Here is a 230686-nt window from a genome sequence, read left to right on the forward strand (position 1 = left end):
GTGGCGTTGGAATGACGAAAGAACAATTAGCAAGGCTCGGACAACCGTATTATTCTTTAAAAGAAAAAGGGACAGGATTAGGACTTATGGTAACATTTAGTATTTTACAAGCACATAATGGTACGCTGGAATATAAAAGCGAAAGTGGGAAAGGCACGGAAGCAATTATTATATTACCAGCTGTAAGAAATAAGGAATAAAAGTTACCTATGGAAGGTAACTTTTTATTTTATATAGGAAAAAATATATTATTTTATTCAGTTGTTTTTTCTTGTTTTGTTCGGCTAAATAAACTTCTAAATGATTGGAAAAAGCTTTGTTCTTTTGAAGCTGCAACTAATCTTTTTGTTTCTTGAATTTCACGAATGACTTGCATAAGTTGTGCATCACGATTGCTGTCTTTATTATAAATTTGATTTACGAGTTTATTCATTTTTTCTTCTTGCTTAGATTCTCGTTTATACATATGATTCATTAATAAGTCCATCTTTTCTTTTTGCAGGGCATCTGTTTGAGCGGCATGATCTACTAACTCTTGTAGCATTTTTTCTTGAGAGCCTTCTTTTACATAAACTTGTTGCATTAATTCATCAAGCTTTTCATCTTTCAAACGATTTTGGGTAATAAGGGTAGAATTTTGATGAATAATTGCTTCATTTAATTGAGCGAGCATTTCAAGTTTTAACATGAACTCCTCAAAGTTACGCCCATCTTCTTTTTCTTTCGGTTGTATCTCTTGCGTATCTTGTATAACTGGTACAGGTGGGGCCTCTTTTTCTTTTAAAATAATAGGTATCGTTTCTGAAATATCTTCTTGCAATGTAGCAGCTCTTTCATGTATAGATTTCAATAGTTTTAAATCATCCAATTTATAAATACGAGCATCAGCTGTTTTGGAAATCATATAACCATGTTCCTCTAACAGTTGACTATATTTGCGAACTATATGTTTTGGGATGCCTGTTTTATTCGTGACATCTTTCGTTTTATAGGTAGCTTCCATAATATTTCCTCCCCAAAAAGTATCGTATATATCATTTCAATCTTTTCTGAGGACTTCCTTTGAAAAAGAATGTCGGAAGGTTATTAGTTTTCTACAGCATTAGTGAAAAGATGAAGAAAAATGAGAGTTTTTGGCGGAATGGCGAAGAAGAGCTAAAATAATGTCTGAAAACATATACAGGAGAAGTTTGTTATAATAACTGAGGAAAAGAAACTGGTAGAATTATGGAGGTATACATGAAGCAATTAAAAGGTATTATCATTTCAATTATTGCAATTCTTTCTATTGTAGTAGCGGTGTATGAAGTGCTTGTTCCAGAGGAAACAAGTATTAAAAAAACAAATGCGTATGATCAAGTTCTAGAATTTCCGAAAGATCGATATCCAGAGACAGGGAAACATATTACGGATGCTATAAAAGAAGGACATTCAGAAGTGTGTACAATCGACCGTGGTGGCGCTGCGGATAGAAGAAAATTATCGTTAGCTCCATACCCATCAAAAAAAGGGTATGATCGTGATGAATGGCCAATGGCGATGTGTAAAGAAGGCGGAAAAGGAGCACATATTGAATATATAAGTCCAGCCGATAACCGCGGAGCAGGCTCTTGGGTAGGAAATAAGTTAGATAAATACCCAGATGGTACGCGTGTGAAATTTGACGTAAAGTAGTAGTTGCATATTTCATAATGAAGGAGAAGGGAACGATGGAGTTAACAATTTCGTATTCGCAATTAATGTTGATGAACTATGACGGTGATCAGCCTTACGTTGACTGGACGGATGAAGATTTTGAAAGAGGTTATGCGAAGGCGGATGGAACTGTTATTTTTGAAGCACTTTCTGATTATACTTGTGAAGTAAAAGTGACCCCAGGGAAACATATTGAGAAAGAAGAAGTAATTAGAACGGTTACAGTTCCTTTTACAGTTGAAAATGAATGTATCGTTGTAACAAGTATTCTTTCAAATAAATTTCAAATTCCTATTCCAAATGGTGAGTATACGGTTGTATTACAAGCAACACCTCTTGAAGAACCAACGGATGATGAATTATATAAAATACAATATGAATTCTTTTTTGAAAGTAAAGAATAAAAAATGGGGTATCCTCAAAAAGGATACCCCATTTTTATTATGCGTTTGTTTTTAGCAAGGAACGAGCGTCTTTTGCCGCTTGCACCATGTGCTCTAAAGCTGGAATAACTTCTTCTGTTCTTCTCGTTTTTAAACCACAATCAGGATTAATCCAGAAATATTTAGGATCGCATACTTTTAAAGATTGTTCTACGATTTTATACATTTCATCTTTACTTGGTACACGTGGGCTATGAATATCATATACGCCTAGACCGATGCCTTTTTCATATGTTGTATGTTTTAATGTATCAATAAATTCACCGTGACTCCTTGATGTTTCGATAGAAATCACATCTGCATCTAATGCGCGAATCGCATCAACAATATCTTCGAAGTTACTGTAACACATATGAGTATGAATTTGTGTTTCATTTGCTACAGAAGAAGTTGCTAAAAGGAAGGATTGTACTGCCCATGTAATATAAGCGTCCCAATCTTTTTCTTTTAACGGCATACCTTCACGAAGTGCTGGTTCATCGACTTGGATCACTCGAATCCCCGAAGATTCAAGTAGTTCAATTTCGTGACGAAGAGCTAATGCAATTTGATACGAAACTTCTTTTTTTGGAATATCGTTTCGAACGAAGGACCAATTTAAAATCGTAACAGGTCCAGTTAACATTCCTTTTACAACTTTCTCTGTTAAGCTTTGTGCATAAACAGTTTCCTTAATAGTCATTCCGTTAATAAAGGCTACATCACCATAAATAACAGGTGGTTTTACGCAGCGGGAACCGTATGATTGTACCCAACCGTTTTTAGTGAATGAGAAACCAGCAAGGCGCTCACCAAAATATTCAACCATGTCAGTTCTTTCAAATTCACCATGCACAAGAACATCAAGACCAATTTCTTCTTGGTAACGAATCCATTTTTCTGTCTCTTTTTCAATAAATTGTTCATATTGTTCATTTGAAATAACACCGTTACGCCATTCTTTTCGCGTTTGGCGAACTTCAGTTGTTTGCGGGAAGCTACCGATAGTTGTTGTTGGTAACAATGGTAACTTCAGGGCAACTTGTTGTAATTCATATCGTTTTTCAAATGGAAGAGGACGTGAAAAATCTTCTTCTTTTAGTGCTGTTCGTGCTGCTTTGACATCTTCTCGGTTACGTGCAGCAGATGAACGAATTGTGTGATGTACGTTTCGATATGTTTCCAGCTCATTACGAATACTTTCTGTACCTTGAGTTAGAGCGGAATGAATAAGAACTAACTCTTCTAATTTTTGATTTGCAAATGCCAACGCATCAAATAGCTCAGTCGATAAGTGAGTTTCTTCTGTTTTATCGATTGGCGTATGCAATAAGCTACAAGAAGGCTGAACGATGAAATCTTTCGTTTGGACTTGTTTTTGTAACGTTGTAAATAACGTAAGAACTTCATCAAGATCGGCTCTCCAAATGTTACGGCCATCTATACAACCAACAGCTAAAGTTTTATCAGCTGGGAATCCATATTTTGAAATAGCATGTAGATTACCTTCTTTACCATGAATGAAATCTAATCCAATACTTGATACTGGGAATGTAATGATTTCTTCATAGTTTTCTTCTACACTATCAAAATATGTTTGTAAAAGAAGATTCGCATTTGGAACTTCTTTACGAATAGCTTCATAAATTGCTTTTGCTTGTTGAACTTCTTCTTTCGTTAAAGAAGCGAAAATCGGTTCATCAACTTGAATGATTTGTGCACCAGCTGCATGTAGTTCTGAAAGCAGTTGTACGTAAGGTGCAACTAACTGTTTTAAAATAGTAGCAAATTGCTCTTGTGTATAGCCTTTAGCTAATTTCAAGAAAGTATATGGTCCTAAAATAACAGGTTTTCCATCTACTCCTAATTCTTGTTTTGCCTCTTCGTATAAGCGAAGTGGACGATTATCTTTTAAAGAGATTTGTAATCCCTCTTCATATTCAGGAACGATATAATGATAGTTTGTGTTAAACCATTTTGTCATTTCGGAAGCTACGTGATCTTTAGAGCCACGCGCCATTGCGAAATATACATCAAGGTAAGATGTAAACTGAGAAAAACGTGATGGGATAAATCCTAGCATATAAGCAGTATCCAAAACGTGATCATAATATGTAAAGTCGCCAATTGGAATAAGTTCAATCCCTTTTTCTTGCTGTGCTTTAACGTGTTGAAGGCGAATCTCTTTCATTGTTGTTAAAAATTGTTCTTCATCGATTTTATTGGACCAAAAAGCTTCCAATGTTTTTTTCCACTCTCGTTGTAATCCGATACGTGGATAACCTAAGTTACTTGTTTGAATTGCCATTTCAAATTCCTCCCTAATTAAAAGTAAGCACTTCCGTTTACTAGGAAATACCTATAACAGAAAGTATAAAGGCATAGAAAATAAGCCTTCCTTTTTGTTTTAACACCTCATCATCATCCGTGAATCTATCAGTGTTGTTAAAACAGGCAGGTCTCCTGACTTATGCTTCATATGATTTCTTTCACCTTCCCGTTTTCACAGTGGTATTAAAAAGAAATCTCAGCATTTACAGTGGCGGGACCGTGTTGGAGTTTCACCAAGCTTCCCTTTTAAACACGAAACAAACTGTTCGTGTACCCATTTTCCTTTTGAAAGGAATTTAACAAGCGATATGATATTGAAACAAATTCTAACACAATTTTTGGAATTTTGTCTACTGTTTTGAAATAAGAAAATTCTAAAGTTTTTTATTTTAATTATTTGTATTTTTCTGATTTTTTAGAGTGAAGAAACATGAGGAGAATTGAAATAAAGTGCGATTAAATTTATAAAGAAATGGGTACCTATACATACATAAGATGCCAGTTATGTTATTAAATAATTGGTTTATCTTATATAGAAAATTAAACAAGCATAACCCCAACCTAAATTAGAATGGGGTTATGCTTGTTTTAGACTTTGAAATAAAATAACTATATTGTCATTTTACAGTTTCTATTTTAAAAGTTTAATCCGTATCTATATCAATTTCTGAAAGTCGCCCGGCAACAGCATCTGCAAGAAGGGTGTTTAACCATTGTAATTCAACTGTAATATGTTCAATAACGCTTTGTAAAATATATAGTTGTGCACGTGGAATTTGTCCTTTGCTGCAATCATAAATAGTTTGCATGTTATGTAAATATTGAATGGTATCATTTCTCTTTTTTTCTAAAATCGGAACTAACTCTTGGTCATCACCAAAATGAGCGAAAGAGAGTGCCGAATAAATTGGTTTATATATTTGATTTTTTGCCTCGAATTGTTTTAATAGTAACGTGTGAAATAACCGTTTACCTTCGTCTGTTATATGAAAAATTGTTTTATCTGGTCTATTTGTATCTCGAACAATAGTTGTAACACGAATTGCCCCTTGTTTTTCTAATTGCTCGAAGGCGTAGTAAAGTGATCCTTTTGCATATTTAATATAACAGTCCATTTGTCGTTCTTTCATGATGTGCTGCACTTCATATGGATGTTTATCTCCTTCGAGTAGCAAGCCGAGAATGACTAATTTCATACTCATGCTGTTTCAACTCCTATATATAAAAACTTTATACATATTATAAACGGCATATCCGTTTTCATAAAGGGATATGCCGTTTCTTTTCTATATATTAACTTACCTGCTTCTGTTTTTGTTTCGTTTTTGGACCTGTAAAAAGGCGCTCATCTCCCATAAGTAAAATACAAATAATACTTAGTACAGCCGGGATAAGTGCCCAGAAGAATGTACTGGCAATAGATGTAGCAAGAGCTTCTTTAATACCGGTTAATATTTCAGCTGGTATTTTATCGGTAGCACCTGGTGATAATAAGAAACTTGTGTCTCCACCCTTTGGAGCTAATTTTGCTAGTTCAGGAGGGAACACAGTGTTTAGTTTATCAGTAAAAATATGATTTTGAATTGTACCGAAAATTGTTACACCAAGAGTCATACCGAGTGAACGGAAGAATGAGTTTGTTGATGTAGCAGAACCACGGTCTCTCATTTCTAATTTGTGGATAGAAGACATACTTAAAACTGAGAATGAGAAGCCAACTCCAAGCCCAGCGAGAACCATAAATAGTGTTACGAGTAGGCGAGGTGTGTCCATTGTTAAAGTGCTTAGTAAATAAATACCAAGAACGAAGAAAACTCCAGATACCATCATAATGTTACGATAACTTGTTCGCGAAGCTAACTGTCCACCTGTTTGACTTCCAATTACAGAGCCAACCATCATAGGTGTTAATATCAATCCAGCATTTGAGGCTGAACCACCGAGAACACCTTGAACGAAGATTGGGATATAAACTGTACAGATAATAAAAGCGGCACCATAGAAAAAGGCAACACCTTGGCTAGCTGCGAATAAAGGTTTTTTAAATAGATGGAAAGAAATGATAGGCTCGGTTGCTTTTCGTTCTACGAAGAAGAAAATAATAAGCATAATAACAACGGTTGTAAATAAGCCGATAATTACAGTGGAATTCCATGCGTATTCTTTACCACCAAGTTCTAAGGCGAACATTAAGCAAACGATACTAATAACAAGTGTAATAGCGCCAGCCCAGTCAATTTTTTGTTTTCTAAATTCTAGAGATTCACTGTAGTATTTCGTAATGAAGAAGAAGGAGATAAGTCCTAATGGAATATTAATATAGAAGACCCAGTGCCAACTTATATAGTCTGTAATATACGCACCTAATAAAGGGCCGAATACACTAGATGTCCCGAAAACAGCACCGAATAGCCCTGTCATTTTTCCGCGCTTTTCTGGTGGGAATATATCGTACATAATTGTGAAGGCGATAGGCATAAGAGCGCCGCCACCAATTCCTTGAATAGCCCTATAAATACTTAGTTGCTCAATACTAGTTGCTGTTCCGCAAAGTGCAGAACCGAACAAGAAAAGAATAAGGCCACCAATATAAAAGCGTTTTCGTCCATACATATCAGAAAGTTTTCCGAAGATAGGCATCCCTGCCATTGTTGCTACCATATATGCAGACGTGACCCAAACGAACTTGTCAAATCCTCCTAGGTCTCCAACGATCGTTGCCATTGCTGTTGCAACAATTGTATTATCCATTGCTGCCATTAAAATACCAAGTAGTAAACCAGCAACAACAAATTTTGTCTTGTTGGAGTCTTTTTTTAATAATTGAGATTCCAAAGATAACCCTCCTTTAATAATAAGTAAACTATATTAAGTTTTGAGTGCAGCGCATAAAAATTATAAATATATTTTTAAAAATCAATTTACACAAGTGCACTGACAAAGCCATAAAGAATATTATAGTCAAATTTGACTAAAAGGCAAACTTTTTCTTCCGTCAAAATATTCTGTTGTATGGACAGCGAAAGAGTGAGTAATACTTAGTATTGGTAAAAAGTCAATGAAGGAAATTGTAAAAAAATATTTCAGTAAGAATACCTGCTGTTAACAGATGAAAAATGGTTTTTTCTTTACTTTGTCGAATAGGATAAAAGGAAGAGTAATAACTATATATCGTTTGTAACGAGCTTTATTAATATTGTGTAGAGAGGCAGAATAAGGTCGTATGGATATGATGCATCTGAAATGGGGTGAATATTATTATGAAAATATGGAAACGAATTCCGGATCAAGGAAGGCGTTCAATACCGCTACAACCGGTATTATGGATTGATGGCTCAAAAAAGGAAAACGAATGTCCTAACGTAGCAGTTACATTACAAATCCGTAGTATGTATAAAGAAAAATTTTCATATGAACTGACCTATGATGTAAACGACATACTTATTATTCGAATTGAAGTTGAAAATAAAGGAATGGAAATGATTTCACGAGTTGTAGTAAGCCATATGATTCGAGATTATTTTGCCTATATTCCAAATTCATTAAAGGTTGATAAGGGGATGAGCGAGTTTCTGTTCCAGCTTGTAAGGTGGAGAATCGATAATTTATTACCAAATGAGAAGGTAGAATTAATTTGTAAAATAAAAGCAAATAAAGATAAAGATAAAGAACTCAAAAACACACTATTTCAGGCTACATATACATTTCAATATAACGGAGTATCATATGGTCCGTTGCAAACAAATGAAGTTGTTGTACGGCAATGATAAAAAGGAACCTGTATGAAAGGTTCCTTTTTGATTCCCTTTTTTGTTCGATCCATATTTACAATAGCGTCGATTTGATTGTATGTAATGAAGTTTACTCCGAAAGAATTAAATAGTAATTTTAGCGACAACAGAAACCCCGATAGTAAACGTATAATATCTGATAGATTTTTTTTTTGTAGCATGTAGGTCACCATATTTCTAAAATGATGCATGGCATATATATGAAATAGAATCGAAATGGTAGACAAGCTTAAGCGGAAATGTACAATCAATATGTACATTTTTTATTTTGTAGAAAAACATAATTGTTATAGAAACATATATTGGTATAGAAGGGAGGTGAAGTATGAAACATAAAGGGAAAATTAGTGGATTATTACTTGGGAATACAGTGGCAGTTACAGAATGGATTGCGCTTCAGGATGTAATTACAAAACTGGATTCGCGATCATTTTATACCGTCTTTATTATTTATATATTGCAAATGATACTCAGCTATTATTTTGGACATTGGTATGATAAAAGAGCGAGTGGGCGTATGGATACGGAAGTAGGAGGAATGGCAAGTAATGATTTTGTAGTTGATTTTTTTGAAAAAGTAGCTGCTTTATCAGAACGAGATTCTCATAATATTACAGTGTACATTCTTTCTGTGAAAGAATGGAAAGGACTAAAAGAAACAGTGCAAGAAAAAAAATTGGAGGTGTTAGTACAAAAATTGGAGAGCACGATTGTAAAGACCATTCGTAAAGGCGATGTAGTTACGAAGTGGGATGAAAATAAGTATGTGATTGTGGCGATTGATAACGGACATGAAAAATCGACAATAACAAACCGATTAATGAAAAATATTGAAAGTGAAATAGAAAATGGTTTGTTAAGTATGACTCTATTATTTGGGGCTGCTAGTTATCCAATAGAAGGAAAAACGTTTGAAGAATTGTTAAGAAAGGCACAAAATCAATTGTACCAGCATAGAAATTTGTAAAAAAATAAGTGAAATTTTGATTTGAAGAAATATGATATGAAGAAGTTTTGATTGTAACATTTTTTTGACTTTTATTACAAAAAGAACTTTTTTTGTAATAAAAGTCTTTAAAAATATATGAAATAGGCATATAATTATGATGGATGTGTCAATGCATTTTGCACAATGTGTTTCATTTTAAAAGTGTAGAGGAAAGCATACTCTACACTTTTCCTTTTTAGGGAATGGCAAGAATAATTGTAAGTTGTTGCAAGATAGCATTTATACTGTGTAAAATGAAAAAAGAGATTATTTGATAGAAAGCGGGAAAGGGAATGATAGAATGATAGACGTGAGAGAACAACGAACATCTTTTATCAGGTAAATGATTACTGTTGTTCTTCAAATTATTATGGTTGTGATGAATTCCGTTGTACTTTTATGTAATACATAGTATGAATAGGTTTTAAAAAGTGCCAAGTAACAGATGGATATGAAACTGCTATTTAGTTTGAAAACGGAAAATGTAATTTCAAGTAATACAATTTGTACAAGTATTATAAACAATATGAATGATTTTCGTAAAAAAGGTGCGAGTGTGGAGTTTTGTTTATAGAAGGATATATAATTTCATAGCTTTTTACACGATGATCGTATATAAGTAGGAGGAAAAAGATGTTGAAATATAGTAAATTAGCAATTGTAACTGCATTATCAATGACTTTACTAGCCGGTTGTTTCGGACCAAAACCAGAAGAGGAATTATATGTTGCGTTTGAAAATGCTGCAAAGCAAGAAAAAACAATGTTTGAAGATGCAAAAAAACTTGAAACTTTAGAGAAAGAGGGACAAGAGTTATATAACCAGATTGTTCAAGAAGGAAAAGATAATAATCAAACTGTTAAGGAAAAACTGAACCAAGCAGTGAAAAATACAGATGAACGAGAAAAAGTGCTTAAAAAAGAAAAAGAATCTTTAAATAAGGCGCAAGAAGAAGTGAAATCAGCAGATAAATATGTGAAGAAAATTGAAGATAAGAAATTGAAAGATCAAGCGGATAAAGTAAAAAGTACATATGAGAAACGACATGATTCATTTAATAAAATGTATGACAGCTATAATAAATCGTTAAAACAAGAAAAAGAATTATATACAATGTTACAAGATAAAGGTACAAAATTAAAAGATATTAGTGAAAAAGTAAAAGTAGTAAATCAATCTTATAAGGATATTGATTCAGAAAAAGATAAGTTTAATGAATTCACGAAATCTTATAATACAGAAAAAATAGCTTTTTATAAACAAGCAAATATTAAAATTAAAGAAGAGAAAAAATAAAACAGTTTGGCCTACAATTGGCCAAACTGTTTTATTTTTTTGTATAAGTACGACTATACCATGGAACAGGTTCACTTAATTTTTTTTCTTGTTTTAGCGCTTCAGGACCAATATAATCTTGAAGTGTTTTTTTTGCTACTGTTAAAGATAAGGTTGTTTTCGGATTTCGATAGGAGGATTCAAGATGACCGAGATGTGGTAGGATTCGAAAATCTTCTTTTGTAGGAGGAATATGGAAAAAGTAATCACCTAAACGTATAAGAACATCAGATTGTTGTTGGCTAAAACGTGGATTTCTTGAGAAATGTAATCCTTCTTTAATAGCTTTTTTTTCAGTAATTAAGCGTTCTAAAGCTGTTTTTTTTAACCAGTATAAATACTTCGGATTAGTTGCAGCTTTAGCATGACGATTCACAACGAAAATAGATTGAGCTAGTCGATTAATAGAATGTTGGTTTTGTAATTGAGATTGTGGTTGTGAAGGTTTCATATTAAATCTCCTTTCAATTTTTCATTATTATACCATAAGTAAAAGCGATTTTTATTATATGCAAAAAGTGATTGTATATATTTTCAATATTAAAGCAATATTGTTACAAAAAACAACTATTTTGTATAATAGTAATAGAATGTGTTTTAGAAATTTGATAATGAAAGAGTGAGAAGTTTGAAAGAAATATTAAAACAGCAATATGCCATTATAGATATTGGATCTAATACAATGCGTTTAGTTATTTATGAAAAGCAAAACGGAGGTTTTTATAAAGAGATTGAAAATACGAAAGTGGTTGCAAGGTTAAGGAATTACTTAGTCGATGGTGTGTTGATTGAAGAAGGAATAGAGGTATTGTTACAAACATTATTTCAATTTCAAGAAAGTACACGATTCCATCAGTTGCGCCATGTACTTTGTGTTGCAACAGCAACAATTAGACAGGCTAAGAATCAAGAGGAAATTAAAAAGCTTGTTGAAGGACAAACAGACTTTACTCTTAGAGTATTATCAGAATATGAAGAAGCACGTTACGGCTATTTAGCAGTTATGAATTCAACTTCGTTCTCTGAAGGGATTACAGTAGATATTGGTGGGGGGAGTACTGAGGTTACATACTTTCGAAATAGAGAGATTCTAGAGTATCATAGCTTTCCTTTTGGAGCACTTTCTTTAAAGCAGTTTATTAAAGAGGACATACCTACTGAAGAAGAGTTGGAAAAGATTCGAACGTACTTAGAATATCAATTTCGAACATTACCATGGTTAATAGATAAGAAGTTGCCTCTTATTGCAATTGGTGGTAGTGCGAGGAACTTAGTGAAAATTCATCAAAATTTAATTTGTTATCCTATAGCAGGGGTACATTTATATAAGATGAAAGAAGAAGATATTAAAAATGTGAAAGAAGAATTAGAAGCATTGTCGTTCATAGAACTTCAAAAATTGGAAGGATTGGCAAAAGATCGAGCAGATACAATTGTTCCAGCAGTCGAAGTATTTCATACGCTTGTTAATGTTATAGAGGCGCCAGCATTTGTATTAAGTAGAAAAGGATTACGAGAAGGTGTTTTCTATGAAGAGTTGACAAAAGATTTGGGGATTTCATATTATCCGAACGTGGTCGAAGAAAGTTTGTATTTATTATCACATGAATATGAAATGGATATGAAATTTGTAATACAGCTTATTAAGCATGGAAGATTGATTTGTCAACAGCTTGAAGAAATAGGACTGATTTCTATGTCAGTAGAAGACTGGAAAGTATTCCATCAAGCAGCGAAAGTATTTAATATTGGCAAATATATAGACGAAGAAGCGAGCCGCTTACATACGTTTTATTTATTAGCGAATAAAACAATTGATGGTATGATGCACAAAGAGCGAGTTAGATTAGCGCTTATTGCGTCTTATAAATCAAAAATGTTATTCAAACAACATCTGTCTCCGTTTGAAGGATGGTTTGATAAAAATGAACAAAAGAAAATTCGCCTTTTAGGGGCTGTTTTACAATTTTCAGCAGCTCTAAATATAAGACAAAGATCGCTTGTTGAATCAATATCTATAACAGAAAGTAAAGAAGGATTAACATTTGAAATTGTATGTGAACAATCGGCGTTAGCGGAAAAAGTGCAAGCTGAAAAGCAGAAGAAACAGCTAGAAAGGGTATTGAAAACAAATATTACCTTATTATTTAAATTAAAGAATTGAGTTGTACGGATGTCTTTACAAAAAATTTATACTTTATAATATTGTAATTTGCTAAAATGAAAGTAACTAAATTATAGTAAAAAAGTTTCAAGGGGAAGTGTGAAGAGAATGGAATTATCGAAGGGGAATATAGTCAATTTAAATGATACAGCTTATTACAACAATCGAGAGTTAAGTTGGTTAGCATTTAATGAACGTGTACTACAAGAAGCACAAGATGAAACGAATCCACTCTTAGAAAGATTAAAGTTTATTAGCATTTTTAGCTCAAATTTAGATGAATTCTTTATGGTACGTGTAGCAGGATTGAAGGATCAGGTGAGTGCTGGTTTTAACCAACCAGAAAATAAGGCCGGCTTAACACCAAAAAAGCAACTAAATAAAATTGCGATAAAAGCACATGAATTAATGACCGTACAGTATGGTACGTTTAAAAATTATGTGTTGCCAGCGTTGGAGTTAGAGGGGATTGAGCGTTTAACATTCCATGATTTGACGAAAGAACAGAGAGAATTTATAGAAGAGTATTTTGATGAACAAATTTTCCCAGTCTTAACACCTGTGGCTATCGATGCATATCGCCCATTTCCGATGTTATTAAATAAAAGTTTAAATTTAGCTACTCTTTTATATGATGAGAAACAAGTGGAAGAAGAAAACCGCACGAAGTTAGGAATTGTACAAGTTCCTTCACTACTGGAACGTTTCATATTTTTACCGAGTGAAGGACAAAAGCATAAATTTATTTTATTAGAAGACGTAATTAGTAGTTTTACTCATAAATTATTTACAGGATATAAAGTATCATCTGTTACTCGTTTCCGTATTACACGCAATGCGGATTTAACAATTCACGAAGAAGGTGCGAGAGATTTATTAAAGGTAATTGAAAAAGAATTAAAAAAGCGTAAGTGGGGAGCTGCTGTACGTTTAGAAGTTGGCAAAGAACACATTGATGAAAGAGTATTAGCGTTATTATATGAAGTGTTGGAAGTAAAAGATGAAGATGTGTATATAATGGATGGACCGTTAGATTTAACATGTCTATTTTCTTTATATAAAAAACTAGCGCCTTTATATGAACATTTAGTATATCCGGCTCTTATTCCACAACGACCTCAAGATTTAGGGGATGCGGAAGATGTATTTGAAAAAGCAATTGAGCATGATATTTTATTACATCATCCGTTTGAATCGTTTCAGCCAGTAGTTGATTTTGTTCGCGATGCAGCAGACGACCCGAATGTACTTGCGATCAAACAAACATTATATCGAGTAAGTGGTGATTCTCCAATTATTCAGGCGCTAAAGGTAGCGGCTGAAAAAGGGAAACAAGTGACGGTATTAGTTGAGTTAAAGGCAAGGTTTGATGAAGAAAATAATGTGCATTGGGCTAAAGAATTAGAACAGGCGGGTTGTCATGTTATTTACGGTGTAAGTCATTTGAAAACACATAGTAAAATTACACTAGTTGTAAGAAGAAAAAACGGAAAAATTGAAAGGTTCGTACATCTTGGAACCGGAAATTACAATGATGCAACCGCAAAGCTATATACTGATTTTGGCTATATTACATCACGAAAAGACTTTGGGGTCGATGCAACAAATTTCTTTAATTATTTGAGTGGTTATACAACAAAGCCGCATTTTCATCATTTATCGGTTGCACCATTTGATATAAGAGAGCAATTTATTGATTTAATAGATGAAGAAATTCGTTATCATAGGCAATATGGAAATGGATATATCATTGCTAAAATGAATTCATTAACTGATAAACCACTTATTAAAAAAATGTATGAAGCATCACAAGCTGGAGTAAAGGTAGAGCTCATCGTTCGAGGAACATGCTGCCTACGACCTGGTATTCCAAATGTAAGTGAAAATATTCGGGTAGTTAGTGTTGTCGGGAGATATTTAGAACATAGCCGTATTTATTATTTCCATCATAATGGAGAAGAGAAAATATATTTATCTTCAGCTGACTGGATGACAAGAAATATGGAGAAACGTGTAGAAATATCTTTCCCGATATTAGATATTGAAATGAAGGCACGAATTAAGGCGATTTTACAGCTTACTTTAGCTGATAATGTGAAAACACGTGAACAAAATAAAGACGGTGACTATTATTATGTTATTAATAATGGGGCAGAAGAGATTGATAGCCAAGTGAAGTTATTTAAGATGGCGTATCAAAACACAGATGCCGAATAATGAGAACAAAGTAAAAAACCTCTTTTTTAAGAGGTTTTTTACTTTGTTCTCTACTTATTATAAAGGATGCGTAGAGAGAATACTTTTTATTATAAGCATGTTAATGGATTATGAATCGGTTAAGAAAGGAAATAACATTAGTAGAATTGTTGCGGTACATTAATAATAGAATGGTTGTTGACAAGGTCCGCCATAACAAGGATAAGGTGTCGGCGGTGGGAAAGGTGGTGGATATGGTGGGTAATACGGTCTAGGACCGAAAGCTAATGCTCCGCCAAGCAGTCCACCAGCAATACCAGCTAGAAATGGGACGCCAAAAAACGGAAAGAAGCGTGAGTCGCCTACTGGACCAATAGGTGCTGAACGGACTGGGATTGGTTGATAATATGGATACATGAACAAACCTCCTTTATTGGACTCACTTTTATCATATGGTAAATGAAACATGGATGAGCGCGTACAAGAAAGGATATGTAAGAAAATAGGCGAATGATTACGAATGTTGGAGTGTAAAAATTGTTATCTCAGGTTTTGCCATAAATCGGAATGGGACACGTGTTCTGCCAAGGCCGCGATTGACATAGAGAGCTAAATCTTGGATCGTATAGAAACCTTCTACATAGTTTTTAGCAAGTGCTGGGGTAATAATAGCGCCTAAAAAAGGGATTTGTACTTGTCCGCCATGGCTATGACCAGAAAGTTGTAAGTTAACTGGATATGTAGCAATTTGCGGTGCAATATCTGGTTCGTGAACAAGAACAATGTTATAAATGTTTTTCCGAGCGCGCTGTAGTGTCTCCTTTATTTTTGGTTTGCCTAATAGTATATCATCAAGACCGAAAATTGAAATTTCACTATTATCCAGTAGACGGATTCTCTTTTCACTGTTTAGTAACAGTGAAAATCCAGATTCGCGCATGATGTGTTCGTAGTATTCCGTTCCATATCCGCCGTGATCATGGTTACCATAAATAGAAAATTTACCGAAGGGTGCTTGTATATTTTTTAAAATAGATGCAACGAAAGGAGTGTCAGTATACGTTTGATAATTATCAATGAGATCACCAGTAAAAAGAACAATGTCGGGTTTTACAGCATTAATTTTAGAGACGATTTGAGATAAATGTTGGAGAGAGAAATAGTATCCGAGATGTAAATCGCTAAATTGAAGAATCTTCATACCGTGAAAGCTTTTTGGGATGAGTTGTGATTTCAGTGTATGTTCTGTAAAAGAGAGCAGATGAGGCTCAATATATTTAGCATAATAGTATCCGATACTAGTCGTTATAAATGAATATAGGCAAGTACGCATTCCAGTTTTTAAAAAATCTCTTCTTGTAATTTTCTTCATAAAAATATGAGTATACCTATTTGGCTTATATTACATGTATTCGTTACATTTACAGGTTACTCAAATCTCCTTTCGTTTTTTTTAATATATTTTAAATCATGTAAAAGTAGTATAGATAACGAAAAAGTGAATAAAAAGAAATCTCTTTACGTTAAAATATCAGAAAAGTTTAAAAATATAAAGATTTCTATTAAATAAAATGATAAAATGAATGTGTATTCATTTTTTGGAGGGGATATAATATGAAAGAAAAAGTAGTTATTGTAACAGGTGGATCGAGCGGAATGGGAAAAGGAATGGCGACTCGTTTTGCAAAAGAAGGGGCACGAGTTGTTATTACAGGACGTACAAAGGAAAAACTAGAGGAAACAAAATTGGAAATTGAACAATTTCCAGGACAAATATTACCGGTACAAATGGATGTAAGAAATACGGATGATATTCAGAAAATGATTGAACAGATTGATGAGAAGTTTGGACGAATTGATATTTTAATAAATAATGCAGCTGGAAACTTTATTTGTCCAGCAGAAGATTTATCCGTGAACGGCTGGAATTCGGTTATTAATATTGTGTTAAATGGTACATTTTACTGTAGCCAGGCTGTCGGAAAATATTGGATTGAAAAAGGTATAAAAGGAAATATCATTAACATGGTAGCAACATATGCGTGGGATGCAGGTCCGGGAGTGATTCATTCGGCTGCAGCGAAGGCTGGAGTATTAGCAATGACGAAGACACTCGCTGTTGAGTGGGGACGTAAATATGGAATCCGAGTTAACGCTATTGCGCCAGGACCAATTGAACGTACGGGCGGTGCTGATAAATTATGGATTTCAGAAGAAATGGCTAAGCGTACGATACAAAGTGTTCCGCTTGGAAGACTGGGTACGCCAGAAGAAATTGCAGGTCTAGCTTATTATTTATGTTCAGATGAAGCTGCGTACATAAATGGAACTTGTATGACAATGGATGGAGGACAACATTTACATCAATATCCATTTTAAAAGGGATAAGAAAAATGTGACAGAATTGTGACATATGAAAGAAAAGTGTTTACAAGAGGTCATATATACGTTATATTTAAGACCTCTTTTTTCTTCATAGTAGAATTGCTAATTCCCCTTAGCATTTTACCCCTCTAATCCCTTCAGGAAAACTGAAGGGATTTTTTATTATTTTTCCGTAAATATCATGTTATAATTTTTGAAAAGTAAAGGGAGGGAAGCACGTTGATAGATGCATTAGATGTAATGAGTAACTTGGATAAAGTCCTTCCTTATTATCAAGCAATTTTTAGTGCTGATGAACATACTGTAATTGGATATGAAGTAGTAGGGCGTATTCAAACAGAAGAGGGCATACAAAGTTTAGCTTCTTTCTTTCATGATGACTCTATTCCAAGTGAGTTTCAACTAGAAGCGGATAACATTATAGTAGAAAAAGCTTTAAATCGTTATTTAGAAAGTGATCAAAAATTATTATTATTTATACATCGAAATGCTAACGTATTAATGAACGATGATGATGAAAGTTTGCTTCAACTTTTATTGATGTATGAAAAACAAGGTTTAAATTTGAAAAACATTGTTTTAGAGATTACAGAACATGAATGTAAAGAAGATATAGAGCAATTTAATCATTTGCTTATGTATTATCGTACATATGGTATTCAAATTTCGATTAATAAAGTCGGAACAGGTACAAGTAATTTAGAACGTATTAGCGTGTTAGCACCTGATATTTTAAAAGTAGATTTAACAAATTTAAGGCAAACTGCACTTTTACAATCTTATCAAGATATTTTATATTCTTTATCATTACTTGCTAGAAGAATTGGTGCGACATTGTTATATGAAGAAATAGATGCTTTTTATCAATTACAATATGCATGGAAAAACGGTGGTAGGTACTATCAAGGGAATTATTTGAAAGAATGCTTACCTGATTTTATTGAAACGAACGTTTTGAAAGAACGACTTGGTAATGAGTGTCATCAATTTATTCAACATGAGAAGAAAAAACTACAAAAGATTTATAATTTAACAGAAATGTTACGTGATCGAATTGGCGATGTTTTAGCCAAACAGAAAAAGAATGAAGATATAAATGATTGGTTATTACAATTTAGCCAAAGTGTATCACAATGTAGTTTTCGTATATTTATTTGTAACGAAGATGGTTTCCAACAATCAGGAAACGTTATGAAAAAAGATGGGGAATGGATTGTGATGCCTGAGTATTATATGAAGAACTGGAGTTGGCGCCCGTATTTTCTAGAGAATATTATGAAAATGCGTTTTGAGAATAAGGCAAGACTTTCAGATTTATATGCTGATATTGAAACCGGTGAGATGGTACGAACATTTTCTTTCCCGATTGATGATGAAAACTTTTTATTTATAGATTTATCGTATGAATATTTATATGAAGAAGATGTTTTATTTTAATGCACGAAGAGATTCGTGCATTTTTTGTTTGTTTTTATCATAAATTGGTAATAGTGAAAATGGTGCCGAAAATGCTGTCTATCGTTGTAAAGATTTTACGAACGAAACCAGCCCTTTCTTTGCATAATCATTGTTACAATGAATACTACAAAGACAAGTTTTCTTAAAAGGAAGGTGAAAAAATGAGAAAATATGGAATATGGTTAGTTCTATTTGTATGCGTTGCCTTTCTAGTTGGTTATAGTGTTACAACTGTTTTAGGAAAAGAGGAAGTGAAAGTCGATCGGAAAGAAGTGTTTGTAACGATACAAAAAGGCTATGAAAGCCAATTTTCAATTCGTGGGAAGCGTTTGCCGATGAATAAGATGATAGAAACGTTATCACCATATTTTACAGAGAATTTCCTTCAAGTATTTACAGATGAAAATAGTAGAAGTGATAAACAAAGTGGTGAATATTTACTTCCAGCAAAAGAAGCGCCATTTTCTTTTAATTCAGAAACGAAAATGTCATATGATGAAGAGCATAAAATTTTATATGTTTATGAGCGGGCGAAAAGTGGACAATATCAAATTGTAACATTGCAAAGAGATCAAGGGAAATGGAAATTGGCTGGATATCATGAAAGTCAAGAACTTTTAACTGAAATAAAAAGGTTACAACAATTATAAAGTGAAACTTTAATTAGGGGCATATCCCATTTAATATGAACTTGCCACAATCAGATGCATACTTCCAAAATATATCGGGATAAAAATAGGAATAGGTCTTTACCTATTCCTATTCTATATTAAGAAGTTGTTGTAATTTTTCAATTTGAAAACCAGCAACAACTTCTCCATCAATTACAACCGTCGGAGTTGAATAAGAATCATAGTCATATAAAAGACGATTGCGAGCAGCGGCGTCTTTTTTTACGTCAAACTCTTCGTATACAACGTTATTATGCTTTAAAAATTCTTTCACAATAACACATGGCGGACAATCAGGTTGTGTGTAAACCTCAATTTTTTTCATTGCAATTCCTCCTTTTTACTGTTTTTTATTATATTCTTCCAGTATAAAAATCGCAATAAAGAAGGGAAAAGATGTTCTTTCTGTTTTTTCCTTCGTATTTCGACAAATTTTTAGTTGAGTTTCTGGCCAATAACCTTTATCCTAGAGTGTGGAACATTTTTTCTGTTATGACGGATAGAATGAGTATAGCTGTAAAACCTATTGGTAGGAAGATCAGAGAAAGGAGAGATTTCATGTCTCTACTCCAAGGAATTTTAACTCGACTTGTTAGTCTACAAGAACAAGCTGAAAGCGGTGAAGTAGCACAACGCTATTTTGAAGTGAACGGTGAGCGCAAATGTAGCGTGAAATTTTTCGATAAAAGTGAAATGTATGAGTTAGAAGTGTATCAACAAGGTGAAAAACCTCAAGTGTATCAATTCGATAATATCGACATGGTTGCAATTGAGATTTACGATATCATTTCTTGATACATATAAAAAAGGTGTTGCCATAGGGCAACACCTTTTTTAGTTCTATTACTTTTAGTATATATGTATAAGGATTTTTCATTTTTCCTACAATGGTAATAAAGTGAAAGTGTAATTAGTAGGGTTTCTTCGTCCTATACAGCTTATTATCCATCACCAATTGAGGACGGATAGTAAATAGCGGGATGAAAATAGTGAGGAGGTGTGTTATATGGAACGTTTACCAGTTGTGATTTGTCCTAATTGTCACAATTCTGCTGAGATTATTCATGTACTAACGGCTCAATCGAATCAAAACGTAATTTATACGTGCCAAGTTTGCCATTATGTAATTCGGAATATTGAAACGAATAAAGGGTAGGGAGTTATAATTTTTGTTTTTGTCCCATACAATGAGAATACGAAAAGTCTGTCTAATTGAAAGGACGTGACTATGTGGCCGGTGAACATAAATTTTATAATGTTTCAGAGAGACATTTAAATTTTGATATGGTCTTTACCCGTATTTGTAATTTCATTGAAAAGGATCCGCGAAATTTATATCGTTTATCCATTGGGACAGACTCACAAGCACATCAAAAGGATACGAGGTTTATTACGGCAATTCATATTCATCGCGTTGGAAAAGGAGCCTGGGGGTGTTTACACCATCAATCAGTAAAAGATAAGCCAGAAACTTTACGTGAGAAAATATATTTAGAGACGCAGTTTAGTCAAGAAATCGCATGCCTATTTACTCCAAATCATATACAAACAATATGGGATTTATTGCATCCATATGCTCAAGATGGGGCTGGTTTTATAATGGAGATTCACTTAGATATCGGAAATGATGGTTTAACAAAAGAATTTATTCTAGATATGACAGCGAAAATTCAAGCGATGGGATTAACTGCAAAAATTAAGCCAGATGCTTATGCGGCGTTTAGTTATGCAAATCGATATACGAAATAAAAACAATTTATATATTTCTTTCACTAAAAACTGAATATTACATCTATTAAATAGGCTGAAAATTTTATATAATAATGGTAACGATGCGAGTATAAGGAGAGGGGTATATGAAAAGGGAATTTGTTTTAACAGAAGAAGAGGAAAGTTTGTTACTAGATATTTTATTTCAGCAAAATTATGCGAGTGAAATTTTAGCTGTGGAACTTACAGATATCGAGAATGGTTTAAAAAAGACAGACGTGATGCAATATAAAAAAATCACAAGGTTATTTTACAGATTAAAAAATAAAGGGTATTAAGCGCTACCGGAATGGTAGTCTTTTTTTTGTGTTATATGCTAAAATAGCTGTGTAATTTTGTTTTTTACTGAAAGAATGTAAGGACAAAATAATAATATGAAAACGCTGTCATAAAATGTGAATAGAGCCGGTGATTATAAGCAGGAAAAAGGGAAAATGGGGGATGTAATATGATTAGTATTCCAAAAGACGAGTTTCAACAAATTTTTGTAAAAGATTTAATGATTTCATCAGAAAAAGTAGCACACGTTCAAATAGGGAATGGTTTAGAGCATGCTTTACTCGTACTTGTGAAATCTGGATATTCGGCGATACCTGTTTTGGACCCGATGTACAAATTGCACGGGTTAATTAGTACTGCTATGATTTTAGACGGTATATTAGGGCTAGAACGCATTGAGTTTGAAAGACTTGAAGAGATGAAAGTAGAGCAAGTGATGAAGCAAGATATTCCGGTTCTTAAGTTAGAAGACTCATTTGCAAAAGCTTTAGAAATGACTATTGATCATCCATTTATTTGCGCTGTCAATGAAGATGGGTATTTTGAGGGGATTTTAACACGCCGAGCTATTTTAAAATTATTGAATAAAAAAGTAAGGCAACATAATCGATAAAGTGAGAAAAGTGACTTCATAGAACCGAAGAAGTCACTTTTTTTTCGTGCATATCAGTTGTGTATGTATTATATTTAAAAAGATAAAAAATATAAGAGTATGTAGTTAAATTAAGGATGAAAAGCTTATTGAGATAAGGTGTATGGAAGCTAAGGAAAGAGGGAGAAAGTTGCAAATTGATGATTTTCAAATGATGGTTGTGTTAGCACAGGAATCAAATATGAGAAAAGCGGCGGAACGTTTATTTGTTTCACAACCTGCGCTTAGTCAACGATTACAATCTATGGAGAAACAATGGGGAATGAAGTTTTTTATTCGCTCGCAAAAAGGATTGACAATTACACCTGAAGGGGAAAAAGTTGCGAATTACGCAAAAGAAATGCTACAAAGGGAAGAGGATATTAAAAGTGAGCTAGCTGTTTTTAGAACAGAAACTCACGGGACGTTAAAAATAGCTGTCGCATCAGTTATTGGCCAATATTGGCTTCCTCCTGTTTTGAAGAAGTTTGTGCATAAATATCCTTCTGTGAAAATATCGTTGTTTACTGGCTGGAGTAGTGAAGTGCAAAAGCAATTTTATGAAGGAGACGTTCATGTTGCTATATTGAGAGGAACACAAGAATATAAAGGCCAGAAGCAACAATTATTTGAAGATGAACTTTATTTAGTGGATAAAGAAATAAAAGATATTTCGATGTTAAAAGAAACAAATAGACCATTTATTCAATTTAAAAGTGACTCGACTTATTATGGACAAATACAAAATTGGTGGTATGGTTTATTTTCTAATCCACCTAAGAGAACAATTGTCGTTGATCAAATTGAGACTTGTAAACAACTCGTTTTAAATGGCATAGGCTACGCGCTTTTACCTTCTACTGTTTTAAAAGAAGTACAAGAAAATATGTATAAAACACCTGTTCAATTAACGAGAGAAACATGGTTATTGACGAGTGAATCAGCTAGACAATTGAAGCAAGTACAAGCATTTTTAGAAATTATAGAAGAAATTCAAATGGAAAAATAGGATTATTATCTTGCTACTCGCTCTATCGTTTGGTAGAGTAACATTATAAATGGATTTAGGAGGCAACAAGAATGAAAATGATGGACGCTAACGAAATTATTTCGTTTATTCAAAAAAGTGAAAAGAAAACTCCTGTAAAGGTATACATAAAAGGGGATTTAAAAGAAGTAACATTCCCTGAAACAGTACAAGCATTTGTAAATAAAAAGTCTGGTGTATTATTTGGAGAATGGTCTGAAATTAAGACAATTCTAGATGAAAATAGCAAATACATTGTTGATTACGTTGTTGAAAATGACCGTCGTAATTCTGCAATTCCAATGCTTGATTTAAAAGGTATTAAAGCTCGTATTGAGCCAGGTGCGATTATTCGTGACCACGTTGAAATCGGCGACAACGCTGTTATTATGATGAATGCAACAATTAACATCGGTGCTGTAATTGGTGAAGGTTCTATGATCGACATGAACGCGGTACTTGGTGGACGTGCAACTGTTGGTAAGAACTGTCACGTAGGTGCAGGTGCAGTACTTGCAGGCGTTATTGAGCCACCTTCAGCAAAACCAGTTATCGTTGAAGACGATGTTGTAATTGGTGCTAACGTAGTTGTGTTAGAGGGAGTTACAGTAGGTAAAGGTGCAGTTGTAGCAGCAGGAGCTGTTGTAACAGAAGATGTACCTCCATATACAGTTGTTGCAGGTACTCCAGCACGTGTAATTAAAGAAATTGATGAGAAGACAAAAGCAAAAACTGAAATTAAACAAGAGCTTCGTCAATTAAACCCAGAGAAATAAAAACATAAAAGCGTAAGAGCATAAACAGGCTCTTACGCTTTTTATAGATAGAGGTGCAAAAATGGCAGTAAGCAAATTCGTTCAAATTCGTAGAGACTTACACAAAATACCGGAAATTGGATTTAAAGAGTGGAAAACACAACAGTATATTTTAGATTACATAGGAACGCTTTCGAACGAACATGTGGAAGTGAAGGTATGGAGAACGGGTGTCATTGTTAAAGTAAAGGGGAAAAATCCAGAAAAAGTTATAGGGTATCGCGCAGATATAGACGGTTTACCAATTACAGAGGAAACTGGATATGAGTTCGCTTCTGTTCATGAAGGAATGATGCATGCATGCGGACACGACTTACATACAACAATTGGTTTAGGCCTTCTAACAGCAGCTGTAACAGAAAGAATAGATGATGACCTTGTATTTCTATTCCAACCAGCTGAAGAAGGGCCTGGAGGGGCTCTTCCTATGTTAGAGAGCGAAGAGTTAAAAGAATGGAAGCCGAATATAATTCTCGGTCTCCATATTGCACCTGAATACCCTGTAGGAACAATTGCTACAAAAGAGGGGCTATTATTTGCAAATACATCAGAATTATATGTTGATTTAAAGGGGAAAGGTGGACATGCAGCTTACCCTCATACTGCAAATGATATGATTGTCGCAGCTAGTCACCTTGTTACACAGCTTCAGTCCGTTATTAGTCGTAATGTAAACCCACTTGATAGTGCAGTAATTACAATTGGGAAAATAACAGGCGGTACAGTTCAAAATATCATAGCAGAAAAGTCTCGATTAGAGGGAACAATCCGAACGTTATCAGTGGAATCAATGAGCCGTGTTAAAAGTAGGATTGAGGCAATTGTTGCAGGTATAGAAGCTTCCTTCCAATGTGAGGCCGTTATTGACTACGGAGCGATGTATCATCAAGTATACAACCATGAAGCATTAACGAGAGAGTTTATGCAATTTGTAAGTGAACAAACTGATATGAAAGTAATTACATGTACTGAGGCAATGACAGGTGAAGATTTTGGTTATATGCTTCAAGAGATTCCTGGATTTATGTTTTGGCTTGGGGTAAATTCAGAATATGGTTTACATCACGCAAAATTAAAACCAGATGAAGAGGCTATTGAGAAAGCTATCGTACTTTTAGATCAATATGTGAAGTGGAAGGGAACTAGAAAGTAAACTTGCTCGCCAACTATGTAACAATTTAAAGTTGGTATTTGTTAGATTCAAGGTGAAAACATCTTTCATATTTGTTTTGGATACACATCGGCATACAAATGGATAAAATAATGAGCAGTGGTTTTGAGCCGCTGCTCATTATTCATTATCGCTTATTGAAAAGATGATTAGTTAACTAGCTTATATATGTTTACATTTCGTGTGGAAAGTGTGTAAAATCAAGGTGAAACATAGAAAAAAGGGTGGGGAATTACGTGCAAATTAGCAGTGCAATTTTATGTTTTGTCTTATATGCATATGTTATTATTGCGGCGGTTTATTTTGGGATAAGTTTTTACGCCTATCGTTTAGCGAATAATAATGAATATGAAGAGACATACAACTGGGTGAAAAGGTATTTATCACCTGTACTAGAAATTATGAATGGATTTGTTCTTTTTTTATTTATTGGATTAATTGCTTTTTCAACGAGCTTAGTAGGAAATAAAACTACATTATTTGTACTAGGTATCATTATTTTTATGCTGTTAGGAATACGGATTGGTAATACAGTATTTTGGAATGAGAGAAAAGTAGATGGTTGGACGGGAATGCTAATACCGTGTATGCTAGCTGCTATCGTGACGAATATAGAACATGAATATTATCAGTTGCATTTTTGGCTCATAATTGTTTTAACAATTCTCTCTGTGTTGTATATAAGTACTGTCGTGCTAACATACATTGCAAATGAAAAGGGAGATGGAAAAGGTACGCACTTCTTTAGAGGGCGTGCATTGTTATGGAGTGTGCCAACGATGGCGGTTATAGCAATTATTGCGATATTAGTAAATGGGTATCAATTTACGAATTGGCAACTGTTTTTAGAAAATTGGTGGATTTTCATTCTTTCGTTTATCGCTTTTTTAGGTGCAACGCATTATTTATTCCATCAACACCATTATATATTGGCATTGCTATTCGCATTTACACAACTATTATTTGCTTTCTTCGGACAAGAAACGTTATTATTCGTTTTTGAAACGTTTAGTTCATTTGGAAACATATTTGTATTTGGTATGTTAATTTTCAGTATCGCATTTTATTTACAACAGTATTTCTATATGCAAAAACAAAAATAAGAATGATATACAGGTTTTTGTAGCAAATCTAAAGTATGTTACAATAAAAATACATAGTATTCGATGTTATTGGAGGAATTCCTGTGGGTGAAAAAGAGAAAGAATTTGCTGTCATTGGGCTTGGGCGTTTTGGTGGAAGTATTTGCCGGGAACTTGCTCAATTAGGTATGGAAGTAATGGCAATTGACTCTGATGAGGATAAAATTAATGAGTTTGCAAATATAGCTTCGCATGCTGTAATTGCAGATTCAACAGATGAGATGGTATTAAAAAGTCTTGGTATTCGTAATTTTGATCATGTAGTTGTTGCTATTGGAGATAACTTAAATTCAAGTATTTTAACAACATTAATTCTGAAAGAGTTAGGTGTAAAAAATATTACTGTAAAAGCTCAAAATGATTACCATGAAAAAGTATTAAGTAAAATAGGGGCAGATCACATTGTGCATCCAGAGCGTGATATGGGAAAAAGGATTGCTAATAATATTGCATCAAGTAATGTGTTAGACTACCTTGAGCTTTCAGATGAGCATAGTATTGTAGAGATTATTGCAAATAAAAAAATTGATGGGCATTCTTTAATTGAATTAGATATTCGTGCGAAGTTCGGATTGAATATTGTAGCAATTAAACGTGGAAAAGAAGTTATTGTATCTCCTCGAGCTACGGAAAATATTCAAGCGGGAGATATATTAATTGTAATTGGTCATGACGATGAAGTAGATCGTTTCAAGCACTTTTTAAGATAAGAGAAAAGGACAATACCATAAAGGTATTGTCCTTTTTCTTATATTTCCATAATGATTGGTAAAATCATTGGGCGACGTTTCGTTTTCTCATATAGGAATGGTGCTAATGTGTCTGTAATTTCATTTTTAATTTCAGACCATTGTGTTGTTTTACGTTCCATTACTTTTTCTAAATGAGTTGTAATTAATGTTTGCGCATCATTAATTAAATCACTACTTTCGCGCATATAAACGAAACCACGTGAGATAATATCAGGCCCTGCTGCAACTTTAAATTCTTTCATATCAATGCTTACAACGACAATAACAAGTCCTTCTTCAGAAAGGATACGACGATCACGTAATACGATATTACCGATATCTCCAATACCATTTCCGTCAATATAGACAGATCCAGATGGTATTTTACCAGCTACACTTGCTTCATCTGAACGTAAGGCAAGAACATCACCATTATCCATAATGAAACAATTTTCTTCTGGAATACCACAATCATTTGCTAACTTCATATGCATACGTTGCATACGATATTCACCATGAATTGGCATGAAATACTTCGGTTTAATTAGACGAAGCATTAGTTTTTGTTCTTCTTGTCCACCGTGTCCACTCGTATGAATGTTTGACAGTTTTCCGTGGATTACATCAGCACCCGCACGGTACAACATATTAATTGTACGGCTTACACTAATTGTATTACCAGGGATTGGTGAAGAAGAGAAAACAACCGTGTCGCCAGGAATGATTTGAATTTGACGATGAGTACCATTAGCAATACGTGAAAGTGCTGCCATTGGCTCCCCTTGACTACCTGTACATAAAATAACAACTTTATTAGCTGGTAGACGATTTAATTGAGATGCATCTATGAATGTATCTTTCGGACAGCGAATATAACCGAGGTTTTGTCCGATTTCAATCGCTGCTTCCATACTTCGGCCAAATACAGCCACTTTACGATTATTTTCAACAGCCGCTTCAACAACTTGTTGCAAACGATGGATATTTGATGCAAAGGTTGCGAAGATAATACGACCTTCTACTTTGCGGAAAATATCTTGAATACTATCACCAACACGGCGCTCAGACATTGTAAAGTTTGGAACTTCACTGTTTGTACTGTCAGATAAGAGACAAAGTACACCGTCTTTTCCGATTTCAGCCATTTTTGTTAAGTCCGCTGGTTCACCAACTGGTGTGAAATCAAATTTGAAATCTCCAGTATGAACTACTTGTCCTTGAGGTGTTTTCACAACAACTCCGTATGAATCTGGGATACTGTGAGTTGTACGGAAGAAGGAAACGGATGTCTTTTTAAATTTAATAACATCATCTTCTTGAATTTCATAAAGTTTTGCTTTACGAAGTAATCCGTGCTCTTCTAATTTGTTTTTGATTAGTGCAATTGCTAATTTTCCGCCATAAATCGGAATGTTCACTTGACGTAATAAGTAAGGAATTCCACCGATATGATCTTCGTGACCATGTGTAATGAATAATCCTTTAATTTTATCTTCGTTTCGCACAAAATAAGTGTAATCTGGTATTACATAATCGATTCCGAGGAGTTCGTCTTCTGGAAATTTAATTCCAGCGTCAATTATAATAATTTCATCTTGAAATTGAACAGCATATGTATTTTTACCGATTTCACCAAGGCCACCTAAAGCAAAAACGGCTGCTTGATCATTCTTTAGAAATTTCATATGACTATACGATTTCCGCTAATGTTAAATCAGCGTTTGCTTTTTCATATTCAAGATGATTGCCAGTCACAGACTGAACGAATTCGATATTATATGCGAACTTATTTAATTTTGTACGAACATCCTTCTCAGACGTAGCCTCTAAATATAAAACTTTTGTATTTTCACGTACTGGAACCTCAGTCATTTTTTCTTGATAAAATACTTTAAAAATCATTTGGAAAACCTCTCCTTGTCTATGTTTTGCATTATCTGTTACTTATTATAAAGCAAACAGTCACGATTTTCATGTTTTTTCGAATGAGAATGAAGAAAAAGCCCGAAATGGGCACAATTTAAGCGATCGTCTTTTTACGGACTAGATCTTTTAAATAACGCTTCAGCTTTTTCTTCAGCTTCTTCAGCATGATTACTCCTTCCTTTCCTTATTTTAAACATGCATATTACTAGTGAAAACGCCGTCTCTGATATAAGAAAGAAGACAAAAGTGAATGTTGAATCTTGTCTTTTCTCATACAGGGAAAGTTATTCTTATAGTAACGATTAGTAGCCGTTAGTTATAGATATAGTATGAGAAAGAATAGAAAAGAAAATTCATACGAACAAGTATCCACATTTTTTTACTAATATATATATGCAGGTTTCATAAATAAGGTCAGAAAGTGAACGCTTTCTTCACAGATGTTTAATATGTTATACTTTTTTTTAGCATTTGAAAAGCGATAATCAAAATAGGAATATACAGTAACAGAAAGGATTTTGACAAATGAATGATAAAATTGTCTTTTTTGATATTGATGGAACATTATTAGATCATGATAAAAAAATTCCGCAATCTACACGAGATGCAGTAAAACAGTTACAAGAAAAGGGTGTACATGTAGCAATTGCGACAGGGCGTGCGCCATTTATGTTTGAAGATATTCGGAAGGAACTTAATATACATAATTATGTTAGTTTTAATGGGCAATACGTTGTATTTGAGGATGAGGTAATATTTAATAATCCGTTACATCCAGATGCTCTTCATAAATTTACTCAGTTTGCCAAAGAAGAAGGATATCCACTTGTATATCTTGATCATCAAGACATGAGAGCATCAGTGGAATATCATGATTATGTGAAGGAAGGCTTTGGTAGCTTAAACTTTGAGCATCCAGCATATGAACCTAATTTTTATGAGAAACGTAATATTTATCAAACGCTTCTTTTCTGTGAAGTGAATGAAGAGGAAAAGTTTATTAATCAGTACCCAGACTTTCATTTTATTCGCTGGCATGCGTATTCAATGGATATCATTCCAAATGGCGGTTCTAAGGCGAAAGGGATTGAGAAATTCATTGAAAGGTTAGGATTTAACCGTGAACAAGTGTATGCATTTGGAGATGGCTTAAATGATTTAGAAATGATTGAAGCAGTTGGGACAGGTATTGTGATGGGGAATGGTCATGAAGACTTGAAAAAACTTGCAAATCATGTGACAAAGGATGTTAGTGAAGACGGCATATATCATGGATTAAAATGGGCTGGATTGTTATAAGTGGATATGGAACCCATTTCATAATAGTAAAAAGGCGGAGGATTATCTTCCGCCTTTTTTATTATCGCTCCAGAGGTTTTGAACCGTCAGGAGCAGCAAATGGATTTTCTTTATTAATATGGTCATAGAACATAACACCATTTAAATGGTCAATTTCATGTTGGAATACAATTGCTGGTAAACCTTTTAAACGTAATTTTACTTCTTCGCCGTTGATAGAAGTTGCTTTCACTGTAATTCTTGTGTAACGAGGTACATAACCAGGTACTTCACGGTCTACTGATAGACAGCCTTCACCACTTTGTAAATATGTACGTTCAACAGAATGGCTAATGATTTTTGGATTGAATAATGCATGACTATATAACGTACCGTCCGTATCTGTTACGTGAACTGCAATCATTTTCTTTGAAATACCGATTTGCGGAGCCGCTAATCCGATTCCAGGGCGTAAACTATATTTTTCAGCCATTTCAGGATCTTGGCTATTTATTACAAATTCAATCATTTCTTTAAGGGTATTTGTATCTTCTTTGCTCGCTGGTATTACTACCTCTTCTGCAACTTTTCGCAAAATAGGATCTCCTTCGCGAATTACATCTTTCATTGTAAGCATATGTAATCTCTCCTTTCCTCCTTAGTCTACCAAAGGAGATGGAAAAAGTCATCGGCAAGTAAGGGGAAGATAGATCGGTTATGTAGGAATAAAAAGAAACAGACGGCAGAGCCGTCTGTTTCTTTCCATAGTTGTTTCGTTTTACATTAGCGAATGCAAGCAGCACCAACGATAATTAAAAGAATAAACAACACAACGATTAAGGCGAAGCCGCGTCCAGACCCGCCACAAGAACCGCCATAACCGTAGGAAGGATATGAACAAGTTGGATAGCAATATGAGTATCCGTACATGAGATGACCTCCTTTATCATTTCCCGCTAATACTGCGGTTACTATAATGTATGGAGGGAAGGGTAGAAATGTATGGGTAATTACCTATAAAAGGAAGAAGAGTTTGTATATTTTTGCTAAGAAGAGAGAAAAACTAAAGAGAATTAAATCGTTTACATATTATTCTAAGAGAAAAAGCAAGTTAAAAAGGGAATAATATAACAGTAGGTTAATGCTTACTAATACAGATGTGAAAAATAAAAACACGTTTGTGTAGAAGAAACCTGCAGATTATTTATAAAAAAACGTATTCAAAGTAATTGACATCGTAATTAGAATAGTTGTAAACTAAAAAACGTGATCAAGATTGTATTAATATGTTTCTGAAAAAACATTAGTACAGATTGTTAGGTACACAAAATTATTCTCAACCGACAAATAAATTTGTTGGTTTACATTGTTGCGTTTTCCACCTAGCTAATAGATAGTGAAAGCGTTTCAGAATATGGTTCAAGAGAGGAAGAGGTGAACGGAATGGGTACTAAAACAAAAAAGACCCTATTTAATGTTGATGAGCAAATGAAAGCTATCGCAGCTCAATTTGAAACATTACAAATTTTAAATGAAAAAGGCGAAGTTGTGAATGAAGCAGCTATGCCTGAATTATCTGATGATCAATTAAAAGAATTAATGCGCCGTATGGTGTATACTCGCGTACTAGATCAACGTTCTATTTCTTTAAACCGTCAAGGACGTTTAGGTTTCTACGCACCAACAGCTGGACAAGAGGCTTCTCAATTAGCAAGTCATTTCGCACTTGAAGCAGAAGATTTCATCTTACCAGGATATCGTGATGTGCCACAATTAGTATGGCACGGTTTACCATTATACCAAGCATTCTTATTCTCTCGTGGACATTTCATGGGTAACCAAATGCCTGAGAACGTAAATGCACTTGCTCCACAAATCATCATCGGTGCGCAAATCATCCAAACTGCTGGTGTTGCGTTAGGTATGAAATTACGTGGTAAAAAATCTGTTGCAATTACTTACACTGGTGACGGTGGTGCTTCACAAGGTGACTTCTACGAAGGTATGAACTTTGCGGGTGCATTCAAAGCTCCAGCAATCTTCGTTGTACAAAACAACCGTTATGCTATCTCTACTCCAGTAGAAAAGCAATCTGCAGCTAAAACTGTAGCACAAAAAGCAGTAGCAGCAGGTATTTACGGAATTCAAGTAGACGGTATGGATCCATTAGCTGTATACGCAGCAACTGCTTTCGCTCGTGAGCGTGCAGTAAATGGTGAAGGTCCTACTTTAATCGAGACTTTAACATTCCGTTACGGTCCACATACAATGGCTGGTGATGACCCAACTCGTTACCGTACAAAAGATATCGAGAACGAATGGGAACAAAAAGATCCAATCGTACGCTTCCGTGCATTCTTAGAAAACAAAGGCCTATGGTCTCAAGAAGTTGAAGAGAAAGTAATCGAAGAAGCAAAAGAAGATATCAAACAAGCAATTGCTAAGGCTGACCAAGCTCCAAAACAAAAAGTTACTGATTTAATGGAAATCATGTACGAAAAAATGCCTTACAACTTAGCTGAACAATATGAAATTTACAAAGAAAAGGAGTCGAAGTAAGCCATGGCTCAAATGACAATGATTCAAGCAATCACTGATGCTTTACGCGTTGAAATGAAAAATGACCCTAACGTACTTGTGTTTGGTGAAGACGTTGGTGTAAACGGCGGTGTATTCCGTGCTACTGAAGGTTTACAAGCTGAATTCGGTGAAGACCGTGTAATGGATACTCCACTTGCAGAGTCTGGTATTGGTGGACTTGCAGTTGGACTTGCACTTGAAGGATTCCGTCCAGTTCCAGAAATCCAATTCTTCGGTTTCGTTTATGAAGTAATGGATTCAATTTCTGGTCAATTAGCTCGTATGCGTTACCGTTCTGGTGGACGTTGGACTGCTCCAGTAACAGTTCGTTCTCCATTCGGTGGTGGTGTTCATACTCCTGAACTACATGCTGATAGCTTAGAAGGTTTAGTGGCTCAACAACCTGGTCTAAAAGTTGTTATTCCATCTACTCCATACGATGCAAAAGGTCTTTTAATCTCTGCGATTCGTGACAACGATCCAGTTATCTACTTAGAGCATATGAAATTGTACCGTTCATTCCGTCAAGATGTACCAGAAGGCGAATACACAATTGATTTAGGCAAAGCTGACATCAAACGTGAAGGTACAGATGTATCTATTATCGCTTACGGTGCTATGGTTCACGCTGCATTAAAAGCTGCTGAAGAACTTGAAAAAGAAGGTATCTCTTTAGAAGTTGTTGACTTACGTACAGTTCAACCATTAGATATCGAAACAATCATCGCTTCTGTTGAAAAAACAGGCCGCGTAGTTGTAGTTCAAGAAGCTCAAAAACAAGCTGGTATTGCAGCTAACGTTGTAGCGGAAATTAACGACCGTGCAATTTTAAACTTAGAAGCTCCAGTTGTACGTGTTGCAGCTGCTGATACAGTATTCCCATTCTCTCAAGCTGAGAGCGTATGGTTACCAAACCACAAAGATATTGTTGAAGCTGTTAACAAAGTAATGAACTTCTAATTTTTACTTATTCATGTGCAAAAGAAATCAGCACATGCTGATTTCTTTTGCCATATTCCATAATAAAGAAATGAATCAGGGGGCTGAATTCCGTGGCATTTGAATTTAAACTACCAGATATCGGTGAAGGTATCCACGAAGGTGAAATCGTAAAATGGTTTATTAAACCAGGCGACGAAGTAAACGAAGACGACGTACTTCTTGAAGTACAAAATGATAAAGCAGTAGTAGAAATTCCTTCTCCTGTTAAAGGTAAAGTACTTGAAGTACTTGTAGAAGAAGGTACGGTTGCAGTAGTTGGAGATACATTAATTAAATTTGATGCTCCTGGATACGAAAACCTTAAATTTAAAGGCGACGATCATGACGAAGCTCCTAAAGCTGAAGAAGCAAAAGAAGAAGCTCCTAAAGCTGAAGCTACTCCAGCAGCAACTGCAGAAGTAGTAAATGAGCGCGTAATCGCTATGCCATCTGTTCGTAAATATGCTCGTGAAAACGGCGTAGACATTCATAAAGTAGCTGGTTCTGGTAAGAACGGTCGTATCGTAAAAGCTGACATCGATGCATTTGCAAATGGTGGACAAGCGGTAGCAGCAACTGAGGCTCCAGCAGCAGTAGAAGCTACTCCAGCAGCAGCGAAAGAAGAAGCACCAAAAGCACAACCAATCCCAGCTGGTGAATATCCAGAAACTCGTGAGAAAATGAGTGGTATCCGTAAAGCAATTGCGAAAGCAATGGTTAACTCTAAACATACAGCTCCTCACGTAACATTAATGGATGAAGTAGATGTAACTGAACTTGTTGCTCACCGTAAGAAGTTCAAAGCTGTGGCAGCTGACAAAGGTATTAAATTAACTTACCTTCCATACGTTGTTAAAGCTTTAACATCTGCATTACGTGAATATCCAATGTTAAACACTTCTTTAGATGATGCTTCTCAAGAAGTAGTTCATAAACATTACTTCAACATCGGTATCGCAGCTGATACAGACAAAGGTCTATTAGTACCAGTTGTTAAAGATACAGATCGCAAGTCTATCTTCACAATTTCTAACGAGATCAATGATCTTGCTGGTAAAGCACGTGAAGGTCGTTTAGCTCCTGCTGAAATGAAAGGCGCTTCTTGCACAATTACAAACATTGGTTCTGCAGGTGGACAATGGTTCACTCCAGTTATCAACCACCCAGAAGTAGCAATTCTTGGTATCGGCCGTATCGCTGAGAAACCAGTTGTGAAAAACGGTGAGATCGTTGCAGCTCCAGTATTAGCATTATCTCTAAGCTTTGACCATCGTTTAATTGACGGCGCAACTGCTCAAAAAGCATTAAACCAAATTAAACGTCTATTGAATGACCCACAATTATTAGTAATGGAGGCGTAATAACAATGGTAGTAGGAGATTTCCCAATTGAATTAGATACAGTCGTTGTTGGTGCAGGTCCTGGTGGATACGTTGCGGCAATTCGTGCAGCACAATTAGGTCAAAAGGTAGCGATCATTGAAAAAGCTAACCTTGGTGGCGTATGCTTAAACGTTGGATGTATTCCTTCAAAAGCGTTAATCAATGCAGGTCATCGTTATGAGAATGCAATGCATTCTGATGACATGGGTATCACTGCAGAGAACGTAAAAGTTGACTTTACAAAAGTTCAAGAATGGAAAAACGGCGTAGTTAAGAAATTAACTGGCGGTGTTGAAGGCCTTCTTAAAGGTAACAAAGTTGAAATCATTCGCGGTGAAGCTTACTTCGTAGATGCTAACACATTACGCGTAATGACTGAAGATGCAGCTCAAACTTATACGTTTAAAAATGCTGTTCTTGCAACTGGTTCTACACCAATCGAAATTCCAGGATTCAAATACTCTAAACGTGTTATCAACTCTACAGGTGCTTTAAGCTTACCTGAAATTCCTAAAAAACTTGTTGTAATCGGCGGCGGTTACATCGGTATGGAATTAGGTACTGCATATGCTAACTTCGGTACAGAAGTTACTGTAGTAGAAGCTGGCGACGAAATCTTAGCTGGTTTCGAAAAAGCTATGAGCTCTGTTGTTAAACGTGCTCTACAGAAAAAAGGTAACGTAACAATCCATACAAAAGCTATGGCTAAAGGCGTTGAAGAAACAGAAACTGGCGTAAAAGTTAGCTTCGAAGTTAAAGGTGAAATCCAAACTGTAGAAGCAGATTACGTATTAGTAACTGTAGGTCGTCGTCCAAACACTCAAGAAATCGGTCTTGAGCAAGTTGGAGTTAAAATGACTGACCGCGGCATCATCGAAATCGATGAGCAATGTCGTACAAATGTACCAAACATCTATGCAATCGGTGATATAGTTCCTGGACCACCATTAGCTCACAAAGCTTCTTACGAAGGTAAAGTAGCTGTAGAAGCAATTAGTGGCCATGCGTCAGCTATCGATTACATCGGAATTCCTGCAGTATGCTTCACTGATCCAGAATTAGCATCTGTTGGTTACACTAAGAAACAAGCTGAAGAAGCTGGAATGACTGTAACTGTATCTAAGTTCCCATTCGCTGCTAACGGTCGTGCATTATCATTAAACAGCACTGACGGTTTCTTACAACTTGTAACACGTAAAGAAGATGGTCTTCTTGTAGGTGCTCAAGTTGCAGGTGCAGGCGCTTCTGATATTATTTCTGAGATTGGTTTAGCTATCGAAGCTGGAATGACAGCAGAAGATATCGCTCAAACAATCCACGCTCACCCAACATTAGGTGAAATCACAATGGAAGCAGCTGAAGTTGCTCTTGGAATGCCAATTCACATTGTAAAATAATTTAAGTAATGAAAATAGCCCATCTCTTATTTAAAGAGATGGGCTATTTTTTATTTTATAATAAAAGTGGCTTGCAAGGTCTTTATACGTACTTGTCGAATGAATATATAATAATTTAATTGAATTGAATTGTTAAAACATATATAAATCCAAAAGCCATATATATGCTTTCGTGTAATATGTAATTGATTCAAACTTAATACCATATATTAATGAAATAGAGCATGTCAAAGGAGAAGGTTCCATGAGAATATTACATGTTATATTTTATCATTTTTTATTATGGAGTGGTTTTTCCATTGTATTATCATTGTCAAATGGTGATAAGTTGCATTATAAAGTTATTCTATTTTTTGTATTTCTTTATTTAGCATATATGATCGCATATTTTGTATTGCAAATTAGAAAGCAGGCATTATTCCTTACGTGTTCAAATTGCATACTTTTCTTAATTATATTTTCTATTTTTTAAATTAACGTTTATAGAAATACATTGTTCTTCCATTAAATAATTTTAACTCTCCTTCTAATTTCTTCGCTAGAAAACGGCAAAATTCATTTGCTTTTCCTTTATCACCAAATGTTGCATTAGGTGGTAAAGAAACTTGAATATAAGTTTGTTCCTTTTCTATACCGACACCAACATAAATGGAGTCATATCGATCGTGAGTAGATTGTAGTTTGAATGTTGTTGCTGATGTATCTAAAATTTCATACGGAAAAGCGGTATTTGTATAAGCGTAATTAATTTGAACACCAGTTTTGGAAGTAACTGTTTTATAATAATGAAAAAGTTGTTTTATATCATCTATTGAAACAGATTGTTGATTGGATTTAGGTACAAGCGTAATAAAGGCATGTTGCATATAAGTTCCCCCTAACTAAGTAGAATACTACCATTCTACATCCTACTGAATTTTTTGACAATTAAAAGGAGTATTCCTTTTTTTGTTTAATATATTAATGAAAGGTGATGTGGAAAGGTGGAAACCGATGTTTGAAAAATTGTATGATGAGCATGAAAGTGTGAAGGTACGATTTTTGGGGTTTATGACACATGATACTCGTTATGATTTTGGTGTTATTTATACAAATATGTTCTTTGGAAAGCCACTTATTGTTTGCATGCAAACAGGGAAGTCAACTTTACTTGGACGAGATGATGTGGAGAATATTCAATATTTACAGGAAGTTTTCAAATTAGGCTCAGAAGAGGAAGCAGCTGAGTTATCTCAGTTTTTCTCATTTCTAGTTCCATCTACATCTTTGCATGCGGAATACGAAGAATAAATAATGTAAAACAGTCGTACGTATAAATATGGCTGTTTTTTTGTTTGAATATCGCATACTAATTTAAATTTAAAATATTTAATGTGTTATACTAAAAACCTATTGACGTAAAAAGTATAACATATTAAAATAAAGACAGAAAGTTAAGCGGTTACAAAAAGTTTTTGGGATTATAAACTTAGGGGGAAATGAAAAATGGGAACAATCGTATGTCAAGATTGTGAAGGTACAATTGCACACTTCGAGGATGAGAAAGTAACAGTACTTTACGGGAAATGTGGATCTTGCGGATGTGATCACACAGAGCATACAAAAGCCCAATAATTGATAGGAAATGGACAGCTGAAAGTTTTTAGGACCATAAACTTAGGGGGAAATGAAAAATGGGAACAATCGTATGCCAAGTATGTGAAGGAACAATCGGACATTTTGAAGATGAAAAAACGACAGTGCTTTACGGAAAATGCGGAACAAATTGTGACTGTGCCAGTAGAGATAATGCGAAAGCTTAATGATAAATAAATAGATTACTATTAAAACTCAGGGGGAAATGAAAAATGGGAACAATCGTATGCCAAGTATGTGAAGGAACAATCGGACATTTTGAAGATGAAAAATCAACAGTACTATACGGGAAATGTGGATCTCATTGCGACTGTGACCATAAAGAACATTCAAAAGCTTAAATAAAAAAAGCGTCTACATATGTAGGTGCTTTTTTTAATAAACTGTAGTTGTGTTGCCAACTGTTGCAACGATTGCATCATCTCTAATCGGAATAAATCCTATGGATGTCTGTGGTGTACTAGGAGAAGCGTGGTAGCTCATGAGACGGCTATCAATACGGGTAATAGTATCGGTTAAGAAAGCGGAAATGAAAGCGTAAGGGACTCGTCGCTCATTTAATGCGTATATAATTTCTTCTTTTGTTTTTACACCTACGCCATGCCCATAAAAAAAGAAATTTCCTAGATAGATTGTATTTTCTCCTTGCCACTCGATTGTAGCTGGATTCACTTGTGGATTTTTAAAGTAAACGAGATCACCTGGGACAAGATCGCCACCTGTCTTTGTTATGAGCTTTAAATCTTGATCGTAGTCCCACGTATAAAGTAAAAGGTTTGCAAAGAGACGGTTGAAAGTTTCTTCCTCATATAATGCTAGTAAAGCTTTGTAAAAAATAATGATCATAGCGGTGGCACATTCAGTTCCATATAGTTTTCCGTTTTTGAAAATATCTTGTATGGCAATGGAAGGGGGTATGTTTGGAAGGAGCTCGAATCCTCCAAGAGACGTTCTTTTCCAATATTGAGGGTTGCAAAAAGATTGTTGAAATGTGCGAAACTGAAAACCACTTTGAAAAAGTTCTAATGCAGAAGTAATAATATGAACGCGCAAATTTAGATCAAAGCTGAGTTCATCGGATGTTCGAAAGGAATAGATTTCTTGATTTCCTGCCATTATAGATAAAATTTGTTGTTTCTCATTTGCAAATGGCTCATATTCATTTGTAATATAAGGATGTACAATAGAACGGCCTATTACAATCATAGTAGTATCCCCACCTATACGTTACATTACATAATATCGTATGAGAAAAGGGAAAAAGGGTGAAAAAAAAGCCTATCAACTGATAGGCTTGTACTCTTTGATCACGCGTAATGTTTGTAATGTCATATCTTCAGGACCTTGTACAGGTAAACCTGCTTCTAAGTTTTTACGAATATACTCTAAGTTGTCTTGTGTAATAATTTCCCCCGGAGTAAAGATTGGAATCCCTGGCGGATAAACCATAACGAAATCAGCTATAATACGACCTGCTGCATTTTCAAATGGGATGACTTCTGTTTCCGAATAAAAAGCATCTCGAGGAGAAAGTGCTAACACAGGTATTTCTGGAATTTCTACTTGCACTTGAACACCTTTATCAGCTTTATTTTTAAATGTTGCTGATAAATCTTGTAATGCCGCAATAAGTGTATTCGTCTCACTTTCTGTATCCCCAAAAGTGACAAGACATAGTATGTTGTATAAATCTGAGAGTTCTACTTCAATGTTATATTGCTCTCTAAGCCATACTTCAGCCTGATGGCCTGTAATACCTAAATCTTTTACAGATACAATTATCTTTGTAGGATCATAGTTAAAAGTAGCATCCGTACCTAGCATTTCTTTCCCTGGACAGTAAAGATGTTCAATATCATTTATAGCATTACGAACTTGTTCCGCTAATTGTATTGTTTGTTCTATGAGCGCCTTTCCTTCTGTAGCAAGACGTTTTCTAGCAACATCTAGGGAGGCTAACAAGATGTAAGACGTTGATGTAGTCGTAAGCATGCTAATAATAGATTGAACATGTTTTACATTCACAAGGCCTTCTTTTACATTAAGAATAGAACTTTGCGTTAAAGATCCACCTAATTTGTGAACACTCGTTGCTGCCATATCTGCACCGGCTTGCATCGCTGACATCGGCAGTTCATCGTGAAAATGAATATGAACACCATGAGCCTCATCAACGAGTACAGGGATATCGTAAGAATGTGCTAATTGTACAATCTGTTCTAAGTCCGCAGCAAAGCCAAAGTATGTTGGATTAATAACAAGTAAGCCTTTCGCATCTGAGTGCTCTTCAAGTGCTTTTTTGACAGATTGGATTGTGATTCCATGTGAAATACCAAGTTTTGGATCGATTTCAGGATGCATGAAAATAGGTTTTGCACCTGAGAAAATAATAGCTGACATTACTGATTTATGCACGTTTCGTGGCACTAGTATTTTGTCACCAGGACCGCAAACGCTCATCACCATTGTCATTATTGCGCCACTTGTACCTTGAATAGAAAAGAAAGTATGATCCGCACCAAATGCAGCGGCTGCTAAATCTTGTGCTTCTTTAATCATACCTTTTGGATGATGTAAATCATCGAGCGGCGCAATGTTAATTAAATCAATTGCTAATGCATTATGCCCAATAAATTCGCGAAATTCAGGATCCATGCCTTGCCCTTTTTTATGACCTGGAATATGGAATTGAATTGGATTTCGCTTACTGTGCTCAACTAAAGCGGTAAACAATGGTGTTTCGTATTGGGACAATCTATACACCCCTTCTTTTTTTTATATTTATTAGAGTTTGTTTTATATAATCTTGTTCTAAAAAAGTTAAGTTCTTTTTTAGAATGAGACTTGTTTTTCTGCCATTCACAAAAGCTTTTTTGAGATGGGAGCTTCACTTTATTTCCTATAAAACAAAAGCATTATATCACCAATAATTATAGATGTATAGCAAAAAATATTTTTACGGTGAGTATGTTAAATAGTAGCTGCCTACTAACTTCTAGTGGAAGGCAATTCCATTAAAATGAATAAATAGTGTATAATGCAAAGTGACTATAGTGAAGTAGAAAAAATCACTTTAAGATAGCGTATTGAAATAAGAAGAAATGATAAATGAGGTGCGAAATGGAATATCAATATCCGTTAGATTATGATTGGTCAAATGAGGAAATGGTTACAATTGTGAAGTTTTATGAAGCGATTGAGAAAGCATATGAAAAAGGAATTGTAAGAGAAGAATTAATGGGTTTATATCGTCGTTTTAAAGAGATTGTTCCATCGAAAGCAGAAGAAAAGAAAATTGATAAAGAGTTTCAAGAAGTAAGTGGATATTCTATATACCGTGCGATTCAGAAGGCTAAAGAAATTGAAGAAGAAAAGCTTGTGAAAATGTAAAAAATATTTTGAAAAATAAAAACTGAAGTGATATAATGTGATAACAACTAAAAACGGACAATATAAATTGTCCGTTTTCTACTATCGATTACAAAGTGCATATAAAGGAAGGAGTGATTGCATCGTAGATTCAATCTTAGCAAGGAATTGTTCGTTGGTCATTGCTGAAAACTCCTCTGGTGATATATGAATACCAACTAATAATTCTGCTTTTTTTACAGTAGCTAGACGTTCAATCATCTTTTGTAAATCATTTGTTTCAAGTGTTTTATGTAATTTTACACTTGGTTTAGTATGGTCAATGGACCAAACGAAGTCATTTGGAATATTTGTTTTTAAATCATTTATATGTTCTAAGAAGGCGTGAGCCGTCTCCACTTTTTGTGGACACTCATAGATTAAACCAAAGTATATGAAGGCATGAGTACCCCATAATCCAATTTGGAAATGTGGTAGCATTTTATATCCGCGTTTATTTGTTGAAAAAGCAACCCAAGTATCGTTTGGTGGATTGACTTTGCGACGTGCATGTTTTGCTACATGATAAAAAAAGTTCTCATCAGTTTGTTTGGATAAATACGCTGCAAACTGTTCCCCTAAAGCTTCTAGCTTAGGATGAATGTTCGTTTTAATTGCACTCATTCGTTCTTCGAGACCATCAACTGTAAAGACCTCAAAATCAGTTGATTTGAATGTTTGTAGTGTCATGATTGTTCCTCCAACTCCTATTTTGCTTTTATTTTAGCATAGCTTGTACTATTCATAAAAAAAACAGCACAAAAAAATTTAAATAAAAAAATATAATTTTGTTGCATAGATGATTTATCCAACATAGTATAGTATAAAACAAAAAATCAGAAAATTGAATTAATTCTAGTCCGAGGGCAGACGAATATTGGGAGGAGGCAAATAATATGAGACAGGTGATTAATGCGTTAAAGAGAACAGATGCTGAAAAGAGAATACCGGTGCTACGTTTGGAGCTAGATTATGAATTAGCAACTTTATATGATGCGATGATGGAAGATGATAAACAGAAAAAAGAAGAGTGTGTACAAAAGTTAGAAGTGTTAAGACTTGAAATGATTCGTTTAGAAGCGTAATAATAGTATATGTATAAAAAATTAGTTGGTGCGAACCTTATAAAGGGTTCGTTTTTTCTGTGAACAGTATAGATCGGAGTGTTTAAACATGCAAGAAGTATGGAAAGACATCGATGCACACGCCAAACAGTGGATTCGGGATGCGGGAGAGCATTTAATGGCATCAATGAAAAAAGCACTTATTATAGAAACAAAATCAAATGCAGCTGATTTAGTAACAAATATGGACCGAGAAATAGAACAGTTTTTAATTGGGAAAATTAAAGAAACATTCCCACATCATCATATTTTAGGTGAAGAGGGCTATGGAGACGAGGTAACTTCTTCTGACGGGGTTGTTTGGTTAATTGATCCAATTGACGGCACGATGAACTTTGTTCACCAAAAAAGAAATTTTGCAATTTCAATTGGAATTTATGAGAACGGTATCGGAAAGATTGGACTTATTTATGATCCAGTTCATGATGAATTATATCATGCGTTAAAAGGGGCTGGAGCATTTTGTAATGAAGTACCGATACCTTTATTAGAAAAAGGTACTGTAGAGCAAGGTATTGTAGCTTTAAATGCGATATGGCTTACCGACAATCCATTGCTTAATATGGAAAGTATGATGGCACTTGTTAAGAAAGCAAGAGGCACGAGATCATATGGCTGTGCAGCATTAGAGATGGTATACGTTGCAACTGGAAGAATCGATGCATATGTAACGCCTAGATTATCACCATGGGACTTTGGTGGGGGGCAGATAATTGTAGAGGAAGTTGGAGGCAAGGTAACAACATTCTCCGGAGTGCCACTTTCTATCGTAGAGAAGAGTAGCGTATTAGTTGCGAAGCCAGGGGTGTATGAAGAAGTGTTATCGTTTATCCCGATTGGTGAGGGCTGATAATCAGTGGGGGATGAAGAAAAACCCCACTGATTAAAGTTTCACTTTATATCCAAGTAACAAAAAAAGTAAGAGGCTGTATACAGGCTTCTTACTTTTTGACGTTATTGCGATTTACGCATTTTTCTTTTTGTTACAAAACCGTATCCAACTGTAACAAATGTGCCGATAATGCAAATAATAATACCGATTGGACTATTTTCAGCAATCATAATGCCGATACCAATTAAGAAAATAACACCGATAATTGCAGTTAATAAAAAGCGATATTGAATGTGTTCCATTTCTTCACCCTCCAATCTCATTTTACTTTCACAAAAGTAAGAATACAACTATATTTTCATTCTTGATTTTATTTTAATTGCTATTGTATCCCCTTCGCTCTTATAATAGAGAAGGATTAAAAAGACATTAGGAGTTGGACATGTTGAAAAAACGACAAGATTTACGTAATATAGCAATTATTGCCCACGTTGACCATGGTAAAACAACACTTGTTGACCAGTTATTACGTCAAGCGGGGACTTTCCGTGCGAACGAACACGTTGAAGAGCGCGCAATGGATTCAAATGATCTAGAAAGAGAGCGCGGTATTACAATTTTAGCGAAAAATACTGCGATTCACTATGAAGATAAAAGAATTAACATTTTAGATACACCAGGTCACGCTGACTTTGGTGGAGAAGTAGAACGTATTATGAAAATGGTTGATGGTGTTTTACTTGTTGTTGATGCATATGAAGGTTGTATGCCACAAACACGATTTGTTTTAAAGAAAGCTCTTGAGCAAAACTTAACTCCAATCGTAGTAGTAAATAAAATTGACCGTGACTTCGCTCGCCCTGATGAAGTAGTTGATGAAGTAATCGACTTATTCATCGAACTTGGTGCAAACGAAGATCAATTAGAGTTCCCAGTTGTATTTGCATCAGCAATGAACGGAACAGCAAGCTTAGATTCAAACCCAGCAAATCAAGAAGAGAATATGAAATCATTATTTGATACAATTATTGAACATATTCCTGCACCAATTGATAACAGCGAAGAGCCACTTCAATTCCAAGTAGCACTTCTTGATTACAACGACTATGTTGGACGTATTGGAGTTGGACGCGTATTCCGCGGTACAATGAAGGTTGGACAACAAGTTGCTTTAATGAAAGTAGACGGAAGCGTAAAACAATTCCGCGTAACAAAATTATTTGGTTACATGGGATTAAAACGTCAAGAAATTGAAGAAGCAAAAGCTGGAGACTTAGTAGCTGTTTCTGGTATGGAAGACATTAACGTTGGTGAAACAGTATGTCCAGTTGAACATCAAGATGCGTTACCATTATTACGTATTGATGAGCCAACACTACAAATGACGTTCCTTGTAAATAACAGTCCATTTGCAGGTCGTGAAGGTAAATACATTACATCTCGTAAAATTGAAGAGCGTCTTCGTTCACAATTAGAAACAGATGTAAGTTTACGTGTAGATAATACAGAGTCTCCTGATGCATGGATCGTATCTGGACGTGGGGAACTACATTTATCTATCTTAATCGAAAACATGCGTCGTGAAGGTTATGAACTACAAGTATCTAAGCCAGAAGTAATCATTAAAGAAGTTGATGGCGTAAGATGTGAGCCTGTAGAGCGTGTACAAATCGATGTACCTGAAGAATACACTGGTTCTATTATGGAATCTATGGGTGCTCGTAAAGGTGAAATGTTAGATATGGTGAATAACGGAAACGGTCAAGTTCGCCTTACTTTCATGGTTCCAGCACGTGGTTTAATTGGTTACACAACAGAATTCTTGACATTAACTCGTGGTTACGGTATTTTAAACCATACATTCGATTGCTACCAACCAGTACACGCTGGACAAGTTGGTGGACGTCGTCAAGGTGTTCTAGTTTCACTTGAAACAGGAAAAGCATCACAATACGGTATTATGCAAGTTGAAGATCGTGGTGTAATCTTCGTTGAACCAGGTACAGAAGTATATGCTGGTATGATTGTCGGAGAACACACTCGTGAGAATGACTTAACAGTTAACGTTGTGAAAATGAAACAACAAACTAACATTCGTTCTGCGACGAAAGATCAAACTTCAACAATGAAAAAACCACGCTTAATGACTTTAGAAGAATCATTAGAGTACTTAAACGATGACGAGTTCTGTGAAGTAACTCCAGAATCAATTCGTTTACGTAAAAAGATTCTTGATAAGAGCGAACGTGAAAGAGCTGCTAAGAAAAAGAAATCTGTAGAAGCGTAAAATAGTAAAACAGCTACCTTTAATTAAGGTAGCTGTTTTTTTATGTTTATTTTTTAGAATATTTACTCTTTTTGTGGACAGTATTTTTTTCACAGGTTACTCTTGTATTAAGTACATAAACAAAAATGGTTTGATTTATGAGGAAGGGGGATAAATGGTGTTAGAAAGAATGTCGTTTTTTGCGAAGTTATGTAAAGTTGATGAAAATCCAGAGCTAGGGATGTGGTTACTGTATGGCGTCATTATTATATTAAGTGCACTTGTGTATAATTTAGGTTTTGCAAGAAAACTATCTATAATAAAAAATATAGTAATATATATATCGTTAGCGATTGGGTGTACAGTGTTAACTTTCTTTGCAGTTTTTTTACCTGTTGGAGAGGGGCTTGTTGTAGCAGCAATTGTACTTGGGATTTATAGGTTGCGATTACGTCAAGCAAGACAACAAAAAGCAGGATGAGGGGGGAGTTTTATGCGTTCCGTACAAGATGCGTTATATAATTGGTTAACAATTAAAACAGTTGCCGAAGCACGCCCGGATGATAGTGCTGCAAAAGAAACGTATTTGTTATTTCAAAATATGATATATGAAGAACATAAATTGAGAAATGTGGAAGTTAAGAAGAACGAGGAAATGTATTTAGTTACATATGAAATAAATGGAGAAAGAAAATCTGCAAGGTTTCCATTAGAAGCTATTGATTGTTTTTTGGATCAAATGAATCGCGAACCTGAAAAATATAAATAAGTCCTTTATCATATTGATAAAGGACTTATTTATATTTTACCAATCGTCTTCGACTTTTTTATCACGATATAATCGGAAATTACCACTTGCATGACGTTCCATCGTACGTTCAGCAATTCGTTCCGAACATTCCATGCACATATATGTATGAATAGGGCGATTACGCAGTTTTTTTGCCATAGGATTTTCATCATCTAACATATCTTTTTTATCACAAATCATACATTTGACTCTCATTTCGTCACCTCAATACGAATTCTATCAGTATAAGTATATCATGGAAGTGTAATGTTTTTGAATAATAGTGGGAAAAAATAATATTTTCGCAATTCAAAAAATAGGTTATGATAAGGATATATGAAGTATATTTGGAGGTGGAAATATGGCGAATGTAGTAGAGCCCACATTAACAGATGATTTAGTACAAACGTTACGTAAAGAGTGTATTGTTATGGTAGCAACAACAGATTTTGAAAAACAAGTTCCTAACGTAAGTGCTATTTCTTGGGTGTATGCAGTGAGTAAAACTAGTATTCGATTTGCAGTAGATCAACGTTCACGTATTGTGGAAAATATAAGACATAGTACTGGAGTGGTATTGACTATAATGGCGAATGAATCCGTATTTTCCATAAGTGGTGCAGGTGAAATTTTGACTGATAGAATGGAAGGCATTCCTCTAAAATTAACTGTAATAGAAGTAACTGTACAAGAAGTACGTGATGTTATGTTTTATGGTGCAAAACTTGCAATTGAGCCAACATATGAAAAAACGTATGATCTTCGTGCAGCTAAAAAGCTCGATAACCAAGTGTTAGCAGGAATGAAAGAATTATAAATGTGATAAATAAGAAAGTCAGTTATTAACTTTTGTAATCACTTATTGTGATTTTATGTTAATAATTATAATTAAAAGTAATATATTGAATAGAAATGAATAAAAAATAAATAAAAGGTTTAATGGCTATAAATTTCGATTCTACCTCGTTTATACGGTACATATAATTATAACAATGGTTCGTCCATATTTTATGGATGAAACCCTTGTTCTACAAATTTAAAAGTGGAGTCAGGGGGTAACAGGTTGGATAAAATTTATGTGTTAGATACGAATGTACTTTTGCAGGATCCTTTATCTATTTTTTCATTTGAAACCAATGAAGTAGTGATTCCAGCAGTTGTATTAGAAGAGGTTGATTCGAAAAAACGTTATATGGATGAAGTAGGACGAAACGCTCGTTATGTATCTAAGTTAATAGACAAATTTCGTGAAATAGGAAAACTGCATGAAAGTATTCCGCTAGAAAACGGCGGTACATTTCGTATTGAATTAAATCATCGTTCGTTTGTCCAACTACAAGATATTTTTGTAGAAAAAACAAATGATAATCGAATTTTAGCTGTAGCAAAAAATCTATCTTTAGAAGAACAAGAAAAAGAGGACGGGAAGTCTGTTATTTTAGTAAGTAAAGACGTGCTCGTAAGGGTAAAAGCAGATGCAATAGGTTTAAAGGCGGAAGATTATTTAAGTGATCGGGTTATTGAAGTGGAAAATATATATTCAGGATTTTTAGAAGGATATATATCAAAAGAACAATTGGATTATTTTTATGAAAAAGGCGAATTGCCTTTATCCGAAATTGCAAATCATCCTTTTTATCCAAATCAGTTTGTAGTAATGAAAGATGCGTTAGGTGGATCTAGTTCAGCACTAGGTATTGTGGATCATTTAGGTAAGAAGGTAAAGAAACTTATTTTTCACAATGAACAAGTATGGGGAATACGACCACGAAATGTGCAGCAAATTATGGGATTAGAATTGTTGCTTCGTGAAGATATTCCACTAGTCACGCTAACAGGGAAAGCTGGTACAGGAAAGACATTACTAGCTTTAGCTTCGGGGCTCATGCAAACGGAAGATTTAGGGTTATATAAAAAACTACTCGTTGCACGGCCAATTGTTCCAGTTGGGAAAGATATCGGTTATTTACCGGGAGAAAAAGAAGAAAAGTTAAGACCGTGGATGCAACCGATTTTTGATAATCTAGAGTATTTATTTAATACGAAAAAACCAGGAGAGTTAGATGCTATTTTAGCTGGAATGGGTTCGATAGAAGTAGAAGCTCTTACGTATATACGCGGGAGAAGTATTCCAGATCAATTCATTATAATTGACGAAGCACAAAATTTAACGAAGCATGAAGTGAAAACGATACTAACGAGGGTAGGAGAAAAAAGTAAAATCGTATTAATGGGAGATCCTCAGCAAATTGATCATCCGTATTTGGATGAATATAATAACGGTTTAACATACGTTGTAGAGAAGTTTAAAGAGCAACGTATTAGTGGTCATGTAAAGTTTGTTAAAGGGGAGCGATCTAATTTAGCTCAACTAGCCGCAGATTTACTATAAAAAGGAGTGAGCAAAAGCTCACTCCTTTTCTTTAAATAATTGTAAATTTGCGGATGTTACGGATTGGATTTTGTCTATTAGATCCATCATTGTAATATAAATGAACAGGTCCATCTTCTTTTAATGGTTTTCCTTCTTTTGAAAAACCAAGAATAGCATGTTTGACAGTTTCTAATGGAAGCGTTATTGTATCATCTACTGTTTCGATCTCGACTTGCGTAGCGTCATCTGAAATTTCGGCATTAGCAAGAAAAGGTTGAAATGGTATACCGAATGTTCCAGTGATTAGCTGTTCTTTTTTAAATTTTTTTACACTTTGTTGTATCGGCGGGAAAGCAGCACCATCACGGATTTCGCGATCCCAATGTTCCGAAGTGTTTTTTAAATAAGCTTCTAGTTCTGAAGTGTTTTCTCTCGTTTCATCAAAGTAAGTTGTCAAATCTACTTTTCGATCATCAAAGATCCAAACGGTTGGATCGATAGTGATTGGAAAACGAACTTTTCCATTAATAAATAAAATTTCGCTCATTGTTGTTCCCCCATTTGTGTTATACTCCCACTTTTCAGTATAATAGTATTAGACACTATTGTCACAAAAAATGTTTCTATTGCAATTTATTAAAACTATCGCTAATATTAATAGATAGGAGAGAGTAGGACGGAAACGGAGGGAATCAATTTGGCGTCTGAGACAGTATCAAATCATCAGGAAAAGGCACTAGCCCTTCTACAAGCGGATGCGGAGAAGATTTTAAGACTTATTAAGGTGCAAATGGACCATCTTACAATGCCGCAATGTCCATTATATGAAGAAGTGTTAGACACACAAATGTTTGGACTATCCCGCGAAGTCGATTTTGCAGTTCGCCTTGGTCTTATTGCAGAAGAACAAGGGAAAGCAATGTTAGGAGAGCTTGAACGTGAGTTATCTGCACTTCATGAAGCATTTACAAACAAACAACAATAACGGGTTCAAATAAGGGGGCTCAAACTGAAAAAGTTTGAGCTTTTTATTTGTATAATAAAGCAGGAAGAATCAATGTACATATGGAATACAACAATAATTAAATTGAAACAGAGAGAGGAAATGAAATGAAAAGAGTATGGAAATCAATGGATTATTCATTATTACTTCCTCTTGTTATCTTATGTGTGCTGGGAGTTATAATGGTATATAGTTCTAGTTCCATTGTTGCGATTTCGCGATTTGATAAACCAGCAAATTTCTTTTTTAAAAGACAATTGATTACTTTAGCCGCTGGGACAATAGTATTAATAATTCTTGCTATTATCCCATATAAAGTGTGGAGAAAACGAATCTTTTTATTGGGGAGTTATGGAATTAGTGTAGCATTATTAGCAGCAGCTGCATTTTTTGCTAAAGCAGTAAATGGTGCAAATGGATGGATATTTGGAATACAGCCTGCGGAATTTGTTAAGATCACAGTTATTCTCGTATTGGCTCATTTCTTTGCGAAGAGGCAAGAAACGAATACGTCTGTTTTTAAAGGATCAGGACCAGTACTTTTGGGTGTTGGTTTAATTATGTTTTTAATTTTAAAGCAAAATGACTTAGGTACCGATATGTTAATTGCGGGAACAGTAGGAATTATGTTTCTTTGTTCAGGAGTTAATGTTAATTTGTGGATAAAGAGATTCTTGTTAACGTCTATAGTATGGGCTCCGGCGTTGTATTTCCTTGGGAGTTATAAATTAAGTCAGTACCAAAAAGCACGGTTTTCCGTTTTTCTTGATCCATTTAGCGATCCACAAAAGGATGGATTTCAATTAATAAATTCGTTTATTGGAATTGCTTCGGGAGGGCTAAATGGTAGAGGATTAGGAAATAGTATACAAAAGTATGGTTACTTACCAGAGCCACAAACAGATTTTATTATGGCAATTATATCAGAAGAACTTGGTTTTATAGGCGTAGCGATCATTTTGATTTGTTTATTGCTTATAATTATTCGGGCGTTTAGAGTTGCACAAAAGTGTACAGATCCATTTGGAAGTTTAATAGCTATCGGAATTGCAAGTCTGTTTGGAGTCCAAACATTTGTTAATGTCGGTGGTATGTCTGGATTAATACCACTTACGGGAGTTCCTTTACCGTTTGTTAGTTATGGCGGGAGTTCCTTATTAGCTAATTTACTCGCGATGGGGCTATTATTGAATATTGCTAGTCATGTAAAACGACAAGAGAAACAACAGAACGAGACAGTTAAAGAAAGAGAACAAGGTGGACCGCATCTTGTAGTTGTAAAATAAAACACATTGTGCTGTAGAGCATGATGTGTTTTTTTATTTTTAAGTAGTTTTAAATATGATGTATTAATTTATCTTTTAGTTAAAGGGTATATCACATTTAGATTAAAGTGATATACAATTAAGTTGTTAGAAAAGGAAGAGGTATGCTATACTATTTTTGTGAGACAAATTGCTCAGAAAACTTATCATTTGTTAAAAAATAAGGTATGATGGATAAAAATAAAGTGAAGCTTTCTAAGTATAATATAATGTGGAAAGTGAAGAACTTCACGCTCTTTATGGTGTGTATATATTTTATCTCTAGAGTGGTAGGAAAGTAGAGGGGGAAAATCATGACAAAGCTGCAACGTATTCAAAAAGTATTGGTAGCTAACCGTGGAGAGATTGCAATTCGTGTGTTTCGAGCTTGTTCGGAACTGGGATTAAAAACAGTTGCAATCTATTCTAAAGAGGATAGTGGTTCTTATCATCGTTATAAAGCCGATGAATCCTATTTAGTTGGGGAAGGAAAAAAGCCAATTGATGCTTATCTAGATATTGAGGGCATTATTGAGATTGCGAAAAGTAATCATGTAGATGCAATCCACCCTGGATATGGTTTCTTGTCAGAAAATATTCAATTCGCAAAACGTTGTGAAGAAGAAGGGATTATCTTTATCGGTCCAAAAAGTAAGCATTTAGATATGTTTGGAGATAAAGTAAAAGCAAGAACACAAGCGCAGCTAGCACAAATTCCAGTTATTCCTGGTAGTGATGGGCCAGTAGATTCATTAGAAGAAGTCGAAAAATTTGCTGAAAAGTATGATTACCCGATTATTATTAAAGCTTCCCTTGGCGGGGGCGGTCGTGGTATGCGTATTGTACGTACTAGTGAAGAATTAAGAGAATCGTATAATCGAGCAAAGTCAGAAGCAAAAGCAGCCTTTGGTAATGATGAAGTATACGTAGAAAAATTCGTTGAAAAACCTAAACATATAGAAGTTCAAATTTTAGCAGATGAAGAGGGCAATGTTGTTCATTTATACGAGCGAGACTGTTCTGTACAACGTCGTCATCAAAAAGTAGTAGAAATTGCACCTAGTGTGTCGCTTTCAGATGATTTGCGTCAGCGTATTTGTGATGCTGCTGTGAAATTAACGAAAAATGTAAATTATTTAAACGCAGGAACAGTTGAATTTCTTGTAAAAGATGATAACTTCTATTTCATTGAAGTAAATCCGCGTGTTCAAGTAGAACATACAATTACAGAAATGATTACAGGAGTCGATATCGTTCAATCACAAATTTTAATAGCTGATGGACATGCATTACATAGTAAAATGGTAGGTGTTCCAAAGCAAGAGGAAGTTGTTGTACATGGATTTGCAATACAATCTCGTGTAACGACTGAGGATCCACTAAATAATTTCATGCCGGATACAGGAAAAATTATGGCATATCGATCAGGTGGTGGCTTTGGAGTTCGTCTTGATACAGGTAATAGTTTCCAAGGTGCTGTTATTACACCGTACTATGATTCTTTACTCGTAAAAGTTACAACATGGGCGCTTACTTTTGAACAAGCTGCTGCAAAAATGGAACGTAACTTAAAAGAATTCCGTATCCGTGGTATTAAAACGAATATTCCATTCCTAGAGAATGTAGTAAAACATAAAAACTTCTTATCAGGGGAATATGACACTTCATTTATTGATGCGTCACCTGAACTATTCTTGTTCTCGAAACGTAAAGACCGAGGAACGAAAATGTTAAATTACATCGGGACAGTAACAGTAAATGGCTTCCCAGGAGTAGGGAAAAAAGAGAAACCAATTTTCCCAGATGCTCGTATACCGAATGTATTACACTCAGAGCCAATCAAAAATGGAACGAAACAAATTTTGGATGAGCGTGGAGCAGACGGATTAGTAAAATGGGTACAAGATCAAAAACGTGTACTTTTAACGGATACAACATTCCGTGATGCGCATCAGTCATTACTTGCAACGCGTATTCGCACAAAAGATTTACACCAAATTGCAGAGCCGACAGCGAGAATGTTACCGAACTTATTCTCAGCAGAAATGTGGGGCGGTGCAACGTTTGATGTTGCATATCGTTTCTTAAAAGAAGATCCGTGGGAACGATTACTAGATCTTCGTGAAAAAATGCCAAATGTTTTATTCCAAATGTTACTTCGTTCTTCAAACGCGGTTGGTTACAAAAACTATCCGGATAATTTAATTCAAAAGTTTGTGGAGTGTTCTGCCCAAGCTGGAATTGATGTGTTCCGTATTTTTGATAGCTTAAACTGGGTAGAAGGTATGAGAGTTGCGATTGATGCTGTACGAGATACTGGTAAAATTGCAGAAGCAACGATGTGTTACACAGGGGATATTCATGATCCACTGCGTAGTAAATATGATTTAAATTACTATAAAAATCTAGCAAAAGAATTAGAAGCATCAGGAGCCCACATTTTAGGTATTAAAGATATGGCGGGCTTACTAAAACCAAATGCAGCATATGATTTAGTTTCAGCATTAAAAGAGACGGTATCGATTCCGATTCACCTGCACACACACGATACGAGTGGAAATGGTATATTAACGTATACGAAGGCAATTGAAGCAGGTGTTGACATTGTCGATGTAGCAGTAAGTTCTATGGCTGGTCAAACGTCACAACCAAGTGCGAACACGCTATACTATGCGTTAGGTGGAAACGAAAGACAGCCAGATGTTAATATAGATTCATTAGAAAAATTATCTCATTACTGGGAAGATGTACGTAAATACTACGCACCGTTTGAAAGTGGTATGAATGCTCCTCATACAGAGGTATATATGCACGAAATGCCAGGCGGACAGTATAGTAATTTACAACAACAAGCGAAAGCGGTTGGCTTAGGCGATCGTTTCGATGAAGTGAAAGTAATGTACCGCCGTGTGAATGACATGTTTGGTGATATTGTTAAAGTAACACCATCATCTAAAGTTGTTGGTGATATGGCATTATTCATGGTTCAAAATCACTTAACAGAACAAGATGTTTTAGAGCGTGGACATTCTATGGACTTCCCAGGATCTGTTGTTGAAATGTTCTCTGGAGATTTAGGACAACCATATGGTGGTTTCCCGAAAAAGTTACAAGAAATTATTTTAAAAGGGAAAGAACCATTAACAGTAAGACCAGGTGAATTATTAGAACCAGTAGATTTCGACGCGTTAAAAGAAGAGCTATTCCATAAACTTGGACGCGAAGTGACGATGTTTGATGTCGTTGCATATGCATTATATCCAAAAGTATTTATGGATTACGAAAAAGTTGCTGAGATTTATGGAAATGTATCTGTGCTTGATACACCGACATTCTTCTATGGTATGAGACTTGGTGAAGAAATCGATGTGGAAATTGAACAAGGTAAAACATTGATGGTTAAACTAGTATCAATTGGAGAGCCTCAGCCAGATGGAAATCGTGTGCTTTACTTGGAGTTTAACGGTCAACCACGTGAGATTGTTGTGAAAGACGAAAGTGTGAAAGCGACAGTTGCACAACGTGTGAAAGGAAACCGTGAAAATCCAAACCACATTAGTGCAACAATGCCAGGAACGGTTATTAAAGTAGTTGTAAAAGAAGGCGATGAAGTGAAAAAAGGCGATTCTATGGCAATTACAGAAGCGATGAAAATGGAAACGACAGTTCAAGCGCCGTTTAATGGTAAAGTGAAAAAAGTATATGTTAACGATGGAGATGCAATTCAAACGGGTGACTTACTCATTGAATTAGATCACTAAAATAAAAAAGAGTTGTGGAAACGCAGCTCTTTTTTATTGCGAAAAAATACCTTGCCAATTCGGGCAAGGTATTTTCATTTATTTTGTTTGTTTAGAAATTGATGCAGCTTCTTTTGCATTCACTTTACTTCTTGTACCTAACATAACTAAATAGCATAGTACAGCAAACAAGCAAGAAATGAATAGGGAATGTAATAATGCCATTGATAAACTAGCATTTGTAAATACGACTAAAATTCCTACGATAGCTTGAAGTGTAACAAGGATAAATGAGATGATCCATCCCCAGTATACGACAGGCTGCTGTTTGTAATGGCGGATAGCGAGAATCATCGCGTATAGTATCCAAGCGAAAATTAACATCGCTGCAACTCTATGTCCCATTTGAACCCATTCATGTAATTGAGTTGGCATAGGTCTATTTTTGCTACATAAAGGAAAGTCTGGACAGGCTAAGCTAGCTCGTTCGTGACGTACTAAAGCCCCTGTGTAGACGACAATATAACTGTAAATTGTTACACCATAAATATGAAATTTCATTTTTTTGTCCATAATAAGTGAACGTGCATCAAATTTTTGGTCAATTTCAAAGATAAGACACGTTAATAAAATGACAGAAGCAAATGAAATTAAGGAAATACCGAAATGGATAGCAAGTACAGCTGGCATTTGCCCCCAAACAACCGCTGCGGCTCCCATTAATGCTTGTGCAACTAAAAATACGAAGGATAAAATTGCTAACGTTTTTGTTTCGCGCACATGTTTATAATATTTCCAGGACAAAATACAAAGGAGAGTGACAAGAATTCCTGCTGATCCTGATGTAAGGCGATGACTTAGTTCAATAATAGTTTCCATTGATAAATTAGATGGAACAAATTCACCGTTACAAAGTGGCCATGATTTACCGCATCCTTGGCCAGAGCCTGTTTTTGTAACTAAGGCGCCTCCTAATAAAACTATTAATAAATCAAGACTCGTAATGACTGCTAACCATTTAATAAAGCGTTGCAATCTCTTTCACCATCTTTCTGCTATGAAGTTATTGCGAAATATTTTCATTCCATTATGTATAGAATAAAACGCGCTAGTTCCTATGATATATAAAAAATAATAAAATAGCAAAGAAATGGAGGGGGAAGACAGGGAAGAGAAAACGGGTGTGGAAATAAGGTTTATAAGGAAATTTTTAGGTGAAAAATAGGCTATTTTGAAAAGAAATGGGGAGAATACGTGTTAAATATGACAAAAAAGTTTATTATAGAAGGTAACATCATGTTATGATATGGATAAGTAACAATTAAGTTTTTTATGTTCGACACAAAAAGTTCATGTTTTCTTCACAAAATGTTCGGGAAATATGATTTAATATATTGGAGTATGGGCGTAGATTAGTAGTAGAATGGGTTAACAATGTTTCTACTGTAATAATATTGCTATATAGAAGCGAAATATTTCAATTTGAAATAGGCGCAAAAAGAAAGATGAAAGTTTTAAGAGGGGGTTAAAGTGATGAACCATGCAACAAGTGAGCTGCATGATGAGTCTGCTGTTACAAGCGTACCGGAAACAACTCGGTTACAAGATTTAAAAGCGCTCGTTAAAATGGGGATTGTAAACTCAAATACACTTACTGTATTTACAGGATTTTGGTTGGCATTACACTTTAATGGATTAAGTGTAATGGACAATCTGGATAAGTTATTCTTTACAATCGTTGGTTCTGGATTAGTTATGGCAGGGGTATGTTGTTTAAACAACTACATTGATCGAGACATCGATCCATTAATGGAAAGAACAAAGACCCGTCCAACGGTTACTGGAAAGTATAAACCAGGATTTGCACTTACATTTGGACTAGTTATATTACTTCTTGGTTTTGTATTTTTATTATTAACAACACCAATGGCAGTCTTAATGGGATTTATTGGTGCTTTCACATATGTTGTTCTATATAGTTTATGGACAAAGAGAAAGTATACACTAAATACTGTTGTAGGTAGTATATCTGGTGCAGTTCCGCCTTTAATTGGATGGGCAGCAATCGATCCATCTTTAGGTCATCCAATTGCTTGGATGTTATTTTTAATTATGTTTATTTGGCAAATCCCACATTTCCTTGCATTAGCAATGAAACGTGTTGATGAATATCGAAACGCAGGAATTCCAATGCTTCCTGTAGTTCATGGATTTGAAATTACGAAACGCCAAATTATGATTTGGACAGTATGTTTATTACCACTACCATTTTATATGAGTGGACTAGGGATAACATTTATGGTAATTGCAACACTGCTTAACATCGGATGGATCGTTTTAGGTTTTTATGGCTTCCGTAAGAAAGATGACATCAAATGGTCTGTGCAAATGTTTGTTTATTCCCTAAATTATTTAACAATCTTATTTGTATCAATGATTGTAGTTACATTCTTCTAAGACAACGACATAATTGGATTTCTTTACGTTGAGATTTACTTTACTTAACTATAAAGTACAATCTAATTCACAAGGAAAGTGGGGGTTGTTTGTATGAAGAAACAGTGGCGACTGCTTTCGTTCGTTTCACTGCTGGCTTTACTGTTAGGGGGATGCGGTAAAGCCTTTCAATCTACTTTAATTCCGCAAGGAGAAGTAGCAAAAATGCAATATGATCTGCTCTTACTAGCAAGTGCGATCATGGTAGGAGTAGTACTAGTAGTTACTATTATTTTCTTATATGTAATTGTGCGTTTCCGACAAAAGAAAGGTCAGGAAGATTATATTCCGGAGCAAGTTGAAGGGAATCACAAACTAGAAATTATATGGACAGTTATTCCGATTATTCTTTTGCTAATCTTAGCTGTTCCGACGGTTACATATACATTCAAACTTGCTGATGTAAGTGCGATGGAGAAAAAGAATATTGATAAAGATACTATCGTTGTTGATGTAACAGCGAATCTTTATTGGTGGGAATTTTCTTATAAATCAGAAAAGATAGTAACTTCTCAAGATTTAGTCATCCCCACAGGTAAGAAAGTGTATTTGAATTTGAAGGGTGCCGATATTAAACATTCGTTTTGGGTTCCATCTTTAGCTGGGAAAATGGATACAAATACAGATAATGTGAACAAAATGTGGTTAAAGGCAGATAAATCGGGCACTTATAATGGTTTTTGTACAGAATTTTGCGGCCCATCACATTCTTTAATGCAATTCAAAGTGAAAGCTTTAGATGAAAGCGAGTACAAAAAGTGGCTTGCTGATATGAAGAAAATTGATGGGAAGAAAGAAGTAGCTTCAACAAAGGCGCAAGAAGGCCAAGAGATATTTAATAAAAGCTGTATTGGTTGTCACGCAGTTGGATCTAATGATAGTAGACCACCTTCCGCTCGTATCGCACCAAACTTAGCAAACTTTGCGGATCGCGATACAGTTGCCGGCATTGCTGAAAACAATGAAGAAAACTTAAAAAAATGGCTGAAAGATCCTGAAAATATGAAACCAGGAAATAAAATGACTGGTAAATATGGCAACTTAACAGACGATCAAATTGATGCATTAAATGCATACTTACAAACGTTAAAAGTTGAAAAGTAAAGAGGGATTATTCGCGAAGGGGAGGTTGAAAACGTGAGTTCTGTAGCAAAAAAACAGGGGATGGGTGCTGTCATATGGGATTATTTAACGACAGTAGACCATAAAAAGATTGCCATTCTCTATTTAATTGCAGGTGGATTGTTTTTTATAGTAGGCGGAATAGAAGCTCTATTTATTCGCCTTCAATTAGCGATTCCTAACAACGCTTTTCTTGTTGGGGATGCTTATAATCAAGTATTAACTATGCACGGTACAACAATGATTTTCCTCGCAGCTATGCCACTCGTGTTTGCATTTATGAACGCCGCTGTACCACTTCAAATTGGTGCACGTGATGTAGCGTTCCCGTTTTTGAATTCACTCGGATTTTGGTTATTTTTCTTTGGTGGAGTATTTTTAAATTTAAGTTGGTTTTTAGGTGGAGCGCCTGATGCAGGATGGACATCTTATGCATCTTTAGCTTTAGCCTCTAAAGGCCATGGTGTTGATTTTTATGTGCTTGGCTTGCAAATCTCCGGTATAGGTACATTAATTGGAGGTATTAACTTCCTTGTAACCATTATTAATATGCGTGCGCCAGGGATGACGTATATGCGTATGCCGATGTTTACGTGGACGACATTTGTAACATCTTCATTAATATTATTTGCTTTTCCGCCGTTAACTGTAGGATTAGGACTTTTAATGTTAGACCGCTTATTTGGAACAAGTTTCTTTAATCCAGCACTGGGCGGGAATACAATTATATGGGAGCACTTATTCTGGATTTTCGGTCATCCAGAAGTATACATTCTTATACTCCCAGCTTTCGGAATATTCTCAGAAATTTTCGCGACGTTTTCGAAAAAACGATTATTTGGTTATTCGTCGATGGTGTTTGCGACAGTATTAATTGGATTTTTAGGGTTTATGGTATGGGCGCATCATATGTTTACTGTTGGGCTTGGTCCAGTTGCAAATGCTATTTTCTCAGTTGCAACAATGGCGATTGCGGTTCCGACCGGTATTAAAATATTCAACTGGCTCTTTACAATGTGGGGCGGAAGTATTCGTTTTACGACACCGATGATGTGGGCAGTAGCCTTCATTCCATCATTCGTAATGGGAGGAGTTACAGGTGTTATGTTAGCATCTGCACCAGCTGATTATCAATTTCATGATAACTATTTCGTAGTAGCTCACTTTCATTATGTAATTGTCGGTGGTGTTGTATTTGGTTTACTTGCAGGAGCCCATTATTATTGGCCGCTGATGTTTAATAAAGTATTGAATGAAACGTTAGGAAAGATAACATTTTGGTTATTCTTTATCGGTTTCCATTTAACGTTCTTCATTCAGCATTTCCTTGGCTTAATTGGTATGCCACGTCGTTACTACACATATCTTGAAGGTCAAGGGTTGGAAATGGGCAATATGATTAGTTCTATTGGAGCGGTATTTATGGCTCTTGGAACGATTGTTCTTCTATTCAATGTAATTAAAACAACAGTATCAAAAGAAAAGGCTGGTCGTGATCCGTGGGATGGACGTACATTAGAATGGACAATGCCAGCACCTACACCAGAATATAACTTTAAACAATTACCATTTGTTCGCGGGTTAGATCCGTTTTGGATTGAAAAACGTGAAGGGAATAAAGAGATGACAGCGGCGGAACCAGTGGGTGATATTCATATGCCAAATCCATCATTTTCACCATTTATCATTTCTTTAGGATTGTTTATAGCGGCATTTGGTGCAATGTATATGCAGGGTGGAAAAGATAAGTTTTGGTTATTAGTAGCAATTATCGGTTTAATTATTACGTTTGGTACAATGTTCCTACGTTCAGTAATTGATGATCATGGATATCATATTCATAAAGAAGATTTAGAAGATAAGGGGGGCAAGGCGTAATGCATGTAGATGAAAAATTAACGAATGAAACATTTCCAGCAGAGCCTGAAAAAGCAACCCTTGAGGGGAAAAATAAGTTTGTCGGTTTTTGGTTATTTCTTGGAGGCGAAACAGTATTGTTCGCTTCCTTATTTGGCACATATTTAGCGTTAAAGAATTCTACAAATGGCGGACCAACATCTCAAGAGATGTTCCAAATGCCACTCGTTTTCATTATGACGATGCTTTTATTAACGAGTAGCTTAACGAGCGTATATGCGATGTATCATATGAAAAACTTTAATTTTAAGAAAATGCAACTTTGGCTACTAGTAACAGTGCTGCTAGGTTTAGGGTTTTTAGGATTTGAGATATATGAGTTTTATCATTATACGCATGAATTTAAGCATACTATGAGAAGTAGCGCATTTGGTTCCGCGTTTTATGCTCTTGTTGGTACACATGGACTCCACGTATTGTTTGGATTGTGTTGGATTTTAACATTAATCTTTAGGAATGCGAAGAGAGGTCTAAATTTATACAATGCACCGAAGTTTTATGTTGCATCGATTTATTGGCACTTTATTGACGTAGTTTGGGTGTTTATTTTCACTGTAGTATATTTAATGGGAATGGTGGGATAAACAATGGCGATAAAGCAAACGAATAATCCTAAAGTTGATCTTGTTTATCGGAAAAGAAAAAGTGCGGAGGAAATGAAGCATCAAGTTATTACATTTGCATTAATGATTTTTTTAACATTAGTTGCATTTGCAGCGGTAGCATATCCGAAAACTTTTAGTCCGACTTTTTCAGTACCATTTATTTTACTATTAGCGGTGGTACAAGTAATTTTTCAATTGTATTATTTTATGCATATGAGTCATAAAGGACATGAAGCGGCAAGTTTCTTTCTTTATTCTGGTCTGTTGATCGGATTAATTACAATTTTAGCTTTTATGACAATTGTGTGGATTTGAAAAGTGAAGAATAAGGGAGCTTGTGTTGACACAGCTCCCTCTTCATGTTATGTGAACGGATAACCTTAAGAAGGTAGGTGTGAAAATGAGTAACTTGTGGATATTTGGTTTTCAAGCGCTATGGAGTCCAATCTTTTTATTATTTATGCTTTCGATCCTCATTGGATATTTTTTAATTATTGGGCCGTATAGAATGCGATTTGAACATGCGACAAAGGTAAGTAAGAAGCAAGTTTTTTATTTTACGACTGGAATTGTTCTTTTGTATTTTGTAAAGGGAGGGCCTATTGATTTAATTGGTCATATTATATTTAGTGCACATATGTTTGAAATGGCAGTTATGTATATTGCCGTTCCGCCTTTGTTGTTGCTTGGTATACCAGTTTGGTTATATCGTTATATTACTTCTTTTAAGTTCGTTCAAATTATATTAAAGATATTTGCTAAGCCACTTATTGCATTGTTTGTATTTAATGGCCTGTTTTCTTTTTATCATTTACCAGTTGTTTTTGATGCAGTAAAACAAAGTCAAATTGCTCATCCTATCTGTCTCGCTATATTGTTCTTTACGGCAATCATGATGTGGTGGCCGATGCTAAATCCATTACCAGAATATCAAACGTTAAGTGATATAAAGAAACTTGGTTATATGTTTGCTAACGGTATATTATTAACGCCAGCTTGTGCGTTAATTATTTTTGCAACGGCGCCGTTGTTTGCAACGTATACGGATCCGGCTGCTTGGATGAAGGCGATGGAACTATGTGTACCAGCGGGAACTTTATCTGATTTAAATATAACTGGACCAGAATTTTTACACTGGATGCCGATCGTACAAGACCAACAAACAGGCGGCATCATTATGAAAATTGTCCAGGAAATAGTGTACGGTACAATTATTGGTTATGTGTTCTTTCGATGGGCGCGTCGAGAGCGTGAAAAGGATAAAGAGCAGTTACAACAATTGCCGCCGTATTTACAAACGAAGTAAAAAAGTGTATGGGTTTCCATACACTTTTTTAGTTTTACTAAACTTTAATAGATTGAATTTTCTAATTATTTATGTTAAGTTAGTGTAGGCATGTACTAAAAGTGGATATAAGATTTACTACTAGCTTTAATGCATAATAATTCCATGTGTAGTACAAGTTTTTTAGAGAGTTACAAATTTATATTGTTATCTTTAATAAAACAAGGACTATTTTAAGGGGGAATTTAAATGGGTAGTAGTGGAAGTATGGTAAAGCCAATTAGTGGTTTTTTAGCAGCATTAATACAATATCCAGTACCGGTAGTAGAGTCACGTGCAGACATTGATAAACAAATTAAACAGATCATAAAAACAATTCATTCAACTAAAGCAGGGTATCCTGGATTGGAATTGATAGTATTTCCAGAATATAGTACGCAAGGGCTTAATACAAAAAAATGGACTACAGAAGAGTTTTTATGTACGGTCCCTGGGCCAGAAACAGACTTGTTTGCTGAGGCATGTAAAGAGTCTGAAGTATATGGTGTTTTTTCTATAATGGAAAGAAATCCTGATGGTGGAGAACCGTATAATACAGCAATAATTATTGATCCACAAGGTGAAATGATTTTGAAGTATCGTAAGCTAAATCCTTGGGTGCCAGTTGAACCTTGGAAGGCTGGAGATTTAGGTTTACCTGTTTGTGATGGACCAGGAGGAAGTAAATTAGCTGTTTGTATTTGTCATGATGGTATGTTTCCTGAAGTAGCTCGTGAAGCAGCTTATAAAGGTGCAAATGTCTTGATTCGTATTTCTGGATATAGCACACAAGTTAGTGAACAATGGATGTTAACTAATCGTTCGAATGCATGGCAAAATTTAATGTATACATTGTCGGTGAACTTAGCCGGTTATGATGGTGTATTTTATTATTTTGGTGAAGGACAAGTATGTAATTTTGATGGGACTACTTTAGTGCAGGGACACCGAAATCCTTGGGAGATTGTTACTGCGGAAGTATATCCAGAGTTAGCAGATCAAGCTAGATTAGGATGGGGTCTCGAAAATAATATATATAATTTAGGTTCAAGGGGATATGTAGCGACTCCTGGTGGGGTGAAAGAAAACCCATATACGTTTGTAAAAGATTTAGCTGAAGGTAAATATAAGGTTCCTTGGGAAGATGAGATTAAAGTAAAGGATGGAACTATTTATGGGTATCCAGTCAAAAAGACGATTCATTCTTAAGTAAGATAAATAGAACAAGCGCATCATATTGATGCGCTTGTTCTATTTACTCAATAATTTGGAATTCTTTTAACTCTTTTTCGATATTTTGTAGGAGTTGTTCGCTTTTTTGAATTACATTCGTTGGGAAAGTTTCACCATCACCATATTCAACGCCGTGAGGATAATAATGTTTACCTAATAAGGGAGGGAGTAGCTTTATTTCAGCGTGTCTGCTGCCAATGTCACCTTCAATAGCTAAACCTTGTACACGTAAATAATAAACATCGTTTAATATTTCGAATTTATAATCGTATGTAACTCGTTCATAATCCCACTGTCCAGCAAGTACAAAATGGTTCTTTTCCATAATCTCTGTTAATAGTGTTAAATCAACGACTGCCCCATTAAATTTCGTATTTGTAAATTGCATAAAATACCTCCTTTTTTAATGTTACACCATTATTTTTATAATAGTATGAATAGTAAGAAAGTGCAATTCATATTGAGAGAAAAGGGATAATCCAGACTTTTTTTGCGAAAATATGATATAGTGAAAAGAGTACGGTACACACAAAAAAAGGAAAGAAAAGGATTTGTGTATATCTCAATTTTATGTTTTTTGCAGGAGGTATATCGATTGAAGAAATTATTGCGTATCGTAATGATTACAATTTTAATTTTAGCTGTTGATTTATACGGGAAATTACTCGTTTCACAATATATATTAACCCCATCTCAATCAAAGCAAGAAAATAAAATTGTGAAAAAGAAAAAACAAGTAAATGAAGACTCTTCTGATACGGTTTTAAATATGATTGGTGGAGACTCTGAAAATTTATTAGCAAAATGGGGCGAACCTTCTCGAATAGAACCATCTGCTTACGGATATGAATGGTGGGTATACAATCAAGATTTAGCTCAGTATGTTCAATTTGGGGTTGCTGAACGTAAAATTGTAACGGCGTATGTCGCTGGTGAGCAAGTTAAGGTGCCACCTTATTATATAAATGAAAAGTATGAAGATGTGTATAAAAAGAATCCACTTTCTCATGAGATTTCGTTAAAAAGAGGAAAGAATAGTTATCAATTTGAGTTATCTGATACCGAAGTGATGGAACAACCATTAGTACCAGTAGAAGATGGTTGGGCACAATTATATTTTGATCATTTTACGCATGAGCTTGTCGGTGTTCGTTATATGGATGACGAAACGTTATTGCGTCAAAGACCGTATCAGCTCGTTTATTCGGGTGAATTATTAGCAGAACAACCATTAACTCCAGATAAAATGAAACAAATAGAGAATGGGAATATGCAACAAATTTTTGATTTAACAAATATTATTCGAAGCCGTCATAATTTACCGTTATTAGCGTGGGACCAACAAACGGCAGAGGTGGCAATCGGTCATAGTAAAGATATGAAGGATAATAATTACTTTTCACACGATTCACCTACATTAGGTACGTTAGGAGATCGTTTACAGCGCGGGAAAGTAGGATTTCAACTTGCCGGTGAGAACATAGCGGCGCAACATAGTGATGGGGTTGCGGCATTGCAAGGTTGGTTAAATAGTGAGGGACATCGAAAAAATTTATTGAATGAACAATTTACAGGATTAGGTGTTGGCGTATACGATAAGTTTTATACACAAAATTTTATTCGGAAATAAAATGAAACTGTAAATTGTGGATGGGAATCTTCCCCTATGCAAATAGTAGGATAAAAAGGTGCATGAATCGTCTAAAAATAGGCGAACCATGCGCCTTTTTTTTCTTATTATATAGTAGATATACATGAAGAGGTGAGGATTATGCCGACAACAAAAGGACCGTTACATCCATCGGTTCAACAGTTTAAAGAGTTTGTAAACCATCACCCTAAAATGGTTCATGAAGTTCGAAGTGGTCATAAAACTTGGCAACAGTTTTATGAGGAATGGTACTTACTTGGTGAAGAAGATCCAATATGGGCAACTTTTAGACCGGATGGAGCGCCTGCTTTTTCTTCGGTAAAAGAAAAGAAAAAAGAAAATGGAAAAGAAAAGGACACTCGAACTGAAGAGGAAAAAACTGCTGATGTGATGGGACAAATGCTTTCTTTCTTTAAAAAGTTAGACGTGGAACAAATGCAACATCATTTAGCCAATGTGACGAGTGCTATTGGGAGTGTGCAACAAGTTTTTCAACAATTTCAAGGAAAACGTACGCAGCAAGAAGAGAGTACTTCCGAAAATAATCCATTTTTCTTTCAGAAGGATTAGGAGGAAAGCGGATGAGAGCAGAAATTATGGAGTTTATAAAGGCTGATGAGGATTTATCTCGCTATATTAGGGAGCAACCTTACTGGTATAGAAAACTAACGCGAAACCCTGAAGAAAAAGAGGCATTTGAGTTAGCAGCTATGCAACATTTCAAAAAAACGATACCAGATAAAGTTGAGAAATTTCAAAATCAATTGGCAGTTGCTTCCATTATGATTGATATGTTTCAGTATATGAAGCAGCAAAATGCAACATAATTGGAAGGGAAAACTATGTCCGTCATGCAGAACTTTTGATACAATAGAAGCGGATTATTTAAAAAGGAGTTGCAGCATGAGCATGACGGAAATTTGTTTAGTACGACATGGACAAACTGATTGGAATTTTCAAGAGATTATTCAGGGACGTGAAGATATTCCGCTTAATGAAGTGGGGAAGAAGCAAGCGAGTCAAAGTGCAGCTGCTTTGCAAGCGGAGGCATGGGATATAATTATAAGTAGCCCATTAATTAGAGCGCAAGAAACAGCTAAGGAAATTGCAGAGGCAACTGGATTACAATCAATTTTATTAGATGAGCGATTTGTTGAACGTAATTTTGGTGAAGCTTCTGGGAAGCCAGTTGCGACTGTTAGGGAATTAATTGCAGAAGGTAAAGTAGAAGGTATGGAGCAAGATGAAGAAATTGTAGCTCGTTGTTTTGCTGCGGTAAAAGATGTTGCAGAAACTCATTCTGGCAAACGTATTATTATTGTAGCCCATTCTCATGCGATAAAAGCAATTTTACATGCAATTGCTCCGGAAGATATTTCGTTTAAGACACCGTTAAAAAACGCATGTATTAGTTATGTGAATGAAAATAGTGGGAAGTGGGATGTTGTTAAATACAACATTGCGGAACATATTAATGTATAAATGTGTACTGAAATTATTAAAAAATAGTTAGAATGATATCTTTCTGTTTAGTGAGACACTTCAATTAGTAGTTCTATTCTAAATGTGGTATGATAAATACTCGGAGGTGTCTCTCATGATTGTAGCGACGCTAGAAAGCGTATTAATATTAGATAAGGCAGAGCAGCTTGCAAAAGCGATCATCTGTTCAGATATAGCAGAAGATTACCGTAAATGTTATAAAGACTTGCATGAAGATATGGAAGTTCAGACGTTAATTCAGCAATTTACAGCGATGAAAGAACGATATGAGGAAGTGCAACGTTTCGGTAAATATCATCCTGACTATACTTTCGTTTCGACGAAAATGAGGGAATTGAAGCGTTCTGTAGATTTACATGATAAGATTGCAGCTTTTAAACGAGTAGAAACAGCTTTACAAAAGTTGTTAGATGAAGTTAGTGTAGCAATCGGTTCTGAGGTGTCCTCTTCCATCAAAGTTCCAACAGGAAATCCATTTTTTGATGCTGGTGGCTGTGGTGGCGGTTGTGGTACCGGCGGAGGTTGCGGTTGTAAAAAAACGGGGTAAATCACCCCGTTTTTTAGAAGATAGAAGAAAACGTATACAGAGTTTGTCCTGTAATGTCATAAATTTCTGATTGGTTTTCATAAAATATAAAATATATGTTTTTAAAAGGAGAAGATGGAGAAGATTATGTTCGGGCAACGACAAAGTATGATTGTTTATTTACATTCATTGAAACATGCCAAGATTTTAAGAAAATATGGTAACATACATTACATATCAAAACGTTTAAAATATGCAGTAGTATATTGTGATATGGAACAAATTGAGCATATGATGCAAAAGTTGAACAAACTTCCTTTTGTGAAAAAGATAGAACAGTCGTACCGCCCGTATTTAAAAACGGAATTTGAAAATTCACGTCCTGATCGGGCAAAAGAATACGATTATAGCTAATAGAAAAAATCCCCTGCTAATTTTAACAGGGGATTTTTTATTTGAAATAACACATTATTTCATTGGAGGAATAAAATTATTCATTCGTAAAATACCAATTAAATGATTGAAAAACAGTTCTTTTTCTGGGAAAGTTGTGGATGGTTTTACCGTAAAGGTAGTCACTTTTTTTCCAAGTTGTTCTGCCGTTTCTTCAAATAAAATGACGCGTTTACTTTTTTTATTTTCAAGTACAGGAATGCCTTCACGACATATGTATAATGGTTGGAAATCACCAGTAGTAGTTGGTTTTAATATTACAACAAGTGAGCACACTTTTTTTTCATTTTTAATTGTTTCAAATTGTAACATATGTGTTATACGTTCTTGATTTGCTTTGGCAATTTCAAGTAATTCATATAAATCAGAGTAGCCCTCTCCGAGTTCTATAAAGCGTTGAATCATATCTTTTCCTCCTCTTTCTTTTACTGTACCATCTCACTTTTTAAATGAAAAGTAGACAAAGAAAAAAAACCCTGCAAAGCAGGGCCCTTCTTATACTAGCATGTACTAGTAAGAAGGCAAAGGGAGAGGAGAAACCGGAGGAAGAACTTATGGGGAAACGTAAGTCTTCTCCGCGGTTGGCAACAACATCGAAGGTGATGTTGTTATAGTTATTTATGTCCAATCTAAATGAAGATATACATGATGAAATTAAATTTTATGTTGGGCTTTTTATTTTTCTTTTTTTTATTTTATGATAGGATAAAAAAGATAAAGTGAAACGAATAGTTCGTGTTAGCGAATGGTGAGATGAATACATAAAAATGCAGAGCGGTTATTTTAAGCTAAGTTCTTCTAGTCTTCGTTGGAAGATGAATGGAATCGTAAAGTTTGGTAGCGGTTACCGAATGGAGAAAGGCTTTCTATAATTGCTCGATAGATTGAAATAAAGGTAGTGACAACAGATGAGAGTAGTTTCAGGAAAATGTAAAGGACACCCACTTAAAGCGGTGCCAGGTAATACAACACGTCCAACGACTGATAAAGTAAAAGAATCCATTTTTAATATGATAGGCCCTTATTTTGATGGGGGTGTCGCTCTTGATTTATTTGGTGGTAGCGGTGGTCTTGGAATCGAAGCTATAAGTAGAGGGATTGATAAAGCAATTTTTGTTGATCGAGACAATAAAGCGATAAAGGTAATCCATCAAAATTTAGAAAGTTGTAGAATACAGGAACAAGCTGAAGTATATCGGAATGATGCAGAACGTGCGATAAAAGCACTTATAAAACGTGAAATATCATTTGATCTTATATTAATTGATCCTCCATATAAAGATCAAAAAATTGTATCTTTAATTAGTGTAATGGATCAACATGGATTACTACATAACGATGGTTTAATTATGGCGGAGCATGGTAATGATGTAGTTTTACCTGAGGCTATAGGAAGACTTGTAAAAGTGCGAGCTGAAAATTATGGCATTACAGCGATATCGATTTATAAGTATGAAGGTGAGGGGACGGAATGACAAGTATAGCTATTTCTTCGGGCAGTTTTGATCCAATTACCCTTGGGCATCTGGATATTATTAAAAGGGGAGCAAAAGTATTTGACGAGGTATACGTAGTAGTTTTAAACAACTCGTCAAAAAAACCGTTCTTTTCAGTGGAAGAGCGTTTAGATTTAATTCGAGAAGCAACAAAGGATATTCCTAATGTCAAAGTAGATTCACATAGTGGACTACTAGTTGAGTATGCAAAAATGCGTAATGCGAACGCGATTTTACGTGGATTACGAGCAGTTTCTGATTTTGAATATGAGATGCAAATTACTTCTATGAATCGAAAGTTAGATGAAAACATTGAAACCTTTTTTATTATGACAAACAATCAATACTCATTTTTAAGCTCGAGCATTGTGAAAGAAGTTGCGAGATATGGAGGAAGTGTAGTAGATCTTGTACCTCCTGTTGTAGAACGTGCTTTAAAAGAAAAGTTTCAAACCCCGTTAAAGTGAACGGGGTTTTTCTTTGTTGCTCCGAAAGAATAATAAGATGACATATACATATAAGCAAAATAATGTAAATATCGGTCCGTAGTGTATAAAAGATGTCCAAAATTCATGCAGAATAGAAGAATGATTCGATAAAAAGACAGGGATATCTTTTTGCATAGGTGAAAAAGAGCTTACTTTTTCATAAAATGGTTTCCAAAATATAAAAGTAAAAATAGGGGCAAGAATACTTTGGATAATTCGTGCGAAAAAATAGGGCTTAAATCTAATGTCTGTTTCAGCTAATATGCTAGCGACTTGTGCCTGAATAGAAAGGCCGCTAAATGCTAAAATAAAGCTTGTTACCATAGCTTGCTGCAGGAGGGGTGTTTCAGTTATTTGACTAATCATTTGGCTTCCAAGTGTCATTTCAAACATGCCAGATAATATTGGGATACTAAATTCAGTAGTTAGTTGGAAGAATGATAAAATATGTTGCATAATAAAAGAAAGGGCTGCTGTAATATGAAATACAGTAATCATTTTATTTAAAACAGAGAATAAAATAATAAATCCACCAATCATAAGTAGCGTTTGAATAGAAGAAACAATAGCGTCCCCAAGTAATTTTCCTATTGGTCTTTTTTCTTGCATACGTGTCTCGTGTAGAATTGAAAAAGGGTTTTGAAAAGGGTGTTTTTTAGTAACATGTTTATCATGCGTGGAACTGTTGTTATTGCCATAAAAACGCATCAGTAACCCGACAGCAAAATTACTTACATAATGTGCAGCAGCTAATACGATTCCTAATTTCGGATTATTGAAAAAACCGATAGAAACAGCGCCAAAAATAAAAAGTGGATTGGATGAGTTTGTAAAAGATACGAGGCGCTCTGCTTCAATTTGTGTTAGCTGATTGCTTTTGCGCAGTCTAGCGCTTAATTTGGCGCCAGCGGGAAAGCCTGAAGCCATTCCCATTGCCCAAACAAATCCGCCTATTCCTGGAACGCGGAAAAGTGGTCGCATAAGTGGTTCTAATATAACGCCTATAAATTTTACAACACCAATACTAATGAGAAGTTCGGCAATGATGAAAAACGGTAAAAGTGAAGGGAATACAACTTCCCACCATATATTTAACCCTCGAATGGAAGCTTGTAAAGCAGCTTGGGGGTGGAGTACAAGAGAAAAGGTTAAAAAAAGTGTTGATATGGTAAGGAAAGCCGTTTTCCATTTTTCATACATGTAAGTAAATCCCCCTTTGTCCCAAAAAACGTTCATTTCAGTATACGTGGATACGTAGTGAATTTAGACCATAAGTATGAAAAAGGAACGAAAAAAATTAAAGGGTGAGAAAAGTGAAAGAACCGAAAATTGGCTTAGCTCTTGGATCTGGGGGCGCAAAAGGTTTTGCTCATATTGGTGTTATAAAGGTTTTAAGGGAAAATGATATACCGATTCATATGATTGCAGGAAGTAGTATGGGGGCTTTAGTAGGTACATTTTATGCGGCTAGTTCAAACGTTGAAAGACTGTATAAACTGGCAAATGTTTTTAAGAGGAAATATTATTTAGATTTTACGGTTCCGAAAATGGGATTTATTTCTGGAAAACGTGTCAAAGATATGATTAAAATGTTTACATATAATAAAAATTTAGAAGAATTAGATATCCCGACGGCTGTTGTGGCTACTGATATCTTAAAGGGGGAAAAAGTAGTTTTTACAAGTGGTCCAGTTGCAGAGGCGGTGAGAGCAAGTATTTCTGTACCTGGAGTGTTTGTGCCAGAGAAAATAGATGGACGATTATTGGTAGATGGCGGAGTAATTGATCGCATCCCAGTATCGGTTGTGAAAGAGTTAGGTGCCGATATTGTCATTGCTGTTGATGTATCCCCGATTAAAGTAAATGGAGAGGTTACGTCTATTTATGATGTAATTATGCAGAGTATTGAAATTATGCAACATGAGCTTGTGATAAATCGGCAAATTGCATCTGATTTAATGATGCGACCAGCTGTAGAACAATTTAGTTCCCGGGCTTTTACAAACATTGAAGACATTATTCGAGTTGGAGAGGTAGAAGCGGAAAAGCATGTTGCAAATATTCATTTATTAATTGAGCAGTGGAAGGAGAAACATAATGTTTAAGCGTTTTCGGTTTATATATGCAATTTTAATAGGGGTTATATTGGCAATGTTACTTGTTTATGTACGCCTGCCGTATTATGTAACGAAACCAGGAATGGCTGCCAAATTAGAGCCTTACGTTCAAGTTGAAGGGGGAACAAAAGAATCAGGTGATTTTATGCTTGTTACGGTTTCAATGGGACCGGCAAATGTAGTGAATTTAATAGCGGCACAGTTTAATAAATATACACATATTTCAAAAGCGGAAGAAATATTGCAAAAAGGTGAAAGTGATGAAGAATATCAATTTCGCCAAAATTATGCGATGAAAGATTCGCAAAATGCAGCGATTTATAATGCTTATAAACGTGCAAATCGTACTGTTTCTTTTGAAAATAAAGGTGTGTTGGTTGCTGGTGTAGCGAAAGGGATGCCTTCAGAAGGAAAGCTTAAACTTGGAGATGTTATCATTGCCGTCGACGGAAAAACATTTGAAAAGACAGAACAATTTATTGAATATATGACAGGGAAAAAAGAAGGAGATACAGTAAATATTGAGTACAAGAGGGATGGGAAACAGTTAAAAGAAAATTTAAATGTAAAGACTATTCCGAATGGAAATGGACGTGTTGGTATAGGTGTTTCTATCGTTACGGAAAGAGAATTAGTGGTAGATCCGAAAGTGAAAATTGACTCTCATGAAATAGGCGGACCATCGGCAGGCCTAATGTTTACATTAGAAATATATAATCAACTGGTGGAAGATGATTTAACAAGAGGGCATGAAATAGCTGGAACAGGGACGATCAATGAAAAGGGAGAAGTTGGCCCGATTGGCGGTATTCAGCAAAAAGTGGTTGCTGCAAGTGATGCTGGTGCTGAAGTGTTCTTTGCACCAAATGAAAAAGGTGCGGAGAAATCGAATTATAAAGATGCACTTGAGGCTGCGAAAGATATTAAAACGAAAATGAAAGTTGTGCCAGTTGATACGTTGGATGATGCATTAATGTATTTGGAAAAAATGGGCAATAAATAAAAAAATCTCTCTTTTTCAGAGAGATTTTTTTTATAGGAATTTTGCAGTTGTTTCATCGTAACGAATTGGGTGATGTGTTGCATCTTGTTTTAGTAGTTGTGTTCGTAATGGTTCTTGTATGATGGAGAAATATACAGAATTGGCTTTTCGATCTATGTGTAAAGTAGGATGGTCAAATGTTTTTGTATGGGTAAGGATTGGAAGCTCTATTTTTTTCTTGTTTTTTGAAAGGTACGTTTGTCCTTTTTGTGACATGCCTAATAGACGAATGTATGGTGCATGTTGCTCTATATTTGTGCAATGTATTTCTTCTTTTGTTGTATTTGTTAAAATATGTGTACAAGCTCTTTGTAATCTAGTCCACGTATAACGTTTCGTTTTTAACGCTTCCATGAATGAATGGAAGGAGGAACTGGTTTGTATTTTTGATAAAATACGATGCTCTAAACCTTCCTCAATTTCATATATATGTCGTAAGTCTTCTGGAGACATTGTCATAAGTTTGTATTTAAAAAATGAAAAGTATTGTTCCCAATTATGTAATGTCCCGTAGTTTTGTTTATAACTTGCTAAAAGAGAAGCAGTCGCTTTTGGGATGAAAGGCTCAATTTCTGTAAAGGAACTATTTTCACTAAAAAGTTGTTTGCGAATACTCGTTGCGCTTGCAATATGTTGGTCGTTAAATGTTTCATCATGATAATGAGATGCGAATCTTTTTATCGTTTGTGCTTGCATAGAACTATTTTGCATTAGAATTGCTTTTATGTATTGGAAGCCTAAAATGTTATTTGGTTGTGACATGTCTATATTTTTTTCAGAAGATAAAATGTGTAGGAAAGCTTCAGATGTAGCTTTTGCGTAACTATTACCTGCGTTCATAAATCGCTTTACAAGACGATTAAAAGTCTCTTCTTCATTTTTCTGCACAGAGATGGTGTTATAAAAATTTTCGATTTGTCCATCTTCACTGCCGAAACAAATTTCAGAAACGTGTAGGGCGTTTAAAATAGAAATAGCGCCATTTGCAAAGGTTTCGGCCTTTTGCGTTGAAAAGGCATAAGGAAGCTCTACAACGAGGTCTACACCGCATGCTAAGGCCATTTTGGTACGATACCATTTGGATACGAGTGCTGGCTCACCACGTTGTAAAAAAGGGCCACTCATAACAGCGATTGTAATATCAGAGTGTGTTAACTTTTTTGTTTGTTGCACATGATAAGCATGACCGTTATGAAAAGGGTTATATTCAACAACAATACCACTGGCTTTTATGGTAATCTCTCCTTTCGATGTAGCATCTTTTTGAAAAACGTGATACTCTATATATTATTTACTATGATGACTTCATTATAGTGTAAAGAAAAAACATTGACAAATATAAAATGGCTAGCTATAATTTTGTTTGTTGCCTTGAGGTGATATGATATGAAATGGTCCATCCATCAATTGAATAAATTGAGAAATAAAGGATTGACATTGGATGAGATGGTAGATGTAAGTGAGCTAAAAGAGGTCGAGAAAGATATTCGTGAAATTAATCCTGTTCACGTAACAGGAAGAGTTGATTTTGGCTCCGGTAAGTTTACGTTCCATCTACATATAACTGGAAGCATGGTTTTACCATGTTCTCGCTCTTTAGTAGATGTGACATTACCATTTGACATTAAAACAACTGAGGTGTTCCAAACTTCACAAGAAGAATTTGAAACTGAAGCTGAAATTCATTGTTTAGAAGGAGAAGTACTTGACTTACTGCCCGTAATCAAGGAAAATATACTTTTGGAGATTCCAATGCAAATTTTCAGTGATGATGTTTCTGGTGGAGCACCGACGCAAGGTCAAGACTGGCAAGTGATTTCGGAAGAAGACAAAGAAAAGCCTGTTGATCCAAGATTGGCAGGACTTGCAAAGTTTTTTGACAAATAATCGGAAGACTGGTTCAGGCCTTCATATGAAAATAACTATTTCTTTTAAGGAGGTGGGAAGAATGGCTGTACCTTTTAGAAGAACTTCTAAAACAGTAAAAAGAAAGCGTCGTACGCATTTCAAATTATCAGTACCTGGTATGGTAGAGTGCCCAAGCTGTGGTGAAGCGAAATTAGCTCACCGTGTATGTAAAGCATGCGGTACTTACAAAGGTAAAGAAGTAATCAGCAAGTAATTGCGGGAAAATAAACGTAGAAGATATCTTCTACGTTTATTTTTTTTGTCTTATTCTTCATTTGTTGTATTCTATCTTTTCTAGTAACTGCATATGTTTAATAAAAAATGCATAGGGAGGACTAGAGAGATGGCGACAACAAGACAAGATGCTTGGACTGATGATGAAGATTTGCTTCTGGCAGAAGTAGTACTCCGGCATATTCGAGAAGGTGGAACGCAATTATCTGCCTTTAAAGAAGTGGGAAGACATTTATCTCGTACACCAGCAGCATGTGGCTTTAGATGGAATTCTTACGTTAGAAAGCAATACAAAGAACGTATTGAAGAAGCGAAGCAACTGCGTAAAGTGGAAAATTATGAAGTGAAAGAGACGAAGGTATTAGAACCTACGTCAATTACATTGAATGATGTTATTGATTTCTTGCAAAATTATAAAGATGAAAACTCTTTAGTGGTGTTGCAACAGCAAATTGAATCGTTACAAACAGAGAAAGAGAGCCTGTTGGAGCGATTATCAGTATATGAGGAAGAATATAGAACATTGCTTGATTATATCGATCAAAAAAGAAGTGTAATGGTAGCGGAAAGAAATAGCGCTCGTTCGAATGGGAAATTAGAGAAGTTAAAGAAATAAAAAAACAGCTGCTATGTAGCTGTTTTTTTATTTCTTATGCAGACTCTTCGTTTGTAACCGTATTCAAATTTGTTTCTGGGTGCCAAACGTAAAAATCACCATCAGGTACTGACACAGGTTGGAAATTTAATTTATCCCAAAAACCAGCTGAATGGATACGTGCGATCGTTTTAATTGGGAACTGCAGTCCCTTCGCATAATTTACAAGCATTTCTCCGAATCCTTGTTTTTGGAAAGTTGGTAATACTTCAAGTTTATAAAGTTCTAGGTAAGTACCTGTAATTTCGAATGGTTCCCCGCCGTTCCTTTTCATGTATAGACTCATACGTGCAATGAGTGATCCGCCGTAATAAATACCGTAAAATGGAGATTCACTATTGTTTTCAATAATGTTTGCTTGTAATTCTTCTAACATGGATAGTTCTTGAGCTCCGCAGCCTTTAAATTTTTTAAACTCGTCTAATGTTTTATAATTGATGAGCAAGCGCTCAACTTTTGGGAATCCCATAACATCACATCCTTTTTGTCTCATTGAATGCAGAAAAGTGAAAATATTTATAATAATATTATAACTCATTTTTTTATTTTTATGAAGATGATAGTGTATTTCTTTTATTATTTTTTTGAGGATTTGCTAAACTAAGAGTAGAAGCATAGTAATAAGTAGTATATACATATTGAAAGAAGGGGTGGCATTTGATCATCTTTAGTTAATTATGATTCCGTATGAATCGGGGATTCGCGGAATAAAAGAGGAGGGGAAAAGGGACTTATGTATCGTGTTCAAATGAGTTCCTTGTGTGAAAATGAAAATTGGAGTTGTGGGACCGGGAGCTATTGGTCTATTGTATACATTTTATTTACAAAAAAGTAATCAAGATGTTACGTTGTTTACAAGGACAGCTAAGCAGGCTGACGAATTAAATATAACGGGTGTAACTTGTATTAGGGAGGGGAAACGTGAAACGGTATTCCCGCCAGTATTACCAATAGAAAGCATGCTAGACCAGCAGCTAGATTATATATTTATTGCTGTTAAGCAATATCATATAACTGACATACTACCTTTTGTGCGAGGGAAATCCTCAGTAGTCTTTTTGCAAAACGGAATGTCACACCTTCATGCTATGCAGAAAATAGAGAATGAAAATATTGCAGTTGGAATTGTAGAGCATGGTGCGAAAAAAGAAGAAAGACATACCGTTTATCATACAGGGATAGGTGTAACGAAGTTTGGAATCGTGCGCGGTCGGTCTATACATTTTGAAAAAATATTTAATTGCTTTCCTTTTCCGCATTTTCCAATTCGAATAGAAGATAATTGGAAGGATGTTATGCACAAAAAATTAGTAGTGAATGTATGTATCAATCCATTGACGGCATTATTACAGGTCAAGAACGGAGAATTGATCACGAACCCGTTTTTTTACCAGATGATGGAGCAAGTATTCCACGAAGTCGTTTTTCTCGTTAAAGAAGAAAAAGAAATGGTATGGGAAATGGTACGTCATGTATGTGAAAGAACATCTCATAATACATCATCTATGCTGGCAGATGTAAGGGCGAATAGACAAACAGAGATTGGTGCGATTGTTGGATATGTATTAGAAGAAGCTAAGAAACAGCAACGATCCGTTCCGACACTTCAATTTTTGTTCGATGCAATAAAAGGGTTAGAAGTAAAAGTATAAGTGTAATTCTTTGCTTTTACGTGAAACATTGACTACAATGTGGATTGGTGAGAGAACAGGATACGAAAGGAAGAATTATATGGAGATAAAAGAAATCTCTGTTCCGCAACAAGGTGTTGTAGCGGACTATATGAACGGTAAAAAAGAGATACAGTCGTGTTTTGATTATATGTTAACAGAAGATGCTTTTAAACAGCGTGTACAAGATTTGCGTGAGAGGGAGTTTTTCCGTCAAGATTTAGTAGCGCATTTATTAGAATATAATACAAAATTACAAGCGGGAGAAGCTACCATTCAAAATGTAAAAGCGCTTGAAGATGAAGATACATATGTTGTTATAGCTGGACAACAAGCTGGGTTATTAACTGGGCCACTTTATACGATTCATAAAATTATTTCAGTTTTACAGCTTGCGAAGGAAAAGGAAGAAAGTTTAGGCGTTAAAGTTGTTCCTGTTTTCTGGATTGCTGGTGAAGACCATGATATGGATGAAATTAATCATACTTTTGTAACGAAGAATAAAAAAATAAAAAAGACCATTTTTCATGATCGTAATCCGAAAAAGGCAAGTGCTTCAGAGTCTGAGCTTTCTTTGGAAGACTGTAGAAAGTGGATTGAAGAAATTTTTAAAACATACCCTGAAACGAATTTTACAAAGGATGTACTGCGATTTATTGATGATTCTTTAGGGAAATCGAATACGTATGTAGATTTCTTTGGTCACCTTATTATGAAAATGTTCATGAATTCTGGTTTAATTCTTGTCGATTCGCATCATCCTGAATTAAGAAAATTAGAAGTGCCGTTTTTTAAACAAATTGTAAGTAAGTATAAAGAAGTGCAAGAGGGGCTTCATAACCAACAGGAAGTAATTAAAGAATTAGGATATAAGCCAATTATTGAAACAAAGTCTAATGCAGTACATATATTCATGGAAATTGATAATGAGCGAGTGTTGCTTGAAGATAATCAAGGGAAGTTTGTTGGGAAGGATGGGACGTATTCCTTTTCATATGAGGAATTGATTGAAGAGATGGAAAGGAGCCCAGAGCGCTTTAGTAATAATGTTGTAACGCGCCCTCTTATGCAGGAGTATGTATTTCCTACGTTGGCGTTTATTGGAGGTCCAGGGGAATTAGCTTACTGGAGTGAATTACAACAAGTCTTCCATACTATCGGCTTCCGAATGCCGCCTGTCGTTCCTCGTATTACAATTACTTATATTGAGAGGGATATAGCGACAGATTTACACGATTTACAATTGCAAGAGAGTGACCCGTTTTTAAATAACGTAGATAAGTTGCGTGAAAACTGGCTATCTAATCAAATAGAGGAACCGATAGATGAACGATTTGAAGAGGCGAAAAAAGAAATAATTGATATTCATAAGTCATTACAACAGTTTGTGAAGAAAATAGATCCTGGATTAAGTTCGTTTGCAGGGAAAAACGAGTTCAAAATTAATGAACAAATTGAACTGTTGGAAAGAATGTTGAAAAGAAATGTTGAGAAAAAACATGAAGTGGAACTAAATAAATTCCGTCGTATACAATTTGCACTACGCCCATTGGGAGCGCCACAAGAGCGTGTGTGGAATGTATGTTACTATTTAAATCAGTTCGGTTTAGATTTCGTTGATCGTGTAATGGAAAAACCGTTCTCTTGGAATGGAAAACATCACGTTATAAAACTATAGAATCTTGCTCTTAGGAGCAGGATTTTATTTTTATTCCGTTGAATTTACTGTGAAGTGAAATTTTTCTGAATTATTAATTTTAAAAAAGCTAATATCGTAATTATGCAGGATACTTAAATATATGACAAAATAGCACAAAATGTAAACGTATTATTATCTTTTTCGACAGTTTTTTATTTAAATTCCCGCAAAAGATGATAAAATTTAGTATATAATAAAAGAAAATGGCGATTTGTATAGTATGCTGCCTTTGTAGGCAAGTTAAATGAGTCGTTCTTTCATAGTATTTCGTTCTCTAGTCGTGAAATATGCGTTTAGAGGAGGAGATACATTCAACATAATTAATTGGAAAAAGAGTAGGTGCAACAATGTTTAATCACGTAACAGTGCTTTTGAAGGAAACAGTAGATGGCTTAGATATAAAGCCAGGTGGTACATATGTAGATTGTACACTGGGGGGAGGAGGACATAGTTCTTATTTATTATCCCAATTAACTGAAGGCGGAAGATTAATCGCGTTTGATCAAGATGAGATAGCAATTCAAAATGCGAAAGAAAAATTCTCTTCATACGGTGAGCAGTTCATAACAGTAAAGAGTAATTTCCGTTACCTATCTGAAAAACTACAGGAATTAGGTATAACAGAAGTAGACGGTATTTTATTTGATTTAGGTGTTTCATCCCCGCAATTAGATACACCAGAGCGTGGCTTTAGTTACCATCATGATGCACCGTTAGATATGCGAATGGATCAAGATGCCCCATTAACAGCCTATGATGTTGTAAATAGTTGGTCATATGAACAACTTGTAAGAATTTTCTTCCAGTATGGCGAAGAGAAATTTTCAAAACAAATAGCAAGAAAAATTGAAGCGTATCGTGAGAATAAAGCTATTGAAACGACAGGGGAATTAGTAGAACTAATTAAAGAGGGTATTCCAGCTCCTGCTCGTAGAACGGGTGGACATCCTGCGAAGCGAGTGTTCCAAGCGATCCGTATTGCGGTAAATGATGAATTGAAAGTATTTGAAGAAGCGTTGGAATCTGCAATTGAGATGGTCAAGCCAGGCGGAAGAGTTAGCGTTATAACATTCCATTCTTTAGAAGACCGTATTTGTAAAACGACGTTTAAGCGAAATAGTACAACGCCACAATTGCCACCAGGATTACCAATTATTCCTGATGAATTTAAGCCGAAATTAAAGCTTATTACAAGAAAACCGATTTTACCTTCTGATATAGAGTTAGAAGAAAATAATCGAGCGCGTTCTGCGAAATTGAGAATCGCTGAAAAACGATAAAAAGGGGAGAGAGGTATGAGTAACTTAGCTGTAAAGTACAAGCAACAAGCGCAAGAAGAGGTTCAGATTCAAACGCCCCCACAGCAGATGGTTCAGCCGAAAGCTAAAGCGAAGATTACAAGAATCGAAAAACTGTTGTATGTAGCGTTTATTGGCTTTTTATTGTATGCCTGTGTAGCGTTTATTGGAAATAAAGCAGGCCTTTATCAAGTTAATGTAGAAGCTGCGACAATAGAACAAAAAATTGTACAGCAGCAAAAAGAAAATCAAGAGTTACAGGCTGAAGTAGAGAAGTTAAGTCGTTATGAACGAATCGCTGAAGTTGCAAAAAAACACGGGCTAGAAATTAATGCGAATAATGTGAAAGGCCTCAAATAAGGCAATAGGTGTGAAGGGAAAATGAAGAGAAATATGACTAAATTTCATACCAATAAGGGAGCAGGGTATTTTATGATTTTATTCCTCCTGCTCTTTTTGCTGTTATTAGCCCGATTTTTTTACATACAAGCGACAGGAACAGTGCATAATCAGGATTTGGATAAACTCGCTCAGCAAAAACATAGTAAAACAGGAGTTCTCGAAGCAAATCGCGGGACGATTTATGATCAAAACGGTCATGTGTTAGCGCAAGATGCAAACTCTTATAAACTTGTAGCGGAACTAAAAGGTGCGAAGCCGGTTGAGAATAAAGAAGATACCGCTAAGAAAATTGCGGGTGTACTCGGAAAAGATGAAAAGAAGATTTTAGATACGTTAAATAAAGAAGGTAGAAGTCAAGTAGAATTTGGGAATTTAGGTAAGGGCTTGACGAAAGAACAGAAGGAACAAATCGAAGCATTGAAATTGCCAGGTATATCTTTTATTACAGAAAATGCAAGAGTGTATCCAAATGGTGATTTCGCATCTTATGTTGTAGGTCATGCGAGACCTGATGATAAAGGAATTGCTATAGGACGATTTGGTTTAGAAAAGAGTTTGGATAAGTATTTAGGTGCTGCTAATGGAAAAGTAGCTTATACAGGTGACCGTAGAGGAGTATCTCTTGACGGTGGAAAAGTGAATGTAAAGGCACCTAAAAATGGAGATAATGTTTATTTAACGCTTGACCAACGTATTCAAAGTTATCTAGAAGACGCAATGAAAGAAGCGAGTAAACATTATGAACCAGAAAGCTTAATAGGAATTGTTGCGGATCCAAAAACAGGGAAAATATTAGCGATGTCTAGTAAACCTAGTTATGATCCGAACCAGGAAAATAATAAGTATTATTATAATGATGCAATTGCAAATGCATTTGAACCTGGATCAACAATGAAAATTTTCACCCTAGCAGCAGCTATTAATGAAGGCGTGTATAAGGGACAAGATTATTACCAGTCTGGTACATATCAAGTCGGGAACCGCAAAATAAAAGATCATAATGGCGGTGCTGGATGGGGATCTATCACATTTGATGAAGGTGTAGAGCGCTCTTCCAACGTAGCGTTTGCTATTTTAGGTGATCAAAAACTTGGTCCAGACCGTTTCCGGAAATATATCCATGCTTTCGGATTAGATGAAAAAACGAATATTGATTTACCTGATGAAGGTTCAAATACCATTTTATTCGATCAGCAAATACAGCAAGTAACAACAGCTTTTGGACAAGGTTCTACTGTAACACCAATTCAGCTTGTACAAGCTGCAACTGCTATTGCCAACGATGGGAAAATGATGAAACCTTATACAATTGATAAAATTGTAGATCCGATAACAGGGGAAGTAAAATTAGAACATAAGCCAGAAGAAGTGGGTAAACCGGTTACAAAAGAGACAGCAGCGCAAGTAAGACAGTTATTAGAACGCGTTGTTACATCGCCGAAAGGAACAGGAACTGCTTATAAAGTCGATGGCTATTCAGTTGGTGGTAAAACAGGAACAGCGCAAATTCCGGATGGAAAAGGAGGCTATATGACGGGAAGAGAGAATTATATATTCTCATTCTTAGGTATGGCACCTATGGACGATCCGCAACTTGTTGTGTATGTAGCTGTTAAACAGCCGAAATTGAAAGATGATGAGAGCGGCGCACAACCTTTAGCTGATATTTTTAAATATGTAACGAAGAATAGTTTAGAGTATTTAAAGATTAAGCCTAATGAAGTGAAAAATCCGAAGAAATATGTGAAAGAGCAACAAACTGCTGTTCCAGATGTAACCGGAAAAACGATGGAAGAAGCGAAAAAAGCTATTGATAAAGCAAAACTTCGTCCGATTGTATTAGGTGAAGGAAAAGTGCAGCAACAAGTACCGAAAGCAACCGAACAAACATTGAAGGGTGACCGAGTCTTCTTAGTGGGAGATAAACCTACAATGCCAAATATACAAGGCTGGGCACTTCGTGATGTTATGAATTTAGCAAAAACATTAAAGCTTAACTTAAAACCTACTGGTACCGGATACGTAACCGAACAAAGTGTGCCAGAAGGAACATTGTTACAACCTGGTACAGAGTTAGGTGTAACACTTGTACCGCCACTTGAACCACAACAAGAAGCAGAAAAGCCGTAATGGTAAAAGAGAAGAAGTTCTAATTAAATAAGTACAAGCATATATTGGAACAAGCTAGGCGTAAGGGAGGCTTGTTCCAATATGCGTGTATCAAATGTAACAGTTAGAAAACGACTTATTTTTATACTTATATCAGGTATACTTATTTTCACTATCATCGATATTCGTCTTGGATATGTGCAATTTTTTCTTGGAAATATGTTAACGGATCGTGCGAAAGATTCATGGAGTCGTAATATTACTTTTGAACCTGAACGTGGGAAGATTTTAGACCGAAATGGTGTGGAGCTTGCTACGAATAAAAGTGCTCCAACTGTCTTTGTTGTACCGAGGCAAATTGAAAAACCAGCAGAGACTGCAGAGAAGTTAGCTGCAGTATTAGGTGTGGAAAAAGATGAGATTTATAAGAGGATTACAAAAAAAGAATCGATTGTAAGGTTAGATAAAGGTGGAAGGAAAATATCACATGATAAAGCGAAAGAGGTAAGAGGATTAAGTTTGAAAGGTGTTTATATCGCAGAGGACTCTATCCGGTACTATCCATTTGGTAACTTTTTATCACACGTGTTAGGGTTTGCTGGTAGTGATAACCAAGGTCTTATGGGACTAGAAAAATACTATGATAAAGAACTAAATGGTGATGAAGGTCATGTGCGTTTTTTTGCAGATGCAAAAGGACAAAGGATGCCTAATGTTGGTGATGATTTCAAAAAACCAGAAGCTGGTTTGAATTTAGGCTTAACAATTGATGCACGTATTAATAGAATTATGGAAAGAGAAATGAATATTGCAGAGTCGACATATAATCCAGATGGTATGATTGCAATTGCGATGAATCCGAAAAATGGTGAAATTTTAGGTATGTCGAGTCGGCCGAGCTTTGATCCAGCAGATTTTCAAAGTGTTTCTCCAGAAGTGTATAATAGAAATTTACCAGTATGGAGTACGTATGAGCCAGGTTCAACATTTAAGATCATTACGTTAGCCGCAGCTTTGAATGAAAATTTAGTAGACTTAGAGAAAGATACGTTTTATGATGATGGAGCAGCTGAAGTTGGTGGAGCTAGATTGAAATGCTGGAAAGCAGGAGGTCACGGTAGCCAAACGTTTTTAGAAGTAGTTCAAAACTCTTGTAACCCAGGATTTATTGAACTGGGTGATCGCCTTGGTAAAGACCGATTATTTAAATACATTCGTAATTTTGGTTTTGGACAAAAAACCGGAATTGACCTGCAAGGTGAAGGTAGTGGGATTTTATTTAATTTAGACAAAGTCGGTCCAGTCGAGCAAGCAACAACTTCATTCGGTCAAGGTGTTTCTGTTACGCCAATTCAACAAGTGGCGGCGGTAGCAGCAGCTGTAAACGGTGGAACATTGTATCAACCGTATATAGCTAAAGAATTTATTGATCCGAAAAACAATCAAGTTGTAAGTAAAAAGACACCTGTGGAAAAAAGAAAAGTTATTTCCAAGGAAACTTCAGAAAAAGTTCGGTATGCATTAGAGAATGTTGTAGCAAAGGGATCTGGTAAAGGTGCTTTTATTGATGGGTATCGTGTAGGCGGAAAAACAGGTACGGCCCAAAAAGTGAAAGATGGTAAATATTTAGAGAATAATTATATCGTATCTTTTATCGGTTTTGCTCCAGCAGATGATCCAGAAATTGTTGTATATGTTGCTGTTGATAATCCGAAAGGTGTAACGCAATTTGGTGGAGTAGTAGCAGCTCCAATTGTTGGGAATATTTTGCGGGATGCACTTCCTGTCATGGGAGTGAAACCGAGAAAAGAACAAGTTGAGAGAGAATATAAATGGGGCGATACACCAACTGTGGAAGTTCCGAATTTAATTGGTATGAAAAAGAAAGACTTACAGACGCAACTCGTCGATTTGAAGCTTGATATAAGCGGAGATGGAGAGAAAGTCATTAAACAGTCCCCAGAAGCAGGAGCTAAAGTGAAAGAAGGCTCAAAAATTAGAATTTACTTCGGGAATTAAAGGTAACCTAGTACGTTTTATGGTACAATTGGTGGAAGTGAGTTCTTTATAGAAGAGTTACTTAATTTGAGACCGCAAGAGTCTCGGTTATAAATAGGTCTATTTATTAGACAGAGTAGCACTTACCTCCTATTGTACATAATTAGGAGGTAACGTGTTGCTTATTAATAAAAGAGATAAATACACAATGTAGAGAGGGTTTAGTGAAATGAAGTTGCATACACTTGTATCATGTTTGCATGATTTTCCAGTTGTTCCAAAAGAAAATCCAGAAATCACATCTATAGAAGCTGATTCACGTAAAGTGAAAGAAGGAAGCTTATTTGTATGTATGAAAGGATATACGGTTGATAGCCATGATTTTGCTAAGCAAGCAGCGGCACAAGGAGCGGCTGCTATTGTTGCGGAAAGACCAATTGATGTTGACGTTCCAGTTGTACTTGTGAAAAATACTTTTCGTTCGTTAGCGGTTTTAGCTGATTATTTTTATGGTCAACCAACACACAAGTTACATTTAATCGGTATTACAGGTACAAATGGAAAGACAACAACATCGCATATTATGGATGAGATTATGCGCGCACATGGTCATAAAACGGGGCTAATTGGAACGATTAATATGAAAATCGGTGATGAAACATTTGAGGTGAAAAATACAACACCAGATGCACTAACACTTCAACAGACGTTTGCAAAAATGGTTGAACACGGTGTGGATAGCACAGTAATGGAAGTTTCGTCACATGCTTTAGATCTTGGCCGTGTACACGGATGTGATTACGATGTAGCAGTGTTTACAAATTTAACACAAGATCATTTAGACTATCATAAAACGATGGAAGAATATAAGCATGCAAAAGGGTTGCTATTTGCGCAACTTGGCAATAGTTATAATCATAATCGTGAAAAATACGCGGTATTGAATAACGATGATGCTGTAACAGCGGAATATATGAGAAGTACTGCAGCAACTGTTGTAACGTATGGAATTGATACAACAAGTGATGTTATGGCAAAAGATATCGTTATGACAAGTGGTGGAACTACATTTACGCTTGTAACACCGTATGAGAGTGTAAATGTTACGATGAAATTAATTGGGAAATTTAATGTATATAACGTACTAGCTGCGACAGCGGCAGGACTTGTTTCTGGTGTAAGTTTAGAAACAATCATTGATGTAATAAAGGAACTAGCTGGAGTTCCAGGACGTTTTGAAGTAGTTGATGGTGGACAAAATTATACAGTTATTGTTGATTATGCACATACACCAGATAGCTTAGAAAATGTATTAAAAACAGCAAAACAGTTTGCAAAAGGTGACGTATATTGCATCGTCGGTTGTGGCGGTGATAGAGATAGAACGAAGAGACCAATCATGGCAAGTGTTGCAACACGATATGCAACTCACGCCATTTACACTTCAGATAATCCAAGAAGTGAAGAGCCAGGAGCTATTTTAGATGATATGGTACATGGTGCAAATGGAAATAATTATGAAGTAATTATTGATAGAAAAGAAGCGATATACCATGCAATTGCTAACGCAAAAGCTGAAGATATCATCATTATTGCTGGTAAGGGTCATGAAACATATCAAATTATTGGTAAAGATGTTCATCATTTTGACGATCGTGAAGTCGCTAAAGAAGCAATTACAGAGCGTTTAAACAACGAAGAGTAACAACGTGAGAGGAGGACTACATGTGCTTGAGCAAGGTTTATTAGTAACGGCTGGGGTAGCATTCTTAATTTCTGTTGCCCTTTCGCCATTGTTTATTCCGTTTTTAAGAAAATTAAAGTTCGGACAGAGTATTCGAGATGAGGGACCAAAGTCACATCAAAAAAAATCAGGGACACCGACAATGGGTGGTATTGTCATATATGTATCTATGATGGTAACTTCACTTATTATGGCGATTAAGTTTAATCATTTAGGTGCAGAAGTTTCGTTATTACTATTAGTAACATTTGGTTACGGATTGATTGGATTTTTAGATGACTACATAAAGGTAGTTAAGAAGAGAAATCTTGGTTTAACATCAAAACAAAAATTAGTAGGTCAGCTTGTGATTGCTATTGCGTTCTTTTTAATTGGAAAAGGGCAAGCGTTCCACACATACATCATGATTCCGGGAACGGATGTTAAGTTTGAATTAGGTTGGGCGTATTTTGTACTTGTACTATTTATGCTTATTGGTGGATCAAATGCAGTTAACTTAACTGACGGTTTAGATGGTTTATTATCAGGAACAGCTGCTATTGCATTTGGAGCGTTTAGTATTATTGCTGTAGCGCAAGAGCAATTTGGAGTAGCGATATTCTGTATGGCGGTTGTAGGAGCTGTACTTGGATTTTTAGTATTCAATGCGAATCCAGCGAAAGTGTTTATGGGAGATACAGGTTCTTTAGCTTTAGGTGGAGCCATTGCAGCTGTAGCAATTTTATTAAAACAAGAATTGCTACTTGTAATCATTGGCGGAGTATTCGTAATGGAAACTTTATCTGTTATTATTCAGGTTATTTCATTTAAAACAACAGGAAAACGTGTCTTTAAAATGAGTCCATTACACCATCATTATGAATTATGTGGTTGGTCAGAGTGGCGTGTTGTTGTGACGTTTTGGTCTGTAGGATTTTTATTAGCTGTGTTAGGAATTTATATCGGGGTGTGGATGTAATTGAAAACTGTAACTGAATTTCAAAATAAAAATATTCTTGTATTAGGCATTGCAAAAAGTGGTTATGCAGCAGCTACATTGTTACAAAAGTTAGGGGCAAATGTTATTGTAAATGACGGAAAGCCTTTAGCAGATAATGTACTTGCTGCAGAATTACAAGCAAAAGGAATGGACGTTGTATGCGGTGGTCATCCGTTAGAATTATTAGAGAGAAATATTTCTCTTGTAGTAAAAAACCCAGGAATCCCGTATTCTAATCCAATATTAGTTGCTGCGAAAGAAAAGCAAATTCCAATTGTTACAGAAGTTGAATTAGCATATCGTATTTCAGAAGCACCATTTGTTGGGATTACGGGATCTAACGGTAAAACGACGACGACAATGCTTACATTTGAAATGCTAAAAGAAGGACAGAAGCATCCGGTAATTGCAGGGAACATTGGAACTGTAGCGTGTGAAGTTGCACAGGATGCGAAAGAAAATGAAGTTGTAGTTACAGAACTTTCATCGTTCCAATTGATGGGAGTAGAATTGTTCCAACCTAAAATTGCTGCGTTTTTAAATTTATTTGAGGCCCACTTAGATTATCATGGGACGAAGAAAGAATATGGTTTAGCAAAAGCAAATATTTTTAAAAACCAAACAGAAAATGATTATAGTGTAATAAATGCAGATGATGCAGATGTGATGGCTTTATCTGCTTATAGTAAAGGTCAAAAAGTACTATTCTCAACAACGAAAGAAATTGAAGATGGTGCGTGTATAAAAGATAATGCTCTTTATTTTAAAGGTGAAAAAGTTATTGAAGTAGACGATATCGTTTTACCGGGTCAACATAATTTAGAAAATATTTTAGCAGCGATGAGTATCGCAAAATTATTGGGTGTTTCTAACGAAGCGATTACGGCGGTGTTAAAACGTTTTACAGGTGTAAAACATCGTTTAGAATATGTAACAACTATAAACAACCGTAAGTTTTATAATGACTCAAAAGCAACGAATATGTTAGCGACAGAGAAAGCTTTATCTGCGTTTACACAACCGACTGTGTTATTAGCAGGTGGGCTTGATCGTGGGAATGAGTTCGATGATTTAATCCCGTATTTCAAAAATGTTAAAGCGATTGTAACATTTGGACAAACCGCTCCAAAATTAGTAAGAGCTGCAGAAAAAGCGGGACTAGATACAATTGAAAGTGTCGATACTTTAGATGAAGCGGTAGTGAAAGCTTATGCTCATTCTACAGATGGCGATGTAATTCTTCTTTCTCCAGCATGTGCAAGCTGGGATCAATTTAAAACATTTGAAGAAAGAGGAGACATTTTTATACAAGCTGTGCATAAACTTATATAAAGTAAATCAAAACATCAGTAGGCTAACACCTACTGATGTTTTGTTACATAGGGCAAAAGTTTCTGCCTAAAGAGGTGGTGTTTATGGGTAATGAAGAAAACGCCTGATTTTATTCTCATCATCGTTACACTTGCGTTGTTAACAATCGGAATGATTATGGTTTATAGTGCGAGTGCGGTTTGGGCCTCTTATAAAATGGGGGACTCATTCTTTTTTGCAAAAAGGCAATTGCTATTCGCAGGTCTTGGTGTAGTGGCTATGTTTTTTATTATGAAAATTGATTATTGGGTGTGGCGTACGTATTCAAAAGTAATTTTGCTAGTTTGCTTCATTCTTCTTATTCTCGTTCTTATTCCTGGAGTAGGTCTTGTTCGAGGAGGAGCGCGAAGTTGGATTGGAATCGGGGCATTTTCCATTCAACCGTCTGAATTTATGAAGTTTGCGATGATTATTTTCTTAGCGAAATTTTTAGCGGAACGACAAAAATTAATTACCTCTTTTAAACGTGGTTTACTACCAGCTCTAGGTTTTGTATTTCTTGCTTTCGGAATGATTATGTTACAGCCAGATCTTGGTACAGGAACGGTAATGGTCGGGACATGTATCATTATGATATTTATCTCGGGAGCAAGGGTCTTTCACTTTGCAATGTTTGGTTTGCTTGGTGTAGCAGGATTTGTAGGGCTAATTGCATCAGCACCGTATCGGATGAAACGTATTACATCATATTTAGATCCGTGGTCAGATCCGCTTGGAAGTGGATTTCAAATTATTCAATCGTTACTTGCAATTGGACCGGGAGGATTATTCGGGCTTGGACTTGGACAAAGTAGACAAAAGTTTCTTTATTTACCTGAACCGCAAACAGACTTTATATTTGCAATCTTATCCGAGGAATTAGGTTTTATTGGTGGTTCATTTGTGTTATTATTATTTAGTCTATTATTATGGCGTGGGATTCGTATAGCTTTAGGAGCGCCAGATTTATATGGTACGTTTTTAGCAGTAGGTATTGTGGCGATGATTGCGATTCAAGTAATGATTAATGTTGGTGTTGTAACAGGATTAATGCCTGTTACGGGTATTACTTTGCCGTTTTTAAGTTATGGTGGATCAAGTTTGACATTAATGTTAATGGCAGTAGGTGTATTATTAAATATAAGTCGCCATTCTCGCTACTAAACCCTGTTTTATAAGACAGGGTTTTTCGTATGTGTACGAAGAAACAATATGTATATAGAAATAAATACGACTGTAATAAGAAAAAGAGAAGCGGAGGAGTTAGTAGTGCGTGTATTAGTAAGTGGTGGGGGCACTGGAGGTCATATTTATCCGGCTCTTGCTTTAATAAGAGAAATAAAAAAATTAAATCCGGAAGCAAGGTTTTTATATATTGGTACGGAGAATGGATTAGAGAGCACAATCGTGCCAAAAGCAGGTATACCGTTTCAATCTATTGTTATAAGTGGATTTAAGCGTAAAATATCGTTAGATAACGTGAAAACGGTGATGCGTTTCCTAAAAGGTGTACAAGATAGTAAACGATATATTCGTCGTTTTAATCCAGATATTGTAATTGGAACAGGTGGATATGTATGTGGACCTGTTGTATATGCTGCGGCAAAATTAGGTATTCCAACTATTGTACATGAACAAAATAGTGTACCTGGTGTAACGAATAAATTTTTAAGCCGCTATGTTGATAAAGTTGCAGTTTGTTTTGAAGCGGCTGCAGAACATTTTCCGCAGTCAAAAGTGGTCATGACAGGAAACCCACGAGCGTCAGAAGTAATGGATCAAAATGGAATGAAAGGAAAACGTTCAGTAGGTTTATCTCTTCCTAAAAAATCCGTGCTTATTTTTGGTGGCAGCCGTGGGGCTAGACCAATTAACGATGCTTTCGTAGAGGCAATTGAACAGTTTGTAAATAAAAGTTACGAAATATTGTATGTAACAGGTGAAGTTCATTACGACAAAGTGATGGATGCAGTGAAGCAAAAAGGGAACCCAAATAATGTTATTATTAAACCTTTCATTCATAATATGCCAGAAGTACTTACAGGTGTAGACCTTGTTGTCTCAAGGGCTGGAGCAACAACACTTGCAGAATTAACAGCGTTAGGTAAGCCAAGTGTGTTAATTCCGAGTCCTTATGTAACAAATAACCATCAGGAAAAAAATGCACGTTCTGTTGTCGATAAAGGAGCAGCAAAAATGTTGCTTGAAAAAGATTTAACAGCTGAAACGCTTATTCGTGATATTGACGAGATTTTATTAGATACACAAACATTACAAAATATGAAGCTTGCTGCTGGGCAATTAGGTATTCCAGATGCAGCAAATAAGTTGTATGAAGTAATGAATAAGCTTGTAAAAAAATAACGTTAGGTGAACGCCCTGCATACTACTGTAATAAGGATGCTTAGTATGGGGGAGATTGTTTATGGAGCAATTAGTAAATGAGCTTATAGAAGCAAATGTTGGTCGCGTGTTAGTGGATGAACCGTTAGCACGTTATACAACTATGAAAATAGGTGGACCAGCTGATATTTTAATTGTGCCAAAGCATGTTGCCGGTATTGAAAAAACGTTGCAGTTAGTAAAGAAATATAAAACAAAGTGGAATGTAATTGGTCGCGGTTCGAACCTTCTTGTATCTGATCTAGGTATAGAAGGTGTCGTTATTCGTTTAGGAGAAGGATTAGACCACTTAGAAGTCGAAAAACATAGAGTAAGAGTTGGTGGTGGGTATCCCCTAATTAAATTATCAACTTTACTTAGTCGGCAAGGGTTAGCCGGTCTGGAGTTCGCAAGTGGTATTCCAGGAAGTGTTGGCGGTGCAGTGTATATGAATGCAGGAGCACATAATTCGGATATATCAAACATATTATCAAAAGCTCTTATTTTGTTTGAAGACGGAACAATTGACTGGTTAACGCATGGAGAAATGGAGTTTTCCTATCGTACATCTGTATTGCAAACGAAACGTCCTGGTATTGTTTTGGAGGCTGAGTTTCAATTACAAATAGGTGAGCGTGAGAGAATTGTAAGTGTTATGCAAAAGAATAAAGATTACCGTCGTGAAACACAGCCATGGAATCATCCGTGCGCAGGAAGTGTGTTTCGGAATCCAACTCCATACTTTGCAGGAGATTTAATAGAAAAGGCGGGGCTTCGTGGTTATCAAATAGGTGGAGCTCAAATTTCTGAAATGCATGGAAATTTTATTATTAATACTGGGGGAGCCAGCGCGCAAGATGTCTTATCTTTAATTGCATTAATAAAACAAACAATTAAGGATAAATTTGGCGTAGAAATGCATACAGAAGTAGAAATCATTGGAAGATAACGGTTATTCGTTCCGCTCATTATCATTTATGTTATAATAAGAAGATAAGAACGGCATGAGGAACATGCCGTTCTTTATGTTACGTAGGGGGATCGTACATGAAAAATAGTAAAGTGATTAAACTACAGGATCGTGTACCAAAGTTAAAAAATCAACAGAAGAAAAAGAAGAAAAATGTTAATCATCGGTTGATTTTATACATATCAATTTTATTTTTATTAGTGCTCTTTTTAATTTATTTTCGATCTCCGCTTAGCAATATAAAAAAGATAAGTGTGTTTGGAAATCATTATATGACAGATGAACAAGTGATGAAGGAATCAGGTGTGACGTATGATACAAGTTATTTCCGGGTGACAGCACATAAAGCAGAAGAAAACTTAACGAAACGAAAAGAAATTAAAGCAGTAAATGTAAAGAAACGTTTTCCAAATAAAATTGACGTTCATATTGAAGAATATTTAACGATTGGTTATATAAACAAAGATGGGAAATTACAACCGTTATTAGAGAATGGGAAAACACTTGATGTACTCCCGAACGGAAAGCTTCCTGTTGCAGCGCCAATTTTTGAACCTTTTAAAGAGGAGAAGATGAAGGAGTTAATTGCTGAGCTTGAAAAATTAACACCAACTATTTTAAGGTCTATTTCTGAAATTCGTTATTCACCGACGAATGCGAATGAAGACCATCTTACCTTATATATGAATGAAGGGTATGAAGTAAGCACAACGATTCAAAATTTCGCAAAGCGTATGGAAACCTATCCACTTATCTTAAAAACAATTGAGCCGGGTAAAAAGGTATTAATTGACTTAGAAGTAGGGGCATATACGAAAGAATTAGAAGCGGAAGAAAAAAAAGAATAGAACGATAGTTTTCCCTACTTAATAGTAGAAAAAACGAAACGAATGTTCTGCTTGATGCATAGGAATTTACAAGAATGGTTCATTTGATGAAAAATATGTAAAAATTCTTAGATTCATACTAGGATTGGTACAAGTTTCACTTTTCTATGAGTACATCTTAGTGTAGACTTATACTTGGCGGTAATCTTTACACTTGAAATAGAATTATTTCAAGATAAGCAGTTATTCATAGTTTACTGCGATATTCTTAAATGAATGTTAAATAAAAATAAGAAAAATATAGGGTTAAAAAAGGGAAACGTATAAAGACGTTGAATATTTTTCTTATAAATAGTAAAGTTGCGATTGTTGTTCCATATATTGAGTTGTATGGTATAAATAAAGAAGGAGGTGCCAAAGAATGAACAGCAATGAAATATATGTTAGTCTTGACATCGGTACATCCAATGTTAAAGTCATCATTGGTGAAATGGTTAATGACAGCTTAAACATTATTGGTGTTGGAAATGTAAAATCAAATGGTTTAAAGAAGGGATCGATAGTTGATATAGACGAGACTGTTCGATCAATTAAAAAAGCAATTGAACAAGCTGAGCGCATGGTGGGAATCCACATTGAGCAAGTTGTAGTAGGTGTCAATGCAAACCAGGTACAGCTACTTCCTTGTCACGGAGTAGTCGCTGTTTCAAATGAAGATCGTGAAATCGGGAATGAAGATGTCTTACGCGTTCTAGATGCAGCACAAGTTGTGTCAATTGCTCCAGAACGTGAGTTTATTGATGTGGTACCTCGACAGTTCATTGTAGACGGTCTTGACGAGATTAACGATCCGCGCGGGATGATCGGTGTAAGATTAGAAATGGAAGGTACACTTATTACAGGCTCGAGAACTTTACTACATAACCTACTTCGTTGTGTAGAAAAAGCAGGTCTTGAAATTGTTGATATTTGTCTTCAACCTTTAGCGGCTGCAACAGTTGCTATATCTTCAGATGAAAAAAATAGAGGAGTAGCCCTTGTTGATATGGGGGGAGGATCTACAACTTTATCTATTTTTAAAGATGGAGAGTTACAAGCGACGAGCGTATTACCATTAGGTGGAGACCATATAACGAAAGATATTGCGATTGGGTTGAAAACTTCAACAGAAAATGCAGATCAAATTAAGTTGAAATATGGACATGCTTTTTATGATACAGCGTCTGAAGAAGAGATGTTTACGGTTCCTATTATGGGAAGCGATCAAACAGAACAATATTCTCAGTTGGAATTATCGGATATAATAGAGGCTCGTGTAGAGGAAATTTTAATGTTTGTTCAAGATGAAGTGCGTAAGTTAGGAGTAAAGCAAGTAGCTTCTGGTTATGTACTAACTGGTGGAATTGCTTCTATGCCAGGTGTTCTTGATCTTGCATATGATATTTTACATGAAAATGTTCGTATAGCAACTCCTGATTATATTGGCGTGCGTGAGCCCCAATATACAAGTGGAGTAGGATTAATTAAACATTCTTATCAAAAAGCTAAGTTGCGTGGGAAAAATGTGCAGGAAAAACAAGAGCATTTTGAACCAGTACCAGCACAAGCTCCAGCGCCGGTACAACAGCAACCTGCGAAACAAAAAACTCGTAATCAAAACAATAATAATCAAAATGATGACCGTATGATGTCAAAAGTAAAACGTGTATTCCGTTATTTATGGGATTAAAATTGGACACGAAAAATGAGGTTCTAGGGGGATTTCGACATGTTAGAGTTTGATACTACTCAAGATCAATTAGCGAATATAAAAGTTATCGGTGTCGGCGGTGGCGGAAACAATGCTGTAAACCGTATGATTGAACACGGTGTACAAGGTGTAGACTTTATCGCTGTGAATACTGATGCACAAGCATTAAATCTATCAAAAGCTGAAACGAAAATGCAAATTGGTGGAAAATTAACACGTGGACTTGGTGCAGGTGCAAACCCTGAAGTAGGGAAAAAAGCTGCAGAAGAAAGTAAAGAACAGATCCAAGAAGCACTTCGTGGTGCTGATATGGTATTCGTAACTGCTGGTATGGGCGGCGGAACTGGAACTGGTGCAGCTCCAGTTGTTGCTCAAGTGGCAAAAGAATTAGGTGCATTAACAGTTGGTGTTGTAACACGCCCATTTACATTTGAAGGACGTAAGCGTGCAACACAAGCGGCATCTGGTATTGCGGCATTTAAAGAAAATGTAGATACACTTATTGTAATTCCAAACGATCGCTTATTAGAGATTGTTGATAAAAACACGCCAATGTTAGAGGCATTCCGTGAAGCAGATAACGTATTACGTCAAGGTGTTCAAGGTATTTCTGATTTAATTGCAACACCAGGTTTAATTAACTTAGACTTCGCAGACGTAAAGACAATTATGTCTAATAGAGGTTCTGCTTTAATGGGTATTGGTTCTGGTAATGGAGAAAATCGTGCTGCTGAAGCTGCGAAAAAAGCGATTTCTAGTCCATTATTAGAAACATCTATTGATGGAGCTCAAGGTGTTATCATGAACATTACGGGTGGAGCTAACTTAAGCTTATATGAAGTACAAGAAGCGGCAGACATTGTAGCTTCAGCTTCAGATCCAGAAGTAAATATGATCTTCGGTTCGGTTATTAATGAAGGATTAAAAGATGATATCGTTGTAACTGTAATTGCAACTGGTTTTGATGATACAATTGCAACTCAACCACCAAAACCAATTATCCGTCCGAATGTGAATCACACGCAACAACAGCAACAGCCAGTAGCTCAACCACCAAAACAACGTGAAGTAAAACGTGAAATGAAGCGTGAAGAGCCGGTTGTACATGAGCGTCATTCAGATTCAGATGATATCGATATTCCAGCATTCTTACGTAATCGTCGTAGACGATAAAAGAAAAGGAGCATTTATGCTCCTTTTTTGTTTTATACAGGGAAAAGATCTGCTAAGCAGGTCTTTTTTTATTTTATATATTTTAATCTATTCCGCTATTTGCCGGATAGCACGATTGGTGCGTGGTGATTAAAGTTTCACTTTATATGTAAGTAAAAAGTATATAGCATTCTATGAAACATTTACTTTTATTTTTTACCGACAGATTATGTCTAGAAAGCACAAAATAACAAAAAAACACCTCCGCAAATTGACACACTTTCCTATTGGATATGCATTATACTAGTCTCAACTTAAAAAAAGAGGTGAATTGTTTGGTTGTTTACGCCGACGTTGTTTGGTTGTTAAACGCCTGCATTGATTTTCTTTTACTTTTATTAACAGCTACCGTGTTAAAAAAGAAGATCAAAAGATGGAGGCTTGTGTTAGGGGCATTGATAGGTTCAACCATTGTTATTTTTGCCTTTACTCCTTTTGCTTCTATGATGACACATCCGATTATGAAACTACTGTACTCGTTACTTATTGTGTATACAGCATTTGGGTTTACAACATTTAGAAATTATGCACAAACTGTTTTTACTTTTTACTTTGTAACCTTTATGGTTGGCGGAGGATTAATGGGCACTCATTTCTTTTTGCAAACGAATGAAATGGTAAATGGGTTGGTTCAATCTCAATCAATTTCTTACGGTGACCCAATTAGTTGGTTGTTCGTTATTTTTGGTTTTCCAGTCATTTATTATTTTTCTAAAAAGCGTATTGAAAGCGTAGAGGTTACAAAAATACACTATGATCAAATTGTGAAATTGAAAATTCAATTAGCTGAAGAGGAACTAGAACTCGCAGGTTTAATTGATAGTGGGAATCAACTTTACGACCCGTTAACGAAAACACCTGTTATGATTATGCATATTTCATCATTAGAACATTGTTTGCCAGCTTGGTTAACAGAACAAATTTATTCCAAAACACAGATTCCTCAAATACCAGAAAATGATTCTGGGTGGGCGACAAAATTACGCTTAATTCCTTTCCGAGCAGTAGGAGTAGAGAATCAATTTTTATGGGCAATTAAGCCAGAAAGTGTACAAATTTATCATGAAGGTAGTTCTATTGTCGTGAATAAAGTATTGATTGGATTAAATACACAACAGTTGTCAACCAATGGAGAGTATCAATGTATTGTGCATCCGAAAATGTTAATTTCGCAAAAGATGGTAATTGCTTAATAATGGGAGGCGGGATAATATGATGAAATTAAAATTTTATTTAGTATACCTTTGGTATAAAGTATTGTTGAAATTAGGAATTAAGACCGATGAAATTTATTACATTGGTGGAAGTGAAGCGTTACCACCGCCGTTAACGAAAGAAGAAGAGGAAGTTTTATTAAATAAATTGCCAAAAGGAGATCAGGCGGCAAGGTCGTTACTGATTGAACGTAATTTACGGCTAGTCGTATATATAGCAAGAAAGTTTGAAAATACAGGGATAAATATTGAAGATTTGATTAGTATTGGAACAATCGGGCTTATTAAAGCGGTAAATACATTTAATCCAGAAAAGAAAATAAAATTAGCAACATATGCCTCACGTTGTATCGAAAATGAAATCTTAATGCATTTACGCCGCAATAATAAAAATCGTTCAGAAGTTTCTTTTGATGAACCACTTAACATCGATTGGGACGGGAATGAACTTTTATTATCAGATGTATTAGGGACAGACGATGATATTATTACAAAAGATTTAGAAGCTACTGTTGATCGTCATCTTCTAATGAAAGCATTACATCAATTGAATGATCGTGAAAAACAAATTATGGAACTTCGGTTTGGGCTCGCTGGAGGAGAGGAAAAGACGCAAAAAGATGTAGCGGATATGCTTGGGATTTCACAGTCATACATTTCGCGTTTGGAAAAAAGAATCATAAAAAGGTTACGAAAAGAATTTAATAAAATGGTGTAAAGAATAAGACCAGCCGTTATGTAGGCTGGTCTTATTCTCTTTCGTTGTATGAGGAAGGACAACGAAAATGAAAAATGAAGAGAAAACCGCATGCATAAAATCCCCTTCAAAGGAAATACTTTACACTGTACAGCAACTCCCGATAGGAGGGAACACTTTGACGAGAAACAAAGTAGAAATTTGCGGTGTTGATACAGCTAAACTTCCCGTACTAAAAAATGATGAAATGCGTAAATTATTTCGTGAAATGCAAAGTGGAGAGATAAGCGCAAGAGAGAAATTAGTGAATGGAAACTTACGTCTTGTACTGAGCGTCATCCAAAGATTTAATAACAGAGGAGAATATGTTGACGATTTATTTCAAGTTGGTTGCATCGGACTTATGAAATCCATTGATAATTTTGATTTAGGCCAAAATGTAAAATTTTCAACGTATGCTGTGCCGATGATTATTGGGGAAATACGCAGATATTTGCGTGATAACAATCCGATTCGCGTATCTCGCTCATTACGAGATATTGCGTATAAAGCGTTACAAGTAAGAGAAAAGTTGATTGCAGAAAATTCAAAAGAACCAACAGCAATGGATATTGCAAAAGTGCTTGAAGTGACTCATGAAGAAATCGTTTTTGCTTTAGACGCAATTCAAGATCCAGTTTCATTATTTGAGCCGATTTATAACGATGGGGGGGATCCTATCTTTGTTATGGATCAGTTAAGTGATGAAAAACAAAAGGACGAGCAGTGGGTTGAAGAGTTAGCTCTAAAAGAAGGAATGAAGCGTTTAAATGATCGTGAGAAAATGATTATTCGAAAACGTTTCTTCCAAGGAAAAACACAAATGGAAGTTGCAGAAGAAATTGGGATTTCTCAAGCACAAGTGTCACGTTTAGAGAAATCAGCTATTAAACAAATGAATAAAACGATTCAAGGATAAGGTTTCACCATTTATGGTGAGACCTTTTTATATGTCATATAGTTTGTTTGCGCTCATAGTAGGGTAGCTGTGTTCATATAATGAAAATAATATGAAGTTGGTAAGAGGTTGCTTCCTGTTCATTTGAGAAACAATGTTTTTTCGATTCGTCATATATAAGGGAGAGGATGAAAGTGATACAAATTTCGGAATTGCAGATGAAAGATATAATAAATGTTTCAGACGGAAAAAGGCTGGGTAATATTGGTGATATTGAAATTGATATGAACACAGGGAAGATCGATTCTATTATTATTTCTAAACAGGCACGTATGTTTGGGATTTTTGGGAAAGATGTAGAAATTGTAATTCCTTGGAAAGAAATTGTGAAAATTGGGGAAGATGTCATACTTGTTAGAGTAAATCCTGTTAATTCTGTAACAGAATCAATACAAACACCGACAATTTCATAAAGAATATTACAAATTCCTCTTTTTTTTCTGTTAGGATTATGAAAAAATAAAAGTATGGTAAAATAGACAGGAAGTACCATGCTTTTTTATGTTATTTTAATTAAAAGGAGCAGCCTTATGAGAGAACCATTTAAATATGTGGACGGTATACTGTATTTAGAAGCGTGGAAAGAACTTGGAAACATTACTGCTGGATTTACGACAAAAGATGGTGGAGTAAGTACGGGCTCCTTTCATGCAATGAATTTAGGATTACATGTGAATGATATTGCCGAGAACGTTCATGAAAATAGACGCATTTTAGCAAATAAGTTACAAAAACCATTAGAAAATTGGATTTGCTCTGAACAAGTTCATGATCATCATGTTGAAAAAGTAGGACAACAGGAAAAAGGAAGTGGCGTTTATTCATATGAAGACGGCATTTCAAAAACAGATGGCATTTATACGACTAATAATGATGTTCTTTTAACATCTTGTTATGCGGATTGTGTTCCACTCTATTTTTATGCACCATCACATGGTATGATAGGACTTGCGCATGCTGGATGGAAAGGGACTGTAAAAGAGATTGCAAAAGAAATGATTCAAAAATGGAATGCAGAAGGGATTTCGAGTGATGAAATTCATGTTGCGATTGGACCAGCAATTGGATCTTGTTGTTACGTTGTTGATGATCGAGTGTTAACAGCAGCAGAGCAAGTAGTAAACGGTTCTGTTCCTTATAAAAAAGTTTCTGACGGACAGTACGCAATTGATTTAAAAGAAATTAATCGTATATTATGTGTACAAGCAGGCATAAAAGAAGAGAATATTGTAATATCATCTCTTTGTACAAGCTGTGAAGAACAACTGTTTTTCTCTCATCGTCGTGATCAAGGTAAGACAGGGAGAATGTTGAGTTTCATAGGTTTTAAGGAGGATGAAAGCAAGTGACAGTACAAACAAATTTAACAACTGTAAACGAAGCAATTAAACAATCTTGCGCGCGAGTGGGACGTTCTTTGCAAGATATTAAACTCGTTGCAGTTACAAAAACGGTAGGAATTGAAAAAACAAACGAAGTAATTGAAGCAGGAATTATCGATTTAGGTGAAAATAGAAATGAAGGTTTCTTACAGAAGTATGAACATTTCGGTTCAAAAGTGAATTGGCATTTTATTGGATCATTACAAACGAGAAAAGTAAAAGAAATCATTAATGAAATCGATTATTTACATTCATTAGATCGTCTTTCACTTGCAAAAGAAATTCAAAAACGTGCGGATAAGAAAGTGAAATGTTTTATTCAAGTGAAAACATCATCTGAAGAATCAAAGCAAGGATTGGCAATAGAAGAAACCGTTTCTTTTATTCAAAGTTTGCAAGAATTGGATAAGATTGAAGTGGTTGGACTAATGACAATGGCTCCGTTTACAGAAGAAGAGGAAGAAATCAGACGCTGTTTTAAGACATTACGTATGCTACAAACAGAGGTGCAGGAGTTAGAATTATTACATGCGCCATGTAAAGAATTATCAATGGGAATGTCTAATGATTACACGATTGCAATTGAAGAAGGTGCTACATACATTCGTTTGGGGACGATTTTAGTAGGAAAAGCGTAAAAGGAAGGAGAATCTTATTATGAGTTGGTCAAAAGTAAAATACTTCTTTTTTGATACACCTGAAGAAAAAGAAGCGGCTCAATATAGTTATGAAAAGGAGCAAACGGACATGAAGAAGCAGCAAGATCCGCCAGAACAACAAGATGTTACGTTTCCAAAAGCGCAAACGAAACAAAATGTTGTGAGCATTGAAACAGCGAAGCAATCCTCAAAAGTTGTTTTATTAGAACCACGCACATATTCGGAAGCGCAAGGAATTGCGGACCATTTAAAAGGTAGACGAGCTGTTGTAATTAATTTACAACGAATGTCTACGGATCAAGCTGTACGTATCGTTGACTTTTTAAGTGGTACTGTATACGCTATAGGCGGGGACATTCAAAAAATAGGACCGAAAACATTTATGTGTACGCCTGAAAATGTAGATATAGTTGGTGCAATTTCAGAGTTATTCGGTGAAGAAGAAGACACAAATATAAAGAGGTGGTAATACGCCATGGAAACAGTTTTAAGGCTTTTAGTTACTGCTATCGAGATTTACTCGTGGGCACTTATTATTTACATTCTCCTATCATGGTTCCCAGGTGCAAAGGAATCAACTTTCGGAGATTTTCTTGCCCGTATTTGTGAACCGTATTTAGAACCATTTCGCAGATTTATTCCGCCGCTTGGTATGATTGACATCTCACCACTCGTTGCGATTTTTGCGTTGAAACTTGCTACAAGTGGTTTAGTAACTTTATTCGGCTATTTCTTATAGTAAGAGGTTAAATACATGAGCATCTACGAGCATTTTAGACCTGATGAAGTGGTCTTTGTGGATAAAGTGTTAGAGTGGAAGCGAGCAGCAGAGTACCATCAAGTGAAGTTAACAGACTTTCTTGATCCAAGACAACAACAAATTGTCACGATGGTAATAGGACAAGGAGATGTTGCTGTACAATTTGATGGTGCAACGTCTCAAGCAGAGCGCAAAAGAGCACTCATTTATCCGGACTATCTAGTAATAAATGAAGAGGAATTTCAAGTAGAAGTATTGGAAATTGACTATCCTTCCAAGTTTTATACGCTAGAGCATAGGCAAATATTAGGTACATTTATGTCTCTCGGTTTAACGAGAGAAAAATGTGGTGATATTTTGCTTCAAGAAGATCGTGCCCAAATTGTAGTCGCGAAAGAAGTTGTATCTTATATTGAGATGAACTTACAATCTATAGGAAAAGTGAAAGTCTCCTTATCACCAGTGCAAGGGGAAAAAATTCTACAGATACAAGAAACGTGGGGGGAGAAATCCGGAACGGTTTCTTCACTTCGTTTAGATGTTATGTTAGCTGAAATGTTACATATATCTAGGCAAAAAGTACAACCTTTCATAAAAAATGGTTTAGTAAAAGTGAATTGGAAAACAGTGGAGCAAACCTCTTATGAATGTTATCCAGGAGATGTTTTTTCAGTGAGAGGATATGGACGCAGTAAATTGTTTTCTGTAGAAGGTAGAACAAAGCGCGACAAATGGAGAATTTTGTATGGTATACTAAAATGATTGGTTTTTTAGAAGGAAATCCTCCTATTTTGTCGAAGAAAAGATATAATTGAAAGAGGAAATTTAGATAACTACTTGGAGGTGGCGTTGTGCCGTTAACACCATTAGATATTCATAACAAAGAATTTGGTCGCGGATTCCGTGGCTATGATGAGGATCAAGTAAATGAGTTTCTTGATCAAATTATCAAAGATTATGAATTAGTCATTCGTGAGAAAAAAGCTTTAGAAGAACAAGTTGCGCAATTAGAAGGGAAGTTAGATCATTTCTCTAATATTGAAGATACGTTAAACAAATCTATCGTTGTTGCACAAGAAGCAGCGGAAGAAGTAAAACGTAATGCCCAAAAAGAAGCGAAATTAATTGTACGTGAAGCTGAAAAGAATGCAGACCGTATTATTAACGAAGCTTTAGTAAAATCAAGAAAAGTTGCTTTTGATATTGAAGAGCTAAAGAAACAAGCGAAAGTATTCCGCACTCGTTTCCGTATGTTATTAGAAACACAGCTTGAAATGTTAAACAACGATGATTGGGATAAACTAATTGAGTTAGAAGACGAAGTAGACGAGCTGTTGAAAAAAGAAGAAACAGTGTAAGCTTGACGTTTTTCTCATTATTACATATAATTTTAAACAACATATTTATTAAGAAAAACGAAGATAGGGATAAGTACCTTTTTCATACCTTATATAGCGAACTGAGGATGGTGTAAGCTCAGGATAAGGAGATAATGGGAATATCACCCTGGAGTTCCGCGCTGAACAAATAGAGTAAGCGTAGGCGTATATTCGCGTTAAGAATATAAAGAGGATTGTATACATACGTATAGGATCTACTAGGGTGGTACCGCGGGAGACTTTCTCGTCCCTTTTTGGGATGAGAAAGTCTCTTTTTTATTCCGTTTTTTAGGTCTTTCTTTTATACATGTAAGGAGGAATTGAGCATGGAGTACAAAAATACATTACTAATGCCAAAAACAGAGTTCCCAATGCGTGGGAATTTACCAAAACGTGAGCCTGCAATGCAAGAAAAGTGGGCGGAAATGAATATTTATGAAAAGGTACAAGAACATACGAAAGGTCGTCCTTTATTTGTACTGCATGATGGACCTCCATATGCGAATGGTGACATTCATATGGGACATGCATTAAATAAAGTATTAAAAGACTTTATCGTTCGTTATAAATCAATGACTGGTTTCTGTGCGCCATATGTCCCAGGTTGGGATACACACGGTTTACCAATTGAACAAGCTTTAACAAATAAAGGTGTAAAGCGTAAAGAAATGACAGTTGCTGAGTTCCGTAAGTTATGTGCAGAGTATGCATATGAACAAGTAGAACGTCAGCGTGAGCAATTTAAGCGTTTAGGTGTACGTGCTGATTGGGATAACCCATACATTACTTTAGAGCCAGCTTATGAAGCACAACAAATTAAAGTGTTTGGTGATATGGCGAAAAAAGGTTATATCTATAAAGGACAAAAACCAGTTTACTGGTCACCAACGAGTGAATCAGCTTTAGCAGAAGCTGAAATTGAATACCAAGATAAAAAATCAGCATCTATTTACGTAGCATTCCCTGTAAAAGATGGAAAGAACGTATTAGAAGGTGATGAGAAATACATTATCTGGACAACAACGCCTTGGACGTTGCCTGCAAACTTAGGTATTTCTGTTCACCCAGAACTTGAATACGCTATTGTAAAAGTAAATGATGAAAAATATATTATTGCTTCTGAACTATTTGAGACAGTTGCAAAAACGTTAGAGTGGGAAAATGCTGAAGTTGTGAAAACGGTAAAAGGTAGTGAGCTTGAGTATACAGTTGCAAAGCATCCATTCTACGATCGTGATTCATTAGTTATGCTAGGAGATCACGTAACAACGGATGCAGGTACAGGTTGTGTTCATACAGCACCAGGACACGGGGAAGATGACTTTATTGTTGGTAAAAAGTATGGCTTAGAAGTACTTTGCCCAGTTGATGATAAAGGTGTATTAACAGAGGAAGCACCTGGATTTGAAGGCTTATTCTATGATAAAGCTAACAAGCCAATTACAGAAAAATTAGAAGAAGTAGGCGCATTACTGAAGCTAACATTCATTACGCATTCATATCCACATGATTGGAGAACGAAAAAACCTATTATTTTCCGTGCGACAGCACAGTGGTTTGCATCTATTGAAGCATTCCGTAAAGAGTTATTAGAAGCTGTTGCGGAAACAAAATGGGTACCAGCATGGGGTGAAACTCGTCTTCATAACATGGTTCGTGACCGTGGTGACTGGTGTATTTCTCGTCAGCGTGCATGGGGTGTGCCAATTCCTGTATTCTATGCTGAGAATGGTGATCCAATTATTACGGATGAAACAATTAACCATGTAGCTGATTTATTCCGTGAACACGGTTCTAACGTATGGTTTGAGCGTGAAGCGAAAGATCTATTACCAGAAGGATTTACACATCCAGGTAGCCCAAATGGTGAATTCCGTAAAGAAACAGACATCATGGATGTATGGTTCGACTCAGGTTCTTCTCACCAAGCGGTATTAGAAGAGCGCAATGACTTACAACGTCCAGCAGATTTATATTTAGAAGGATCTGACCAATATCGTGGTTGGTTTAACTCTTCATTATCGACAGCAGTTGCTGTAACAGGAAAAGCGCCATATAAAGGCGTACTAAGCCACGGTTTCGTATTAGATGGTGAAGGGCGTAAAATGAGTAAGTCGATTGGAAACATCGTCGTACCGAAGAAAATTATGGATCAATTAGGCGGAGATATTTTACGATTATGGGTATCTTCTGTTGACTATCAATCTGATGTACGTATTTCGGATGATATTTTAAAACAAGTAGCAGAAGTGTATCGTAAAATCCGTAACACATTCCGTTTCTTATTAGGAAACTTAGACGACTTTAAGCCAAGTGAAAATACAGTAGCTGTAGCTGAACTTCGTGAAGTAGATCGTTACATGTTAGTGAAATTAAATGACTTAATTACAAAAGTAAAAGAAGCATATGAGACATACGACTTCGCTGCTGTATATCATGCAATTCATAACTTCTGTACAATTGATTTAAGTTCATTCTACTTAGACTTTGCAAAAGACATTTTATACATTGAAGGTGCGAACCATGAAGATCGTCGTGCAATTCAAACTGTATTATATGATGTTCTTGTTGCATTGACGAAACTTGTAACACCAATCTTACCGCATACAGCTGATGAAGTATGGCCATACATTCCAGGCGTAACAGAAGAAAGTGTACAATTAACTGATATGCCAGAAGCTGTACAATTAGATGATGCGGAAGCATTAAAAACAAAATGGGATGCATTTATGACATTGCGTGATGACGTATTAAAAGCGTTAGAAGTAGCTCGTAATGAAAAGGTAATCGGTAAGTCATTAAATGCAAGCATTACGCTATATCCAACTGCAGAAATGAAAGCTATGTTAGAGTCTATTAACGAAGACTTAAAGCAATTATTCATCGTTTCTGAGTACAAACTTGGTGGCATGATGGAAGAAGCGCCAGCAGATGCACCGAAGTATGAACATACAGCGGTTGTTGTTGCTCAAGCAACTGGTGAAACATGTGAACGTTGTTGGGTAGTTTCAGAAACAATTGGTAAAGACGCTGAACATGAAACATTATGTGAGCGTTGTGCAACAGTTGTTAAAGAAAATTATGTAAAATAATAAGGGATGACTGCACGTAAAGTGCAGTCATTTTTTTGTTAACAGTATATTGAAATAACTTTCACTCTCTTTCCTATGAAGGAAAAATGTGTGAGAGGTAAGCATATAAATTTCGGACACACTAATCGTACATTGCAACTGGGAGGAATGTACACGTGAATGAAATGTATATGGAAATCAAAGAAGAATTGCAATTGATGCGAAAAGAGTTACAAGAGAGGCTAGCTAAAGAGGTCATGCACAAATATGATACAGAGTTTAGCGAAGAGCTTGGATATGAAATGAAGGAAGAGATAAAGAAAAAACTTTTGTTACATGATATAAAAGAGGATTTAAAAGATGTAGAACGTGCATTATTTAAAATGGAAATAGATATGTATGGTATTTGTGAAGACACAGGGAGAGTCATTTCGGTAAAACAAATGAAAACGATGCCGACTGCCCGTACCATTCATGAATTTTTCTATGAAAAAGTAAATGTATGAATGTGCACAACGATATTATATTACCTTTTTTTAATTTATTTTATTCTTCTATAAAGGTTCATTGTGAAAAGGTTGCAGCTATGCTAAAATTTTGAGGTACACTGTCTTTGTGGGGGAAATGAAAATGATATATTATGTAATAGCGTTATTTGTCATTGCCATCGATCAAATATCGAAATGGCTAATTGTAAAGAACATGGAATTAGGTACGAGTATTCCGATTATCGATAATGTATTATACATAACATCACATCGAAATAGAGGAGCTGCTTGGGGCATTTTAGAAAATAAAATGTGGTTTTTCTACATTATTACAGTCGTTTTTGTAGCATTTATCGTATTTTATATGAAAAAATATGCAAAAACAGACAAGCTTCTAGGAATTTCATTAGGTCTAATTTTAGGCGGAGCAATTGGTAATTTTATTGATCGTGTATTTAGACAAGAAGTAGTGGATTTCATTCACGTGTATATTTTCTCGTACAACTATCCAGTATTCAATATCGCTGATTCAGCATTATGTATTGGTGTTGTATTAATTATTATTCAAACATTATTAGAAGGCAAGAAAACGAAGGAGTAATTGAATGAGTGAAGTAGTACAAGTAACAGTTGCAGAAGAACAAAAAAACGAGCGAATTGATAAATTCGTTGCAGGAATAAATAATGAATGGTCACGTACACAAGTACAACAATGGATTAAAGATGACGTTGTGACAGTTAATGGAAAAGCTGTAAAAGGGAATTATAAAGTTAGAGAAAATGATGAAATTACAGTGACGATTCCTGAGCCAGAAGAGTTAGATATTCAGCCAGAAGATATGAACTTAGAAATTTATTATGAAGATGCAGATGTACTTGTTGTTAATAAGCCGCGTGGTATGGTTGTACATCCAGCACCAGGTCATACAAGTGGAACGCTTGTGAACGGTCTTATGCACCATTGTACAGACTTATCGGGTATTAACGGTGTAATGCGTCCAGGTATCGTGCATCGTATTGATAAAGATACATCAGGCCTATTAATGGTTGCTAAAAATGATATGGCACACGAATCACTTGTAAATCAACTTGTAGCAAAAACAGTAACAAGACGTTACAAAGCGATTGTACACGGTGTTATTCCGCATGATAAGGGAACAATTGATGCTCCGATTGCTCGTGATAAGAAAGAACGTCAAAGTATGACGGTTGATGAAAATGGTAAGCATGCTGTTACGCATTTCCAAGTGTTAGAGCGATTCAAAGATTTCACACTTGTAGAATGTCGCTTAGAAACAGGGCGTACACACCAAATTCGTGTTCATATGAAATATATTGGCTATCCACTTGCAGGAGATCCAAAGTATGGACCAAAGAAAACATTAGACATGAATGGACAAGCACTTCACGCAGGTATTTTAGGATTTGACCATCCTCGTACTGGTGAATATATTCAGTTTGAGGCACCGATTCCAGAAGTGTTTGAAGACGCATTAAATATTTTACGAAAATAGTATTGACAAATCATAAGAAAACTGAGATACTGACAACAGTTAAATAATGATCCTTTAACACAGCCCCGTGAGGTTGAGAAGGTAACGGTTTGAAATACATAGGGTATGCTGTACCCTTTTTCAAAAGTCCTCTCGCACACGCTGAGAGGACTTTTTTTATACCATTACTCTCACGCAAGAAAAAAGCTTGGAGGTGTAGAGCATGCAAGAGAAAGCTGTCGTTTTAGATGACCAAATGATTCGCCGCGCTTTAACACGAATTAGTCATGAAATCGTGGAACGAAATAAAGGTGTCGATAATTGTGTTCTTGTCGGAATTAAAACTCGTGGAATTTTTATTGCACAACGTTTGGCAGAACGAATTGGTCAAATTGAAGGAAAAGAAATAGAGGTTGGAGAGCTAGACATTACGTTATATCGTGATGATTTAACGCTACAATCGAAAAATAAAGAACCACTTGTAAAAGGTTCTGATATCCCTGTAGATATTACGAAGAAAAAAGTTATCCTTGTGGATGATGTATTATATACAGGCAGAACTGTTCGAGCAGCAATGGATGCTCTTATGGATTTAGGTAGACCATCACAAATCCAACTAGCGGTTCTTGTTGATAGAGGTCATCGTGAACTACCAATTCGCGCTGATTATGTAGGAAAGAACATTCCAACATCAAGTGAAGAGCGTATCGAAGTTGATTTGCAAGAGACAGATCAACAAGATCGAGTAAGCATATACGATAAGTAAAGCCCTTTTAAATGTAGTCCTGTGAGGCTGCCAAAGGGTCTTGGCTTTCATATGTCAAATTTGGCATACGAAAGTGTAGGACTCTTTGTGCACAGGCACAAAGAGTTTTTTTATTGCAAAGATTTAAACTGAAGGAGGATGTAACAATGGAACAAAAGCCAGTGTTAGACGTTAATGAAGTACCGAAACCGGGAAAATGGTTATTTTTAAGTATACAACATTTGTTCGCGATGTTTGGATCAACAGTGCTTGTTCCATTTTTAACAGGATTGAATCCGTCAGTAGCATTAATATCAAGTGGATTAGGAACGTTAGCGTTTCTTCTTATAACGAAAGGTCAAGTACCTGCCTATCTTGGATCATCATTTGCCTTTATCGCACCGATTATAACAGCGAAAACGGCAGGGGGACCCGGAGCAGCAATGCTTGGTGGTTTGCTAGCAGGACTTGTATACATCTTAATCTCACTCGGAATTAAGAAATCAGGATCAAAGTGGATTATGAAATTACTACCACCAATCGTAGTTGGTCCAGTAGTAATGGTAATCGGGCTAGCTTTAGCACATACAGCAGTTAACATGGCGATGAATGGTGCGGATGGCAAATATAGCTTTACACACTTTTCAGTAGCATTAGTAACATTAGCAATTACAATCATTTGCTCCATATTCGGGAGAGGGTTCTTCAGTATCATACCAGTGTTACTTGGAATCATCGGAGGTTACATCTTCGCTTACTTCCAAGGACTAGTAGACTTAAAGCCGATAGCTGAGGCAAAATGGTTTGTTGTACCAGATTTCACAGTACCATTTGTAACATACACACCAGAGTTTTCATGGAAGATTGTACTCTTGATGGTACCAGTTGCACTAGTAACAATTTCAGAACATATCGGACATCAAATTGTATTAGGGAATGTTATTAAAAGGGATTTAATTGAAAAACCAGGTTTACACCGTTCGATCTTCGGTGATGGAGTAGCAACATTAATCGCATCACTAATCGGTGGACCACCGAATACAACGTATGGTGAAAACATCGGTGTGCTAGCAATTACAAGAGCGTACAGTGTATACTTATTCATCGGTTCAGCGGTATTCGCAATCATGTTCGGATTTATTGGTAAGATTTCTGCGCTGATTCATTCGATCCCAACACCAGTTATGGGTGGTGTATCCATCTTACTATTCGGTGTAATCGCATCAAGCGGATTACGCATGATGGTAGACGATAAAACAGATTTAAGTGACAAACGAAACTTAATGATTGCATCAGTAATACTAGTAATCGGTATTGGTGGAGCGGTACTTCACGTAGGAGAATCATTCCAAGTAGAAGGAATGGCACTAGCAGCAATTGTAGGTGTACTGTTAAATCTACTACTACCGGAAACGAAACAAATAAAACAATCTAACCAGATTGCTTCATAATAATAACCTTTTAATTCAGTCCTGTGAGACCGGAAAGGGTGGCTTCTTTCTTGCACCCTAGTCTCACACGACTAGGGTATTTTTATGCAAAGGTTGTTATAAAAATACAAAAGTGGTAACATAAAAATCAGAAAGATGAGGGATGACGATGAGCCATTTGTTAACGATGAGTGAATTATCGGAAGTAGAAATTTCAGAAATCCTAAAAGACGCAGAAGATTTTGCGAATGGGAAAGAGAGCAAAACGACAGAGCAAACTTTTGTTGCAAACTTGTTCTTTGAGAATAGTACGAGAACGAGATTTAGCTTTGAAGTTGCTGAGAAGAGATTAGGACTTGATGTTTTAAACTTTTCAGCTGATGCATCTAGCGTACAAAAAGGAGAAACTTTATACGATACGATAAGAACACTAGAATCAATCGGAACAAAAGCAGTGGTCATCCGCCATGAGCAAGATCGCTACTTCGATGAACTAAAAGATCAGGTGAATATTCCAATCTTAAACGCTGGAGATGGATGTGGAAATCATCCAACACAGTGCCTGCTCGATCTTCTTACCATTAAACAAGAGTTTGGAAGATTTGAAGGTTTGAAGATTGCGATAGTAGGAGATGTTCGTCATAGCCGAGTAGCACGTTCTAATGCAGAAGCATTAACGAAGCTGGGTGCAACAATTTACTTTGCAAGTCCAGAAGAATGGAAAGATGAAGACAACACATTTGGAACATACAAATCATTGGATGAACTTGTTCCAGAAGTGGACGTAATGATGTTACTCCGTGTACAACATGAGCGTCATGATCATTATGAAACAGACATTATGAAAGAGTATCATGAGAAACACGGATTAACAGTGGAAAGAGAAAAGCGTATGAAAGAAGGAAGCATTATTATGCATCCAGCTCCTGTAAACCGTGATGTTGAAATTGCAAGTGAACTTGTTGAGTGTGAGCGTTCACGCATATTTAAACAAATGGAAAATGGAGTTTACGTAAGAATGGCTGTACTAAAACGCGCCTTACCAAATGTATTAGGAGGAATGAAACATGAATTATTTGTTTAAAAATGGTCGTTATATGAATGAAGAAGGAAAAATCGTAGCAACAGATCTTCTCGTACAAGACGGTAAAATCGCTAAAGTAGCAGAAAATATTACGGCAGATAATGCTGAAGTAATCGATGTGAACGGAAAGTTAATCGCACCTGGATTAGTAGATGTACACGTACACCTTCGTGAACCAGGTGGTGAACATAAAGAAACAATTGAAACAGGTACATTAGCAGCGGCAAAAGGTGGATTCACTACAATTTGCGCAATGCCAAATACACGTCCAGTACCAGATTGTAGAGAACATATGGAAGACTTACAAAATCGTATTAAAGAAAAAGCGCATGTTAACGTATTACCATATGGAGCAATTACAGTACGTCAAGCGGGTTCTGAAATGACAGATTTCGAAACGTTAAAAGAACTTGGAGCATTTGCTTTCACTGATGACGGTGTAGGCGTACAAGATGCTAGCATGATGTTAGCTGCTATGAAACGTGCAGCGAAATTAAATATGGCAGTAGTTGCGCACTGTGAAGAGAATACTCTTATTAATAAAGGTTGTGTACATGAAGGGAAGTTTTCTGAGAAACACGGATTAAACGGTATCCCATCAGTATGTGAATCTGTACATATTGCAAGGGATATACTGCTTGCTGAAGCGGCAGATTGTCACTATCACGTATGTCACGTAAGTACGAAAGGCTCTGTACGTGTAATCCGTGATGCAAAGCGCGCTGGAATTAAAGTAACAGCAGAAGTAACACCTCATCACCTAGTGTTATGTGAAGATGATATCCCATCAGCTGACCCTAACTTTAAAATGAACCCACCGCTTCGTGGAAAAGAAGATCATGCAGCATTAATTGAAGGTTTATTAGATGGAACAATCGATATGATCGCAACTGATCATGCACCGCATACAGCAGAAGAGAAAGCACAAGGAATTGAAAGAGCACCATTCGGAATTACTGGTTTTGAAACAGCATTCCCGCTTTTATACACAAACCTTGTGAAAAAAGGAATTATTACATTAGAACAATTAATTCAATTCTTAACAGAAAAGCCAGCTGATACATTCGGCTTAGAAGCAGGTCGCCTGAAAGAAGGTAGAACAGCTGATATTACAATCATTGATTTAGAACAAGAAGAAGAGATTGACCCAACAACATTCTTATCAAAAGGAAAAAATACACCATTCGCAGGTTGGAAATGCCAAGGATGGCCGGTAATGACAATCGTTGGTGGTAAGATCGCATGGCAAAAGGAGAGTGCATTAGTATGAAAAGACAACTTATCTTAGAAGATGGAACAGTATTAATTGGAACAGGTTTCGGAGGAGAAATCGAAAAGTCAGGTGAGGTTGTATTTACAACAGGAATGACTGGATATCAAGAAACATTATCTGATCCATCATATTGCGGTCAAATTGTAACATTCACGTACCCATTAATCGGAAACTACGGCATCAACCGTGACGATTTTGAATCGATTCACCCATCTGTAAATGGTTTAATCGTAAACGAAATTTGTGATCACCCATCAAACTTCCGTAATGAAATTTCGTTAAATGACTACTTAAAAGAAAGAAACATTCCAGGATTAGCAGGAATTGATACGAGAAAATTAACGAGAAAAATTCGTCAATACGGTACATTACGCGGACGCCTTTGTAACATGGATGCAGATGTAGAGTACATCGTAAGCCAATTAAAAGCGACAGTATTTACAGACCATGTGAAACGCGTATCAACGAAAGATCCATACCCAAGCCCAGGCCGCGGACATCGTGTTGTATTAGTAGACTTCGGTATGAAACATGGTATTTTAAGAGAATTAAATAAACGTGATTGTGATGTAATTGTAGTTCCTTACAACACAACAGCCGAAGAAATTTTACGCCTTAGTCCAGATGGGATTATGTTAAGTAACGGACCTGGGGATCCAAAAGATGTACCAGAAGCAATTGAAATGTTAAAAGACATTATCGGTAAAGTTCCTTTATTCGGAATTTGCCTAGGACATCAATTGTTCGCGCTAGCATCTGGTGCGAATACAAGTAAGTTAAAATTCGGCCACCGTGGGTTAAACCATCCAGTAAAAAATCTTGCAACTGGAAAAGTAGCAATTACATCTCAAAACCATGGTTACGCAGTAGAAGAAGAATCAGTTGAAAATACAGAACTTGAAATTACACATGTTGCTTTAAATGATGGAACAGTAGAAGGTCTTCGTCATAAGAAGTTCCCAGCATTTACAGTTCAATACCATCCAGAAGCTTCAGCAGGACCAGAAGATGCAAATGATTTATTCGAAGATTTCTTAACAATGATTGAAAACTTCAAGAAAGAAGGGGAAGAGTTATGCCAAAACGCCTAGACATTAACACAATTTTAGTAATCGGATCAGGACCAATTGTAATTGGGCAAGCAGCGGAGTTTGACTACTCTGGAACACAAGCTTGTCAATCTCTTAAAGAGGAAGGTTACAAAGTAATCCTTGTTAACTCTAACCCAGCAACAATTATGACAGATACTGCAACAGCAGATAAAGTATACATTGAGCCTTTAACATTAGAATTTGTAAGCCGAATCATTCGTAAAGAACGTCCAGATGCAATCTTACCAACATTAGGTGGTCAAACAGGTTTAAACATGGCTGTTGAACTTGCAAAATCAGGCGTACTTGAAGAGTGCGGAGTTGAAATTTTAGGAACAAAATTATCAGCAATCGAGCAAGCGGAAGATCGTGATTTATTCCGTACATTAATGCAAGATTTAAATGAACCAACACCACCAAGTGAAATTATTCATAACCTTGATGAAGCATATGGCTTTGTAAACGAAATTGGTTATCCAGTAATCGTTCGTCCAGCATTTACATTAGGCGGAACGGGCGGCGGAATTTGCCATAACGAAGAAGAGTTAATTGAAATCGTAACAAGTGGTTTAAAACATAGCCCAGTAACACAATGTTTATTAGAGAAAAGTATTGCTGGTTGTAAAGAAATTGAATATGAAGTAATGCGTGATTCAAATGATAACGCGATTGTAGTATGTAACATGGAAAACATCGATCCAGTTGGTGTTCATACAGGTGATTCTATCGTTGTAGCACCGAGCCAAACGCTAAGCGACCGTGAATACCAAATGTTACGTAATACTTCATTACGAATCATTCGTGCACTAGGAATTGAAGGTGGATGTAACGTTCAGCTTGCACTAGATCCATATAGCTTCCAATACTATGTAATCGAAGTAAACCCACGTGTAAGTCGTTCATCTGCATTAGCATCTAAAGCAACTGGATATCCAATTGCGAAATTAGCAGCGAAAATTGCAGTCGGCTTAACATTAGATGAAATCGTAAACCCAGTAACACAAAAAACTTACGCTTGCTTCGAGCCAGCATTAGACTATGTTGTTTCAAAAATTCCACGCTGGCCATTTGATAAGTTTGAATCAGCGAACAGAACACTTGGAACGCAAATGAAAGCAACTGGTGAGGTTATGTCAATCGGACGTAACTTAGAAGAATCATTATTAAAAGCGGTTCGTTCTTTAGAGCTTGGCATTTATCACTTAGAATTAGATCACTTAAAAGAACTTGATAAAGAAACAATGAAAAAACGCATTATTAAAGCAGATGATGAGCGACTGTTTATCGTAGCAGAAGCAATTCGTCAAGGTGTAACGAAAGAAGAGATTAACGAATGGTGTGAAATGGACTTCTTCTTCTTACAAAAAGTTGAAAACATCGTAAATATGGAACGCGAAGTAAAAGCGAATGTAGGAAATATGGAAGTACTACAAACCGCAAAAGAAATGGGCTTCAGCGATCACTACATCGCAGCAGCTTGGAACAAAACGGAGCGCGAAATTTACGATATGCGTAAAGAAAATAATATGACGCCAGTATTCAAAATGGTAGATACTTGTGCGGCAGAGTTTGAATCTGCAACACCGTATTACTACAGCACATACGCTGAGGAAAACGAATCAATTGTAACAGATCGTAAGAGTGTAGTAGTTCTAGGATCTGGTCCGATCCGCATTGGTCAAGGTGTTGAGTTTGACTATGCAACAGTTCACTCAGTATGGGCAATTAAAGAAGCTGGATATGAAGCGATTATCATTAACAATAACCCAGAAACTGTTTCAACAGACTTCAGTATTTCTGACAAATTATACTTTGAACCATTAACGATTGAAGATGTAATGCACATCATCGATTTAGAAAAACCAGAAGGTGTTATCGTTCAGTTCGGTGGACAAACGGCGATTAACTTAGCGGCAAAATTAGAAGAACATGGTGTAAAGATTTTAGGAACATCACTTGAAGACTTAGACCGTGCAGAAGATCGAGATAAATTCGAAGCTGCTTTAACAAAACTTGGTATCCCACAACCAGTTGGTAAAACAGCAACGACTGTAGAACAAGCGGTAGCAATCGCAGAAGAAATTGGTTACCCAGTATTAGTAAGACCATCTTACGTACTAGGTGGACGTGCGATGGAAATCGTATATCGTCAAGAAGAACTACTGCACTACATGAAAAATGCAGTTAAAGTTCACGCAGATCACCCAGTATTAATCGACCGTTACATGGTCGGTAAAGAAATTGAAGTAGATGCAATTTCAGACGGTGAGAATGTATTCATTCCAGGTATTATGGAACATATTGAACGCGCTGGAGTTCACTCTGGTGACTCAATTGGAGTATATCCACCACAAAGCTTATCTGAAAAATTAAAAGAACAAATTATTGAACATACAATTGCACTTGGAAAAGGATTAAACATTGTTGGATTACTAAATATCCAGTTTGTCGTATTCGAAGATCAAGTGTACGTAATTGAAGTAAATCCACGTGCGAGCCGTACAGTACCATTCTTAAGTAAAATTACAGGTGTACCAATGGCAAACGTTGCAACGAAAGTTATTCTAGGGCAAGACCTAGTAGAGCAAGGATACGGAACGGGCTATCACCCAGAAGAGAAAGAAGTATATGTAAAAGCTCCGGTATTCTCATTCGCGAAATTACGCTCAGTGGATACAACATTAGGACCTGAAATGAAATCAACAGGGGAAGTAATGGGAAAAGATTTAACGCTTGAAAAAGCATTATACAAAGGGTTAGTTGCTTCTGGAATTAACATCCCAACGCACGGATCAGTAATCATTACTGTAGCGGATAAAGATAAAGAAGAGGCGATGGAAATTGCAAAACGTTTCCATGAAATCGGCTATAACTTATTAGCAACAGCTGGAACAGCAAAATCGTTAACAGAGCAAAATATCCCAGTACAAGTTGTAAACAAAATTGATTCTGAGGACTACAACTTACTAGATATTATCCGCCAAGGAAAAGCACAGTTTGTAATCAATACATTAACAAAAGGCAAACAACCAGCGCGTGATGGTTTCCGCATTCGCCGTGAATCAGTAGAAAATGGTGTAGCTTGCTTAACATCACTTGATACAACGAGAGCAATCTTACGAGTATTAGAATCTATGACATTCTCAGCTCATTCAATGAAAGAAATTACGCAAACAAAGCGTCACGAGGTGGTACATGCATGATGCAAAAGCAAAATATGATCGTCGTTAATCAAAAAGAAATCGCAAAGAACATTTACGAATTAGTGCTTCAAGGAACTTTAGTACAGCAAATGAACGAACCAGGGCAGTTTGTACACATTAAGGTAGCAGAGGGCATTGCGCCCCTTCTGCGCCGCCCAATTAGTATTTGTAATGTAGATCAAGAGAAGAACGAATTTACAATGCTATATCGTGCGGAAGGACAAGGGACAAAAACATTAGCAACTAGAAAACAAGGTGAAGTGGTAGATGTATTAGGACCATTAGGACACGGTTTTCCTGTAGAAGAAGCAGAAGCTGGTCAAACAGCTTTACTAGTAGGCGGGGGGATTGGTGTACCACCACTTTATGAATTATCACAGCGCCTCGTTGCAAAAGGTGTACGTGTGATTCACATCTTAGGTTTTCAAACGAAAGATGTAGTTTTCTATGAAGAAAAATTTGCAGAACTTGGTGATACGTACGTTGCGACAGTAGACGGTACACACGGTACAAAAGGATTTGTCACAGATGTAATTGATCATTACGGAATTGACTTTGATATTCTTTATTCATGTGGTCCGTTAGCGATGCTTCGTGCATTAGAAGGACGTTACAAAGAGAAAAAAGCCTATATTTCATTAGAAGAACGTATGGGCTGTGGTATTGGAGCTTGTTTCGCATGTGTATGCCACTTACAAGAAGATCCAAGTGGACATTCTTACAAGAAGGTGTGTAGCGACGGACCAGTATTTCCAATCGGGGAGGTTGTACTATGAACAGATTGCAAGTTGAATTACCGGGATTATCATTAAAAAATCCAATTATACCAGCATCTGGATGCTTTGGGTTTGGTCGTGAATATGCACAGTTTTACGATTTAAGTGTACTAGGATCAATCATGATTAAAGCGACGACAGAACAACCACGCTATGGAAATCCTACGCCTCGTGTTGCTGAAACACCGGGCGGCATGTTAAATGCAATCGGACTTCAAAACCCAGGATTAGAAAAAGTAATGAATTCTGAATTACCATGGTTAGAACAATTTGACCTTCCAATCATTGCAAACGTTGCAGGTTCACAAGCTGAGGATTACGTAGCGGTTGCAAAGGAAATTTCTAAAGCGCCTAATGTCCATGCACTGGAATTAAATATTTCTTGTCCAAACGTAAAAACAGGTGGTATCGCCTTTGGTACAAATCCTGAAATTGCTGCTGATTTAACGAAGCGAGTAAAAGAGGTTTCTGAAGTACCTGTATACGTGAAGTTGTCACCGAACGTGGCAAACATTGTGGAAATTGCAAAAGCGATTGAAAATGCAGGTGCAGATGGTTTAACGATGATTAATACATTGCTTGGTATGCGTCTAGATTTAAAAACAGCTAAACCAATTTTAGCAAACCGTACAGGCGGATTATCAGGTCCTGCGATTAAGCCAGTAGCAATTCGTATGGTACATGAAGTAAGTCAAGCGGTTAACATTCCAATTATCGGAATGGGTGGTATTGAAACAGCGGAAGATGTAATCGAATTCTTCTACGCTGGCGCAAGCGCAGTGGCAGTAGGTACAGCGAACTTTATCGATCCGTTCGTATGTCCGACAATTATTGAAGAGTTACCAGCATTACTAGATGAATTAGGATTTGATCACATTTCGGAATGTCAAGGAAGGAGCTGGAAGCAAACATGTCACAGTCGTTAATCGTTGCACTAGATTTCCCAGGGAAACAAGATGTAGAACAATTCTTGCGCCACTTTGAAGGGGAAGAGTTATTTGTCAAAGTTGGTATGGAGTTATTTTACAAAGAAGGCCCTGCAATTATTACGTACTTAAAAGAAAAAGGACATAAGATTTTTCTAGATTTAAAACTTCATGATATTCCAAATACAGTAAAAAGCGCTATGCGTAGCCTAGCTAGTCTAGATGTTGATATGGTAAATGTTCATGCTGCTGGGGGAAGCAGTATGATGAAAGCTGCGATTGAGGGATTAGAGGAAGGTAAGCAAGAAGGAAAAGAGAGACCGATTTGTATTGCAGTTACACAACTAACAAGCACTTCGGAAGCTATGATGAAAAAAGAGATCGGCATTGAGAAAACGTTAGAAGAAGCGGTTGCTCATTATGCAAAACTAACGAAAGAAAGTGGACTTGATGGCGTTGTTTGCTCAACACTTGAAGTTCCAAAATTACGTGAAGTATGCGGAAATGAATTTGTAACAGTAACACCGGGGATTCGTCTTGCAAGCGATGATGTAAATGATCAGGTGCGCGTAGCAACACCGAAACGTGCGAGGGAACTTGGCTCAAGCTATATCGTAGTTGGACGTAGTATTACAAAAGCAGAAAATCCGCTTGAAGCGTATAAAACAGTAAAACAACAGTGGGAAGGTGTAACAGTATGAAAAAAGAAATCGCATCGCATTTATTAGAAATTGGAGCAGTATTTTTACAACCGAATGATCCATTCACATGGTCTTCAGGTATGAAATCACCAATTTATTGTGATAACCGTTTAACTTTATCTTATCCGAAAGTACGTCAAGCGATTGCAGCTGGATTAGAAGAGTTAATTAAAGAGCACTTCCCAACTGTAGAAGTTATTGCAGGAACAGCAACTGCTGGTATTGCGCACGCTGCATGGGTAAGTGATCGTATGGATTTACCAATGTGCTACGTACGTAGTAAAGCAAAAGGTCACGGTAAAGGGAACCAAATCGAAGGAAAAGCTGAAAAAGGTCAAAAAGTAGTAGTAGTAGAAGACTTAATTTCAACTGGCGGCAGTGCAATTACATGTGTAGAAGCACTTCGCGAAGCTGGCTGTGAAGTATTAGGAATCGTATCAATCTTCACATACGAGCTAGAAGCAGGAAAAGAAAAGTTAGAAGCAGCGAACGTAGCATCATATTCTTTAAGTGATTACAGTGCATTAACTGAAGTTGCAGCAGAAAAAGGTATGATCGGACAAGCTGAAACGAAAAAATTACAAGAGTGGCGTAAAAATCCAGCTAACGAAGCTTGGATCACAGCGTAACACGAAAAAAGACGACTGCGGGGGAACGCGGTCGTCTTTTTATATCATTGTTATAATTTCATGTAACGAACAGATAGTAGGAACACCACATTTGAGTTGCGAGTTATCCCGATTTAACCATACCCCTTGCATTCCAGCTGCTGTACTACTAATTGCATCAGTCTCTAATCGATCGCCAATATAATAGCAATCTTTCATTTCAAGATTCAATTGTAATACGACCTTGTGAAACATTTCAGGGTCTGGTTTTGATACCCCAATTTCACTAGAAGTAAAAATATATTTGAAATACTGTAGAATGTTTAAGGCTGTTAATTTTTCGATTTGTTGTTCATATTCACCATTACTAATGATACCTAATGAGTGTCCTTTTTGCTGTAAACTTTGTAATGTATAGAGTACATCTTCAAACAGGGTCCAGCTGTTCTTATATAGTTCTATATATTGATTGAATCTATTCTGAGATTCTTCGGGTGATAGGTTTACTCCATATGTTTTAAATAAATGATCCATTCGCATTACTTGTTGTTCTTGAAAAGATAATTCCCTGGATAAAAATTTGTTGAAATATTCTTCTGATAATTCATGCCAGACTTTCGTTGCCTCTAATTTATTGCCTGAAAAAATAGTATTATATATTTGAAAAAAATCTATAATACCATTTCTTTCAGCAGCCTCATAATCAAGTAAAGTTCCATCAATATCAAAGAAAATCATATGACAATCTCCTTGCTAATAACTATTTAACGTTTTCCACAACCTCATATCCTCTCACAAACAATAGCGTCATATAAGAAACGATAAACGAGAAGATGCTGTACATGCCAACCCAAAAGAAAAATTTTGGAGTAAAGGCGATAACACCTATTATTAAAAAACTAGCAAACGTTACAATCGGCATTACGTAATACGTTTTCGTTTTGCGTGTTCCAATAACAGATACGATAAAGATAAATAATGGACAAATTAATAAGACGAAAATCAATTCATTCATAGGTATGTCCCCTTTTCTAATTGCAGTAATCCGTTTCTCGTAAACGTTTAAAACTAAATACTCTCTTAATATAATTTCGCTAAGTAATAATGAATACCTTTTGAAAGTCAGTAATTCATGATGAATTTTACAATAAAAAACGTAAGCAAGAGAACACTTGCTTACGTTATAAAATAAACATCGCAACGATCGTGGTGACAATTAAGCCAATCATAACTGGTAAAAAATTTCGGCGTGCAAGTTCAAATGGATCGACTTTACAAATCGCAGCGGCAGGAATAAGTGCCCAAGGAATTAACGTCCCACCCCCGGTCCATATAGCTGCAATTTGTCCGAGAGCTGTTAATGTAGCTGTTCCATGACCAAGTGCTGTGCCGAAAAGATTTGCAATGGAACCAGCAAGCGATATACCGGAAAAGCCAGATCCATCTAATCCTGTTATAACACCAACGATAGTTAAAGTTCCAGCTGATACATATTGATTTAAAGGAACAGTTTGAGATAAGGCGATCCCTAGGTCGTTAATGATTCCGTGTGAACCTTTCGGTAAATAGTCCCCGATAATTTTCACAAAGCCGCTATCTCCTAAATAAAAGAGTGCAGCGATTGGAATAACTGGTCCGAAAATTTTAAATCCAAATTGGAGACCTTCTATAAAATAATCGGTCGTTTTATTCAGTCCATTGCCTTTATAGGCGATGAGAGAAATGATGATAATCATAATAACAGTCGTCCCGCCGATAAGTGCCGTTGCATCGCTTCCTTGTAGTTTAAATTGAATCATGCAGAGGATATCGATGGCATATACGATCGGAATACAAATAGCGAGCCATTTTTTTGTCCGAGGAGATAATGAAGTGAGCGTTTTAGAAGACGCAGTTGATGAAATAGACTCTTGTATAGATAAGCCTGTATGAAATTCTTTTCGTAAGAAGAAAAAAGCGACGGAAGTTGTCACAATGCCCATAACGATAACGAGTGGAACACTTGCAGAAACAACGCTAGAAACAGGAAGACCAGCAGCGTCTGCGGTTAATTTTGGTGCGCCTTGTATAACGAAGTCGCCGGATAAAGCAATCCCATGACCGAATAAGTTCATAGCAATTGCCACTCCAATTGGCGGAAGGCCGACACGTACAGCAACCGGTAATAAAATAGCTCCCATTAAGGCAACAGCTGGAGAGGGCCAAAAGAAGAAAGAAATTGTCATCATCAAAAGACCGATAATCCAGTAGGCGAGGGTAGGGGTACGAATCATCTTTGTAAATGGTGAAATCATTGTATCATTTATGCCGGTATGAACGAGTAAATTGCTCATGGATACGATAATGGAAATGATTAATATAGTTGGTAATAGCTCAGTAATAGCGTAAATAAAACTTTGAAAAATGCCGCTAACGGCAAGAGGGATAGAACTTGTAGCAGTTAATGCTAATAAAAAGATGAAAACGATACAAATAATCGTCGTATCCTTTCGGAAAATAAAAAAGGTAATAATGGTGAGTAAACAAATAACATAGAGAGCGTGTAATAGCGTTAATTCAACTCCCATAACATTCACATCCTTTAGGCATTCGTGTAGTTTATTGTATGAAAGTAGGGTAAGTATGTGAGTATAGGAAAAAGAAAAAGTGAAATTTCATGTACTGTAATGGTAAGAATGATAAATGGATGTTACAATACAATTAATCCTAAAAATGGAATTTAGGGCGGGTTTATGCGCAAAAAAAATTGAATTTTGGGGATTTATCATATCTTGTAGTCTATTAATTATTTTAAACCTGTTTACAAACAATGAATGGATCAGTATTATACCTGTTTTCGGATTTGTTTTTGTACTGTTATATAACTGGGATGATATGAAACAATATAGTAAGAAAAGCATCGGAATTATGATAGGTATCATTGTTGTTTGCTCAATTTTTGTAGGATTTATTTTAATAGAAGGGCAGAAACAAATGGAGAAAATGTCTATTTTTCAAGAGTGGATGTCTTCTGCAAAAGGTCTTTATTTTGTAATTGTCGTTGTTGTTTTTCTAAGAATTGTCATAAACATAGCAAGTTACATATTAAAGGAGAGGTAGAATGGGGGAGTACGAATGAGAGAAAAAATAGGATATTATGGTGTACTCGTTTGTTTACTATTATCAGTTATTTCAGGGCAATTTCTTAAAAGTGAATGGATACCAGCTATATTATGTATAGGAGTATTAATTTTTGCACCTATGTATCGCTGGAAAGAATGGAAAGCATATACCCGAAAAAAGAAAATTGTTTTCAGTATCGAGTTTGTTATTATAATTAGCACGATTCCATTTTTGTTACTGAAGGGAAATGAAATAATAGATGGAATTGTAATGTTTCAAGGGTGGTTATTTTTTGCGAAATTGCTATATTTAATATGCATTTTAATAGTGGTAGCGCTAGTCGCTAAAAAAGTAAATGAAAAGTTATTCGCTAACGAATAGAAAATGCCACCTTATTTGGTGGCATTTTCTCATTTTATTGAATGAGCTTTTTGCATCTTTTTAATTAAACGAATTTGTCCGCGATGGTTGATCTCATCTTCAAATACGTGAAACCATTTAAAATAGTTATTTGCTTGTTTGTCATACCAAAAGTCTGTCGTTTTAAACAGCCATTCATCAGGTAACGATTGGAATGTTTCACTCGTTTTGGAACGTACTTCTTGTAATGTATCAATATAAAATTCTATAGAGTTTCCTTTTATTTTCTCGCGTCCATGAGCTTCTAACTCGAGGCCAGGTAACCATCTTTCTAGTTCGGCCTCCGTTGGTTCACGGTCTTCAAAAGTATGAATCTGGTAGTAAAATTCAACAGCAGCCATGTGATATAATAGCATGCCGATTGAATTTGCTTCCTCATTATATAAATAATCAAGTTCTTCCATTGTTAAATCTTCCATCCCTTGCATTGTTGTATAGCGAGCATAATTCATCATGGAAACAAGTTTGGAAAATTCAGGATGTAAACTATCGATTTTATCTATTACAAAGTTCAATTACAATTTCCCCTCTTGAAACGAATACTCCAGAGAAGGAATTCTATGTGCAGAGAAAAAATCCTGTTGGAAATTTCGAAATATTAAAAAGGGATTACAATTAGTTCTCTATTTGATTTTGTAATAACTTCATATCCGTCTTTTGTAATGACAATATCATCTTCAATTCTACAACCGCCCCAGTTCGGTATGTAAATACCTGGTTCAACTGTAACGACCATACCCTCTTCTAAAGTAGCCTTACTTTCTTGGGATAGGCGGAGAGGTTCATGAATTTCTAATCCAAGACCATGACCAGTAGAATGTCCAAAATATTGACCGTATCCATGCTCAGTAATGTAGTTTCTCGTTATATCATCGATACGTTTCGCAGTTTCTCCAGGCTTAATTGCTTCAGTCCCGCGTTTTAATGCTTCAAGTACAATATTGTATATCTTTTTGAATTCTTCTGATGGTTCCCCGATTACTACAGTACGTGTTATATCGGAACAATATCCGTCGTAAAGTGCACCGAAATCTAATGTAACGATGTCGCCTCGTTCAATTATTTTATTTGATGCAACTCCATGTGGAAGGGAAGAACGAACACCAGAAGCTACAATAATTTGAAATGATGAAGATGTAGCACCTTTTTTTCGCATGAAAAATTCTAATTCATCTCGTACAGTATTTTCACTTATTCCTGGTTTTAGAAACGTAAGAATGTGGTGAAATGCTTCGTCCGCAATATTAGCTGCAATTTTCATTCTTTCTATTTCAGGCGTGTCTTTAATGATACGAATATTTTCGATAATTTCGCACACTTGAATCATTTCCGCCTGTACGTACTTTTGCAAGTTTTTATATTGTTGCAATGTCATGTTGTTTTCTTCAATTCCGAGTTTTTGAATGTTTAATTTTGATACTTGATTTGCAACTTCTTCCTCTAAATTTCCTTTATGCATAATAATTTCAGCATCTTTTATTTGTGATTTTGCTTGATCTACATAGCGGAAATCTGTTATAAAAACAGCTTGATCGGCAGAGATTAAGACGGCGCCAGCACTACCTGTAAAGCCTGTTGCATATTGGCGGTTTTCTTTTTTTGTAATAAGTAACCCGTCAATTCTGTACTTATGTAGTTGTTTTTGGATATTAGTTATTCTTATATTCATTTTAATGCCTCCTTTTTATATTTAATAAAGCAAAAATTGTGCCAATATACTTATTGACAATAAAAGAGAAGAGGGAGTTTTGTGTCAAAAAAACTAGACAAATATAAAATGAGGATGTCAAAAATTTATACAGTAATGTAAACTTACATATTATAATCTTTCAATTCTAATATTATATTTTTTGTATAAATAAATGGTGATAATTGGTATAATAAGAGGTCGTTATGTTTTCTTGTAGATAAAGGTGCGTAACGAATAAATAGGAATAAGGAATGTGAGTATATGAAGAAATTAAGTAAAGTCATGTCATTTTGCTTTGCTGCTAGCATGCTAGTTGTAACAGGGTGTGAAAAAAGTGAAATCAAAGTTCAAGCAAATGAAACGATTGAACAGCTTGATGAAGCCCCAGAAGTGACAGAAAAAGAAGTGAAAAAGATTGTAAGAAAGAGTGTAGATGCAATAGCAAATGCATTTAGTGAGATGGAAAAAGAAAATGGATGGAGTCGAAATAATCCTGGAGATTTGGCGACAGCGAAAAAAGGAGTTAAGGGATTAGTTACAGAAAAATTTGTAGAGAACCAGCTTCCTAATTCGCTTGAAACATTTAATAGATCTAGAGAGACAGATATGTTGCCATTCCCTATTAATATTGAACCAGAAATGAGATTAACGTATACACAGAAAGATAAAAATTTAACGATTGAAACGATTATACCTTCAAATGATATGGGAAATGAAGCAGAGATATGGGAATTTATTTTCGTTTATAAAGATGGAAAATGGTTAATGGATAAATGGTCATCGCATACACCGAGAGACTTAAAACTTACGAAGGAAGAAGCTAGTGAGTTTCTGAAAATTCGAGGCTTTAAGAATGTCGATTTTGTTAAAGAGGAGAACAGTGGTGACAAAAAATATATTTTTAAAGAAAATGCTAGATTAATTGCTGTAGATGCAAAAACATCGGTTATTACATATGATTTAGATGAGCAAAAGCAGGAAAAAGAAACGAAAGAAAATAATAGTCAAGAACACGAAAACATTAAGGAAAATAGCATGAGTACGCATGCTATTTCTAAAGAAGAGAAGCAGACTAAAAAAGAAACTTCGTCAGCAGTAGGTAAAACTAAAGTTTTAAATGAGTTAGCGGCTCTAGAAAACCAAGAAAAACATACAAATGTCATGTCAACAAATGACATAGTAAATGAAATAGAAGGAAATTATGAACTGTGGGATAATAAACTAAATGAAATTTACAGTATATTAAAAAATACGATGTCCCCTGATGCATTTCAGTCATTAAAAACGAAACAAATTGCGTGGGTTAAAGAAAAGGAAAGTAAGGTTAAAGCAATTGGTACTGATACAAATAACGGGACGATGAGACGTATAGATGCTTCAGAGGAGAAATACAAGATGACAAAAGAAAGATGTTATGAATTAGTGAATGGGTATATGAACTAGTTGGAACGAATATAAAAATGCGTTGCTTATGAGCAACGCATTTTTATATTTAAGCTTTTAATTTCATTACAGTATCAGCATCCGGTGTAACATATACGGTTTGCTGATTGTCGTACGTAACAAAACCAAGTTTTGCACCACTCGGTTTTTTTACATGGCGTATTTTTGTGAAATCAACGGGTACAGAGCTAGATTCTTTTGCTTTACTGTAATAGGCAGCAATTTTTGCAGCTTCTAGTAAAGTTTCTTCAGCCGGTTCTAAAGAACGAATGACAACGTGAGAGCCAGGTATGTCTTTCGTATGTAACCAAATTTCATCACGACGGGCAAATTTCGTTGTTAAATAATCATTTTGTTTATTGTTTTTACCGACGAAAATCTCTGTGCCATCACTTGCTACATATTTATCTAATACTGGTTTAGTAGGCTTTTTCTTTCCGTTTTTCGTTTTACGATTGCGCATATAACCTTCTTCAGCTAATTCCTCACGAATTTCTTCAATATCTTTTGAAGAAGCAGCTTCCATTTGTTGAAGTAAGCTATCAAAATAAAGAATTTCTTCCTTTGTTTTTTCAATTTGTTCTTCTACAACAACAACGGAATTTTTCGCTTTTTGGTACTTTTGGAAATAGCGTTGTGCATTTTCAGATGGCGTTTTTAAAGGATCTAATGCGATCTTTACAGTTCCACCATTTTCATCATAATAGTTAACGACTTCAATATCTTTATCGCCTTTTTTCAAAGCGTACATATTGGCTGTAAGTAGTTCTCCAAATAGTTGATATTTATCTGCTTTTCCAGCATCTTGTAATGTTTTTTCTAGTTTAATGAGTTTTTTCTCATTTTTATTTTTTTCGTTTTGCATAAAGCGCTCTAAATCATGAGCTTGTTGTTTTACACGGTCACGCTCTGCTTTTCCAAAAAAGAAACGGTCTAGCAATTCACTAACAGATGAGAATGTCTTGTCTTCTCCAGCTAAGTGCGCAAGAGGGAAAAGATAAAAGAATTCTTTCCCATTTGAAGTAGTCATTGTTGGTGAATATGTATGAGTTAATAATGGTTTTTGTATGGAGAAAAATGCGTCAGCTAATGCTTTTTCATTTACCATACCTGCTTTTTTCACTACTTCTTTTGCGAATAACGGTGATATTCCGGTAAAGGTTCCGACTAGCTGTTTATCCATGTTTCCAGATAGAAAGTCTAACGGTCTAATAAATTCATCATTTGTTTCGATCTGAAGTGGGTTAATTTTATGTTGTGCTGGTGGTGCAATGTATTCAGCTCCAGCGTATACAGTTCGATGTCGGTTTACTGCTAAGGAAACGTGTTTTAAGCTATCTAAAATATTGTTTGTTTTTGTGTCTACTAAAATGATGTTACTATGTCGTCCCATAATTTCAATTACTAATGTTTTTAGCGATTCATCACCAATTTCATTTCTGCTACGAACGGTAATTTGAATAATACGCTCTAAATCAATTTGTTCAATTTTTTCAATGAATCCACCTTCTAAATGCTTACGAAGAAGCATACAGAACATTGGCGGAAGTGCAGGTGAATCATAATTTTGATTTGTTAAGTGTAAACGTGCATATGTCGGATGAGCGGAAAGAATCAGTTTTTGATTTTTTCCGTTTGCTCGAATATGTAATAAAATCTCGTATTTTGAAGGTTGATATATTTTTGAAATTCTTCCCGTGTAAAGAGAATTTGCAATTTCATGTGTAATCGCTCTTGTAAATAATCCATCGAATGCCATAAATGAACACTCCTTTCTAACTAAAAGTTAATTATAGCATTTTTTTGGACGAGGCTGAATAAGCTTTCAATAGAGTATGTCTGGAATCAGGAGGTCGATAGCAGGATGAACTGGTATGGAATGCGTGCACATGAAGTGGAAGAAAGAACGAATACGAATGTGAAGGTTGGACTTACAGAGAAAGAAGCAGAAGGGCGAATAAAAAAATTTGGTACAAATGAACTAGATGAAGCAAAAAGGCCTTCTGCACTAATGGTATTTTTGGCGCAATTTAAAGATTTTATGGTGCTTGTTTTGTTTGGTGCAACAATCGTTTCGGCTTTTTTAGGGGAATACATTGATTCTATTGCGATTGTGGCAATTGTTATTATCAATGGTATTCTCGGATTTTTTCAAGAAAGAAAGGCTGAAAAGTCCTTGGAAGCTTTAAAAGAGCTAGCCGCCCCACAAGTAACTGTACTGCGAAATGGAAAGTGGGTAAAGGCACCGTCTAAAGCACTCGTTTTAGGTGATGTTATTAAATTTTCTAGTGGCGATCGTATTGGAGCTGATGTACGTCTTGTTGAGGCGTCGAGTTTATATATTGAAGAATCAGCTTTAACAGGAGAGTCAGTTCCAGTGCAGAAGAAAGTAGAAGCGTTGCAAGGGCAAGATGTTTCAATTGGTGATCAAAAAAATATGGCTTTTATGGGTACGATGATTACACGAGGGTCTGGAACAGGAGTCGTTGTAGCAACGGGTATGAATACAGCGATGGGGCAAATTGCAAATATGTTGCAAAATGCAGAGCAAATGGAAACACCATTGCAAAGAAGATTAGAGCAACTTGGAAAAATATTAATTATTGTGGCTCTTATTTTGACAGCGCTTGTCGTGTTAGCTGGTGTGTATCAAGGGAATGAAGTATATCATATGTTTTTAGCTGGCGTGTCGCTAGCTGTTGCTGCTATTCCAGAAGGGTTACCAGCAATCGTTACAGTAGCTTTATCGCTTGGTGTACAGCGTATGATAAAAAAGAGAGCAATTGTAAGGAAGTTACCAGCAGTAGAAACGTTAGGCTGTGCTTCTGTCATATGCTCTGATAAAACAGGAACGATGACGCAAAACAAAATGATGGTAACACATATGTGGTCAGGTGGAGAATTATGGAAAGTGACAGGCCAAGGGTATGAACCTAATGGCTCTTTTATGAAAGGTGAAAAAGAAATTAATCCAGCTAAGACGAAATCACTTTATCAACTACTTACATTTGGTTCGCTATGTAATAACGCAAATATTATTCAAAAGAAAAAGGCGTATGTATTAGATGGAGATCCAACTGAGGGGGCGCTTGTAGCTGCAGCAATGAAAGCGGGGATAACGCGTGAGGCGCTGAAAGGGAAATTTGAAATTATTCGTGAATTTCCGTTTGATTCAACTCGAAAAATGATGAGTGTTATTGTACGAGATCGAGAGGGGAAAAAGTTTGTCGTTACGAAGGGAGCACCAGATGTCCTTCTGCAAATGAGTCAAACGATTTTATGGGGGGATAAGCAGCAACCATTAAGTGAGTTGTATAGAAAAGAAGTACAGGCGGCTATTCATAGCTTAGGTAGTCAAGCACTTCGAACAATTGCAGTTGCTTTTAAGCCTTTAAAAGTAACAGACTCAATTGAACATGAAAGAGACGTTGAAAAAGATTTTATGTTAGTTGGAATACAAGGAATGATTGATCCGCCAAGACCAGAAGTAGAGCAGGCAGTAAAAGAGTGCAGAGAAGCTGGTATTCGAACAGTGATGATTACAGGTGATCATAAAGTGACTGCAATGGCGATTGCAGAACAATTAAGCATTTTACCACCAGGTGGACGCGTTGTTGAAGGGGTAGAACTCGCAACTATGGATGTAGAAGAATTAGAAAATGTTGTAGAAGATACGTATGTATTTGCTCGTGTATCACCAGAACATAAATTAAAAATTGTTAAGGCGTTGCAAAATAAAGGGCATATAGTGGCGATGACAGGTGATGGAGTAAACGATGCTCCGGCTATAAAAACTGCGGATATTGGGATAGCGATGGGAATTACAGGGACAGATGTTGCAAAAGAAGCTTCATCTCTCGTATTGCTGGACGATAATTTCGCTACGATAAAATCAGCAATTAAAGAAGGTAGAAATATATACGAGAACATACGTAAGTTTATTCGTTATTTATTAGCATCGAACGTTGGAGAAATTTTGGTCATGTTATTTGCCATGTTACTTGCACTACCGCTGCCGATGGTTCCAATTCAAATTTTATGGGTGAATTTAGTTACTGACGGTTTACCGGCGATGGCGTTAGGTTTGGATAAGGCCGAGGGAGACGTGATGAAGAGAACGCCGCGTCATCCGAAAGAAGGGGTATTTGCTAGAGGGCTTGCCTGGAAAATTATAAGTCGTGGCTTTCTAATTGGGGCAGTGACGCTAGTAGCATTTATTATTGCGTATAATCAACATCCAAATGAACTGAAATATGCACAAACTGTAGCGTTTGCAACATTGGTACTTGCTCAGCTGATTCATGTATTTGATTGCCGAAGTGAGCATTCTGTTTTCCACCGCAATCCGTTTGGAAATGTGTATTTAGTAGGAGCGGTTATCATTTCATTACTACTCATGCTAGTCGTTATATATTATCCACCGTTACAACCGATTTTTAGCACGATGCCAATACAAGCGAGAGATTGGTTGTTAATTGGAGGTTTATCGTCAATTCCGACCTTCTTATTAGTAGGCTCTTTATTAACAGGGAAAAAGGGGAAGAAGGAAAAACCAATATTATATAAGAAGGGATTAAACTTGAAATAGTCAATGATATGAAAATGTGATATAATTTACAGAAGGTAGTAGAGCCTTGTCTCTATTACCTTTTTCATTGAGTTATTTCATGGCTTGGATGTGATAAAAAATGATTTGTAGTATGACAGGATTTGGAAGGTCGAAAGTAGAGAGTGATACTTTTCAAATTACAGTAGAAATGAAATCGGTGAACCACCGTTTTCTAGAGATGAGTATTCGACTACCGAAGCAAATGACGGTATTTGAAGACAAAATTCGTAAAATAATTGCACAGCAAGTTCGCCGTGGACGTATTGAAGTGTCTATTAGTATAGCGGGTGAAGGGCTTGTTGAAAGAAAATTAAGTGTGAATTGGTCGCTTCTTGAGCAGTACCAATCAATTATGGAAGATATAAAAGGAAAATTTCAATTACAAGATTCTATTACACTCGAGCAATTAATGGCAATGCCAGAAGTAACAGCGATTGAAGAGGTAGAAAACGTAAATGAACAATTTGAGAACAGTTTATATGAGGCTGTTCGCCAAGCTGCTCATATGTTAAAAACGATGAGAGATGGCGAAGGAGAACGATTACATAAAGATATAGCGTATCGCTTACAAGAGATTCATAATTGTGTAAATGCTATTATTCCGCATGCACCAATTGTTACACAAAAATATCGTGAACGATTAGAAAATCGCTTAAAGGAATTACATAATCAAGATCTAGATGAACAAAGATTGCTAACAGAAGTTGCAATCTTTGCTGAGCGTTGTGATATTCACGAAGAGTTAGTTCGTTTGCAAAGTCATTTAGAACAATTCCGTGAAACACTGCAGATTGAAGAGCCTGTTGGAAGGAAAATGGATTTCATCGTGCAAGAGATGCATAGAGAAATTAATACGATTGGTTCTAAGGCAAATGACTTAACAATTTCAAAATATGTTGTAGAAATGAAAAATAACCTTGAAAAAATTCGTGAACAAGTACAAAATATTGAGTAGCTTTCAAAAAATATATAAAGTTATACGTGGTGGAGAAATCGGATAGACTTACTAGGAGGCGCAAACTATGGCCATGCGGTTTTTAAATATTGGATACGGAAATATTGTATCTGCTCATCGAATTATTGCTATTGTAAGTCCGGAGTCAGCTCCTATTAAACGAACAGTACAGGAAGCACGCGAACATAATGCTTTGCTTGATGCTACGTATGGGAGAAAAACAAGGGCGGTTATTGTTATGGATGATGGGCATGTTGTATTAAGTCCAATTCAGCCAGAGACGATTGCACATCGTTTGAATAATAAAGAAGAGTTAAGTGAGGAAGGGTAGGTTTTACATATTTATGAGAAGTAGAAGAGGATTGCTCATCGTTCTTTCAGGACCTTCTGGGGTTGGTAAAGGAACGGTTCGAAAAGAGCTGTTTAGTCATGAGGATACACGTTTTCAGTACTCCATTTCAGTAACGACACGTAAGCCACGTGAAGGTGAAGTGGATGGTGTGGATTATTTCTTTAAAGAGAGAGAAGAATTTGAGGAAATGATTCGTAATGAAAAATTACTTGAGTGGGCTGAGTTCGTAGGTAATTATTACGGAACACCAATTGACTATGTTGAAAAAACATTACAAGAAGGAAAAGATGTATTCTTAGAAATTGAAGTGCAAGGAGCAATTCAAGTTAAGAAAGCTTTCCCAGAAGGTGTATTTATTTTCTTAGCACCTCCAAGTTTATCTGAACTAAAGAACCGAATTGTCGGTCGTGGTACAGAAACTGAAGATGTTATTGAAAATCGTTTAACGGTAGCGAAAGAAGAAATTGATATGATGGACGCTTACGACTACGTTGTAGAAAACGACCAAGTTGAACTAGCTTGTGAAAGAATTAAAGCAATTGTGGTTGGCGAACATTGCCGCCGCGAAAGAGTAGCAAAATATTATAAAGAAATGACGGAGGGTCTATAATTATGTTAAATCCATCAATTGATTCATTATTAACAAAAATCGATTCTAAATATACACTTGTAACAGTGGCTGCAAAACGTGCGCGCGAAATGCAACTTGCTAATAACTGTGTTGTAGAAAAACCAGTTTCTCATAAATGTGTAGGTAAAGCATTAGAAGAAATCGATATGGAAGCGTTAAGCTACGTACCAAGTGAAGATAAAGTAACTGAATAAGACTTTGTCTTCGACAATTTAAAACATAGACTTTATAATTTTCTATGTAACGGTAACAACCTATTTACAAGTAGGTTGTTATTTTTTTACGGTAGGGAAGAAATATTGATACTGATGAGCTGATAATCTTGTTTCAGTATTATAAGTTTGAAAAAGAAAGAGGACGAGCCATATGCTAAAAGGGAAAAAGATACTTTTATGTGTAACAGGAGGCATTGCGGTCTTTAAAGCGGCTGCGTTAACGAGTAAATTGACACAATCTGGTGCTATTGTAAAAGTAATGATGAGTGAGTCGGCAATGAAATTTGTTACACCTCTTACATTCCAAGCGCTTTCTCGCCATGATGTATATACGGATACATTCGATGAGAAAGACTCAGCTGTTATTGCTCATATCGATTTAGCAGATTGGGCAGATGTTGTACTTGTTGCACCTGCTACAGCCAATTGTATTGGAAAGTTAGCTAACGGTATTGCAGATGATATGATTACAACTACTTTGTTAGCTACTACAGCCCCAGTGTGGATTGCACCTGCTATGAATGTGCATATGTATGAAAATAAAATTGTTCAAAAAAATATGATGACGTTAAAAACGTTAGGATATACATTTATTGAGCCCGGAGAAGGTTTTTTAGCGTGTGGTTATGTAGCGAAAGGGAGATTAGAAGAACCTAAAGCGATTATCGCACGGTTAGAAGAGGCTTTTTCAGAACAAAAACCATTGCATGGAAAAAGAATATTAATAACTGCTGGTCCAACACGTGAAAAGATTGATCCAGTTCGTTTTATGACCAATTTTTCTTCTGGAAAAATGGGATATGCGATTGCGGAAGTGGCAGCGAACTTAGGTGCTGATGTTATACTCGTTTCGGGACCGACAGCATTACATCCACCATTACATGTAACTACGGTGCAAGTGGAATCTGCACAAGATATGTTAGAGGCGGTTATTCAACATTATGAAGACGTAGATGTTGTTATTAAAACAGCAGCAGTTGCAGATTATCGCCCGAAATACGTTCATGATAATAAAATGAAAAAGAAAAATGGCGATGCTGTAATTGAGCTAGAGAGAACAGTAGATATTTTAAAAACGTTAGGTGAGATGAAGGACAAACAGTTACTTGTCGGTTTTGCAGCTGAAACGACAAACGTAGAGGAATATGCAACGAAAAAATTACGTGAGAAAAATGCGAATATGATTGTTGCAAACGACGTAAAGGCGCAAGGAGCTGGATTTGGTACAGATACGAACATTGTAACAATGTATAGAAAAGATGGAGAAGTTATAGAGTTGCCACTTTTAACGAAGAAAGAGGTTGCTCGTGAAATATTAAAGCAAATTGAAATGATGTTAGAAGATGATCGTCTATGAAATTTGCAAGTGTAATTGTTGATGTACCTGCACGTCAGACAGATCGACCATTTGATTATATTATCCCTAAAAAATGGGAAGATATTGTCCAGACAGGCATGCGTGTAGTAGTTCCGTTTGGCCCAAGGAAATTGCAAGGTTTTATTATTGGGATTAAAGATTCGGTTGAAGTAGAAAGTAAGAAGTTAAAGACAATTCATGAAATTTTAGATGTAACACCCGTTTTAAATGAAGAGTTGTTAAAGCTAGGGTATTGGCTTACAAGTGAAACGTTATGTTATATGATTTCAGCTTTTCAAGTTATGCTTCCAACGGCGATAAAAGCAACATATAAAAAACGTCTACAACTTCGTAAACAAGAAGAAGTAGCACCTGAACTACTGTTTTTATTTCAGGACAAAGAAGCGATAGATTGGGAAGCGATTGAGACGCAGCCACAGCTATACCGCACGATTCAACAAGAAATTAAACATGGTACGATTGAAGTTGTTTATCAAGTAAAAGATAAAGTACAAAAGAAGAAACAAAGAGTCGTTCAACCGGAGTTGCCAGAAGATAAATTAGAATTAGCAGCATTTGAACTGAAAAGTAAAAAACAACAAGATGTCCTCTATTATTTTGTGGAAAATTATAAAAGTGTACCGTTGAAAGTAATAACAGAAGAGTTACAAATAACAGATGCTCCAATTAAAGCACTTGTTAAAAAGGGACTACTCTCAGAAAAGTATGTGGAAGTGTACCGAAATCCGTATGACGATGACGATTTTGAACAAACGAAACCATTCCCACTTACTGAGGAACAAAAGCAAGTTATTACACCGATTTTATCATCAATTACAAATGAAACTTACAATCCATTTTTACTATATGGTGTTACAGGAAGCGGAAAAACAGAAGTATATTTACAATCTATAGCAGCGGTGCTCGAGAAAGGAAAAGAAGCTATTGTACTTGTTCCTGAAATTGCACTAACGCCTCAGATGGTAGATCGTTTTAAAGGTAGATTTGGCTCACAAGTTGCAGTTCTTCATAGTGCGCTGTCTGTTGGAGAAAAATATGATGAATGGCGTAAGATTTTAAGAAAAGAAGTGAAAGTCGTAGTTGGTGCACGTTCAGCTGTATTTGCTCCTTTTGAAAATTTAGGGATTATTATTATTGATGAGGAACATGAATCGAGCTACAAGCAAGAAGATAATCCGAGGTATCATGCAAGGGATGTAGCTGTGTGGAGAGGACAATATCATAAATGCCCTATCGTTCTTGGTAGTGCAACACCGACGCTTGAATCGTTTGCAAGAGCGAAAAAAGGTGTGTATGAATTACTGACGATGGAAAAACGTATGAACGAACAAGCTTTACCGACAGTAGAGATTGTTGATATGCGTGAAGAACTTCGTGACGGGAATCGCTCCATGTTTTCAAAGGCACTGCATGAAAAAATAGCAGATCGGTTAGAAAAGAAAGAACAAATGGTGCTCTTTTTAAATAGAAGAGGTCATTCTACATTTGTTATGTGCCGTGATTGCGGGTATGTTGTACAATGTCCGCATTGTGATATCTCGCTGACATATCATAAAATGAATCATCGTTTAAAATGCCATTATTGCAGTTACGAAGAAAATATGCCGACTGCGTGTCCTGCTTGTCAAAGTACATACATTCGTTTCTTTGGTACAGGTACGCAAAAGGTAGAAGAAGAAATTACAAAACTATTTCCAGAGGCACGAGTCATTCGAATGGATGTAGATACGACGAGTCGTAAAGGGATGCATGAGAAATTATTAAAGGCGTTCGGGGAAGAAAAAGCAGATATATTACTTGGAACACAAATGATTGCAAAAGGGTTAGATTTTCCGAAAGTAACGCTTGTTGGTGTTTTAACTGCTGATACGATGCTTCATTTACCTGATTTCCGGGCGAGTGAAAAGACTTATCAGTTATTGACGCAAGTAAGTGGACGAGCAGGCCGACATGAATTGCCAGGGGAAGTTATAATTCAAACGTATACGCCAGAACATTATAGTATAGAGTTAGCAAAGAACCAACAATATGATGTGTTTTTTGATCAAGAAATGCAAATGAGGCGAACGAGACAATACCCACCTTATTACTATGTTGTACTTGTGACGGTATCTCATCCAGAATTATTAAAGGCAGTACAAGTGACGGAAAAAATTGTCGGTCATTTACGGACGCACTGTTCGCAGCAAACGATGGTGTTAGGACCGGTTGCTTCAGCAATTCCAAGGATAAAAGATAGATATCGTTATCAATGCATGATAAAATACAAACGGGAACCAAACTTAAAGAACGTGCTCAAAATGGTAAATGAACATTATCAAGCAGAAATGCAAAAAGAGCTACAAATCTCAATTGATTTTAATCCAACAATGTTAATGTAGCGGAGGGAAATATGGCAGTTTTAGAAATAGTAAAGCATCCAAATGAAGTGTTAGAAACACCGTGTGAAAGAGTAATTAACTTTGATAAAAAGTTAGTGAAATTGTTGAAAGATATGCATGAAACAATGTTAATTGCGGACGGAGTCGGTTTAGCTGCGCCTCAAGTAGGGGTAAGCTTGCAAGTGGCGGTAGTTGATATCGGTGATGATACTGGGAAAATTGAGTTAATCAATCCATCGATATTAGAAAAACGTGGTGAACAAGTAGGTCCCGAAGGCTGTTTAAGCTTCCCGGGACTTTATGGTGAAGTGGAACGTGCGGATTATATTAAAGTGCGTGCGCAAAATCGTCGAGGCAAAGTATTTTTACTAGAAGCAGAAGGGTTTTTAGCGCGTGCAATTCAACATGAAATCGATCATTTACACGGTGTGTTATTTACATCGAAAGTGACAAGATATTATGAGGAAAACGAATTAGAATAGGTATTAAAAGGAGCGGTTTTTAAATGATAAAAGTAGTATTTATGGGAACACCGGACTTTTCAGTGCCGGTGCTTCGTCGTCTTATTGAAGATGGCTATGATGTAATAGGTGTTGTGACGCAACCAGATCGTCCGGTAGGCAGAAAGAAAGTATTAACACCTACACCTGTTAAAGTGGAAGCAGAAAAACATGGTATTCCAGTGTTACAACCGTTAAGAATCCGTGAAAAAGACGAATATGAAAAAGTATTGGCATTAGAGCCGGATTTAATTGTAACAGCTGCGTTCGGTCAAATTGTACCAAATGAAATTTTAGAAGCACCGAAGTATGGATGTATTAACGTCCACGCTTCTTTACTTCCTGAACTTCGTGGTGGTGCACCAATCCATTATGCAATTATGGAAGGGAAAGAAAAAACAGGTATTACAATTATGTATATGGTAGAAAAATTGGATGCTGGTGATATTTTAACGCAAGTAGAAGTGGAAATTGAAGAGCGTGAAACGACAGGCTCGTTATTTGATAAGTTAAGTGAAGCAGGGGCACATCTTTTATCTAAAACAGTACCTTTACTAATTCAAGGTAAGTTAGAACCAATTAAACAAAACGAGGAAGAAGTAACGTTTGCATATAATATAAAACGTGAGCAAGAGAAAATTGATTGGACAAAAACAGGTGAAGAAGTATACAATCACATTCGCGGATTGAATCCATGGCCAGTTGCTTATACAACTTTAGCAGGACAAGTTGTTAAAGTATGGTGGGGAGAAAAAGTACCTGTAACGAAATCAGCTGAAGCAGGTACGATTGTTGCGATCGAAGAAGATGGTTTCGTTGTAGCAACTGGTAATGAAACGGGTGTTAAAATTACAGAATTGCAACCTTCTGGTAAAAAGCGTATGAGTTGTGAGCAATTTTTACGTGGCACAAAACCTGAGATTGGAACGAAGTTAGGAGAAAATGCATGAGACAAAATGTTCGTGAATTAGCTCTTGATGGTTTAATTCAAGTAGAAAAAAGTGGTGCATACAGTAACTTACTTTTAAATAATCTAATTGAAAAAAGTACAATTGATAGAAAAGATATTGGTTTATTAACTGAAATTGTATATGGAACAATTCAACGTCGTGATACATTAGATTATTATTTACAACCTTTTTTAAAAAAGAAGGTTGAGGCATGGGTAAGGGTATTGCTTCGTTTATCGTTATATCAAATGATCTATTTAGACCGAGTACCAGAAAGAGCGGCTATTCATGAAGCCGTTGAGATTGCAAAGCGCCGTGGGCATAAAGGAATTGCTGGTATGGTGAACGGTGTATTACGTTCGATTCAAAGAGAAGGTGTACCTTCTGTAGATGAAATCAAAGATCCGGTAGAACGCTTGGCAACTGCAACAAGTCATCCAGTTTGGCTTGTCCAAGAATGGGCTTCAGAATATGGTTTAGAAACTGCAGAGAAAATGTGCGAAGTGAACATGTTACCGCCTGTACCAACAGCGCGTGTAAATGTTGATAAAATAACAGTAGAAGAAGCAATTACATTATTAGCTAGTGAAGGTATAGAAGCGAAGCGTGGCGATTTATCAGATGATGCAATTCAAATTGAAAAAGGAAATGTAGCGCACACAGATGCGTTTAAAAAAGGTTTTCTTTCTATTCAAGATGAAAGTTCTATGCTGGTAGCACGTGCCTTAGAACCAGATGAGGGAGATGTAGTTCTTGATAGTTGTGCTGCTCCAGGTGGAAAAACAACGCATATTGCAGAGCGATTAAAAGGAACTGGTCAAGTCATGTCCCTTGATTTACATGCACACAAAGTACGTTTAATTAAACAACAAGCAGAGCGACTTGGTCTAGGAAATGTCGAAACAAAGGCATTAGATGCTAGAAAAGTACAAGAACACTTTGCAAATGAAACGTTTGATAAAATATTAGTAGATGCCCCATGTTCTGGATTTGGTGTAATTAGACGTAAGCCTGATATTAAGTTAGGTAAAGATAAAGGCGATAGTGAAAGACTATCGACGATTCAACTTGCAATACTAGAAAAAATCGCACCGTTATTAAAACAAGGTGGTCGCCTTGTTTATAGTACGTGTACAATTGAGAAAATAGAAAATGAACAAGTAATAGAACGATTTTTACAAGAGCATCCTGAGTTCGAGTGGGATACTACGATAAAAGAGCGTATGCCAGAAAAGTTAAGTCCGTATATTGATGAAGGTCAAGTACAAATTTTACCGCATTATTTTGCAACAGATGGCTTTTATATTGCTTGTTTAAGGAAGAAGGTGTAGCATCGTGGAAACGACTGTGAGAAAACAAAAGAAAAATTTAGAAACGAAAAAACCATCAATTTACTCTTTACAACTTCATGAAATGCAAGATTGGTTAAAGGAGCAAGGAGAACCAAAGTTCCGTGCTGGACAAATTTTTGATTGGTTATATAAAAAACGTGTAAAAAATTATGAGGATATGTCAAACCTTTCTAAAGGATTGCGTGAAAAATTGTCGAATTCCTTTGATATTACTACTTTAAATACGTTAGTAAAACAAACGTCTTCGGATGGAACAATTAAATTCTTATTCCAATTATATGATGGATATTCTATTGAAACGGTATTAATGCGACATGAATATGGAAATTCCATTTGTGTAACAACACAAGTAGGTTGTCGTATTGGGTGTACGTTCTGTGCTTCAACGCTTGGCGGTTTAAAGCGAAACTTAGAAGCTGGAGAAATTGTAGCACAAGTAGTAGAAGTGCAACGTGCACTTGATGAATCAGAAGAACGTGTAAGTTCTCTTGTCGTTATGGGAATTGGAGAACCATTTGATAACTATGATAATTTAATGGGATTCTTACGCATCATTAATCATGAAAAAGGACTTCATATTGGTGCGAGACATATGACAGTTTCGACAAGTGGAATCATCCCGAAAATTTATAAGTTCGCTGAAGAAGATTTACAAATTAATTTTGCGATTTCACTGCATGCTCCAAACTCAGAATTACGTTCAAAATTAATGCCGATTAACCGTGCTTATAAGCTACCAGATTTGATGGAAGCTATTAAATACTATGTAAATAGAACAGGGCGTCGTATTACTTTTGAATATGGACTATTTGGAGGCGAAAATGACCAAGTTGAGCACGCTGAAGAGCTTGCTGCGCTCTTGAAAGGTGTAAAATGTCATGTGAACTTAATTCCGGTAAACTACGTACCTGAACGTGATTATGTACGTACGCCACGTGAACAAATTTTCTTATTTGAAAAAACGTTAAAAGATCGTGGAGTAAATGTAACGATTCGCCGTGAACAAGGTCATGATATTGATGCAGCCTGCGGTCAGTTGCGTGCGAAGGAGCGCAAAGAAGAGACGAGGTGACGAGATGAAAGCCGTGTTTCTATCAGATAAAGGAAAAGTTCGTCAACATAATGAAGATAGTGCAGGAGTTTTTCACAATTTAGATGGAAATATTTTAGCGGTAGTAGCAGATGGAATGGGAGGTCATCGAGCTGGTGATGTAGCTAGCTCGATGACCATTCAATTATTCCATGATTATTGGAAGCAAACGCATAATATGAACGAGCCAAAAAAAGTAGAAGAGTGGTTACATACTAGCGTGGGGATTATTAATGAGCGTATATATGAATACTCTAAGCAACATGTAGAATGTAATGGTATGGGAACAACACTTATAATAGCGATTTGTACACCAAATTTTGTGACGATAGGTCATATAGGAGATAGTCGTTGTTATATGGTATCAGAGGGGGAAATCTCGCTTGTAACGGAAGATCACTCACTTGTTAATGAACTTGTGAGACATGGTGAAATTTCAAAAGAAGACGCAGAATATCACCCGAAAAAGAATGTTTTGTTAAGGGCATTAGGAACAGAAGAGAAAGTCGGATTAGATGTGAAAACATTAGTGCTAGAGGAAGATGATCAGTTACTTCTTTGCTCTGATGGACTATCTAACAAAGTTTCTATTGCTGATATGCAACAAGTTTTACAGTTAAATGAACAGCTAGAAACTAAGGGACAACGTCTCATTCAATTGGCGAATGATCGTGGCGGGGAAGATAATATCACCCTTGTTCTCATTGATTATGCGGGTTCGACAAACGAAAGTAGGTGAAGTGCAACGTGCTGATTGGAAAACGCTTAAATGACCGTTATAAGCTACTGAAAATGATTGGTGGCGGTGGAATGGCCAATGTTTATTTAGCTCATGATGATATACTAGGCCGAGATGTAGCGGTGAAAATATTAAGACTCGACTATTCAAATAACGAAGAGTTTATTAAACGTTTCCATCGAGAAGCGCAGTCTGTTACAACGTTGTCGCATCCAAATATTGTGAATATGTATGATGTCGGAGAAGAAGATGGTATATATTATCTTGTAATGGAGTATGTACCAGGACAAACATTGAAGCAATACATAATTGAGCAAGGAATGTTACCGATAGGAGAAGCTCTTGATATTATGGAGCAGTTAACATCCGCCATGGCACACGCCCATCATTTTGAAATTGTGCACCGCGATATTAAACCGCACAATATTTTAATTCGAGCTGATGGAGTAATAAAAGTAACAGATTTTGGAATTGCGACAGCTACAAGTGCAACAACAATTACACATACAAATTCAGTACTCGGTTCGGTGCATTATTTATCACCAGAACAAGCACGTGGCGGGATAGCAAATAAACAATCAGATATTTATTCCCTAGGGATTGTTATGTTTGAATTGTTAACAGGAAGACAACCATTTTCTGGCGAATCTGCTGTTGCTATAGCTTTAAAACATTTACAAAGTGAAATTCCGTCTCCAAAAAGATGGAATGAAAGTATTCCGCAAAGTGTCGAAAATATTATATTAAAGGCAACTGCGAAAGATCCGTTTCATCGATATCAATCTGCTAATGCGATGAAACGAGATATTGAAACTGCGCTATATCCAGAGAGGATAAATGAGCAGCCATTTTACATACCGGAAGATATGGAAGCGACAAAAGCGATTCCGGTTATTCAACAGGAACAATTATTCGAAAATGTAACTGATGAAACAATTGTTTTACAAGGAAGTAAAGTGGATGAACAGGCAAGAAAAGAAGATGAGGGTTTAAATAAGAAGAAAAAACGAAGTAATAAATGGCTCAAAGTTTTAATTATAACATTTTTACTTTTAGCGATCGGAATAACGTTAGCCCTTACTGTTATTCCAGGATTCTTTATTCCAAAAGATGTAAAAGTCCCTGATGTGGCTGGTATGAAATATACGACCGCAGTAAATACATTAGTTGAAAAGGGTTTTGAGGTTACGGAACCTAATATTGTATATACAGATGATGTTGAAACCGGTGATGTTATAAAAACAGACCCTGTGGCAGGAAGAGTCGTGAAAGAAAACTCTAAAATTACTATCTATCAATCAGGTGGGAAAAAGAAAAGTAAGATGATTGATTTCACAGGAAAAGATTTTGAGAGCATAAGGTCTGAATTAGAAGAAAAATATAAACAAGTTACAATAAATTATATTGAAAATGATAGACCAAAAGGTGAAATCGTTGAGCAAATTCCGACGTCGGATCAAATGGTAGTAGAGGCGGAACAAGACCTGAAAATTTGGGTAAGTAAAGGTCCTTATCAAATTAGACCAGGTGATTTTTCAGGATGGACTGAAAATAGTGTCAATGGTTATTTGAATGAGAGGAAACTAACTCCAGATATAAAACGAGAGTATTCTGATACTGTTGATAAAGGACTTGTAATTTCGCAATCTCCAAAACCGGGAACGCCGTTAAAAGAAGGAGATAAAGTGACGATTGTTATTTCAGATGGTCCTAAGCCGAAAGTAACGAAAACAGTGAAAGTGGATAATATTTCTATTCCGTATGAGTCTTCTATAATAGGTGAGAAAAAACCGCAAACGATAGAAATTTATAAAGAAGATATGCAACAAAAAATGGATAGACCAATTGAAACTAGAACAATTTCAGAGTCGGCAACTATTTCATTAGAATTTGTAATTCAAGAAGGTACAAAAGGACATTATAAAATTGTACGAGATGGTGTAACGATTATCGACAAAGAAGTACCATACCCAACTCAATAATAATGAATTCCATTTTATCTCCAAAGAGAATGGAATGTATTACTTCTGCCTGTTATGCTGTCTACATATAGTGGACTGTATAACAGGCAAAAATATATGATTCAAAAAGATATAAAAGTGATACTGTTATAAATAATATTTTAAATTTGATGGTAGATTAAATATATTAATGTGTATATATGACGGGTTTTGAAATCTTTATTTAAAGAATGATAATCCATTCAATATGAATTACAGCTTCACTTTATACAGAATAAAGGAGAATTATATGCCAGAAGGAAAAATTGTAAAAGCTCTAAGTGGATTTTATTATGTGCAGCATGAAGAAGGGATTACACAATGTCGCGGGCGTGGTGTGTTTAGAAAAAATAAAATTACACCACTGGTAGGAGACCAAGTTGTTTTTCAGGCTGATAATCCAAGTGAAGGATACGTGCTTGAAGTATTTGATCGAAAAAATGAACTTGTCAGGCCTCCTATTGCTAATGTTGATCAAGCAATTCTTGTTTTTTCAGCAGTAGAACCAGATTTTAATCCGGGGCTGTTAGATCGATTTTTAGTGCTGATTGAATATCATAACATTAAGCCGATTATTTGCATTAGTAAGATGGATTTAGTGGATGAAAAAATGAGAGAAACTGTTGAATCTTATGCAAATGACTATCGTGAGATGGGATATGATGTATTATTTACTTCTATAAATACATCGGAAAGTATTGATATTTTAAAACCGTTCTTAGAAGGTTGTGTTTCCGTTGTTGCGGGGCAATCTGGTGTTGGAAAATCTTCTATGCTTAACGTCTTACGTCCAGAATTAGAACTGAAAACGAATGATATTTCCTCACATTTAGGACGCGGGAAACATACGACAAGACACGTAGAATTAATTGCGATTGGAAGCGGACTAGTTGCAGATACACCTGGTTTTAGTTCACTCGATTTCATAGATATAGAGGTAGAAGATCTTACATATTGTTTTCCAGAGTTGAAAGAAGCGAGCCAATACTGTAAATTTAGAGGGTGTACACATCTTTCTGAACCGAAATGTGCTGTGAAGGCTGCGGTTGAAGAGGGGAAGATTACAGAATATCGTTATAAGAATTACAAACAATTTGTAGAAGAAATTAGAGAGAGAAAGCCGAGGTATTAGTTATGATTAAAATTGCACCATCAATCTTATCAGCAGATTTTTCAAAATTAGGGGAAGAGATTAAAGATGTAGAAAAAGGCGGAGCGGATTACATTCACGTCGATGTAATGGATGGACATTTCGTACCAAATATTACGATTGGACCATTAATTGTAGAAGCAATTCGTCCGATCACATCGTTACCGTTAGATGTACATTTAATGATTGAAAATCCTGATAACTATATCCCGACTTTCGCAAAAGCGGGAGCGGATATTATTACTGTTCATGTAGAGGCGTGCCCTCATTTACATCGTACAATTCAGTTAATTAAATCTCATGGCATTAAAGCAGGAGTTGTATTAAATCCGCATACGCCAGTTTCAGTGATTGAGCATGTATTAGAAGATATTGATATGGTATTACTTATGACAGTAAACCCTGGATTTGGTGGACAGAAATTTATCCATTCTGTATTACCGAAAATTAAACAAGTTGCAGAAATGGTTAAAGATCGCAATCTAGAAGTAGAAATTGAAGTTGATGGTGGTGTAAACGCTGAAACAGCAAGACTTTGTGTAGAAGCAGGAGCAAATGTACTTGTAGCTGGGTCAGCGGTATACAATCAAAAAGACCGCGGTGAAGCAATTCGTGTCATTCGTGGATAATGAATGAACGAGTCTTTATCCCAGTGAATCTTCTAGTGTAGTAAGTTTTCACTATTTATAAAGGGTAGAGAAAAAATATATAAAAAGGCAATCTACCGAATGGCAGATTGCCTTTTTACAATAGAAGGGGAAGGAAACATGATTATTCATATTTTAGCGGGAGGACCCGCGGAATATTGTGCAGATTTTTCTTCATATGAAAATGAGAAAGTAGTGTGGGCGGCAGTTGATAGAGGAGTATATCGTTTATTAAAAAGAGGTATTACTCCTGCTGTTGCGTTTGGAGATTATGACTCGGTTACTGAAGAAGAATTAGCATGGATGGGGCAACAAACAAATGATTTACATATTGTTCCTCGTGAAAAAGATCAAACAGATTTAGAAATTGCGATTAACTGGGCGTTAGAACAAAAGCCGGCACTCATTCGTATTTTTGGTGCTACTGGCGGAAGACTTGATCACGGTTTAGCGAATATACAAATGCTTTTAAAAGGATTAGAAGTAGGAATAGAGATGTGTATTGTAGACAATCAAAATGAAATAAGTGTAAAAAGAGTAGGTACACATATAATTGAAGAAAATAAAAATTTCCCTTATGTATCTTTTGTGCCTGTTACTGAAATAGTGGAAGGGATTACATTACTTGGTTTTAAATATCCTCTGACGAATAAAAAAATAGAGTGGGGATCCACACTTTGTATTAGTAATGAACTCGTTGAGGAAAAAGGTACTTTTTCATTTACTTCTGGCATATTAATGGTGATAAGAAGCACTGATTAAAGAAACAATTTTGCTCCTTACATCATATAGTGACCAAGTGGAGTAATGGGGATTAGGAGGGAAACCATGAGATTTTATACAATTAAGTTACCTAAATTTCTTGGTGGAATTGTTCGTGCCATGTTAAATACCTTCAAAAAAGATTAAAAAAAGCACCTATTACCGGTGCTTTTTCCATTGGTATAGTAAAAAAAGAGCCTAGCGGCTCTTTTTTTTATTATTAAACACGTTCGATTTTGCCAGATTTTAATGCTCTAGCAGAAACGTAAACACGTTGAACTTTTCCGTCGATGCGTACGCGAACTTTTTGAAGGTTAGCGCCCCACTTACGTTTTGTAGCGTTCATTGCGTGAGAACGAGAGTTACCAGAACGAGCTTTTCTTCCAGTAATAGCACAAACACGAGCCATTTATATTTCCCTCCCTTGATACCTTACCATACGTAATTTTTCAATGTTAGTCTTTTATGCGATGCTAAAAACACTACTATAATTTAACACAACTAAAAAGAGAATGCAACACTGTAGAAAAAAGAAATCAAGAAAAATTACTTGACACTATATGTCAATGAAGAAAAGTTGAAATCAAGAAAAATTGCTTGACATATTATAGTGATACATGTTGTATAATAACAATGGACTATTTTGCTCATCATAAAAAAGTGTAGTTTTCAACATAAAATATGAGAGTGAAAAAGAAAGAACGATGGAATTTTCTTTAAAAAGATTATATGATAGTAACTAAAGTAGTCTAACTCACTTTCACCATTTATGAAGGGGGAAAACGAGATGTCAATTGAAATTAAAACGAAGTACGGTCAAATTGATATTAGTACAGATGTAATTGCAACAATTGCTGGAGGTGCCGCGGTAGATTGCTACGGTATCGTAGGTATGGCATCAAAAAATCAGTTAAAAGATGGATTAACAGACATTTTACGAAAAGAAAATTTCACTAGAGGTGTTATTGTTCGTAAAGATGAAGATGAAGTACATATTGATATGTATATTATTGTGAGCTATGGTACGAAAATTTCAGAAGTAGCACATAACGTGCAGACGAAAGTGAAATATACATTAGATCAAACTGTAGGACTAGCAGTAGATTCTGTAAACATCTACGTACAAGGAGTTAAAGTAATAAACTTGTAATGTGCATTAAGGAGGAAAATCTGTGTCAATTCAAAAAATTGATGGAAAACGTTTATCACAAATGATCATTCAAGGAGCGAATAATTTAACGAATAATGTTCAGCTTGTTGATGCATTAAACGTATTTCCAGTTCCAGATGGCGATACCGGTACAAACATGAACTTATCTATGACTTCAGGCGCACGTGAAGTGAAAGCAAATCCTTCACAACATGCTGGTAAAGTCGGCGTAAGTTTAGCCAAAGGATTATTAATGGGAGCTCGTGGTAACTCTGGAGTTATTTTATCTCAGTTGTTCCGTGGTTTCTCGAAATCCATTGAACAAAAAGAAGAATTAACAACAGTTGATTTTGCTGCAGCTTTAGAAGCTGGAGTAGAGGCGGCTTACAAAGCGGTTATGAAACCGATTGAAGGAACGATTTTAACGGTTGCAAGAGAAACGGGTAAATATGCAGTAACAGTTGCGAAAAAACAGCGCGACTTTGTTTTGTTTATGGAAGACGTTGTGAAAGAAGCAAATGCATCGTTAAATCGTACGCCAGATTTATTACCTGTATTAAAACAAGTTGGCGTTGTAGATAGCGGTGGTAAAGGTCTTGTAGTAGTTTACGAAGGGTTTTTAGCTGACTTAAAAGGAGAAACGATTTCTTCTGATGCACCTGCCCAACCATCTATGAATGAAATGGTGCGCGCAGAACATCACCGTAGTGTACAAAGCCAATTGAGTACAGAAGATATTAAGTATGGATATTGTACGGAGTTCATGGTGAAATTAGAAGCTGATAAAGTGAAAGAACATAATTTCTCTGAACAAAAATTCCGTGAAGATATTAGTGTGTATGGTGATTCACTACTAGTTGTATCTGATGATGAAATTGTAAAAGTTCATATTCATGCAGAACATCCTGGAGACGCTATGAACTACGGACAACGTTACGGTAGTTTAATCAAGATTAAAGTAGAGAATATGCGTGAACAGCATACCGCTTTATTAGATGAGCCTGCTATGATGCCTGAGCCAACTAGCCAGCCTAAAGAGAAACAACCATATGGTATCGTAACTGTAGCTATGGGATCTGGTATTAAAACTTTATTTGAAAGCATTGGCGCGACGAAAGTTATCGAAGGTGGCCAAACGATGAATCCAAGTACTGAGGATATCGTGAAGGCGATTGAAGAAGCAAACGCTGAAAAAATCATTATTTTACCGAACAACGGGAATATCGTAATGGCAGCAGAACAAGCAGCGTCAGTTGTGGATCAAGAAGTGATTGTAGTTCGTTCAAAAACAGTTCCTCAAGGTATGGCTGCAATGTTAGCATTTAATCCAGTTGGAACGCTAGAGGAAAATGAAGAAAACATGAAAGAAGCTTTATCTCATGTGAAAACAGGTCAAATTACGTATGCTGTACGTGATACGGAAATTGATGGTGTGGCAATTCAAAAAGATGATTTCATGTGTATCGCAGATGGAAAAATCGTATCAACAAATGCTGAAAAAGTAGGAGCTGCGAAGCAATTACTAGAAGCACTAATTGATGAAGATTCTGAAATCGTAACGATTCTACAAGGTGAAGATGCAACTGATGAAGAAGTAGCTGAATTAGTTGAGTTTGTAGAAGAGAATTTTGAAGATGCAGAAGTAGAAGTACATGCTGGAAACCAACCGGTGTATTCTTTCATCTTCTCTGTAGAATAAGAAAAAATTCGTTTTGAAAATAAATGGATTACTTACTTGCTAATGGATAATAAGTAGTAATATGAAGTTTATTACTAGTTTTTATTCAAAAGGCTAGCATATTGAAGATAAAAAAGAGCCTTGCTGCTAATAGTGAGGCTCTTTTCTTTCGTGTTGTTTATGAGGGATTTGAGTAGTTTCTCTTAGAATGCCTATGATAGAATATATAGGGTGAAAGAGAGCGATTACAGATGTCAATCATGTTAATGGATAATGAATCAAAAAATAATGTGACGGAGCGTGAGAATCTTGAATGAAGTTGTACAAGTTCCTGTTACGGATGTAAAGGGAATCGGAGGAGAAACATCTGAATTACTACACGAGATGGGAATTTATACAGTTTCTCATCTATTAGAACATTTTCCGTACCGTTATGAAGACTATGCGATGAAAGATCTTGCAGAAGTAAAGCATGATGAACGTGTAACAGTTGAGGGAAAAGTTCATAGTGCTCCTTTACTGCAATATTACGGGAAGAAGAAGTCGCGTCTTACGGTTCGTGTCCTCGTAGGTCGTTATTTAATTACAGCTGTATGTTTTAATAGGCCGTACTATAAGCAGAAGTTAAATTTAGATGAAACGGTAACGATTACTGGAAAATGGGACCAGCATCGTCAAACGATTGCGGTATCAGAACTTCATTTTGGACCGGTTGTACGTCAACAAGAAGTGGAGCCTGTGTACTCAGTGAAAGGGAAACTTACAGTAAAACAGATGCGCCGTTTTATTGCACAAGCGTTAAAGGAGTATGGAGACTCTATAGTTGAAGTGTTACCAGATGGATTGCTAAGTCGGTATAAATTACTGCCACGTTATGAAGCGCTTCGGGCTTTGCATTTTCCATCGGGGCAGGAAGACTTGAAGCAAGCGCGTCGCCGGTTTGTATATGAAGAGTTTTTCTTATTTCAGTTGAAAATGCAAACGTTACGGAAAATGGAGAGGGAAAATTCGAAAGGGACGAAAAAAGAAATTCCTTCAGAAGAATTGCAAGAGTTTATCGATGCACTTCCGTTTCCATTAACTGGTGCGCAACGCCGAGTTGTAGATGAAATTATGAAAGATATGACATCTCCTTATCGAATGAATCGTCTGTTGCAAGGTGATGTAGGTTCTGGTAAAACGGTGGTCGCTGCAATTGGTCTTTATGCAGCGAAATTAGCGCATTATCAAGGTGCTTTAATGGTTCCAACAGAAATTTTAGCAGAACAACATTATCAATCGCTCGCAGAGACGTTCTCGCACTTTGGTATGAAGGTTGAATTGTTAACAAGTTCAGTTAAAGGTGTGAGACGCCGAGAGATTTTGGCAAAATTAGAACAAGGAGAAATAGATATCCTTGTTGGAACACATGCTTTAATTCAAGATGAAGTTATTTTTCATAGGTTAGGTCTCGTGATTACTGATGAACAACATCGATTTGGTGTAGCGCAGCGCCGAGTTTTACGTGAGAAAGGTGAAAGTCCAGATGTATTATTTATGACAGCAACACCAATTCCACGTACGTTAGCAATTACTGCATTTGGAGAGATGGATGTTTCTATAATCGATGAGATGCCAGCTGGTAGAAAGGTAATTGAAACATACTGGGCAAAACATGACATGTTAGATCGTGTTCTCGGTTTTGTAGAGAAAGAGATAAAAAAAGGAAGACAAGCATATGTTATTTGTCCTCTAATTGAAGAATCTGAGAAACTTGATGTACAAAATGCAATCGACTTACATAGTATGCTGACTCATCATTATCAGGGGAAATGTCAAGTCGGATTAATGCATGGAAGATTATCATCTCAAGAAAAAGAAGAGATAATGGGGCAATTTAGTGAAAATAAAGTGCAAATTCTTGTGTCGACAACAGTTGTTGAGGTGGGTGTAAACGTACCGAATGCGACTGTAATGGTTATTTATGATGCAGAGCGTTTCGGTTTATCACAGCTTCATCAGCTAAGAGGACGTGTTGGGCGTGGTAGTGAACAATCGTATTGTTTATTAATCGCGGATCCAAAATCGGAAACGGGAAAAGAACGAATGCGTATTATGACCGAAACGAATGATGGATTTGTATTGTCAGAAAAAGATTTAGAATTACGAGGTCCTGGAGATTTCTTTGGGAGTAAGCAAAGTGGTTTACCAGAATTCAAGGTTGCTGATATGGTACATGATTATCGGGCGCTAGAAACAGCTAGACAAGATGCTGCGTTACTAGTAGATTCAGAAGCGTTTTGGCATAATGATCAATATGCGTCGTTGCGTACGTATCTTGACGGGACAGGTGTGTTCCAGGGAGAGAAGCTCGATTAAAGGGAGGCAACAAAAGTTTTTGTTGCATTCTACTTTTAATGATTATATACTACTGTTAGTACCTAGTCATAAAAATGGATGGTGCGGTATGAAAAAAAGAAGAAGTAAAAAAGAAAGACAAGAATTATTACAACAAACGATAGAAACGAATCCTTTTATTACGGATGAAGATTTAGCAGAAAAATTTCAAGTGAGTATACAAACTGTACGTCTTGATCGTATGGAATTATCTATTCCTGAATTAAGAGAAAGAATTAAACATGTAGCTACAAAGCAACATGAAGAAGATGTGAAATCTTTACCGTTAGAAGAGGTTGTCGGAGAAATTATTGATATAGAATTAGATAGACATGCGATTTCTATTTTTGAAGTGAAGGTAGAACACGTATTTAAAAGAAATCAAATTGCCCGTGGGCATCATTTGTTTGCACAAGCAAACTCACTAGCTGTTGCGGTTATTGATGAAGAATTAGCTTTAACTGCAAAGTCTACCATTCGATACATTCGTCCTGTAAAATTAGGAGAGCGTGTTGTTGCAAAAGCGCGCGTGGAAGATGTAGAGAATGATAAAGGGCGGACGGTTGTCAAAGTGCGTAGCTTTGTTGGAGAAGAACTTGTTTTTACAGGCACTTTTGAAATGTATCGATCTAGTAATTATAGTGAGGAAGGTAACAACTTATGAAAATCGCAATAGATGCAATGGGCGGCGATCATGCTCCAAAGGCTGTCGTACTAGGAGCAATGAAAGCTATTAAGGAATATTCTGATTTACATATTACGTTAGTGGGGAAAGAAGAGGAAATTCGTCAATACTTAACGAGTGAAAAACGAATTACTATACTTCATACAGACGAAAAAATTGAATCGACAGATGAACCAGTAAGAGCGGTTCGTCGAAAAAAACAAGCTTCAATGGTACTTGCGGCGCAGCAAGTGAAAGACGGTGTAGCGGATGCTTGTATATCAGCTGGTAGTACAGGAGCTTTAATGGCGGCTGGATTGTTTGTTGTAGGTCGTATGGAAGGAATTGAGCGACCAGCTTTATCCCCTACAATGCCAACTGTTGATGGAGAAGGTTTTGTTATGTTAGATGTTGGAGCGAACGTTGATGCAAAACCGATTCATTTATATCAATATGCAGTAATGGGATCTGTATATGCTGAGAAAGTAAGAGGAATTAAAAATCCTCGCGTTGGACTTTTAAACGTTGGAACAGAAGATGGTAAAGGTAACGAGCTTTCAAAACAAGTCTTTGCAATGCTTAAAGATGCCCCAATTAATTTCGTTGGGAACGTTGAATCAAGAGATTTATTGCAAGGTGTAGCAGATGTTGTTGTATGTGATGGTTTTACAGGGAATGTAGCACTGAAATCATTAGAAGGAACAGCACTTGCATTATTCTCTATGTTAAAAGAACAGTTAATGAGTTCGTTTACGAGCAAATTAGCAGCAGCGGTATTAAAGCCAAAACTTATGGTATTAAAAGATAAAATGGATTATTCGGAGTATGGAGGAGCGGCATTATTTGGATTGAAGGCTCCTGTCATTAAGGCTCACGGTTCTTCCAATGACCAATCGATATTTAGTGCGATTCGTCAAACGAGAGAAATGGTAGCGAAAGAAGTTATTCCTACTATTTCAAGCGTAATGGAGAAAGAGCCACTCCAATAAGAGGAGGATTTGAAATGGGAAAACTAGCATTTCTTTTTCCGGGCCAAGGTTCACAGGCAGTTGGAATGGGTAAACAGTTAGCAGAGAATAATAAAGAGGTTGCAAATGTATTTGCAAAAGCAGATGAAGTGTTGCAAGACTCACTTTCAGAAGTGATTTTTGAAGGGCCGCAGGAAAAGCTTACGTTAACAACAAATGCGCAACCTGCTTTATTAACAACGAGTTTTGCTATTTTGACAGCTTTAAAAGAGTATGATATTACACCAGACTTTGTCGCAGGGCATAGTTTAGGTGAGTATAGCGCTCTTGTAGCAGCGGGTGCATTAACTTTTGAGGATGCAGTATATGCTGTAAGGAAACGTGGGGAATATATGGAAGAAGCTGTTCCTGGCGGAGAAGGTGCAATGGCGGCTATATTAGGTGCTGATCCACATATGCTGAAACAAGTTACAGAAGAAGTAACAAGTGAAGGATATGCAGTACAAATTGCTAATATGAATAGTACGAAGCAAATTGTGATTTCTGGAACAAAGCAAGGAGTCGAGATTGCTTCTCAAAGAGCGAAAGAAAATGGTGCAAAGAGAGCAATTCCGCTTAAAGTAAGTGGACCATTCCACTCTGCGCTTATGAAGCCAGCGGCGGAGAAATTCCAAAGTGTCTTAAATGAAATTACAATTCAAGATACGAATATTCCGGTAATCGCAAATGTAACAGCAGACGTTATTACAAGTGGTGCACATATTCAAGAAAAGCTAATCGAGCAGCTCTATTCGCCTGTCTTATGGTATCCATCCATTGAATATATGGTGAGTCAAGGGGTAGATACATTTATTGAGATTGGACCTGGGAAAGTACTTGCTGGACTTATGAAGTCAATTGATTCATCAGTGAAAGCATACGCGATATACGATGAAGAGACATTACAAGATACCATTTCGAATTTGAGAGGAGAAAGTTGATGTTAAAAGGGAAAGTAGCATTAGTAACGGGTGCTTCACGTGGAATTGGTCGTGCAATTGCGATTGATTTAGCAAAACAAGGGGCAAATGTTGTAGTAAATTATGCTGGTAACGAGCAAAAGGCAAATGAAGTAGTTGATGAAATAAAGAAATTAGGTTCGGATGCAATTGCAGTAAGAGCAGATGTTGCAAATGCTGAAGACGTTACAAATATGGTGAAACAAACTGTAGATGTATTTGGACAAGTTGATATTCTTGTAAATAATGCAGGTGTAACAAAAGATAATTTATTAATGCGTATGAAAGAAGAAGAATGGGATACAGTTATTAATACAAACCTAAAAGGTGTATTCTTATGTACAAAGGCAGTATCTCGATATATGATGCGTCAACGTCATGGACGTATTGTAAATATCGCTTCTGTTGTCGGAGTAACGGGAAACCCAGGACAAGCAAACTATGTTGCTGCTAAAGCAGGTGTAATCGGATTAACAAAAACATCAGCAAAAGAGTTAGCAAGCCGCAATATTACTGTAAATGCAATTGCTCCTGGATTTATTGCGACAGATATGACAGACGTATTAGATGAAAATATAAAAGCTGAAATGTTAAAATTAATTCCTGCAGCTCAGTTTGGTGAAGCGCAAGATATCGCAAATGCTGTAACGTTTTTTGCTTCTGATCAAAGCAAATATATTACAGGTCAAACGTTAAATGTTGATGGCGGTATGGTAATGTAATAAAAGAATCGATTTCAGCTAGTTTTTTTGGACAATATTTAATATAATATTTGAGGGGAGGTGAATGGAATGGCAGATGTTTTAGAGCGTGTAACAAAAATTATCGTTGATCGTTTAGGAGTAGAAGAAACAGAAGTAGTACCAGCTGCAAGCTTCAAGGAAGATTTAGGAGCAGACTCCCTAGATGTAGTAGAACTTGTAATGCAATTAGAAGACGAATTCGAAATGGAAATTTCTGATGAAGATGCTGAAAAGATTGCTACTGTTGGCGATGCTGTGACTTACATAGAGAGTCATCTATAATGCTTGAATGAAGTCCCGTTTTTTAGCGGGGCTTCTCGGCTTATATCTGGAGGGACCTATGCCGTACCGTAAATATAGAGAAAAAAAATACGAAACAAAATATCGTGAAGCGTTTAAAGTATTTCAAGAAAAAATAGGTATTACGTTTACAGATGAAAAATTATTGATTCAAGCATTTACGCATTCATCGTATGTGAATGAGCATCGAAAAAAACCGCATGAAGACAATGAGCGTCTCGAATTCCTTGGAGATGCAGTATTGGAACTTACTGTATCGCAGTATCTGTTTCAAAAATATCCGACAATGAGCGAAGGAGAGTTAACAAAACTACGTGCAGCTATTGTATGTGAACCATCTCTTGTTCGTTTTGCAAACGAGTTGTCATTTGGTAGCCTAGTTTTATTAGGAAAAGGTGAGGAAATGACAGGCGGACGTGAACGACCAGCTTTATTAGCGGATGTCTTTGAAGCGTTTATTGGTGCCCTTTATCTTGATCAAGGGTTAGAAACAGTATGGGGCTTCTTAAAAGAAATTGTATACCCTAAAATTAATGAAGGTGCTTTTTCTCATGTGATGGATTATAAGAGTCAATTACAAGAGTTGATTCAGCGTGATGGTAGTGGCAATATTGAGTATCAAATTTTACAAGAAAAAGGACCGGCTCACAATCGAGAATTTGTGTCACGTGTTACGTTAAATAACGTGGCCTTAGGTCTTGGTAGTGGCAAGTCGAAAAAAGAAGCAGAGCAACAAGCTGCTGCAGAAGCGTTGAAAAAGTTAAAAGAACAACTATAAGGAATCCCCCTTTGAATGAGGGGGATTCCTTGTGCATAGAATGAAACTTTCCTTTCGTTTATAAATGTAAGGAAATGAAATCCGTATAATCGTTTGTTTTTGTATAAACAACATTTATAGCAACGGAGAATAGGAGGAAGGCCTTTCGTGTTTTTAAAAAGATTAGAAATAGCAGGATTTAAGTCTTTTGCTGAGCGTGTATCTGTCGATTTTGTCCCAGGTGTAACGTCTGTAGTAGGACCTAATGGAAGCGGGAAAAGTAATATTACTGATGCCATTCGTTGGGTACTTGGTGAACAATCGGCAAAATCATTACGTGGTGCAAAGATGGAAGATATTATTTTTGCAGGTAGTGATACGAGAAGAGCGGTTAATGTTGCTGAAGTAACATTAACTTTAAATAATGAAGATCAACGTTTACCGATTGAATATAATGAGGTGTGTGTAACGCGTCGTGTATCTCGTTCTGGTGATAGTGATTTTTATATTAATAAACAATCATGCAGGTTGAAAGATATTATCGATTTATTTATGGACTCTGGTATGGGAAGAGAAGCTTTTTCGATTATTAGCCAGGGGAAAGTTGAAGAAATTTTAAGCAGTAAATCAGAAGAACGTCGTGGTGTATTTGAAGAAGCGGCGGGAGTGCTGAAATACAAACTTCGTAAAAAGAAAGCTGAAGGTAAATTAGCAGACACACAAGAAAACTTAAATCGTGTACAAGATATAATTCACGAATTAAGTAGTCAAGTAGAACCTTTAGAAAGACAAGCTTCTATTGCAAAGGATTATCTCGAGAAAAAAGAAGAATTAGAGAAAGTAGAAGCGGCGCTTATTGTACATGAAATTGAAGAATTACATGAGAAATGGGAAGCACTTCGAAATCAGTTTGGGCATAATAAAAACGAAGAAGCGAAAATGTCAACGCATTTACAAAAAGGTGAAGAAGAGCTAGAGGAATTACGAGGCCAATTACAAGCAGTAGATGAGTCTGTAGATTCCCTGCAAGAAGTACTTTTACTTTCTAGTAAAGAGCTAGAAAAGTTAGAAGGACAGCGTGAGCTATTAAAAGAGAGAAAGCAAAATGCAACGACGCATTGTGCACAACTCGAACAGTTAATTGTTGAATTAACAGAGAAAGCTACAAGTTATGATGGTGAAATTGAATCGAGTACAGAAGTATTGATGCAATTTGTAAATCATGTAAAAGAGTTGGAGACGAAATTGCATGATAATGAGCAATTACTTGCAACGTTTGCTGACAATTTAGAAGAGCAAATTGAGAATTTAAAAGGTGACTATATTGAACTTTTAAATCAACAAGCTAGTCATCGTAATGAGTTATCTATGATTGAAGAACAATCTAAACAACAAAACTCAAAAAATGAACGCCTTGATGAAGAAAATGCGAAATATGTAGAAATGCGTATGGAAATTACAGCGAAAAAGACAAAACTTGTGGAAAGTTATGAACAAGTAAAAGAAAAAGTAGCTGGAATCCTTTCGAATATACAAAAGACAGAAGCGGCACTTGGGAAATGCAAGGCGCAGTATAGTGAAAACGAAACAAAACTGTATCAAGCATATCAATTTGTACAACAGGCACGTTCTCGAAAAGAAATGCTAGAAGAGATGCAAGAGGACTACTCTGGTTTCTATCAAGGGGTACGTGAAGTATTAAAAGCTAGAGAAAATAGGTTGCAAGGTATTGAGGGTGCTGTTGCAGAACTGCTAACGGTACCAAAAGAATATGAAATTGCAATGGAAATTGCTCTAGGTGCAGCGATGCAGCATATAGTTGTACAAAAAGAAGAACATGCTCGTAATGCAATTGCGTTTTTAAAACAAAATAAACATGGACGAGCAACGTTTTTACCGCAAGCTGTTATTAAAGGTAGATCGTTATCATTTGAGCAATTACGTATTGTAAATCAGCACCCATCGTTTGTAGGTGTGGCAGCAGAACTCGTGCAATATAACAATAAATATGAAAATGTAGTTTCAAATTTATTAGGTACTGTTATTGTTGCAAAAGATTTACGCGGAGCGAATGAGTTGGCGAAACAATTGCAATACCGTTATCGCATTGTAACAATCGAAGGTGATGTAGTAAACCCTGGCGGTTCTATGACGGGTGGAGCGGTAAAACAGGCGAAATCATCTTTATTAGGACGTCAACGTGAACTAGAAGAGTGGACGAGTAAGTTAACTGATATGGAAGAAAAAACAACGAAGTTAGAAAACTTTGTTAAAGCAGTAAAACAAGAGATTCAAGAAAAAGAAGTGCAAATACGCGAACTAAGGCAAAGTGTAGAAGCAGAGCGTGTAGATGAACAGAAATTAAGAGAAGAAATTAGTCGCTTAGAATTAGAAGAACATCGTATTAATGATCGTTTATCTATTTACGATTTAGAGATTGAAGGGTTCTTGCAAGACCAAGTGAAAATGCAAGGCCGTAAAGAAGAGTTAGAAAAGATTTTAGCGACTCTTCAGGCAGAGATTACGGAATTAGATAGCAAAATCACAGCTTTAACAAAACAAAAAAGTGAGCAACATTCTTCGAAAGAAAAAGTTCAAAAAGAAATGACTGAGTTAAAAGTGTTAGCAGCTGAAAAGCAACAACGCTTATCTAATCAAAAAGAAAAAGTAGAACGATTGACGAAGGAAAAAGAAGAAACCGATGCAACGCTTGTCAAAACGAAAGAGGATTTAGCATTCTTAAAACAAGAAATGACATCGAATTCAAGTGGTGAAGAACAAATTACGAATATGATTGAGAAGAAAGCATATGATCGTAATCAAACTTCAGAGTTAATTCGCTCTCGTCGTGAACAACGTGTATCGTTACAAGAGAGAGTAGAACAGTTAGAGCGTAACCTGAAAGAAACAACAGGTAAACATAAATACATTCTTGAGATGTTGAAAGATCAAGAGGTAAAAATAAACCGACTTGATGTAGAGTTAGAAAATAGATTACAACATTTACGTGAAACATATACGATTTCATTTGAAGCGGCAAAACTGAAGTATACAATGGTGATGCCTGCTGAGGATGCACGTAAAAAGGTGAAACTAATTAAACTCTCCATCGAAGAGCTAGGTACAGTAAACTTAGGAGCAATTGATGAGTATGAGCGTGTGGCAGAGCGTCATACATTCTTACTAGAGCAAAAAGATGATCTAGAAGAAGCAAAAACGACATTGCACCAACTTATTACTGAAATGGATGAAGAAATGAAAAAACGCTTTTCTACTACGTTTGAAGGAATTCGAATGGAGTTTCAATCGGTGTTCTCTGAATTATTTGGAGGCGGTAGAGCGGATTTAGTTATGACGAATCCAGAGGACTTATTAAATACGGGTATTGATATCGTAGCGCAACCGCCAGGGAAGAAACTGCAAAACTTAGGTTTACTTTCAGGGGGAGAGCGTGCTTTAACGGCAATTGCGCTGCTATTTGGTATTTTAAAAGTGCGCCCAGTCCCATTCTGTGTATTAGATGAGGTAGAGGCTGCTCTTGATGAGGCAAACGTTGCCCGTTTTGCTCAGTATTTAAAGAAATTTAGTGATGAGACACAGTTTATTGTAATTACACATAGAAAAGGTACAATGGAAGAGTCTGACGTATTGTACGGTGTAACAATGCAAGAGTCAGGGGTATCTAAACTTGTTTCGGTTCGTTTAGATGATGGAGAAGAACTAGTTGCAAGCAAATAGAAAGGATGGGACAGTATGAGCTTTTTTAAAAAACTAAAAGAAAAAATTTCAAAACAAACAGATACGGTAACAGAGAAGTTTAAACAAGGATTAGAAAAAACGAGAAATTCGTTTGCAGATAAAGTAAATGATTTAGTCTTTCGTTACCGTAAAGTAGATGAAGATTTCTTCGAAGAATTAGAAGAAATTTTAATCGGTGCAGATGTTGGCGTTTCGACAGTGATGGAATTAATCGACCAGCTGAAAGAAGAAGTGCAACGTCGTAATATTCAAGATCCAAAAGAAGTACAAGCTGTTATTTCGGAAAAATTAATAGAGATTTATAAAGGTGACAGTGATTTTACTAATGAAATTAATGAGCAAAAGGATGGCTTGACAGTTGTTTTATTTGTTGGTGTGAATGGTGTAGGTAAAACGACAACAATTGGTAAGATGGCTCATAAGTTTAAATCAGAAGGTAAGTCTGTCTTATTAGCAGCAGGAGATACATTTCGTGCTGGAGCGATTGAACAATTAGAAGTATGGGGCGATCGCGTTGGGGTAGAAGTGATTAAACAAGGATCAGGGTCTGATCCAGCAGCGGTTATGTATGACGCTGTACAAGCTGCAAAAGCACGTAAAGTAGATGTTTTACTATGTGATACAGCAGGACGTTTACAAAATAAAGTAAACTTAATGAAAGAGTTAGAGAAGGTAAAGCGTGTAATTGAGCGTGAAGTACCAGGAGCTCCTCATGAAGTATTACTTGTTATTGATGCAACAACAGGACAAAACGGTTTAAGTCAAGCGAAAACATTCCGTGAAGCAACGAATGTGACTGGTATTGTTTTAACGAAGTTAGATGGAACTGCTAAAGGTGGTATTGTATTAGCAATTCGTAACGAAATGGATGTACCGGTGAAATTCGTTGGATTAGGAGAGCAAATGGATGATCTGCAGCAGTTCGATCCAGAACAATATGTATATGGTTTATTTGCGAACTTAGTAGAAACAGAAGAAGTATAAGTGAAAGAAGCGGTATTTTCCGCTTCTTTTTCTATAAAAATATGAGATGTTAAGAAAAAAACTTGACACTCTTTTGTACTCCATGTAAACTAATTCATGTAAAGGGAAATCACTTAACAAAGGATGATCCAACATGCTCGAAAAAACAACGAGAATGAACTATTTATTTGATTTTTATCAATCGTTGTTAACGCAAAAACAAAGAAGTTATATGTCGCTTTATTATCTAGATGATTTATCTCTTGGTGAAATTGCGGAAGAATTTGATGTAAGTCGCCAAGCCGTGTATGATAACATTAAACGGACTGAAGCGATGCTTGAAGAATATGAAGAAAAATTAGTATTACTTCAAAAGTTTCAAGAGCGACAGCGACTTGTTGCAAAGCTAAAACAGCTAATCAGCGAAGAAGAGCATGTGAATGAAGAAATGAAACAAGTTGTTGAAGCTATCGAAAAATTAGATTAGGAGGGCGGCAATATGGCATTTGAAGGATTAGCCGACCGACTTCAACAGACGATGCAAAAAATCCGCGGCAAAGGAAAAGTTTCTGAAGCCGATGTGAAAGAAATGATGAGAGAAGTTCGTCTAGCTCTTTTAGAAGCGGACGTTAACTTTAAAGTAGTAAAAGATTTTGTAAAGCGTGTATCTGAACGTGCTGTCGGACAAGATGTAATGAAAAGTTTGACACCTGGACAACAAGTAATTAAGGTTGTACAGGAAGAACTTACAGAACTTATGGGCGGAGAGCAAAGCAAAATTGCTGTTGCTAATAAGCCACCGACTGTTATTATGATGGTTGGTCTGCAAGGTGCAGGTAAAACAACGACGACAGGTAAGCTTGCGAATTTGCTTCGTAAAAAGCATAATCGTAAACCAATGCTTGTTGCGGCGGATATTTACCGTCCTGCAGCGATTAAACAGCTTGAAACATTAGGGAAGCAATTGGACATGCCTGTATTCTCTTTAGGAGATCAAGTAAGTCCTGTTGAAATTGCGAAACAAGCGATTGCAAAAGCGAAAGAAGATCATCATGATTATGTTTTAATTGATACAGCAGGTCGCCTGCATATTGATGAAGAACTAATGGATGAATTAGCGAAAGTGAAAGAAGTTGCGAAACCGGATGAAATTTTCCTTGTTGTCGATGCGATGACAGGACAAGACGCGGTTAATGTTGCACAAAGTTTCCATGAACAGCTAGGTTTAACAGGGGTTGTATTAACGAAGCTGGATGGTGATACGCGCGGTGGTGCGGCATTGTCTATTAAAGCTGTTACAAATACGCCAATTAAATTTGCTGGTATGGGTGAAAAACTAGATGCACTTGAAGCGTTCCATCCAGAACGTATGGCATCCCGTATTTTAGGGATGGGAGACGTCTTAACATTAATTGAAAAAGCGCAAGCTACAGTTGATGAAGAGAAAGCAAAAGAACTTGAGCAAAAAATGCGTACGCTTTCGTTTACACTTGACGATTTCCTAGAACAACTTGGACAAGTGCGTCAACTTGGACCGCTTGATGAATTGTTAGGAATGCTTCCTGGTGCAAATAAAATTAAAGGGCTGAAAAATGCACAAGTTGATGAAAAACAAATTGGGCATATTGAGGCAATTATTCGTTCTATGACTAAATTAGAGCGAGAACAACCGGAAATAATCAATGCTAGTCGCAAAAAACGCATTGCCAAAGGTAGCGGTACAACGGTACAAGAAATCAATCGTTTAATCAAGCAATTTGATGATATGAAAAAAATGATGAAAACGATGACTGGAATGCAAAAAGGTAAGAAAAAAGGACTAGGTGGATTGAAGTTTCCATTCATGTAAGGAAAAAAGATGGCTCTGTTAAGAAAAAATACTTTACAAAGCAATAGTCTTTTTGCTAATATAATTATCTGTGTGAAATAAATTCGGAGGTGCTTTATAAATGGCAGTTAAAATTCGTTTAAAACGTATGGGAGCTAAAAAAACTCCTTTCTATCGTGTAGTTGTTGCAGATTCTCGTTCTCCTCGTGACGGACGTTTCATTGAGGAAATCGGTACTTACAATCCGGTTGCTCAACCAGCTGAAGTTAAAATCAACGAAGAAGCAGCATTAAAATGGTTAGGAAATGGTGCTAAACCATCTGATACAGTTCGTAACTTATTCTCTAACCAAGGTATCATGGAGAAATTCCACTTATCTAAACAAGGTAAGTAATTGAGGCAATGACTATGAAGAAGTTAGTCGAGACGATTGTCAAGCCTCTTGTCGATTATCCTGAAGATGTAAAAGTTACACAGGAACTTTACAACGGAGAGATAAAGTATCGATTAACTGTACATCCTGAGGATGTTGGAAAAGTCATTGGAAAACAAGGGAAAGTTGCGAAAGCAATTCGAATGCTCTTGTATTCAGTGGGACATCACAATAGTGAAAAAGTAACACTGGAAATTCAATAAACGTAAAAAGGGCGAGGAGTTATTTCCTCTCCCTTTTTTAACATTTAAAGAGAAATTGCATGTTCCATATGTGAAATGGGGATGCTTAATTTATATAGAAACCAGGGGTGACATACTGTTTATGACAAAATGGTTTAACGTAGGGAAAATTGTAAATACTCATGGCGTAAAAGGAGAAATTCGTGTGGTTTCTCGTACTGATTTTCCAGAAGAGCGATATAAGGTAGGGAATACGTTATACATATCGAATGAAAAAGGTGGAGAGCCTTTCCCAGTAAAGATTACTTCTCATCGTCAACATAAAACATTTGATTTATTGACATTTGAAGGATATGGGAATGTAAATGAAGTAGAACAGTTTAAAGGTTCTCTTTTAAAAGTGCCTGAAGATCAATTAGGCGAACTAGCTGAAGGCGAATACTACTATCATGAAATTATTGGTTGCAACGTTGTAACGGAAGAAGGAGAAGCGTTAGGGACAATAAAAGAAGTTTTATCTCCTGGTGCAAATGATGTTTGGGTAATTAAACGTCCAAAAGGTCAAGATCTGTTAATTCCTTATATTGATGATGTTGTACTTCAAGTTAACATTGAGAATAAATTAGTAACCATTCATGTAATGGAAGGGCTACTATAATGAAAATTGACATTTTAACTTTGTTTCCAGATATGTTTACAGGTGTGTTTGGATCCTCAATTTTAAAGAAAGCACAAGAAAAAGAAGCGGTAGAGCTCCGTGTTGTCAATTTCCGCGATTATACAACGAGTAAGCATAATAGTGTGGATGATTATCCGTATGGTGGCGGCGCTGGGATGGTGTTAACTCCTCAGCCTATTTTTGATGCTGTAGAAGATTTAACGAAAGAAACGGAGCGGAAGCCGCGAGTTGTCTTAATGTGTCCGCAAGGTGAAAGGTTTACTCAGAAGAAAGCGGAAGAGCTTGCAGAGGAAGAACATTTAATCTTTGTATGTGGGCATTATGAAGGATATGACGAACGAATTCGTGAACATCTCGTAACAGATGAGATTTCTATCGGTGACTATGTATTAACGGGTGGAGAGTTAGCCTCTATGGTTATAACTGATAGTGTCGTACGTCTCCTTCCAGGAGTACTAGGAAATCATGCTTCACAAGTTGAGGATTCGTTTAGTACAGGTTTATTAGAGCATCCTCATTATACACGTCCAGCTGATTTTCGTGGTATGAAAGTGCCGGATGTATTAATGTCGGGAAATCATAAAAATATTGATGAATGGCGACATAAAGAATCACTACGTCGTACGTACACGCGTAGACCGGATTTATTGGAAGAACGAGAATTGTCTAAGCAAGAAAAGAAGTGGCTAGAACAGATTAAAGAAGGCAAATAAGTGCTTGATATATTTTCTATTGCAACAGCCTTAGCAATATGCTATTATAACACTTGTGCTGCTGAAATCAGTAGCCGTATTAACGATGTTCCGCTGTAATTTATTTAGACTTTATAAGAGCATCTGTTTAAAGGAGAGAATTTAATATGCAACAATTAATCGCAGAAATTACAAAAGGCCAATTAAAAACTGACCTTCCTTCATTCCGTCCTGGAGACACTTTACGTGTACACGTAAAAGTAGTTGAGGGAACTCGTGAAAGAATTCAGCTTTTCGAAGGTGTTGTAATTAAACGTCGTGGTGGCGGAATCAGTGAAACATTCACAGTTCGTAAGATTTCTTACGGTGTAGGTGTAGAGCGTACATTCCCAGTTCACACGCCAAGAATCGCGAAAATCGAAGTACTTCGCCGTGGTAAAGTACGTCGTGCTAAGTTATACTACTTACGTAACCTTCGCGGTAAAAAAGCACGTATTAAAGAAATTCGATAAGACATGTATGGGAGCTTGTAAATGCACAAGCTCCCTTTTTCCAATCTATATAAAATTTTGATATAATACGATCAGCTTACATAATCGTGGAGGGGAAAAGCATGAAGAAAGAAAAGAGTTCACTTTGGGAATGGATCAAGGCAATTTTGATAGCTGTTGTATTAGCAGGTGTTATTAGACAGTTTTTCTTTGCGCCAATTCTCGTAGATGGAGTATCGATGGCGTCTACATTACATGATCGCGATCGAATGATTGTTAATAAAATTGGTTATCACATAGGAGATCCGAAACGATTTGATATTATTGTATTCCGAGCAACGGAAGATAAAGATTATATTAAGCGTATTATCGGCCTGCCAGGCGATGAAATAGAGTATCGTAATGATAAACTATATGTTAACGGAAAGGCTTATGAGGAGCCGTATTTAGACAAGCAGAAAAAACAAATTGCTGACGGACCGCTTACATATGATTTCACTCTTGAAGAAATGACAGGGAAGAAAACTGTTCCAGAAGGTCAATTATTTGTTTTAGGCGATAATCGTCGTTTTAGTAAAGATAGCCGTTCGATTGGTACAATTTCAATGGACCAAGTGATTGGAAAGGCAAATATACTATATTGGCCGTTAAAAGATGCTCGTATTGTGAAATAAAAGAAAAAGAAGGTGGCAACATGGTAATTCAATGGTTCCCGGGACATATGGCAAAGGCTAGACGCCAAGTAACAGAAAAATTAAAGTTAATTGATGTTGTAATTGAGCTTGTAGATGCTCGATTACCTTTATCTTCTCGAAATCCGATGATCGATGAGATTATTACACATAAACCGAGGCTTGTTGTTTTAAATAAAGCGGATATGGCAGATGATCGTTTAACAAAGCAATGGATCGCATATTTTAAAGAAAAAGGCCATATGGCAATTTCAATTAACGCACAGGCTGGACAAGGCATGAAGGAAATTGCGGCGGCTTGTAAAGTGTTAGTGAAAGAGAAATTTGATAAAATGGTTGCAAAAGGTATTAGACCGAGAGCGATTCGTGCATTAATTGTGGGGATACCGAATGTTGGTAAATCTACGTTGATTAATAAGTTAGCGAAGAAAAATATTGCTAAAACAGGGGATCGTCCTGGTGTGACAACAGCTCAGCAATGGATTAAGGTTGGGAAGGAAATGGAATTACTTGATACACCAGGTATACTATGGCCTAAATTTGAGGACCAATTAGTTGGATTACGTCTAGCTACGACTGGTGCAATTAAAGATTCTATTTTAAATCTACAAGACGTAGCTGTTTATGCGCTACGTTTTATGGAGAAACATTACCCAGAGCGATTAAAAGAGCGCTATAATTTAAATGACATTCCAGAAGACATCGTGGAGTTATTTGATGCGATTGGAAAAAATAGAGGCTGTTTAATGGGCGGCGGAATGATTGATTATGATAAAACATCTGAACTTATACTTCGTGAGCTTCGTGGTGGCAAACTTGGGAAAATGACGTTTGAAACACCAGAAGAGTTTGCGGAGCATACAGAAGATGCAGAAAAAGTAGAAGAAGTATAAGACGTGCGTTTGTACGTCTTTTCTTTTTTGTATATAAAGGGAGTGGCATGAATGCAAAAAGTGACGATTCAAGAGGCGGAACATTTACTACAAGAAATTATGAGTGAAGAGGACGACCGCTTTCAAATATTAATAAAAGATGAACGTAAAGGGGTACAAAAGCTCATTTCTAAGTGGTATAAACAAAAAGAGTTAGCGCAAAAGGAAAAAGAAAAATTTTTAGAAATGTCTAAGTATGAAAATGCGTTACGTGAAAAAGGTCTCACATATATCGCAGGTATAGATGAAGTAGGTCGTGGACCGTTAGCTGGGCCTGTTGTGACGGCAGCTGTCGTTCTTCCTAAGGATTTTTATATTCCGGGGTTAAATGACTCGAAAAAGTTGAGTGAAGCGAAACGTGAGCGTTTTTATGATGAAATTAAAGCGCAAGCAATTGCAATTGGAGTTGGAATTGTATCACCGCAAGTTATTGATGAAATAAATATTTATCAAGCGACGAAACAAGCGATGTTAGATGCTGTTGCGAATTTATCTTGTACACCACAATATTTATTAATTGATGCGATGAAACTCCCTACACCAATTCCGCAAACATCTATTATTAAAGGTGATGCAAAAAGTATTTCTATTTCAGCTGCATCCATTATTGCGAAAGTAACGAGAGATCGTATGATGAAAGAGCTTGGAGAAAAGTATCCTGCATATGGATTTGAACAACATATGGGATATGGCACAAAACAACATTTAGAAGCGATTGAAGCGCATGGCATATTAGAAGAACATCGAAAATCGTTTGCGCCAATTAAAGATATGATTCAAAAATAAGCTGCGAAAACGCAGCTTATTTTGTATTTTGACATATAAACATTACTATTTTCCAAAAAGAATAAAGCGATTTCAGTTTTCTGACACTTTATTGTAGACAGCGTGCCAATCATCTTATACAATGGCAATGTAATGTTTTTTAAACATTAAAAAACTTTTCGAGTAAAACAGGAAAACAGGGGAGGATGGGACCATGAATATCCATGAGTACCAAGGTAAGGCAGTCCTTAGAAGCTATGGGGTTAGCGTTCCGAACGGGAAGGTTGCATTTACAGTAGAAGAAGCTGTAGAAGCGGCGAAAGAATTAGGAACGGATGTATGTGTAGTGAAAGCACAAATTCACGCTGGTGGACGCGGCAAAGCTGGCGGAGTAAAAGTTGCAAAAAATTTAGATGAAGTTCGTACATATGCAGAGAGCATTTTAGGAACTACACTTGTGACACATCAAACAGGTCCTGAAGGTAAGGAAGTAAAACGCTTACTTATCGAAGAAGGTTGCGATATTAAAAAAGAATATTATGTAGGTCTTGTTTTAGACCGTGCAACTTCTCAAGTTGTTTTAATGGCTTCTGAAGAAGGCGGAACAGAAATTGAAGAAGTAGCAGAAAAAACACCTGAAAAAATCTTTAAAGAATATATTGATCCAGCAGTAGGCTTACAAGGCTTCCAAGCACGCCGAATTGCATTTAACATCAATATTCCAAAAGAGCTTGTAGGACAAGCTGTGAAGTTTATGATGGGCTTATACCGTGCTTTTATCGAAAAAGATTGCTCTATCGCAGAGATTAACCCACTTGTTACAACAGGTGATGGTAAAGTTATGGCATTAGATGCGAAATTAAACTTTGATTCTAATGCTTTATATCGCCATAAAGACATTTTAGAACTTCGTGACCTTGATGAAGAAGATGCAAAAGAAATCGAAGCTTCTAAATATGACTTAAACTACATTCCTTTAGATGGAAATATCGGTTGTATGGTTAATGGTGCAGGTTTAGCGATGGCTACTATGGATATCATTAAACATTACCATGGCGATCCAGCTAACTTTTTAGATGTTGGTGGCGGTGCGACAGCTGAAAAGGTTACAGAAGCATTCAAAATTATCCTTTCTGACAAAAATGTAAAAGGTATCTTCGTTAACATTTTTGGTGGCATTATGAAGTGTGATGTTATTGCAGAAGGTGTTATTGAAGCAACGAAACAAGTAGGTCTTGAATTGCCTTTAGTTGTACGTCTTGAAGGTACAAACGTAGAGTTAGGTAAGAAAATTTTAAATGAGTCTGGCTTAAATATTGTTGCAGCAGAATCTATGGCAGACGGTGCACAAAAAATTGTTTCACTAGTGGGCTAATAGAAAGCGGGGGAGAAAAATGAGCGTATTAGTTAATAAAGATACAAAAGTTATTGTTCAAGGTATTACAGGTTCTCAAGGGTTATTCCACACAAAGCAAATGATAGAATACGGTACGAAAATTGTCGGTGGTGTAACGCCAGGTAAAGGTGGCACTGATATTGAAGGTGTACCAGTATTTGATACTGTAGAAGATGCAGTGAAAGCAACAGGCGCAAACGCTTCAGTTGTATACGTTCCACCCGCTTTTGCGGCTGATGCAATTATGGAAGCAGTTGATGCAGAAATTGATTTAGTAGTATGTATTACTGAAGGAATTCCTGTATTAGATATGGTAAATGTAAAGAGATATATGGCTGGTAAACATACACGTTTACTTGGACCGAACTGCCCAGGTGTTATCACACCTGATGAATGTAAAATTGGTATTATGCCAGGGTACATTCATAAAAAAGGTCATGTAGGTATCGTATCTCGCTCTGGTACATTAACATATGAGGCTGTACATCAGTTAACACAAGAAGGTATTGGTCAATCTACGGCTGTAGGTATCGGAGGAGACCCTGTTAACGGTACAGACTTTATTGATGCGTTAAAAGCATTTAATGAAGATGAAGAAACACATGCTGTAATTATGATTGGTGAAATCGGTGGTACAGCGGAAGAAGAGGCAGCTGAATGGGTGAAAGCTAATATGACAAAACCTGTTGTAGGCTTCATTGGCGGCCAAACAGCGCCTGCTGGCAAACGTATGGGTCATGCTGGTGCAATCATTTCTGGCGGTAAAGGAACTGCTGCAGAAAAGATTAAAACGATGGAAGCTTGTGGTATTAAAGTAGCGGAAACTCCAGCAGTTATGGGTGAAACGCTAATCTCTGTCTTAAAAGAAAAAGGTCTATTTGAGACTTGTAAAAACTACTAATCTGTTGAAAGACACCTTCTTGCTTGAAGGTGTCTTTTTACAAATTTCTTGTTAACATAATAAAAATTATGGGTAAGGAGAATTGGGATGAAAAGAGAACGATTATTACATCTTCATTACTTGTTAGCAGACCATTGGAAGGCGATAGAGAGGCTATTACATGTCGATCCAGAATTGAAGGAAATATACAATTTTAATGCAAAACAAATTGAATGTTACACTGGAATATCCTCGAAAAAATCTTCAGAATTAGTAAATTTTCTTCAAAGTTCAAATCTCCCACAATATATATCTTATTTAGAGAAAAATCGATTCTTTTATATGACAATATGGGATGAAGATTATCCAAAATTATTACGTGAAATACAAGATCCTCCCTTTGTATTATATGGAAAAGGAGAAAAAGATTTTCTCAATAAAGTGAATAAATTAGCGGTTGTTGGAACGAGAGAACCGACTTTATATGGATATGAAAGTTTGAAATTTATTTTACATCCATTATTAGAAAAAGAATGGCTTATTGTCAGTGGATTTGCAAGAGGGATAGATGCGATGTCTCATGAAATTACAGTAAGACGGCATTGCCCAACAATTGCGATACTAGGACATGGATTATCGTATATATATCCAAGAGAGAATCGATATTTATATGAAGTGTGGAATGAATATATATTGTTATTAACAGAGTATCCTCCGCACTATGCACCGAAAAAATGGTATTTTCCAAAAAGGAATCGAATTATTAGTGGCATAAGTAAAGGTGTTTTAGTTGTAGAAGCGAAATCGAGAAGTGGAACACTTATTACCGCAGACCTTGCTCTAGAGCAAAATAGAGAGGTATTTGCACTGCCTGGACCTATATTTATAGATAGTGCATCAGGAACAAATCATCTCATTCAACAAGGAGCGAAACTAGTAAGAAATGCAGAAGATATACTGGAAGAGATTTTAAATTAACCTTATATTTTTATGTTTTTATTAAACAATTATTGACAAATGGTAGATAGGCACTGTATGGTATATTCATTCTTGATTGACAAAAACAAGAGAAATCAATAAGATTAATGAAGACTTGAATCCACCTCTTAAGGAGGCACTAGCATGTCAGATTACCTCGTAATCGTGGAGTCGCCTTCTAAGGCGAAGACCATTGAGAAATATTTAGGGAAAAAATACAAAGTTGTCGCGTCTATGGGACACGTTCGCGATTTACCTAAAAGCCAAATGGGGATAGAAGTAAAGAACAACTTCACCCCGAAGTATATTACCATTCGTGGTAAAGGTCCCGTCTTAAAAGACTTAAAATCAGCAGCAAAAAAAGCAAAGAAAGTCTATCTCGCGGCCGATCCAGACCGCGAAGGGGAAGCTATTGCTTGGCATTTAGCCAATACGTTAAATGTGGACGTTGAATCAGATTGCCGAGTTGTGTTTAATGAGATTACAAAAGATGCAATAAAAGAATCATTCAAACATCCTCGCGCGATTAACATGAATTTAGTAGATGCACAACAAGCAAGACGTATACTAGATCGTCTTGTTGGTTACAATATTAGTCCTTTATTATGGAAGAAAGTAAAAAAAGGATTAAGTGCAGGACGCGTACAATCTGTAGCAGTTCGTTTAATTATCGAACGTGAAAGAGAAATACAAAGTTTCGAGCCTGAAGAATTCTGGACAATTAAGACAGAATTTGTGAAAGGGAAAGACACATTTGAAGCAAGCTTTTACGGTGTAGATGGTGAAAAAGTTCAATTAACGAATGAAACACAAGTGAATGAAATAATTGAACGGCTGAAAGATAATGCGTTCTCAGTTGAAAATGTAACGAGAAAAGAGCGAAAACGTAATCCAGCATTACCATTTACAACATCTTCCTTGCAACAAGAGGCGGCGCGTAAGTTAAACATGCGAGCAAAGAAAACGATGATGCTTGCGCAGCAATTGTATGAAGGAATTGATCTTGGAAAACAAGGAACTGTAGGTCTTATTACGTATATGAGAACTGATTCAACACGTATCTCAGAAACAGCTCAAACAGAGGCACGTACGTACATTACTGAGGCGTTTGGTACGGAATACATAGGAACAGAAAAGAAGAAAGAAACGAAGAAGTCGAACGCACAAGATGCGCATGAGGCAATTCGTCCTACTTCGGTAATGAGAAAGCCAGAGGAACTAAAGAGTTTCTTAAGTCGTGACCAACTTCGATTGTATAAATTGATTTGGGAGCGATTTGTTGCAAGTCAAATGGCGTCTGCTATAATGGATACTGTGACAGCGAGACTCATTAATAATAATGTTCAGTTCCGTTCAAGTGGATCGGTTGTAAAGTTCCCAGGATTTATGAAGGTGTATGTAGAGTCGAAAGATGATGGGGCTGAAGAAAAGGATAAGATGTTGCCACCTTTAGAAGTAGGGGAAACCGTATTTTCGAAGGATTTAGAACCGAAGCAACACTTTACACAACCTCCGCCGCGCTATACAGAGGCTCGTTTAGTAAGAACACTTGAAGAGCTTGGAATTGGAAGACCGTCGACTTACGTACCGACACTTGAAACGATTCAAAAACGTGGATATGTAGGTTTGGATAATAAACGCTTCGTTCCAACTGAACTAGGTGAAATAGTAATTGAACTTATTTTAGAGTTTTTCCCGGAAATTATTAACATTGAATTTACTGCTAACATGGAGCAAAGCCTCGATGAAGTAGAAGAAGGAAATGCGAATTGGGTAAAAATTGTTGATGATTTCTACGTAGGATTTGAACCGCGTTTAGAAAAAGCGGAAAAAGAAATGCGTGAAGTGGAAATTAAAGATGAACCAGCTGGGGAAGATTGTGAATTATGTAATCACCCAATGGTCTTTAAAATGGGTAAATACGGGAAATTTATGGCTTGCTCGAATTTCCCAGATTGTCGTAATACAAAACCGATTGTGAAAGAAATCGGTGTTACTTGTCCGAAATGTGATAAAGGTCAAATTATTGAACGTCGTAGTAATAAAAAGAAACGTCTTTTCTATGGGTGCGGTACGTATCCAGAGTGTGACTTTGTATCTTGGGATAAGCCGATTGGCCGTAAATGTCCGAAGTGTGAAGGTATGCTAGTAGAGAAGAAGTTGAAAAAAGGCGTACAAGTACAATGTATTTCGTGTGATTATGAAGAAGAACAACAAATGTGAGCGTAACTGCTCACATTTTTTTCGGGAAGAAAAGGAAAGGTGATAAATATATGACAACACAAGTAGTAAACGTCATTGGCGCAGGTCTTGCAGGAAGTGAAGCAGCTTACCAAATTGCAAAACGTGGTGTCCAAGTAAGATTATACGAAATGAGACCGGTAAGGCAAACGCCCGCTCATCACACAGATAAATTTGCAGAATTAGTATGTAGTAACTCGCTTCGCGCAAACACATTAACAAATGCTGTTGGTGTTATTAAAGAAGAAATGCGTTTAATGGATTCTGTTATTATTCGTGCAGCTGATGAGTGTTCTGTACCAGCAGGAGGGGCTTTGGCGGTAGATCGTCATGAATTTGCGGCAAAAGTAACGGAATATGTAAAAAATCATCCGAACGTAACTGTGGTGAATGAAGAAATCACTGAAATTCCAGAAGGTCCTACTGTTATCGCGACAGGTCCACTTACGTCGCCTGATCTTTCTGCGCAATTAAAAGAATTAACGGGTGAAGACTACTTTTATTTCTATGATGCAGCAGCACCGATTGTTGAGAAAGACAGCATTGATATGAATAAAGTGTATTTAAAATCTCGTTACGATAAAGGTGAAGCGGCATATTTAAACTGTCCAATGACGGAAGAGGAATTTGACCGTTTTTACGAGGCTTTAATCGCTGCTGAAACAGTACCTTTAAAAGAATTTGAAAAAGAAATTTTCTTTGAAGGTTGTATGCCGGTAGAAGTTATGGCAAGTAGAGGAAGACAAACACTAGTATTTGGACCGATGAAACCTGTTGGATTAGAAGATCCGAAAACAGGGAAAACGCCATATGCTGTTGTTCAGTTACGCCAAGATGATGCAGCGGGAACGTTATACAATATCGTAGGTTTCCAAACGCATTTAAAATGGGGACCGCAAAAAGAAGTGTTACAGTTGATTCCAGGACTGGAAAACGCAGAGATTGTACGTTATGGTGTAATGCATCGTAATACGTTTATTAATTCACCTAACTTGCTTCGTCCAACATACCAATATAAACAACGTGATGATTTATTCTTCGCTGGTCAAATGACTGGAGTGGAGGGATATGTTGAATCAGCGGCTTCAGGATTGCTAGCAGGTATCAACGCTGCTCGACTTGTAAAAGGTGAAGAGCCGGTTGTATTACCACCAGTAACTGCGATGGGAAGTATGGCGAATTATATTACTGCGACAAATGCAAAAAACTTCCAACCGATGAATGCAAACTTCGGTCTGTTTGCACCGTTAGAGAAGAAAATTAAAAAGAAAGCAGAACGTAATGAAGCATATGCAACACGCGCTTTAGAAACGATTCGAAATTTTGTGAATATTTAGTTAAATTTCTTGCAAAGGCTACTAAGTTGTGATACGATTTAGTAGCCTTTATTGAGGTGAATTGTGTGAATGTGAAGAAATTGTTACAATTATTCGTTGGATATTTACAAATTGAAAGAAATTATTCAAAATATACAATTGCAAGTTATCAAAATGATTTAGAACATTTTGTGCAATTTATGGAGCGAGAAGGCATATCCTCTTTTTTAGATATTACATACGCGGATGTTCGTTTGTACTTAACGACGTTGCACGATGAAAAGTTAGCCCGTAAATCTGTCGCAAGAAAAGTATCAAGCTTACGAAGTTTATATCGTTTTTTGATGCGTGAAGGTTATCGGAAGGATAATCCGTTTGCACTTGCGTCACTCCCCAAAAAAGAATTGTCAATCCCAAAGTTTTTATATGCTGAAGAATTAGAGGAATTATTTGAAGTTTCTGATACGGAAACCCCGTTAGGTCAAAGGAATCAAGCTTTATTAGAGTTGATGTATGCGACCGGGATCCGTGTGAGTGAATGTGTCAATTTACAACTTACCGATATTGACTTTGCGGTGGGAACAATTTTAGTAATGGGAAAAGGAAAAAAACAAAGGTATATTCCGTTCGGGAGCTATGCACAAGATGCTTTAATTACTTATATAGAGAACGGGAGAAAACAGTTAGCCAAGAAAACTGAAGAACAATCTCATATGGTATTTTTAAATGCGAAAGGCATGCCGCTGACAAGTCGAGGAGTACGCTATGTATTAAATGAACTCATTAAGAAAGCTTCACTGACAATGCGTATAAGTCCTCATATGTTAAGGCATACATTTGCTACACATATGTTAGATGAAGGGGCAGATTTACGTACTGTACAGGAGCTACTCGGTCATGAAAATTTGTCTACGACACAAATTTATACGCATGTCTCTAAAGAAAGATTGCGTTCTGTCTACATGAAGCATCACCCACGGGCATAAATTGCTTTTAAAGCTATAAAAACATATAAAGGAGTTTTTTCTATGGGAAATTTCCACGCTACAACGATATTTGCAGTTCATCATAATGGAGAATGTGCAATGGCTGGAGATGGCCAGGTGACAATGGGAAATGCTGTTGTAATGAAACATACAGCTCGTAAGGTTCGTAAACTTTTTCAAGGGAAAGTTTTAGCTGGTTTTGCAGGTTCAGTTGCTGATGCATTTACTCTTTTTGAAATGTTTGAAGGGAAATTAGAAGAGTATAATGGAAATTTGCAGCGTGCTGCCGTTGAGATGGCGAAGCAATGGCGCGGTGACAAAATGTTACGTCAGCTAGAAGCGATGCTCATTGTCATGGATAAAACAACGATGCTCCTTGTTTCAGGTACGGGAGAAGTGATTGAACCGGATGATGGTATTTTAGCAATTGGATCTGGCGGAAATTATGCGCTTTCAGCAGGTCGTGCTTTAAAACAATATGCAAGTGAACATTTAACAGCGAAGCAAATTGCGAAAGCGAGTTTAGACATTGCAGGCGATATTTGTGTGTATACAAACCACAATATAATTGTGGAAGAATTGTAGAATCGTAAGGGAGGCATTTTATATGCATTTACATTTTACTCCGCGTCAAATTGTGGAAAAATTAGATCAATACATTATCGGTCAAAAGGATGCGAAGAAAGCGGTTGCTGTAGCTTTAAGAAATCGATACCGCCGAAGTAAATTAGCTGAAAATCTACGTGATGAAATTGCACCTAAAAATATTTTAATGATTGGACCGACAGGTGTTGGTAAAACAGAGGTAGCACGACGAATGGCGAAACTCGTTGGAGCACCTTTTATTAAGGTTGAAGCTACGAAATTTACAGAAGTTGGATATGTAGGTAGAGATGTAGAATCGATGGTACGTGACCTTGTGGAAACGTCAGTTCGCATTGTGAAAGAAGAAATGGTAGTAAAAGTACAAGACAAAGCAGAAGAACAAGCGAACCAACGTCTTGTTGAAATTTTAGTGCCGAGTCCGGAGAAGCAATCTGGATTTAAAAACCCATTAGAAATGCTATTTGGTGGCACCCAAAATTCGAATCAAACAACAGATTCACAGGAAGATGTTGAAATTGAAAAGAAACGTCAAGATGTGGAAAGAAAGCTTGCTGCGGGGCTTCTTGAAGATGAAATTGTATCGATTGAAGTGACTGAACAACAGTCTTCTATGTTCGATATGTTGCAAGGAACTGGCATGGAACAAATGGGGATGAATTTCCAAGATGCATTAGGAAGTTTTATGCCGAAAAAAACAAAAAAACGTAAACTTTCTGTAAAAGAAGCAAGAAAAGTCTTGACAAATGAGGAAGCACAGCGCTTAATTGATATGGATGAAGTTACACAAGAGGCTGTTTATCGTGCTGAACAGCTCGGGATTATTTTTATCGATGAAATTGACAAAATTGCTGGTAAGCAGTCGAATAGCGTAGATGTATCACGTGAAGGTGTGCAACGTGACATTTTACCAATTGTAGAAGGATCAAATGTTGCGACAAAATACGGATCAGTAAAAACGGATTATATTTTATTCGTTGCAGCTGGAGCGTTTCATATGTCTAAACCGTCAGATTTGATTCCGGAATTACAAGGGAGATTTCCGATTCGAGTAGAATTAACAAAATTATCGACGGATGATTTTGTTAAAATATTAATCGAGCCTGACAATGCGTTAATTAAACAATATATTGCTTTATTAGCGACTGAAGGTATAGAAATTGAATTTTCAGACGAAGCTATTCGTAAGATTGCTGAGATTGCTTATCAAGTTAATCAGGATACAGATAATATTGGAGCAAGAAGACTTCATACGATTATGGAGAAGCTCCTTGAAGATTTATCGTTTGAAGCATCTGAAATTACGTTAGAGAAAATAACGATAACGCCTCAATACGTTGAGGAAAAATTAGCAACGATTGCTAAAAATAAAGATGTGAGCCAGTTTATTTTGTAATAGTGTCATCAGGTGACTCGCCCTAGTTTCCAAGTGATGAAAAAATATGTGAGTAACATGTAGGAGGAACTTTTGAAATGGAATTATTAGCAAAAACAAGAAAATTAAATGCGTTATTACAGAGCGCAGCAGGAAAGCCTGTAAACTTTAGAGAAATGTCTGACACAATGTGTGAAGTAATCGAAGCGAACGTATTCGTAGTAAGCCGTCGTGGTAAATTACTAGGTTATGCAATTCACCAACAAATCGAGAATGAGCGTATGAAACAAATGCTTGCAGAACGTCAATTCCCAGAAGAGTATACACAAAGCTTATTCAATATTACAGAAACATCTTCAAACTTAGATGTAAACAGTGCTTACACAGCATTCCCAGTAGAAAATAAAGAATTATTTGGTCAAGGTTTAACTACAATCGTACCGATCGTTGGTGGCGGTGAGCGTCTAGGTACATTAGTTTTAGCTCGTCTTGGTCAAGAGTTCTTAGATGATGATTTAATTCTTGCTGAGTACAGCTCAACTGTTGTAGGTATGGAAATTTTACGTGAAAAAGCAGAAGAAATCGAAGAAGAAGCACGTAGCAAAGCTGTTGTTCAAATGGCGATCAGCTCATTATCTTACAGTGAGTTAGAAGCAATCGAGCACATCTTCGAAGAATTAAACGGAACAGAAGGTTTACTTGTTGCAAGTAAAATTGCTGACCGCGTAGGAATCACTCGTTCGGTAATCGTAAATGCACTTCGTAAATTAGAAAGTGCTGGTGTAATTGAGTCGCGTTCTTTAGGTATGAAAGGAACATACATTAAAGTATTAAACGACAAATTCTTACATGAACTTGCTAAATTAAAAACAAACTAATTTATAAAACTCTCCTCATTCTTTGAGGGGAGTTTTTTTGTGTATAACAGATTGATGTTGTTAGCAAATAGAGTCATAATCCCATTTTTGTGAAAAACTATGAATTGCATTTTACTTTTTTGCTTAAAAGAAATGCAGGTTGGTAATACTAGAATTCGAGTATGAACAAAGAAAGTTTTACATTGTTCGCATTTTCGACTTGATTGTAATATTTCAGTATGATATAGTAAGCAGTGGTGTCAGTACAAAGTACACACGTTTACTGATTTAAGTGTTGGTGCTACGTTTGTAGTTTCGCTTAGAGATGAAGTAAACGGAGGATATCAAAAACCATTTAGGAGGAACTATATTATGTCAGTAATTTCTATGAAGCAATTGCTTGAAGCTGGTGTTCATTTCGGACATCAAACTCGTCGTTGGAACCCAAAAATGAAGCGTTACATTTTCACAGAGCGTAACGGTATCTACATCATCGACTTACAAAAAACTGTGAAAAAAGTTGAGGAAGCTTTCAAAGTTATGCGTGACATCGCTGCTGAAGGCGGAGACATCTTATTCGTAGGTACTAAAAAACAAGCACAAGAAGCTATTAAAGAAGAAGCAACTCGTGCTGGTATGTACTTCGTTAACCAACGTTGGTTAGGTGGAACTTTAACTAACTTCCAAACAATCCAAAAGCGTATCAAGCGTCTTAAAGACATCGAAAGAATGCAAGAAGATGGTACTTTCGAAGTACTACCTAAGAAAGAAGTTGTTCAACTTAAAAAAGAGTTAGAGCGTCTTGAGAAATTCTTAGGCGGTATTAAAGATATGAAAGGTCTTCCAAGTGCATTATTCGTAGTAGACCCTCGTAAAGAGCGTATTGCAGTTGCTGAAGCACGCAAATTACACATTCCAATCATCGGTATCGTTGATACAAACTGTGATCCAGACGAAATCGATCACGTTATCCCAGCAAACGATGATGCAATTCGTGCTGTAAAACTTCTTACATCTAAAATGGCAGACGCGATCCTTGAAGCAAAACAAGGTGAAGAAACTGTTACTGCGTAACAAAGTTGGAAAGGTGATAAGGGGTTCGGCCTTTTATCACCTTTTTTAAGGTATAAACACCTTTATAAAAGGTATAAATACATATTTTAGGAGGATGAAAAGTATGGCAATCACTGCACAAATGGTAAAAGAATTACGTGAAAAAACTGGCGCAGGTATGATGGACTGCAAAAAAGCTTTAACAGAAACTAACGGCGACATGGAGAAGGCAATTGACTTCTTACGTGAAAAAGGTATCGCGAAAGCTGCTAAAAAAGCAGACCGCATCGCTGCTGAAGGTTTAACTTTCATCGAAACAAACGGTAACGACGGTTTAATCTTAGAATTAAACTCTGAAACTGATTTCGTTGCGAAAAACGAAGGTTTCCAAACATTAATTAAAGAATTAGCTGCTCACTTATTAGCTAACAAACCAGCTAACGTTGAAGAAGCTATGGCTCAAACAATGGAAAACGGCAAAAAAGTAGAAGAGCACATCAACGAAGCAATCGCTAAAATTGGTGAAAAACTTACACTTCGTCGTTTCGAAATCGTATCAAAAACTGATGCAGATGCATTCGGCGCTTACCTACACATGGGTGGACGCATTGGTGTACTAACAGTTCTTGAAGGTTCTACTGATGAAGCGGCTGCTAAAGATGTTGCAATGCACATCGCTGCAGTTAACCCTAAATACATCGACCGCGATGCTGTAACAGCTGAAGAAGTTGAGCATGAGCGTCAAGTATTAACACAACAAGCATTAAACGAAGGCAAGCCTGAAAAAATCGTTGCAAAAATGGTTGAAGGCCGTCTTGGCAAATTCTTCGAAGAAATTTGCTTACTTGACCAAGCATTCGTTAAAAACCCTGATATGAAAGTTCGTCAGTTCGTTGAGTCTAAAGGCGGAACATTAAAAGGATTCGTTCGCTACGCTGTTGGTGAAGGTATCGAAAAACGCGAAGACAACTTTGCTGAAGAAGTAATGAACCAAGTAAAAGGTAGTAACTAATACAGATTAGGGAACACATTGTGTTCCCTTTTTTAAAATAAAGATGTAAGCAATTGGAGGTTCATTATGAGTAAACCGAAATATAATCGTGTCGTTTTAAAGCTGAGTGGAGAAGCTTTAGCTGGCGAGCAAGGATTTGGAATTAACCCAGCTGTTATTAAATCAGTTGCGGAACAAGTGAAAGAAATTGCAGAACTTGATGTAGAGGTTGCTGTTGTTGTTGGTGGCGGTAACATTTGGCGTGGGAAAATTGGAAGTGAGATGGGCATGGATCGTGCAGGAGCAGATTACATGGGCATGTTAGCGACAGTTATGAATTCATTAGCTCTTCAAGATAGCTTGGAGAATATCGGAATTCAAACTCGCGTACAAACTTCAATTGAGATGCGTCAAGTGGCAGAGCCTTACATTCGTCGTAAAGCAGTTCGTCACTTAGAGAAGAAACGTGTTGTTATCTTTGCAGCAGGTACAGGTAATCCATACTTCTCTACAGATACAACAGCAGCATTACGTGCAGCAGAAATTGAAGCGGACGTAATTTTAATGGCGAAAAACAATGTAGATGGCGTATATAATGCGGATCCATCTATTGACCCAACAGCTACGAAATACGAAACGCTTACTTACTTAGATGTATTAAAAGAAGGTTTAGGTGTAATGGATTCTACAGCTTCTTCTCTATGTATGGATAATGATATTCCATTAATTGTATTCTCAGTTATGGAAAAAGGTAATATTAAACGTGCCGTTTTAGGTGAAAATATCGGAACAGTTGTAAGGGGGAAATAAATATGGGACAACAAGTATTAAAGTCTTCAAATGAAAAAATGGAAAAAGCAGTTGCTGCTTATTCTCGTGAATTAGCAACAGTTCGTGCTGGCCGTGCAAGCGCGTCTGTATTAGATAAAGTACAAGTTGATTACTATGGTGCACCAACACCAGTTGTGCAATTAGCGAACATTACAGTTCCAGAAGCACGTTTACTTGTAATTCAACCTTATGATAAAACTTCTATCGGTGATATCGAAAAAGCAATTTTAAAAGCAGATTTAGGCTTAAACCCTTCTAATGACGGAACTGTAATTCGTATTGCATTCCCTGCATTAACAGAAGAGCGTCGTCGTGATCTTGTAAAAGTTGTGAAAAAATATGCTGAAGAAGCAAAAGTTGCTGTTCGTAACGTACGTCGTGACGGTAACGACGATCTTAAAAAGCTTGAAAAAGCTGGCGAGATTACAGAAGATGATTTAAGAGGATATACTGAAGATATCCAAAAAGAAACAGATAAATATATTGCAAAAGTTGACGAAATCGCAAAAAACAAAGAAAAAGAAATCATGGAAGTGTAATAGCGATACCTTCGCAAATATGACCCTCTTCTTAAGGGGGTCTTTTTACACTTTTAGGCATACGTCTGCTTGCTGGAGGGTATGAATGATGTTTAAAAACTTTCCTTTTTTTAAAGGTAAAAAGGACACATCGTTTGATCATCTCGTTGAAGAAGTAAAAAAAGGATATATCCCAGAACATATTGCGATCATTATGGATGGTAATGGAAGATGGGCGAAGAGGAGAGCAATGCCTCGTATTGCGGGACATCATGAAGGTATGCAAGTTGTAAAGAAAATTACAAAATTTGCAAGTAAACTTAATGTGAAAGTGTTAACTCTCTATGCTTTTTCGACTGAGAACTGGAAAAGACCGAAAAAGGAAGTTGATTATTTAATGAAGCTTCCTGAAGAATTTTTAGGTACATTTTTACCAGAATTGATTGAAGAAAACGTACAAGTCCGAGTAATAGGGCAACAAGATCGTCTTCCTACGCATACACGCAGAGCGATGGAGAAGGCCATGGAAGAAACGAAAGAGAATACGGGATTAATTCTTAATTTCGCGTTAAACTATGGAAGTCGAGATGAAATCGTTTCTGCTGTGCAACATATGATGAAAGATAGTGAGGAAGGAAAGGTTCGTGTTGAAGATGTAAGTGAAGAAATGCTTTCTTCCTACTTAATGACGAGTTCTTTACCTGACCCAGAGTTGTTAATCCGTACGAGCGGAGAGCTACGTATTAGTAATTTCATGTTATGGCAAATTGCATATTCGGAATTTTGGTTTACAGATGTGTATTGGCCAGATTTTACCGAGGAACATTTGCTAAATGCGATTACAGACTTTCAACATAGAGGGCGCAGATTCGGAGGCGTGTAGAAAGAGAGGGTTTGGTAGTGAAACAGAGAATTATTACTGGAGTGGTTGCTGCCGCGCTATTCATTCCCATCGTAATTTACGGTGGCGTGCCTTTTACGGTTTTAGTGTATGCACTTGCTTCTATAGGTTTATATGAATTAATTCGTATGAATAAGCTTACGCTTATTTCAGTACCAACAGTTTTAGCTGCATTATTATTATGGATTATTTTAATTCCAAGTAGTGCATCGGAACTGTTTACTTGGATTGGATTAGGTAAATTAGAAATCACATTTGTGATTGTTTTATTACTTTTATCATATACAGTCCTTTCTAAGAATACATTTACTTTTGACAATGCTTCATTTTTACTAATGGCAACAACATATGTTGCAATGGGATTCTTATATCTGAATGAAACGAGGATATTAGGAATTAAATATGTATTTTGTGCATTATTTGTTATATGGGCTACTGATTCAGGCGCATATTTCGTAGGAAAAGCATTAGGAAAAAGAAAATTATGGCCAGAAATTAGTCCAAACAAAACGATTGAAGGTTCATTAGGTGGTATCGTTTGTGGAATTATTGTGGCACTTGTTTACAACATGTTCTTCCCAGTTGAATCGAATGTATTGATTTTAATTGCGCTGACAATTATCATTTCTATTTTTGGACAAATTGGTGATTTAGTACAATCTGCTTTTAAGCGTCATTATGGCGTAAAAGATTCAGGTACAATTTTACCTGGGCATGGTGGTATATTAGATCGAACAGATAGTTGGTTATTCGTTTTACCAATTCTCTACTTCTTATTACAATATAATTAATGAATGAACGAGGGGTTGGAATCATGAAAAACATTAGTTTATTAGGTGCAAGCGGATCAATTGGTACACAAACTTTAGATGTATTACGCTCGCACCCAGACCAATTCCGTCTCGTTGCTTTTTCTGTAGGGAAAAATATTGACTACGCAGTAAAGGTCATTCAAGAATTTTCTCCACAAATTGTCTCTGTGCAAAGAGAGGAAGATGTTTTAAAATTACAAGCTGTTTCTGGTAATACAAAAATTGTATATGGTAGTGAAGGGCTTTTAGAAGTAGCATTACATCCAGATGCGGAGATTGTAGTAAACGCTGTTGTAGGTAGCGTAGGGTTGTTACCAACACTTCGTGCAATTGAGGCGAAAAAAACAATTGGAATTGCAAACAAAGAAACGTTAGTAACTGCAGGGCATCTTGTAATGGAAGCAGCGCGAAAACATAATGTTTCGTTACTTCCAGTAGACAGTGAACATTCAGCTATTTTTCAATGCTTGAATGGTGAAAATGAAAAAAGAATTTCTCGACTAATTATAACGGCTTCTGGTGGAAGTTTCCGTGATAAAACGAGAGATGAATTGCATCATGTGACCGTAGAAGATGCGCTTCGACATCCAAACTGGTCAATGGGTTCGAAAATTACAATTGATTCTGCTACAATGATGAATAAGGGGCTAGAAGTAATTGAAGCACATTGGCTTTTTGGTATCCCTTATGAGCAAATCGATGTTGTTTTACATAAAGAAAGTATTATTCATTCTATGGTTGAATTTGAAGATCGTAGTGTGATGGCACAGCTTGGCTCACCTGATATGCGAGTACCAATTCAATACGCGCTTACATATCCTGATCGATTACCTCTTTCAGACACAAAGCAGTTAAACTTATGGGAAATAGGAACGTTGCATTTTGAGAAGATGAACCAAGAGCGTTTCCGTTGCCTACGTTTTGCGTATGAAGCTGGAAAAGCAGGTGGAAGTATGCCAGCTGTAATGAATGCAGCGAATGAAGTAGCTGTTGAAGCTTTTTTACAAAAGAGAATTGGTTTCTTAACAGTGGAAGACCTCATTGAAAAAGCAATGAACCATCACAATGTCATTGCACGTCCGAGCTTAGAGGAAATTCTGGAAATTGATGCAGCCACAAGACGGTTTGTGATGGAACAAATTTAGCAAAGGTGGTATGGAATTGAATACAGCGATTGCCTTTATATTAATTTTCGGTGCACTCGTATTTTTCCATGAGCTAGGGCATCTATATTTCGCAAAAAGAGCAGGTATTTTATGCCGCGAGTTTGCGATTGGTTTTGGTCCGAAAATATTCTCATTTGAAAAGAATGAAACGGTGTATACGATTCGATTACTGCCCCTTGGTGGCTATGTAAGAATGGCTGGCGAGGATGCAGACACAGTTGAGTTAAAGCCTGGGAAAAAGGTTGGCCTTGTATTAAATGCAAAAGACGAAGTTGCAAAATTAGTTTTTGATGGATATGAAAAGTATCCCAATGTTCGCGTTATCGAAGTCGAACAAGCTGATTTAGAGCATAATTTAACAATTTCGGGTTATGAAGAGTACGAGGAAGAGCTTCAAACATTCCGAGTGAACGAGAAGGCTCGTATTATTACTGCCGGTGAAGAAATTCAAATTGCTCCGTATAATAGGCAGTTTGGCTCTAAGAAATTAGGACAACGTGCGTTAACAATCTTTGCGGGCCCTGCAATGAACTTCATTTTAGCATTTGTTATTTTTGTGATTCTTGGATTTGTACAAGGTGTTCCTGTTGACAAACCAATGGTCGGAAAAGTGATGGAGAATAGTGCAGCAGAGCAAGCTGGATTAAAAGAAAATGATACAATTCAAGCTATTGATGGGAAAAACACAAGTACATGGAAAGATGTTGTTACCATTGTACGTGAAAATCCAAATAAAGAAATTACGTTACAAGTAAAGCGTGATAGTGAACAGTTTAATGTGAAAGTAACGCCAACGCTTGATAAAGAAGGTAAAGAAGAAGTTGGTAGAATTGGTGTTTACTCTCCTGTAGAGAAAACAGTGATGGGTTCTATTAAATCAGGTTTTGAACAAACATACCAATGGACGAAACTAATTTTTGAGTCTCTTGTGAAATTAGTAACTGGTCAATTCTCTATTAATGAGTTGTCAGGTCCAGTAGGAATTTATAATCTAACAGATCAAGTTGTAGATTATGGATTTACGCGTGTTTTAAGTTTAGCAGCCGTTTTAAGTATTAACCTTGGTTTATTTAATTTACTACCAGTTCCTGCTTTAGACGGTGGACGTTTGTTCTTCTTCTTAATTGAGGCATTGCGTGGGAAACCAATTGATCGCCAAAAAGAAGGAATGGTTCACTTTATTGGTTTTGCATTATTAATGTTACTTATGTTAGTTGTAACTTGGAATGACATTCGTAAGTTTTTCTTGTAAAATAAAGTGAAACTTATAATGAAATAGAGCTCGTAGAATAAAATCCCTCACCTAACTCGAGGTGAGGGGTTTTCCTGCGTGTAAGAGTAAAATGAAGAGGTGCGAATAAATGAAACAAAGTATGGTATTCAGTCCTACATTACGTGAAGTTCCAGCTGATGCGGAGATTAAGAGTCATCAGTTATTACTTCGTGCAGGTTTTATGCGTCAAAATGCTTCTGGTATTTATAGTTTTCTACCATTTGGATTAAAAGTACTACACAAAGTAGAACGTATCGTTCGAGAAGAGATGGAGCGCGCAGGTGCCGTAGAATTATTAATGCCAGCGATGCAAGCTGCAGAATTATGGCAAGAGTCAGGTCGTTGGTATTCTTACGGATCTGAATTAATGCGTATGAAAGATCGTAACGCTCGTGAATTTGCATTAGGAGCGACACATGAAGAAGTAATTACAGATCTTGTACGTGATGAAGTGAAATCGTATAAAAAATTACCGTTAACATTATATCAAATTCAAACAAAATTCCGTGATGAACAAAGACCTCGTTTCGGTTTATTACGTGGAAGAGAGTTTCTAATGAAAGATGCATACTCTTTCCATGCTACGCAAGAGAGCTTAGATGAAGTGTACGATCGCTTATACAAAGCATACTCTAACATCTTTGCTCGTTGTGGCTTGAATTACCGTGCGGTTATTGCTGATTCTGGAGCAATGGGTGGAAAAGATACACATGAATTTATGGTATTATCTGATGTTGGTGAAGATACAATTGCATACTCTGATACATCTGATTATGCAGCGAACATCGAAATGGCTCCTGTTGTAGCTACGTATACGAAGAGTGACGAAGCAGAAAAAGAGCTTGAAAAAGTAGCAACACCAGACCAAAAAGCAATTGAAGAAGTATCTGCATTCTTAAACATCGAAGCTGACAAGTGCATTAAGTCTATGGTATTTAAAGTAGATGAGAAATTAGTAGTGGTACTTGTTCGTGGTGATCATGAAGTAAATGATGTAAAAGTGAAAAATGTATACGGTGCTTCAGTTGTTGAGCTTGCCTCTCATGAAGAAGTAAAAGAATTATTAAATTGTGAAGTTGGTTCATTAGGACCGATTGGTGTAAATGGTGATATCGAAATTATCGCTGATCACGCTGTAGCATCAATTGTCAACGGATGTTCAGGAGCGAACGAAGAAGGATTCCATTATGTAAATGTAAATCCAGAACGTGACTTTAAAGTAAGTCAATATACGGATTTACGCTTCATTCAAGAAGGAGACCAATCTCCAGACGGAAACGGGACAATTCTTTTCGCACGCGGAATTGAAGTTGGTCATGTATTCAAATTAGGAACTCGTTATAGTGAAGCAATGAACGCAACATTCCTAGATGAAAACGGAAAAACACAACCACTTATTATGGGTTGTTACGGCATTGGTGTGTCTCGTACAGTGGCAGCAATTGCAGAGCAGTTTAATGATGAGAACGGTTTAGTTTGGCCAAAAGCTGTAGCACCGTTCCATGTGCATGTAATTCCAGTGAATATGAAATCTGATGCACAACGTGAAATGGGTGAAAACATCTACCACTCATTACAAGAGCAAGGATATGAAGTATTACTAGATGATCGTGCAGAACGTGCAGGTGTTAAATTTGCTGATGCTGATTTATTCGGCCTTCCAGTTCGCGTGACAGTTGGTAAAAAAGCAGACGAAGGTATTGTAGAAGTGAAAGTACGTGCTACAGGTGAGTCTGAAGAAGTAAAAGTAGAAGAACTTCAAACATATATTGCTAATATTTTAAAATAGGAAGAGGTACCTCGTAATGAGGTACCTTCTCTTTCTTTGTAAACGTATTTTGTAAAAGAAGAAGGGAGAAATCTTTCTTTGTAGTACGTTTCAATTTATAATAGCAAATGGAAGGAGAGTGCTTATGTCTTTAACAAATGAACAAAAAGAGCGATTTCAAATTTTGCTCCAGCAGTTGCAAATACCAGACGACCTTATAAATCAATATTTACAAGGCGGTGGTATTGAAAGGCTCGTTATCGATAAAGCGAATAAAAGTTGGCATTTTAATTTACAAGTGCCACGTATTTTGCCTACAGAATTATATGAATTGCTAGAAACAAAGCTTAAGCAATCATTTTCTCATATTGCAAGAACAACATTTGCATTAGAAACAGAGAATAAACAATTTACTGAAGAAGAAGTGAGGGCGTATTGGCCACTTTGTACGGAACGAATTACATTTTCACCTATGTTTGCTTATTTAAAGAAGCAGCTTCCGCAGGTCAATGGAGTGAAGTTACTTATAAATGTGAATAATGAGCTGGAATCTACTGCTTTAAAGAAAAACGTTGCAAAACCAGTAGGGGATCAATACGAGGCTTTCGGATTCCCGCGTTTCCAGTTAGACACACATATACAGCAAAATACAGAAGAAATGCAAAAGTTTCGTGAGCAAACGCAACAAGAAGACCGTGAGCGTGTTATACAAGCTATGGAAGAAATGGCAAAGAAGCAAGCTGAAGAAAGCAGCGTTGTGCATGAAGGACCGATTACACTTGGGTATCTTATTAAGCCAGATGAAGAGATTACACCGATGCGAGAAATTCAAGATGAAGAAAGAAGAAAAACAGTTCAAGGATATGTCTTCCATGTGGAAACAAAAGAACTTCGTAGTGGACGTACGTTATTAACTTTAAAAATAACGGATTATACAGATTCTATTATGATCAAAATGTTCTCACGTGATAAAGAAGATATTCCAATGCTACAATCCTTGAAAAAAGGAATGTGGGTGAAGGCTCGTGGTTCTGTCCAAAATGATACATTTGTTCGAGATTTAGTAATGATTGCAAATGATATTAATGAAATAACAGGACCGTCTCGTAAAGATAAAGCACCAGAAGGTGAAAAAAGAGTAGAGCTTCATCTTCATACTCCAATGAGTCAAATGGATGCTGTTACTCCAGTTTCTAAGCTTGTTGCTCAAGCTGGTAAATGGGGACATGAGGCTATTGCGGTTACAGACCATGCTGTGGCTCAGTCGTTCCCGGAAGCATATTCTGCGGGGAAAAAGGCTGGAGTTAAAGTTATATATGGTGTGGAAGCAAACTTAGTGAATGACGGAGTACCAATTGCTTATAATGAAGAACATCGTTTACTGGCTGATGAAACATATGTTGTTTTTGACGTTGAGACGACAGGTTTATCAGCTGTGTATGATACAGTTATTGAGTTAGCTGCCGTAAAAGTAAAAGGTGGCGAAATTATTGACCGCTTTGAATCTTTTGCAAATCCACATCAACCATTATCGGCAACAATCATTGAGTTAACAGGTATTACAGATGATATGTTGACCGACGCACCAGAAGTAGACGAAGTGTTTAAAAAGTTTGAGGAATGGATGGGTGACCATACACTTGTTGCTCATAACGCAAGTTTCGATATGGGCTTTATTAATGTAGGATTCAAAAAAGCTGGTTTAGAAAAAACGAAAAATCCGGTAATAGATACGTTAGAGCTTGCAAGATTCTTATTCCCAGAAATGAAAAATCATCGTTTAAATACGTTATGTAAAAAGATGGACATTGAATTAACTCAGCATCACCGTGCGATTTATGATACAGAAGCAACGGGATATTTACTAGTGAAAATGTTAAAAGATGTAATTGAAAAAGGTTTTGAATATCACGATCAATTAAACGATAGTATGGGACAAGGGGATGCATATAAGCGCGGGCGTCCAAGTCATATGACATTACTTGCTACATCGGATGTTGGATTGAAAAATTTATATAAACTTGTTTCATATTCTCATCTAAATTACTTTTACCGTGTACCACGAGTACCAAGATCACTATTAAAAAAATATCGTGAAGGTATTCTAGTAGGAACAGCTTGTGATAAAGGTGAAGTATTTGAGGCAATGATGCAAAAAGCTCCTGAAGAGGTAGAAGAAATTGCGCAGTTCTACGATTACATTGAAGTAATGCCACCAGAAGTGCTACGTCATTTAGTAGAGCGTGAACTTGTTCGGGATGAGGGGCAATTAAAAACAATTATTTCGAACTTAGTAAAACTAGGTGAGACGTTAGATAAACCAGTTGTTGCTACTGGAAACGTGCATTACTTAGATCCAGAAGATGCAATGTATCGCAAAATTTTAGTTAGTTCGCAGGGCGGAGCCAATCCGTTAAACCGACATTCATTACCACCTGTACATTTCCGTACAACCGATGAAATGTTAGAGTGTTTCTCATTCTTAGGTGAAGACGTAGCGAAAGAAATTGTCGTAACGAATACACAAAAGATTGCATCATTAATTGGCGATGTTCATCCAGTAAAAGATGATCTATACACACCGAAAATTGAAGGTGCAGATGATGAAACGCGTGATATGAGTTATAAAATGGCGCGTAGCATTTATGGTGAAGAGTTACCTGAAATTGTAGAAGCGCGTTTAGAAAAAGAATTAAAAAGTATCATCGGGCATGGATTCGCCGTAATTTATTTAATTTCACATAAGCTTGTGAAAAAATCGTTAGTAGATGGATATCTAGTAGGTTCGCGTGGATCGGTAGGTTCATCATTCGTTGCAACGATGATGGAAATTACAGAAGTAAATCCATTACCACCACACTATGTATGTCCGAAATGTAAGCAATCAGAATTCTTTAATGATGGTTCTGTAGGTTCTGGTTTTGACTTACCGGATAAAGAATGTCCAACTTGTAATATTCCATATGTAAAAGATGGACATGACATTCCGTTCGAAACGTTCCTTGGATTTAAAGGAGATAAGGTACCCGATATCGATTTGAATTTCTCCGGGGAATACCAACCACGTGCCCATAACTATACGAAAGTACTATTCGGTGAAGATTATGTATATCGTGCAGGAACGATTGGTACAGTTGCGGAAAAAACTGCTTATGGATATGTAAAAGGTTATGCAAATGATCATAACTTAACGATTCGAAATGCAGAAATTGACCGCTTAGTAGCAGGATGTACCGGTGTAAAACGTACAACAGGGCAGCATCCAGGTGGTATTATCGTTGTGCCAGATTATATGGACATTTTTGATTTCTCACCGATACAGTATCCAGCAGATTCAATAGGTGCTGAGTGGAGAACGACACACTTTGACTTCCACTCTATTCATGATAATTTATTGAAGCTTGATATACTAGGACACGATGATCCGACAGTTATTCGTATGTTACAAGATTTAAGTGGTATTGATCCGAAAACAATCCCAACGGATGATCCAGAAGTAATGAAAATTTTCTCAGGGCCAGAATCGTTAGGCGTAACGGAAGAACAAATTAACTGTAAAACAGGTACACTTGGTATACCAGAGTTTGGTACGAAATTCGTAAGACAGATGTTAGAAGAGACGAAACCGACGACATTCTCAGAGTTAGTCCAAATTTCTGGATTATCACATGGTACGGACGTATGGCTTGGTAATGCAAACGAGTTAATTTATAACGGTACATGTACGCTGAGTGAAGTTATCGGTTGTCGTGATGACATCATGGTATATTTAATCTATCAAGGTTTAGACCCATCATTAGCCTTCAAAATCATGGAGTCAGTACGTAAAGGTAAAGGTGTACCAGAAGAATGGGAAGAGGACATGAAAAGTAATAATGTACCAGGTTGGTACATTGATTCATGTAAGAAGATTAAGTACATGTTCCCGAAAGCCCATGCGGCTGCTTACGTACTTATGGCCGTGCGTATCGCATACTTTAAAGTGCATTTCGCGCTTTTATTCTATGCGGCATACTTTACGGTTCGTGCAGATGACTTTGACGTAGAAGCGATGGCAAAAGGTTCAGCATCTATACGTGCAAGAATTGATGAAATTGCGCAAAAAGGTTTAGATGCAGCACCGAAAGAGAAGAGTTTATTGACTGTACTAGAAATGACACTTGAAATGTGTGAGCGTGGATACTCATTCCAAAAGGTGGATTTATATCGCTCACATGCAACAGACTTTATTATTGATGGAGACTCATTAATCCCTCCATTTAATGCGGTGCCTGGTCTTGGTACAAACGCAGCTTTAAGTATTGTGGAAGCACGTAAAAATGGAGAATTCTTATCAAAAGAAGACTTGCAGCAGCGTAGTAAGGTTTCGAAAACAATTATTGAGTATTTAGATAGTCAAGGTTGTTTAGGTGATTTGCCGGATCAAAACCAGTTATCGCTGTTCTGATAGGTAGGAAAAGTCTTTGCAAATCAACATTTGGTATGGTATACTATTAACCGAGATAACCATGTCATGTATATTGTGTGAAAAGAAGAGTGGGGAAACCCACTCTTTCGTGTTACTATCTACATTTTATTGATGTGGAGAGGTAAGAAATTTCTGTCGTATATACATATTTTGTTACAAGTTTTACTTCTTAAATTTGGTAATACTAAGACAGATATTCCCTGCTTAACGGCAGGGGCTTTTGTTAGCTAACGAGAAAGAATAAGATAGACCGTTCTATGGACGGGGTCTTTTCTTGTGAATGGTACATGGCGGCAGGAAGGAGGCTGTTTATGGATAAGAAAGTCACAGAAGTTGTAGAAGCATTTGCGCAGCCAATCGTTGAAGAGTTAAATCTTGAACTTGTAGATGTAGAGTATGTGAAAGAAGGACAAGACTGGTTCTTACGCGTATTCATCGATTCTGAAAAGGGAGTCGACATTGAAGAATGCGGTGCGGTGAGTGAACGTTTAAGCGAAGCTTTAGATAAAGAGGATCCAATTCCTCATCTTTACTTTTTGGATGTGTCATCTCCTGGAGCAGAACGTCCATTAAAGAAAGAGAAAGACTTCCAGCAAGCGGTAGGAAAACAAGTGGCAATTAAAACATATGAGCCGATTGATGGTGAAAAGATGTTTGAAGGAAAAATGCTTTCCTACGATGGTACTACAATTACACTATTATTAACAATTAAAACACGTAAAAAAGAAATCCAAATTCCAATGGACAAAGTTGCAAATGCGCGACTTGCTGTTACGTTTTAGTTAGAAGGGGGATCTTCATGAGCACTGAGTTGTTAGATGCCTTGCTCGTATTAGAGTCAGAAAAAGGAATTAGCAAAGATATTATTATTGATGCGATTGAAGCAGCGTTAATCTCTGCTTATAAACGCAATTTTAACCAAGCACAAAACGTTCGTGTGAGCTTTAACCCACAAGTGGGAACAATCCAAGTTTTAGCACGTAAAGACGTTGTTGATAATGTGTTTGATCCACGTCTTGAAATTTCTGTTGAAGAAGCAAGACAAATTAATCCAAACTATCAAGATGGTGACGTACTAGAAATTGAAGTAACACCAAAAGATTTCGGTCGTATTGCAGCACAAACTGCAAAACAAGTTGTAACACAACGAGTGCGTGAAGCTGAGCGTGGTGTTATTTACTCTGAGTTTAGTGACCGTGAAGAAGATATCATGGTTGGTATCGTACAACGTCAAGATGCTCGTTTCATTTATGTAAGCTTAGGAAAAGTAGAAGCTTTATTACCTGTAAGTGAGCAAATGCCAAACGAACAATACAAACCACATGATCGTATTCGCGTATTCATTACGAAAGTAGAAAAAACAACAAAAGGACCGCAAATTTACGTATCACGTACACATCCTGGTCTTTTAAAACGTTTATTCGAAATGGAAGTTCCTGAAATTTATGATGGAACGGTTGAAATTCGTTCTGTAGCACGTGAAGCAGGAGATCGTTCTAAAATCTCTGTACATGCAGAGAACATTGATGTTGATCCAGTAGGTTCTTGTGTAGGACCGAAAGGACAACGTGTACAACGCATTGTAGACGAACTAAAAGGTGAAAAGATTGACATCGTTCGCTGGTCAAATGATCCAGTAGAATATGTTGCCAATGCTTTAAGCCCATCACAAGTTGTGAAAGTACTTGTAGATGAAGAAGAAAAAGCAACAACTGTTGTTGTTCCAGACCACCAACTGTCATTAGCTATCGGTAAACGTGGACAAAATGCACGTCTTGCAGCTAAATTAACAGGTTGGAAAATTGATATTAAGAGTGAGTCTGATGCGAAACAACTTGGTATTGTAACAGAAGAAGATAGCGTAGTCGCATTCGGATTCGATTCTGTTGAAGACGAAATCGAATAGAGGTGATGAGTATGAGCAATCGAAAAGTTCCGTTACGAAAATGTGTTGCAACGCAAGAAATGAAATCAAAACGAGAGCTCGTTCGCATTGTTCGTTCCAAAGAGGGAGAAGTGTCTATTGATTTAACTGGAAAGAAATCAGGACGAGGTGCTTATTTATCAAAAGATAAAGAAAGCATTCTTCAAGCTCAAAAGAAAAATGTTTTGGAACATCATCTAAAAGCGAAAATCGACAGTTCTCTTTATGAAGAGCTTCTTGAGCTTGTTGAGAAGGAGTCGAAATAAGTGTCCGATTGGAAATCGTTTTTAGGACTAGCAAACCGGGCTCGAAAAATTATTTCGGGTGAAGAACTCGTTTTAAAGGAAGTACGAAGTGGCAAGGCAAAACTTGTGTTGCTCTCTGAGGATGCGTCAGTAAATACTACAAAGCGTATCACGGATAAAACGACGTACTACAACGTACCAATGAGAAAGGTCGAAAATCGACAACAATTAGGGCATGCGATTGGGAGAGATGAGCGAGTCGTTGTAGCTGTGTTAGATGAAGGCTTTGCGAAAAAGCTGCGTAGCATGCTCGATACAAATTACCGGGGGTGAAGGTATGAGTAAAATTCGAGTGCATGAATATGCGAAAAAACATAATATCTCAAGTAAAGATCTTATGACAAAACTAAAAGAAATGAATATCGAGGTTTCGAATCATATGACAATGTTAGACGATGAAGTAGTAAACAAATTAGATAATGAGTATCAAGCTGAAAAACCTTCTGTTGCAGATGAGTTTGAAGTAGAAGAAAAAGTTGTTCGTAGTAAAAAGAACAGCAATAAGAAAAAGAAAAAAGGCAAAGGAAACGAAGACAAGCGTCAAGAGAACTTTGCTGGAAGACAACAAACACAAACTGTAGAAACACCAGATAAAATTACTTTCTCTGGAAGCCTTACAGTAGGTGACCTTGCTAAGAAATTAAGCAAAGAGCCATCTGAAATTATTAAAAAGCTCTTCATGCTTGGAATTATGGCGACAATTAACCAAGACTTAGATAAAGATACAATTGAGTTAATTGCTAACGACTACGGTATTGAAGTAGAAGAAGAAGTAATTGTTAGCGAGACTGAGTTTGAAACATTCATCGATGAGCAAGATGATGAAGAGAACTTAAAAGAGCGTCCAGCTGTAGTTACAATCATGGGACACGTTGACCATGGTAAAACAACATTACTTGACTCTATCCGTAACTCTAAAGTAACTGCTGGCGAAGCAGGTGGAATTACTCAGCACATTGGTGCATACCAAGTTGAAGTAAATGACAAGAAGATTACATTCTTAGACACACCTGGTCATGCGGCGTTTACAACGATGCGTGCTCGTGGTGCACAAGTAACGGATATTACAATCCTTGTTGTTGCAGCTGATGACGGTGTTATGCCACAAACAGTTGAAGCAATTAACCATGCGAAAGCAGCAGGAGTACCAATTATTGTTGCTGTGAATAAAATGGATAAACCAGCTGCGAATCCTGATCGCGTAATGCAAGAACTAACAGAATATGAATTAGTTCCAGAAGCATGGGGTGGAGATACAATCTTCGTACCAATCTCAGCGATTCAAGGCGAAGGAATTGACAACTTACTAGAAATGATTCTTCTTGTGAGTGAAGTAGAAGAATATAAAGCAAATCCAAACCGCTATGCAACTGGTACTGTAATTGAAGCACAGCTTGATAAAGGTAAAGGAACTATCGCGACATTACTTGTTCAAAACGGTACGCTTCGAGTTGGAGACCCAATCGTTGTTGGTACTTCATTCGGACGTGTTCGTGCAATGGTAAGTGATATTGGTCGTCGTGTAAAAGTTGCTGGTCCATCAACTCCTGTTGAAATTACAGGTTTAAACGAAGTACCACAAGCGGGAGATCGTTTCATGGCATTCGCTGATGAGAAGAAAGCTCGTCAAATCGGTGAATCACGTGCACAGGAAGCGTTACTTGCTCAACGTGGTGAAAAATCTAAATTAAGCCTTGAAGATTTATTCCAACAAATCCAAGAGGGCGATGTAAAAGAAATTAACTTAATTGTGAAAGCAGACGTACAAGGTTCTGTAGAAGCAATGGCAGCATCACTTCGTAAAATTGATGTTGAAGGTGTTAAAGTTAAAATTATCCATACAGGCGTAGGTGCGATTACAGAATCTGATATCATTTTAGCTTCTGCATCTAATGCAATTGTAATTGGATTTAACGTACGCCCAGATGTGAATGCGAAGCGTACAGCTGAATTAGAGAACGTTGATATTCGTTTACACCGTATTATTTATAAAGTAATCGAAGAGATCGAAGCAGCGATGCAAGGTATGTTAGATCCAGAATTCGAAGAAAAAGTAATCGGTCAAGCAGAAGTACGTCAAACGTTTAAAGTAACAAAAGTTGGAACAATCGCAGGTTGTTACGTAACAGACGGTAAAATTACACGTGATAGTGGCGTGCGTATTATCCGTGATGGTGTAGTAATTTTCGAAGGACAACTTGATACGTTAAAACGTTTCAAAGACGACGTAAAAGAAGTTGCACAAAACTATGAGTGTGGTATTACAATTGAGAGATATAATGATCTTAAAGAAGGGGACATTATTGAAGCATACATTATGGAAGAAGTGAAGCGATGATAATCGCTTCACTCTCATTCGAGTGTATGATTTACGATGTGCATTCTTTAAAAGAGAAACGAGCAATTTTACAACGGGTGCTAACTCGAGTGAAGCAACGTTATAACGTAGCTGTTTCAGAAGTAGGGCATCAAGATGTATGGCAACGTACGGAAATTGCAATTGTTTCTGTATCCTCTAATCGTGTTATTTGTGAAAAAGAAATGAATCGTGTACTTGAGTACATCGATTCATTTCCTGAAATTGAACGTACGATAACACAATTGGAATGGTATTGAATGAGGTGAAGAGTTATGAAATTACGTGCAAACCGTGTAGGCGAGCAAATGAAAAAAGAGTTAGGCGACATCATCAGTCGTAAAATTAAAGATCCACGTGTCGGATTTGTTACTGTAACAGATGTACAAGTGAGTGGAGATTTACAAATTGCTACAGTGTATATTTCTGTTTTAGGTGATGAAGAACAGAAAGAAAATACACTAAAAGGTTTAGCGAAGGCAAAAGGCTTCATTCGTTCAGAAATTGGCCAACGTATTCGTCTTCGTAAAACGCCTGAAATTTCCTTTGAATTTGATGAGTCTATCGGATATGGTCATCGAATTGATACACTTTTACATCAAATTAATAAAGACGGTAAACGTGAAGAATAATGGATAGACATTTGTCTATCCATTTTTTCAATGTAAAATAAGTTTTAGGTAATGATTATGAAAGAATTACGATGAGGTGAACATATATGGAAGGTGTAGTATTATTACATAAGCCAAAAGGCATGACATCACACGATTGTGTATTTAAATTAAGAAAGATATTGCGTGAAAAACGAATTGGTCATACAGGAACATTAGATCCAGATGTAACAGGAGTATTGCCTATTTGTGTTGGGAGAGCAACGAAGATTGCACAATTTTTAACAAGTGAGACGAAAACATATGAAGGTGAAGTAACACTTGGATTTTCAACAACAACTGAAGATGCTTCTGGTGAAGTTGTGGAAACGAAACATGTAGATCGTGTTATTACTCGTAAGGAAGTAGAAGAGGCTCTTGCTGCATTAACAGGTACGATTGAACAAATGCCTCCGATGTTTTCGGCTGTAAAAGTTAACGGGAAAAAATTATATGAATATGCAAGAGCAGGACAAGAAGTTGAACGTCCAGTTCGTACAATTACAATTCATGAATTTGTATTACTAGATGACCGTGAAGTGTTTGAGGGAGAAACTATTTCATTCCGTTTCCGTGTAACGTGTAGTAAAGGAACATATGTAAGAACGTTAGCCGTAATGATTGGGGAAAAACTTGGTTTTCCATCACATATGTCTCACCTTGTAAGAACGGCTTCTGGTGAATTTTTATTAGAGGATTGCATATCATTTGAAGAAATTGAGGAAAACGTGCAAAATGGAACAGTAGAGTCTATCTTCATTTCAATTGATGAAGCATTAAGTAAATTCCCAAAAATGGTTGTAGATGAAAAGCAAGCAGAAAAAATAAAGAATGGTATGTTCTTAAAAAATGAATTGCAAATAACGGCGCCGTTTATAACAGTGTTTGATAAAAACGATCGCTGCCTTGCAATTTATGAGCACCATCCAAAGCACCCAGGTATGCTAAAGCCGATGAAAGTACTTGTGAATAATCAAGAACTAAAGCTATAATGAATTATTGGAAGGATTATTACAGAAAAAGGTGAATTCAAGCGTGAAACTTATTCATTTAACTCATCCACATGAACAAAATAAATTAGAATTACCACCTACTGTAATGGCATTAGGATTTTTTGATGGCATTCATTTAGGACATCAATGTGTGATTCGAACTGCGAAACAAATAGCGGATGAAAAGGGATATAAAAGTGCAGTTATGACATTTTATCCGCATCCATCTGTTGTTTTAGGTAAAAAAGAAGCGCATGCCGAGTATATTACACCAATGTGTGATAAAGAAAAAATAGTCGAGAGTTTAGGAATCGATATATTATATGTTGTTAAATTTGACGAATCATTTGCAGGCTTATTGCCGCAGCAATTTGTAGATGATTATATTATTGGTTTAAATGTAAAGCATGTAGTAGCAGGGTTTGATTATTCATATGGACGTTTAGGAAAAGGAAAGATGGAGACTTTACCATTTCATGCAAGAGGGGAGTTTACACAGACTGTGATTGAAAAAGTTGAATTTCAAGAAGAGAAAGTAAGTTCTACGGCATTACGAAAGTTAATTCGAAATGGCGAAATGGAGCAAATTCCATCTATTTTAGGTAGAGCATATACAGTAGGAGGAACGGTTGTACACGGTGATAAACGTGGACGTCAAATTGGTTTCCCAACAGCTAATGTAGGTTTAAGTGATGAGTATCTATTACCACCTGTAGGTGTTTATGCAGTGAGATTAAAAGTTCACGATGAATGGTACGACGGTGTATGTAATATTGGATATAAACCAACCTTTAAAGAAGATGAGCGCCAACTATCTATTGAAGTGCACTTATTTGAATTTAACAAAGACATATATGATCAAAATGTTACAGTAGAGTGGCATATGCGTATAAGAGAAGAGAAGAAATTCAATGGCATCGATGAGTTAGTTGAACAAATCGCAAAAGATAAGAAAACAGCACAAGAATATTTTGCGAACGAAAATAATATACTTGCTTTTTCAAATGAAAAGTAGTATTCTATGTTATGTACTTTATGACAACCATTGCTTGGCATTGCGACTCACCGACGCTTGCTAGGTAATCGGGGGTTTAATTAATAGGAGGTGAAATAGGATGGCTTTAACACAAGAGCGTAAAAATGAAATCATTGCACAATTTAGAACTCATGAGACTGATACTGGTTCTCCAGAGGTTCAAATTGCTGTCCTAACGGAGCAAATTAACACTCTAAACGAGCACTTACGTACTCACAAGAAAGATCATCATTCACGTCGTGGTCTATTAAAGATGGTTGGTAAACGTCGTAACTTACTAACTTACCTTCGTAATAGCGATATCACACGTTACCGTGAATTAATCACAAAGCTTGGCTTACGTCGATAGTCAAAGAAGCGGGAATATTCCCGCTTTTTTGTTAGGTAAAAATATATCTTCTACTCTTTATAGCTTACTTCATTTTCGGTAATACTAGAGGTAGAATATTGTGATATACTATCCATTTACATAGAAGAATTGAATACTTTAAATTGAGAGGGGTACTTAAATGAGTCAAGAAAAGCAAGTCTTCTCGATAGATTTAGCTGGTCGCCAGCTAACAGTTGAAACAGGTCAGCTTGCAAAGCAAGCGAACGGAGCAGTATTAGTAAGATATGGCGATACAGCGGTTCTATCTACAGCAACTGCATCAAAAGAAGCAAAAAATGTAGATTTCTTCCCACTTACAGTAAACTATGAAGAGCGTTTATATGCAGTCGGAAAAATTCCTGGCGGTTTCATTAAACGTGAAGGTCGTCCAAGTGAAAAAGCAATTTTGGCAAGTCGTTTAATCGACCGTCCAATTCGTCCACTTTTCGCAGATGGTTTCCGTAACGAAGTACAAGTTGTCAGCATCGTAATGAGTGTTGATCAAGATTGTTCTTCTGAAATGGCAGCTATGCTTGGTTCTTCATTAGCGTTATCGATTTCAGACATTCCATTTGAAGGTCCGATCGCGGGTGCAACAGTTGGTCGTATTAACGGCGAATTCGTTATCAACCCAACAGTAGAACAGCAAGAACAAAGTGATATTCACCTTGTTGTAGCTGGTACGAAAGATGCAATTAACATGGTTGAAGCAGGAGCAGATCAAGTGCCTGAGGAAACAATGTTAGAAGCAATTATGTTTGGTCATGACGAAATTAAACGTCTAATTGCATTCCAAGAAGAGATTGTACAAGCTGTAGGTAAAGAGAAATCAGAAGTGAAACTTTATGAAGTTGACGCTGATCTTAACCAAGCTGTACGTGAAATGGCTGAGAAGGATATGCATTCTGCAATTCAAGTACATGAGAAACATGCACGTGAAGATGCAATTAACGAAGTGAAAAAGCGTGTAATTGAGCATTACGAAGCGCAAGAAGCTGATGCTGATACATTAGGACAAGTAAATGAGATTTTATATAAAATTGTAAAAGAAGAAGTACGTCGTCTTATTACAGTTGAGAAAATCCGCCCAGATGGCCGTAAAGGTGACGAAATTCGTCCATTAGCATCAGAGGTTGGCATTTTATCTCGTACACACGGTTCTGGTTTATTCACACGTGGACAAACACAAGCATTAAGTATTTGTACATTAGGTGCATTAGGCGATGTGCAAATTTTAGACGGTCTTGGTGTAGAAGAATCAAAACGCTTTATGCACCATTACAATTTCCCATCATTTAGTGTTGGTGAAACAAGACCAATGCGTGGACCAGGTCGTCGTGAAATCGGTCACGGTGCACTAGGAGAACGTGCTCTTGAGCCTGTAATTCCGTCTGAAAAAGATTTCCCATACACAGTACGTCTTGTATCTGAAGTATTAGAATCAAATGGTTCTACTTCACAAGCGAGTATTTGTGGTAGTACTTTAGCAATGATGGATGCTGGTGTTCCACTTAAAGCTCCAGTTGCAGGTATTGCAATGGGCCTAGTTAAATCAGGTGAGCATTACACAATTTTAACTGATATTCAAGGTATGGAAGATCATTTAGGTGATATGGACTTTAAAGTAGCAGGTACAGCACACGGTGTAACTGCACTACAAATGGACATTAAAATCGATGGTCTATCTCGTGAAATTTTAGAAGAGGCATTACAACAAGCGAAAGTTGGTCGTATGCACATTCTAGATCATATGTTATCTGTAATTGCAGAGCCACGCACTGAATTATCAGCGTACGCTCCAAAGATTATTACAATGACAATTAACCCGGATAAAATCCGTGACGTTATCGGACCAAGCGGTAAACAAATCAATAAAATTATTGAAGAAACGGGCGTTAAAATTGACATCGAGCAAGATGGTACAGTATTCATTTCTTCAATAAATCAAGAAATGAACGATAAAGCTAAGAAAATTATCGAGGATATCGTTCGCGAAGTACAAGTAGGTGAAATCTACGAAGGAAAAGTGAAACGTGTTGAGAAATTCGGTGCTTTCGTTGAATTATTCAGCGGTAAAGATGGATTAGTTCACATTTCTGAACTTGCACTTGAGCGTGTAGGTAAAGTAGAAGACGTTGTGAAAATCGGTGATGTAATTACAGTTAAAGTTATCGAGATTGACAAGCAAGGTCGCGTGAATTTATCTAGAAAAGTATTGCTAAAAGAAGAGCAAGAAAAAGAAGCTGCTAAAGAAGAAAACAAACAAGAGCAGCAATAAGTAAAAGCCAGTTTAACTGGCTTTTTTTGTTATGTAAAAATATGATTTGCATATATTTTTATGTCAGTATAGGTATAGTTTTCATTATAACGCTCAAATTAACAAAGATAAGAAGAAAAATGGTTTTTTATATAGTTAATGGGAGGGTTTATATGAAAACTCGTATATTGGCATACATATGTATATTCTTTTTATATGTCAGTGCAGGTTCTTATTCTGTTTTTGCACAGGATCACTTATATGAAGAAATTCAAAAGCATGCAAAACAATATGAGATTGCACCGCAAAATGCGATGGTTGATAAGATATGGAAAGCAACACCAGGATATAATGGAAGACAAGTTGATATGGAAGCATCCTATAACAATATGAAGAAATTAAAGCAGTTTGATCAAAAACATCTTGAATTCAAGGAAGTATCACCGAGTGTCCACTTAGAAGATTTATCACCAGCACCAATTTATAGAGGTCATCCGGATAAAAAGATGGTCGGGTTAACAATAAATGTGGCATGGGGAAATGAGTATTTGCCTCGTATATTAGAAATATTGAAAAAGCATGATGTGAAGGCGACTTTCTTTTTAGAAGGACGTTGGGTGAAAGAAAATTTACGATTTGCAAAAATGATTGTCGATGCAAATCAAGAAGTTGGAAATCATTCTTACACACACCCTAATATGAAAACGTTATCGTCTGATGAAATAAGAGATCAGTTACAAAAAACAAATCGAATGATCGAAGCAGCTACGAATCAAAAGGTAAGATGGTTTGCACCGCCGAGTGGAAGTTTTCGGGATGAAGTCGTGAAAATTGCAGATGATTTTCAAATGGGAACGATTATGTGGACTGTTGATACAATTGATTGGAAGCGACCTGAGCCAGGTGTACTATTGCAGAGAGTAATGAGAAAAATACATCCAGGTGCTATCGTATTAATGCATCCTACTTCGTCCACAACAGAAGCATTAGATACAATGATTACAAAATTGAAGGAACAAGGATATAAAGTAGGGAATATAACAGAATTACTGGATGAAAAACGTGTAGATTGAATACATTTGCATGACATTCATCCTTAAACTTGTTATCATTAAATAATAGCACTTATTTAGAGAAACTGGCAGTAGGAGGAAAGTTTTTGATTAAAAAATATACTTGTAAAAATGGTGTAAGAATAGTTATGGAGAATATACCAACTGTAAGATCGGTTGCGATTGGTATTTGGATCCATGCAGGAACAAGAAATGAAAATGAAAAAAATAACGGGATTTCTCACTTTTTAGAGCATATGTTCTTTAAAGGAACAGAAACACGTAGTGCACGTGAAATTGCAGAATCATTTGATAGCATTGGTGGGCAAGTGAATGCTTTTACTTCAAAAGAATACACTTGTTACTATGCAAAAGTGCTAGATGAGCATGCTAAATATGCTTTAGATGTATTAGCAGATATGTTCTTTAATTCAACATTTGATGAAGAAGAACTGAAAAAAGAGAAGAATGTCGTATGTGAAGAAATTAAAATGTACGAAGATGCTCCAGATGATATTGTGCATGATATGTTAACGAAAGCAACATATGAAACGCATCCGCTTGGATATCCTATTTTAGGAACAGAAGAAACGCTTAATACGTTTACAGGTGATACGCTACGTCAATATATTAAGGATCATTACACACCTGAAAATGTAGTTGTATCAATTGCAGGAAATATTGATGAAGCCTTTTTACAAACAGTAGAGCAATATTTCGGTAGTTATGAAGGAACGACAAACCGTGAACAAGTACATAGCCCAATTTTCCATTTTAATAAGGTAGCACGTAAAAAGGAAACAGAACAAGCTCATTTATGTTTAGGATATAAAGGCTTACAAATGGGACACGAAGATATTTATAACTTAATTGTATTAAATAACGTTTTAGGCGGTAGTATGAGTAGCCGTTTATTCCAAGAAGTACGTGAGCAACGCGGGTTAGCTTACTCAGTATTCTCTTACCATTCTTCTTATGAAGATACAGGTATGTTAACGCTGTATGGTGGAACAGGTAGCCAACAATTGGATACACTGTATGAAACAATGCAAGAAACATTAGAAACATTGAAAAATACAGGTATTACAGAAAAAGAGCTTATGAATAGTAAAGAGCAATTAAAAGGAAACTTAATGTTAAGTTTAGAAAGTACGAATAGTCGTATGAGCCGTAATGGTAAAAATGAATTGCTACTTCGTAAGCACCGTTCACTTGATGAGATTATTGAAAGTGTAAACACTGTAACAAAAGAAAATGTAGATGAGTTAATTCGTAACATGTTTACAGATGAATTTTCTGCAGCATTAATTAGTCCAGATGGAAAACTTCCAAAAGGAATAAAACTGTAATTACTATATATGATTTAAAAATAACCGTATCTCTTTTAAATGAGATACGGTTATTTTTTGTGGGTATATAGAATAGGTACTAATTATGGATAACTTAAATGAATAATTTGGATAGGGGGAGAGAGTATGCGATTAAGTGAACTAAGTGGGAAAGAAATTGTTAATTTAGAAAGAGCAGAAAAAATGGGGGTTTTAGGTTATGTGGATTTAGAGGTTGATGAAAAGGATGGACAAATACAGGCTCTTATTATACCTGCTGGGAAATGGGGAGGTTTCAAAAAGGAACCACAAGAAATAAGAGTAGCATGGAGGCAAATTAAAAAAGTGGGGCATGATATGATTCTTTGTGATATTACAGATCGTTCAAATTCGAAGTGAAAGATGGCCATTTTGGTCATCTTTTTTTGTTCATTTTACTCAGAGCAAAATCCAACAGAATATCTTTTCCTATGCCGAATTTTGAGGTAGGACCTTCCTACATACAAATAGCGGGATACATGATAGGTGCTTTTTGTTTTTCAATCACCTAAAACTCGTACATTACATATGATGTGGAGGAAAAAGAAAAAGTAGGCACTTTTCTTATAAATGACAGAAAAAGAAGGTGAATTAGGGAATGTTGACTGAGATGCATATTGCTGTCATAGGAGGAGATGCAAGACAGCTAGAAGTAATTCGCAAGCTCGTTGAATTGGATGCGAAACTTTCATTGATAGGGTTTGATCAGTTAGACCATGGCTTCACAGGGGCAGCAAAAGAAAGTATACAAAATTTAGATTTCACTTCTTTAGATGCAATTATTTTGCCAGTTGCAGGTACAAATGCCAAGGGAGAAGTAGATACTATTTTTTCAAATGAAAAAGTTTCTATAACGAAAGAACAAATTGAAAATACACCAGAACATTTTACTATATATTCAGGTATTGGTACGCCTTACTTGGAAAATCTCGTATCTACTACAAACCGTAAACTAATTAAATTATTTGATCGTGATGATGTGGCAATCTACAATTCTATACCAACTGTAGAAGGTACATTAATGATGGTAATTCAACATACCGACTATACAATTCATGGTTCTAATGTAATGGTTTTAGGATTTGGTAGAACAGGGATGAGCGTTGCCAGAGCATTTCAATCATTAGGAGCCCATGTCAAAGTTGGAGCAAGACGATCGGAACATATTGCACGTATTACAGAAATGATGTTTTCTCCTTTTCATATGCAGAACATTGAGAAAGAAGTAGGGGATATCGATATTGTCATTAATACAATTCCGCATCTCGTTGTGACAGCAAATGTCATTTCAAAAATGCCGGCTCATACGTTAGTAATTGATTTAGCTTCTAAACCAGGCGGTACCGACTTTAGATATGCAGAAAAAAGAGGAGTCAAAGCGCTGTTAGCACCTGGATTACCAGGTATTGTTGCTCCAAAAACAGCAGGACAAATTTTAGCGAACGTTCTTTCTCAGTTATTAGCAGAAGATGTAATCGCAAGAAAGGAGAATGGGGAATGAATTTAAAAGGGAAAAGAATAGGGTTTGGTTTTACGGGTTCACATTGTACGTACGAAGAAGTAATGCCTCATTTAGAAAAGTTAATTGCTGAGGGAGCTGAAGTGCGTCCAGTTGTTTCTTACACTGTTCAATCAACAAATACGAGATTTGGCGAAGGGGCAGAATGGATTAAAAAGATTGAAGAAGTAACAGGTTTTAAAGCGATTAATTCAATCGTTGGCGCAGAACCACTTGGACCTAAAATCCCATTAGATTGTATGGTAATTGCTCCTTTAACAGGAAACTCTATGAGTAAATTTGCGAATGCAATGACAGACTCTCCAGTACTAATGGCAGCAAAAGCGACGCTAAGAAATGGTAAGCCCGTCGTATTGGCTGTTTCGACGAATGATGCTTTAGGGCTTAATGGAGTAAATCTCATGCGCCTAATGGCCACAAAAAACATCTACTTCGTCCCATTCGGTCAAGACGCACCAGAGAAAAAACCGAACTCAATGGTAGCACGCATGGAGCTGCTTGAAGATACAGTATTAGAAGCACTGCAAGGGAAGCAATTGCAACCGGTTGTCGTAGAAAAATTCAGATATATGAATTAAAAAACGAAAAAAAACGGACAATTTTCGATGAAACCATCATTCTTACTGTAGAATATGATAAAATTAACGTTATTAAGATTAGAAGGGGTATTCTATACTCCTTCTCATTCTAAGTTATAGAAGGATTGGTATCTAGAAAGGGGCATAGTGATGGAAAAGCAAAAAACTTTTCATGTCGCTGTAGTTGGAGCAACCGGCGCAGTTGGTGAACAAATGTTAAATACTTTAGAGAAACGAGAATTTCCAATCGGGAAGTTAACGTTACTTTCATCTAAACGATCTGCAGGTAAGAAACTTGTATTTAAAGGCGAAGAATTTACAGTTCAAGAGGCAACTCCTGAAAGTTTTGAAGGAGTAGATATCGCACTATTTAGTGCTGGTGGATCTGTATCAAAACAATTAGCGCCAGAAGCAGCAAAGCGCGGTGCGATTGTTGTTGATAATACAAGTGCATTCCGTATGACAGAAAACGTGCCACTTGTTGTACCTGAAGTAAATGAAAACGACTTAAAAGAACATAACGGTATTATTGCAAATCCAAACTGTTCTACAATTCAAATGGTAGTAGCTCTTGAGCCAGTTCGTCAGCAATATGGTTTAAAACGAGTAATCGTTTCCACATATCAAGCTGTATCAGGTGCTGGTGCGGCAGCGATTGAAGAACTTCATGAACAATCACAAGCAATCTTAAATGGTGAAGAAGTAAAGGCGAATGTTTTACCTGTATCAGGTGATAAGAAACATTTCCCGATTGCTTTCAACGCGATTCCACAGATTGATAAGTTCCAAGATAATGGATTTACATTTGAAGAAATGAAAATGATTAATGAAACGAAAAAAATTATGCATATGCCAGAGCTAGAAGTAGCGGCAACATGTGTACGTTTACCAGTTGTATCAGGTCACTCTGAGTCTGTTTACATTGAAGTAGAAAAAGAGGGTGTAACAGTAGAGGAATTAAAGAACTTACTTGCAAATGCAGAAGGTATCGTTCTGCAAGATAACCCAGAAGAGCAATTATATCCAATGCCAGCTACTGCAGTAGGTAAAAACGAAGTATTCGTTGGAAGAATCCGTAAAGATTTAAATAACGATAAAGGATTCCATCTTTGGGTCGTATCTGATAACTTATTAAAAGGCGCTGCATGGAATTCTGTTCAAATTGCAGAGCGCTTAGTAAAATTACAATTAGTGTAAACGGCTAAGAGAAGGTGCAAAATATGAAAATTATTGTTCAAAAATTTGGTGGCACATCTGTACGTGATGAAAATGGACGTAAGCATGCGCTTCATCATATAAAAAAATCGCTAGATGCGGGTTATAAAGTAGTGACTGTCGTATCTGCTATGGGTCGTAAAGGTGAACCATATGCAACTGATACGTTGTTAAGTCTTGTAAATCAAGAGGAATCTCACATTTCTAATCGTGAGCAAGATTTATTATTATCATGCGGAGAATTAATCTCAGCAATCGTTTTCTCTAACATGTTAAATGAGAACGGTATAAAATCGGCGGCATTAAATGGTGCACAAGCTGGTTTTGTAACAAATGATGATTTTACAAATGCTAAGATTATTGAAATGAATTGTGATCGTATACACGAAGAGCTAGAAAATGTAGATGTAATCGTTGTGACAGGATTCCAAGGACAAACGAAAAAAGGTGATACGACAACACTTGGACGCGGAGGTAGTGATACTTCAGCTTCAGCTTTAGGTGTTGCGCTTCATGCTGAATATATCGATATCTTCACAGATGTAGAAGGTGTGATGACTGCGGATCCTCGCATTGTAAAAGATGCACGTCATCTTCAAACTGTAACGTATAACGAAATTTGTAACATGGCATACCAAGGTGCAAAAGTCGTTCATCCACGTGCAGTTGAAATTGCGATGCATGCAAAAGTACCGCTTCGTGTACGTTCTACGTACTCTGATAGTGAAGGTACGCTTATTTCAGCATCTGACGGCGCTACAAAAGGCCGTGATGTAGAAGAACGTCCTGTTACAGGTATTGCACATGTATCAAATGTGACGCAAATTAAAGTACTTGCAAAAGAAACAGCATATGATTTGCAGCAGCATGTGTTTAAAGAAATGGCGAATGAAGGAATCAGTGTTGATTTAATTAACATTTCACCTACTGGGGTAGCTTATACGGTGAGTGATAATGTATCAAATCGTGCAGTTGAACTATTACAAAACCTTGGATATGAGCCAATTGTGACAGAGCATTGTGCGAAAGTATCTATTGTAGGAGCTGGAATGGCAGGATACCCAGGGGTTACTGCGAAAATCGTTACAGCTTTAGCTGAAAAAGGTATTCAAATTCTGCAATCAGCAGATAGTCATACAACTATTTGGGTTCTTGTAAAAGAAACTGATTTAGTGGAGGCTGTAAATGCATTACATAGTGCGTTTGAGCTTTCAAAAGAAAAGCAACTGGAACAATAAGGAGTGAGACCATGATAGATTTTGGGACAATTGCAACCGCGATGGTAACACCGTTTGATATAAACGGCAATATCGATTTTGCAAAGACAACGAAATTGGTAAATTATTTAATTGATAACGGTACAACAGCAATCGTGGTAGGAGGAACGACAGGAGAATCTCCTACATTAACTTCAGAAGAAAAAGTAGCGTTATATCGCCATGTCGTATCTGTTGTCGATAAAAGGGTGCCCGTAATCGCTGGAACAGGTAGTAATAATACGCATGCTTCTATTGACTTAACTAAAAAGGCAACAGAGGTTGGTGTTGATGCAGTAATGCTAGTAGCACCGTATTATAACAAACCGAGTCAAGAAGGAATGTATCAGCACTTTAAAGCAATTGCTGAAAGCACGCCGCTTCCGGTTATGCTATATAATGTTCCAGGACGATCTATTGTACAAATCTCCGTTGATACAGTTGTTCGTTTATCAGAAATAGAAAACATTGTTGCGATTAAAGATGCAGGCGGCGATGTGTTAACAATGACAGAAATCATTGAAAAAACAGCGGACGACTTTGCAGTATACAGCGGTGATGACGGTTTAACGCTACCAGCTATGGCAGTTGGAGCGAAAGGTATCGTTTCTGTAGCATCTCATGTTATCGGAAATGAAATGCAAGAAATGATTGCAGCGTTCCAAGCAGGTGAATTTAAGAAGGCGCAAAAATTACATCAATTACTTGTAAGAGTAACGGATTCATTATTTATGGCGCCAAGCCCAACACCAGTAAAAACAGCGTTACAAATGGTTGGATTAGATGTAGGTTCTGTACGTTTACCACTTCTTCCGTTAACAGAAGAAGAAAGAGTAACGTTACAATCTGTTATGCAATCTATCCCTCGTTAATAAAAAATGACCTAGTGTAGAACTAGGTCATTTTTTATTTGTATGAAAGTCTTTCCCTCTCTTTTCTTATCTTACCTATATATGTTTTTATAAGATCATTAACTGGTTTTTCATTATATATTGCAACGTGTAAAAGAAAATAATCTTAACCCTTTAAAGGAATTAAAAAGTCATAGTTATTTATAGAATGAACGCTTATATAAACGTAATAAAGTACCAATTCTATTTTTGAGAGTAATTACTTCAAATATGACGTAATTCATAAAAAAACTCCATTTTATAAGTGTTTTTGTTCAATTCTAGAAAAATAAGTCTTTAAAATCTATATTATGAAATAAATTTAGAGTATTTATAGCTATTTCTTCAAAACGATATGGGGTACGAAATCGGAGTAAATATAAAGGACATCAGTTTGATAAGTTTGTTGGGAATGCGTTCTTTTCCTTTTTCTTTCGCACGATTTAACTTGTGTTCTATTTCTTGTATCAGGTATAATATGGCTAAGTAGCTTAGTACGGGTATGCTTAGCAAAATTGGTAAAAATTATAATTTGATTACATTTTCATATCATATCGAATAAGATATTTGATTTATATAATGAAAGAGAGGTGAAACCTGGTTTAAAAAATAAACAAGGACATGATATCGCATAACGGTAAGGACATTCGTCTTGGACGGTGAATATATGGTGGTTGTAGAGTTTCCCCTGGTGTCTCTGCAATTTTAGTGAAATCAGTGTTTGAAAGATTTTTAAACCAGGCAACAACATGAAGAGAAAAGAGAATGAGTCTGTTAAAGTATTTGCTCTTGGTGGAGTAGGTGAAATCGGGAAAAACATGTACTGTGTTGAAATTGATTCTGAAATCTTTATTGTAGATGCAGGGTTAATGTTCCCGGGAGATGAAATGTTTGGAATTGATATCGTTATTCCTGATATTACATATTTAGTAGAAAACCAAGAGCGAGTAAAAGGTTTATTTATTACTCACGGTCATGAAGATCATATTGGTGGCATTGTTTACGTACTTCGTAAATTATCAATTCCAGTGTATGCAACGAAATTAACGGTAGGACTTATACAAGAAAAACTTGGCGAAGCGGGTATGTTAGGCCGTGTAGATTTAAAAACAATCGATTCAAATTCAACAGTAGAGTTTAATACTACAACGGTGTCATTCTTTGGAACGACACATAGTATTCCAGATTCTGTTGGTGTTTGTTTCCATACATCAAAAGGTGCGATCGTATATACGGGAGACTTTAAATTCGATCAAACTCCAATTGGAAATAGTGGAGCAGACCTTGGGAAAATGGCTCAAATCGGAAATGAAGGCGTTCTATGCTTATTATCTGATAGTACAAATGCTGAGCGTCCAGGCTATACAGGTTCTGAAAAAGAAGTTGGTGTAGAAATTTCTAAAGTGTTCTACGGCGCAGAAGGACGTATTATCGTTGCTTCATTTGCATCGAATGTACATCGTATTCAACAAGTATTTGATGCAGCTGCTGAAACAGGACGAAAAGTAGCGGTTGTAGGACGTAGTATGGTGAAAGTGGTAGATATCGCAAGACGTCTTGGTTATTTAGATGTTCCAGAAGGTATGGTTATTTCACTACAAGAAGTAGACAATTTCCCAGAGAAAAAGGTAGCTATTTTAACGACAGGTAGCCAAGGTGAACCGATGGCAGCCCTTTCTAGAATGGCAAAGCAAGCTCATAAACAAATTTCAATTCGTAAAGGTGATACGGTTATTATCGCGGCATCTCCAATTCCAGGTAATGAAATATCTGTATCGAAAATTATTGATTTGTTATTTAGAGCGGGAGCTGAAGTTGTTTATTACGGTGAAAGAAAAGTTCACGTTTCAGGTCACGGTAGCCAAGAAGAATTAAAATTAATGTTAAATTTAATGAAACCGAAATATTTTGTACCCGTACATGGTGAGTTCCGTATGCAAAAAGCACATGCATACTTAGCTGAAGATGTAGGTATTGCAAGAGAAAATATCTTTATTGTAGAAAAAGGCGATGTAATTGGTTTTGGTGACGATGAAGCGAACTTAGTTGGCAAAGTGCAAGCTGGCAACGTGTTAATTGATGGATTAGGTGTAGGTGATGTTGGTAATATCGTTCTTCGAGATAGAAAAATGTTATCTCAAGATGGAATATTAGTAGTTGTTGTAACACTGGGTAAAGATGAAAAGAAAATTATCTCTGGTCCAGAAATCATTTCACGTGGATTTGTATATGTACGTGAATCAGAAGCGTTAATTGACCGTTCTACAGAGATTGTACGTATGATTGTTGAGCAATCAATTAAAGAATATTCAATTGAATGGTCTATGTTAAAACAAAATATTCGTGAATTATTAGGACAGTTCTTGTACGAAGAGACGAAGAGAAAACCTATGATTTTACCGATTATTATGGAAGTATAAAAAAGATCACCTTTACGGGTGATCTTTTTTCTTTTTTCACTCTATCGAATGAAATTTATAACTTAAGAAATACTAATTATATACGAGTGAAAGGGGATGCGATATGACAGAACGTGATCGTTATACAAATGAAGAGAAAGAGGCTGAGCCGAAAGAAACTGGCAAAGAAGCTTCAATAGTGGAAAAAATTCAACAGCTTGGACAAACGAATGTACCGCAAATGAATGAATCACGTATTCATTGTTTAACAATTGTTGGACAGGTGGAAGGTCATGTTCAGTTGCCGCCGCAAAATAAAACAACAAAATATGAGCATATTATTCCACAAATTGTTGCGATCGAACAAAATCCGAAAATTGAAGGTTTGCTTTTAGTGTTAAATACAGTTGGAGGTGACGTTGAAGCTGGGCTAGCAATTTCTGAGATGGTCGCTTCGCTTTCAAAACCGACAGTATCTTTAGTTTTAGGTGGAGGGCATTCTATCGGTGTGCCAATTGCCGTTTCTACTGACTATTCATTTATTGCGGAAACTGCGACGATGACAATTCATCCGATTCGTCTAACAGGTCTTGTTATAGGGGTGCCGCAAACATTTGAGTATTTAGATAAAATGCAAGAAAGAGTCATTCGATTTGTGACGAAGCATTCGAAAGTAACGGAAGATCGTTTTAAAGAGCTTATGTTTGCGAAAGGAAATTTGACGCGAGATATTGGTACGAATGTAATTGGTGGAGATGCAGTGAAGTATGGTCTTATAGATGATGTCGGTGGTATCGGAAATGCGATTCGAAAATTAAACGAATTAATAGATAATCGCGCGGATGATCATGCAGAAGGGACAATGTTACAATGATTTTATATACAATTATGCCAGAGCAACTCGTGTATCCAGCCGATTATTCGCAATGTGAAAGTCAAAAAGTTGTAAATATAAATGGTGTTGAATTAATGGTTTCAGAAGAAGAACATGGGTATTATTCTATTGTACGCGTGTTAAGTACGGATCCGCTTCACTACTTAGAGTTTGAGCCGGGACAGAAAATAACCTTTTAGCAAAAAGAAGGATTTTGTTTAGAAGCTATGGTATAATATAAAAAACAAGACGGTTGAGCAGCCATGAGAGGGCTGCTTTCTTCTGTTTATTTAACATTTTACAAGAAGTGTAAAAATAGAAGATATAAAGACCTGAAAAAATAGAGAAAACAAACATATAAGCAGAGTTTTTTAGGAATTTTTACTTATATGTAGATCACGAGGTGAAGAAATGGCAAAACAAAAGCAAAGAGGGACGAAGGCAAAGGCAAGACGTACGATAAAGCCAACTTTGTATTATGAAATCGTCGGTTTAACTCTTTTTGCACTTTCAATCATTACGATTTTACAGCTAGGCGTTGTAGGAAAATCGTTTGTGTTATTTTTTCGCTTCTTCTTTGGTGAGTGGTACATAATTGGTGTGTTAGGTGTAATAGCTTTATCCGTTTCATTCGTTATAAAACGTGGATGGCCGAACCTTTTAAATAAACGGTTAATCGGTTTTTATTTAATAGTATTGGCGATATTAATGTTTAGTCATATTACATTATTTAACCTTCTTACGAAAGATGGAGCAGTGCAAAATACTTCTGTTATTGTAAGTACGAAAGATAATTTCTTTCTTGAAATGAAAAAAGGGCCAGATAGCGTTCATTTAGGTGGTGGCATGTTTGGTGCACTTATGTTCGCCACTTGTTACTTCTTATTTGACGAAGTAGGAGCTTATATTATTGGTATTATTTTAGTTATTCTCGGTATACTTTGTATAACAAATAAGCATATTGGAGAAGTGTTAGCTCCAGTTGGTAGAATTCTTAGAAGTCAATTTCAAGTGATGCAAGGGGACTATAAAGATTGGAGAGCCAAACGAACGGCTGAACAAACAGAAAAGAAAAAAACAACAAGAAGCACAAGGAGCAAACGTGCTGCAGAACATGAAGAAATTATTGAGCCGATGGAAGAAATCTCAATTGATCCTCCGATTATTTCGAATTTCACTGAGAATTATCCTGTAAATGAAGAAGAGGATAAACGAATTGAAGTAGAGGAAGAAGAGTTAATTACTTCACCGTTTATTGAAGAGGCTCCACCAGTTGAAGAGCCGAAGAAAAAGCGTGGAGAAAAAATCGTTGAATCGCTAGAGGGGGAAACACAAGCACCTCCTATGCAATTTTCAAATGTAGAAAATAAAGATTACAAGCTTCCTGCGCTTGATATATTGAAATTTCCAAAGAATAAGCAAGTTACAAATGAAAATGCGGAAATTTATGAGAATGCTCGTAAATTAGAACGTACTTTCCAAAGCTTTGGAGTGAAAGCGAAAGTAACAAAAGTACATAGAGGTCCTGCAGTCACGAAATATGAAGTGTATCCTGATATGGGAGTAAAGGTAAGCAAAATCGTCGGTTTAAGTGATGATTTAGCGCTTGCTTTAGCTGCAAAGGACATTCGTATTGAAGCTCCAATTCCCGGGAAATCAGCTGTAGGGATTGAAGTTCCGAACTCAGAAGTTTCTATGGTAACACTTAGGGAAGTTCTTGATTCTAAGGCTAATAATCATCCAGAAGAGAAGTTGCTGATTGGTCTTGGACGAGATATTACAGGTGAAGCTGTATTAGCCCGCTTAAATAAAATGCCCCATTTACTAGTGGCAGGTGCTACAGGTAGCGGGAAGAGTGTATGTATTAACGGTATTATTGTTAGTATTTTAATGCGTGCAAAACCACATGAAGTAAAATTAATGATGATTGATCCGAAAATGGTAGAGTTAAATGTATATAACGGTGTGCCTCATTTGTTAACACCAGTTGTAACGGATCCGAAAAAAGCATCACAGGCATTGAAAAAAGTTGTAAGTGAAATGGAGCGTCGTTATGAGTTATTTGCTCATAGTGGCACGCGAAATATTGAAGGATATAATGATTATATAAAAGAGCATAATAATCAATCAGAAGCGAAACAACCGGAATTACCTTATATTGTCGTAATTGTGGACGAGTTAGCAGATTTAATGATGGTTGCTTCGTCGGATGTAGAAGATGCGATTATGCGTCTAGCGCAAATGGCTCGTGCTGCCGGTATTCATTTAATTATTGCAACGCAACGTCCATCAGTTGATGTAATTACGGGAGTTATTAAAGCGAATATTCCGTCACGTATTGCATTCGCTGTATCTTCTCAAACAGATTCTCGTACAATTCTTGACGGCGGTGGTGCAGAGAAACTGCTAGGTCGTGGGGATATGCTATTTATACCAATTGGTGCATCGAAGCCTGTACGTGTACAAGGTGCGTTTTTATCAGATGATGAAGTTGAGAGAGTTGTAGAATATGTTATTGGTCAGCAAAAAGCGCAATATCAAGAAGATATGATTCCGCAAGATGTTCCTGATACGAAGCAGGAAGTAGAAGATGAATTATATGATGAAGCAGTTCAGCTCGTAGTGGAAATGCAAACAGCCTCTGTTTCTATGTTGCAACGTAGGTTTAGAGTTGGTTATACACGTGCTGCTCGTTTAATTGATGCAATGGAAATGAATGGTGTAGTAGGACCGTATGAAGGTAGTAAACCACGAGAAGTGCTCATTAATGATGTACAAGAAAAAAGTTCATAAAAAAAGCCTAATTGTTTTTACAATTAGGCTTTTTTATATGCTGGTTTTGTTATATACTATATTAAGCAATAAAGAAAGGGCTTACATTTAAGGTGATTCTTTAGAATACGAATACTTTGGTGTGGTTTTTTGTGAACGTTCGATATTTAATGTAGAAAAATGTTAAATTTTGTTGACACGTATGGGAGCAAGTGGTAAGATTACTTCGAAAAGAATCACTGCCTCATATAATCTTGGAGATAAGGTCCATAAGTTTCTACCTGGCAACCATGAATTGCTAGACTATGAGGGGAAAAGTGTGTAACAAAGGATGTAAGAGATCTTTGTGCCGAACTTTTTCTCGCTATGAGGAATGTTTGTGGTGCAAAGTTTTTTTTATGCAGTAAAGAGTGAAAATTTCATCTTAAAAAATTATTAATATTTATTCGACAATTATGCCTGTTTTTAGTATTTAGCAATTTTTATTATGTTGTAAGTTGAAAAAAGAGAAAAGAAGTCTTACATCAGAGGTCGAATAATTGAAATGCGGGGGAGTCTTATGTCAGTAAAATCTGATAGTCGTCACCTATATTTACGGGTGATTGATCACATCAAAGAAAAAATTAAAGATGGGGCTTACAAAGAAAGACAAAAGTTACCATCAGAGTTTGATTTAGCGAAAGAACTTGGTGTAAGTAGAGCGACTTTAAGAGAAGCGCTGCGTATTTTAGAAGAAGAAAATGTTGTCATTCGTAGACATGGTGTAGGAACATTTGTAAATGCAAAGCCGTTATTTTCTTCTGGGATTGAACAACTTTCTAGTATTACAGATATGATTTCTAGTGTGGGGAAAACACCAGGAACTATCTTTTTATCATCATCTACAACAAGTTTAACAGAAGAAGAAAAAGAGAAGTTTAATAGTGAAGATGGTTTTAATGCAGTGATGATTGAGCGTGTGCGTACAGCAGATGGGGAACCTGTTGTATATTGTATCGATAAACTTGCAAAAGAGATATTGCCAGATTTATCGGGATACAACGAAGAATCATTGCTTACAGTGATACATAACAATACGCACAAACGTATCACATACGCAGTTGCTCACATTGAGCCGATTGGCTATCATCCCAAAATCTCACCGATTTTGGAATGTGAACCGGAAACGGCACTGCTAGTGTTAAAACAAATGCACTATGATCAAAATGATGAGCCAATCTTATATTCTATCAATTACTTTAGAGCTGATAAGTTTAGCTTCCACGTATTAAGAAAACGTATGTAGGTGAGTTCCTTTTTAGGGAGGTGACAGCAAGAAGTTAGGGACAGCGGCGTATAAAAAAATAGACAAATCATTTCAGGAGGGGTTTCTAGTATGAAGAAAAAAACAGGTCTTTTATTATCATTAACATTAGCAGCAAGTGCGGTGTTAGGTGCATGTGGTAACTCGGATAAAGCGAGTAGCGACAAAAAAGAGTTTAAGGTTGGTATGGTTACAGATGTTGGGGGCGTTGATGACAAATCATTTAACCAATCAGCTTGGGAAGGTTTAACGAAGTTCGGTAAAGACAATGACTTAAAGAAAAATGAAGGATATCGTTATCTTCAATCTAGTAAAGATGCGGATTATATCCCGAATTTAACGAAATTTGCGAAAGATCATTATAACACAACATTTGGTATTGGTTACTTAATGGAAAAATCAATTGCAAAGGTAGCTGAACAATATCCAAAAGAGCAATTTGCGATTGTAGATACAGTTGTAGAGAAGCCAAACGTAACAAGTATTACATTTAAAGACCATGAAGGTTCATTCCTAGTTGGTGCTGTAGCAGCGATGACGACAAAATCAAATAAAGTTGGGTTTGTTGGTGGTGTAAAAAGCCCATTAATTACAAAATTTGAATCAGGCTTTAAAGCTGGTGCAAAAGCAGTAAATCCAAATATCGAAATCGTATCACAATATGCTGATGCATTTGATAAACCAGAAAAAGGCTCTGTATTAGCTTCAGCAATGTACGGTGGTGGAGTTGACGTAATTTATCATGCTTCAGGTGCAACTGGTAACGGTGTATTCACAGAAGCGAAAAACCGTAAGAAAAAAGGTGAAAACGTTTGGGTAATCGGTGTTGACCGTGACCAAAATCAAGAAGGTATGCCTGAAAACGTAACTTTAACATCAATGGTAAAACGTGTTGATATTGCAGTAGCAAAAGTAGCACAAGAAGCGAAAGACGGTAAATTAAAAGGCGGTAAAGTAGAAGAATTCGGATTAAAAGATGACGGTGTTGGTATTGCGAAAACTACTGACAATGTGAAAAAAGTAAATCCAGAAATCTTAACAAAAGTAGAAGAGCTTGAGAAGAAAATCACTGACGGTGAAATTAAAGTCCCTGCAACTGATGAAGAATATAAAACATATGAAGCTTCTCTAAAGAAATAATAATAGAGAAATAGCAAAGGTTAGTTCGTAGAACTAACCTTTGCATATATAAAAATACTTTTAATAGAGTGTAATTAGGGAGTGTTCCCTGCTAAAAGGAGGAACAAAATGGAATACGTAATTGAGATGAACAATATTACAAAAGTATTCCCAGGCATTGTAGCGAATGACGATATTACGCTGCAAGTAAAACAGGGAGAAATACATGCTTTACTTGGAGAAAATGGTGCAGGGAAATCCACATTGATGAATGTACTATTTGGTTTGTACCAACCAGAACAAGGTGAAATTAAAATTAAAGGAAAACCTGTAAAAATTACAAATCCGAATATAGCAAATGACCTTGGTATTGGGATGGTCCATCAGCATTTTATGCTTGTTCATAATTTTACAGTTACAGAGAATATTATTCTTGGAAATGAGCCGAAGAAAAACGGGAAAATTGCTGTTGAAGAAGCGGCAAAAGAAATTAAGCAATTATCTGAACAGTATGGTTTGGCTGTTGATCCACATGCGAAAATTGAAGATATTTCTGTTGGGATGCAGCAAAGGGTTGAAATATTAAAGACTCTTTATCGTGGTGCTGAGATTTTAATATTTGATGAGCCAACCGCGGTGTTAACTCCTCAAGAAATTCATGAGTTGATTCAAATTATGAAAAAGCTTGTGCAAGAGGGGAAATCTATTATCCTTATTACACATAAGTTGAAAGAAATTATGGAAGTTTGCGATCGTTGTACAATTATTCGTAAAGGTAAGGGGATTGGTACTGTTGATGTAGCGGAAACGGATGAGCATAAACTTGCAGAGTTAATGGTCGGACGTCAAGTGAATTTTAAAACAGAAAAAATAGAAGCTAAACCAATGGAAGAAGTACTATCTATTGCAAACCTAATTGTTCATGATACGCGCAAGTTACCTGCTGTAAAAGGCCTTGACTTAACTGTTCGTGCAGGAGAAATCGTTGGGATTGCAGGGATTGATGGAAATGGTCAAAGTGAATTAATAGAGGCGATTACTGGTTTACGAAAAGTTGAGTCAGGTTCTATTGCAATTAAAGGAAAAGAAATAACGAATTGGCCTGTGCGAAGAATAACAGAAGAGGGGATTGGTCATATTCCTGAAGACCGTCATAAACACGGACTTGTTCTCGATTTTTCTGTTCGGGACAATATTGTTTTACAAACATACTATAAAAATCCATTTTCAAAGAAAGGGATTTTAAATTTTAGTAAAATTACAGAAAAAGCGAAAGCACTTATTGAACAGTTTGATGTACGTACACCTAGTGAACAAACGTTAGCTCGCGCTCTATCTGGTGGAAACCAGCAAAAGGCAATTATTGCACGTGAAGTAGATCGTAATCCAGATTTACTAATTGCAGCACAGCCGACACGTGGTTTAGATGTAGGTGCGATTGAATTTATTCATAAAAAATTAATTGAGCAGAGAGATAATGGTAAGGCAGTATTGCTTTTATCTTTAGAGCTGGATGAAATTTTAAATGTAAGTGATCGAGTGGCTGTTATATATGAAGGGAAAATTGTAGCAATTGTGGATGCAAAAGAGACAAACGAACAACAGCTTGGATTATTAATGGCCGGCGGGACAGGGAAAGAGAAGGTGAACACAAATGGCTAAAAAATTTTTAACAGAACGAACAATTAATATTTTAGTACCTGTGTTATCCGTAGTTTTCGGTTTACTTGTTGGTGCCATTGTAATGTTAGTTAGTGGATATGATCCAATTGTTGGATATGCCGCGCTTTGGGAAGGGATGGTTGGCAATCCACAAGCTATCGGTGAGACGTTGCGTACGATGATTCCGCTTGTATTAGCTGGTCTTTCAGTAGCATTTGCATTTCGTACAGGTCTTTTCAATATTGGGGTGGAAGGACAGTTATTAGTTGGGTGGCTCGCTGCTGTTTGGTTTGGATATGCAGTGTCGTTACCAGCAATTTTGCATATTCCGTTATCTATTTTAGTGGCGGCAATTGTCGGCGGTTTATGGGGTTTTATACCTGGATATTTAAAAGGGAAACTTAAAGTAAATGAAGTAATTGTTACAATTATGATGAACTACATTGCACTTTATGTTACGTATGATCTTATTAAACGTTTTATCCACGAAGGTAATGAAAAATCTTATGACGTACAAGCAAGTGCTTCGTTAGCTTCTGATTGGTTATCTTCATTGACAGATGGATCTCGTTTACACTGGGGAATTGTTGTGGCTATTCTCATTGCGATTGTAATGTGGTTCTTATTAGATAGAACAACGTTAGGGTATGAATTAAAATCGGTTGGTTTTAACCAAAATGCCTCTCAATACGCAGGAATGAAAGTATCGCGTAATGTTGTATTATCAATGACAATTGCTGGTGCTTTTGCAGGAATTGGTGGAGCTATGGAAGGATTAGGGACATTCCAAAGTATGACAGCAATGTCTTCGTTTACTGGTATTGGATTTGATGGGATTGCGGTAGCACTTTTAGGCGGAAATAATCCATTTGGTATACTATTAGCAGCTTTACTGTTTGGTGGTTTGAAAAGTGCAGCACCACAAATGAATTTCGAAGCAGATGTACCTTCGGAGTTAATTAACGTTATTATTGCATGTATTATTTTCTTTGTAGCGTGCAGTTATGTTTTACGCTGGGCACTTACACGCATGAGCAAGGAGGGGAAATAAATGAGCTTTTTAGATATTTTAGCCATTCTTGTGACGGGTACGTTATATACGGCAGCGCCACTTATTTTTACGGCGTTAGGTGGAGTGTTCAGTGAACGTTCTGGAGTTGTAAATATAGCGTTAGAAGGTTTAATGTTATTTGGTGCATTTATTGGTATTGTTACAACGTTATTAATGGGTGATACGTGGGGATCGATGACTCCTTGGATTGCATTATTATTTGCAGCAATTGGTAGTGGATTGTTTGCACTTCTTCACGCAGTAGCATCCATTACATTCCGTGCAGATCAAGTAGTGAGCGGAGTAGCAATTAACTTCTTAGCACTTGGTTTAACAGTATTTGCGATTAAGAAAATCTTTGGCAAAGGACAAACTGATTTCATTCAATACCGCATTGAAAAAATCGATGTTCCGGGTCTTTCGGATATTCCGGTAATCGGAAAAATCTTTTTCTCTAATGTACCGTTAACATCATATATTGCTATTATTTTAGCATTTGTCGTTTGGTATATCATTTATAAAACGCCGTTCGGTCTTCGTCTTCGTGCGGTTGGTGAGCATCCAATGGCAGCGGATACGATGGGGATTAACGTATATAAAATGCGTTATATTGCAGTTGCTATATCTGGAATGTTTGCAGGAGTTGGTGGAGCGGTCTTTGCTATGTCGATTTCTGGTAATTTCTCAGGTGCTACAATTACTGGACAAGGTTTCTTGGCGTTAGCAGCAATGATTTTCGGTAAATGGAATCCACTCGGTGCTCTTGGAGCGGCTCTGTTCTTCGGATTTGCTCAATCATTAGGAATAACAGGCGGTACAATTCCAGTACTAAAAGAAATTCCAAGTGTATTCTTAACGATATTGCCGTATGTATTCACAATATTAGCGCTTGTTGGTTTTGTAGGTCGTTCTGAAGCTCCGAAAGCATTAGGAACTCCTTATGAAAAAGGAAAACGATAAGTATAAAAAAGCTCGCACATTAGTGCGGGCTTTTTTACATAGACTATATTTAATACGGAATTTTACTATGTTCCTTACATATTACCGTTTTTAGAAAGGGCCTAATGTAAGTATAGTGAGGAAGAAAAGTTGATTTTTTATTTCTAAAAACTGTATATTGAAGAGGAATATTCCTATATACGTAAAGGAGGGCTATAAATGAAACTGATGGAACAACAGTTACATGAGTTAGGTGGTTTACGAGTACATATTATTCCAACTGATAAATATAAAACAAATACATTTGTATTTCGTTTGAAAGCACCTTTAAATGAGGAGACGGTGACAGAGCGTGCCCTATTGCCATACGTATTGCAAAGTGCAACAGAAAAGCTTCCTTCTGTAATTCGTCTTCGTCAATATTTAGAGGAATTATACGGATCTTCTTTGGCAGTAGATGTAAGTAAAAAAGGAGAAGATCATATCATCTCTATTTATGTAGACATTGCAAATGAAGTATATTTACATGATGCACCACCGTTATTTGAAAAAGCGCTTTCTATGTTATCGGATATCGTTTTACATCCAGCAACAGAGGGGAATGGTTTTCTGCCTTCTATTGTAGAAAGTGAAAAGAGAGCGCTCTTGCAACGAATTGAAGCGACTTATGATGATAAAATGCGTTATGCAAATGAGCGTTTAATTGAAGAAATGTGCAAAGTAGAACCGTATCGCTTAAGCGCAAATGGGAAAAAAGAGAGTGTTTCTTCTATTACAAATGAAAGTTTGTATCAATATTATCAAAAAGTGTTAGCTGAAGATGAAATGGATCTATACATTATTGGTGATATTTCAGAAAACGCAGTTGATCTTGTAAGTAAGTATTTTTCTATTTCAGCGCGTCCTGTGAGGGAAAGGAATGTACTTCTTCATAAGAGAAATAATGAAGAAAAAGAAGTTGTGGAAAAACAAGAATTAAAACAAAGTAAACTGCACATTGGTTATCGTACATTTATTACGTATAAAGACGAAGATTATTTTGCACTGCAATTGTTCAATGGATTGTTTGGAGGATTTTCTCATTCAAAGTTATTCGTTAATGTTCGTGAAAAAAATAGTTTAGCGTACTATGCAGCATCCCGCTTTGAAAGTCATAAAGGCTTATTATTTGTCATGTCAGGGATCGAAGCGAAAAATTATGAAAAAGCTGTTGAGATTATTAAAGAGCAAATGCTTGCAATGCAAAATGGTGATTTTTCTGAAGAAGAGATGCATCAAACGAAAAGTGTTATTCGAAATCAAATATTAGAAGCAATTGATACACCGCGTGGATTTGTGGAAATGCTGTATCATGGTATTATTTCAGATCGTACGCGTCCGGTTGAAGAATGGCTTACAGGTATTGAAAGTGTGACGAAAGAAGAGATTGTGAAAGTTGCTAAAAATATTGAATTAGATACAATTTACTTTTTACACGGAACGGAGGGAGAATAAATGGAGAAAATTGTTTATGAGCAATTAAAAGAGACACTCTATTATGAAAAACTTCCTAATGGATTAGATGTATATATTTTACCGAAGCAAGGATTTAATAAAACATTTGCAACGTTTACGACAAAATATGGTTCTGTGGATAATACATTCGTACCACTAGGTAAAGAAGAAATGATTCGTGTGCCGGATGGGATTGCTCATTTTCTTGAGCATAAACTATTTGAAAAAGAAGATCACGATGCCTTCCAATTGTTTAGTAAACAAGGGGCATCGGCAAATGCTTTCACATCATTCACAAGAACAGCTTACCTTTTTTCATGTACATCAAATGTAGAACAAAATTTAAATACATTGTTAAATTTCGTACAAGAGCCTTACTTTTCTGAAAAAACAGTTGAAAAAGAGAAAGGTATCATTGGGCAAGAAATTCAAATGTATCAAGATAATCCAGATTGGCGCTTATATTTTGGGTTAATTGATAGCTTGTTTGTAAAGCACCCGATTAAAATTGATATTGCGGGTACAATCGAGTCTATTAGTAAAATTACGAAAGACCTACTATATGAATGTTATGAAACGTTTTATCATCCAAGCAATATGTTAATGTTTGTTGTAGGGGCAATTGATCCAGAGAAAACGATGGATTTGATACGTGAAAATCAAGCGGAAAAAGATTATAAAAACCAACCAGAAATAATCCGTTCATTCGAAGAAGAACCAGATGAGGTAAATGAAAAGAAGAAAATTATTTCAATGCCTGTACAAACACCGAAATGTTTAGTTGGTATTAAAGCGACAAACTTAAAAGAAAAAGGGGAAGCCCTTTTAAAACAAGAAATTGCGCTTACGTTACTTTTAGATTATTTATTTGGAAAAAGTTCTGTTCATTACGAATCTTTATATAATGAAGGGCTTATTGATGATTCGTTCTCGTATGATTATACGGAAGAGAATAACTTCGGTTTTGCAATGGTAGGCGGCGATACGAAGCAACCTGATGAGCTGGAAGAGCGTTTGAAAGGTATTTTATTAAATACAAATTATGATCAATTAGATGAGGCGGCATTAGAACGAGTAAAGAAAAAGAAAATAGGTGGCTTTTTACGTTCCTTGAATTCACCGGAATATATTGCAAATCAATTTACACGATATGCGTTTAATGAATCGAGTCTGTTTGATGCATTGACTGTATTAGAAAGTTTAACTGTTCAAGATTTACAAGAAGTAGCAAAATTATTATTATCAGAAGAAAAAATGAGCGTTTGTCAAGTGTTACCAAAAAAATAAAAGGTTTCATAATAATACCCTCATCTTATCATTGATAAATTGTAAGATGAGGGTATTATTTATTTGTAGGGAAAAGATTTTGTTGAGATAAGAGAGGAATTGTATGAAAAAGTATGCATTAGTAACTGGAGGGAGCGGAGGGATTGGCTCTGCTATTTCGAAACAATTAATTCAAGATGGATATACAGTATATGTTCATTATAATAACAGTGAAGAGAAAGTGAATGAGTTGCAGAAAGAATGGGGTGAAGTAATTCCTGTTCAAGCGAATTTAGCTTCTACTGATGGAGCAGAGCAATTGTGGAAACAAATTGAACATCCTGTTGATGTTATCGTATATGCAGCTGGGAAGAGTATTTTTGGACTCGTCACAGATGTAACGAACGATGAATTGAATGATATGGTAGAACTTCAAGTGAAGAGTATCTATAAATTATTATCGATGGCATTGCCATCTATGATTCAACGGAGAAGCGGTAATATTGTACTTGTTTCGTCTATATGGGGACAAATTGGCGCGTCATGTGAAGTGCTTTACTCGATGGTAAAAGGTGCGCAAAATTCATATGTGAAAGCTTTAGCAAAAGAGGTTTCATTAAGTGGAATAAGAGTGAACGCGGTGGCGCCAGGTGCAATTGAAACGGAAATGTTAAACGTATTTTCAGAAGAGGATAAGAATGAAATTGCGGAAGAGATTCCGTTAGGACGATTAGGATTACCGGAAGAAGTAGCAAAAACTGTGTCATTTCTCGTATCACCAGATGCATCTTATATAACTGGACAAATTATTGGAGTAAATGGCGGGTGGCATTGCTAAAAATTTCTTACATAAAAAATGAAAAACTGTACAAATTAAGCATGATTCTATTACTAAGTAGTGAGGTGCTTACACATGTCAGTTTTAGATAATTTTGATCAATGGAAGAGCTTTTTAGGAGAACGTTTAGAACAAGCGCAAGGAAAAGGTCTTGATGGTGGTGCTGTATCAGATATGGCATTTCGTGTTGGTGATTATTTAGCAAATGAAGTAGAAGCACGCAACGATCAAGAGAAATTATTAGCTGAACTTTGGAAAGTTGCTGACGAACAAGAGCAACATACAATCGCAAACTTAATGGTAAAGTTTGTACAACATAAGTAAAAAATAGAGAGGGGATTCTCCTCTCTATTTTTTTTGTATAATAATTGAAAGGGATAGATTATACATTTAGCTTCCCTATTAAGGTGAAATCATATAATATAGTACGTAGGTGTAAAGTAAGCAAGGGGAGTGATCTTGGATGATTGAATGGTATTTTGAATATGAAATACATAAAAACCGACCTGGCTTGCTTGGTGACGTTTCTTCGTTAATCGGTATGCTCGGCATTAATATTGTCACAATTAATGGTGTAGATAATGCAAGGCGTGGATTACTCCTTATGTGTGATAATCAAGAGCAAATCTCTAGACTAGAATCAATTTTAAATACGATGGATAACATAACGGTAACGAAATATCGTCCGCCAAAGCTAAGAGATAAGCTAGCGGTTAGACATGGTAGGTACATACAACGAGATGCAGATGATAAGAAGACATTTCGGTTTGTGCGTGATGAATTAGGGTTACTTGTAGACTTTATGGCTGAAATAATGAAAAAAGAAGGCCATAAGCTAATTGGTATACGAGGAATGCCTCGTGTCGGAAAAACAGAATCCATTGTTGCCGCAAGTGTTTGTGCAAATAAGAGATGGTTATTTGTATCGTCTACTCTTATTAAGCAAACTGTTCGTAGTCAATTGATTGAAGATGAGTATAGCGACGACAATATTTTCATCTTAGATGGAATCGTGTCAACAAAGCGTGCTAACGAAAGGCATTGGCAGCTCGTTCGTGAAATTATGAGATTGCCTGCAACGAAAGTTGTGGAACATCCTGACGTATTTGTGAGTCAGTCAGAATACACATTGGATGATTTTGATTATATTATCGAGTTGCGTAACGATTATGATGAAGAAATTCAATATAATTTAGTAGATGAAATTGAGCAAGGTACGCAAAATAATTTCTCTATGTTTGACTTTTAAAGAAATATTGAGGTGTTAGTAGTGACAGAATTAGGACAAAAGCTGAAAGAAGCAAGAGGAACGAAAGGCTTGTCTATTGATCAGCTGCATGAGATTACAAAAATTCAAAAACGCCATTTAGTAGCAATTGAGGAAGGCAATTATGATGTATTGCCAGGAGCTTTTTATGCGCGTGCATTCATTAAACAATACGCAGATGCGGTTGGATTAAATGGAGAGGAACTGCTTGTAGAATATCAGAGTACGATACCACAATCTGAAAAACGCGACGTTCCACAAGTGTCAACCGGACAAAAAACACAAGAAACAATGCAGAAATCTTCATCATGGCCAATTGCAGATCATATGCCGAAAATCTTAGTTGCGCTGCTAGTAATCGCAGTTGGAGTGGTAATTTGGTTTATTTTCCAAGCGTTAACTGGAAAAGGTGATGAGAAGGTTCCGAATGCTCAAAGTGAGAAAATTGAAGTTAAAAAAGCGGAAAATTCTCCGTTAGATACGAAGAAAGATGAAGTGAAAGCGGAAGAGCCGAAAAAAGAAGAATCGAAAAAAGAAGAGCCAAAGAAAGAAGAACAACCAGCGCAACCAACAGGACAACAAGAAATCAAAGTAGTTGGGACAACTGGTAAGGAGTCCACTTTGGAAATTCATAACAATAAAACGTTAGAATTAGAAATTACAACAAAAGGTGCAAGTTATGTAGGTATTAAAAATGAGGCAGGAAATGATATCTTTAGTGGAACAATAGAGGAAGGTCAAACTCAAAAATATGATTTATCAACAGCGAAAGTGGTAAACCTTAATATAGGAAGTGCACCGAATGTTGAATTTAAATTAAATGGCCAAGTGGTTACATTCCCGTTGAATCCAGAAGAGAATTATCATCAAAAATTCTTGATTAAAAATCTAGGGATAGAGCAACCTGCACAATAACAGTCATCGCTTCGATGACTTTTTTCAATGAACAAATGTTTTTGATATGATGGAGGAATAGCTGTGAATTTACCAAATAAAATTACAATATCTAGAATCTGCTTAATTCCAATTTTTATGGTAATTATGTTAGCACCCTTTGATTGGGGTTCATACACAATTGGTGATGTTGATTTACCAATTCAACACTTAGTAGGAGCGCTTATCTTTATTGTTGCTTCGGCTACAGATTGGATTGATGGACATTACGCAAGAAAGTATAATCTTGTAACGAATTTAGGGAAGTTCCTTGACCCGTTAGCTGATAAATTACTTGTTTCAGCGGCACTTATCACGTTAGTTGAGATGCAATACGTACCTGCTTGGATCGTTATTGTCATTATAAGCCGTGAGTTTGCGGTCACTGGTTTACGTCTTGTACTTGCTGGAACAGGGGAAGTAGTTGCGGCAAATCAGCTAGGGAAAATTAAGACGTGGACACAAATCATCGCGATTGCGGCATATTTATTACACGATGTACCTTTAAATTTAATCCATATTCCAGTTGCTGATATCTTTATATGGATTGCATTAATTTTTACTGTTATTTCAGGATGGGATTATTTCTGGAAAAATAGAGCTGCTTTTGTAAACTCAAAATAGAAGTTTATGGGGGAATTGGGATGAACGCTGAAATTATTGCGGTTGGAACAGAATTATTACTTGGACAAATTGCAAATACGAACGCCCAGTTTTTGTCTGAAAAGTTAGCTTCAATTGGAATTAACGTGTACTACCATACTGTAGTTGGTGATAATAACAAGCGACTGCAGCAGGCGATTGAAGTTGCAGAAGAACGTGCGGATATGCTTATTTTCACAGGTGGATTAGGACCGACAAAAGATGATTTAACGAAGGAAACAATAGCGTCTAGCTTAGCGGAAGAGCTTGTATATGATGAAAAGGCATTAGCATCAATAAGCGATTACTTTAAGCGAACAGGTAGAGAGTTCACGGAGAATAATAAAAAGCAGGCGCTCGTTTTGGATGGAGCGACTGTATTTGCAAATGATCACGGTATGGCACCTGGTATGGGATTAAATAAGAACGGAAAAGTTTATATTTTATTACCAGGACCACCGAAAGAAATGAAGCCGATGTATGTAAGTTATGTGGAGCCTTTTTTACGTAACTTTACAACAGGAGAAAACATTTATTCTCGCGTGCTTCGCTTTTTCGGAATTGGGGAATCTCAATTAGAGGTGAAAGTTCAAGATTTAATTGATGGACAAACGAATCCGACAATCGCCCCGCTTGCCAATGATGGAGAAGTGACATTACGTTTAACGGCTAAACATCAAAATGCTCATGAAGCGGAGAAACTCATTCAGCATGTGGAAGATTTGATTTTAGAAAGAGTTGGAGAATTTTTCTACGGGTATGACCAAGAGTTTCTACATTATAAGGCGATAGAGTTATTGAAGAAAAAAGGATTAACTTTAGCGTGTGCGGAAAGTTTAACAGGTGGTCTCTTTGGTAATCAAGTAACAGAAAACGCTGGTGTGTCTTCCGTATTTAAAGGCGGTGTCATTTGTTACCATAATGATGTGAAGCAACATGTATTACATGTACCTGAGGAAGTCTTGTCTACTGATGGTGCAGTTAGTAAAGAATGTGCTCGTTATCTTGCTGAAAATGTTAGAGAATTATTAAAAGCGGATATCGGAATTAGTTTCACTGGGGTAGCAGGACCAGATGCTTCAGAACATAAAGAGCCGGGAACTGTATTTGTTGGATTGGCGATTAAAGATGAACCAACTGTAGTCTTTCCTCTAAATTTAAGCGGAAGTCGTCAACAAATTAGGGAACGCTCAGCAAAATATGGATTTTATCATTTGTATAAAAAGCTAGAAGAGATATAAGTCTCTTTTAGCTTTTTTTAATGGTTAAATGCGGTTATATTTAATGAAAAATAAAAAAATCGAATAAATGTTCGATTTTTGTTGGCAAATTGAATTGAAAATAGGTATAATAAGATTAGCAATTCAGTTAAGGAGGAATTTTGAATGAGTGATCGTCAAGCAGCGTTAGATATGGCGTTAAAACAAATAGAGAAGCAATTCGGTAAAGGTTCAATTATGAAATTAGGAGAACAAGCAGAGCGTAAAGTTTCTACGGTTTCTAGTGGTTCTTTAGCACTAGATGTGGCACTAGGAGTAGGCGGATACCCACGTGGCCGTATTATCGAAATTTACGGACCTGAAAGTTCAGGTAAAACAACAGTTTCATTACATGCAATTGCAGAAGTACAGCGCCAAGGTGGACAAGCGGCGTTCATCGATGCTGAGCATGCAATGGATCCTGTATATGCACAAAAATTAGGTGTTAACATCGATGAATTATTATTATCACAACCTGATACAGGGGAGCAAGGTTTAGAAATCGCAGAAGCACTTGTACGAAGTGGTGCGGTTGATATTATCGTAATTGACTCTGTAGCAGCTCTTGTACCAAAAGCTGAGATTGAAGGAGACATGGGTGACTCACACGTAGGTTTACAAGCTCGTCTAATGTCTCAAGCACTTCGTAAACTTTCAGGTGCAATCAATAAATCAAAAACAATCGCAATCTTTATTAACCAAATTCGTGAAAAAGTTGGGGTTATGTTCGGAAATCAACTACAAGTTGCTTAATCAGAGTGTAGTACTTGAATCTTTATTTGTCTTCTTCATCTAAGTCTTTATAAGGGGTTTCTTATAAGGAGTGATTAAAGTGGCAGTGACAATTGGTAATAGAACTTATCGAAACATAGAACAATGGCAAGTGGATTTTATTGTTAAACATGCGGATAGAAAATTAAAAGATATAGGTAAAGAAATTAATCTGGATGAAAGGCGAGTAGGTGAAATATTAAAGCTACTCGGAGTTAAAAGAAACAGACATAGGAAGATTTACTTACCTAAAACCGCAGAAGTTGAACAAGAGTTGAAAAATCCATATTTATCACATGTTGAAATTGCCGTTAAGTATGGTGTATCCGATACATGTGTTGC

General features: G+C 36.4%; 230 protein-coding genes, 2 pseudogenes, 2 riboswitches and 1 other annotated feature (2 of these 235 running past the window's edge). Of the genes and pseudogenes, 199 read left to right on the forward strand and 33 right to left on the reverse strand.

What is annotated here, in order from left to right:
- Positions 1-200, forward strand: the final stretch of a protein-coding gene (gene kinB, locus RCJ96_RS04500) for a sporulation sensor histidine kinase KinB (protein ID WP_446699723.1). 1075 nt of this gene lie to the left of the window's left edge; only the last 200 of its 1275 coding nucleotides appear in the window; its start codon lies off the left edge, out of view; its stop codon occupies positions 198-200.
- Between the two features lie 53 nt (positions 201-253).
- On the opposite strand, the gene RCJ96_RS04505 is transcribed toward kinB, so the two are convergent.
- Positions 254-1003 (reverse strand): DUF3967 domain-containing protein, encoded by a 750-nt coding sequence (locus RCJ96_RS04505; protein ID WP_000388474.1) that lies wholly within the window; start codon positions 1001-1003, stop codon positions 254-256.
- A 236-nt stretch (positions 1004-1239) separates the two neighbouring features.
- Between RCJ96_RS04505 and nucA the strand changes: the two genes are divergently transcribed.
- Positions 1240-1674, forward strand: coding sequence for a DNA-entry nuclease (nucA, locus tag RCJ96_RS04510; protein ID WP_000811499.1), 435 nt, complete (start codon positions 1240-1242; stop codon positions 1672-1674).
- 35 nt (positions 1675-1709) lie between these two features.
- On the forward strand, positions 1710-2099 hold the full coding sequence (gene comJ / locus RCJ96_RS04515; protein ID WP_000424015.1) for a competence protein ComJ: 390 nt from the start codon (positions 1710-1712) through the stop codon (positions 2097-2099).
- A gap of 37 nt (positions 2100-2136) precedes the next feature.
- On the opposite strand, the gene metE is transcribed toward comJ, so the two are convergent.
- From metE to RCJ96_RS04530, 3 genes are all read right to left on the reverse strand, one after another.
- Positions 2137-4425: a 5-methyltetrahydropteroyltriglutamate--homocysteine S-methyltransferase gene (gene metE / locus RCJ96_RS04520; protein ID WP_416503925.1), complete on the reverse strand. Its 2289-nt coding sequence runs from the start codon at positions 4423-4425 to the stop codon at positions 2137-2139.
- Between the two features lie 128 nt (positions 4426-4553).
- Positions 4554-4741: riboswitch (cobalamin riboswitch) on the reverse strand.
- A gap of 351 nt (positions 4742-5092) precedes the next feature.
- The gene (locus RCJ96_RS04525; RefSeq protein WP_416503924.1) at positions 5093-5650 is read right to left on the reverse strand and encodes a PadR family transcriptional regulator; all 558 of its coding nucleotides are present in this window, start codon (positions 5648-5650) and stop codon (positions 5093-5095) included.
- A 91-nt stretch (positions 5651-5741) separates the two neighbouring features.
- Positions 5742-7283 carry an MDR family MFS transporter gene (locus tag RCJ96_RS04530; RefSeq protein ID WP_416503923.1) on the reverse strand — a complete coding sequence of 514 codons (1542 nt, stop codon included), beginning with the start codon at positions 7281-7283 and terminating at the stop codon, positions 5742-5744.
- Between the two features lie 425 nt (positions 7284-7708).
- On the opposite strand from RCJ96_RS04530, the gene RCJ96_RS04535 reads away from it, so the two are divergent.
- On the forward strand, positions 7709-8215 hold the full coding sequence (locus RCJ96_RS04535) for a hypothetical protein (RefSeq protein WP_416503922.1): 507 nt from the start codon (positions 7709-7711) through the stop codon (positions 8213-8215).
- Here the strand turns inward: RCJ96_RS04535 and RCJ96_RS04540 are convergent.
- Complete coding sequence (locus RCJ96_RS04540) at positions 8155-8400, reverse strand: hypothetical protein (protein WP_074606324.1); 246 nt, start codon at positions 8398-8400, stop codon at positions 8155-8157. The two genes, RCJ96_RS04535 and RCJ96_RS04540, sit on opposite strands and share 61 nt — an antisense overlap.
- A 164-nt stretch (positions 8401-8564) precedes the next feature.
- Here RCJ96_RS04540 and RCJ96_RS04545 point away from each other — a divergent pair, with 164 nt between their 5' ends.
- Positions 8565-9206 carry a diguanylate cyclase domain-containing protein gene (locus RCJ96_RS04545; protein ID WP_074606322.1) on the forward strand — a complete coding sequence of 214 codons (642 nt, stop codon included), beginning with the start codon at positions 8565-8567 and terminating at the stop codon, positions 9204-9206.
- A gap of 654 nt (positions 9207-9860) precedes the next feature.
- Positions 9861-10523, forward strand: a complete 663-nt coding sequence (locus RCJ96_RS04550; protein ID WP_000922490.1) for a YkyA family protein — start codon at positions 9861-9863, stop codon at positions 10521-10523.
- A 31-nt stretch (positions 10524-10554) separates the two neighbouring features.
- Here RCJ96_RS04550 and RCJ96_RS04555 read toward each other — a convergent pair whose 3' ends face one another.
- A complete protein-coding gene (locus tag RCJ96_RS04555) occupies positions 10555-11013 on the reverse strand; it encodes a YkyB family protein (RefSeq protein ID WP_000804868.1) in 459 nt (152 codons plus the stop codon).
- Positions 11014-11190: 177 nt separating this feature from the next.
- Between RCJ96_RS04555 and ppx the strand changes: the two genes are divergently transcribed.
- Both ppx and RCJ96_RS04565 read left to right on the forward strand, forming a co-directional pair.
- Entirely contained in the window at positions 11191-12726 is a 1536-nt protein-coding gene (ppx, locus tag RCJ96_RS04560) for an exopolyphosphatase (RefSeq protein WP_074606320.1), read from the forward strand.
- A gap of 108 nt (positions 12727-12834) precedes the next feature.
- The gene (locus RCJ96_RS04565; RefSeq protein WP_000423563.1) at positions 12835-14943 is read left to right on the forward strand and encodes a polyphosphate kinase; all 2109 of its coding nucleotides are present in this window, start codon (positions 12835-12837) and stop codon (positions 14941-14943) included.
- 159 nt (positions 14944-15102) lie between these two features.
- Here the strand turns inward: RCJ96_RS04565 and RCJ96_RS04570 are convergent, their stop codons facing one another.
- On the reverse strand, positions 15103-15339 hold the full coding sequence (locus RCJ96_RS04570) for a hypothetical protein (protein WP_000283744.1): 237 nt from the start codon (positions 15337-15339) through the stop codon (positions 15103-15105).
- Positions 15340-15436: 97 nt separating this feature from the next.
- Positions 15437-16294 (reverse strand): metallophosphoesterase, encoded by an 858-nt coding sequence (locus tag RCJ96_RS04575; protein ID WP_416503921.1) that lies wholly within the window; start codon positions 16292-16294, stop codon positions 15437-15439.
- A 242-nt stretch (positions 16295-16536) separates the two neighbouring features.
- On the opposite strand from RCJ96_RS04575, the gene fadH reads away from it, so the two are divergent.
- The 3 genes from fadH (at position 16537) to RCJ96_RS04590 (ending at position 19415) form a co-directional block, all read left to right on the forward strand.
- A complete protein-coding gene (gene fadH / locus RCJ96_RS04580; protein WP_000660918.1) occupies positions 16537-17301 on the forward strand; it encodes a 2,4-dienoyl-CoA reductase in 765 nt (254 codons plus the stop codon).
- A gap of 225 nt (positions 17302-17526) precedes the next feature.
- Positions 17527-18744 (forward strand): EAL domain-containing protein, encoded by a 1218-nt coding sequence (locus RCJ96_RS04585; RefSeq protein WP_000564304.1) that lies wholly within the window; start codon positions 17527-17529, stop codon positions 18742-18744.
- Positions 18745-18926: 182 nt separating this feature from the next.
- Entirely contained in the window at positions 18927-19415 is a 489-nt protein-coding gene (locus RCJ96_RS04590; RefSeq protein WP_001233820.1) for a DUF3993 domain-containing protein, read from the forward strand.
- A gap of 109 nt (positions 19416-19524) precedes the next feature.
- On the opposite strand, the gene RCJ96_RS04595 is transcribed toward RCJ96_RS04590, so the two are convergent.
- Positions 19525-19761, reverse strand: a complete 237-nt coding sequence (locus RCJ96_RS04595; protein ID WP_000717880.1) for a glutaredoxin family protein — start codon at positions 19759-19761, stop codon at positions 19525-19527.
- Between the two features lie 233 nt (positions 19762-19994).
- Between RCJ96_RS04595 and RCJ96_RS04600 the strand changes: the two genes are divergently transcribed.
- The 10 genes from RCJ96_RS04600 (at position 19995) to RCJ96_RS04645 (ending at position 26981) form a co-directional block, all read left to right on the forward strand.
- On the forward strand, positions 19995-20231 hold the full coding sequence (locus RCJ96_RS04600; protein ID WP_000055151.1) for a YkuJ family protein: 237 nt from the start codon (positions 19995-19997) through the stop codon (positions 20229-20231).
- Between the two features lie 211 nt (positions 20232-20442).
- Positions 20443-20592 (forward strand): hypothetical protein, encoded by a 150-nt coding sequence (locus RCJ96_RS04605; RefSeq protein ID WP_000440537.1) that lies wholly within the window; start codon positions 20443-20445, stop codon positions 20590-20592.
- A gap of 74 nt (positions 20593-20666) precedes the next feature.
- Positions 20667-21185, forward strand: coding sequence for a ribonuclease H-like YkuK family protein (locus tag RCJ96_RS04610; protein WP_000896651.1), 519 nt, complete (start codon positions 20667-20669; stop codon positions 21183-21185).
- A 107-nt stretch (positions 21186-21292) separates the two neighbouring features.
- Positions 21293-21484, forward strand: coding sequence for an antirepressor AbbA (gene abbA, locus RCJ96_RS04615; protein ID WP_000817794.1), 192 nt, complete (start codon positions 21293-21295; stop codon positions 21482-21484).
- Positions 21485-21654: 170 nt separating this feature from the next.
- Entirely contained in the window at positions 21655-22098 is a 444-nt protein-coding gene (gene cbpB / locus RCJ96_RS04620) for a cyclic-di-AMP-binding protein CbpB (RefSeq protein WP_000623565.1), read from the forward strand.
- Positions 22099-22240: 142 nt separating this feature from the next.
- A complete protein-coding gene (locus RCJ96_RS04625) occupies positions 22241-23125 on the forward strand; it encodes a LysR family transcriptional regulator (RefSeq protein ID WP_001984809.1) in 885 nt (294 codons plus the stop codon).
- A 71-nt stretch (positions 23126-23196) separates the two neighbouring features.
- Positions 23197-23919 carry a 2,3,4,5-tetrahydropyridine-2,6-dicarboxylate N-acetyltransferase gene (gene dapD, locus RCJ96_RS04630; RefSeq protein ID WP_000783248.1) on the forward strand — a complete coding sequence of 241 codons (723 nt, stop codon included), beginning with the start codon at positions 23197-23199 and terminating at the stop codon, positions 23917-23919.
- 61 nt (positions 23920-23980) lie between these two features.
- A complete protein-coding gene (locus RCJ96_RS04635; protein ID WP_416503920.1) occupies positions 23981-25111 on the forward strand; it encodes an N-acetyldiaminopimelate deacetylase in 1131 nt (376 codons plus the stop codon).
- A gap of 254 nt (positions 25112-25365) precedes the next feature.
- Positions 25366-26232, forward strand: coding sequence for a cytochrome C oxidase assembly protein (locus RCJ96_RS04640; protein WP_416503919.1), 867 nt, complete (start codon positions 25366-25368; stop codon positions 26230-26232).
- 83 nt (positions 26233-26315) lie between these two features.
- Positions 26316-26981 carry a potassium channel family protein gene (locus tag RCJ96_RS04645; RefSeq protein ID WP_000504032.1) on the forward strand — a complete coding sequence of 222 codons (666 nt, stop codon included), beginning with the start codon at positions 26316-26318 and terminating at the stop codon, positions 26979-26981.
- Between the two features lie 38 nt (positions 26982-27019).
- Here RCJ96_RS04645 and rnjA read toward each other — a convergent pair whose 3' ends face one another.
- Both rnjA and RCJ96_RS04655 read right to left on the reverse strand, forming a co-directional pair.
- Positions 27020-28687, reverse strand: coding sequence for a ribonuclease J1 (gene rnjA / locus RCJ96_RS04650; RefSeq protein WP_000670368.1), 1668 nt, complete (start codon positions 28685-28687; stop codon positions 27020-27022).
- Between the two features lie 4 nt (positions 28688-28691).
- On the reverse strand, positions 28692-28904 hold the full coding sequence (locus RCJ96_RS04655) for a DNA-dependent RNA polymerase subunit epsilon (protein WP_000576443.1): 213 nt from the start codon (positions 28902-28904) through the stop codon (positions 28692-28694).
- Between the two features lie 549 nt (positions 28905-29453).
- On the opposite strand from RCJ96_RS04655, the gene RCJ96_RS04660 reads away from it, so the two are divergent.
- Positions 29454-30227, forward strand: a complete 774-nt coding sequence (locus tag RCJ96_RS04660) for a Cof-type HAD-IIB family hydrolase (RefSeq protein WP_046946797.1) — start codon at positions 29454-29456, stop codon at positions 30225-30227.
- Positions 30228-30288: 61 nt separating this feature from the next.
- Here RCJ96_RS04660 and def (RCJ96_RS04665) read toward each other — a convergent pair whose 3' ends face one another.
- Together def (RCJ96_RS04665) and RCJ96_RS04670 are read right to left on the reverse strand one after the other, a co-directional pair.
- On the reverse strand, positions 30289-30843 hold the full coding sequence (gene def / locus RCJ96_RS04665; protein WP_000957041.1) for a peptide deformylase: 555 nt from the start codon (positions 30841-30843) through the stop codon (positions 30289-30291).
- Between the two features lie 146 nt (positions 30844-30989).
- Positions 30990-31136, reverse strand: a complete 147-nt coding sequence (locus RCJ96_RS04670; protein WP_000274562.1) for a YjcZ family sporulation protein — start codon at positions 31134-31136, stop codon at positions 30990-30992.
- A 513-nt stretch (positions 31137-31649) separates the two neighbouring features.
- On the opposite strand from RCJ96_RS04670, the gene pdhA reads away from it, so the two are divergent.
- The 5 genes from pdhA (at position 31650) to RCJ96_RS04695 (ending at position 37018) form a co-directional block, all read left to right on the forward strand.
- Positions 31650-32765, forward strand: coding sequence for a pyruvate dehydrogenase E1 component subunit alpha (gene pdhA / locus RCJ96_RS04675; protein ID WP_000536893.1), 1116 nt, complete (start codon positions 31650-31652; stop codon positions 32763-32765).
- A 3-nt stretch (positions 32766-32768) separates the two neighbouring features.
- Entirely contained in the window at positions 32769-33746 is a 978-nt protein-coding gene (gene pdhB, locus RCJ96_RS04680; protein ID WP_416503918.1) for a pyruvate dehydrogenase complex E1 component subunit beta, read from the forward strand.
- 92 nt (positions 33747-33838) lie between these two features.
- Positions 33839-35128, forward strand: a complete 1290-nt coding sequence (pdhC, locus tag RCJ96_RS04685; protein WP_000863427.1) for a pyruvate dehydrogenase complex dihydrolipoyllysine-residue acetyltransferase — start codon at positions 33839-33841, stop codon at positions 35126-35128.
- A 5-nt stretch (positions 35129-35133) separates the two neighbouring features.
- On the forward strand, positions 35134-36546 hold the full coding sequence (gene lpdA, locus RCJ96_RS04690) for a dihydrolipoyl dehydrogenase (RefSeq protein ID WP_000260111.1): 1413 nt from the start codon (positions 35134-35136) through the stop codon (positions 36544-36546).
- Between the two features lie 244 nt (positions 36547-36790).
- Complete coding sequence (locus RCJ96_RS04695; protein ID WP_446699724.1) at positions 36791-37018, forward strand: hypothetical protein; 228 nt, start codon at positions 36791-36793, stop codon at positions 37016-37018.
- 1 nt (position 37019) lies between these two features.
- Here the strand turns inward: RCJ96_RS04695 and RCJ96_RS04700 are convergent, their stop codons facing one another.
- The gene (locus tag RCJ96_RS04700) at positions 37020-37412 is read right to left on the reverse strand and encodes a DUF1885 family protein (RefSeq protein WP_001163309.1); all 393 of its coding nucleotides are present in this window, start codon (positions 37410-37412) and stop codon (positions 37020-37022) included.
- 127 nt (positions 37413-37539) lie between these two features.
- Between RCJ96_RS04700 and RCJ96_RS04705 the strand changes: the two genes are divergently transcribed.
- The 4 genes from RCJ96_RS04705 (at position 37540) to RCJ96_RS04720 (ending at position 38522) form a co-directional block, all read left to right on the forward strand.
- Complete coding sequence (locus RCJ96_RS04705; RefSeq protein ID WP_011181837.1) at positions 37540-37836, forward strand: DUF3055 domain-containing protein; 297 nt, start codon at positions 37540-37542, stop codon at positions 37834-37836.
- Between the two features lie 195 nt (positions 37837-38031).
- Positions 38032-38160 (forward strand): GapA-binding peptide SR1P, encoded by a 129-nt coding sequence (locus tag RCJ96_RS04710; protein WP_000536778.1) that lies wholly within the window; start codon positions 38032-38034, stop codon positions 38158-38160.
- A 59-nt stretch (positions 38161-38219) separates the two neighbouring features.
- The gene (locus tag RCJ96_RS04715) at positions 38220-38348 is read left to right on the forward strand and encodes a GapA-binding peptide SR1P (RefSeq protein ID WP_000536805.1); all 129 of its coding nucleotides are present in this window, start codon (positions 38220-38222) and stop codon (positions 38346-38348) included.
- A gap of 45 nt (positions 38349-38393) precedes the next feature.
- The gene (locus tag RCJ96_RS04720) at positions 38394-38522 is read left to right on the forward strand and encodes a GapA-binding peptide SR1P (protein WP_000536793.1); all 129 of its coding nucleotides are present in this window, start codon (positions 38394-38396) and stop codon (positions 38520-38522) included.
- A 34-nt stretch (positions 38523-38556) separates the two neighbouring features.
- Here RCJ96_RS04720 and RCJ96_RS04725 read toward each other — a convergent pair whose 3' ends face one another.
- Positions 38557-39387 carry a protein-glutamine gamma-glutamyltransferase gene (locus tag RCJ96_RS04725; protein ID WP_074543979.1) on the reverse strand — a complete coding sequence of 277 codons (831 nt, stop codon included), beginning with the start codon at positions 39385-39387 and terminating at the stop codon, positions 38557-38559.
- A gap of 75 nt (positions 39388-39462) precedes the next feature.
- Entirely contained in the window at positions 39463-40935 is a 1473-nt protein-coding gene (gene speA / locus RCJ96_RS04730) for an arginine decarboxylase (protein WP_000084882.1), read from the reverse strand.
- 366 nt (positions 40936-41301) lie between these two features.
- Between speA and RCJ96_RS04735 the strand changes: the two genes are divergently transcribed.
- Positions 41302-41571, forward strand: coding sequence for a UPF0223 family protein (locus RCJ96_RS04735; protein ID WP_000456556.1), 270 nt, complete (start codon positions 41302-41304; stop codon positions 41569-41571).
- Between the two features lie 81 nt (positions 41572-41652).
- Here RCJ96_RS04735 and RCJ96_RS04740 read toward each other — a convergent pair whose 3' ends face one another.
- Positions 41653-42279: a YktB family protein gene (locus RCJ96_RS04740; protein ID WP_000175082.1), complete on the reverse strand. Its 627-nt coding sequence runs from the start codon at positions 42277-42279 to the stop codon at positions 41653-41655.
- Positions 42280-42485: 206 nt separating this feature from the next.
- Here RCJ96_RS04740 and RCJ96_RS04745 point away from each other — a divergent pair, with 206 nt between their 5' ends.
- Both RCJ96_RS04745 and RCJ96_RS04750 read left to right on the forward strand, forming a co-directional pair.
- A complete protein-coding gene (locus tag RCJ96_RS04745; protein WP_001250164.1) occupies positions 42486-42674 on the forward strand; it encodes a hypothetical protein in 189 nt (62 codons plus the stop codon).
- Positions 42675-42762: 88 nt separating this feature from the next.
- Positions 42763-43563, forward strand: a complete 801-nt coding sequence (locus RCJ96_RS04750; RefSeq protein ID WP_001158694.1) for an inositol monophosphatase family protein — start codon at positions 42763-42765, stop codon at positions 43561-43563.
- A gap of 104 nt (positions 43564-43667) precedes the next feature.
- Here the strand turns inward: RCJ96_RS04750 and RCJ96_RS04755 are convergent, their stop codons facing one another.
- Positions 43668-43847, reverse strand: a complete 180-nt coding sequence (locus RCJ96_RS04755; RefSeq protein ID WP_000400127.1) for a DUF5325 family protein — start codon at positions 43845-43847, stop codon at positions 43668-43670.
- 140 nt (positions 43848-43987) lie between these two features.
- Between RCJ96_RS04755 and typA the strand changes: the two genes are divergently transcribed.
- The 3 genes from typA (at position 43988) to RCJ96_RS04770 (ending at position 46580) form a co-directional block, all read left to right on the forward strand.
- Positions 43988-45832, forward strand: a complete 1845-nt coding sequence (typA, locus tag RCJ96_RS04760) for a translational GTPase TypA (protein ID WP_000914763.1) — start codon at positions 43988-43990, stop codon at positions 45830-45832.
- A 157-nt stretch (positions 45833-45989) separates the two neighbouring features.
- The gene (locus tag RCJ96_RS04765) at positions 45990-46292 is read left to right on the forward strand and encodes a YlaH-like family protein (RefSeq protein ID WP_000893666.1); all 303 of its coding nucleotides are present in this window, start codon (positions 45990-45992) and stop codon (positions 46290-46292) included.
- Between the two features lie 12 nt (positions 46293-46304).
- Entirely contained in the window at positions 46305-46580 is a 276-nt protein-coding gene (locus RCJ96_RS04770; protein WP_001258148.1) for a hypothetical protein, read from the forward strand.
- 36 nt (positions 46581-46616) lie between these two features.
- Here the strand turns inward: RCJ96_RS04770 and RCJ96_RS04775 are convergent, their stop codons facing one another.
- Entirely contained in the window at positions 46617-46817 is a 201-nt protein-coding gene (locus RCJ96_RS04775; RefSeq protein ID WP_001995040.1) for a YlaI family protein, read from the reverse strand.
- Between the two features lie 145 nt (positions 46818-46962).
- Here RCJ96_RS04775 and RCJ96_RS04780 point away from each other — a divergent pair, with 145 nt between their 5' ends.
- Positions 46963-47418 (forward strand): pyridoxamine 5'-phosphate oxidase family protein, encoded by a 456-nt coding sequence (locus RCJ96_RS04780; RefSeq protein ID WP_074606312.1) that lies wholly within the window; start codon positions 46963-46965, stop codon positions 47416-47418.
- A gap of 246 nt (positions 47419-47664) precedes the next feature.
- Complete coding sequence (locus RCJ96_RS04785) at positions 47665-48993, forward strand: PhoH family protein (RefSeq protein WP_000358083.1); 1329 nt, start codon at positions 47665-47667, stop codon at positions 48991-48993.
- 31 nt (positions 48994-49024) lie between these two features.
- On the opposite strand, the gene RCJ96_RS04790 is transcribed toward RCJ96_RS04785, so the two are convergent.
- Positions 49025-49522 carry a hypothetical protein gene (locus tag RCJ96_RS04790; RefSeq protein WP_001289788.1) on the reverse strand — a complete coding sequence of 166 codons (498 nt, stop codon included), beginning with the start codon at positions 49520-49522 and terminating at the stop codon, positions 49025-49027.
- A gap of 150 nt (positions 49523-49672) precedes the next feature.
- Here RCJ96_RS04790 and RCJ96_RS04795 point away from each other — a divergent pair, with 150 nt between their 5' ends.
- The 3 genes from RCJ96_RS04795 to pyc all read left to right on the forward strand — a co-directional run bounded on the left by RCJ96_RS04795 (position 49673) and on the right by pyc (position 55043).
- Complete coding sequence (locus RCJ96_RS04795) at positions 49673-49960, forward strand: YlaN family protein (RefSeq protein ID WP_000135695.1); 288 nt, start codon at positions 49673-49675, stop codon at positions 49958-49960.
- A 125-nt stretch (positions 49961-50085) separates the two neighbouring features.
- A complete protein-coding gene (locus RCJ96_RS04800; protein WP_029438048.1) occupies positions 50086-51264 on the forward strand; it encodes an FtsW/RodA/SpoVE family cell cycle protein in 1179 nt (392 codons plus the stop codon).
- Between the two features lie 332 nt (positions 51265-51596).
- On the forward strand, positions 51597-55043 hold the full coding sequence (gene pyc / locus RCJ96_RS04805) for a pyruvate carboxylase (protein WP_074606308.1): 3447 nt from the start codon (positions 51597-51599) through the stop codon (positions 55041-55043).
- Between the two features lie 78 nt (positions 55044-55121).
- Here the strand turns inward: pyc and ctaA are convergent, their stop codons facing one another.
- Positions 55122-56057, reverse strand: coding sequence for a heme A synthase (ctaA, locus tag RCJ96_RS04810; protein ID WP_001188736.1), 936 nt, complete (start codon positions 56055-56057; stop codon positions 55122-55124).
- A 498-nt stretch (positions 56058-56555) separates the two neighbouring features.
- Between ctaA and ctaB the strand changes: the two genes are divergently transcribed.
- The 7 genes from ctaB (at position 56556) to RCJ96_RS04845 (ending at position 63695) form a co-directional block, all read left to right on the forward strand.
- On the forward strand, positions 56556-57479 hold the full coding sequence (ctaB, locus tag RCJ96_RS04815; protein WP_001015058.1) for a protoheme IX farnesyltransferase: 924 nt from the start codon (positions 56556-56558) through the stop codon (positions 57477-57479).
- Positions 57480-57572: 93 nt separating this feature from the next.
- Positions 57573-58622 carry a cytochrome c oxidase subunit II gene (coxB, locus tag RCJ96_RS04820; protein ID WP_000745271.1) on the forward strand — a complete coding sequence of 350 codons (1050 nt, stop codon included), beginning with the start codon at positions 57573-57575 and terminating at the stop codon, positions 58620-58622.
- Between the two features lie 60 nt (positions 58623-58682).
- A complete protein-coding gene (ctaD, locus tag RCJ96_RS04825; RefSeq protein WP_175574521.1) occupies positions 58683-60518 on the forward strand; it encodes a cytochrome c oxidase subunit I in 1836 nt (611 codons plus the stop codon).
- Complete coding sequence (ctaE, locus tag RCJ96_RS04830) at positions 60518-61141, forward strand: cytochrome c oxidase subunit III (protein WP_000557861.1); 624 nt, start codon at positions 60518-60520, stop codon at positions 61139-61141. The genes ctaD and ctaE overlap by 1 nt, the downstream gene beginning before the upstream one ends.
- A gap of 3 nt (positions 61142-61144) precedes the next feature.
- A complete protein-coding gene (gene ctaF / locus RCJ96_RS04835; RefSeq protein ID WP_000985699.1) occupies positions 61145-61477 on the forward strand; it encodes a cytochrome c oxidase subunit IVB in 333 nt (110 codons plus the stop codon).
- Positions 61478-61562: 85 nt separating this feature from the next.
- Positions 61563-62468, forward strand: a complete 906-nt coding sequence (gene ctaG, locus RCJ96_RS04840; protein ID WP_000069012.1) for a cytochrome c oxidase assembly factor CtaG — start codon at positions 61563-61565, stop codon at positions 62466-62468.
- Positions 62469-62696: 228 nt separating this feature from the next.
- A complete protein-coding gene (locus tag RCJ96_RS04845) occupies positions 62697-63695 on the forward strand; it encodes a formamidase (RefSeq protein ID WP_000535781.1) in 999 nt (332 codons plus the stop codon).
- A gap of 46 nt (positions 63696-63741) precedes the next feature.
- On the opposite strand, the gene RCJ96_RS04850 is transcribed toward RCJ96_RS04845, so the two are convergent.
- Positions 63742-64107 (reverse strand): YugN family protein, encoded by a 366-nt coding sequence (locus tag RCJ96_RS04850; protein ID WP_416504780.1) that lies wholly within the window; start codon positions 64105-64107, stop codon positions 63742-63744.
- Positions 64108-64314: 207 nt separating this feature from the next.
- Between RCJ96_RS04850 and RCJ96_RS04855 the strand changes: the two genes are divergently transcribed.
- From RCJ96_RS04855 to RCJ96_RS04880, 6 genes are all read left to right on the forward strand, one after another.
- A complete protein-coding gene (locus tag RCJ96_RS04855; RefSeq protein ID WP_000735391.1) occupies positions 64315-65349 on the forward strand; it encodes a CAP domain-containing protein in 1035 nt (344 codons plus the stop codon).
- Between the two features lie 141 nt (positions 65350-65490).
- Entirely contained in the window at positions 65491-65940 is a 450-nt protein-coding gene (ylbD, locus tag RCJ96_RS04860; RefSeq protein ID WP_001143335.1) for a YlbD family protein, read from the forward strand.
- Between the two features lie 11 nt (positions 65941-65951).
- On the forward strand, positions 65952-66197 hold the full coding sequence (locus RCJ96_RS04865; protein WP_001200990.1) for a YlbE-like family protein: 246 nt from the start codon (positions 65952-65954) through the stop codon (positions 66195-66197).
- Positions 66198-66279: 82 nt separating this feature from the next.
- Positions 66280-66852: a histidine phosphatase family protein gene (locus RCJ96_RS04870; protein WP_001998138.1), complete on the forward strand. Its 573-nt coding sequence runs from the start codon at positions 66280-66282 to the stop codon at positions 66850-66852.
- Between the two features lie 115 nt (positions 66853-66967).
- Positions 66968-67420, forward strand: coding sequence for a YlbF family regulator (locus RCJ96_RS04875; RefSeq protein WP_000634351.1), 453 nt, complete (start codon positions 66968-66970; stop codon positions 67418-67420).
- A 126-nt stretch (positions 67421-67546) separates the two neighbouring features.
- The gene (locus RCJ96_RS04880) at positions 67547-67813 is read left to right on the forward strand and encodes a YlbG family protein (protein WP_002080814.1); all 267 of its coding nucleotides are present in this window, start codon (positions 67547-67549) and stop codon (positions 67811-67813) included.
- A gap of 54 nt (positions 67814-67867) precedes the next feature.
- Here RCJ96_RS04880 and RCJ96_RS04885 read toward each other — a convergent pair whose 3' ends face one another.
- On the reverse strand, positions 67868-68257 hold the full coding sequence (locus RCJ96_RS04885) for a DUF7147 family protein (RefSeq protein ID WP_000616011.1): 390 nt from the start codon (positions 68255-68257) through the stop codon (positions 67868-67870).
- Between the two features lie 503 nt (positions 68258-68760).
- On the opposite strand from RCJ96_RS04885, the gene rsmD reads away from it, so the two are divergent.
- Both rsmD and coaD read left to right on the forward strand, forming a co-directional pair.
- Positions 68761-69327 (forward strand): 16S rRNA (guanine(966)-N(2))-methyltransferase RsmD, encoded by a 567-nt coding sequence (gene rsmD / locus RCJ96_RS04890; RefSeq protein WP_001266987.1) that lies wholly within the window; start codon positions 68761-68763, stop codon positions 69325-69327.
- The gene (gene coaD / locus RCJ96_RS04895; protein ID WP_000200598.1) at positions 69324-69815 is read left to right on the forward strand and encodes a pantetheine-phosphate adenylyltransferase; all 492 of its coding nucleotides are present in this window, start codon (positions 69324-69326) and stop codon (positions 69813-69815) included. The genes rsmD and coaD overlap by 4 nt, the downstream gene beginning before the upstream one ends.
- Here coaD and ylbJ read toward each other — a convergent pair.
- Entirely contained in the window at positions 69807-71036 is a 1230-nt protein-coding gene (gene ylbJ, locus RCJ96_RS04900) for a sporulation integral membrane protein YlbJ (protein WP_000273104.1), read from the reverse strand. The genes coaD and ylbJ overlap by 9 nt on opposite strands.
- Before the next feature lie 113 nt (positions 71037-71149).
- On the opposite strand from ylbJ, the gene RCJ96_RS04905 reads away from it, so the two are divergent.
- The gene (locus tag RCJ96_RS04905; protein WP_000662598.1) at positions 71150-71941 is read left to right on the forward strand and encodes a patatin-like phospholipase family protein; all 792 of its coding nucleotides are present in this window, start codon (positions 71150-71152) and stop codon (positions 71939-71941) included.
- Positions 71934-72956, forward strand: a complete 1023-nt coding sequence (locus tag RCJ96_RS04910) for a SepM family pheromone-processing serine protease (protein WP_000476307.1) — start codon at positions 71934-71936, stop codon at positions 72954-72956. The genes RCJ96_RS04905 and RCJ96_RS04910 overlap by 8 nt, the downstream gene beginning before the upstream one ends.
- 30 nt (positions 72957-72986) lie before the next feature.
- On the opposite strand, the gene RCJ96_RS04915 is transcribed toward RCJ96_RS04910, so the two are convergent.
- Positions 72987-74168 (reverse strand): nucleotidyltransferase, encoded by a 1182-nt coding sequence (locus RCJ96_RS04915; protein ID WP_254848875.1) that lies wholly within the window; start codon positions 74166-74168, stop codon positions 72987-72989.
- A 213-nt stretch (positions 74169-74381) separates the two neighbouring features.
- On the opposite strand from RCJ96_RS04915, the gene RCJ96_RS04920 reads away from it, so the two are divergent.
- The 3 genes from RCJ96_RS04920 (at position 74382) to RCJ96_RS04930 (ending at position 75753) form a co-directional block, all read left to right on the forward strand.
- Positions 74382-74882 (forward strand): YceD family protein, encoded by a 501-nt coding sequence (locus RCJ96_RS04920; RefSeq protein ID WP_000872145.1) that lies wholly within the window; start codon positions 74382-74384, stop codon positions 74880-74882.
- A gap of 61 nt (positions 74883-74943) precedes the next feature.
- A complete protein-coding gene (rpmF, locus tag RCJ96_RS04925; protein ID WP_001984764.1) occupies positions 74944-75117 on the forward strand; it encodes a 50S ribosomal protein L32 in 174 nt (57 codons plus the stop codon).
- Between the two features lie 129 nt (positions 75118-75246).
- The gene (locus tag RCJ96_RS04930) at positions 75247-75753 is read left to right on the forward strand and encodes an RsfA family transcriptional regulator (protein WP_000246478.1); all 507 of its coding nucleotides are present in this window, start codon (positions 75247-75249) and stop codon (positions 75751-75753) included.
- A 34-nt stretch (positions 75754-75787) separates the two neighbouring features.
- Here RCJ96_RS04930 and RCJ96_RS04935 read toward each other — a convergent pair whose 3' ends face one another.
- On the reverse strand, positions 75788-76261 hold the full coding sequence (locus tag RCJ96_RS04935; protein WP_000506708.1) for an N-acetyltransferase: 474 nt from the start codon (positions 76259-76261) through the stop codon (positions 75788-75790).
- 292 nt (positions 76262-76553) lie between these two features.
- Here RCJ96_RS04935 and panE point away from each other — a divergent pair, with 292 nt between their 5' ends.
- The 39 genes from panE to pyrE all read left to right on the forward strand — a co-directional run bounded on the left by panE (position 76554) and on the right by pyrE (position 120180).
- Positions 76554-77444, forward strand: coding sequence for a 2-dehydropantoate 2-reductase (panE, locus tag RCJ96_RS04940; protein WP_416503909.1), 891 nt, complete (start codon positions 76554-76556; stop codon positions 77442-77444).
- Between the two features lie 79 nt (positions 77445-77523).
- Positions 77524-79140, forward strand: coding sequence for a bacillithiol biosynthesis cysteine-adding enzyme BshC (bshC, locus tag RCJ96_RS04945; protein ID WP_074606295.1), 1617 nt, complete (start codon positions 77524-77526; stop codon positions 79138-79140).
- A gap of 368 nt (positions 79141-79508) precedes the next feature.
- The gene (rsmH, locus tag RCJ96_RS04950; protein WP_000481789.1) at positions 79509-80441 is read left to right on the forward strand and encodes a 16S rRNA (cytosine(1402)-N(4))-methyltransferase RsmH; all 933 of its coding nucleotides are present in this window, start codon (positions 79509-79511) and stop codon (positions 80439-80441) included.
- Positions 80442-80456: 15 nt separating this feature from the next.
- The gene (gene ftsL, locus RCJ96_RS04955; protein WP_000067081.1) at positions 80457-80819 is read left to right on the forward strand and encodes a cell division protein FtsL; all 363 of its coding nucleotides are present in this window, start codon (positions 80457-80459) and stop codon (positions 80817-80819) included.
- Between the two features lie 21 nt (positions 80820-80840).
- Positions 80841-82991: a penicillin-binding protein gene (locus tag RCJ96_RS04960; protein ID WP_442866594.1), complete on the forward strand. Its 2151-nt coding sequence runs from the start codon at positions 80841-80843 to the stop codon at positions 82989-82991.
- Positions 82992-83072: 81 nt separating this feature from the next.
- Positions 83073-84989: a stage V sporulation protein D gene (locus tag RCJ96_RS04965; protein WP_001266227.1), complete on the forward strand. Its 1917-nt coding sequence runs from the start codon at positions 83073-83075 to the stop codon at positions 84987-84989.
- A gap of 208 nt (positions 84990-85197) precedes the next feature.
- Complete coding sequence (gene murE / locus RCJ96_RS04970; RefSeq protein ID WP_074606290.1) at positions 85198-86673, forward strand: UDP-N-acetylmuramoyl-L-alanyl-D-glutamate--2,6-diaminopimelate ligase; 1476 nt, start codon at positions 85198-85200, stop codon at positions 86671-86673.
- 22 nt (positions 86674-86695) lie between these two features.
- Complete coding sequence (gene mraY, locus RCJ96_RS04975; RefSeq protein ID WP_000893058.1) at positions 86696-87670, forward strand: phospho-N-acetylmuramoyl-pentapeptide-transferase; 975 nt, start codon at positions 86696-86698, stop codon at positions 87668-87670.
- Positions 87671-89023, forward strand: coding sequence for a UDP-N-acetylmuramoyl-L-alanine--D-glutamate ligase (gene murD / locus RCJ96_RS04980; RefSeq protein ID WP_074606288.1), 1353 nt, complete (start codon positions 87671-87673; stop codon positions 89021-89023).
- A gap of 90 nt (positions 89024-89113) precedes the next feature.
- The gene (gene spoVE / locus RCJ96_RS04985; RefSeq protein WP_000753510.1) at positions 89114-90205 is read left to right on the forward strand and encodes a stage V sporulation protein E; all 1092 of its coding nucleotides are present in this window, start codon (positions 89114-89116) and stop codon (positions 90203-90205) included.
- Positions 90206-90310: 105 nt separating this feature from the next.
- Positions 90311-91405, forward strand: coding sequence for an undecaprenyldiphospho-muramoylpentapeptide beta-N-acetylglucosaminyltransferase (gene murG, locus RCJ96_RS04990; RefSeq protein WP_446699725.1), 1095 nt, complete (start codon positions 90311-90313; stop codon positions 91403-91405).
- Positions 91406-91466: 61 nt separating this feature from the next.
- The gene (gene murB, locus RCJ96_RS04995) at positions 91467-92372 is read left to right on the forward strand and encodes a UDP-N-acetylmuramate dehydrogenase (protein WP_416503908.1); all 906 of its coding nucleotides are present in this window, start codon (positions 91467-91469) and stop codon (positions 92370-92372) included.
- A gap of 98 nt (positions 92373-92470) precedes the next feature.
- Positions 92471-93241, forward strand: coding sequence for a cell division protein DivIB (divIB, locus tag RCJ96_RS05000; protein WP_000798224.1), 771 nt, complete (start codon positions 92471-92473; stop codon positions 93239-93241).
- A gap of 400 nt (positions 93242-93641) precedes the next feature.
- Positions 93642-94949 (forward strand): cell division protein FtsA, encoded by a 1308-nt coding sequence (ftsA, locus tag RCJ96_RS05005; RefSeq protein ID WP_001087555.1) that lies wholly within the window; start codon positions 93642-93644, stop codon positions 94947-94949.
- Positions 94950-94988: 39 nt separating this feature from the next.
- Positions 94989-96143 carry a cell division protein FtsZ gene (ftsZ, locus tag RCJ96_RS05010; protein WP_000888991.1) on the forward strand — a complete coding sequence of 385 codons (1155 nt, stop codon included), beginning with the start codon at positions 94989-94991 and terminating at the stop codon, positions 96141-96143.
- Between the two features lie 314 nt (positions 96144-96457).
- Positions 96458-97375, forward strand: a complete 918-nt coding sequence (spoIIGA, locus tag RCJ96_RS05015; RefSeq protein WP_000261994.1) for a sigma-E processing peptidase SpoIIGA — start codon at positions 96458-96460, stop codon at positions 97373-97375.
- 19 nt (positions 97376-97394) lie between these two features.
- Complete coding sequence (sigE, locus tag RCJ96_RS05020) at positions 97395-98114, forward strand: RNA polymerase sporulation sigma factor SigE (RefSeq protein WP_000976948.1); 720 nt, start codon at positions 97395-97397, stop codon at positions 98112-98114.
- 157 nt (positions 98115-98271) lie between these two features.
- Entirely contained in the window at positions 98272-99051 is a 780-nt protein-coding gene (gene sigG / locus RCJ96_RS05025; RefSeq protein WP_000197753.1) for an RNA polymerase sporulation sigma factor SigG, read from the forward strand.
- Positions 99052-99218: 167 nt separating this feature from the next.
- Positions 99219-99503 (forward strand): YlmC/YmxH family sporulation protein, encoded by a 285-nt coding sequence (locus RCJ96_RS05030; RefSeq protein WP_001998116.1) that lies wholly within the window; start codon positions 99219-99221, stop codon positions 99501-99503.
- A gap of 117 nt (positions 99504-99620) precedes the next feature.
- Complete coding sequence (gene pgeF, locus RCJ96_RS05035) at positions 99621-100439, forward strand: peptidoglycan editing factor PgeF (protein WP_074606278.1); 819 nt, start codon at positions 99621-99623, stop codon at positions 100437-100439.
- A complete protein-coding gene (locus tag RCJ96_RS05040) occupies positions 100436-101110 on the forward strand; it encodes a YggS family pyridoxal phosphate-dependent enzyme (RefSeq protein WP_316148994.1) in 675 nt (224 codons plus the stop codon). The genes pgeF and RCJ96_RS05040 overlap by 4 nt, the downstream gene beginning before the upstream one ends.
- Before the next feature lie 19 nt (positions 101111-101129).
- Positions 101130-101600 carry a cell division protein SepF gene (locus RCJ96_RS05045; RefSeq protein ID WP_000119138.1) on the forward strand — a complete coding sequence of 157 codons (471 nt, stop codon included), beginning with the start codon at positions 101130-101132 and terminating at the stop codon, positions 101598-101600.
- A 6-nt stretch (positions 101601-101606) separates the two neighbouring features.
- On the forward strand, positions 101607-101870 hold the full coding sequence (locus tag RCJ96_RS05050) for a YggT family protein (RefSeq protein WP_000450918.1): 264 nt from the start codon (positions 101607-101609) through the stop codon (positions 101868-101870).
- A gap of 15 nt (positions 101871-101885) precedes the next feature.
- The gene (locus RCJ96_RS05055) at positions 101886-102653 is read left to right on the forward strand and encodes a YlmH family RNA-binding protein (RefSeq protein WP_000029725.1); all 768 of its coding nucleotides are present in this window, start codon (positions 101886-101888) and stop codon (positions 102651-102653) included.
- Between the two features lie 89 nt (positions 102654-102742).
- Positions 102743-103249 (forward strand): septum site-determining protein DivIVA, encoded by a 507-nt coding sequence (gene divIVA, locus RCJ96_RS05060; RefSeq protein ID WP_001131612.1) that lies wholly within the window; start codon positions 102743-102745, stop codon positions 103247-103249.
- Positions 103250-103300: 51 nt separating this feature from the next.
- Positions 103301-103525, forward strand: a binding site (T-box leader).
- Positions 103526-103596: 71 nt separating this feature from the next.
- Positions 103597-106362, forward strand: coding sequence for an isoleucine--tRNA ligase (ileS2, locus tag RCJ96_RS05065; RefSeq protein WP_316148997.1), 2766 nt, complete (start codon positions 103597-103599; stop codon positions 106360-106362).
- Between the two features lie 155 nt (positions 106363-106517).
- Complete coding sequence (locus RCJ96_RS05070) at positions 106518-106847, forward strand: TraR/DksA family transcriptional regulator (protein WP_001004661.1); 330 nt, start codon at positions 106518-106520, stop codon at positions 106845-106847.
- A gap of 124 nt (positions 106848-106971) precedes the next feature.
- Complete coding sequence (gene lspA, locus RCJ96_RS05075; protein WP_000642177.1) at positions 106972-107430, forward strand: lipoprotein signal peptidase LspA; 459 nt, start codon at positions 106972-106974, stop codon at positions 107428-107430.
- Between the two features lie 4 nt (positions 107431-107434).
- Positions 107435-108343: an RluA family pseudouridine synthase gene (locus RCJ96_RS05080; RefSeq protein WP_000005838.1), complete on the forward strand. Its 909-nt coding sequence runs from the start codon at positions 107435-107437 to the stop codon at positions 108341-108343.
- A 202-nt stretch (positions 108344-108545) separates the two neighbouring features.
- Positions 108546-109088, forward strand: a complete 543-nt coding sequence (gene pyrR / locus RCJ96_RS05085; protein ID WP_001156487.1) for a bifunctional pyrimidine operon transcriptional regulator/uracil phosphoribosyltransferase — start codon at positions 108546-108548, stop codon at positions 109086-109088.
- 146 nt (positions 109089-109234) lie between these two features.
- Positions 109235-110518: a uracil permease gene (gene uraA, locus RCJ96_RS05090; RefSeq protein WP_316148999.1), complete on the forward strand. Its 1284-nt coding sequence runs from the start codon at positions 109235-109237 to the stop codon at positions 110516-110518.
- Positions 110519-110666: 148 nt separating this feature from the next.
- Positions 110667-111581: an aspartate carbamoyltransferase gene (gene pyrB / locus RCJ96_RS05095; protein WP_000018857.1), complete on the forward strand. Its 915-nt coding sequence runs from the start codon at positions 110667-110669 to the stop codon at positions 111579-111581.
- On the forward strand, positions 111565-112851 hold the full coding sequence (pyrC, locus tag RCJ96_RS05100; RefSeq protein WP_001108374.1) for a dihydroorotase: 1287 nt from the start codon (positions 111565-111567) through the stop codon (positions 112849-112851). Before pyrB ends, pyrC begins: the two co-directional genes overlap by 17 nt.
- The gene (locus tag RCJ96_RS05105; RefSeq protein WP_000828682.1) at positions 112848-113945 is read left to right on the forward strand and encodes a carbamoyl phosphate synthase small subunit; all 1098 of its coding nucleotides are present in this window, start codon (positions 112848-112850) and stop codon (positions 113943-113945) included. Before pyrC ends, RCJ96_RS05105 begins: the two co-directional genes overlap by 4 nt.
- The gene (gene carB / locus RCJ96_RS05110; RefSeq protein ID WP_048557651.1) at positions 113930-117148 is read left to right on the forward strand and encodes a carbamoyl-phosphate synthase large subunit; all 3219 of its coding nucleotides are present in this window, start codon (positions 113930-113932) and stop codon (positions 117146-117148) included. The genes RCJ96_RS05105 and carB overlap by 16 nt, the downstream gene beginning before the upstream one ends.
- On the forward strand, positions 117145-117924 hold the full coding sequence (gene pyrK, locus RCJ96_RS05115; protein ID WP_074606271.1) for a dihydroorotate oxidase B electron transfer subunit: 780 nt from the start codon (positions 117145-117147) through the stop codon (positions 117922-117924). Before carB ends, pyrK begins: the two co-directional genes overlap by 4 nt.
- Entirely contained in the window at positions 117921-118850 is a 930-nt protein-coding gene (gene pyrD / locus RCJ96_RS05120; protein ID WP_001081057.1) for a dihydroorotate oxidase B catalytic subunit, read from the forward strand. Before pyrK ends, pyrD begins: the two co-directional genes overlap by 4 nt.
- On the forward strand, positions 118835-119551 hold the full coding sequence (gene pyrF / locus RCJ96_RS05125) for an orotidine-5'-phosphate decarboxylase (protein WP_000083496.1): 717 nt from the start codon (positions 118835-118837) through the stop codon (positions 119549-119551). The genes pyrD and pyrF overlap by 16 nt, the downstream gene beginning before the upstream one ends.
- Complete coding sequence (gene pyrE, locus RCJ96_RS05130) at positions 119548-120180, forward strand: orotate phosphoribosyltransferase (RefSeq protein ID WP_000711449.1); 633 nt, start codon at positions 119548-119550, stop codon at positions 120178-120180. Before pyrF ends, pyrE begins: the two co-directional genes overlap by 4 nt.
- A 39-nt stretch (positions 120181-120219) precedes the next feature.
- Here the strand turns inward: pyrE and RCJ96_RS05135 are convergent, their stop codons facing one another.
- The 3 genes from RCJ96_RS05135 to RCJ96_RS05145 all read right to left on the reverse strand — a co-directional run bounded on the left by RCJ96_RS05135 (position 120220) and on the right by RCJ96_RS05145 (position 122726).
- The gene (locus tag RCJ96_RS05135) at positions 120220-120897 is read right to left on the reverse strand and encodes an HAD family hydrolase (RefSeq protein WP_416503906.1); all 678 of its coding nucleotides are present in this window, start codon (positions 120895-120897) and stop codon (positions 120220-120222) included.
- Between the two features lie 22 nt (positions 120898-120919).
- Positions 120920-121174, reverse strand: a complete 255-nt coding sequence (locus RCJ96_RS05140; protein ID WP_001003918.1) for a YbeF family protein — start codon at positions 121172-121174, stop codon at positions 120920-120922.
- Between the two features lie 166 nt (positions 121175-121340).
- Positions 121341-122726, reverse strand: coding sequence for a hypothetical protein (locus tag RCJ96_RS05145; RefSeq protein ID WP_074606267.1), 1386 nt, complete (start codon positions 122724-122726; stop codon positions 121341-121343).
- 115 nt (positions 122727-122841) lie between these two features.
- On the opposite strand from RCJ96_RS05145, the gene RCJ96_RS05150 reads away from it, so the two are divergent.
- Both RCJ96_RS05150 and RCJ96_RS05155 read left to right on the forward strand, forming a co-directional pair.
- Positions 122842-123258: a YoqO family protein gene (locus RCJ96_RS05150; protein ID WP_254848874.1), complete on the forward strand. Its 417-nt coding sequence runs from the start codon at positions 122842-122844 to the stop codon at positions 123256-123258.
- A 15-nt stretch (positions 123259-123273) separates the two neighbouring features.
- Positions 123274-123642, forward strand: a complete 369-nt coding sequence (locus RCJ96_RS05155) for a YoqO family protein (protein WP_001208255.1) — start codon at positions 123274-123276, stop codon at positions 123640-123642.
- A gap of 29 nt (positions 123643-123671) precedes the next feature.
- Here the strand turns inward: RCJ96_RS05155 and RCJ96_RS05160 are convergent, their stop codons facing one another.
- The gene (locus RCJ96_RS05160; protein WP_242304508.1) at positions 123672-124196 is read right to left on the reverse strand and encodes a DinB family protein; all 525 of its coding nucleotides are present in this window, start codon (positions 124194-124196) and stop codon (positions 123672-123674) included.
- Between the two features lie 83 nt (positions 124197-124279).
- Positions 124280-125350: a M24 family metallopeptidase gene (locus RCJ96_RS05165; RefSeq protein WP_074606264.1), complete on the reverse strand. Its 1071-nt coding sequence runs from the start codon at positions 125348-125350 to the stop codon at positions 124280-124282.
- A gap of 282 nt (positions 125351-125632) precedes the next feature.
- Between RCJ96_RS05165 and RCJ96_RS05170 the strand changes: the two genes are divergently transcribed.
- Positions 125633-126814, forward strand: a complete 1182-nt coding sequence (locus tag RCJ96_RS05170) for a lysozyme inhibitor LprI family protein (RefSeq protein WP_270794505.1) — start codon at positions 125633-125635, stop codon at positions 126812-126814.
- 49 nt (positions 126815-126863) lie between these two features.
- Here the strand turns inward: RCJ96_RS05170 and RCJ96_RS05175 are convergent, their stop codons facing one another.
- The gene (locus tag RCJ96_RS05175) at positions 126864-128573 is read right to left on the reverse strand and encodes an Rqc2 family fibronectin-binding protein (RefSeq protein ID WP_000863254.1); all 1710 of its coding nucleotides are present in this window, start codon (positions 128571-128573) and stop codon (positions 126864-126866) included.
- Between the two features lie 105 nt (positions 128574-128678).
- Here RCJ96_RS05175 and RCJ96_RS05180 point away from each other — a divergent pair, with 105 nt between their 5' ends.
- The 17 genes from RCJ96_RS05180 (at position 128679) to spoVM (ending at position 146672) form a co-directional block, all read left to right on the forward strand.
- Positions 128679-131402 (forward strand): calcium-translocating P-type ATPase, SERCA-type, encoded by a 2724-nt coding sequence (locus RCJ96_RS05180; RefSeq protein ID WP_001104746.1) that lies wholly within the window; start codon positions 128679-128681, stop codon positions 131400-131402.
- 100 nt (positions 131403-131502) lie between these two features.
- Positions 131503-132378 carry a YicC/YloC family endoribonuclease gene (locus tag RCJ96_RS05185; RefSeq protein WP_000564125.1) on the forward strand — a complete coding sequence of 292 codons (876 nt, stop codon included), beginning with the start codon at positions 131503-131505 and terminating at the stop codon, positions 132376-132378.
- A gap of 67 nt (positions 132379-132445) precedes the next feature.
- Positions 132446-132709, forward strand: coding sequence for an extracellular matrix/biofilm regulator RemA (remA, locus tag RCJ96_RS05190; protein WP_001251458.1), 264 nt, complete (start codon positions 132446-132448; stop codon positions 132707-132709).
- 13 nt (positions 132710-132722) lie between these two features.
- Complete coding sequence (gmk, locus tag RCJ96_RS05195; protein ID WP_001257738.1) at positions 132723-133340, forward strand: guanylate kinase; 618 nt, start codon at positions 132723-132725, stop codon at positions 133338-133340.
- A gap of 2 nt (positions 133341-133342) precedes the next feature.
- Positions 133343-133555 carry a DNA-directed RNA polymerase subunit omega gene (rpoZ, locus tag RCJ96_RS05200; protein WP_000933970.1) on the forward strand — a complete coding sequence of 71 codons (213 nt, stop codon included), beginning with the start codon at positions 133343-133345 and terminating at the stop codon, positions 133553-133555.
- Between the two features lie 172 nt (positions 133556-133727).
- Positions 133728-134933, forward strand: coding sequence for a bifunctional phosphopantothenoylcysteine decarboxylase/phosphopantothenate--cysteine ligase CoaBC (coaBC, locus tag RCJ96_RS05205; protein WP_416503904.1), 1206 nt, complete (start codon positions 133728-133730; stop codon positions 134931-134933).
- On the forward strand, positions 134930-137335 hold the full coding sequence (gene priA / locus RCJ96_RS05210; RefSeq protein WP_000666727.1) for a primosomal protein N': 2406 nt from the start codon (positions 134930-134932) through the stop codon (positions 137333-137335). The genes coaBC and priA overlap by 4 nt, the downstream gene beginning before the upstream one ends.
- 11 nt (positions 137336-137346) lie before the next feature.
- Positions 137347-137817, forward strand: coding sequence for a peptide deformylase (def, locus tag RCJ96_RS05215; protein ID WP_000279468.1), 471 nt, complete (start codon positions 137347-137349; stop codon positions 137815-137817).
- A gap of 23 nt (positions 137818-137840) precedes the next feature.
- Entirely contained in the window at positions 137841-138785 is a 945-nt protein-coding gene (fmt, locus tag RCJ96_RS05220) for a methionyl-tRNA formyltransferase (RefSeq protein WP_000598789.1), read from the forward strand.
- Complete coding sequence (gene rsmB, locus RCJ96_RS05225) at positions 138782-140116, forward strand: 16S rRNA (cytosine(967)-C(5))-methyltransferase RsmB (protein WP_074606259.1); 1335 nt, start codon at positions 138782-138784, stop codon at positions 140114-140116. The genes fmt and rsmB overlap by 4 nt, the downstream gene beginning before the upstream one ends.
- A gap of 4 nt (positions 140117-140120) precedes the next feature.
- Positions 140121-141209, forward strand: coding sequence for a 23S rRNA (adenine(2503)-C(2))-methyltransferase RlmN (gene rlmN / locus RCJ96_RS05230; protein WP_000450543.1), 1089 nt, complete (start codon positions 140121-140123; stop codon positions 141207-141209).
- A gap of 4 nt (positions 141210-141213) precedes the next feature.
- Positions 141214-141966, forward strand: a complete 753-nt coding sequence (locus tag RCJ96_RS05235) for a Stp1/IreP family PP2C-type Ser/Thr phosphatase (protein ID WP_000648696.1) — start codon at positions 141214-141216, stop codon at positions 141964-141966.
- Positions 141967-141974: 8 nt separating this feature from the next.
- Positions 141975-143948: a serine/threonine protein kinase PrkC gene (gene prkC / locus RCJ96_RS05240; RefSeq protein WP_074606255.1), complete on the forward strand. Its 1974-nt coding sequence runs from the start codon at positions 141975-141977 to the stop codon at positions 143946-143948.
- Positions 143949-144216: 268 nt separating this feature from the next.
- Entirely contained in the window at positions 144217-145098 is an 882-nt protein-coding gene (gene rsgA, locus RCJ96_RS05245) for a ribosome small subunit-dependent GTPase A (RefSeq protein ID WP_001113936.1), read from the forward strand.
- A 2-nt stretch (positions 145099-145100) separates the two neighbouring features.
- Positions 145101-145745, forward strand: coding sequence for a ribulose-phosphate 3-epimerase (rpe, locus tag RCJ96_RS05250; protein ID WP_074606254.1), 645 nt, complete (start codon positions 145101-145103; stop codon positions 145743-145745).
- 99 nt (positions 145746-145844) lie between these two features.
- On the forward strand, positions 145845-146525 hold the full coding sequence (locus RCJ96_RS05255; protein ID WP_001998094.1) for a thiamine diphosphokinase: 681 nt from the start codon (positions 145845-145847) through the stop codon (positions 146523-146525).
- Between the two features lie 66 nt (positions 146526-146591).
- Entirely contained in the window at positions 146592-146672 is an 81-nt protein-coding gene (gene spoVM / locus RCJ96_RS05260) for a stage V sporulation protein SpoVM (protein ID WP_001213599.1), read from the forward strand.
- Positions 146673-146745: 73 nt separating this feature from the next.
- Here spoVM and rpmB read toward each other — a convergent pair whose 3' ends face one another.
- Positions 146746-146934 carry a 50S ribosomal protein L28 gene (rpmB, locus tag RCJ96_RS05265; RefSeq protein ID WP_000124776.1) on the reverse strand — a complete coding sequence of 63 codons (189 nt, stop codon included), beginning with the start codon at positions 146932-146934 and terminating at the stop codon, positions 146746-146748.
- Positions 146935-147312: 378 nt separating this feature from the next.
- Between rpmB and RCJ96_RS05270 the strand changes: the two genes are divergently transcribed.
- From RCJ96_RS05270 to RCJ96_RS05655, 78 genes and pseudogenes are all read left to right on the forward strand, one after another.
- Positions 147313-147675 carry an Asp23/Gls24 family envelope stress response protein gene (locus tag RCJ96_RS05270; protein ID WP_000021109.1) on the forward strand — a complete coding sequence of 121 codons (363 nt, stop codon included), beginning with the start codon at positions 147313-147315 and terminating at the stop codon, positions 147673-147675.
- A 22-nt stretch (positions 147676-147697) separates the two neighbouring features.
- Positions 147698-149374 carry a DAK2 domain-containing protein gene (locus RCJ96_RS05275; RefSeq protein ID WP_000027110.1) on the forward strand — a complete coding sequence of 559 codons (1677 nt, stop codon included), beginning with the start codon at positions 147698-147700 and terminating at the stop codon, positions 149372-149374.
- Positions 149375-149662: 288 nt separating this feature from the next.
- The gene (gene recG / locus RCJ96_RS05280) at positions 149663-151711 is read left to right on the forward strand and encodes an ATP-dependent DNA helicase RecG (RefSeq protein WP_001006880.1); all 2049 of its coding nucleotides are present in this window, start codon (positions 149663-149665) and stop codon (positions 151709-151711) included.
- Positions 151712-151799: 88 nt separating this feature from the next.
- Positions 151800-152393 (forward strand): transcription factor FapR, encoded by a 594-nt coding sequence (gene fapR, locus RCJ96_RS05285; protein WP_000747352.1) that lies wholly within the window; start codon positions 151800-151802, stop codon positions 152391-152393.
- On the forward strand, positions 152390-153382 hold the full coding sequence (gene plsX / locus RCJ96_RS05290; RefSeq protein ID WP_098106238.1) for a phosphate acyltransferase PlsX: 993 nt from the start codon (positions 152390-152392) through the stop codon (positions 153380-153382). Before fapR ends, plsX begins: the two co-directional genes overlap by 4 nt.
- Positions 153383-153396: 14 nt before the next feature.
- Positions 153397-154341: an ACP S-malonyltransferase gene (gene fabD / locus RCJ96_RS05295; RefSeq protein ID WP_061183964.1), complete on the forward strand. Its 945-nt coding sequence runs from the start codon at positions 153397-153399 to the stop codon at positions 154339-154341.
- Positions 154341-155081: a 3-oxoacyl-[acyl-carrier-protein] reductase gene (gene fabG, locus RCJ96_RS05300; RefSeq protein WP_000911784.1), complete on the forward strand. Its 741-nt coding sequence runs from the start codon at positions 154341-154343 to the stop codon at positions 155079-155081. Before fabD ends, fabG begins: the two co-directional genes overlap by 1 nt.
- Before the next feature lie 69 nt (positions 155082-155150).
- Complete coding sequence (gene acpP, locus RCJ96_RS05305) at positions 155151-155384, forward strand: acyl carrier protein (protein ID WP_000786062.1); 234 nt, start codon at positions 155151-155153, stop codon at positions 155382-155384.
- Positions 155385-155442: 58 nt separating this feature from the next.
- Positions 155443-156180, forward strand: a complete 738-nt coding sequence (gene rncS, locus RCJ96_RS05310; RefSeq protein WP_001146876.1) for a ribonuclease III — start codon at positions 155443-155445, stop codon at positions 156178-156180.
- 147 nt (positions 156181-156327) lie between these two features.
- Positions 156328-159897, forward strand: coding sequence for a chromosome segregation protein SMC (smc, locus tag RCJ96_RS05315; RefSeq protein WP_000479000.1), 3570 nt, complete (start codon positions 156328-156330; stop codon positions 159895-159897).
- A gap of 15 nt (positions 159898-159912) precedes the next feature.
- Positions 159913-160902, forward strand: a complete 990-nt coding sequence (gene ftsY, locus RCJ96_RS05320) for a signal recognition particle-docking protein FtsY (protein ID WP_000007646.1) — start codon at positions 159913-159915, stop codon at positions 160900-160902.
- Between the two features lie 133 nt (positions 160903-161035).
- Complete coding sequence (locus RCJ96_RS05325) at positions 161036-161368, forward strand: putative DNA-binding protein (protein ID WP_000891062.1); 333 nt, start codon at positions 161036-161038, stop codon at positions 161366-161368.
- A gap of 12 nt (positions 161369-161380) precedes the next feature.
- The gene (gene ffh, locus RCJ96_RS05330) at positions 161381-162730 is read left to right on the forward strand and encodes a signal recognition particle protein (RefSeq protein ID WP_000863461.1); all 1350 of its coding nucleotides are present in this window, start codon (positions 161381-161383) and stop codon (positions 162728-162730) included.
- A 100-nt stretch (positions 162731-162830) separates the two neighbouring features.
- Positions 162831-163103, forward strand: a complete 273-nt coding sequence (gene rpsP, locus RCJ96_RS05335; protein WP_000268750.1) for a 30S ribosomal protein S16 — start codon at positions 162831-162833, stop codon at positions 163101-163103.
- 14 nt (positions 163104-163117) lie between these two features.
- Positions 163118-163345, forward strand: coding sequence for a KH domain-containing protein (locus RCJ96_RS05340; protein WP_000737403.1), 228 nt, complete (start codon positions 163118-163120; stop codon positions 163343-163345).
- A 121-nt stretch (positions 163346-163466) separates the two neighbouring features.
- Complete coding sequence (gene rimM, locus RCJ96_RS05345) at positions 163467-163982, forward strand: ribosome maturation factor RimM (RefSeq protein ID WP_000170268.1); 516 nt, start codon at positions 163467-163469, stop codon at positions 163980-163982.
- On the forward strand, positions 163982-164716 hold the full coding sequence (gene trmD, locus RCJ96_RS05350; protein WP_000686892.1) for a tRNA (guanosine(37)-N1)-methyltransferase TrmD: 735 nt from the start codon (positions 163982-163984) through the stop codon (positions 164714-164716). The genes rimM and trmD overlap by 1 nt, the downstream gene beginning before the upstream one ends.
- 146 nt (positions 164717-164862) lie before the next feature.
- A complete protein-coding gene (rplS, locus tag RCJ96_RS05355) occupies positions 164863-165207 on the forward strand; it encodes a 50S ribosomal protein L19 (RefSeq protein WP_001186516.1) in 345 nt (114 codons plus the stop codon).
- 101 nt (positions 165208-165308) lie between these two features.
- Entirely contained in the window at positions 165309-165860 is a 552-nt protein-coding gene (lepB, locus tag RCJ96_RS05360; protein WP_000711857.1) for a signal peptidase I, read from the forward strand.
- Positions 165861-165880: 20 nt separating this feature from the next.
- On the forward strand, positions 165881-166771 hold the full coding sequence (gene ylqF, locus RCJ96_RS05365) for a ribosome biogenesis GTPase YlqF (RefSeq protein ID WP_074606250.1): 891 nt from the start codon (positions 165881-165883) through the stop codon (positions 166769-166771).
- 51 nt (positions 166772-166822) lie between these two features.
- Entirely contained in the window at positions 166823-167596 is a 774-nt protein-coding gene (rnhB, locus tag RCJ96_RS05370) for a ribonuclease HII (RefSeq protein WP_046198499.1), read from the forward strand.
- Between the two features lie 193 nt (positions 167597-167789).
- Positions 167790-168950, forward strand: coding sequence for an ADP-forming succinate--CoA ligase subunit beta (gene sucC, locus RCJ96_RS05375; RefSeq protein ID WP_001020785.1), 1161 nt, complete (start codon positions 167790-167792; stop codon positions 168948-168950).
- A 19-nt stretch (positions 168951-168969) separates the two neighbouring features.
- Positions 168970-169872: a succinate--CoA ligase subunit alpha gene (sucD, locus tag RCJ96_RS05380; RefSeq protein ID WP_000115178.1), complete on the forward strand. Its 903-nt coding sequence runs from the start codon at positions 168970-168972 to the stop codon at positions 169870-169872.
- 87 nt (positions 169873-169959) lie between these two features.
- Positions 169960-170829: a DNA-processing protein DprA gene (gene dprA, locus RCJ96_RS05385; protein WP_061131599.1), complete on the forward strand. Its 870-nt coding sequence runs from the start codon at positions 169960-169962 to the stop codon at positions 170827-170829.
- Positions 170830-170973: 144 nt separating this feature from the next.
- The gene (gene topA, locus RCJ96_RS05390) at positions 170974-173052 is read left to right on the forward strand and encodes a type I DNA topoisomerase (RefSeq protein ID WP_001286973.1); all 2079 of its coding nucleotides are present in this window, start codon (positions 170974-170976) and stop codon (positions 173050-173052) included.
- A 50-nt stretch (positions 173053-173102) separates the two neighbouring features.
- Positions 173103-174407 carry an FADH(2)-oxidizing methylenetetrahydrofolate--tRNA-(uracil(54)-C(5))-methyltransferase TrmFO gene (gene trmFO / locus RCJ96_RS05395; protein WP_002028254.1) on the forward strand — a complete coding sequence of 435 codons (1305 nt, stop codon included), beginning with the start codon at positions 173103-173105 and terminating at the stop codon, positions 174405-174407.
- 65 nt (positions 174408-174472) lie between these two features.
- Positions 174473-175372, forward strand: a complete 900-nt coding sequence (gene xerC / locus RCJ96_RS05400; RefSeq protein WP_416503903.1) for a tyrosine recombinase XerC — start codon at positions 174473-174475, stop codon at positions 175370-175372.
- A 42-nt stretch (positions 175373-175414) separates the two neighbouring features.
- On the forward strand, positions 175415-175957 hold the full coding sequence (hslV, locus tag RCJ96_RS05405; RefSeq protein ID WP_000526271.1) for an ATP-dependent protease proteolytic subunit HslV: 543 nt from the start codon (positions 175415-175417) through the stop codon (positions 175955-175957).
- A 22-nt stretch (positions 175958-175979) separates the two neighbouring features.
- Positions 175980-177371, forward strand: a complete 1392-nt coding sequence (gene hslU, locus RCJ96_RS05410) for an ATP-dependent protease ATPase subunit HslU (protein ID WP_074606248.1) — start codon at positions 175980-175982, stop codon at positions 177369-177371.
- A gap of 77 nt (positions 177372-177448) precedes the next feature.
- Entirely contained in the window at positions 177449-178228 is a 780-nt protein-coding gene (gene codY / locus RCJ96_RS05415; protein WP_000421288.1) for a GTP-sensing pleiotropic transcriptional regulator CodY, read from the forward strand.
- A gap of 351 nt (positions 178229-178579) precedes the next feature.
- Positions 178580-179281 (forward strand): 30S ribosomal protein S2, encoded by a 702-nt coding sequence (rpsB, locus tag RCJ96_RS05420; RefSeq protein ID WP_000111483.1) that lies wholly within the window; start codon positions 178580-178582, stop codon positions 179279-179281.
- Positions 179282-179384: 103 nt separating this feature from the next.
- A complete protein-coding gene (gene tsf / locus RCJ96_RS05425) occupies positions 179385-180272 on the forward strand; it encodes a translation elongation factor Ts (RefSeq protein WP_001018581.1) in 888 nt (295 codons plus the stop codon).
- Positions 180273-180338: 66 nt separating this feature from the next.
- Positions 180339-181061 carry a UMP kinase gene (gene pyrH, locus RCJ96_RS05430; protein WP_000042663.1) on the forward strand — a complete coding sequence of 241 codons (723 nt, stop codon included), beginning with the start codon at positions 180339-180341 and terminating at the stop codon, positions 181059-181061.
- Between the two features lie 2 nt (positions 181062-181063).
- The gene (frr, locus tag RCJ96_RS05435; RefSeq protein ID WP_000531503.1) at positions 181064-181621 is read left to right on the forward strand and encodes a ribosome recycling factor; all 558 of its coding nucleotides are present in this window, start codon (positions 181064-181066) and stop codon (positions 181619-181621) included.
- 85 nt (positions 181622-181706) lie between these two features.
- A complete protein-coding gene (uppS, locus tag RCJ96_RS05440) occupies positions 181707-182483 on the forward strand; it encodes an isoprenyl transferase (RefSeq protein WP_000971301.1) in 777 nt (258 codons plus the stop codon).
- 17 nt (positions 182484-182500) lie between these two features.
- The gene (gene cdsA / locus RCJ96_RS05445; protein ID WP_000813581.1) at positions 182501-183292 is read left to right on the forward strand and encodes a phosphatidate cytidylyltransferase; all 792 of its coding nucleotides are present in this window, start codon (positions 182501-182503) and stop codon (positions 183290-183292) included.
- A gap of 23 nt (positions 183293-183315) precedes the next feature.
- Entirely contained in the window at positions 183316-184458 is a 1143-nt protein-coding gene (gene dxr, locus RCJ96_RS05450) for a 1-deoxy-D-xylulose-5-phosphate reductoisomerase (RefSeq protein ID WP_000790359.1), read from the forward strand.
- A 16-nt stretch (positions 184459-184474) separates the two neighbouring features.
- Entirely contained in the window at positions 184475-185731 is a 1257-nt protein-coding gene (gene rseP, locus RCJ96_RS05455) for an RIP metalloprotease RseP (RefSeq protein ID WP_001090229.1), read from the forward strand.
- A 109-nt stretch (positions 185732-185840) separates the two neighbouring features.
- The gene (locus tag RCJ96_RS05460; protein WP_242304502.1) at positions 185841-187541 is read left to right on the forward strand and encodes a proline--tRNA ligase; all 1701 of its coding nucleotides are present in this window, start codon (positions 185841-185843) and stop codon (positions 187539-187541) included.
- Positions 187542-187665: 124 nt separating this feature from the next.
- On the forward strand, positions 187666-191967 hold the full coding sequence (locus RCJ96_RS05465; protein WP_000059985.1) for a PolC-type DNA polymerase III: 4302 nt from the start codon (positions 187666-187668) through the stop codon (positions 191965-191967).
- Between the two features lie 332 nt (positions 191968-192299).
- Entirely contained in the window at positions 192300-192770 is a 471-nt protein-coding gene (gene rimP / locus RCJ96_RS05470) for a ribosome maturation factor RimP (RefSeq protein ID WP_000359097.1), read from the forward strand.
- A gap of 17 nt (positions 192771-192787) precedes the next feature.
- Positions 192788-193894, forward strand: coding sequence for a transcription termination factor NusA (nusA, locus tag RCJ96_RS05475; protein ID WP_000102609.1), 1107 nt, complete (start codon positions 192788-192790; stop codon positions 193892-193894).
- Between the two features lie 11 nt (positions 193895-193905).
- Positions 193906-194178: an RNase P modulator RnpM gene (gene rnpM, locus RCJ96_RS05480; protein ID WP_000071128.1), complete on the forward strand. Its 273-nt coding sequence runs from the start codon at positions 193906-193908 to the stop codon at positions 194176-194178.
- A complete protein-coding gene (locus tag RCJ96_RS05485) occupies positions 194179-194490 on the forward strand; it encodes a YlxQ family RNA-binding protein (RefSeq protein WP_001286523.1) in 312 nt (103 codons plus the stop codon).
- A 4-nt stretch (positions 194491-194494) separates the two neighbouring features.
- Positions 194495-196555, forward strand: a complete 2061-nt coding sequence (gene infB / locus RCJ96_RS05490) for a translation initiation factor IF-2 (protein ID WP_000036341.1) — start codon at positions 194495-194497, stop codon at positions 196553-196555.
- Positions 196552-196833: a DUF503 domain-containing protein gene (locus RCJ96_RS05495; protein ID WP_000582364.1), complete on the forward strand. Its 282-nt coding sequence runs from the start codon at positions 196552-196554 to the stop codon at positions 196831-196833. Before infB ends, RCJ96_RS05495 begins: the two co-directional genes overlap by 4 nt.
- A 15-nt stretch (positions 196834-196848) precedes the next feature.
- On the forward strand, positions 196849-197205 hold the full coding sequence (gene rbfA / locus RCJ96_RS05500; protein WP_000776442.1) for a 30S ribosome-binding factor RbfA: 357 nt from the start codon (positions 196849-196851) through the stop codon (positions 197203-197205).
- Positions 197206-197291: 86 nt separating this feature from the next.
- Positions 197292-198215, forward strand: coding sequence for a tRNA pseudouridine(55) synthase TruB (gene truB, locus RCJ96_RS05505; protein ID WP_074606242.1), 924 nt, complete (start codon positions 197292-197294; stop codon positions 198213-198215).
- A 43-nt stretch (positions 198216-198258) separates the two neighbouring features.
- Complete coding sequence (gene ribF / locus RCJ96_RS05510; protein ID WP_000766710.1) at positions 198259-199230, forward strand: bifunctional riboflavin kinase/FAD synthetase; 972 nt, start codon at positions 198259-198261, stop codon at positions 199228-199230.
- A gap of 100 nt (positions 199231-199330) precedes the next feature.
- Complete coding sequence (rpsO, locus tag RCJ96_RS05515) at positions 199331-199600, forward strand: 30S ribosomal protein S15 (protein WP_001229392.1); 270 nt, start codon at positions 199331-199333, stop codon at positions 199598-199600.
- A 160-nt stretch (positions 199601-199760) separates the two neighbouring features.
- Positions 199761-201899: a polyribonucleotide nucleotidyltransferase gene (gene pnp, locus RCJ96_RS05520; RefSeq protein WP_000076746.1), complete on the forward strand. Its 2139-nt coding sequence runs from the start codon at positions 199761-199763 to the stop codon at positions 201897-201899.
- Between the two features lie 152 nt (positions 201900-202051).
- Positions 202052-202951 carry a polysaccharide deacetylase family protein gene (locus RCJ96_RS05525; RefSeq protein WP_242304500.1) on the forward strand — a complete coding sequence of 300 codons (900 nt, stop codon included), beginning with the start codon at positions 202052-202054 and terminating at the stop codon, positions 202949-202951.
- Between the two features lie 86 nt (positions 202952-203037).
- The gene (locus tag RCJ96_RS05530; RefSeq protein ID WP_416503901.1) at positions 203038-204279 is read left to right on the forward strand and encodes a M16 family metallopeptidase; all 1242 of its coding nucleotides are present in this window, start codon (positions 203038-203040) and stop codon (positions 204277-204279) included.
- Between the two features lie 126 nt (positions 204280-204405).
- On the forward strand, positions 204406-204657 hold the full coding sequence (locus RCJ96_RS05535) for a YlmC/YmxH family sporulation protein (protein ID WP_001239753.1): 252 nt from the start codon (positions 204406-204408) through the stop codon (positions 204655-204657).
- A gap of 238 nt (positions 204658-204895) precedes the next feature.
- A complete protein-coding gene (gene dpaA, locus RCJ96_RS05540) occupies positions 204896-205798 on the forward strand; it encodes a dipicolinic acid synthetase subunit A (RefSeq protein WP_000954725.1) in 903 nt (300 codons plus the stop codon).
- Positions 205795-206394, forward strand: a complete 600-nt coding sequence (gene dpaB, locus RCJ96_RS05545; protein WP_001049480.1) for a dipicolinate synthase subunit B — start codon at positions 205795-205797, stop codon at positions 206392-206394. Before dpaA ends, dpaB begins: the two co-directional genes overlap by 4 nt.
- 150 nt (positions 206395-206544) lie before the next feature.
- Positions 206545-207591 (forward strand): aspartate-semialdehyde dehydrogenase, encoded by a 1047-nt coding sequence (asd, locus tag RCJ96_RS05550; RefSeq protein WP_000414848.1) that lies wholly within the window; start codon positions 206545-206547, stop codon positions 207589-207591.
- A 23-nt stretch (positions 207592-207614) separates the two neighbouring features.
- Entirely contained in the window at positions 207615-208847 is a 1233-nt protein-coding gene (gene dapG / locus RCJ96_RS05555) for an aspartate kinase (protein ID WP_416503900.1), read from the forward strand.
- Positions 208848-208858: 11 nt separating this feature from the next.
- Positions 208859-209737, forward strand: coding sequence for a 4-hydroxy-tetrahydrodipicolinate synthase (gene dapA, locus RCJ96_RS05560; protein ID WP_000564761.1), 879 nt, complete (start codon positions 208859-208861; stop codon positions 209735-209737).
- 767 nt (positions 209738-210504) lie between these two features.
- Positions 210505-212175 (forward strand): ribonuclease J, encoded by a 1671-nt coding sequence (locus tag RCJ96_RS05565; RefSeq protein WP_000823085.1) that lies wholly within the window; start codon positions 210505-210507, stop codon positions 212173-212175.
- A gap of 103 nt (positions 212176-212278) precedes the next feature.
- Positions 212279-213028 (forward strand): translocation-enhancing protein TepA, encoded by a 750-nt coding sequence (gene tepA / locus RCJ96_RS05570; protein WP_000139815.1) that lies wholly within the window; start codon positions 212279-212281, stop codon positions 213026-213028.
- Positions 213025-213228: a YlzJ-like family protein gene (locus tag RCJ96_RS05575; RefSeq protein ID WP_000605027.1), complete on the forward strand. Its 204-nt coding sequence runs from the start codon at positions 213025-213027 to the stop codon at positions 213226-213228. Before tepA ends, RCJ96_RS05575 begins: the two co-directional genes overlap by 4 nt.
- 211 nt (positions 213229-213439) lie before the next feature.
- Complete coding sequence (locus RCJ96_RS05580; RefSeq protein ID WP_001118775.1) at positions 213440-215821, forward strand: DNA translocase FtsK; 2382 nt, start codon at positions 213440-213442, stop codon at positions 215819-215821.
- A 203-nt stretch (positions 215822-216024) separates the two neighbouring features.
- Positions 216025-216126, forward strand: a riboswitch (purine riboswitch).
- A gap of 233 nt (positions 216127-216359) precedes the next feature.
- Positions 216360-217085 (forward strand): GntR family transcriptional regulator, encoded by a 726-nt coding sequence (locus RCJ96_RS05585; protein WP_000114176.1) that lies wholly within the window; start codon positions 216360-216362, stop codon positions 217083-217085.
- 90 nt (positions 217086-217175) lie between these two features.
- The gene (locus RCJ96_RS05590) at positions 217176-218243 is read left to right on the forward strand and encodes a BMP family lipoprotein (RefSeq protein WP_044791587.1); all 1068 of its coding nucleotides are present in this window, start codon (positions 217176-217178) and stop codon (positions 218241-218243) included.
- A 108-nt stretch (positions 218244-218351) separates the two neighbouring features.
- Positions 218352-219884 carry an ABC transporter ATP-binding protein gene (locus RCJ96_RS05595; protein WP_000456919.1) on the forward strand — a complete coding sequence of 511 codons (1533 nt, stop codon included), beginning with the start codon at positions 218352-218354 and terminating at the stop codon, positions 219882-219884.
- Positions 219877-220935 carry an ABC transporter permease gene (locus RCJ96_RS05600; protein WP_074606238.1) on the forward strand — a complete coding sequence of 353 codons (1059 nt, stop codon included), beginning with the start codon at positions 219877-219879 and terminating at the stop codon, positions 220933-220935. The genes RCJ96_RS05595 and RCJ96_RS05600 overlap by 8 nt, the downstream gene beginning before the upstream one ends.
- Entirely contained in the window at positions 220936-221895 is a 960-nt protein-coding gene (locus RCJ96_RS05605; RefSeq protein WP_000008842.1) for an ABC transporter permease, read from the forward strand.
- A 198-nt stretch (positions 221896-222093) separates the two neighbouring features.
- Entirely contained in the window at positions 222094-223368 is a 1275-nt protein-coding gene (gene yfmF, locus RCJ96_RS05610) for an EF-P 5-aminopentanol modification-associated protein YfmF (protein WP_046198511.1), read from the forward strand.
- Positions 223369-224655: an EF-P 5-aminopentanol modification-associated protein YfmH gene (yfmH, locus tag RCJ96_RS05615; protein ID WP_070806753.1), complete on the forward strand. Its 1287-nt coding sequence runs from the start codon at positions 223369-223371 to the stop codon at positions 224653-224655.
- Positions 224656-224758: 103 nt separating this feature from the next.
- A complete protein-coding gene (ymfI, locus tag RCJ96_RS05620) occupies positions 224759-225472 on the forward strand; it encodes an elongation factor P 5-aminopentanone reductase (protein ID WP_242304495.1) in 714 nt (237 codons plus the stop codon).
- 75 nt (positions 225473-225547) lie between these two features.
- Positions 225548-225796: a DUF3243 domain-containing protein gene (locus RCJ96_RS05625; protein WP_000114454.1), complete on the forward strand. Its 249-nt coding sequence runs from the start codon at positions 225548-225550 to the stop codon at positions 225794-225796.
- Between the two features lie 139 nt (positions 225797-225935).
- Complete coding sequence (locus RCJ96_RS05630; protein WP_000574107.1) at positions 225936-226721, forward strand: DUF3388 domain-containing protein; 786 nt, start codon at positions 225936-225938, stop codon at positions 226719-226721.
- 21 nt (positions 226722-226742) lie between these two features.
- Entirely contained in the window at positions 226743-227654 is a 912-nt protein-coding gene (locus RCJ96_RS05635; protein WP_446699726.1) for a RodZ domain-containing protein, read from the forward strand.
- Between the two features lie 63 nt (positions 227655-227717).
- On the forward strand, positions 227718-228296 hold the full coding sequence (pgsA, locus tag RCJ96_RS05640) for a CDP-diacylglycerol--glycerol-3-phosphate 3-phosphatidyltransferase (RefSeq protein WP_001052965.1): 579 nt from the start codon (positions 227718-227720) through the stop codon (positions 228294-228296).
- A gap of 20 nt (positions 228297-228316) precedes the next feature.
- Positions 228317-229555 carry a competence/damage-inducible protein CinA gene (gene cinA / locus RCJ96_RS05645; RefSeq protein ID WP_061131608.1) on the forward strand — a complete coding sequence of 413 codons (1239 nt, stop codon included), beginning with the start codon at positions 228317-228319 and terminating at the stop codon, positions 229553-229555.
- 144 nt (positions 229556-229699) lie between these two features.
- Positions 229700-230308: pseudogene (recA, locus tag RCJ96_RS05650) on the forward strand (recombinase RecA); the annotation flags it as partial.
- Between the two features lie 97 nt (positions 230309-230405).
- A pseudogene (locus RCJ96_RS05655) lies at positions 230406-230686 on the forward strand (topoisomerase I); it runs 343 nt beyond the window's last position.

Source organism: Bacillus sp. BSL6, from assembly GCF_052928345.1.

Coding starts and splice junctions, on each gene's coding strand:
- pnp (WP_000076746.1), top strand. CDS start 199,761: ATGAGTCAAGAAAAGCAAGTCTTCTCGATAGATTTAGCTGGTCGCCAG.
- RCJ96_RS04545 (WP_074606322.1), top strand. CDS start 8,565: ATGAAACATAAAGGGAAAATTAGTGGATTATTACTTGGGAATACAGTG.
- comJ (WP_000424015.1), top strand. CDS start 1,710: ATGGAGTTAACAATTTCGTATTCGCAATTAATGTTGATGAACTATGAC.
- RCJ96_RS05165 (WP_074606264.1), bottom strand. CDS start 125,350: ATGAATATAAGAATAACTAATATCCAAAAACAACTACATAAGTACAGA.
- bshC (WP_074606295.1), top strand. CDS start 77,524: ATGGAGATAAAAGAAATCTCTGTTCCGCAACAAGGTGTTGTAGCGGAC.
- fmt (WP_000598789.1), top strand. CDS start 137,841: ATGATAAAAGTAGTATTTATGGGAACACCGGACTTTTCAGTGCCGGTG.
- RCJ96_RS04875 (WP_000634351.1), top strand. CDS start 66,968: ATGATTGTAGCGACGCTAGAAAGCGTATTAATATTAGATAAGGCAGAG.
- lspA (WP_000642177.1), top strand. CDS start 106,972: ATGATATATTATGTAATAGCGTTATTTGTCATTGCCATCGATCAAATA.
- dprA (WP_061131599.1), top strand. CDS start 169,960: ATGAAAAGAGAACGATTATTACATCTTCATTACTTGTTAGCAGACCAT.
- RCJ96_RS04910 (WP_000476307.1), top strand. CDS start 71,934: ATGTTTAAGCGTTTTCGGTTTATATATGCAATTTTAATAGGGGTTATA.
- RCJ96_RS04880 (WP_002080814.1), top strand. CDS start 67,547: ATGTTCGGGCAACGACAAAGTATGATTGTTTATTTACATTCATTGAAA.
- trmD (WP_000686892.1), top strand. CDS start 163,982: ATGAAAATTGACATTTTAACTTTGTTTCCAGATATGTTTACAGGTGTG.
- fadH (WP_000660918.1), top strand. CDS start 16,537: ATGAAAGAAAAAGTAGTTATTGTAACAGGTGGATCGAGCGGAATGGGA.
- nucA (WP_000811499.1), top strand. CDS start 1,240: ATGAAGCAATTAAAAGGTATTATCATTTCAATTATTGCAATTCTTTCT.
- RCJ96_RS04745 (WP_001250164.1), top strand. CDS start 42,486: ATGAGACAGGTGATTAATGCGTTAAAGAGAACAGATGCTGAAAAGAGA.
- pyc (WP_074606308.1), top strand. CDS start 51,597: ATGACAAAGCTGCAACGTATTCAAAAAGTATTGGTAGCTAACCGTGGA.
- RCJ96_RS04725 (WP_074543979.1), bottom strand. CDS start 39,387: ATGATTGTAATAGGCCGTTCTATTGTACATCCTTATATTACAAATGAA.
- RCJ96_RS05565 (WP_000823085.1), top strand. CDS start 210,505: ATGAAGAGAAAAGAGAATGAGTCTGTTAAAGTATTTGCTCTTGGTGGA.
- ftsY (WP_000007646.1), top strand. CDS start 159,913: ATGAGCTTTTTTAAAAAACTAAAAGAAAAAATTTCAAAACAAACAGAT.
- RCJ96_RS04775 (WP_001995040.1), bottom strand. CDS start 46,817: ATGAGAGTCAAATGTATGATTTGTGATAAAAAAGATATGTTAGATGAT.
- RCJ96_RS04735 (WP_000456556.1), top strand. CDS start 41,302: ATGGAATATCAATATCCGTTAGATTATGATTGGTCAAATGAGGAAATG.
- RCJ96_RS05525 (WP_242304500.1), top strand. CDS start 202,052: ATGAAAACTCGTATATTGGCATACATATGTATATTCTTTTTATATGTC.
- dxr (WP_000790359.1), top strand. CDS start 183,316: ATGAAAAACATTAGTTTATTAGGTGCAAGCGGATCAATTGGTACACAA.
- murB (WP_416503908.1), top strand. CDS start 91,467: ATGGAGCAATTAGTAAATGAGCTTATAGAAGCAAATGTTGGTCGCGTG.
- RCJ96_RS05600 (WP_074606238.1), top strand. CDS start 219,877: ATGGCTAAAAAATTTTTAACAGAACGAACAATTAATATTTTAGTACCT.
- RCJ96_RS05495 (WP_000582364.1), top strand. CDS start 196,552: ATGATAATCGCTTCACTCTCATTCGAGTGTATGATTTACGATGTGCAT.
- def (WP_000279468.1), top strand. CDS start 137,347: ATGGCAGTTTTAGAAATAGTAAAGCATCCAAATGAAGTGTTAGAAACA.
- priA (WP_000666727.1), top strand. CDS start 134,930: ATGAAATTTGCAAGTGTAATTGTTGATGTACCTGCACGTCAGACAGAT.
- RCJ96_RS04710 (WP_000536778.1), top strand. CDS start 38,032: ATGGGAACAATCGTATGTCAAGATTGTGAAGGTACAATTGCACACTTC.
- rpsP (WP_000268750.1), top strand. CDS start 162,831: ATGGCAGTTAAAATTCGTTTAAAACGTATGGGAGCTAAAAAAACTCCT.
- remA (WP_001251458.1), top strand. CDS start 132,446: ATGGCCATGCGGTTTTTAAATATTGGATACGGAAATATTGTATCTGCT.
- ymfI (WP_242304495.1), top strand. CDS start 224,759: ATGAAAAAGTATGCATTAGTAACTGGAGGGAGCGGAGGGATTGGCTCT.
- gmk (WP_001257738.1), top strand. CDS start 132,723: ATGAGAAGTAGAAGAGGATTGCTCATCGTTCTTTCAGGACCTTCTGGG.
- rsmD (WP_001266987.1), top strand. CDS start 68,761: ATGAGAGTAGTTTCAGGAAAATGTAAAGGACACCCACTTAAAGCGGTG.
- RCJ96_RS04870 (WP_001998138.1), top strand. CDS start 66,280: ATGACGGAAATTTGTTTAGTACGACATGGACAAACTGATTGGAATTTT.
- pyrK (WP_074606271.1), top strand. CDS start 117,145: ATGATGCAAAAGCAAAATATGATCGTCGTTAATCAAAAAGAAATCGCA.
- pgeF (WP_074606278.1), top strand. CDS start 99,621: ATGAGAGAACCATTTAAATATGTGGACGGTATACTGTATTTAGAAGCG.
- RCJ96_RS04575 (WP_416503921.1), bottom strand. CDS start 16,294: ATGAAGAAAATTACAAGAAGAGATTTTTTAAAAACTGGAATGCGTACT.
- RCJ96_RS04505 (WP_000388474.1), bottom strand. CDS start 1,003: ATGGAAGCTACCTATAAAACGAAAGATGTCACGAATAAAACAGGCATC.
- cbpB (WP_000623565.1), top strand. CDS start 21,655: ATGATTAGTATTCCAAAAGACGAGTTTCAACAAATTTTTGTAAAAGAT.
- pyrD (WP_001081057.1), top strand. CDS start 117,921: ATGAACAGATTGCAAGTTGAATTACCGGGATTATCATTAAAAAATCCA.
- rpsO (WP_001229392.1), top strand. CDS start 199,331: ATGGCTTTAACACAAGAGCGTAAAAATGAAATCATTGCACAATTTAGA.
- RCJ96_RS05270 (WP_000021109.1), top strand. CDS start 147,313: ATGTCAATTGAAATTAAAACGAAGTACGGTCAAATTGATATTAGTACA.
- RCJ96_RS04535 (WP_416503922.1), top strand. CDS start 7,709: ATGAAAATATGGAAACGAATTCCGGATCAAGGAAGGCGTTCAATACCG.
- RCJ96_RS04705 (WP_011181837.1), top strand. CDS start 37,540: ATGTTTGAAAAATTGTATGATGAGCATGAAAGTGTGAAGGTACGATTT.
- sigE (WP_000976948.1), top strand. CDS start 97,395: ATGATGAAATTAAAATTTTATTTAGTATACCTTTGGTATAAAGTATTG.
- RCJ96_RS05180 (WP_001104746.1), top strand. CDS start 128,679: ATGAACTGGTATGGAATGCGTGCACATGAAGTGGAAGAAAGAACGAAT.
- RCJ96_RS05185 (WP_000564125.1), top strand. CDS start 131,503: ATGATTTGTAGTATGACAGGATTTGGAAGGTCGAAAGTAGAGAGTGAT.
- ctaB (WP_001015058.1), top strand. CDS start 56,556: ATGAACCATGCAACAAGTGAGCTGCATGATGAGTCTGCTGTTACAAGC.
- lpdA (WP_000260111.1), top strand. CDS start 35,134: ATGGTAGTAGGAGATTTCCCAATTGAATTAGATACAGTCGTTGTTGGT.
- metE (WP_416503925.1), bottom strand. CDS start 4,425: ATGGCAATTCAAACAAGTAACTTAGGTTATCCACGTATCGGATTACAA.
- RCJ96_RS04660 (WP_046946797.1), top strand. CDS start 29,454: ATGAATGATAAAATTGTCTTTTTTGATATTGATGGAACATTATTAGAT.
- acpP (WP_000786062.1), top strand. CDS start 155,151: ATGGCAGATGTTTTAGAGCGTGTAACAAAAATTATCGTTGATCGTTTA.
- RCJ96_RS04565 (WP_000423563.1), top strand. CDS start 12,835: ATGGAATTATCGAAGGGGAATATAGTCAATTTAAATGATACAGCTTAT.
- truB (WP_074606242.1), top strand. CDS start 197,292: ATGGAAGGTGTAGTATTATTACATAAGCCAAAAGGCATGACATCACAC.
- RCJ96_RS05030 (WP_001998116.1), top strand. CDS start 99,219: ATGAAAGTGATACAAATTTCGGAATTGCAGATGAAAGATATAATAAAT.
- pyrE (WP_000711449.1), top strand. CDS start 119,548: ATGAAAAAAGAAATCGCATCGCATTTATTAGAAATTGGAGCAGTATTT.
- typA (WP_000914763.1), top strand. CDS start 43,988: ATGTTGAAAAAACGACAAGATTTACGTAATATAGCAATTATTGCCCAC.
- dapD (WP_000783248.1), top strand. CDS start 23,197: ATGAAAATGATGGACGCTAACGAAATTATTTCGTTTATTCAAAAAAGT.
- uraA (WP_316148999.1), top strand. CDS start 109,235: ATGGAACAAAAGCCAGTGTTAGACGTTAATGAAGTACCGAAACCGGGA.
- def (WP_000957041.1), bottom strand. CDS start 30,843: ATGCTTACAATGAAAGATGTAATTCGCGAAGGAGATCCTATTTTGCGA.
- dapG (WP_416503900.1), top strand. CDS start 207,615: ATGAAAATTATTGTTCAAAAATTTGGTGGCACATCTGTACGTGATGAA.
- RCJ96_RS04670 (WP_000274562.1), bottom strand. CDS start 31,136: ATGTACGGATACTCATATTGCTATCCAACTTGTTCATATCCTTCCTAC.
- RCJ96_RS04635 (WP_416503920.1), top strand. CDS start 23,981: ATGGCAGTAAGCAAATTCGTTCAAATTCGTAGAGACTTACACAAAATA.
- RCJ96_RS05045 (WP_000119138.1), top strand. CDS start 101,130: ATGAGTTGGTCAAAAGTAAAATACTTCTTTTTTGATACACCTGAAGAA.
- RCJ96_RS04605 (WP_000440537.1), top strand. CDS start 20,443: ATGGAACGTTTACCAGTTGTGATTTGTCCTAATTGTCACAATTCTGCT.
- RCJ96_RS04800 (WP_029438048.1), top strand. CDS start 50,086: ATGAAAAGAGTATGGAAATCAATGGATTATTCATTATTACTTCCTCTT.
- RCJ96_RS04600 (WP_000055151.1), top strand. CDS start 19,995: ATGTCTCTACTCCAAGGAATTTTAACTCGACTTGTTAGTCTACAAGAA.
- RCJ96_RS04525 (WP_416503924.1), bottom strand. CDS start 5,650: ATGAGTATGAAATTAGTCATTCTCGGCTTGCTACTCGAAGGAGATAAA.
- rbfA (WP_000776442.1), top strand. CDS start 196,849: ATGAAATTACGTGCAAACCGTGTAGGCGAGCAAATGAAAAAAGAGTTA.
- RCJ96_RS04625 (WP_001984809.1), top strand. CDS start 22,241: ATGGAAGCTAAGGAAAGAGGGAGAAAGTTGCAAATTGATGATTTTCAA.
- hslU (WP_074606248.1), top strand. CDS start 175,980: ATGCATTTACATTTTACTCCGCGTCAAATTGTGGAAAAATTAGATCAA.
- RCJ96_RS04570 (WP_000283744.1), bottom strand. CDS start 15,339: ATGTATCCATATTATCAACCAATCCCAGTCCGTTCAGCACCTATTGGT.
- RCJ96_RS04750 (WP_001158694.1), top strand. CDS start 42,763: ATGCAAGAAGTATGGAAAGACATCGATGCACACGCCAAACAGTGGATT.
- RCJ96_RS05055 (WP_000029725.1), top strand. CDS start 101,886: ATGAGCATCTACGAGCATTTTAGACCTGATGAAGTGGTCTTTGTGGAT.
- rimP (WP_000359097.1), top strand. CDS start 192,300: ATGGATAAGAAAGTCACAGAAGTTGTAGAAGCATTTGCGCAGCCAATC.
- spoVE (WP_000753510.1), top strand. CDS start 89,114: ATGAAGAAAACGCCTGATTTTATTCTCATCATCGTTACACTTGCGTTG.
- coxB (WP_000745271.1), top strand. CDS start 57,573: ATGAAGAAACAGTGGCGACTGCTTTCGTTCGTTTCACTGCTGGCTTTA.
- RCJ96_RS04920 (WP_000872145.1), top strand. CDS start 74,382: ATGAAATGGTCCATCCATCAATTGAATAAATTGAGAAATAAAGGATTG.
- pyrR (WP_001156487.1), top strand. CDS start 108,546: ATGCAAGAGAAAGCTGTCGTTTTAGATGACCAAATGATTCGCCGCGCT.
- RCJ96_RS04935 (WP_000506708.1), bottom strand. CDS start 76,261: ATGGGATTCCCAAAAGTTGAGCGCTTGCTCATCAATTATAAAACATTA.
- nusA (WP_000102609.1), top strand. CDS start 192,788: ATGAGCACTGAGTTGTTAGATGCCTTGCTCGTATTAGAGTCAGAAAAA.
- pyrB (WP_000018857.1), top strand. CDS start 110,667: ATGAGCCATTTGTTAACGATGAGTGAATTATCGGAAGTAGAAATTTCA.
- RCJ96_RS04555 (WP_000804868.1), bottom strand. CDS start 11,013: ATGAAACCTTCACAACCACAATCTCAATTACAAAACCAACATTCTATT.
- rpsB (WP_000111483.1), top strand. CDS start 178,580: ATGTCAGTAATTTCTATGAAGCAATTGCTTGAAGCTGGTGTTCATTTC.
- ylbJ (WP_000273104.1), bottom strand. CDS start 71,036: ATGTATGAAAAATGGAAAACGGCTTTCCTTACCATATCAACACTTTTT.
- rsgA (WP_001113936.1), top strand. CDS start 144,217: ATGCCAGAAGGAAAAATTGTAAAAGCTCTAAGTGGATTTTATTATGTG.
- RCJ96_RS04755 (WP_000400127.1), bottom strand. CDS start 43,847: ATGGAACACATTCAATATCGCTTTTTATTAACTGCAATTATCGGTGTT.
- rnjA (WP_000670368.1), bottom strand. CDS start 28,687: ATGAAATTTCTAAAGAATGATCAAGCAGCCGTTTTTGCTTTAGGTGGC.
- dpaA (WP_000954725.1), top strand. CDS start 204,896: ATGTTGACTGAGATGCATATTGCTGTCATAGGAGGAGATGCAAGACAG.
- rncS (WP_001146876.1), top strand. CDS start 155,443: ATGCCGTACCGTAAATATAGAGAAAAAAAATACGAAACAAAATATCGT.
- RCJ96_RS04770 (WP_001258148.1), top strand. CDS start 46,305: ATGCGTTCCGTACAAGATGCGTTATATAATTGGTTAACAATTAAAACA.
- ftsL (WP_000067081.1), top strand. CDS start 80,457: ATGAGTAACTTAGCTGTAAAGTACAAGCAACAAGCGCAAGAAGAGGTT.
- plsX (WP_098106238.1), top strand. CDS start 152,390: ATGAAAATCGCAATAGATGCAATGGGCGGCGATCATGCTCCAAAGGCT.
- RCJ96_RS05235 (WP_000648696.1), top strand. CDS start 141,214: ATGAAAGCCGTGTTTCTATCAGATAAAGGAAAAGTTCGTCAACATAAT.
- pdhA (WP_000536893.1), top strand. CDS start 31,650: ATGGGTACTAAAACAAAAAAGACCCTATTTAATGTTGATGAGCAAATG.
- pyrC (WP_001108374.1), top strand. CDS start 111,565: ATGAATTATTTGTTTAAAAATGGTCGTTATATGAATGAAGAAGGAAAA.
- rnpM (WP_000071128.1), top strand. CDS start 193,906: ATGAGCAATCGAAAAGTTCCGTTACGAAAATGTGTTGCAACGCAAGAA.
- RCJ96_RS04695 (WP_446699724.1), top strand. CDS start 36,791: ATGAGAATATTACATGTTATATTTTATCATTTTTTATTATGGAGTGGT.
- pdhB (WP_416503918.1), top strand. CDS start 32,769: ATGGCTCAAATGACAATGATTCAAGCAATCACTGATGCTTTACGCGTT.
- RCJ96_RS04885 (WP_000616011.1), bottom strand. CDS start 68,257: ATGATTCAACGCTTTATAGAACTCGGAGAGGGCTACTCTGATTTATAT.
- fapR (WP_000747352.1), top strand. CDS start 151,800: ATGAAAAAAAGAAGAAGTAAAAAAGAAAGACAAGAATTATTACAACAA.
- RCJ96_RS04960 (WP_442866594.1), top strand. CDS start 80,841: ATGAAGAGAAATATGACTAAATTTCATACCAATAAGGGAGCAGGGTAT.
- rimM (WP_000170268.1), top strand. CDS start 163,467: ATGACAAAATGGTTTAACGTAGGGAAAATTGTAAATACTCATGGCGTA.
- RCJ96_RS05170 (WP_270794505.1), top strand. CDS start 125,633: ATGAAGAAATTAAGTAAAGTCATGTCATTTTGCTTTGCTGCTAGCATG.
- RCJ96_RS04740 (WP_000175082.1), bottom strand. CDS start 42,279: ATGACACTACAAACATTCAAATCAACTGATTTTGAGGTCTTTACAGTT.
- ctaD (WP_175574521.1), top strand. CDS start 58,683: ATGGGTGCTGTCATATGGGATTATTTAACGACAGTAGACCATAAAAAG.
- RCJ96_RS04865 (WP_001200990.1), top strand. CDS start 65,952: ATGAGAGCAGAAATTATGGAGTTTATAAAGGCTGATGAGGATTTATCT.
- RCJ96_RS05080 (WP_000005838.1), top strand. CDS start 107,435: ATGAGTGAAGTAGTACAAGTAACAGTTGCAGAAGAACAAAAAAACGAG.
- spoVM (WP_001213599.1), top strand. CDS start 146,592: ATGAGATTTTATACAATTAAGTTACCTAAATTTCTTGGTGGAATTGTT.
- coaD (WP_000200598.1), top strand. CDS start 69,324: ATGACAAGTATAGCTATTTCTTCGGGCAGTTTTGATCCAATTACCCTT.
- RCJ96_RS04930 (WP_000246478.1), top strand. CDS start 75,247: ATGGCGACAACAAGACAAGATGCTTGGACTGATGATGAAGATTTGCTT.
- RCJ96_RS04550 (WP_000922490.1), top strand. CDS start 9,861: ATGTTGAAATATAGTAAATTAGCAATTGTAACTGCATTATCAATGACT.
- coaBC (WP_416503904.1), top strand. CDS start 133,728: ATGCTAAAAGGGAAAAAGATACTTTTATGTGTAACAGGAGGCATTGCG.
- carB (WP_048557651.1), top strand. CDS start 113,930: ATGCCAAAACGCCTAGACATTAACACAATTTTAGTAATCGGATCAGGA.
- RCJ96_RS05135 (WP_416503906.1), bottom strand. CDS start 120,897: ATGATTTTCTTTGATATTGATGGAACTTTACTTGATTATGAGGCTGCT.
- RCJ96_RS04965 (WP_001266227.1), top strand. CDS start 83,073: ATGCGTGTATCAAATGTAACAGTTAGAAAACGACTTATTTTTATACTT.
- ftsA (WP_001087555.1), top strand. CDS start 93,642: ATGAACAGCAATGAAATATATGTTAGTCTTGACATCGGTACATCCAAT.
- RCJ96_RS04790 (WP_001289788.1), bottom strand. CDS start 49,522: ATGAGCGAAATTTTATTTATTAATGGAAAAGTTCGTTTTCCAATCACT.
- ctaE (WP_000557861.1), top strand. CDS start 60,518: ATGCATGTAGATGAAAAATTAACGAATGAAACATTTCCAGCAGAGCCT.
- rsmB (WP_074606259.1), top strand. CDS start 138,782: ATGAGACAAAATGTTCGTGAATTAGCTCTTGATGGTTTAATTCAAGTA.
- RCJ96_RS05575 (WP_000605027.1), top strand. CDS start 213,025: ATGATTTTATATACAATTATGCCAGAGCAACTCGTGTATCCAGCCGAT.
- RCJ96_RS04540 (WP_074606324.1), bottom strand. CDS start 8,400: ATGCTACAAAAAAAAAATCTATCAGATATTATACGTTTACTATCGGGG.
- RCJ96_RS04850 (WP_416504780.1), bottom strand. CDS start 64,107: ATGCAATTTACAAATACGAAATTTAATGGGGCAGTCGTTGATTTAACA.
- RCJ96_RS05050 (WP_000450918.1), top strand. CDS start 101,607: ATGGAAACAGTTTTAAGGCTTTTAGTTACTGCTATCGAGATTTACTCG.
- RCJ96_RS05150 (WP_254848874.1), top strand. CDS start 122,842: ATGGATGTTACAATACAATTAATCCTAAAAATGGAATTTAGGGCGGGT.
- RCJ96_RS04700 (WP_001163309.1), bottom strand. CDS start 37,412: ATGCAACATGCCTTTATTACGCTTGTACCTAAATCCAATCAACAATCT.
- ileS2 (WP_316148997.1), top strand. CDS start 103,597: ATGGAGTACAAAAATACATTACTAATGCCAAAAACAGAGTTCCCAATG.
- tsf (WP_001018581.1), top strand. CDS start 179,385: ATGGCAATCACTGCACAAATGGTAAAAGAATTACGTGAAAAAACTGGC.
- dapA (WP_000564761.1), top strand. CDS start 208,859: ATGATAGATTTTGGGACAATTGCAACCGCGATGGTAACACCGTTTGAT.
- ffh (WP_000863461.1), top strand. CDS start 161,381: ATGGCATTTGAAGGATTAGCCGACCGACTTCAACAGACGATGCAAAAA.
- RCJ96_RS05105 (WP_000828682.1), top strand. CDS start 112,848: ATGAAAAGACAACTTATCTTAGAAGATGGAACAGTATTAATTGGAACA.
- RCJ96_RS05585 (WP_000114176.1), top strand. CDS start 216,360: ATGTCAGTAAAATCTGATAGTCGTCACCTATATTTACGGGTGATTGAT.
- ylbD (WP_001143335.1), top strand. CDS start 65,491: ATGCCGACAACAAAAGGACCGTTACATCCATCGGTTCAACAGTTTAAA.
- abbA (WP_000817794.1), top strand. CDS start 21,293: ATGAAAAGGGAATTTGTTTTAACAGAAGAAGAGGAAAGTTTGTTACTA.
- RCJ96_RS05340 (WP_000737403.1), top strand. CDS start 163,118: ATGAAGAAGTTAGTCGAGACGATTGTCAAGCCTCTTGTCGATTATCCT.
- RCJ96_RS04845 (WP_000535781.1), top strand. CDS start 62,697: ATGGGTAGTAGTGGAAGTATGGTAAAGCCAATTAGTGGTTTTTTAGCA.
- RCJ96_RS04595 (WP_000717880.1), bottom strand. CDS start 19,761: ATGAAAAAAATTGAGGTTTACACACAACCTGATTGTCCGCCATGTGTT.
- RCJ96_RS05140 (WP_001003918.1), bottom strand. CDS start 121,174: ATGAATGAATTGATTTTCGTCTTATTAATTTGTCCATTATTTATCTTT.
- rpmF (WP_001984764.1), top strand. CDS start 74,944: ATGGCTGTACCTTTTAGAAGAACTTCTAAAACAGTAAAAAGAAAGCGT.
- RCJ96_RS04780 (WP_074606312.1), top strand. CDS start 46,963: ATGGCGAATGTAGTAGAGCCCACATTAACAGATGATTTAGTACAAACG.
- rnhB (WP_046198499.1), top strand. CDS start 166,823: ATGCAAAAAGTGACGATTCAAGAGGCGGAACATTTACTACAAGAAATT.
- topA (WP_001286973.1), top strand. CDS start 170,974: ATGTCAGATTACCTCGTAATCGTGGAGTCGCCTTCTAAGGCGAAGACC.
- RCJ96_RS05580 (WP_001118775.1), top strand. CDS start 213,440: ATGGCAAAACAAAAGCAAAGAGGGACGAAGGCAAAGGCAAGACGTACG.
- ftsZ (WP_000888991.1), top strand. CDS start 94,989: ATGTTAGAGTTTGATACTACTCAAGATCAATTAGCGAATATAAAAGTT.
- hslV (WP_000526271.1), top strand. CDS start 175,415: ATGGGAAATTTCCACGCTACAACGATATTTGCAGTTCATCATAATGGA.
- RCJ96_RS04590 (WP_001233820.1), top strand. CDS start 18,927: ATGAGAAAATATGGAATATGGTTAGTTCTATTTGTATGCGTTGCCTTT.
- rpoZ (WP_000933970.1), top strand. CDS start 133,343: ATGTTAAATCCATCAATTGATTCATTATTAACAAAAATCGATTCTAAA.
- RCJ96_RS04715 (WP_000536805.1), top strand. CDS start 38,220: ATGGGAACAATCGTATGCCAAGTATGTGAAGGAACAATCGGACATTTT.
- RCJ96_RS05155 (WP_001208255.1), top strand. CDS start 123,274: ATGAGAGAAAAAATAGGATATTATGGTGTACTCGTTTGTTTACTATTA.
- rpmB (WP_000124776.1), bottom strand. CDS start 146,934: ATGGCTCGTGTTTGTGCTATTACTGGAAGAAAAGCTCGTTCTGGTAAC.
- codY (WP_000421288.1), top strand. CDS start 177,449: ATGGAATTATTAGCAAAAACAAGAAAATTAAATGCGTTATTACAGAGC.
- RCJ96_RS05175 (WP_000863254.1), bottom strand. CDS start 128,573: ATGGCATTCGATGGATTATTTACAAGAGCGATTACACATGAAATTGCA.
- fabD (WP_061183964.1), top strand. CDS start 153,397: ATGGGAAAACTAGCATTTCTTTTTCCGGGCCAAGGTTCACAGGCAGTT.
- pyrF (WP_000083496.1), top strand. CDS start 118,835: ATGTCACAGTCGTTAATCGTTGCACTAGATTTCCCAGGGAAACAAGAT.
- cinA (WP_061131608.1), top strand. CDS start 228,317: ATGAACGCTGAAATTATTGCGGTTGGAACAGAATTATTACTTGGACAA.
- RCJ96_RS05465 (WP_000059985.1), top strand. CDS start 187,666: ATGTCTTTAACAAATGAACAAAAAGAGCGATTTCAAATTTTGCTCCAG.
- lepB (WP_000711857.1), top strand. CDS start 165,309: ATGAAGAAAGAAAAGAGTTCACTTTGGGAATGGATCAAGGCAATTTTG.
- ylqF (WP_074606250.1), top strand. CDS start 165,881: ATGGTAATTCAATGGTTCCCGGGACATATGGCAAAGGCTAGACGCCAA.
- rpe (WP_074606254.1), top strand. CDS start 145,101: ATGATTAAAATTGCACCATCAATCTTATCAGCAGATTTTTCAAAATTA.
- RCJ96_RS05625 (WP_000114454.1), top strand. CDS start 225,548: ATGTCAGTTTTAGATAATTTTGATCAATGGAAGAGCTTTTTAGGAGAA.
- uppS (WP_000971301.1), top strand. CDS start 181,707: ATGATGTTTAAAAACTTTCCTTTTTTTAAAGGTAAAAAGGACACATCG.
- sucD (WP_000115178.1), top strand. CDS start 168,970: ATGAGCGTATTAGTTAATAAAGATACAAAAGTTATTGTTCAAGGTATT.
- pyrH (WP_000042663.1), top strand. CDS start 180,339: ATGAGTAAACCGAAATATAATCGTGTCGTTTTAAAGCTGAGTGGAGAA.
- tepA (WP_000139815.1), top strand. CDS start 212,279: ATGACAGAACGTGATCGTTATACAAATGAAGAGAAAGAGGCTGAGCCG.
- RCJ96_RS05605 (WP_000008842.1), top strand. CDS start 220,936: ATGAGCTTTTTAGATATTTTAGCCATTCTTGTGACGGGTACGTTATAT.
- RCJ96_RS05460 (WP_242304502.1), top strand. CDS start 185,841: ATGAAACAAAGTATGGTATTCAGTCCTACATTACGTGAAGTTCCAGCT.
- RCJ96_RS05255 (WP_001998094.1), top strand. CDS start 145,845: ATGGCAGATTGCCTTTTTACAATAGAAGGGGAAGGAAACATGATTATT.
- fabG (WP_000911784.1), top strand. CDS start 154,341: ATGTTAAAAGGGAAAGTAGCATTAGTAACGGGTGCTTCACGTGGAATT.
- trmFO (WP_002028254.1), top strand. CDS start 173,103: ATGACAACACAAGTAGTAAACGTCATTGGCGCAGGTCTTGCAGGAAGT.
- yfmF (WP_046198511.1), top strand. CDS start 222,094: ATGAAACTGATGGAACAACAGTTACATGAGTTAGGTGGTTTACGAGTA.
- RCJ96_RS05595 (WP_000456919.1), top strand. CDS start 218,352: ATGGAATACGTAATTGAGATGAACAATATTACAAAAGTATTCCCAGGC.
- RCJ96_RS05145 (WP_074606267.1), bottom strand. CDS start 122,726: ATGGGAGTTGAATTAACGCTATTACACGCTCTCTATGTTATTTGTTTA.
- RCJ96_RS04655 (WP_000576443.1), bottom strand. CDS start 28,904: ATGATTTTTAAAGTATTTTATCAAGAAAAAATGACTGAGGTTCCAGTA.
- ctaF (WP_000985699.1), top strand. CDS start 61,145: ATGGCGATAAAGCAAACGAATAATCCTAAAGTTGATCTTGTTTATCGG.
- RCJ96_RS04720 (WP_000536793.1), top strand. CDS start 38,394: ATGGGAACAATCGTATGCCAAGTATGTGAAGGAACAATCGGACATTTT.
- infB (WP_000036341.1), top strand. CDS start 194,495: ATGAGTAAAATTCGAGTGCATGAATATGCGAAAAAACATAATATCTCA.
- RCJ96_RS05590 (WP_044791587.1), top strand. CDS start 217,176: ATGAAGAAAAAAACAGGTCTTTTATTATCATTAACATTAGCAGCAAGT.
- murE (WP_074606290.1), top strand. CDS start 85,198: ATGAAGTTGCATACACTTGTATCATGTTTGCATGATTTTCCAGTTGTT.
- dpaB (WP_001049480.1), top strand. CDS start 205,795: ATGAATTTAAAAGGGAAAAGAATAGGGTTTGGTTTTACGGGTTCACAT.
- yfmH (WP_070806753.1), top strand. CDS start 223,369: ATGGAGAAAATTGTTTATGAGCAATTAAAAGAGACACTCTATTATGAA.
- divIB (WP_000798224.1), top strand. CDS start 92,471: ATGAAAAATAGTAAAGTGATTAAACTACAGGATCGTGTACCAAAGTTA.
- rsmH (WP_000481789.1), top strand. CDS start 79,509: ATGTTTAATCACGTAACAGTGCTTTTGAAGGAAACAGTAGATGGCTTA.
- asd (WP_000414848.1), top strand. CDS start 206,545: ATGGAAAAGCAAAAAACTTTTCATGTCGCTGTAGTTGGAGCAACCGGC.
- RCJ96_RS05325 (WP_000891062.1), top strand. CDS start 161,036: ATGCTCGAAAAAACAACGAGAATGAACTATTTATTTGATTTTTATCAA.
- frr (WP_000531503.1), top strand. CDS start 181,064: ATGGGACAACAAGTATTAAAGTCTTCAAATGAAAAAATGGAAAAAGCA.
- RCJ96_RS05535 (WP_001239753.1), top strand. CDS start 204,406: ATGCGATTAAGTGAACTAAGTGGGAAAGAAATTGTTAATTTAGAAAGA.
- sucC (WP_001020785.1), top strand. CDS start 167,790: ATGAATATCCATGAGTACCAAGGTAAGGCAGTCCTTAGAAGCTATGGG.
- RCJ96_RS05630 (WP_000574107.1), top strand. CDS start 225,936: ATGATTGAATGGTATTTTGAATATGAAATACATAAAAACCGACCTGGC.
- rplS (WP_001186516.1), top strand. CDS start 164,863: ATGCAACAATTAATCGCAGAAATTACAAAAGGCCAATTAAAAACTGAC.
- ctaG (WP_000069012.1), top strand. CDS start 61,563: ATGAGTAACTTGTGGATATTTGGTTTTCAAGCGCTATGGAGTCCAATC.